Annotated in this window: 232 protein-coding genes, 6 tRNA genes, 1 other RNA gene, 5 pseudogenes, 2 riboswitches and 4 other annotated features (1 of these 250 cut by a window edge); of the genes and pseudogenes, 44 read left to right on the top strand and 200 right to left on the bottom strand. The window is 41.4% G+C overall.

All coding sequences use genetic code 11. The annotated features are described in order from the left end of the window. Positions 1 to 1073, bottom strand: partial view of a M20/M25/M40 family metallo-hydrolase gene (locus BM195_RS01210; protein WP_090232394.1) — the 5' portion only. It extends 553 nt beyond the left edge of the window; 1073 of the gene's 1626 nt are visible here — the first part of the coding sequence; its start codon is at positions 1071 to 1073; its stop codon lies off the left edge, out of view. A 61-nt stretch (positions 1074 to 1134) separates the two neighbouring features. After that, entirely contained in the window at positions 1135 to 1329 is a 195-nt protein-coding gene (locus BM195_RS18455; protein ID WP_244535646.1) for a DUF1731 domain-containing protein, read from the bottom strand. 389 nt (positions 1330 to 1718) lie between these two features. On the opposite strand from BM195_RS18455, the gene BM195_RS01200 reads away from it, so the two are divergent. The 4 genes and pseudogenes from BM195_RS01200 (at position 1719) to BM195_RS01185 (ending at position 5810) form a co-directional block, all read left to right on the top strand. Next, the gene (locus tag BM195_RS01200) at positions 1719 to 2465 is read left to right on the top strand and encodes a glycerophosphodiester phosphodiesterase (protein WP_090232391.1); all 747 of its coding nucleotides are present in this window, start codon (positions 1719 to 1721) and stop codon (positions 2463 to 2465) included. Between the two features lie 16 nt (positions 2466 to 2481). Next, positions 2482 to 3498, top strand: a complete 1017-nt coding sequence (gene namA, locus BM195_RS01195) for an NADPH dehydrogenase NamA (RefSeq protein ID WP_090232389.1) — start codon at positions 2482 to 2484, stop codon at positions 3496 to 3498. Continuing rightward, complete coding sequence (gene rnz / locus BM195_RS01190) at positions 3498 to 4421, top strand: ribonuclease Z (protein ID WP_090232386.1); 924 nt, start codon at positions 3498 to 3500, stop codon at positions 4419 to 4421. The genes namA and rnz overlap by 1 nt, the downstream gene beginning before the upstream one ends. A 15-nt stretch (positions 4422 to 4436) precedes the next feature. Beyond that, positions 4437 to 5810 (top strand): annotated as a pseudogene (locus BM195_RS01185) (aldehyde dehydrogenase). A gap of 37 nt (positions 5811 to 5847) precedes the next feature. Here BM195_RS01185 and BM195_RS01180 read toward each other — a convergent pair. The 6 genes from BM195_RS01180 to BM195_RS01150 form a co-directional block, all read right to left on the bottom strand. Next, positions 5848 to 7095 carry a DNA polymerase IV gene (locus BM195_RS01180; protein WP_090232384.1) on the bottom strand — a complete coding sequence of 416 codons (1248 nt, stop codon included), beginning with the start codon at positions 7093 to 7095 and terminating at the stop codon, positions 5848 to 5850. A 308-nt stretch (positions 7096 to 7403) separates the two neighbouring features. Beyond that, positions 7404 to 8012 carry a dihydrofolate reductase family protein gene (locus tag BM195_RS01175; protein WP_090232381.1) on the bottom strand — a complete coding sequence of 203 codons (609 nt, stop codon included), beginning with the start codon at positions 8010 to 8012 and terminating at the stop codon, positions 7404 to 7406. A 417-nt stretch (positions 8013 to 8429) separates the two neighbouring features. Beyond that, positions 8430 to 9557, bottom strand: coding sequence for a M20/M25/M40 family metallo-hydrolase (locus tag BM195_RS01165; RefSeq protein WP_090232376.1), 1128 nt, complete (start codon positions 9555 to 9557; stop codon positions 8430 to 8432). Between the two features lie 22 nt (positions 9558 to 9579). Then, positions 9580 to 11127: an acyl-CoA carboxylase subunit beta gene (locus BM195_RS01160; RefSeq protein ID WP_090232374.1), complete on the bottom strand. Its 1548-nt coding sequence runs from the start codon at positions 11125 to 11127 to the stop codon at positions 9580 to 9582. Continuing rightward, positions 11127 to 11951, bottom strand: a complete 825-nt coding sequence (gene mce, locus BM195_RS01155) for a methylmalonyl-CoA epimerase (RefSeq protein ID WP_090232371.1) — start codon at positions 11949 to 11951, stop codon at positions 11127 to 11129. The genes BM195_RS01160 and mce overlap by 1 nt, the downstream gene beginning before the upstream one ends. A gap of 83 nt (positions 11952 to 12034) precedes the next feature. Next, positions 12035 to 13687: an acyl-CoA mutase large subunit family protein gene (locus BM195_RS01150; protein WP_090232369.1), complete on the bottom strand. Its 1653-nt coding sequence runs from the start codon at positions 13685 to 13687 to the stop codon at positions 12035 to 12037. Between the two features lie 115 nt (positions 13688 to 13802). On the opposite strand from BM195_RS01150, the gene prli42 reads away from it, so the two are divergent. Next, positions 13803 to 13916 (top strand): stressosome-associated protein Prli42, encoded by a 114-nt coding sequence (gene prli42, locus BM195_RS18180; RefSeq protein ID WP_170848111.1) that lies wholly within the window; start codon positions 13803 to 13805, stop codon positions 13914 to 13916. Between the two features lie 105 nt (positions 13917 to 14021). On the opposite strand, the gene BM195_RS01145 is transcribed toward prli42, so the two are convergent. The 10 genes from BM195_RS01145 to BM195_RS01100 all read right to left on the bottom strand — a co-directional run bounded on the left by BM195_RS01145 (position 14022) and on the right by BM195_RS01100 (position 25907). After that, the gene (locus tag BM195_RS01145) at positions 14022 to 15005 is read right to left on the bottom strand and encodes an aromatic acid exporter family protein (protein ID WP_090232366.1); all 984 of its coding nucleotides are present in this window, start codon (positions 15003 to 15005) and stop codon (positions 14022 to 14024) included. 181 nt (positions 15006 to 15186) lie between these two features. Then, positions 15187 to 15618 carry a BrxA/BrxB family bacilliredoxin gene (locus tag BM195_RS01140; protein ID WP_090232363.1) on the bottom strand — a complete coding sequence of 144 codons (432 nt, stop codon included), beginning with the start codon at positions 15616 to 15618 and terminating at the stop codon, positions 15187 to 15189. Positions 15619 to 15805: 187 nt separating this feature from the next. Continuing rightward, positions 15806 to 17071 (bottom strand): dihydrolipoamide acetyltransferase family protein, encoded by a 1266-nt coding sequence (locus BM195_RS01135; protein WP_090232361.1) that lies wholly within the window; start codon positions 17069 to 17071, stop codon positions 15806 to 15808. A 34-nt stretch (positions 17072 to 17105) separates the two neighbouring features. Next, positions 17106 to 18089: an alpha-ketoacid dehydrogenase subunit beta gene (locus BM195_RS01130; RefSeq protein ID WP_090232360.1), complete on the bottom strand. Its 984-nt coding sequence runs from the start codon at positions 18087 to 18089 to the stop codon at positions 17106 to 17108. A gap of 12 nt (positions 18090 to 18101) precedes the next feature. Continuing rightward, the gene (locus BM195_RS01125) at positions 18102 to 19094 is read right to left on the bottom strand and encodes a thiamine pyrophosphate-dependent dehydrogenase E1 component subunit alpha (RefSeq protein WP_090232357.1); all 993 of its coding nucleotides are present in this window, start codon (positions 19092 to 19094) and stop codon (positions 18102 to 18104) included. A 19-nt stretch (positions 19095 to 19113) separates the two neighbouring features. Then, positions 19114 to 20535, bottom strand: coding sequence for a dihydrolipoyl dehydrogenase (gene lpdA, locus BM195_RS01120; protein WP_090232355.1), 1422 nt, complete (start codon positions 20533 to 20535; stop codon positions 19114 to 19116). 21 nt (positions 20536 to 20556) lie between these two features. Then, a complete protein-coding gene (gene buk, locus BM195_RS01115) occupies positions 20557 to 21642 on the bottom strand; it encodes a butyrate kinase (protein ID WP_090232352.1) in 1086 nt (361 codons plus the stop codon). A 28-nt stretch (positions 21643 to 21670) separates the two neighbouring features. Beyond that, positions 21671 to 22765 (bottom strand): branched-chain amino acid dehydrogenase, encoded by a 1095-nt coding sequence (bcd, locus tag BM195_RS01110; RefSeq protein ID WP_090232349.1) that lies wholly within the window; start codon positions 22763 to 22765, stop codon positions 21671 to 21673. A 63-nt stretch (positions 22766 to 22828) separates the two neighbouring features. Further along, complete coding sequence (gene yqiS / locus BM195_RS01105) at positions 22829 to 23731, bottom strand: phosphate butyryltransferase (RefSeq protein WP_090232345.1); 903 nt, start codon at positions 23729 to 23731, stop codon at positions 22829 to 22831. 103 nt (positions 23732 to 23834) lie between these two features. Continuing rightward, a complete protein-coding gene (locus tag BM195_RS01100) occupies positions 23835 to 25907 on the bottom strand; it encodes a sigma 54-interacting transcriptional regulator (protein ID WP_090232341.1) in 2073 nt (690 codons plus the stop codon). A 224-nt stretch (positions 25908 to 26131) separates the two neighbouring features. Between BM195_RS01100 and BM195_RS01095 the strand changes: the two genes are divergently transcribed. Together BM195_RS01095 and BM195_RS01090 are read left to right on the top strand one after the other, a co-directional pair. Further along, positions 26132 to 26359: a DUF2627 family protein gene (locus tag BM195_RS01095; protein ID WP_090232338.1), complete on the top strand. Its 228-nt coding sequence runs from the start codon at positions 26132 to 26134 to the stop codon at positions 26357 to 26359. A gap of 42 nt (positions 26360 to 26401) precedes the next feature. After that, positions 26402 to 27748, top strand: coding sequence for an aspartate kinase (locus BM195_RS01090; RefSeq protein WP_090232336.1), 1347 nt, complete (start codon positions 26402 to 26404; stop codon positions 27746 to 27748). A 43-nt stretch (positions 27749 to 27791) separates the two neighbouring features. On the opposite strand, the gene spo0A is transcribed toward BM195_RS01090, so the two are convergent. The 26 genes from spo0A to BM195_RS00960 form a co-directional block, all read right to left on the bottom strand. After that, complete coding sequence (gene spo0A, locus BM195_RS01085; RefSeq protein WP_090232334.1) at positions 27792 to 28574, bottom strand: sporulation transcription factor Spo0A; 783 nt, start codon at positions 28572 to 28574, stop codon at positions 27792 to 27794. A 393-nt stretch (positions 28575 to 28967) separates the two neighbouring features. After that, positions 28968 to 30275 carry a SpoIVB peptidase gene (gene spoIVB, locus BM195_RS01080; RefSeq protein WP_090232332.1) on the bottom strand — a complete coding sequence of 436 codons (1308 nt, stop codon included), beginning with the start codon at positions 30273 to 30275 and terminating at the stop codon, positions 28968 to 28970. Between the two features lie 238 nt (positions 30276 to 30513). Continuing rightward, positions 30514 to 32223 (bottom strand): DNA repair protein RecN, encoded by a 1710-nt coding sequence (gene recN, locus BM195_RS01075; RefSeq protein ID WP_090232330.1) that lies wholly within the window; start codon positions 32221 to 32223, stop codon positions 30514 to 30516. 16 nt (positions 32224 to 32239) lie between these two features. After that, a complete protein-coding gene (gene ahrC / locus BM195_RS01070; protein WP_090232327.1) occupies positions 32240 to 32689 on the bottom strand; it encodes a transcriptional regulator AhrC/ArgR in 450 nt (149 codons plus the stop codon). A gap of 23 nt (positions 32690 to 32712) precedes the next feature. After that, positions 32713 to 33540, bottom strand: a complete 828-nt coding sequence (locus BM195_RS01065) for a TlyA family RNA methyltransferase (RefSeq protein WP_090232324.1) — start codon at positions 33538 to 33540, stop codon at positions 32713 to 32715. A 50-nt stretch (positions 33541 to 33590) separates the two neighbouring features. Beyond that, entirely contained in the window at positions 33591 to 34184 is a 594-nt protein-coding gene (locus BM195_RS01060) for a hypothetical protein (RefSeq protein ID WP_090232321.1), read from the bottom strand. 751 nt (positions 34185 to 34935) lie between these two features. Continuing rightward, complete coding sequence (locus BM195_RS01055; RefSeq protein ID WP_425283887.1) at positions 34936 to 35820, bottom strand: polyprenyl synthetase family protein; 885 nt, start codon at positions 35818 to 35820, stop codon at positions 34936 to 34938. 2 nt (positions 35821 to 35822) lie between these two features. Further along, entirely contained in the window at positions 35823 to 36056 is a 234-nt protein-coding gene (locus BM195_RS01050) for an exodeoxyribonuclease VII small subunit (protein ID WP_090232316.1), read from the bottom strand. Then, a complete protein-coding gene (gene xseA, locus BM195_RS01045; protein WP_090232315.1) occupies positions 36040 to 37398 on the bottom strand; it encodes an exodeoxyribonuclease VII large subunit in 1359 nt (452 codons plus the stop codon). The genes BM195_RS01050 and xseA overlap by 17 nt, the downstream gene beginning before the upstream one ends. Further along, positions 37388 to 38248, bottom strand: a complete 861-nt coding sequence (gene folD, locus BM195_RS01040) for a bifunctional methylenetetrahydrofolate dehydrogenase/methenyltetrahydrofolate cyclohydrolase FolD (RefSeq protein ID WP_090232312.1) — start codon at positions 38246 to 38248, stop codon at positions 37388 to 37390. Before folD ends, xseA begins: the two co-directional genes overlap by 11 nt. 15 nt (positions 38249 to 38263) lie before the next feature. Beyond that, positions 38264 to 38644, bottom strand: coding sequence for a transcription antitermination factor NusB (gene nusB / locus BM195_RS01035; protein ID WP_090232310.1), 381 nt, complete (start codon positions 38642 to 38644; stop codon positions 38264 to 38266). Between the two features lie 201 nt (positions 38645 to 38845). After that, entirely contained in the window at positions 38846 to 39232 is a 387-nt protein-coding gene (locus tag BM195_RS01030) for an Asp23/Gls24 family envelope stress response protein (protein ID WP_090232307.1), read from the bottom strand. Then, positions 39229 to 40593 (bottom strand): acetyl-CoA carboxylase biotin carboxylase subunit, encoded by a 1365-nt coding sequence (gene accC, locus BM195_RS01025; protein ID WP_090232304.1) that lies wholly within the window; start codon positions 40591 to 40593, stop codon positions 39229 to 39231. The genes BM195_RS01030 and accC overlap by 4 nt, the downstream gene beginning before the upstream one ends. A 13-nt stretch (positions 40594 to 40606) precedes the next feature. Continuing rightward, positions 40607 to 41110 carry an acetyl-CoA carboxylase biotin carboxyl carrier protein gene (accB, locus tag BM195_RS01020; RefSeq protein WP_090232301.1) on the bottom strand — a complete coding sequence of 168 codons (504 nt, stop codon included), beginning with the start codon at positions 41108 to 41110 and terminating at the stop codon, positions 40607 to 40609. 227 nt (positions 41111 to 41337) lie between these two features. Then, positions 41338 to 41913, bottom strand: a complete 576-nt coding sequence (locus tag BM195_RS01015) for a SpoIIIAH-like family protein (protein ID WP_090232298.1) — start codon at positions 41911 to 41913, stop codon at positions 41338 to 41340. A gap of 12 nt (positions 41914 to 41925) precedes the next feature. Then, positions 41926 to 42561 carry a stage III sporulation protein AG gene (spoIIIAG, locus tag BM195_RS01010; protein ID WP_090232296.1) on the bottom strand — a complete coding sequence of 212 codons (636 nt, stop codon included), beginning with the start codon at positions 42559 to 42561 and terminating at the stop codon, positions 41926 to 41928. Further along, positions 42558 to 43190 carry a stage III sporulation protein AF gene (gene spoIIIAF / locus BM195_RS01005; protein ID WP_090232294.1) on the bottom strand — a complete coding sequence of 211 codons (633 nt, stop codon included), beginning with the start codon at positions 43188 to 43190 and terminating at the stop codon, positions 42558 to 42560. Before spoIIIAF ends, spoIIIAG begins: the two co-directional genes overlap by 4 nt. Positions 43191 to 43200: 10 nt before the next feature. Further along, entirely contained in the window at positions 43201 to 44400 is a 1200-nt protein-coding gene (gene spoIIIAE, locus BM195_RS01000; protein WP_090232291.1) for a stage III sporulation protein AE, read from the bottom strand. A gap of 20 nt (positions 44401 to 44420) precedes the next feature. Continuing rightward, positions 44421 to 44813, bottom strand: a complete 393-nt coding sequence (gene spoIIIAD / locus BM195_RS00995; protein ID WP_090232289.1) for a stage III sporulation protein AD — start codon at positions 44811 to 44813, stop codon at positions 44421 to 44423. A gap of 6 nt (positions 44814 to 44819) precedes the next feature. Next, the gene (gene spoIIIAC / locus BM195_RS00990) at positions 44820 to 45026 is read right to left on the bottom strand and encodes a stage III sporulation protein AC (protein ID WP_090232287.1); all 207 of its coding nucleotides are present in this window, start codon (positions 45024 to 45026) and stop codon (positions 44820 to 44822) included. Between the two features lie 19 nt (positions 45027 to 45045). Next, the gene (spoIIIAB, locus tag BM195_RS00985; RefSeq protein WP_090232284.1) at positions 45046 to 45558 is read right to left on the bottom strand and encodes a stage III sporulation protein SpoIIIAB; all 513 of its coding nucleotides are present in this window, start codon (positions 45556 to 45558) and stop codon (positions 45046 to 45048) included. After that, positions 45503 to 46480 (bottom strand): stage III sporulation protein AA, encoded by a 978-nt coding sequence (spoIIIAA, locus tag BM195_RS00980; RefSeq protein WP_090232282.1) that lies wholly within the window; start codon positions 46478 to 46480, stop codon positions 45503 to 45505. Before spoIIIAA ends, spoIIIAB begins: the two co-directional genes overlap by 56 nt. A gap of 140 nt (positions 46481 to 46620) precedes the next feature. Then, complete coding sequence (gene efp, locus BM195_RS00975; protein ID WP_090232279.1) at positions 46621 to 47178, bottom strand: elongation factor P; 558 nt, start codon at positions 47176 to 47178, stop codon at positions 46621 to 46623. Between the two features lie 19 nt (positions 47179 to 47197). Then, a complete protein-coding gene (locus BM195_RS00970; protein WP_090232276.1) occupies positions 47198 to 48259 on the bottom strand; it encodes a M24 family metallopeptidase in 1062 nt (353 codons plus the stop codon). 15 nt (positions 48260 to 48274) lie between these two features. Then, entirely contained in the window at positions 48275 to 48709 is a 435-nt protein-coding gene (gene aroQ, locus BM195_RS00965; protein ID WP_090232274.1) for a type II 3-dehydroquinate dehydratase, read from the bottom strand. A gap of 91 nt (positions 48710 to 48800) precedes the next feature. Then, positions 48801 to 49319 (bottom strand): YqhR family membrane protein, encoded by a 519-nt coding sequence (locus BM195_RS00960; protein ID WP_090232272.1) that lies wholly within the window; start codon positions 49317 to 49319, stop codon positions 48801 to 48803. A gap of 291 nt (positions 49320 to 49610) precedes the next feature. On the opposite strand from BM195_RS00960, the gene BM195_RS00955 reads away from it, so the two are divergent. Next, positions 49611 to 49985, top strand: coding sequence for an SA1362 family protein (locus tag BM195_RS00955; protein ID WP_090232268.1), 375 nt, complete (start codon positions 49611 to 49613; stop codon positions 49983 to 49985). Between the two features lie 106 nt (positions 49986 to 50091). Here the strand turns inward: BM195_RS00955 and BM195_RS00950 are convergent, their stop codons facing one another. The 5 genes and pseudogenes from BM195_RS00950 to BM195_RS00930 form a co-directional block, all read right to left on the bottom strand. Beyond that, a complete protein-coding gene (locus tag BM195_RS00950) occupies positions 50092 to 50979 on the bottom strand; it encodes a patatin-like phospholipase family protein (RefSeq protein ID WP_090232265.1) in 888 nt (295 codons plus the stop codon). Between the two features lie 82 nt (positions 50980 to 51061). Further along, on the bottom strand, positions 51062 to 51481 hold the full coding sequence (gene mntR, locus BM195_RS00945; RefSeq protein ID WP_090233171.1) for a transcriptional regulator MntR: 420 nt from the start codon (positions 51479 to 51481) through the stop codon (positions 51062 to 51064). A 238-nt stretch (positions 51482 to 51719) separates the two neighbouring features. After that, positions 51720 to 52838 (bottom strand): annotated as a pseudogene (locus BM195_RS00940) (hypothetical protein); the annotation flags it as partial. Positions 52839 to 53094: 256 nt separating this feature from the next. Then, a pseudogene (locus tag BM195_RS00935) lies at positions 53095 to 53742 on the bottom strand (response regulator SirA); the annotation flags it as partial. Between the two features lie 309 nt (positions 53743 to 54051). Further along, positions 54052 to 54846, bottom strand: a pseudogene (locus BM195_RS00930) (ribonucleotide reductase N-terminal alpha domain-containing protein); the annotation flags it as partial. A gap of 392 nt (positions 54847 to 55238) precedes the next feature. Here BM195_RS00930 and BM195_RS00925 point away from each other — a divergent pair. Beyond that, positions 55239 to 55610 (top strand): rhodanese-like domain-containing protein, encoded by a 372-nt coding sequence (locus BM195_RS00925; RefSeq protein WP_090232256.1) that lies wholly within the window; start codon positions 55239 to 55241, stop codon positions 55608 to 55610. 54 nt (positions 55611 to 55664) lie between these two features. Here BM195_RS00925 and gcvPB read toward each other — a convergent pair whose 3' ends face one another. The 3 genes from gcvPB to gcvT are packed head-to-tail and all read right to left on the bottom strand — an operon-like array spanning position 55665 to position 59589. Further along, positions 55665 to 57122: an aminomethyl-transferring glycine dehydrogenase subunit GcvPB gene (gcvPB, locus tag BM195_RS00920; protein WP_090232254.1), complete on the bottom strand. Its 1458-nt coding sequence runs from the start codon at positions 57120 to 57122 to the stop codon at positions 55665 to 55667. Beyond that, entirely contained in the window at positions 57115 to 58464 is a 1350-nt protein-coding gene (gene gcvPA / locus BM195_RS00915) for an aminomethyl-transferring glycine dehydrogenase subunit GcvPA (protein ID WP_090232251.1), read from the bottom strand. Before gcvPA ends, gcvPB begins: the two co-directional genes overlap by 8 nt. Positions 58465 to 58479: 15 nt before the next feature. After that, on the bottom strand, positions 58480 to 59589 hold the full coding sequence (gene gcvT / locus BM195_RS00910; protein WP_090233164.1) for a glycine cleavage system aminomethyltransferase GcvT: 1110 nt from the start codon (positions 59587 to 59589) through the stop codon (positions 58480 to 58482). Between the two features lie 163 nt (positions 59590 to 59752). Then, a riboswitch (glycine riboswitch) is annotated at positions 59753 to 59853 on the bottom strand. Between the two features lie 3 nt (positions 59854 to 59856). After that, positions 59857 to 59952: riboswitch (glycine riboswitch) on the bottom strand. 133 nt (positions 59953 to 60085) lie between these two features. On the opposite strand from gcvT, the gene BM195_RS00905 reads away from it, so the two are divergent. Both BM195_RS00905 and BM195_RS00900 read left to right on the top strand, forming a co-directional pair. Continuing rightward, positions 60086 to 61741, top strand: a complete 1656-nt coding sequence (locus BM195_RS00905; RefSeq protein WP_090232247.1) for a DEAD/DEAH box helicase — start codon at positions 60086 to 60088, stop codon at positions 61739 to 61741. Then, positions 61731 to 62507 carry a YqhG family protein gene (locus BM195_RS00900; protein WP_090232245.1) on the top strand — a complete coding sequence of 259 codons (777 nt, stop codon included), beginning with the start codon at positions 61731 to 61733 and terminating at the stop codon, positions 62505 to 62507. The genes BM195_RS00905 and BM195_RS00900 overlap by 11 nt, the downstream gene beginning before the upstream one ends. A gap of 29 nt (positions 62508 to 62536) precedes the next feature. On the opposite strand, the gene BM195_RS00895 is transcribed toward BM195_RS00900, so the two are convergent. Both BM195_RS00895 and BM195_RS00890 read right to left on the bottom strand, forming a co-directional pair. Further along, positions 62537 to 62716, bottom strand: coding sequence for a YqzE family protein (locus tag BM195_RS00895; protein WP_090232243.1), 180 nt, complete (start codon positions 62714 to 62716; stop codon positions 62537 to 62539). A 121-nt stretch (positions 62717 to 62837) separates the two neighbouring features. Continuing rightward, positions 62838 to 63332: a shikimate kinase gene (locus BM195_RS00890; protein ID WP_090232240.1), complete on the bottom strand. Its 495-nt coding sequence runs from the start codon at positions 63330 to 63332 to the stop codon at positions 62838 to 62840. A 102-nt stretch (positions 63333 to 63434) separates the two neighbouring features. On the opposite strand from BM195_RS00890, the gene comGA reads away from it, so the two are divergent. The 8 genes from comGA (at position 63435) to BM195_RS00850 (ending at position 67806) form a co-directional block, all read left to right on the top strand. Next, on the top strand, positions 63435 to 64451 hold the full coding sequence (gene comGA, locus BM195_RS00885; protein ID WP_090233159.1) for a competence type IV pilus ATPase ComGA: 1017 nt from the start codon (positions 63435 to 63437) through the stop codon (positions 64449 to 64451). Continuing rightward, positions 64408 to 65463 (top strand): competence type IV pilus assembly protein ComGB, encoded by a 1056-nt coding sequence (gene comGB, locus BM195_RS00880; RefSeq protein ID WP_090232236.1) that lies wholly within the window; start codon positions 64408 to 64410, stop codon positions 65461 to 65463. The genes comGA and comGB overlap by 44 nt, the downstream gene beginning before the upstream one ends. A 17-nt stretch (positions 65464 to 65480) precedes the next feature. Continuing rightward, entirely contained in the window at positions 65481 to 65780 is a 300-nt protein-coding gene (gene comGC / locus BM195_RS00875; protein ID WP_090232234.1) for a competence type IV pilus major pilin ComGC, read from the top strand. 4 nt (positions 65781 to 65784) lie between these two features. Further along, the gene (gene comGD, locus BM195_RS00870) at positions 65785 to 66210 is read left to right on the top strand and encodes a competence type IV pilus minor pilin ComGD (RefSeq protein WP_170848110.1); all 426 of its coding nucleotides are present in this window, start codon (positions 65785 to 65787) and stop codon (positions 66208 to 66210) included. Further along, complete coding sequence (locus tag BM195_RS18175) at positions 66197 to 66538, top strand: prepilin-type N-terminal cleavage/methylation domain-containing protein (RefSeq protein ID WP_090232229.1); 342 nt, start codon at positions 66197 to 66199, stop codon at positions 66536 to 66538. The genes comGD and BM195_RS18175 overlap by 14 nt, the downstream gene beginning before the upstream one ends. Further along, positions 66486 to 66935 carry a competence type IV pilus minor pilin ComGF gene (locus tag BM195_RS00860; protein WP_090232225.1) on the top strand — a complete coding sequence of 150 codons (450 nt, stop codon included), beginning with the start codon at positions 66486 to 66488 and terminating at the stop codon, positions 66933 to 66935. The genes BM195_RS18175 and BM195_RS00860 overlap by 53 nt, the downstream gene beginning before the upstream one ends. Continuing rightward, positions 66907 to 67281, top strand: coding sequence for a competence type IV pilus minor pilin ComGG (locus tag BM195_RS00855; protein WP_090232222.1), 375 nt, complete (start codon positions 66907 to 66909; stop codon positions 67279 to 67281). The genes BM195_RS00860 and BM195_RS00855 overlap by 29 nt, the downstream gene beginning before the upstream one ends. Positions 67282 to 67563: 282 nt before the next feature. After that, positions 67564 to 67806 (top strand): DUF2626 domain-containing protein, encoded by a 243-nt coding sequence (locus BM195_RS00850; protein ID WP_090232219.1) that lies wholly within the window; start codon positions 67564 to 67566, stop codon positions 67804 to 67806. Between the two features lie 196 nt (positions 67807 to 68002). Here the strand turns inward: BM195_RS00850 and BM195_RS00845 are convergent, their stop codons facing one another. Then, positions 68003 to 68629 (bottom strand): MBL fold metallo-hydrolase, encoded by a 627-nt coding sequence (locus BM195_RS00845; protein ID WP_090232216.1) that lies wholly within the window; start codon positions 68627 to 68629, stop codon positions 68003 to 68005. Positions 68630 to 68783: 154 nt separating this feature from the next. On the opposite strand from BM195_RS00845, the gene BM195_RS00840 reads away from it, so the two are divergent. Then, positions 68784 to 68951, top strand: coding sequence for a DUF2759 family protein (locus tag BM195_RS00840; RefSeq protein ID WP_090232213.1), 168 nt, complete (start codon positions 68784 to 68786; stop codon positions 68949 to 68951). A gap of 75 nt (positions 68952 to 69026) precedes the next feature. Here BM195_RS00840 and BM195_RS00835 read toward each other — a convergent pair whose 3' ends face one another. From BM195_RS00835 to BM195_RS00820, 4 genes are all read right to left on the bottom strand, one after another. Continuing rightward, positions 69027 to 70973, bottom strand: a complete 1947-nt coding sequence (locus BM195_RS00835) for an LTA synthase family protein (protein WP_090232211.1) — start codon at positions 70971 to 70973, stop codon at positions 69027 to 69029. A gap of 200 nt (positions 70974 to 71173) precedes the next feature. Further along, complete coding sequence (locus BM195_RS00830) at positions 71174 to 72145, bottom strand: ROK family glucokinase (RefSeq protein ID WP_090232208.1); 972 nt, start codon at positions 72143 to 72145, stop codon at positions 71174 to 71176. Beyond that, positions 72145 to 72357, bottom strand: coding sequence for a YqgQ family protein (locus BM195_RS00825; RefSeq protein ID WP_090232206.1), 213 nt, complete (start codon positions 72355 to 72357; stop codon positions 72145 to 72147). The genes BM195_RS00830 and BM195_RS00825 overlap by 1 nt, the downstream gene beginning before the upstream one ends. A 110-nt stretch (positions 72358 to 72467) precedes the next feature. Further along, on the bottom strand, positions 72468 to 73925 hold the full coding sequence (locus BM195_RS00820; RefSeq protein WP_090232203.1) for a spore germination protein: 1458 nt from the start codon (positions 73923 to 73925) through the stop codon (positions 72468 to 72470). A gap of 165 nt (positions 73926 to 74090) precedes the next feature. On the opposite strand from BM195_RS00820, the gene BM195_RS00815 reads away from it, so the two are divergent. Then, positions 74091 to 74984, top strand: a complete 894-nt coding sequence (locus BM195_RS00815; protein WP_090232200.1) for a hypothetical protein — start codon at positions 74091 to 74093, stop codon at positions 74982 to 74984. A gap of 389 nt (positions 74985 to 75373) precedes the next feature. Here BM195_RS00815 and BM195_RS00805 read toward each other — a convergent pair whose 3' ends face one another. The 6 genes and pseudogenes from BM195_RS00805 to rpmG all read right to left on the bottom strand — a co-directional run bounded on the left by BM195_RS00805 (position 75374) and on the right by rpmG (position 79113). Next, positions 75374 to 76933: a rhomboid family protein gene (locus BM195_RS00805; RefSeq protein WP_090232194.1), complete on the bottom strand. Its 1560-nt coding sequence runs from the start codon at positions 76931 to 76933 to the stop codon at positions 75374 to 75376. After that, positions 76924 to 77166 carry a hypothetical protein gene (locus BM195_RS18170; RefSeq protein ID WP_170848109.1) on the bottom strand — a complete coding sequence of 81 codons (243 nt, stop codon included), beginning with the start codon at positions 77164 to 77166 and terminating at the stop codon, positions 76924 to 76926. The genes BM195_RS00805 and BM195_RS18170 overlap by 10 nt, the downstream gene beginning before the upstream one ends. Positions 77167 to 77286: 120 nt before the next feature. Further along, positions 77287 to 77550, bottom strand: coding sequence for a hypothetical protein (locus BM195_RS18940; protein ID WP_342028002.1), 264 nt, complete (start codon positions 77548 to 77550; stop codon positions 77287 to 77289). A 78-nt stretch (positions 77551 to 77628) separates the two neighbouring features. Then, positions 77629 to 78218 (bottom strand): annotated as a pseudogene (locus tag BM195_RS18935) (ThiF family adenylyltransferase). Between the two features lie 54 nt (positions 78219 to 78272). Beyond that, on the bottom strand, positions 78273 to 78842 hold the full coding sequence (locus tag BM195_RS00790; protein ID WP_090232188.1) for a 5-formyltetrahydrofolate cyclo-ligase: 570 nt from the start codon (positions 78840 to 78842) through the stop codon (positions 78273 to 78275). Between the two features lie 121 nt (positions 78843 to 78963). Then, complete coding sequence (rpmG, locus tag BM195_RS00785; protein WP_090232185.1) at positions 78964 to 79113, bottom strand: 50S ribosomal protein L33; 150 nt, start codon at positions 79111 to 79113, stop codon at positions 78964 to 78966. 181 nt (positions 79114 to 79294) lie between these two features. Between rpmG and BM195_RS00780 the strand changes: the two genes are divergently transcribed. Next, positions 79295 to 79528, top strand: a complete 234-nt coding sequence (locus BM195_RS00780; RefSeq protein ID WP_090232183.1) for a hypothetical protein — start codon at positions 79295 to 79297, stop codon at positions 79526 to 79528. A 9-nt stretch (positions 79529 to 79537) separates the two neighbouring features. Beyond that, the gene (locus tag BM195_RS18450; RefSeq protein ID WP_244535637.1) at positions 79538 to 80074 is read left to right on the top strand and encodes a hypothetical protein; all 537 of its coding nucleotides are present in this window, start codon (positions 79538 to 79540) and stop codon (positions 80072 to 80074) included. A gap of 214 nt (positions 80075 to 80288) precedes the next feature. Here BM195_RS18450 and phoU read toward each other — a convergent pair whose 3' ends face one another. From phoU to BM195_RS00690, 17 genes are all read right to left on the bottom strand, one after another. Continuing rightward, on the bottom strand, positions 80289 to 80945 hold the full coding sequence (phoU, locus tag BM195_RS00770; RefSeq protein ID WP_090232180.1) for a phosphate signaling complex protein PhoU: 657 nt from the start codon (positions 80943 to 80945) through the stop codon (positions 80289 to 80291). A gap of 22 nt (positions 80946 to 80967) precedes the next feature. After that, positions 80968 to 81750, bottom strand: coding sequence for a phosphate ABC transporter ATP-binding protein PstB (pstB, locus tag BM195_RS00765; protein WP_090232178.1), 783 nt, complete (start codon positions 81748 to 81750; stop codon positions 80968 to 80970). Between the two features lie 5 nt (positions 81751 to 81755). Continuing rightward, a complete protein-coding gene (pstB, locus tag BM195_RS00760; protein ID WP_090232175.1) occupies positions 81756 to 82562 on the bottom strand; it encodes a phosphate ABC transporter ATP-binding protein PstB in 807 nt (268 codons plus the stop codon). An 8-nt stretch (positions 82563 to 82570) separates the two neighbouring features. After that, positions 82571 to 83461, bottom strand: coding sequence for a phosphate ABC transporter permease PstA (gene pstA / locus BM195_RS00755; RefSeq protein ID WP_090232173.1), 891 nt, complete (start codon positions 83459 to 83461; stop codon positions 82571 to 82573). Continuing rightward, a complete protein-coding gene (pstC, locus tag BM195_RS00750; RefSeq protein ID WP_090232168.1) occupies positions 83461 to 84393 on the bottom strand; it encodes a phosphate ABC transporter permease subunit PstC in 933 nt (310 codons plus the stop codon). Before pstC ends, pstA begins: the two co-directional genes overlap by 1 nt. Positions 84394 to 84477: 84 nt before the next feature. Then, complete coding sequence (locus BM195_RS00745) at positions 84478 to 85407, bottom strand: phosphate ABC transporter substrate-binding protein (protein WP_090232167.1); 930 nt, start codon at positions 85405 to 85407, stop codon at positions 84478 to 84480. 328 nt (positions 85408 to 85735) lie between these two features. Continuing rightward, the gene (locus BM195_RS00740) at positions 85736 to 87799 is read right to left on the bottom strand and encodes a peptidoglycan D,D-transpeptidase FtsI family protein (RefSeq protein WP_090232166.1); all 2064 of its coding nucleotides are present in this window, start codon (positions 87797 to 87799) and stop codon (positions 85736 to 85738) included. Between the two features lie 72 nt (positions 87800 to 87871). Beyond that, a complete protein-coding gene (locus tag BM195_RS00735; RefSeq protein ID WP_090232165.1) occupies positions 87872 to 89143 on the bottom strand; it encodes an MFS transporter in 1272 nt (423 codons plus the stop codon). A gap of 210 nt (positions 89144 to 89353) precedes the next feature. Next, positions 89354 to 89965, bottom strand: coding sequence for a superoxide dismutase (locus BM195_RS00730; RefSeq protein WP_090232164.1), 612 nt, complete (start codon positions 89963 to 89965; stop codon positions 89354 to 89356). 209 nt (positions 89966 to 90174) lie between these two features. Beyond that, positions 90175 to 90250 (bottom strand) — tRNA-Phe (locus BM195_RS00725). A 495-nt stretch (positions 90251 to 90745) separates the two neighbouring features. Then, a tRNA-Ser gene (locus BM195_RS00720) sits at positions 90746 to 90838 on the bottom strand. A 9-nt stretch (positions 90839 to 90847) separates the two neighbouring features. Beyond that, a tRNA-Ile gene (locus BM195_RS00715) sits at positions 90848 to 90924 on the bottom strand. A gap of 21 nt (positions 90925 to 90945) precedes the next feature. Beyond that, positions 90946 to 91021 (bottom strand) — tRNA-His (locus tag BM195_RS00710). 17 nt (positions 91022 to 91038) lie between these two features. Beyond that, positions 91039 to 91115, bottom strand: a tRNA-Met gene (locus BM195_RS00705). A 3-nt stretch (positions 91116 to 91118) separates the two neighbouring features. Next, positions 91119 to 91193: transfer RNA gene (locus BM195_RS00700), tRNA-Asn, on the bottom strand. 492 nt (positions 91194 to 91685) lie between these two features. Then, a complete protein-coding gene (locus BM195_RS00695) occupies positions 91686 to 93311 on the bottom strand; it encodes a Na/Pi cotransporter family protein (protein ID WP_090232160.1) in 1626 nt (541 codons plus the stop codon). 241 nt (positions 93312 to 93552) lie between these two features. Next, positions 93553 to 94212, bottom strand: a complete 660-nt coding sequence (locus BM195_RS00690; RefSeq protein ID WP_090232158.1) for an NfeD family protein — start codon at positions 94210 to 94212, stop codon at positions 93553 to 93555. 70 nt (positions 94213 to 94282) lie between these two features. Between BM195_RS00690 and BM195_RS00685 the strand changes: the two genes are divergently transcribed. Beyond that, a complete protein-coding gene (locus BM195_RS00685; RefSeq protein WP_090232155.1) occupies positions 94283 to 94609 on the top strand; it encodes a hypothetical protein in 327 nt (108 codons plus the stop codon). 34 nt (positions 94610 to 94643) lie between these two features. Here the strand turns inward: BM195_RS00685 and BM195_RS00680 are convergent, their stop codons facing one another. Next, positions 94644 to 95054 carry an MATE family efflux transporter gene (locus tag BM195_RS00680; RefSeq protein ID WP_090232153.1) on the bottom strand — a complete coding sequence of 137 codons (411 nt, stop codon included), beginning with the start codon at positions 95052 to 95054 and terminating at the stop codon, positions 94644 to 94646. A gap of 161 nt (positions 95055 to 95215) precedes the next feature. Here BM195_RS00680 and BM195_RS00675 point away from each other — a divergent pair, with 161 nt between their 5' ends. Continuing rightward, positions 95216 to 95500, top strand: a complete 285-nt coding sequence (locus BM195_RS00675; protein ID WP_090232150.1) for a DUF2624 domain-containing protein — start codon at positions 95216 to 95218, stop codon at positions 95498 to 95500. 88 nt (positions 95501 to 95588) lie between these two features. Here the strand turns inward: BM195_RS00675 and BM195_RS00670 are convergent, their stop codons facing one another. The 38 genes from BM195_RS00670 to gpr all read right to left on the bottom strand — a co-directional run bounded on the left by BM195_RS00670 (position 95589) and on the right by gpr (position 135961). Next, complete coding sequence (locus tag BM195_RS00670) at positions 95589 to 96482, bottom strand: deoxyribonuclease IV (RefSeq protein ID WP_090232148.1); 894 nt, start codon at positions 96480 to 96482, stop codon at positions 95589 to 95591. A 15-nt stretch (positions 96483 to 96497) separates the two neighbouring features. Beyond that, a complete protein-coding gene (locus BM195_RS00665; protein ID WP_090232146.1) occupies positions 96498 to 97811 on the bottom strand; it encodes a DEAD/DEAH box helicase in 1314 nt (437 codons plus the stop codon). An 81-nt stretch (positions 97812 to 97892) separates the two neighbouring features. Beyond that, positions 97893 to 99008: a Nif3-like dinuclear metal center hexameric protein gene (locus BM195_RS00660; RefSeq protein WP_090232144.1), complete on the bottom strand. Its 1116-nt coding sequence runs from the start codon at positions 99006 to 99008 to the stop codon at positions 97893 to 97895. Beyond that, on the bottom strand, positions 98983 to 99702 hold the full coding sequence (locus BM195_RS00655) for a tRNA (adenine(22)-N(1))-methyltransferase (RefSeq protein ID WP_090232141.1): 720 nt from the start codon (positions 99700 to 99702) through the stop codon (positions 98983 to 98985). Before BM195_RS00655 ends, BM195_RS00660 begins: the two co-directional genes overlap by 26 nt. 108 nt (positions 99703 to 99810) lie before the next feature. Next, positions 99811 to 100212: a cytochrome c550 gene (gene cccA, locus BM195_RS00650; RefSeq protein ID WP_090232138.1), complete on the bottom strand. Its 402-nt coding sequence runs from the start codon at positions 100210 to 100212 to the stop codon at positions 99811 to 99813. Between the two features lie 208 nt (positions 100213 to 100420). After that, positions 100421 to 101542 (bottom strand): RNA polymerase sigma factor RpoD, encoded by a 1122-nt coding sequence (gene rpoD / locus BM195_RS00645; protein ID WP_090232135.1) that lies wholly within the window; start codon positions 101540 to 101542, stop codon positions 100421 to 100423. Positions 101543 to 101566: 24 nt separating this feature from the next. After that, entirely contained in the window at positions 101567 to 103381 is a 1815-nt protein-coding gene (dnaG, locus tag BM195_RS00640; protein WP_090232133.1) for a DNA primase, read from the bottom strand. 575 nt (positions 103382 to 103956) lie between these two features. Then, the gene (locus BM195_RS00635; protein ID WP_090232130.1) at positions 103957 to 104757 is read right to left on the bottom strand and encodes a pyruvate, water dikinase regulatory protein; all 801 of its coding nucleotides are present in this window, start codon (positions 104755 to 104757) and stop codon (positions 103957 to 103959) included. A 16-nt stretch (positions 104758 to 104773) separates the two neighbouring features. Then, positions 104774 to 105442 carry a transcriptional regulator CcpN gene (gene ccpN / locus BM195_RS00630; protein ID WP_090233151.1) on the bottom strand — a complete coding sequence of 223 codons (669 nt, stop codon included), beginning with the start codon at positions 105440 to 105442 and terminating at the stop codon, positions 104774 to 104776. A gap of 42 nt (positions 105443 to 105484) precedes the next feature. Continuing rightward, entirely contained in the window at positions 105485 to 107569 is a 2085-nt protein-coding gene (gene glyS / locus BM195_RS00625; protein ID WP_090232128.1) for a glycine--tRNA ligase subunit beta, read from the bottom strand. Next, positions 107569 to 108447, bottom strand: a complete 879-nt coding sequence (gene glyQ / locus BM195_RS00620; protein WP_090232125.1) for a glycine--tRNA ligase subunit alpha — start codon at positions 108445 to 108447, stop codon at positions 107569 to 107571. Before glyQ ends, glyS begins: the two co-directional genes overlap by 1 nt. A 142-nt stretch (positions 108448 to 108589) precedes the next feature. After that, positions 108590 to 108759, bottom strand: a binding site (T-box leader). A gap of 66 nt (positions 108760 to 108825) precedes the next feature. Then, entirely contained in the window at positions 108826 to 109569 is a 744-nt protein-coding gene (gene recO, locus BM195_RS00615; protein ID WP_090232122.1) for a DNA repair protein RecO, read from the bottom strand. 34 nt (positions 109570 to 109603) lie between these two features. Further along, positions 109604 to 109753: a YqzL family protein gene (locus tag BM195_RS00610; RefSeq protein WP_090232119.1), complete on the bottom strand. Its 150-nt coding sequence runs from the start codon at positions 109751 to 109753 to the stop codon at positions 109604 to 109606. Positions 109754 to 109933: 180 nt separating this feature from the next. Next, positions 109934 to 110836, bottom strand: a complete 903-nt coding sequence (gene era / locus BM195_RS00605) for a GTPase Era (RefSeq protein ID WP_090232117.1) — start codon at positions 110834 to 110836, stop codon at positions 109934 to 109936. 152 nt (positions 110837 to 110988) lie between these two features. Next, positions 110989 to 111360, bottom strand: coding sequence for a diacylglycerol kinase family protein (locus BM195_RS00600; protein ID WP_090232113.1), 372 nt, complete (start codon positions 111358 to 111360; stop codon positions 110989 to 110991). Continuing rightward, a complete protein-coding gene (gene ybeY, locus BM195_RS00595; protein ID WP_090232111.1) occupies positions 111350 to 111814 on the bottom strand; it encodes an rRNA maturation RNase YbeY in 465 nt (154 codons plus the stop codon). The genes BM195_RS00600 and ybeY overlap by 11 nt, the downstream gene beginning before the upstream one ends. Next, on the bottom strand, positions 111814 to 113961 hold the full coding sequence (locus BM195_RS00590; protein WP_244535636.1) for an HD family phosphohydrolase: 2148 nt from the start codon (positions 113959 to 113961) through the stop codon (positions 111814 to 111816). Before BM195_RS00590 ends, ybeY begins: the two co-directional genes overlap by 1 nt. Before the next feature lie 75 nt (positions 113962 to 114036). Next, a complete protein-coding gene (locus BM195_RS00585; protein ID WP_090232106.1) occupies positions 114037 to 114996 on the bottom strand; it encodes a PhoH family protein in 960 nt (319 codons plus the stop codon). Between the two features lie 2 nt (positions 114997 to 114998). Further along, positions 114999 to 116225: a sporulation protein YqfD gene (yqfD, locus tag BM195_RS00580; protein WP_090232104.1), complete on the bottom strand. Its 1227-nt coding sequence runs from the start codon at positions 116223 to 116225 to the stop codon at positions 114999 to 115001. 23 nt (positions 116226 to 116248) lie between these two features. Then, positions 116249 to 116530, bottom strand: coding sequence for a sporulation protein YqfC (gene yqfC, locus BM195_RS00575; protein ID WP_090232101.1), 282 nt, complete (start codon positions 116528 to 116530; stop codon positions 116249 to 116251). Between the two features lie 110 nt (positions 116531 to 116640). Then, positions 116641 to 117114, bottom strand: a complete 474-nt coding sequence (locus tag BM195_RS00570) for a hypothetical protein (protein WP_090232098.1) — start codon at positions 117112 to 117114, stop codon at positions 116641 to 116643. 172 nt (positions 117115 to 117286) lie between these two features. Continuing rightward, entirely contained in the window at positions 117287 to 118291 is a 1005-nt protein-coding gene (gene floA, locus BM195_RS00565; RefSeq protein ID WP_090232096.1) for a flotillin-like protein FloA, read from the bottom strand. A 28-nt stretch (positions 118292 to 118319) separates the two neighbouring features. After that, entirely contained in the window at positions 118320 to 119654 is a 1335-nt protein-coding gene (locus BM195_RS00560) for an NfeD family protein (protein ID WP_425283886.1), read from the bottom strand. A 196-nt stretch (positions 119655 to 119850) separates the two neighbouring features. Then, positions 119851 to 120297, bottom strand: a complete 447-nt coding sequence (locus tag BM195_RS00555; RefSeq protein WP_090232093.1) for a GatB/YqeY domain-containing protein — start codon at positions 120295 to 120297, stop codon at positions 119851 to 119853. An 18-nt stretch (positions 120298 to 120315) separates the two neighbouring features. Further along, positions 120316 to 120489 (bottom strand): 30S ribosomal protein S21, encoded by a 174-nt coding sequence (gene rpsU / locus BM195_RS00550; protein WP_090232090.1) that lies wholly within the window; start codon positions 120487 to 120489, stop codon positions 120316 to 120318. 147 nt (positions 120490 to 120636) lie between these two features. Then, positions 120637 to 121308, bottom strand: a complete 672-nt coding sequence (gene deoC / locus BM195_RS00545; protein ID WP_090232087.1) for a deoxyribose-phosphate aldolase — start codon at positions 121306 to 121308, stop codon at positions 120637 to 120639. A 105-nt stretch (positions 121309 to 121413) separates the two neighbouring features. Beyond that, positions 121414 to 122766 (bottom strand): tRNA (N(6)-L-threonylcarbamoyladenosine(37)-C(2))-methylthiotransferase MtaB, encoded by a 1353-nt coding sequence (gene mtaB / locus BM195_RS00540; RefSeq protein ID WP_090232085.1) that lies wholly within the window; start codon positions 122764 to 122766, stop codon positions 121414 to 121416. After that, positions 122754 to 123524: a 16S rRNA (uracil(1498)-N(3))-methyltransferase gene (locus tag BM195_RS00535; protein WP_090232082.1), complete on the bottom strand. Its 771-nt coding sequence runs from the start codon at positions 123522 to 123524 to the stop codon at positions 122754 to 122756. Before BM195_RS00535 ends, mtaB begins: the two co-directional genes overlap by 13 nt. 1 nt (position 123525) lies before the next feature. Beyond that, positions 123526 to 124482 carry a 50S ribosomal protein L11 methyltransferase gene (prmA, locus tag BM195_RS00530; protein ID WP_090232079.1) on the bottom strand — a complete coding sequence of 319 codons (957 nt, stop codon included), beginning with the start codon at positions 124480 to 124482 and terminating at the stop codon, positions 123526 to 123528. A 138-nt stretch (positions 124483 to 124620) separates the two neighbouring features. After that, entirely contained in the window at positions 124621 to 125739 is a 1119-nt protein-coding gene (dnaJ, locus tag BM195_RS00525) for a molecular chaperone DnaJ (RefSeq protein WP_090232076.1), read from the bottom strand. Positions 125740 to 125953: 214 nt separating this feature from the next. Next, positions 125954 to 127792 (bottom strand): molecular chaperone DnaK, encoded by a 1839-nt coding sequence (gene dnaK / locus BM195_RS00520; RefSeq protein WP_090232073.1) that lies wholly within the window; start codon positions 127790 to 127792, stop codon positions 125954 to 125956. Between the two features lie 30 nt (positions 127793 to 127822). Further along, the gene (gene grpE, locus BM195_RS00515; protein WP_090232071.1) at positions 127823 to 128407 is read right to left on the bottom strand and encodes a nucleotide exchange factor GrpE; all 585 of its coding nucleotides are present in this window, start codon (positions 128405 to 128407) and stop codon (positions 127823 to 127825) included. A 194-nt stretch (positions 128408 to 128601) separates the two neighbouring features. Next, on the bottom strand, positions 128602 to 129633 hold the full coding sequence (hrcA, locus tag BM195_RS00510) for a heat-inducible transcriptional repressor HrcA (RefSeq protein WP_090232069.1): 1032 nt from the start codon (positions 129631 to 129633) through the stop codon (positions 128602 to 128604). Between the two features lie 76 nt (positions 129634 to 129709). After that, positions 129710 to 130870 (bottom strand): radical SAM family heme chaperone HemW, encoded by a 1161-nt coding sequence (hemW, locus tag BM195_RS00505; protein WP_090232067.1) that lies wholly within the window; start codon positions 130868 to 130870, stop codon positions 129710 to 129712. Between the two features lie 75 nt (positions 130871 to 130945). Beyond that, positions 130946 to 132754, bottom strand: a complete 1809-nt coding sequence (gene lepA / locus BM195_RS00500; protein ID WP_090232065.1) for a translation elongation factor 4 — start codon at positions 132752 to 132754, stop codon at positions 130946 to 130948. Positions 132755 to 132898: 144 nt separating this feature from the next. After that, on the bottom strand, positions 132899 to 133207 hold the full coding sequence (locus tag BM195_RS00495; RefSeq protein WP_090232062.1) for a hypothetical protein: 309 nt from the start codon (positions 133205 to 133207) through the stop codon (positions 132899 to 132901). A gap of 11 nt (positions 133208 to 133218) precedes the next feature. Next, positions 133219 to 134397, bottom strand: a complete 1179-nt coding sequence (gene spoIIP, locus BM195_RS00490; protein WP_090232060.1) for a stage II sporulation protein P — start codon at positions 134395 to 134397, stop codon at positions 133219 to 133221. Positions 134398 to 134863: 466 nt separating this feature from the next. After that, the gene (gpr, locus tag BM195_RS00485) at positions 134864 to 135961 is read right to left on the bottom strand and encodes a GPR endopeptidase (RefSeq protein WP_090232057.1); all 1098 of its coding nucleotides are present in this window, start codon (positions 135959 to 135961) and stop codon (positions 134864 to 134866) included. A 190-nt stretch (positions 135962 to 136151) separates the two neighbouring features. Between gpr and rpsT the strand changes: the two genes are divergently transcribed. After that, the gene (gene rpsT / locus BM195_RS00480; protein WP_090232054.1) at positions 136152 to 136421 is read left to right on the top strand and encodes a 30S ribosomal protein S20; all 270 of its coding nucleotides are present in this window, start codon (positions 136152 to 136154) and stop codon (positions 136419 to 136421) included. Between the two features lie 831 nt (positions 136422 to 137252). Here the strand turns inward: rpsT and holA are convergent. Next, positions 137253 to 138281, bottom strand: coding sequence for a DNA polymerase III subunit delta (gene holA / locus BM195_RS00475; RefSeq protein WP_090232051.1), 1029 nt, complete (start codon positions 138279 to 138281; stop codon positions 137253 to 137255). Between the two features lie 361 nt (positions 138282 to 138642). On the opposite strand from holA, the gene BM195_RS00470 reads away from it, so the two are divergent. Further along, positions 138643 to 138777, top strand: coding sequence for a YqzM family protein (locus BM195_RS00470; protein ID WP_090232048.1), 135 nt, complete (start codon positions 138643 to 138645; stop codon positions 138775 to 138777). 91 nt (positions 138778 to 138868) lie between these two features. On the opposite strand, the gene BM195_RS00465 is transcribed toward BM195_RS00470, so the two are convergent. The 11 genes from BM195_RS00465 to BM195_RS00415 form a co-directional block, all read right to left on the bottom strand. Beyond that, a complete protein-coding gene (locus BM195_RS00465) occupies positions 138869 to 141148 on the bottom strand; it encodes a DNA internalization-related competence protein ComEC/Rec2 (protein WP_090232045.1) in 2280 nt (759 codons plus the stop codon). A 10-nt stretch (positions 141149 to 141158) separates the two neighbouring features. After that, a complete protein-coding gene (locus BM195_RS00460; protein WP_090232043.1) occupies positions 141159 to 141722 on the bottom strand; it encodes a ComE operon protein 2 in 564 nt (187 codons plus the stop codon). Positions 141723 to 141790: 68 nt separating this feature from the next. After that, the gene (locus BM195_RS00455) at positions 141791 to 142372 is read right to left on the bottom strand and encodes a helix-hairpin-helix domain-containing protein (protein ID WP_090232041.1); all 582 of its coding nucleotides are present in this window, start codon (positions 142370 to 142372) and stop codon (positions 141791 to 141793) included. Positions 142373 to 142588: 216 nt separating this feature from the next. Next, on the bottom strand, positions 142589 to 143341 hold the full coding sequence (locus BM195_RS00450) for a class I SAM-dependent DNA methyltransferase (RefSeq protein WP_090233146.1): 753 nt from the start codon (positions 143339 to 143341) through the stop codon (positions 142589 to 142591). A 5-nt stretch (positions 143342 to 143346) separates the two neighbouring features. Next, positions 143347 to 143703 carry a ribosome silencing factor gene (rsfS, locus tag BM195_RS00445; RefSeq protein WP_090232038.1) on the bottom strand — a complete coding sequence of 119 codons (357 nt, stop codon included), beginning with the start codon at positions 143701 to 143703 and terminating at the stop codon, positions 143347 to 143349. Beyond that, positions 143693 to 144280, bottom strand: a complete 588-nt coding sequence (gene yqeK / locus BM195_RS00440; RefSeq protein ID WP_090232035.1) for a bis(5'-nucleosyl)-tetraphosphatase (symmetrical) YqeK — start codon at positions 144278 to 144280, stop codon at positions 143693 to 143695. Before yqeK ends, rsfS begins: the two co-directional genes overlap by 11 nt. Beyond that, entirely contained in the window at positions 144267 to 144836 is a 570-nt protein-coding gene (locus tag BM195_RS00435; RefSeq protein ID WP_090232032.1) for a nicotinate-nucleotide adenylyltransferase, read from the bottom strand. Before BM195_RS00435 ends, yqeK begins: the two co-directional genes overlap by 14 nt. A 25-nt stretch (positions 144837 to 144861) precedes the next feature. Continuing rightward, on the bottom strand, positions 144862 to 145152 hold the full coding sequence (yhbY, locus tag BM195_RS00430; RefSeq protein WP_090232029.1) for a ribosome assembly RNA-binding protein YhbY: 291 nt from the start codon (positions 145150 to 145152) through the stop codon (positions 144862 to 144864). A 2-nt stretch (positions 145153 to 145154) separates the two neighbouring features. Then, positions 145155 to 146000 carry a shikimate dehydrogenase gene (aroE, locus tag BM195_RS00425; protein ID WP_090232027.1) on the bottom strand — a complete coding sequence of 282 codons (846 nt, stop codon included), beginning with the start codon at positions 145998 to 146000 and terminating at the stop codon, positions 145155 to 145157. An 11-nt stretch (positions 146001 to 146011) separates the two neighbouring features. After that, positions 146012 to 147115 carry a ribosome biogenesis GTPase YqeH gene (yqeH, locus tag BM195_RS00420; protein WP_090232023.1) on the bottom strand — a complete coding sequence of 368 codons (1104 nt, stop codon included), beginning with the start codon at positions 147113 to 147115 and terminating at the stop codon, positions 146012 to 146014. Between the two features lie 2 nt (positions 147116 to 147117). Beyond that, a complete protein-coding gene (locus tag BM195_RS00415; protein WP_090232020.1) occupies positions 147118 to 147633 on the bottom strand; it encodes a YqeG family HAD IIIA-type phosphatase in 516 nt (171 codons plus the stop codon). A 400-nt stretch (positions 147634 to 148033) separates the two neighbouring features. Between BM195_RS00415 and BM195_RS00410 the strand changes: the two genes are divergently transcribed. The 8 genes from BM195_RS00410 to sigK all read left to right on the top strand — a co-directional run bounded on the left by BM195_RS00410 (position 148034) and on the right by sigK (position 154621). Further along, positions 148034 to 148174, top strand: a complete 141-nt coding sequence (locus tag BM195_RS00410; RefSeq protein ID WP_090232017.1) for a sporulation histidine kinase inhibitor Sda — start codon at positions 148034 to 148036, stop codon at positions 148172 to 148174. 192 nt (positions 148175 to 148366) lie between these two features. Further along, on the top strand, positions 148367 to 150703 hold the full coding sequence (locus tag BM195_RS00405; RefSeq protein ID WP_090232014.1) for a Na+/H+ antiporter subunit A: 2337 nt from the start codon (positions 148367 to 148369) through the stop codon (positions 150701 to 150703). Beyond that, a complete protein-coding gene (locus tag BM195_RS00400) occupies positions 150704 to 151042 on the top strand; it encodes a Na(+)/H(+) antiporter subunit C (protein ID WP_090232012.1) in 339 nt (112 codons plus the stop codon). Further along, a complete protein-coding gene (locus BM195_RS00395; RefSeq protein ID WP_090232010.1) occupies positions 151035 to 152510 on the top strand; it encodes a Na+/H+ antiporter subunit D in 1476 nt (491 codons plus the stop codon). Before BM195_RS00400 ends, BM195_RS00395 begins: the two co-directional genes overlap by 8 nt. A gap of 6 nt (positions 152511 to 152516) precedes the next feature. Continuing rightward, positions 152517 to 152993, top strand: coding sequence for a Na+/H+ antiporter subunit E (locus BM195_RS00390; protein ID WP_090232007.1), 477 nt, complete (start codon positions 152517 to 152519; stop codon positions 152991 to 152993). Then, positions 152990 to 153301 (top strand): monovalent cation/H+ antiporter complex subunit F, encoded by a 312-nt coding sequence (locus tag BM195_RS00385; protein WP_090232005.1) that lies wholly within the window; start codon positions 152990 to 152992, stop codon positions 153299 to 153301. The genes BM195_RS00390 and BM195_RS00385 overlap by 4 nt, the downstream gene beginning before the upstream one ends. Further along, positions 153282 to 153659 carry a monovalent cation/H(+) antiporter subunit G gene (mnhG, locus tag BM195_RS00380; protein WP_090232002.1) on the top strand — a complete coding sequence of 126 codons (378 nt, stop codon included), beginning with the start codon at positions 153282 to 153284 and terminating at the stop codon, positions 153657 to 153659. Before BM195_RS00385 ends, mnhG begins: the two co-directional genes overlap by 20 nt. 254 nt (positions 153660 to 153913) lie before the next feature. After that, complete coding sequence (sigK, locus tag BM195_RS00375) at positions 153914 to 154621, top strand: RNA polymerase sporulation sigma factor SigK (protein ID WP_090232000.1); 708 nt, start codon at positions 153914 to 153916, stop codon at positions 154619 to 154621. A 25-nt stretch (positions 154622 to 154646) separates the two neighbouring features. On the opposite strand, the gene BM195_RS00370 is transcribed toward sigK, so the two are convergent. The 18 genes from BM195_RS00370 to cymR all read right to left on the bottom strand — a co-directional run bounded on the left by BM195_RS00370 (position 154647) and on the right by cymR (position 171712). Then, positions 154647 to 154874 (bottom strand): YrhC family protein, encoded by a 228-nt coding sequence (locus tag BM195_RS00370; protein ID WP_090231997.1) that lies wholly within the window; start codon positions 154872 to 154874, stop codon positions 154647 to 154649. A 79-nt stretch (positions 154875 to 154953) separates the two neighbouring features. Next, a complete protein-coding gene (gene mtnN / locus BM195_RS00365; protein ID WP_090231994.1) occupies positions 154954 to 155643 on the bottom strand; it encodes a 5'-methylthioadenosine/S-adenosylhomocysteine nucleosidase in 690 nt (229 codons plus the stop codon). A gap of 29 nt (positions 155644 to 155672) precedes the next feature. Then, on the bottom strand, positions 155673 to 156353 hold the full coding sequence (locus BM195_RS00360; protein WP_090231992.1) for a YrrS family protein: 681 nt from the start codon (positions 156351 to 156353) through the stop codon (positions 155673 to 155675). A gap of 372 nt (positions 156354 to 156725) precedes the next feature. Then, a complete protein-coding gene (gene greA / locus BM195_RS00355) occupies positions 156726 to 157202 on the bottom strand; it encodes a transcription elongation factor GreA (protein ID WP_090231989.1) in 477 nt (158 codons plus the stop codon). 99 nt (positions 157203 to 157301) lie between these two features. Next, on the bottom strand, positions 157302 to 157946 hold the full coding sequence (udk, locus tag BM195_RS00350) for a uridine kinase (RefSeq protein ID WP_090231987.1): 645 nt from the start codon (positions 157944 to 157946) through the stop codon (positions 157302 to 157304). Between the two features lie 19 nt (positions 157947 to 157965). Continuing rightward, positions 157966 to 158598 carry an O-methyltransferase gene (locus tag BM195_RS00345; protein ID WP_090233141.1) on the bottom strand — a complete coding sequence of 211 codons (633 nt, stop codon included), beginning with the start codon at positions 158596 to 158598 and terminating at the stop codon, positions 157966 to 157968. A gap of 154 nt (positions 158599 to 158752) precedes the next feature. Next, on the bottom strand, positions 158753 to 159871 hold the full coding sequence (gene mltG / locus BM195_RS00340; RefSeq protein WP_090231985.1) for an endolytic transglycosylase MltG: 1119 nt from the start codon (positions 159869 to 159871) through the stop codon (positions 158753 to 158755). A gap of 259 nt (positions 159872 to 160130) precedes the next feature. Next, positions 160131 to 160418 carry a DUF1292 domain-containing protein gene (locus BM195_RS00335; RefSeq protein ID WP_090231983.1) on the bottom strand — a complete coding sequence of 96 codons (288 nt, stop codon included), beginning with the start codon at positions 160416 to 160418 and terminating at the stop codon, positions 160131 to 160133. 14 nt (positions 160419 to 160432) lie between these two features. Further along, the gene (gene ruvX, locus BM195_RS00330; RefSeq protein ID WP_090231981.1) at positions 160433 to 160849 is read right to left on the bottom strand and encodes a Holliday junction resolvase RuvX; all 417 of its coding nucleotides are present in this window, start codon (positions 160847 to 160849) and stop codon (positions 160433 to 160435) included. Further along, a complete protein-coding gene (locus tag BM195_RS00325) occupies positions 160850 to 161119 on the bottom strand; it encodes an IreB family regulatory phosphoprotein (protein WP_090231979.1) in 270 nt (89 codons plus the stop codon). Positions 161120 to 161263: 144 nt separating this feature from the next. Then, positions 161264 to 163906: an alanine--tRNA ligase gene (gene alaS, locus BM195_RS00320; RefSeq protein ID WP_090231976.1), complete on the bottom strand. Its 2643-nt coding sequence runs from the start codon at positions 163904 to 163906 to the stop codon at positions 161264 to 161266. 447 nt (positions 163907 to 164353) lie between these two features. Beyond that, a complete protein-coding gene (locus BM195_RS00315) occupies positions 164354 to 165421 on the bottom strand; it encodes an AI-2E family transporter (protein WP_090231974.1) in 1068 nt (355 codons plus the stop codon). 48 nt (positions 165422 to 165469) lie between these two features. After that, positions 165470 to 165661, bottom strand: a complete 192-nt coding sequence (locus BM195_RS00310) for a hypothetical protein (RefSeq protein ID WP_090231972.1) — start codon at positions 165659 to 165661, stop codon at positions 165470 to 165472. A gap of 60 nt (positions 165662 to 165721) precedes the next feature. After that, positions 165722 to 168046: an SF1B family DNA helicase RecD2 gene (gene recD2, locus BM195_RS00305; RefSeq protein WP_090231969.1), complete on the bottom strand. Its 2325-nt coding sequence runs from the start codon at positions 168044 to 168046 to the stop codon at positions 165722 to 165724. 18 nt (positions 168047 to 168064) lie between these two features. Continuing rightward, entirely contained in the window at positions 168065 to 168733 is a 669-nt protein-coding gene (locus BM195_RS00300; RefSeq protein ID WP_090231967.1) for a tetratricopeptide repeat protein, read from the bottom strand. A gap of 46 nt (positions 168734 to 168779) precedes the next feature. After that, entirely contained in the window at positions 168780 to 169889 is a 1110-nt protein-coding gene (gene mnmA / locus BM195_RS00295) for a tRNA 2-thiouridine(34) synthase MnmA (RefSeq protein WP_090231965.1), read from the bottom strand. Positions 169890 to 169907: 18 nt separating this feature from the next. Further along, positions 169908 to 171050, bottom strand: coding sequence for a cysteine desulfurase family protein (locus BM195_RS00290; RefSeq protein WP_090231963.1), 1143 nt, complete (start codon positions 171048 to 171050; stop codon positions 169908 to 169910). 242 nt (positions 171051 to 171292) lie between these two features. Next, positions 171293 to 171712, bottom strand: coding sequence for a cysteine metabolism transcriptional regulator CymR (gene cymR / locus BM195_RS00285; protein WP_090231961.1), 420 nt, complete (start codon positions 171710 to 171712; stop codon positions 171293 to 171295). Positions 171713 to 172010: 298 nt separating this feature from the next. On the opposite strand from cymR, the gene BM195_RS00280 reads away from it, so the two are divergent. Both BM195_RS00280 and BM195_RS00275 read left to right on the top strand, forming a co-directional pair. Next, complete coding sequence (locus tag BM195_RS00280) at positions 172011 to 173297, top strand: replication-associated recombination protein A (protein WP_090231959.1); 1287 nt, start codon at positions 172011 to 172013, stop codon at positions 173295 to 173297. A gap of 101 nt (positions 173298 to 173398) precedes the next feature. Beyond that, a complete protein-coding gene (locus tag BM195_RS00275) occupies positions 173399 to 174046 on the top strand; it encodes an RsfA family transcriptional regulator (protein WP_090231957.1) in 648 nt (215 codons plus the stop codon). Between the two features lie 122 nt (positions 174047 to 174168). Here the strand turns inward: BM195_RS00275 and ssrS are convergent. The 4 genes from ssrS to BM195_RS18165 form a co-directional block, all read right to left on the bottom strand. After that, positions 174169 to 174354, bottom strand: a non-coding RNA gene (ssrS, locus tag BM195_RS00270) — 6S RNA. A gap of 121 nt (positions 174355 to 174475) precedes the next feature. After that, on the bottom strand, positions 174476 to 176242 hold the full coding sequence (gene aspS, locus BM195_RS00265; RefSeq protein WP_090231956.1) for an aspartate--tRNA ligase: 1767 nt from the start codon (positions 176240 to 176242) through the stop codon (positions 174476 to 174478). Further along, the gene (gene hisS, locus BM195_RS00260) at positions 176235 to 177524 is read right to left on the bottom strand and encodes a histidine--tRNA ligase (RefSeq protein WP_090231953.1); all 1290 of its coding nucleotides are present in this window, start codon (positions 177522 to 177524) and stop codon (positions 176235 to 176237) included. The genes aspS and hisS overlap by 8 nt, the downstream gene beginning before the upstream one ends. A 138-nt stretch (positions 177525 to 177662) precedes the next feature. Continuing rightward, positions 177663 to 177944: a binding site (T-box leader), on the bottom strand. Between the two features lie 65 nt (positions 177945 to 178009). Beyond that, positions 178010 to 178183 carry a hypothetical protein gene (locus BM195_RS18165; protein WP_170848108.1) on the bottom strand — a complete coding sequence of 58 codons (174 nt, stop codon included), beginning with the start codon at positions 178181 to 178183 and terminating at the stop codon, positions 178010 to 178012. Between the two features lie 91 nt (positions 178184 to 178274). Here BM195_RS18165 and BM195_RS00255 point away from each other — a divergent pair, with 91 nt between their 5' ends. Next, positions 178275 to 179345: an N-acetylmuramoyl-L-alanine amidase family protein gene (locus BM195_RS00255; protein WP_090231950.1), complete on the top strand. Its 1071-nt coding sequence runs from the start codon at positions 178275 to 178277 to the stop codon at positions 179343 to 179345. Positions 179346 to 179773: 428 nt separating this feature from the next. Here BM195_RS00255 and dtd read toward each other — a convergent pair whose 3' ends face one another. The 7 genes from dtd to BM195_RS00220 form a co-directional block, all read right to left on the bottom strand. Next, on the bottom strand, positions 179774 to 180220 hold the full coding sequence (gene dtd, locus BM195_RS00250) for a D-aminoacyl-tRNA deacylase (RefSeq protein ID WP_090231946.1): 447 nt from the start codon (positions 180218 to 180220) through the stop codon (positions 179774 to 179776). A gap of 251 nt (positions 180221 to 180471) precedes the next feature. Then, the gene (locus tag BM195_RS00245) at positions 180472 to 182679 is read right to left on the bottom strand and encodes a RelA/SpoT family protein (RefSeq protein WP_090231941.1); all 2208 of its coding nucleotides are present in this window, start codon (positions 182677 to 182679) and stop codon (positions 180472 to 180474) included. Positions 182680 to 182938: 259 nt separating this feature from the next. Next, complete coding sequence (locus tag BM195_RS00240) at positions 182939 to 183451, bottom strand: adenine phosphoribosyltransferase (RefSeq protein WP_090231939.1); 513 nt, start codon at positions 183449 to 183451, stop codon at positions 182939 to 182941. Next, on the bottom strand, positions 183441 to 185768 hold the full coding sequence (gene recJ, locus BM195_RS00235; protein WP_090231936.1) for a single-stranded-DNA-specific exonuclease RecJ: 2328 nt from the start codon (positions 185766 to 185768) through the stop codon (positions 183441 to 183443). The genes BM195_RS00240 and recJ overlap by 11 nt, the downstream gene beginning before the upstream one ends. 56 nt (positions 185769 to 185824) lie before the next feature. Beyond that, a complete protein-coding gene (locus BM195_RS00230; RefSeq protein ID WP_090231933.1) occupies positions 185825 to 186157 on the bottom strand; it encodes a LapA family protein in 333 nt (110 codons plus the stop codon). A gap of 107 nt (positions 186158 to 186264) precedes the next feature. Beyond that, complete coding sequence (gene secDF, locus BM195_RS00225) at positions 186265 to 188541, bottom strand: protein translocase subunit SecDF (protein WP_090231928.1); 2277 nt, start codon at positions 188539 to 188541, stop codon at positions 186265 to 186267. Positions 188542 to 188606: 65 nt separating this feature from the next. After that, positions 188607 to 188894, bottom strand: coding sequence for a post-transcriptional regulator (locus BM195_RS00220; RefSeq protein ID WP_090231925.1), 288 nt, complete (start codon positions 188892 to 188894; stop codon positions 188607 to 188609). Between the two features lie 119 nt (positions 188895 to 189013). Between BM195_RS00220 and spoVB the strand changes: the two genes are divergently transcribed. Beyond that, on the top strand, positions 189014 to 190567 hold the full coding sequence (gene spoVB, locus BM195_RS00215; protein ID WP_090231921.1) for a stage V sporulation protein B: 1554 nt from the start codon (positions 189014 to 189016) through the stop codon (positions 190565 to 190567). Positions 190568 to 191210: 643 nt separating this feature from the next. Here spoVB and BM195_RS00210 read toward each other — a convergent pair. Further along, on the bottom strand, positions 191211 to 192503 hold the full coding sequence (locus tag BM195_RS00210) for an ArsB/NhaD family transporter (protein WP_090231918.1): 1293 nt from the start codon (positions 192501 to 192503) through the stop codon (positions 191211 to 191213). Positions 192504 to 192640: 137 nt separating this feature from the next. Here BM195_RS00210 and BM195_RS00205 point away from each other — a divergent pair, with 137 nt between their 5' ends. Continuing rightward, the gene (locus tag BM195_RS00205) at positions 192641 to 193018 is read left to right on the top strand and encodes a TIGR04086 family membrane protein (RefSeq protein WP_090231916.1); all 378 of its coding nucleotides are present in this window, start codon (positions 192641 to 192643) and stop codon (positions 193016 to 193018) included. Positions 193019 to 193094: 76 nt separating this feature from the next. Here BM195_RS00205 and yajC read toward each other — a convergent pair whose 3' ends face one another. The 28 genes from yajC to BM195_RS00070 form a co-directional block, all read right to left on the bottom strand. Continuing rightward, complete coding sequence (yajC, locus tag BM195_RS00200) at positions 193095 to 193364, bottom strand: preprotein translocase subunit YajC (protein WP_090231914.1); 270 nt, start codon at positions 193362 to 193364, stop codon at positions 193095 to 193097. Between the two features lie 19 nt (positions 193365 to 193383). Beyond that, entirely contained in the window at positions 193384 to 194523 is a 1140-nt protein-coding gene (gene tgt, locus BM195_RS00195; protein ID WP_090231912.1) for a tRNA guanosine(34) transglycosylase Tgt, read from the bottom strand. 282 nt (positions 194524 to 194805) lie between these two features. Continuing rightward, positions 194806 to 195834: a tRNA preQ1(34) S-adenosylmethionine ribosyltransferase-isomerase QueA gene (queA, locus tag BM195_RS00190; RefSeq protein WP_090231909.1), complete on the bottom strand. Its 1029-nt coding sequence runs from the start codon at positions 195832 to 195834 to the stop codon at positions 194806 to 194808. An 18-nt stretch (positions 195835 to 195852) separates the two neighbouring features. Continuing rightward, a complete protein-coding gene (locus BM195_RS00185; RefSeq protein WP_090231906.1) occupies positions 195853 to 196050 on the bottom strand; it encodes a DUF2905 domain-containing protein in 198 nt (65 codons plus the stop codon). Then, positions 196047 to 197048 carry a Holliday junction branch migration DNA helicase RuvB gene (gene ruvB / locus BM195_RS00180; protein ID WP_090231903.1) on the bottom strand — a complete coding sequence of 334 codons (1002 nt, stop codon included), beginning with the start codon at positions 197046 to 197048 and terminating at the stop codon, positions 196047 to 196049. The genes BM195_RS00185 and ruvB overlap by 4 nt, the downstream gene beginning before the upstream one ends. 12 nt (positions 197049 to 197060) lie before the next feature. Then, complete coding sequence (ruvA, locus tag BM195_RS00175) at positions 197061 to 197660, bottom strand: Holliday junction branch migration protein RuvA (RefSeq protein WP_090231900.1); 600 nt, start codon at positions 197658 to 197660, stop codon at positions 197061 to 197063. A gap of 106 nt (positions 197661 to 197766) precedes the next feature. After that, positions 197767 to 198498, bottom strand: coding sequence for a YebC/PmpR family DNA-binding transcriptional regulator (locus tag BM195_RS00170; protein WP_090231898.1), 732 nt, complete (start codon positions 198496 to 198498; stop codon positions 197767 to 197769). Positions 198499 to 198869: 371 nt separating this feature from the next. Continuing rightward, a complete protein-coding gene (locus BM195_RS00165) occupies positions 198870 to 199427 on the bottom strand; it encodes a YhcN/YlaJ family sporulation lipoprotein (protein WP_090231896.1) in 558 nt (185 codons plus the stop codon). 63 nt (positions 199428 to 199490) lie between these two features. Then, positions 199491 to 200237 (bottom strand): NAD(+) synthase, encoded by a 747-nt coding sequence (gene nadE / locus BM195_RS00160; protein WP_090233138.1) that lies wholly within the window; start codon positions 200235 to 200237, stop codon positions 199491 to 199493. A gap of 34 nt (positions 200238 to 200271) precedes the next feature. Beyond that, positions 200272 to 201228: a phosphotransferase gene (locus BM195_RS00155; RefSeq protein ID WP_170848107.1), complete on the bottom strand. Its 957-nt coding sequence runs from the start codon at positions 201226 to 201228 to the stop codon at positions 200272 to 200274. After that, positions 201221 to 202195 carry a SafA/ExsA family spore coat assembly protein gene (gene safA, locus BM195_RS00150; protein ID WP_090231888.1) on the bottom strand — a complete coding sequence of 325 codons (975 nt, stop codon included), beginning with the start codon at positions 202193 to 202195 and terminating at the stop codon, positions 201221 to 201223. The genes BM195_RS00155 and safA overlap by 8 nt, the downstream gene beginning before the upstream one ends. 132 nt (positions 202196 to 202327) lie before the next feature. Continuing rightward, complete coding sequence (pheA, locus tag BM195_RS00145) at positions 202328 to 203179, bottom strand: prephenate dehydratase (protein ID WP_090231886.1); 852 nt, start codon at positions 203177 to 203179, stop codon at positions 202328 to 202330. A gap of 43 nt (positions 203180 to 203222) precedes the next feature. Further along, a complete protein-coding gene (gene obgE / locus BM195_RS00140) occupies positions 203223 to 204503 on the bottom strand; it encodes a GTPase ObgE (RefSeq protein WP_090231881.1) in 1281 nt (426 codons plus the stop codon). A 13-nt stretch (positions 204504 to 204516) separates the two neighbouring features. Next, on the bottom strand, positions 204517 to 205044 hold the full coding sequence (locus BM195_RS00135; protein WP_090231879.1) for a Spo0B domain-containing protein: 528 nt from the start codon (positions 205042 to 205044) through the stop codon (positions 204517 to 204519). 105 nt (positions 205045 to 205149) lie between these two features. After that, entirely contained in the window at positions 205150 to 205440 is a 291-nt protein-coding gene (gene rpmA / locus BM195_RS00130) for a 50S ribosomal protein L27 (protein ID WP_090231876.1), read from the bottom strand. A 14-nt stretch (positions 205441 to 205454) separates the two neighbouring features. Continuing rightward, the gene (locus tag BM195_RS00125; RefSeq protein ID WP_090231874.1) at positions 205455 to 205784 is read right to left on the bottom strand and encodes a ribosomal-processing cysteine protease Prp; all 330 of its coding nucleotides are present in this window, start codon (positions 205782 to 205784) and stop codon (positions 205455 to 205457) included. Positions 205785 to 205795: 11 nt separating this feature from the next. Further along, positions 205796 to 206104, bottom strand: a complete 309-nt coding sequence (rplU, locus tag BM195_RS00120) for a 50S ribosomal protein L21 (RefSeq protein ID WP_090231871.1) — start codon at positions 206102 to 206104, stop codon at positions 205796 to 205798. 13 nt (positions 206105 to 206117) lie between these two features. Next, positions 206118 to 206244 (bottom strand) — a sequence feature (ribosomal protein L21 leader region). 67 nt (positions 206245 to 206311) lie between these two features. Then, positions 206312 to 207175, bottom strand: a complete 864-nt coding sequence (locus BM195_RS00115) for a site-2 protease family protein (RefSeq protein ID WP_090231870.1) — start codon at positions 207173 to 207175, stop codon at positions 206312 to 206314. Then, the gene (locus BM195_RS00110) at positions 207162 to 207923 is read right to left on the bottom strand and encodes a M23 family metallopeptidase (protein WP_090231867.1); all 762 of its coding nucleotides are present in this window, start codon (positions 207921 to 207923) and stop codon (positions 207162 to 207164) included. Before BM195_RS00110 ends, BM195_RS00115 begins: the two co-directional genes overlap by 14 nt. Before the next feature lie 140 nt (positions 207924 to 208063). Next, positions 208064 to 208861, bottom strand: coding sequence for a septum site-determining protein MinD (gene minD / locus BM195_RS00105; protein WP_090231864.1), 798 nt, complete (start codon positions 208859 to 208861; stop codon positions 208064 to 208066). Continuing rightward, complete coding sequence (gene minC / locus BM195_RS00100) at positions 208854 to 209540, bottom strand: septum site-determining protein MinC (RefSeq protein ID WP_090231862.1); 687 nt, start codon at positions 209538 to 209540, stop codon at positions 208854 to 208856. Before minC ends, minD begins: the two co-directional genes overlap by 8 nt. Before the next feature lie 39 nt (positions 209541 to 209579). Further along, positions 209580 to 210119 (bottom strand): rod shape-determining protein MreD, encoded by a 540-nt coding sequence (gene mreD / locus BM195_RS00095; protein ID WP_090231859.1) that lies wholly within the window; start codon positions 210117 to 210119, stop codon positions 209580 to 209582. Beyond that, entirely contained in the window at positions 210116 to 211000 is an 885-nt protein-coding gene (gene mreC, locus BM195_RS00090; RefSeq protein WP_090231856.1) for a rod shape-determining protein MreC, read from the bottom strand. The genes mreD and mreC overlap by 4 nt, the downstream gene beginning before the upstream one ends. Before the next feature lie 12 nt (positions 211001 to 211012). Continuing rightward, complete coding sequence (locus BM195_RS00085; protein ID WP_090231854.1) at positions 211013 to 212053, bottom strand: rod shape-determining protein; 1041 nt, start codon at positions 212051 to 212053, stop codon at positions 211013 to 211015. A 236-nt stretch (positions 212054 to 212289) separates the two neighbouring features. Next, positions 212290 to 212979, bottom strand: coding sequence for a RadC family protein (gene radC / locus BM195_RS00080; RefSeq protein ID WP_090231852.1), 690 nt, complete (start codon positions 212977 to 212979; stop codon positions 212290 to 212292). Between the two features lie 197 nt (positions 212980 to 213176). Further along, entirely contained in the window at positions 213177 to 214130 is a 954-nt protein-coding gene (locus BM195_RS00075; RefSeq protein ID WP_090231849.1) for an SPOR domain-containing protein, read from the bottom strand. A 256-nt stretch (positions 214131 to 214386) separates the two neighbouring features. Further along, a complete protein-coding gene (locus BM195_RS18760; RefSeq protein WP_280141227.1) occupies positions 214387 to 214518 on the bottom strand; it encodes a hypothetical protein in 132 nt (43 codons plus the stop codon). A 56-nt stretch (positions 214519 to 214574) separates the two neighbouring features. Continuing rightward, positions 214575 to 215873, bottom strand: a complete 1299-nt coding sequence (locus BM195_RS00070; RefSeq protein ID WP_090231847.1) for a bifunctional folylpolyglutamate synthase/dihydrofolate synthase — start codon at positions 215871 to 215873, stop codon at positions 214575 to 214577. 106 nt (positions 215874 to 215979) lie between these two features. Between BM195_RS00070 and BM195_RS00065 the strand changes: the two genes are divergently transcribed. Both BM195_RS00065 and BM195_RS00060 read left to right on the top strand, forming a co-directional pair. After that, the gene (locus BM195_RS00065; RefSeq protein ID WP_090231845.1) at positions 215980 to 216873 is read left to right on the top strand and encodes an ATP-grasp domain-containing protein; all 894 of its coding nucleotides are present in this window, start codon (positions 215980 to 215982) and stop codon (positions 216871 to 216873) included. 10 nt (positions 216874 to 216883) lie between these two features. Beyond that, positions 216884 to 217750: an ATP-grasp domain-containing protein gene (locus BM195_RS00060; protein WP_090231842.1), complete on the top strand. Its 867-nt coding sequence runs from the start codon at positions 216884 to 216886 to the stop codon at positions 217748 to 217750. Positions 217751 to 217770: 20 nt separating this feature from the next. Here BM195_RS00060 and BM195_RS00055 read toward each other — a convergent pair whose 3' ends face one another. Next, the gene (locus tag BM195_RS00055) at positions 217771 to 220413 is read right to left on the bottom strand and encodes a valine--tRNA ligase (RefSeq protein ID WP_090231840.1); all 2643 of its coding nucleotides are present in this window, start codon (positions 220411 to 220413) and stop codon (positions 217771 to 217773) included. Positions 220414 to 220467: 54 nt separating this feature from the next. Then, positions 220468 to 220696, bottom strand: a binding site (T-box leader). Between the two features lie 126 nt (positions 220697 to 220822). On the opposite strand from BM195_RS00055, the gene BM195_RS00050 reads away from it, so the two are divergent. Beyond that, the gene (locus tag BM195_RS00050; RefSeq protein WP_090231837.1) at positions 220823 to 221011 is read left to right on the top strand and encodes a hypothetical protein; all 189 of its coding nucleotides are present in this window, start codon (positions 220823 to 220825) and stop codon (positions 221009 to 221011) included. On the opposite strand, the gene BM195_RS00045 is transcribed toward BM195_RS00050, so the two are convergent. The 8 genes from BM195_RS00045 to hemA form a co-directional block, all read right to left on the bottom strand. Beyond that, positions 221008 to 221982 (bottom strand): phosphotransferase, encoded by a 975-nt coding sequence (locus tag BM195_RS00045; RefSeq protein WP_280141229.1) that lies wholly within the window; start codon positions 221980 to 221982, stop codon positions 221008 to 221010. The two genes, BM195_RS00050 and BM195_RS00045, sit on opposite strands and share 4 nt — an antisense overlap. Before the next feature lie 163 nt (positions 221983 to 222145). Next, on the bottom strand, positions 222146 to 223198 hold the full coding sequence (gene spoVID / locus BM195_RS00040; protein WP_170848105.1) for a stage VI sporulation protein D: 1053 nt from the start codon (positions 223196 to 223198) through the stop codon (positions 222146 to 222148). Positions 223199 to 223433: 235 nt separating this feature from the next. Further along, on the bottom strand, positions 223434 to 224726 hold the full coding sequence (gene hemL / locus BM195_RS00035) for a glutamate-1-semialdehyde 2,1-aminomutase (protein WP_425283885.1): 1293 nt from the start codon (positions 224724 to 224726) through the stop codon (positions 223434 to 223436). A gap of 171 nt (positions 224727 to 224897) precedes the next feature. Then, positions 224898 to 225878, bottom strand: a complete 981-nt coding sequence (gene hemB, locus BM195_RS00030; RefSeq protein ID WP_090231831.1) for a porphobilinogen synthase — start codon at positions 225876 to 225878, stop codon at positions 224898 to 224900. Positions 225879 to 225883: 5 nt separating this feature from the next. Beyond that, positions 225884 to 226654, bottom strand: a complete 771-nt coding sequence (locus BM195_RS00025) for a uroporphyrinogen-III synthase (protein ID WP_090231829.1) — start codon at positions 226652 to 226654, stop codon at positions 225884 to 225886. Next, positions 226654 to 227583 (bottom strand): hydroxymethylbilane synthase, encoded by a 930-nt coding sequence (gene hemC / locus BM195_RS00020; RefSeq protein ID WP_090231826.1) that lies wholly within the window; start codon positions 227581 to 227583, stop codon positions 226654 to 226656. The genes BM195_RS00025 and hemC overlap by 1 nt, the downstream gene beginning before the upstream one ends. Positions 227584 to 227610: 27 nt before the next feature. Next, positions 227611 to 228432, bottom strand: coding sequence for a cytochrome C assembly family protein (locus BM195_RS00015; RefSeq protein ID WP_090231824.1), 822 nt, complete (start codon positions 228430 to 228432; stop codon positions 227611 to 227613). 18 nt (positions 228433 to 228450) lie between these two features. Next, positions 228451 to 229821 carry a glutamyl-tRNA reductase gene (gene hemA, locus BM195_RS00010; RefSeq protein WP_090231821.1) on the bottom strand — a complete coding sequence of 457 codons (1371 nt, stop codon included), beginning with the start codon at positions 229819 to 229821 and terminating at the stop codon, positions 228451 to 228453. 295 nt (positions 229822 to 230116) lie between these two features. On the opposite strand from hemA, the gene BM195_RS00005 reads away from it, so the two are divergent. Further along, positions 230117 to 230608, top strand: coding sequence for a LiaI-LiaF-like domain-containing protein (locus BM195_RS00005; RefSeq protein WP_342028001.1), 492 nt, complete (start codon positions 230117 to 230119; stop codon positions 230606 to 230608). Positions 230609 to 230686: the final 78 nt, after the last annotated feature.

Raw genomic sequence — 230686 nt, 5'->3', positions numbered from 1 at the left:
AAATCCTCATACATCATGACATTGACACGGAATTCGGGCATCGTAAAATCCTCAGCGACACTGGCAAAATGGTCAGATTTTTGCTGTACATAGTTTTCGATATTCCGTGCTGCTGTATGAGCGCCTGCCAGCAGTTTTTCATTTATTTCGCGAAAGGTCTGCTTCAAATACAACACATTGTACATCGCAATGGCTGCATTTGGTGTCTGCACAGAATATTCTTCCTTTAAATCACGCTGCATCAAACTGACTGGCGGTGGTGTCACTTCATCATCTACTTTTTCAATGAACGCTTCATTCAACTCAAGCTGCTGTGACAAGAAACTCGTCATTAAGTTCGGATTAATACCGGCAAATGGCTCCCCGACATGTGATTCCTTGCCATAGCAATAAAAACCGGGCAAAACTTTTCCAATTGAACCGGTATATACATAATAATGGCTGTCGCCCGGATACTTGCTGAACATCGGCTCTCCGTTCAAACAGGCATTGTAAGTCAAGTTCTTCTCTTTTTTCAATTGCTCCAAAACGGGCAGTGCTGTCATCATCCCTTGCGAATTCACTTCTTCATCAGGCACGGATAACAGCAGGATGTTCCCGTTGAACTCACCATCCATTGCTTTTTCGAGCATGGACAAATGCAGCGAAAGACCAGCCTTCATATCCATCGTACCGCGCCCAAACAGCCATTCGCCTGATGATAAATCAGCTTTTACTGCTTCCGGCAGCCGTTCTTTTATGTCATTCATTTCCTTTGTTAATGCTTCGGGATAGAAAGCGAGATTTTTTAGTGAACCGTAATCTTCCACGCCAACCACATCAAAATGGCTCAGCAGGACAACTGTTTCCGACGAATCATTTCCTTTCACCAATGCAGTCAGAAGCCTGCGTCCATCTTCAAGCGGATGCAATTGCAAATGATCCGGGTTTTCCTGAAAGTAAGGTTTTTGTGCCAGTAAATGCTGCAAATACTCTGCCAGCGCAATTTCGGCATTGCTCCCGGTGATACTCTGGTGGTTGACAAGCGAGGATAATAAATCAATTAATTGCTCTTTCGTCTGCCAGGTTTTCATAGGATCCTCCTTTTAACATTATGAATCTATTATCATTCTATTTAAACAACTATTTATTGTATTATATCTTGCAAAGTCTGTTGAAGGTGTTAAAGGTAAACGTGTAACTCTCTTTTTCCAGTCTATCCGGAATAATCCAGCGGCTTTTCAGCACCAATTTCGTTTCCGTCCTGATGATCATCGCTCCTATTTCCAGCAACCATTCCGGTGAAGGTAAACCAAACGGTATATTCTTTTCAGTCCGCAATAATTTCATTAGCACCTGGTTACTCACGGGGTTGGGCGCCGAACAATTAAATACACCACCAAGATCATCTCTGTCTTTTAAGCAAAGCACAATTTGAAATAAATCTTCAATATGGATCCAGCTAAATTTTTGTGTTCCTTATAACCGAGATCATTGAATCGATCCTTAAAATACTTTCTGATAAAACCTGTTCAACCGGCTATAACAACTTTCTTTTTCAAGTTATCAGACCCGATCTGTGCTCCAGCGTGATAAGACAGTACCATTTGGTCATCTAATCAAAATAATTTAAAAATGTGATCATGATTAACGCACCTTTGTTAACATGTAAGTAGAACTTTTCATTTTCATTGACTTCTCCCAAAAAATAAAACACAATCAAACGAGAGGTGAGTTTATTGCATGCGAACATATTTGCGCATCGGGGTGCCAGCAAAGATGCACCGGAAAATACGATGGCCGCCTTTCATCTCGCTTATGAGCAAGGAGCGGATGGAATCGAAACGGATGTCCATTTGACAAAAGATCACATTCCGGTGTTAATGCATGATGAACGGATCAATCGGACAACGAATGGTGCCGGCTACATAAAAGATTACACGCTCGGCCAATTGCAAGAGCTTAATGCAGGTTCCTGGTTCTCTCCAGAATTTGCCCGATCCCGAATTATTTCATTGGAGGAATTTCTTGAGTGGATTCAGGATAAGCCATTATATTTAAATATTGAACTGAAAAATAATAATATAGATTATAACCAATTGGAACATATCGTTTATGACCGGATATTAGATTATCATCTATTACATCGTACTACACTATCAACATTTAATCCAACCAGTGTAAGAAGGCTTAAATATTTAAACCGAACTATTGGGGTAGCCTTATTAACATCGAAGCGATACAAAAATATTGTAACAGCTGCCAAGGATTTGGGTGCCAATGCAATACACATTAAATACCGGCTGCTCAATCAATTGCTTGTTGACCAATGTCATCAGGAAAATATAGCAATCCGTGTGTTTACTGTCAATAAGCCCCAACATATGCTGCGCTCATTTTCGATGGGATGTAATGGAATTTTCACCGATGTCCCGGAAATGGCAGTCCGATGCCGAAATCAATTGAACGATCAATCTATAACATAAATCAGGAGGAATCAGAATGACGAAATTATTGACACCAATCAAATTTGACAATGTTCAGCTTAAAAATCGAATCGTTATGTCGCCGATGTGTATGTATTCCTGTATGGCACAGGACGGAAAAATCACGCCATTCCACATGACCCATTATATTTCCCGTGCGGTCGGTCAGGCTGGTCTTGTCATGACTGAAGCAACCGCTGTCATGCCAGAGGGGCGTATTTCCCATGAAGATTTAGGTATCTGGGATGACAACCATATTGAAGGTTTAAAACAATTAAACGAACAGCTTCACAGTTATGGTGCAAAAACCGGCATTCAACTCGCTCACGCTGGCCGAAAAGCAGAGCTTAATTCAGATATCTATGCACCTTCACCACTTGCGTTCAATGAATCGTTGAAAACACCGACCGGCATGACAGCAGCAGACATCAATAATGCGATTAAGGCATTCAAAGAAGGTGCAAGACGTGCCAAGGAAGCCGATTTCGACATCATTGAAATTCACGGTGCCCATGGCTATTTAATCAATCAATTTCTGTCACCGCTGACAAATAAGCGCGATGATGAATATGGCGGCAGTACGGAGAATCGTTACCGTTTTCTGTCACAGGTGATCGAAGCAGTCCAGACTGTATGGAACGGGCCGCTTTTCGTCCGCATATCTACCGATGAATATGCTGAGGGCGGCAATACACTAGACGACATCATTTATTTTGCCACACAGATGAAACAACAAGGCATTGAACTGATTGATTGCAGCTCAGGCGGGGTTGTTCCTGCTTCCATTAAGCCATATCCGGGCTATCAGGTGAAACGCTGTGAAAGGATCAAACAGGAAGCATCGATTGCCACCGGTGCAGTCGGCCTGATTACAACAGGACTACAGGCTGAGGAAATCCTGCAAAATAACCGCGCCGATCTTGTGTTTATCGGACGTGCCCTGCTGCGGAATCCGTATTGGGCCAAAGCCGCGGCCGATGAATTAAATGCCTCCCTCCCTGCACCAAAACAGTATGAACGGGGCTGGAGATAATGGAACTTGTCTTTCTCGGGACCGGTTCCGGTGTCCCCTCCAAAGAACGGAATGTATCCGCGATCGCTTTGAAACTGCTCCAGGAACAAAACAGTATCTGGTTGTTTGACTGCGGTGAAGCGACCCAGCACCAAATTTTACGCACGAGCATCAAACCGCGTAAAATCACGAAAATTTTTATTACCCATATGCATGGGGATCATATTTTCGGACTGCCGGGGTTGCTGAGCAGCAGATCGTTTCAAGGAGGTGAGGGGCTTTTAACCATCTACGGACCTGAAGGCATTCAAGACTATATTGAAACAAGCCTGGCCGTCAGCGGAACAACCCTTGCCTATCCCCTTTCCATTGTCGAATTTACGGAAGGTGCGTTATTTGAAGATGATCAGTTCAGTGTTTCCTGCAAACGACTGGATCACGGGATTCCGAGCTTTGGTTTTCGTATCACCGAAAAGGATAAACCCGGAAAACTGCTCGTTAATAAATTGAATGATGCCGGAATTGAGCCAGGTCCGATTTACCAGCAAATCAAGGAAAATCATGTTGTCCGGACAGATGACGGCCGTATCATTCACCGTGAGCAGTTTATCGGACCTGATAAACAAGGACGGATCATAACGATCATGGGCGATACACGTGCTTCGGATAACGATCGGTCATTTGTTGCAGGTTCCGATGTCCTGGTGCATGAAGCCACATTCGGCCAGGAAAAGGCAAACCTTGCAAATGCCTATTTTCATTCAACAACGAAACAGGCAGCAGCACTCGCCAACGAAGCCAGTGTCGGAAAACTCATCTTAACGCATATTTCATCACGCTATCAGCAAGGAGACGATCAGCAGCTGCTTGATGAAGCCCGGGACATTTTTCCGAATACAGAACTGGCAAACGACTTTTATCAGGTGACGATTGAATCCGAATAGGGAGGCGTTTGATATATGGGGAAGGCTGAAATGGAAACACTTGTCAATCGGCAGCGTGCGTTTTTCCACACCGGTGAAACGCCGTACTATGCGTTTCGAAAGCGGCAGTTAGTATCATTGAAAAACATGCTGAACAAATACGAAAAAGAAATCTATCGTGCGTTGAAAAATGATTTGAATAAATCAGAGTATGAGGCGTTCACAACTGAATTAGGATTTTTGCATACCGAAATTGATTTTGCCCTGAAGCACCTGAAAAGCTGGATGAAACCGGAAAAGACGGAAACTCCGGTGACGCACAAAGGAAGCAAAAGTTTTATCCAAAAAGAACCTTATGGGATTACGCTCGTTATAGCACCGTGGAATTACCCGCTGCATTTGGCGATCGCACCGGTGATCGGCGCCATTGCAGCCGGAAATACGGTTGTGCTGAAGCCGTCAGAATTCACACAGTCTACATCTGCTATACTAGCAGACATGATAAGGACAACATTTGACGCATCTCATTTTACAGTTGTCGAAGGTACCAAGGAAGTAAGTCAGCAATTATTGGAACAGCGGTGGGACTACATCTTTTTCACTGGCAGCACAAATGTCGGCAAAATTATCATGGAAAAAGCAAGCAAGCACCTGACCCCGGTCACCCTAGAGTTAGGCGGCAAAAGCCCGGCCATTGTTGATCAGGATGCCAAACTTGACCTCGCTGCCAAGCGAATTGTCTGGGGAAAATTCACCAACGCAGGTCAAACGTGTGTTGCGCCGGATTATGTTTATGTGCATTAAAAAGTGAAACCGAAATTGATCAAAGCCATGAAAAAACATATTAAATCCTTTTATGGCAAAAAAACGCTTAGGAATGAGGACTACGTCAAGATTGTCGGCAAGGGACATTTTGACAGACTAAACAGGTTTCTGGCAGATGGTGAAGTTGTTCATGGCGGCAATCGGAATGATGAAAATCTATCCATTGAACCGACCATATTGGATGAAGTAACCTGGGATGATGCTGTCATGCAGGAGGAAATTTCCGGGCCGCTTTTACCTGTTATGACGCTTAGCTCGCTTTATGCTGTCATTTCAGAAATGAAACAGATGGAACAGCCGCTCGCACTTTATTATTTTGGCGAAAATGAGAGAAAGCAGCAGCAAGTCATGACAAATGTATCCTTTGGCGGCGGCTCCATCAATGATACACTTTATCACCTGGCTAATCCGCATCTACCATTCGGTGGTATTGGCAACAGTGGCACGGGCGCCTATCACGGCAAGTATAGCTTTGAAACATTTTCGCACCGGAAAAGCATTTTAAAACAAACAACCAAATTCGATATTCCATTCAGGTATCCCGGTAGCAAACTTGCCAAAGCTGTCGTCAAACGTTTGATGTAATAATGTAAGCGCTCCTGCGTTTCGACTGCAGAGGCGCTTATTTTTTAAAATCATCCAGAAAGTCTTTTTGGAAGCTTGTCCGCGGCTGTTCTTCCCTATCGTCATTCCGTAGTTGTTTAAAAGGGTTTTTTCCGTACTTCTGTGACAGTTCATCAATCGCCTCGTACAATTTTTCTTTCCCGGCTTCTTTCTCATAGGTGAACAAGTCCAATTGTTTAGCCATGTTTCGTTTTTTATCAACATCCTGGACCGTAATCCCCAGTAACCGGATGGGCTCCAGATTCCAGTGTTTTCGGAACAATTCATTGGCAAAGTACAGGATGTCCGCTTTTTGTTCAATAAAATGAGACAGTTTCCTGCTTCGAGTAATCGTTTTGCGGTCATGATACCTGATCATGATTTGCACACTTTGCCCAACTGCCTGTTTCCGTTTCATGCGCCGTTCCACATTTTCGGCAAGCTGATGTATCAGTTTGCGGATTTCTGCTTCATCAGTTGTATCTTCAGCCAGTGTTTGAGAACTGCCGATGCTCTTAAACTCATGTACCGCATCAGGATCAACTGGTCGCATATCTACCCCATTCGCTCTATTCTGCAGTCGTTCCCCGTTAATGCCAAATATCTGTTTCAGCTGATAGGCATCACCATTTGCGAGATCACCAATTGTGTTAACATCGATGCTGCGCAGTTTTTCCGCTGTTTTATTTCCGACACCATACATTTCCTCAATCTTCAGCGGCCAGAGCTTCTCACTGATATCCCGTTTGCGTAGAATCGTAATGCCCATCGGCTTTTTCATGTCTGAAGCCATTTTCGCCAAAAACTTATTGGGAGCAATACCGATACTGCAAGGAAGATCCAGTTCATCGCTGATTTTTTGCTGCAGATTTTGCGCAATTTCAATCGGACTGCCGTGTTTTTCGGTGCCGGTTACATCCATATACCCTTCATCAATGGAAACAGGCTGGACATAGGGTGTTATATCCGCAAGCATTTGGAACATTTCTTTCGATGCAGTCCGGTAGCGGTCAAAATTGGGACGCAGAACGATTAACTCCGGACACAGCTTTCTCGCTTCCCATAGCTGCATCGTTGTCTTGACGCCTTTAGCTCTGGCTTCATAACTGCTTGTGACAACAATCCCTTTGCGTTCTTCCGGATTGCCTGCAATCGCGAGCGGTTTGCCTTTCAGTTTTGGATCATAGGCCATTTCAACGGAAGCATAAAATGAATTCATATCCACATGAAAGATGACCCTGCCTTTTTTAGGGTACCATTGCGACATCGTGAGACATCCTTTTAAACGTATTTGGATTAATTATATCATATCGGTTAAATTGTTAAGTGAAAATAAGTCTGACGTCGTGATGCCGCATTCTTCCTTTGAGAAATGCGGCTTTTTTAAAAAAGTTCTTTATTTTACATTTTCATCCAAATTATCACACTGGAATTTAAGATAATAGAGTTGTTTGCCGTTATTCAACAATCAAGTCCGATTCTTAAACAAAGTAAAAATCACATTAGTAATGAGAGAATAATTGATACCGTATATCTTTAACGGTTAAAGATAGAATCAAGCTTTAGCCGGTAAGATCATCTCAAAACATCGTATTTAACATGTATAACACCTGTTCCTTCGATTACCTCAGTTGATTTCAACGCTACACTCTTCCCTCCAATTTGATCAAACAAACGTACACCTTTGTTTAGCAATACTGGGGCAATGTGTAGGTCCAGGCCATCTAACTGACCCAATTCAATACACTGTTGCGCGACGCTTGCAGTTCCTACACTTACATCCTTAGATCCCGCTACTTCCTTCGCCTGTTTAACCGCCTGTTCCACTCCGTCTGTAATAAAAGTAAACGGTGTAGTACCTTCAGGGGGAGTATCTGGGATACTTTGAGTGAGTACAAATACCGGAACATTTTCTAATGGGTGACTTCCTCCCCATCCATTCACGATATCGTAAGTCCTTCTCCCAACAATCATAGCACCGGTTTTTTTAGATGCTGAATCGAAAACATCCTTGTCGATGCTTGAAAGTTTAAAAAAAGAATTGGTCTGGCTAGTTTCTTCTCCAGAAAACATCCAGGCATGCAGAATGTCGCCTTGATCCCCTAAAGGTTGCTTTTGACTATCATTAGTTCCTGCTATAAATCCATCGAGAGACATCGAGATATTTAGAATAACCTTGCTCATTTCAAAACCTCCTCAGCCTCATGTTATTACACATAAGAACATTGTATTTCTTCTTGATTGCTGTATTATTGTCCCTTTGACAAACGGTAAAATTTATCCTTGGGTAATTTATACTCGCTCCACAATCTAATCCTATTCTCAAGGAGAGAGGCGCAATCCCTGTTATTACAGAATTGCGCTTCGTTTTAACCTCTTCACTCTTCATGTAAGCTTTAATTTCCATAGATAGGCAATCTTATGAACTTAATAAAAGTAAAGGAATGAATAATAATGCCACTTTAATAGATAAAACCAAAGTTAATAAATCTAATACAGCCTTTTGATACAGAGATATAAACAAAAATATGTTGTAAGGCAAAATAAACGTGCCCGGTCAGTCCATATTCCAGGCACGCATGTAGTCTGATCCGGTTTTACTTATCTGTCAGCAACTTTCTGCACAATCGCCGTCACAAGCTCGGCGATTTTCACCAGTTCGTCAACCGGAATCCGTTCATTAGTTGTATGGATTTCTTCATAACCGACAGCCAGATTAACAGTTGGGATGCCCAGACCAGAAATGACATTCGCGTCACTGCCACCGCCGCTTTTTTTCAGGCTGCTGTCACGTCCAATCGAGTTGGCTGCATTTCGAGCAACCGCCACGACTTTATCATCCGTATCCAATTTAAAACCAGGATACATGATCCGGACATCGACCTCTGCACTGCCGCCATATTCTTCTGCAACACGTTCAAAGGCCTCTTTCATTGCGGCAACCTGTTCGTCCAATTTTTCACGAACAAGCGAGCGAGCTTCAGCCAATATGTCGACCCGATCCGTAACGATATTTGTCTGTTTTCCGCCTTCAAACCGGCCGATATTCGCTGTCGTCTCGTCATCAATCCGCCCAAGTGGCATTTTGGCAATCGCTTTTGCTGCCAGGCTAATAGCTGAAACGCCTTTTTCAGGCGCAACGCCGGCATGTGCTGTTTTACCTTTCATAACCATAAACAGTTTAGCTTGTGTCGGGGCGGCTGTGATGATATCGCCGACCGTTCCATTACTGTCAATCGCAAAACCATACTTAGCGTTCAACAGTGAGCCATCCAGTGATCTGGCACCAACCAGACCGGATTCCTCCCCGACGGTAATGACAAATTGAATATCCCCATGCTGTACACCATTTTCCTGTAGTGTGCGAATGGTTTCCAAAATGGCTGCCAGCCCCGCTTTATCATCAGCACCTAAAATCGTTGTGCCATCGGAAACGATATAACCGTCTTTGATTGATGGCTTTATCCCCTTCCCAGGCACGACCGTATCCATGTGGGATGTAAAATAAATTGGGTCCACCCATGATTTATTCCCTTGCAACGTACAAATTAAATTGCCGGCGCCATGACCTGTTTCTTCCTTACTTGTGTCTTCTATGACATCCAGACCTAAATCCTTAAATTTTTTCGTTAACACTTCTGCAATTTTCGTTTCATGACCAGTTTCCGAATCAATTTGAACCAGTTCAAAAAATTCGTCAATGAGTCTGTCTTGATTAATTGAAATCATAGTGTATATCCTCCGGTATCATTTATAATGGTATATTGCCGTGCTTTTTCTTTGGTCTGTTTTCATCTTTGTGATAGAGCATTTCCAGCCCGTGTACAAGCTTGATTCTCGTTTCCCGTGGGTCAATAACGTCATCAATCATCCCAAGTCCTGCTGCCACATAGGGATTTGCAAATTTTTCCCGGTATGTGCTGATTTTTTCCTGGCGGGTTGCTTCCGGGTTCTCACTTTCAGCAATTTCTTTGGCAAAAATAATATTGGCAGCCCCATCAGGCCCCATAACAGCTATTTCAGCATTTGGCCAGGCATACACCAGATCAGCACCGATTGATTTACTGTTCAGGGCAACATATGCCCCCCCATAGGCCTTTCTTGTTATGACCGTAATTTTGGGAACCGTTGCCTCCGAATACGCATAAAGTATTTTGGCTCCGTGCCGGATGATCCCGCCATGCTCTTGTTTGACTCCAGGAAAAAAGCCTGTGACATCTTCAAATGTGACCAGCGGGATGTTAAACGAATCGCAAAACCGGATAAATCGGGATGCTTTATCACTTGAATCGATATCAAGACCGCCGGCAAGATATTTCGGCTGATTACAGACAAATCCAACTGTCTGGCCATTGATGCGTGCAAGACCAACAACAATATTTTTGGCAAAGTCTTTGTGTATTTCGTAAAAACTCCCCTGATCAACCACTTGCTTAATCACATGTTTGACGTCATACGGCCGTGTCGCATTAAGCGGGACAATATCCGTTAAATCAGGGCGTTTTTCATCATTCAGTTCAAACGGCTTCAATGGCGGTTTTTCCTGATTATTGGCTGGCAGGTATGCAACAAGATCTTTGATAGCATCAAGAGCCTCTTCTTCACTAGCTGCTTTAATATGCGCATTGCCGCTTTTGGTATTATGTACATCTGCACCGCCTAATTCCTCGGACGAAATTTGCTCACCGGTTACGGTTTCAATCACTTTTGGCCCGGTGATGAACATTTGGGATGTTTTTTCGACCATGATGACGAAATCGGTAATGGCCGGTGAATAAACCGCCCCACCTGCACTCGGGCCCATAATGACTGAAATTTGCGGAATAACGCCCGAATAAATTGAATTCCGGTAAAATACCTGGCCATATCCATCCAGTGAAGATACACCTTCCTGTATCCGGGCACCGCCTGAATCATTCAGGCCGACAAATGGTGTTCCTGTTTTGGCTGCCAGATCCATTGCAGCAGCAATTTTTTTGCCGTGCATTTCACCAAGGGCACCGCCGTAAACAGTAAAATCCTGGGCAAATAGATAGACAGCCCGTCCATTCACTTTACCATAACCGGTCACAACTCCTTCGCCGTTAGCATGCGTATTGTTCATGCCAAAATCAGTTTCCCGGTGCTCAATGAACGGGTTCAATTCAACAAACGAACCATCATCAAGCAAGTAATCAATCCGTTCACGTGCCGTCAGTTTTCCTTTGGCATGCTGTTTGTCAATCCGGTCATCACCGCCGCCAAGCTCAACCTGTCTGCGTTTATCGTATAACTCATTGATTTTATCAAACATATCCATTATTGTTCACTTCCCTCCGGATGCTGACACAATTCAAACAGGACGCCATTCGCAGCCTTTGGATGGATAAAGGCAATCTGGCTGTCATGTGCTCCTTGTTTGGGTTCTTCATTGATTAATGGAATTCCTTCTGATATTATGCGCTGAAGCCGTTTATCAAGCTTGTCTTCCTCAAGAGCAATATGATGGATTCCTTCACCCTTTTTATTCAAAAAGTGCTGAATTGGTGAATCGCTGTCAAGCGGTTCCAATAACTCAATCCTGGATTCGCCTATTTTCAGAAAAGCTGTTTTCACTCCTTCTGACTCAACTGTTTCCACACTCTCCAATTCCAGTCCAAGGGTATCCGTATAAAAAGAGAGTACTTGGTCAATCCCGCGGACGGCTATACCGATATGGGCTATTTTTTCCGGTGGTTTCAGTTTTTCTTCTTTCGGATGTACCAATTGCTTGATGTATGCCGCAAGAGCTTCCGTTGACGAACCGCTTGTAAATATTTTTTGCACACCTTCTTCCAACAAATATGGTATATCCTCAGCAGGAATAACGCCGCCGCCGACTACCGGGATATCAGACGCATTCCGTTCTTTCAAGGACTTAATTACTTTTGGAAATAATGTTTTATGTGCACCTGAGAGCGATGATAACCCGATTACATCCACATCCTCCTGAATTGCTGCCTGTGCTATTTGCACCGGTGATTGCCTGAGTCCCGTATAAATGACTTCCATTCCATGATCACGCAGAGCCTGGGCAATCACTAAAGCACCTCGGTCATGCCCATCAAGTCCAGGCTTTGCGATTAGTACACGTATTTTCCCCATGTCGCTTCCCCCTTTATAGATGACGATCAAGAGTCCGGTAAAATGACACATCACATGTTTAGTACCTTTTGAACGTTTGTGTTTTACATTCCTGTATACTCACCGAATTCGTCACGAAGTACATGACAGATTTCACCGACAGTGGCATAAACCTTTACAGCTTGTAAAATATAAGGTATTAGGTTAACACTCGAATCCTTTGTTTGTTCGCGCAATGCTTTTAATGCACGATCAACTGCATCCTGATCTCTTTCTTTGCGGGTCGTTTCCAGCGATTTAATTTGTGACGCTTCAAGTGCTTCATCCACTTTCAATAAATCCGGATTAACCTCCTCATCTAGTTTATACTGATTTAAACCAACGATGATCTCTTCCTCATTTTCAATTTTCTTTTGGGTTTCATAAGCTGTTCGCTGGATTTCACGTTGCATAAATCCTTCTTCTACAGCTTTGACAGCTCCGCCGATCTCATGGATTTGATCCAGATATTTATTCACTTCTTCCTCAATCCGGTCTGTTAATGACTCAACATAAAACGAACCGCCTAACGGATCTGCTGTGTCTGCCACACCACTCTCATTCGCAATAATTTGCTGTGTCCTGAGAGCAATGCGGGCCGATTCCTCAGTCGGCAGTGACAACGCTTCATCCCGGGAATTCGTATGCAGACTTTGGGTACCCCCCAGAACAGCAGCAAGCGCTTGCATCGTAACTCTGACAACGTTATTATCAGGCTGCTGAGCAGTCAGAGTCGATCCCCCAGTTTGTGTATGAAACCGTAATTTCCAGCTTTTCTCACTTTTCGCCTGATAATGTTCCTTCATGATCCGTGCCCAGATACGTCTTGCTGCCCGGAATTTGGCTACTTCTTCAAAAAAGTGATTATGTGCGTTAAAGAAAAATGCCAGTCTTGGCGCAAACGTATCAATATCAAGTCCTGCCTCCAGTGCAGCATCCACGTATGCCATTCCGTTGGCAAGGGTAAACGCCACTTCCTGTACAGCTGTTGAACCTGCTTCACGAATATGATATCCTGAAATGCTGATCGTATTGAATTTCGGTACATACTGCTGACAATACTCAAATATATTTGTAATTAGGCGCATCGAAGGTTTTGGTGGATAAATATATGTGCCTCTGGCGATATATTCTTTTAGAATATCGTTTTGGATGGTACCCGTAAGTTCCTCTAATGGTACGCCCTGCTTTTCCCCGACAGCAAGATACATACAGAGTAAAACAGATGCCGGAGCGTTGATCGTCATCGACGTACTGACTTTATCAAGCGGGATCTCATCAAGCAGTTGTTCCATATCGTGCAGTGAGTCGATGGCAACCCCAACTTTGCCGACTTCACCTTCTGCCATGATATCATCGGAGTCATAGCCGATTTGTGTCGGAAGATCGAATGCAACGGATAAACCCGTCTGTCCCTCCTCAAGCAAATAGCGAAACCGTTTATTCGTTTCCGAAGCTGAACCAAACCCTGCGTACTGCCGCATTGTCCATAATCTGCTCCGGTACATGGTCGGCTGAATTCCGCGGGTGTATGGGTATTCACCCGGATAACCCAGTTTTTCTTCATATGCTTCATTCTCTTCAGGGTGATACAACCGGTCAATTTCCAAATCAGACGACGTTGTGAAAGACGCTTTACGTTCCGGGAACCGCTTTAATGTTCTATCAACAGCTGACTCCCAACTTTCCTTGTTAGATGGAAATGCATGATCACTCATAAACTCAAAACCCCCTGTTTTCAATTAATGACAAAGATTCGTTTAATCGCACTTGTCCAATTCCGCAAGAAAAGGTAAAATACAAGTCAGGAAAAGGACTGAAGGAGGAATAAAATTGGCTTCAAGAAGAAAATCCAAACGCGAACGCAGAATAAAAGTCATCATATATATTATGATTCTGGCAATGATTCTTTCAACACTAACGATGGGCCTGTCAATGTTCATATAAAGACTCCTGCAATACCAGAGCTGGTGCACAACCTTAGATGGGGAGAAGCCAGTGAAAAAAACCATTTCAGTATCTGGAATAAGTTTGAAAAGACTGGAATTCACGCTATTCCGGTCTTTTTTTTAACCGCTTTTTGCCAGTAACATCACTTTTTTTAAACTTTTTCTTCAACAACAGATAATCTTCTATTTCATGCAGTAGATGGAATAAATTGGCCCTTGTTTCAAACTCTTCCTTCGTTTTTGGCAGTTCTTCCTGATCAAATGATTTCTGCAGCTGCTCTAATTCATCCAAATAAAGAGTTGCCGTATTGCCCGGATGCACGGCGTCACCAAGTTTCTCAAAAAAATCGGCAATTTTTAGCGAGATTGAATCCCTGTTCGGCAGTCTGCTTACTAATGGAAGCATTTTTTGCAGCAATTCCAGCTGTTTATTTCGCATCATGAAATAATCGTAATACGGGTGCTTATTTCGCAATAAATGGTTTTCCTTATCCAATGATACCAAATTCATGGCATCTTGTAATATATCCTCACAAATACTTAATTCTTTTCCGTCCCAATTTTCATTTTTATTGCGTATGTATAAAGCGATTTCATTCAATATGATCTGAAAATGGTTTTCCAGTTCATCTTGTTTTTGTTTTAATTGATTGTCCAGACTTGGCATATATAAATTGACGAGTAATGCCGTTCCGATTCCAATGATAATGATTAAAAACTGATCTATTATAAAAGAATATGAAATATTATGGGCGCTATATAAATTTAAAATAATAACTGAACTGGTAGCAATTCCTGGTGTAACCTTCAGCCACACCGTTACGGGTATGAAACAAATAAGCATCGAACCGATAACAATAGGGTGATACCCGATCAATTCGAAAAATATGACTGAGAATATAGCTGCAACGGCACAAGCCAAAAAACGATGCCATGCACTCAGTACAGATCGTTTTCGTGAAGGCTGGATGCAAAGAATTGTTAATATACCTGCAGAAACGAAATTCGTCAAACCCAAAACCTGTGCAATTGAAATGGAAATCGGTGTTCCTATAGCTGTCTTAATGGTACGGGAACCAATTTTCACATCAAATTCTCCTTAGAAAGTTATACGACTCATGCATTTTAGAAAAACTCAAAGCTTCACCAATATAGCGAATACTGAAGTTTTTCTTGTATGAAACCATCATCTATATTTTCTGACGTTAGAACAAAATGAGGCTGACCCGTTTTGTTTGAGACAGCCTCATCTGATAACCTCATGATGTTTACATTTCTTTACAATGTTCATCAAACACGTTTTGCAGCTTGTCGACTACATCCATTGCACTGTAGCCTTCTATGTCAGAGCGTTCAAGCATTGTAACGATTTTCCCGTCCTGCATAAATGCAAAAGAAGGTGATGAAGGTGGGTAGCCTTCAAAGTACTCTCTCGCCTTCTCAGTAGCTTCACGGTCTTGTCCGGCAAATACTGTGACGAGATGATCAGGCCGTTTATCATAATGAATCGCATTAGCTGCAGCGGGACGTGCAACACCACCGGCACAGCCGCATGTCGAGTTAATCATAACTAATGTGGAGCCTTCACGGTTCAATGCTTCATTAACAGACTCAGGTGTCGTTAACTCTTCATATCCAGCTTCCCGTACGTCTTCCCGAGCAGCATTTACGACATCGTTCATGAACAGATTAAAATCCATATGAACATCCATCCCCTTTTAAATTATAAATTGGCATTGCCTATCACTAGGTTATCAATTTTATTTGGAGAATTCAATTCAGATAACTTCTGTTCCAAAACAGGATATCTTATGAACCCCTTTTAAAAATCAGCTGATTCTCCTCTGCCCAACATGACTCCTATTAAGGAGGGGCTAAGTCCGAGTTTTAATAGATATTGGTTGTATTTGCATTGGTATGTTCCACCATTTCCTTTACCCTTGCCAAAAACTGTCCGGCAATCAATCCATCCAATACTCTGTGGTCAAGGGATAAACATAAGTTTACCATGTCACGGGCAGCAAACATATCGTTAATAATGACCGGCCGTTTTACAATTGATTCGACCTGTAAAATGGCAGCCTGTGGATGATTGATGACACCCATTGACTGAACAGAACCAAAAGATCCGGTATTATTAACCGTAAATGTTCCCCCCTGCATATCATCTGAAGTTAACTTTCCGCTGCGTGCCCGCATTGCCAGATCGTTAATTTCTCTTGCGATACCTTTAATACTTTTTTCATCTGCGTTTTTAATAACCGGTACAAAAAGCTCCTGGTGTTTTGCTACGGCAATGGATAGATTAATGTCCTGATGCTGAATAATTTTATCCTCAGCCCATGTGCTGTTCAATTGCGGGAATTCTTTCAGTGCCTGTGCAACAGATTTCACAAAAAATGCAAAGAATGTAAGACTGTATCCTTCTTGTTGTTTAAATTCGTTCTTAATCTGATTACGGTAACTGACCAAATCCGTAACATCTGCTTCAACGGCCATCCACGCATGTGGTATCTCCTGTGTCGACCGCACCATGTTTTGTGCAATTGCCTTCCGTACACCGGTAACCGGAATTTCAGTACCACCCGATTTTGCTGATGCTTGCTGCTCAGGCTGCGGTGACGTTGAAGGTTGAATCCCGGGAGCTTCTATATTACTTTGCGGGGTGGTTCTAACCGATTTGTCTCCGGAGACGATTAATGTTTCGATATCTTTTCTTGTGATCCGTCCTCCCTGTCCTGTGCCGTTAACCTGCTCCAAATCAATGTCATGTTCCTGTGCAAGCTTTAATACAGCGGGTGAGTAACGTCTTTTCATGGACTGTTCTCCTGCAGCTTCTTTCCTGGCTGTAGTCTGTTTTTCTTCAATTTGTTCGGATGGCGCGGATTCACCTTCACTATCTGATGAACTGTTCTCTATATTGATATAGCACATGAGATCGCCAACCTGGATGGTATCTCCTTCCTGCGCTACAAGTTCCTTGATAACCCCTGTAAACGAAGACGGAACCTCGGCATTGACTTTGTCGGTCATGACTTCCGCAATCGGATCATATTTTTTGATTTTGTCCCCTGCACCGACAAGCCAGGAGCTGATCGTGCCTTCTGTGACACTTTCTCCAAGCTGCGGCATGTTGATTTTTTCAGTTGCCATCTTTCCCCCTCCTTTAATTGTTGTTCATTTAATCTTAAAATTCCGCCAGGTCACGAATAGCATTTTCGACTTTATCAGGATTAATCATAAAGTATTTTTCCATCGTTGGTGAAAATGGCATTGCTGGTATCTCAGGACCAGCAAGACGCTGGATCGGGGAATCCAGTTCAAACAGGCAATTTTCAGCAATAATAGCTGCCACTTCTCCAATTATACTGCCCTCTTTATTATCTTCGGTAATCAGCAGAATTTTTCCGGTCTTCTGAGCTGCTTCAATGATCGCTTCCTGATCCAGCGGGTATACAGTCCGCAAATCAAGAATATGCGTGTCTATTCCTTCTTCCTCCAATTTTTCAGCTGCCTGAAGCGCAAAATGAACAGACAAGCCATACGTGATAACAGTGACATCAGAACCTTCTCGTTTCACATCTGCCTTTCCGATTGGAAGCACATAATCATCTTCCGGAACATCACTTTTCAGCAAGCGATAGGCCCGTTTATGCTCAAAAAACAGCACTGGATCATTATCACGAATGGAAGCTTTCAAAAGACCTTTTACGTCATATGGTGTCGATGGTATAACAATCTTCAGTCCAGGCTGGTTGGCAAACACTGATTCAACAGATTGTGAATGATATAACGCCCCGTGTACGCCGCCACCGTATGGAGCTCGGATAGTCATCGGTACGTTCCAGTCGTTATTGGAGCGATAACGCATTTTGGCTGCCTCTGAAATGATCTGGTTGACAGCAGGCATGATAAAATCAGCAAACTGCATTTCAGCGACTGGCCGCATACCATACATGGCTGCTCCAATGCCGACCCCTGCAATAGCAGATTCCGCAAGAGGGGTATCAAGCACACGATATTCGCCAAATTCATCATGTAACCCCTTGGTGGCACCGAATACGCCACCTTTTTTGCCAACATCTTCCCCTAAAACGAATACTTTTTCATCACGCTGCATCTCTTCCTGTAAAGCAGCTGTCACTGCCTGAATATACGACATTACTGGCATTCGATTTCCCCCCTACTCTTCATATACGTATTGAAGCGCAGATTCCGGTTCAGGATAAGGAGCACTTTCCGCGTAATCGGTCGCCTCGTTAACCATATTGTCTATTTCATTGCTGATTTCCTGTTCCGCATCGTCCGTCATAATTCCCGCTTCCTTTAAATAAGCTGCAAACGAAATAATCGCATCTTTTTTCTTAGCTTCCTCTACTTCAGAACTCTCACGGTATTGACGATCGTCATCATCACTTGAATGTGCCGTAAACCTGTACGATACTGCCTCTATCAAAGTTGGACCTTCACCATTCATGGCACGTTCCCTCGCCTTTTTAACTTCTTGGTATACTGCCAGCGGATCGTTGCCATCAACGGTTACCCCCGGCATGCCATAACTTTGTGCACGATCGGAGACATTGTCGCTGGCAATTTGTTTATCCAGCGGAACCGAAATCGCATATTTATTGTTTTCGACCATTGTGATGACAGGTAAATGATGGACACCGGCGAAATTCAGCCCCTCATGAAAATCACCTTGATTTGATGAACCTTCACCGAGCGAAACGAACGATGCAAAATCTTTCTTTTCCATTTTGGCAGCCAGGGCTACCCCAACTGCATGCGGAAGCTGGGTTGTTACCGGTGAGGACTGGCTTAAAATTCGGTTTTTCTTCTGACCGAAATGACTTGGCATTTGCCGCCCTCCTGAATTAGGGTCTTCCGCTTTAGCAAACGCCGAAAGCATCAATTCTTTTGCCGTCATGCCGAATGAAAGAACGACACCCATATCCCGATAATACGGTGCGACATAATCTTTGCTTCGATCCAGGGCGAATGAAGCGCCTACTTGTGAGGCTTCCTGTCCCTGACACGAAATAACAAACGGAATTTTTCCGGCGCGATTCAACAGCCACATCCGCTCGTCAATTTTGCGCGCCAAAAGCATGTGTCTGTATATATCCACTGCTTGTTCGTCCGTTAAACCTAATGAATTATGGCGATTTGTTGCCATCATACTCCCTCCCCATTAATTATCCGTGAATCTGTTTTCCTTCTACAGCCATTGCTGCTTCACCCATCACTTCAGAAAGTGACGGATGCGGATGAATACTTTGTGAAACTTCCCATGGTGTTGCGTCCAGCACCTTAGCAAGACCAGCTTCAGATATCATATCGGTGACATGCGGTCCAATCATATGCACACCAAGCAAATCTTCGGTGTTTCGATCGGCTATGACTTTGACAAACCCATCCGATTCTCCATGAACCAGCGCTTTACCAACAGCTTTGAATGGAAATTTCCCGGTTTTGACATCAAATCCTTGTTCGGTTGCCTGTTTTTCGGTCAATCCGACACTGGCAACTTCCGGATTGGCATATATACACGATGGAATTTTGTCATATTCAAGTGGAAGCGGGTTTTGATCCGCCATATGTTCTACAGCCACAATCCCTTCATGTGAAGCAACATGGGCAAGCTGCATGCCGCCAATGACATCCCCGATCGCATAGATGTGTGATTCCTTCGTCCGGTAAAATTCATTTGTGTGAATAAAACCACTGTCAACGACTATATCTGTATTATGCAGCCCGATATTGGATGTATTTGCTTCACGCCCGACAGAAACGAGCATTTTGTCAGCTGCAAACGTTTCATTTGAGCCGTCTATTTCAGCCTCTATCGTCACACCATTTTCTCTTTGCAGTGTCCCGGGGAGTACGCTTGCTCCTTTGACAAAATGAATGCCCTTTTTCTCCAATAACGATTCAACTTCCTTGGCGACAGCCTCATCTTCCGTTGGTAAAATTTGATCAAGATATTCGACAACGGTCACGTCAACACCGAAATCAGCAAGCATCGATGCCCATTCGATACCGACGACACCTCCGCCCACAATGATCATGGACGATGGCAATCCTTCCATATTTAAAGCTTCATCAGAACTCATCACAAATTCCCCATCAATTTCAAGGTCTGGCAGTGTCTTTGGTTTGGAGCCAGTGGCGATCAATACATTTTTGGGAACAAGCATCGTGTTCTCATCACCATTTTCATATTCAATAGACACTGTTCCAGGCATTGGGGAGAAAATACTAGGTCCCAGTATGCGGCCAAAACCTTCATATACATCAATTTTACCTTTTTTCATCAGCCCCTGTACACCTTGGTGGAGTGTTTGGACAATACGGTTTTTCCGCTCTTGCACTTTTGGAAAATTTAACGTTATACCGGTCGTGTCTATCCCATATTCACTGGCTTCTTTTGTCTGTTTAAAAACTTCGGCACTCCGGAGCAGAGATTTGGATGGTATACAGCCCCGATGCAAGCACGTTCCGCCAAGCTCACCTTTTTCAACGACGGCAACCTGCATATCAAGCTGTGACGCACGGATTGCTGCCACATATCCGCCTGTCCCTCCTCCGAGAACGACTAAATCATATTCTTTCGCCATTATTGCACGCTCCTCTCTATTTTAGTTAGCAAGGTATTCTCTTGCTGATTCTTCTCCCCGCAGCACACGCAATGCACCTTCGTTCAGTGCCTGTAATTCATCCTCACCAGGGTAAATAATCGTGTCAGCAATCCATCCGACCCGATCCGTGATCAGATCTGTAAACCTTTTTCCATAAGCCAATCCACCGGTAAGAACGATCGTATCCACATCCCCTTCAAGCACGGCACTCATTGATCCGATTTCTTTGGCAATTTGATAGGCCATGGCATCATAAATATGGGCTGCATAGTGATCACCACTGTTAATCCGTTGTTCTACCTCAACGGCGTCATTTGTATTGAGATAAGCCATCAGACCACCCTGCCCAACAAGCTTTTTCATCAATTCATCCCGGTAATATTGTCCTGAGAAACACATGGAAACCAAATCACCAACAGGAGTGGTACCAGCCCGTTCCGGGGAAAATGGTCCATCTCCATGCAGACCGTTGTTGACATCGATCACTTTCCCATTTTTATGTGCCCCAATTGTAATACCACCGCCCATGTGTGTGACAATTAAATTCAGATTGATATAATCTTTTCTGATTTCCTTCGCCGCTTTCCTGGCTGCAGCTTTTTGATTTAATGCATGAAAAATACTTTTCCTCGGGATTTCCGGAACCCCGGACACCCTGGCGATTTCACTGAGCTCATCCACTACGACCGGATCCACAATAAAAGACGGAATGTTTAACCCATTAGCTATCTCATACGCGATAATCCCACCTAAATTCGAAGCGTGTTCTCCGTTGTAGCCCAACTTCAAATCCTGCAGCATTGATTCATTGACTTGATACGTCCCGCCTTCAATCGGGCGCAGAAGGCCCCCGCGGGCACAAACAGCATTCAATTTGGAAATATTGATACCTTCATAATCCAGCTGTTCCAGTAACGCACGTTTGCGAAACGCATATTGATCAATAATGTGCTGATATTGAGACAGTTCTTCCATGCTGTGACGTATCGTTTTTTCAAAAATACAGTGCTCATTGTCAAAAACACCGATTTTCGTTGATGTTGAACCCGGGTTAATGACTAAAACCCTTAATGGCTTCTGTGACAAAGCAATTTACCTCCAACTCCCATACGTGTTATCGCCTGCTTAGTATGTGGTGACCATTCAATAAAAATGGACTGCGTGATGCCCGTAACGATTGGATCCGCTCCTCTGCCAAACGGTCAGCAGCGGCGTAAGTTGGTATTTGATCCCGTTTTGAGATTTCAAATACTTGCATTAAATTATCATATATTGTTTCCACTTTTTTCATGGCTCTTGTTTGATTATAGCCATTCAATTCATCGGCTACATTAATCACACCACCGGAATTGATAACGTAATCAGGTGCATAAACAATCCCCATTTCATGAATCATATCCCCGTGGTCTGTTGTTTTAAGCTGGTTATTCGCGGAACCGGCTATTACTTTTGCTTTTAATTGCGGAATGGTTTCATCATTTATGGTTGCTCCAAGCGCACATGGTGCATAAATATCACAATCGGCACTGTAAATATCATCTGGATCTACAGCTTTGGCGCCGAAAGTATCCACTGCATGTTTCACAGCCTCCTCATGAATATCGGTGACGATTAAATGGGCACCTTCTTCATGTAAATACTCACACAATGCAAAGGCCACATTTCCAATCCCTTGAACTGCAACGGTTTTTCCTTCCAGTGAGGCATCACCATACGCTTCCATCGCCGCCGCCTTCATCCCTTTATAAACACCATAAGCTGTAACAGGTGATGGATTTCCTGATGATCCTGATTCAGGTGACACCCCTGTAACAAAGTCTGTTTCCATATGGATTAAATCCATATCCTGAACGGTTGTCCCTACATCCTCTGCCGTGATATACCGTCCGTTCAGGCTTTGAATATACCGTCCAAAGGCGCGGAACATTTCGGGACTTTTATCTTTTTTCGGGTCCCCGATAATGACTGTTTTACCTCCGCCAAGATTCAGGCCTGCAGCCGCATTTTTGTACGTCATACCTTTCGCCAGCCGCAGTACATCCTCAATTGCATCCGCTTCGGAATTATATGTCCACATTCTTGTTCCGCCAAGTGCCGGTCCAAGTGTTGTATCATGTATAGCAATAATTGCCTTCAATCCGGAATTTTCATCCTGGCAAAATACCAGCTGTTCATAATCATAACTCTCCATATACTTAAAAATTTCCACTATGATGTCCCCCTTAATCAATCAATAAAGTTCGCTGCAGTATGTGTGCAGCTTCCAGTAAGTTCAAAAAGTTTTTGCCGATGCCAAAGCCAGTGATAAGGAATACAATTTACTTTCACTGGAATCGGCTCGCGAAGTCAGAACGATCGGTGCGCTCGCGCCGCTAATGACACTTGCCACTTTTGCACCCGCAAAGTACATGAAAGATTTATATAGCATATTGCCTGTCTCAATTGTCGGCACCATAAGTATATCCGCATTTCCCGCCACCTCGGAGTCAATTCCTTTCTGACGGGCAGCATCTGCAGATATGGCGTTATCCAGAGCCAAGGGCCCATCAACTGTACAACCTCTGATTTGCTGGCGCTTTTGCATCTGAGTAAGTGCTGCTGCATCAATGGTTGCCAGCATCTCATCATTAATAACTTCTACAGCAGCAAGCACAGCCACATTTGGTTTTTGTAAACCAATGCCATGTGCAACTTGCACTGCATTTTTAATCATATTCGTTTTTCCGTCCAAGTCAGGTGCAATGTTCATCGCAGCATCCGTTAAAAAGAGTAGCCGGTCCTGATTGGGAATTTCAAATAATGCAACATGTGATAAGTTGTTTCCGGTTCTTAATCCGGTTTCTTTATCAAGCACTGCCTTCAGTAATTTTTTTGTTGATATATTTCCCTTCATCAAAATATCTGCTTTGTGATCGTGAACAGCTTTAACGGCTGCTGTTTGAGGATTGTGCTCCGTATGAACAATTGCTGCCGCTTCTGTTGACAAGTCAAGATCAATTTCTGCAGCATGTTTCCGCACACCATCCTCAGCTGCGAATAATAAAAACGAGCACAACTTTTCTTCAATAGCTTTTTTGACTGCTGACAACACCTCTTTATCCGCAGCATTGGCCACAGCAACAATCTGTTTTTCTTCAGATTTTGCCTGTTCCATCAGCTCACTTAAATGTTGCATCAGATCACTTCCACCCCCACGTTATACTTGCAAAAATCGTGCCAATCACTTTATCATTGAAAGCGCTTTATATGCGTCTGCCGGACTATGCAAAAAAATGCATTTATGAAAAATATTGCATGCCATCTTTTTCAATGCGATGTTTTTCAAGTTTGTAATAGAGATTTCGTATCGATATTTTTAAAGCTCTGGCGGTTCGGGTTTTATTGTAATCATGTTCTTGTAAAACTTTCGTGATATATTGTTTCTCATACTGTTCCATAGCGTGTTGCAATGTGTCATTTGCTCTGGTGCCCTCTCCCAACGGCTGGGAAGACTCCATTAATGTAGTTAAGTTTGGAATATGTTCTTTTCGAATCACTTCTTCGTTCATATCCATATAGATCATAGCCCTTCCAATAATATTTTCTAGCTCACGGACGTTTCCAGGCCAATGGTATTGTTTTAAATAAGCAATTGCCTCTTCATTAATTGCTTTCATATTTCTTCCATAATCCTGATTAATCTTTTGTATAAGATAATCAATAAGTTCCGGTAAATCTTCTATACGTTCTTTAAGCGATGGAATATAAATCGGCAGCCGGTTTAAACGATAGTATAAATCTTCCCGGAATGTTTTGTGCATAATCGCTTTCTCGAGATTAACATTCGTTGCCGTAATGACTCGGACATCTATGGCTGCAGGCGTGGTTCCGCCAACCCGGATAATTTCACCCTCCTGCAGCACACGAAGGAGTTTTGCCTGCATGTGAAGGGATAGTTCACCAATTTCATCCAGAAATATACTGCCCATATTTGCCTCTTCAAATAACCCCTTTTTGCCTCCTTGTTTTGCCCCTGTGAAGGCTCCTTCCTCATAACCAAACAGTTCACTTTCCAAAATGTTTTCTGCAATTGCTGCACAGTTCACCCGGATAAATTTATAATGTTTGCGGTCACTTTCATTATGTATAGCATGTGCAAACAGTTCTTTTCCTGTACCGGATTCTCCGCGCAGAAGAACGGTTGCTGGTGTTTTAGCTCCCACTTTAGCTTGTTCAAGAGCTATTTGCATCTCTGCAGAGGAGCCAATGATATCATCAAATGTATATTTCGCTTCTAGATTGCGGATGATCTGCCTGGCACGTTTCAGTTCACTTGTCAGGGTCTGAATCTCGGAAACATCATGCAGAACTCCTACACTGCCTTTTATTTTTCCGTCAACGATAACGGGCGCAACATTAACGAGCACCTCTTTTTTGGCAGGTCCCACTTTCATACGGACTCTCCGCACCGCCCGTCGTGTCTGCAGCACCTTCATATGCATACTTTCGCCCTCTGATATATCTACATTGGCAGGTTTACCGAGGATATCAGCCTCTCTGAGCCCCGTGATGCGTGTATAAGCGGGATTGATCATGATCCCGGTTCCATGCTCATCAACGACAGATATAGCCTCATCTGAGGACTGGATAATCGCTTCAAGCAGTGTTTTGATTTCTTTGAGATCCGTATTTTCTTCCGCGAGATTCATGACCTCGGTTATATCTTTAAAAACCGCAAATGCACCAAGCATCTGTTCTTCAGCATTTATAATCGGAATTCTGGTTGAGATAACCTTTTTCCCATTTTCCAGAAGAAGTCTTTGATTGACTTCTTTCCTACGGCTGCGCAAAATATGAGGGAGTCTCGTATCAGCAATAATTCCCTTTATATCCTGACCAATAAATCGTTCTTTTGGTATCCCTACAATCCGTTCCGCACTTTTGTTGACGAATTGGACAACCTCCTGATTGTTCACAACAATCATTCCATCATGGATATTATTGAGAATTAATTCCTGATTATTGGTCTGCAATTTCAGCCGCTCCAGCAATGATTCCTTTTCTGCCATCAACTCGGTGATAATGTAGGCAACACTGCCCGGGATAATAACTGTTTTTCTGTTTCGTTTTTCAACCAGTTGGTCGAGTACATGTTCATCACCAGTGGCCTCTACAATGATATCGATATCTTTATTGATCCATTTATCAAAGTTCGTGCCTGCGGGAATTCCATATTCTGCTGCAATTTTCAAGCCTTTCGCATCCGGATTAATATCCGTAATGCCGACAATATTCATTTTCTTCGTGTTATATAAAATTTCCAGCAATGCACTTCCGCCTTTTCCTGCTCCGACAATCAGTACACGTTTCATAGGACCCCCCCATTTTGCAATAAATTGCATGATTCAAGCATACGTGATTATGCATTTTTAAGCAAATATATCACGATACTCGGCACTAAATTTCGGCAGTGTGTTCATATTTTCCGTGAATTTTGCTATACTTAGAGAAGTCTGTTTTACATATCATGCGTGTTTAAAAAGGAGGGTTTTAACCGGACTTTTTGAACGGCCTCATAGAGGGGAAGTATAGAATCATGATTCGTATCATTGCGGTACTGATGTTGCTTATTCCCGGACTTATTTCCGCTTACGGCATAAAATTAATGCGCGACACGCTATTCAACGATTTTCACCCGATTTTTTTCCACATAGGCATCCAATTTTTTGCAGGTTTTCTGTTTTTTTTGGGTGGGGTTGCATTTATCGGCGGTTTTATTGTTTATCGGGATAAAAAAAAGAAAAAACAACGCGAAGATAACTAATACAAATCATCATATTAATATTGATCTATGGAGAGGTGTAGCATGAAAGTAGCAAAATTTGGGGGAAGTTCTGTAGCAAACGGCGAACAGATTGAGAAAGTCGGATCAATTATTGCCGATGATGCAGAACGTAAATTTATAGTTGTTTCAGCTCCCGGAAAACGGTTCCCGGACGATTCCAAAATGACGGATCTTTTAATTGGATTGGGTATGCTTGGCATTCAAAATGAACCTTTCAATCATGAATTAGCCAATATTATGGACCGTTTTTCCGAGATCGTAAATGAGCTTCAAATTCCTCAAACGATCCTGGCTGATATTGAACAATCCATACAAAATGTCCTGAACAGCGATACTTCTGATCAAATGAAAACGGATCGATTGAAATCAATTGGTGAAGACAGTTGTGCTAAAATCGTCAGTGAGTATTTGAAAACCCAAGGATTAAATGCACATTATGTTAATCCGAAAGAAGCAGGGATTATTGTCAGCAATGACCCTGGGAATGCTCAGGTGCTGCCGGAAAGCTATACAAAATTATATGATATGCGCAAACGAGATGGAATCATGGTTATCCCCGGCTTCTTTGGCTTCACAAATGATGACCGGCTAATGACCTTTCCTAGGGGTGGATCAGATATTACCGGATCCATCGTTGCTGCAGGAGTAGAGGCAGATTTATATGAGAATTTTACGGATGTTGACTCCGTCTATGTCGTTGATCCAAGGGTTGTCAATAACCCTGAAAAAGTAACCAAGCTGACATATAAAGAAATGCGTGAATTGTCTTATTCCGGATTCGGTGTATTTCACGATGAAGCACTCATGCCAGCATTTCAAGCAGAAATACCTGTATGCATTAAAAATACGAATAATCCGGGCAGCCCGGGTACGATGATTGTTTCAGACAAAGACCCAGAGTCAAGGTGTGTAGTCGGCATTGCTGCTGATACAGGGTTCTCAAATTTATATGTAAGTAAATACTTAATGAACCGGGAAATGGGTTTCGGACGCAAATTATTGCAAATCCTGGAAGAAGAATCCATTTCCTTTGAACATGCCCCTTCAGGAATTGATAATATGTCCGTTATCATCCGTGATAATCAGCTGACTGCCGAGAAAGAACTCAATGTTATTAATCGTATTAAAAATGAATTGAATCCGGAAACCATTTCAATTGATTACGGTTTCGCTATGATTATGGTTGTCGGTGAAGGTATGATGAGTGCCGTCGGCATTGCCGAAAAATCGACGGCAGCATTTGCTGAAGCCAATATCAGCATTGAAATGATCAACCAGGGATCATCCGAAGTATCGGTCATGTTCGGTATACGGAAAGATAAACTGGACTTAGCTGTAAAATCGCTTTATAACAAGTTTTTTCAATAAAAAAGCTGTATGCGATCAATTGATTGCATACAGCTTTTCCTTTTTAGCTTGCCTTATGCTCCAACCGCAGACGATCAGCAACCATTGCGATGAATTCACTGTTAGTCGGTTTGGCTTTGGAAATATTGACCGTATACCCGAATAACGCCGAAATGGATTCAACATTACCGCGGCTCCATGCAACTTCGATTGCGTGCCTGATGGCCCGCTCTACTCGGGATGCGGTTGTATTGTATTTTTTGGCAATATCCGGATAGAGTACTTTGGTTATTGATCCAAGAAGTTCTATGTCATTATAAACCATCGTAATGGCTTCTCTTAAATACATGTATCCCTTAATATGTGCAGGTACGCCAATTTCATGAATAATATTCGTTATATTCGCTTCCAGATCCTTTTTCCTGCGTTCTTTGCCATTTACTTTTTTCGGTGCTGTCTGTTTAATGGATTTTGTTCCTTGAACCTGACGGATCTGTTCAGCTAAATTATCCAGTTCAAATGGTTTCAAAATAAAATATGAGGCCCCTAAATCAACCGCTTTTTTCATGACCTCTTCCTGACCGAAAGCAGTAAGCATGATGACATTTGGATCATGCTCCCGTTCTGACTCGCGAATTGTATTTAATACACCCAGGCCGTCAATATGCGGCATAATAATGTCTAAAACAAGTACATCAGGATCCGTTTCTTCCAGCATTTCCAGACATTCACGCCCATTATAGGCAATCCCCATAACCTCAATATCCTGCTGGCCTTCAAAATATTCTTCCATTAATTCAACAAGTTCCCGATTGTCGTCCACCAAACAAACTGAAATTTTTTCCACATTAATTTCCTCCTTTGATTCGAGCTTTCTCCACGTAATATATTCGACACAAGTTCCAAATATCCTTTTTTTATTTAAAAAACATTAAAATTTTTTCTATATGCTTTTTTTTACTTCAATTTACTTCGAATATCGATTCGATTCGATAAAATATGACACAAACTGCCTGTATTTGTCGAAAAATCTTTATAATTTAATCAATTATAACATAAAGTGAAACGCAGATCTGTTTTTTGATTTATGTTCTTGTGGTTGGGAATTTACGGACGGTGTGCAATAAATGCTGTATAAAAAATGACTTGCTACAGGTGTTTTACCTATAACAAGTCATTTGGATTCTCATCCATTGATTGTATTTACTTCAGCCCTGAATCGGGATCAACTGTCCATTGATCAACTTGCTTCTTCCTGTTCAGCTTCCTCTTTCACCTCTATACCAGCTTCCTGAAGCATCCACTCAATATGGACACCATAACCGCTCGTCGGATCATTTACAAAAACATGTGTAACAGCGCCAATGACTTTTCCGTCCTGAATAATTGGGCTGCCGCTCATTCCCTGTACGATTCCGCCTGTTTCATTCAGTAGTTCATCGTCGTTAATTTGTATAACCATCCCTTTTTTGGCAGGAAACTTCTGTGGTACACTGCTTACGACCTTCACATCAAATTCTTTGACTTCCTCGCCTTCAAGGACTGTTAAAATTTTTGCCGGTCCCTCTTTTACTTCATGTGACAAGGCTATTGGCATCGGTTCGTCATATTTGCCATTAGATATTGGTTTATTTAATTGGCCAAAAATACCAAAAGGACTGTTTTTGGTAATGCTGCCAATCTTTTCGTCCTGCATGGAAAACTTCGCTTGTTTTTCTCCCGGTGTACCGTGATTGCCTTTTTCAATCGACGTTACGTTTGAACGGACAATTGATCCGTTATGGATTTCAATCGGTTTTTGTGTATCCATATCAGAAATAACGTGACCGAGTGCACCGTAGTTTTTCGTTTCGGGGTCATAAAACGTCATGGTACCAATCCCTGCCGCCGAATCCCGAATATATAATCCAATCCGATATTCATCCTCTTTTTCGTCTTTTACTGGATCCAATGTTGTTTCAATGGTTTCACTGTCCCGTTTTAACGTTACATTCAGCTTTTTATCCTCTTTTCCAGCTTCTTCTACAAATGGCTTTACATCTTCCATTTCTTTAACTTCTTCTCCGTTTATTTCTAAAATGACATCACCAACCTGAATGTTTGCATCCTCACCCGGGGATACTGTTCCACTTTCACCCTTAATTTGATGGTGACCTACAACGAGTACGCCGAGTGTATGAAGCTGCACACCGATTGACTGCCCGCCTGGAATGACTTCGATATCCTCCAGTACTGAAACATCAACTTTTTTGATTGGCATCCCCGCGGCCTGGTAAATCAGCTCACTATTCCCGGGTTCTTTCGCATGGAATTCTGTGGAATCAATCGCCTGAAGACTGTCTCCTGAGGAATCGACCGTCACATGTTCGCCAAGTGCCGGCATATTTATAGGTGATGAAACATTATCAAAAGCCACAACCTGATTAGGAATGGAAAGATAATGGTTTACCGGTGTCATAAAAGGTACTGCCAAAATGGTTATCAGAAGCAGGATACCTGTTAATAGCCGAATTTTTCGCTGATATTTCACCCAATTCACTCTCCTCATCCTAACCCCATACCAATTAATTTTTTTCTCTGTATTTCTAATTTGACCGAACGGAACTTGTTTTAAACTGGTGAAATTCAAGAAAAGATGTGTAACATTTCCTGTTATATAACCTGAGGTGTAAAATATGGTCTATCGTGAAGAACGATATGATTTTATGTTGAAGATCAAACGTAACTTATGCTTTATGAAGTACCCAAAAAGCCAGATAGTATAAATTCTGGCTTTTTTTCGTCATTTATCCAATATGTTTTTTGGATTTTGAGGCTGATTCAAGCAGTTCCGTTGCATGATTTTTTGCGGTGTCGGTTAATGTGCTGCCTGTTATCATACGTCCCAATTCGTTGATTTTTTCATCTTTGGACAGCTCCTCAACAATTGTTGAGGTACGGTTGTTTTTTTCATGTTTTTGGATTCGCTTGTGTGTATCTGACATAGCAGCAACTTGCGGCAGATGCGTAATACATAATACTTGTGACTGGCTGGAAATTTGCTGAATTTTTTCCGCTATCGCCTGAGCAATTCTGCCACTAACACCGGTATCCACTTCATCAAATATGACACTGGTTATCCCTTGGTGTTTGGCGAATATTCGTTTTAAAGCAAGCATAATGCGTGACAGCTCACCACCTGAGGCAATTTTATGCAATTGTTTTAACGGTTCGCCCGGATTGGTTGATATTTGAAAATGTATAGAATCCAATCCATTCCGGTGCAGTTTTATATGTTCCCCTGCTTTTTCTTTCGAATCAAATGAAACCGAAAAGGAGGCTTTTTCAAGATATAGGTCTTTTAATTCTTTATGAATATCTTCACTCAAAGATTGTGCAGCTTTTTTGCGTAAGTCATGCAGTTGCTTTGCCTCCAAAAAAGCATCATGATACATTTCGTCGATTTGTTGTTCCAGCTTGGACAAGTGCGAATCCTTATTCGTGATTTCTTCTAATTCTTCTTCAATTTTTCCAAGATACTCCAAAATATCATTGACTGTTGCACCATACTTTTTCTTCAATCGGCTGATTTCATTCAATCTGGATTCAATTTCATTGAGTCGCTGCGGATCGTATTGCAGCGTTTCCGTATAATTTCGCAGCGCATACATTAATTCTTCAATCAAAAAATAATGATTGGACATTTCTTCAGCTTTTTCCGCAATGAACGTATCGTAATCACTGTTGTTTTGAAGTGCGTGGTTGGCCATATTTAGCCAATCCAATCCCTTTTGTTCACCGTAAAGCGCATTGTAGGCGTCCTGCAATCCACTATAAATGCGTTCAAAATTAGCAAGCTGACTGCGTTCCTCTTCCAGATGTTCATCTTCATCCGGAACAAGGTTAGCTTGTTCGATTTCATTCTTCTGGAATTTCAGCAAGTCGAACCGCTGAGATATTTCCTGTTCATTTTCACTTAATTCTTTGTGCCGTTTTTGCAGCCTTGAAAGTTTTTCAAATAACCGCATGTATTCATTTTTTGCTTTTGTTATTTGCTTTTCATCATATAAGTCCAGCAATTGAATGTGATTATCGGCATCCAATAATGACTGGGTCTCATGCTGGCTGTGTATATCAATTAAATGCTTGCCAAACTCTTTTAAGATGGCAAGCGTAACCAATTTGCCATTAACCCTGCAAATGCTTTTTCCACCCGACGTCATCGTCCGGTGTAAAACAACCATTCCATCCTGGATGTCTATTCCATAATGTTTTGCGGTCTCATATATGTGATGAGTGTCCGAATCCAGGATAAAGAGACCCTCAATTTCCGCTTTCTTTGTTCCATGACGTACATATTCAACAGATCCGCGGCCGCCAGCCAGTAATTGAACGGCATCGATGATAATCGATTTTCCCGCTCCCGTTTCACCGGTCATCACTGTCAGACCCTCATTAAATGTGATGGATATTTTATCTATAATCGCAAAATCCTGAATTGATAATTCTGTCAGCACATATGTCACCCCATCATCAAAGCATACTTAAAAAACGCTGCTGAATGGCAGCTGAGTCATCCTCCGTTCTGCAAATAATCAGGCAAGTATCATCACCGCAAATGGTGCCCATAATTTCATTCCAATCCAGATTATCAATCAGTACACCGATAGCATGTGCGTTGCCAGGCAACGTTTTTAAAACAATGAAATGGCTCGTATGCTCAATTTTCACAAATGCATCCCTGATTAAGCGCTTTAATTTATCTAACGGATTAAAACGCTGATCCGCAGGCAAACTATATTTATAACGGCCGTTGGATGTGGGTACTTTAACGAGATGCAAATCTTTAATATCACGGGAAACGGTAGCCTGAGTCACATTATAGCCGAGCGATTTCAACTCATCGACAAGCTCGTCCTGCGTTTCTACTTCGTTATTCGTTATGAGTTCGCGTATTTTAATATGGCGCTGAATTTTACTCATGGGAGGCCTCCAATACTGACCCGTCATTTAATGTCTTTTGTGTGAAACGTATGGTGTGCGTTTTCCACTAAGTTATTTATTTCTACATTTGTCATTCCAATTCCTGCTTTATCTTTTTTCCAGCCTAAATGAGCTAAAAATTCGATGTTGCCGTCACCACCGGTTATTGGCGAATAAGTCAAATCAAACAGCTGATACCCTTCCTCTTCGGCAATCATTACAATTTTCTCCAAGACACCAATATGTATGCTTTTGTCACGGACGATTCCTTTATTTCCAACCTGATCACGTCCGGCTTCAAACTGCGGCTTGATTAAGGCGATCACATCGCTGTCCGATTGGAGCAGCTGACTCAACACAGGCAAAATCAACCTCAGGGAGATAAATGATACATCAATCGTCACAAAATCAGGTAGGCCATGCCCGATCATATCCGGTGTAACATAGCGGAAATTCGTTCGCTCCATTACAATGACCCGGTCATCATTTCGAAGTTTCCAATCCAGCTGGTTGTAGCCAACATCAATGGCATAACAAAGCTTCGCACCATGCTGTAGTGCACAATCCGTAAAACCCCCGGTAGATGAACCGATATCCATCATAATCCTGTCTTTTAACGTGATGGAAAAATGCTTTAATGCTTTTTCGAGTTTTAACCCGCCACGTCCGACATAAGGCAATAATTTCCCTTTAACAGTTAAAGGAATGGACGCTTCAACTTTCGTGCCAGGCTTGTCCAGACGTTGCTGCTCTGTGAAAACCAGTCCAGCCATAATAATCCGTTTTGCTTTCTCCCTGGTGTCGGCCAGGTTTCGTTCCACCAGCAAAATATCCAAACGCTTTTTTGTCATAACTGATACCCTTTGTCCTTAAATTTGATTGCTGCGTTAAAAAACGCAAATTATTTTTTGGCTTCCTTACTTTCATTAGGAAGGAGGCGAATTTTTAAATTTTTTTCAATAAAGGCGATCACTTTCCCGGCAAAAAAAATAAGCTCGGTTGATGCGTTAATCGCGACATATTTGCCTACTGCTTTGCCGCCAACAGTCAATGCCGCAACAAGGCTCGCCAGTACAACAGATAGAACTATCTGAAGTGAAGAACCATCACCCTGATTAAACAAGTCGGCAATTTGCAATACGACTGTTGCCGACGCTGTACCACTGACCACACCGGATATATCCCCAATTACATCATTACAAAAACTGGCAAATTTATCAGCATTCCGTATAATATTCACTGCTTCTTTTGCACCGGTAACCTTTTCCGCTGCCATAGCGTGAAATGGCTTTTCAACAGCCGAAGTGGCAGCTATTCCCATCATATCAAAGATAACCCCTACAAACACGATGATAAACACGATTAATAATCCGAATATCCAGATCACATTACTGAGAATCGATTCGGAAACAACTGAAAAAATAGCCGCTAGCACAAACGTGATAACGGCAATACTAACACTGAATTTTAAAGATTTTTTAGTTTGCGGCTTCATTTTTACCCCTGTTTAATCATTTATGTACAGACAGGAATGGTCATTTAAAAGGTAAAAACTGCGGCTTAGGTCCAGTAGGTTTTCCCAAGCGGATGCCCTATGTTGCCATAAAGGTGGTTCCCCTTTAAATCCGCCTCGACATCGTTGCCGAATGCCGGACTGGATTGCCACTTAGTCCGCACTATAATGCCTTTTAAATGTCATAGAACAGTCTAGGAGTTTTCCTCAACAGCCTTTGACCGCTCCCTAGCCTCTTTTGCAGTGATGATTTCATAGGGACCATAGACCATCCAGTGGCCACCTGGAATCGTCGATTAAAACCCTAATCCCCTCACCACCACTCAAGGCAGGCTACGCTGTAAATAAGGTCACCCTAACCCTATTCCACAGGTTCATACCCCATTCCATAATGGAATCTAGCTTAGATCACACTACAGAGATGGGCCTCCACGGTAATCGGGTCAACGCCCACATGCCTTTGCGGATCGCCCGAAAACCTTAACTCCCAGCACCGACCCAAGGCTGGGCGCCTCAAGCCGGCACAAGGAACTTCATCGATGTGCCCTATGGCGGATTTTTAGGCCCGCCTTCAGGAACGGAGGGCTGACTAGAATACTGCACCATTCCACTTATGAGTATATTATAACATATTGTATAACAAAATACTAATCAAGTGAAATTTTTATCAGTAAGGTTATGCACAGAATACAGCGAGCCTAGCGTTGAGCAGGTTCCAGAAGTTGACAGCCGATTAATGATCACGGCTACTGAAATAATCGGCCAGCGACATCAGATAGGATGATTCGGCATTCGCATCATACAATGCTTTATTTGCCTTTTTGACATAATACTTCTTCTTTTCAATTGCTCCTTCAAGCCCTAATAATTTAACGTATGTATTTTTTTCATTTGCTTCATCACTGCCGACAGGTTTTCCGGTTTTCCCTGGTTCACCGGTTACATCCAGGATATCATCCTGCACCTGAAAAATGAGTCCGAGGTAATGGGCAAATTCATCTAAATGAACAATTTGCTCGTGTGTTGCCTCACCAAGATAAGCTCCTGATCGAATGGCATAACGGAATAACTCCCCTGTTTTAAGCGTATGGATTGTTTCCAGCTCCTCAAGTGAAACAGCTTTTTTCTCGGCTTCTATATCAAGTATCTGTCCGGCCACCATCCCTTTAGGACCGCTTGCCTCTGAAAGGAGCTGAACGAGGTGTATCTTTTGCTGATCTGTTAAATGGGGATCATTTATAATGAGTTCAAAACTGAATGTCAATAAAGCATCACCAGCCAAAATAGCCGTAGCTTCATCATACTTTTTATGATTTGTGGGCTGTCCGCGCCGGAGGTCATCGTCATCCATCGCCGGCAAGTCATCATGAATCAGGGAGTACGTATGGATCATTTCTAGTGCGACGGCTGGTGAGAGTGCTTTATTTAAATCATGATTGTATGCATTATAACTTGCCATGAAAAGAACAGGTCTCAGCCGTTTCCCCCCCGCTTGTATCGAATAAATCATCGAAGCCTTCAGTCGTTCAGGTACATCCAGCTGGTGCAAATGATGGCGGAGTTCATGTTGAATCAGCTCTTTATTTGTATTGATAAAGTCGTTAAGTTCCTGCTGCACGATCATTCTTCCTCCTGTATTTCAAACGTTTCAAATTGTCCCTGCTCGTTCATGATTTTAGTCATCTTTTCCTGAACATTGGTTAATTTATCGTTACACACCTTAGAAAGATGCATACCTTCCTGATAATATGAGATTGCTTTTTCTAAAGGCACATCTCCTTTTTCCAGTTTTTCCACAATCTTCTCCAATTCGAGCATAGCCTCTTCAAACGAAAGGTTATTCTCCTGCTCCATTATTTTCCTCCTTTATATCCAATACCCGGCATTGCAATTTTCCATCAGATAACCTGACTGCTATTTGGTCTGATTCAGCTACATGCCGAACAGATTTAACCAGTTGGCCTGATGACGTATACGTAATGGCATAACCGCGCTTCATCGTTTCAAGCGGGTTCAACAGTGACAATTTTTCAATGACATTTTGCAGCCTGGCTTCTTTTTGCTCTAACTGTTTCGTCATCAAATGATTGATTTGTTTTGTAAATTGTTTCAGTTCCTTATTGGTACGGTCGATTTGCCTGCTGGGATGAAGAGCGAGCAGCCGAGCATTTAAATGTGTCAATAAATCATGTTTTCGCCGCCATTCACGGCTAAAAGCCTTTTCCAGACGCTCTACATTTTTATCCAATTCCTGTTCTTTTTGCACGACCAATTGTTCAGGGTAACGAAATGCGTATGACTGCTTCATTCGATTTAACGTTTGCCTTGATGCTGATATCTGTTCACTGACAATGCGTGTTAATGAACGCTGGATGCTGTTTATTTTATCCAACAGTTCCAGCTGAGATGGAACTGCAATCTCAGCAGCACCTGTTGGCGTCGGTGCTCTTACATCAGCTACATAATCACTGATCGTAATATCTGTTTCGTGTCCGACTGCCGAAATGACAGGGATCGCAGCATGAAAAATCGCATCGGCCACGATCTCCTCATTGAAACTCCACAACTCCTCAATCGAACCCCCGCCCCTGCCAACAATCAAAACATCACAATTGATTTGCTGACTCGCCCGATCAATGGCTTCAGCAATGGACTGTGGTGCGTTTTCACCCTGTACAAGGGCAGGTATAATGGTTGTTTGTACGATTGGATATCTGCGTTTAATTGTTGTAATGATATCACGTACAGCTGCTCCTGTAGGTGATGTAATAATGCCAATATGTTCAGGAAACGCAGGCAGTTCTCTTTTTGCCTGTTTATCAAAATAACCTTGTTTATGTAATTTTTCTTTTAATTGTTCGAAAGCCAAATAAAGTGATCCAACTCCATCCGGCTCCATTTGTTGAATATACAGCTGGTATTGTCCGAATTGTTCAAATACACCGATTTCTCCACGTATCAGCACATTCATCCCATTTTCCGGCCGGAATCTTAGTCCGCGGTTATTGCTTGCAAACATAACCGCCTGAATACGGGTATGATCATCTTTGATCGTTAAATACATATGACCGCGGCTATGGTGTTTAAAGTTTGATATTTCCCCTTTCAGCCATATATTCTTTAAATGCGGGTCTGTTGTAAATTTACGTTTTATATATCTGGTAAGAGCTGTTACCGTTAAATATTTATCCTCCAAGGTATGACAGTCCTTTAGCAGCTTTAATCGTATTTGAGAGCAGCATCGTAATTGTCATGGGTCCTACCCCTTTTGGAACAGGTGTTATGTAAGATGCCTTCTCAGCTGCTGATTCAAAGTCCACGTCCCCTGTTAGTGTCCCATCGTTCAGACGATTGATGCCAACGTCGATAATTACTGCACCTTGCTTAATATGTTCAGATCGAATAACATTCGGTTTTCCGACAGCAACAATAAGAATGTCGGCGTCGGCAGTAAAGCTAGTCAGATAGCTGGTTTTTGAGTGGCAGTACGTAACGGTTGCATGTTCATTCAGCAGCAGTTGTCCCACCGGCTTTCCGACAATATTACTCCGTCCGATGACAACAGCGTGTTTTCCTTCCAATTGGATGCCGTATGAATGGAGCATCGTTATAATCCCATACGGTGTACAAGGCAAAAACGTGTCATTGCCTGTCATCATTTTACCAATATTAATCGGGTGGAATCCATCAACATCTTTGTCAGGATTAATGGCTTCAATAATCCTCTGTTCATGAATATGTACCGGAAGTGGAAGCTGCACGAGTATGCCATGAACTGTTTTGTCGCTGTTCAACTCGTAAATTTTTTCCAGCAGTTTGTCCTCTGAAGTTGATGATGGCATTTCTATAATATCGGAAGAGATACCTGTTTCAGCTGATGCTTTCTTTTTTCCGTTTACATATGATTTTGATGCAGGGTCATCTCCAACTATAATGACTGTTAAATGTGGAAAGATTGCCTGGTCCTTCAATTGCGATACTTCCCTTGTCATTTCTCCCCTGAGTTTATGAGCAAGTGCTTTTCCGTCAATTACGTCAGCTGTCATAGCTTCATCCCCTCTCTATGCTAAAAATTTGGCCAGAACTCCATTTACAAACTTTCCGGATTTTTCATCCCCATATAAATGAGCAAGTTCTACGGCTTCATTGATAGCCACATTTTCCGGTATATCTTCCATATACCTAATCTCGTAAACAGCCATGCGCAGGATTGTTTTTTCCACAGAAGCAATCCGGTCAATGGTCCATTTCTCCATATGTTCTGCGATTGTTTGATCAATCATATTTTTATGTTCGGCTACACCTTCAACAAGACTTTTTAAATAAGAATCGACCTCTAAAGATTCTGGATGATCCTTCATGGCCTGTTCAGGATGTTTGTCGTTCATGTCCAACTGAAACAGTATTTGAAATGCTTTTTCTCGTGCTGCGTGACGATTCATCATGCATAGCTCCTTTGATTGATATCTCATTCAAATCATAACACGATTGCAACCCTAAAGCCACAATGAAAATGAACCATATAATGAAGAAAAACTCCGCATTCGCCTCGTCTCATACGAATGCCGAAGTTTTTTATAAGGTACCATGTATATACTTTCCTGGCGTTACAAAAGAAGGTCAAAAGACGTTCTCTTTTGACCTTACTCGTTTTCTTCTGTACCTTCCATATGAACACCGACGACGTGGATATTGATTTCATCAATTTCCAATGCTGTCATATTTTTTAATGTTTGACGGATATTTTCCTGTAGCTGCTGCGCCACCTTAGGTATCGAAACACCGAAATTCAGCACAACAAACAAGTCGATCAGGATACCGTTTTCAGTAAGTTCAACTTTAACTCCCTTACCATGTGATTTTTTACCAAATCGTTCTACAACACCTGTAGCAAAGTTTCCGCGCATGGATGATACGCCATCCACTTCAGATGCCGCAATGCCTGTTATGACTTCAATAACTTCCGGGGCAATCTCTACGCTTCCCAGATTTGTATCATCACTTACATTCAGCAAAGGCTGTTCACTCATCTATCATCATCCTTTTCTGTTATCAGATTTTCCTCAAGGAATTTCGTGTTAAAATCACCATTCACGAAAACAGCGTGCTCCATGATTTGACGATGAAACGGAATGGTCGTATCAACACCTTCAACAACGAACTCATCCAGTGATCGTTTCATTCTGTCAATGGCTTCTTTCCTTGATTTTCCGTACGTAATTAATTTTGCCACCATGGAATCATAAAATGGCGGAATGCTATAGCCGGGATAAGCTCCTGAATCGATCCTTACTCCTAAACCGCCTGGAGGCAGGTACAAATCTATTTTACCCGGGGATGGCATGAAATTTTTAAACGGACTTTCCGCATTAATCCGGCATTCCATAGCCCATCCATCAAACTCGATATCGTCTTGCTGGAAAGATATTTTTTCATGGTTGGCTATTTTGATCTGCTCTTTGATTAAGTCAACTCCGGTTACCATTTCGGTTACAGGATGCTCTACCTGAATCCTTGTATTCATTTCCATAAAATAAAATGACTGTGTTTTTCTGTCAAAAATAAATTCAATTGTTCCTGCACCGACATAGTCAACAGCTTCAGCAGCCTTCACAGCAGCTTCTCCCATTTCCATGCGGATCTCGGGTGTCAAAGCAGGTGATGGCGTTTCTTCGATTAATTTTTGGAGTCTTCGTTGAATCGAACAGTCCCGCTCGCCAAGATGCAGGGTATTCCCATGCTGATCAGCCAGCACCTGGATTTCCACATGACGAAAATCCTCAATAAATTTCTCCAGATAAACACCCGGGTTACCAAACGACTTTTCTGCTTCTTCCTGTGTCACGCGTACGCCTTTAATCAGGTCTTCTTTTGTTTTGGCAACACGGATTCCTTTACCTCCGCCACCTGCAGTTGCTTTGATGATGACCGGATAGCCTATCTCATCGGCTATTTTGGTAGCTTCCTCTTCATTTTCAACAATTCCTTCCGATCCCGGTACGATTGGTACATCAGCTGCTTTCATTGTTTCCCGAGCTACATCTTTGATCCCCATCTTTTGAATGGCTTCGGCGGAAGGGCCGATAAATGTGATGTTACATGCTTTACAAATCTCGGCGAAATCAGCATTCTCTGCAAGAAATCCGTACCCGGGATGAATCGCATCAACCTCGGTCAGTGTCGCGACACTCATGATGTTCGTAAAATTTAAGTAGCTATCTTTACTGAGCGATGGACCGATGCAGTATGCTTCATCAGCCAGTTGCACGTGCAGAGCATCCTTATCCGCTTCGGAATAAACAGCAACAGTTGCAATATTCATTTCTTTACAAGCCCGTATGATGCGAACCGCTATTTCCCCTCTGTTCGCAATGAGTACTTTTTTAATCACCCGTGACATCCCCTTACTTTGTCTTCACTCTGAATAATGGCTGACCGTATTCCACCAGTTCACCATCATCTGCCAAGATTTCCGTTATTTCTCCGTTTGTTTCAGCTTCGATTTCGTTAAATAATTTCATTGCTTCTACAATACAGACAACGGTGTCTTTCTCAACCTTTGATCCTTGCTGAACATACGTATCACTTTCCGGGTTTGGTTTAGCATAAAATGTCCCCACCATCGGGGAAACGATCTCATGATCAAAATCGGCTTGTGTGTCTGCAGCAGTTTTTTCTGTTAGAATACTGTCTTCTTTTTGTTCAGCATGGATTTCCGGTTCTGCAGACTTGACCGTTTCAGTCGATCTCTCGATTGTCTCGGCCGGCTTAGCATTTTCGGCAGTAACCGGATTGTCACTTGATTTTTTCATCGTAACACTTGTTCCGTCTGCTTCATAAGTAAATTCATCAATTGATGACTGATCGATGAGTTTTATTAATTCACGTATTTCCTGTACTTTTAACATGTCCTGCACCCTTTCATTTCTCACAGATTAATAACAGGTACTAATAACTCCATTTAACATTTTACGATAATTTTAATGAAAACATCAACCTGAAATCATCGCCGTTTTGGAAACCGTTTTTTTATGTAAACCGTTTCAGCATAAACATTATATCAATCTTCTGCCATTTATGCGAATATATAAATAAAAACCGGGTGTGATGTGCACCCGGTTTTGATGATAACTGTTCAGCCCTCCACTGGCTGATAGATTACATCCACTGTAATCTCTCCAAATTCATCTTGGACCATTTGCATGATATTAACGACTTCTGAATCGCTTAACTGTTCCGTTTCCTTAACGTGAACATGAACTTTACCATCCTCATGTCGGACAAGAACATCGCTGTAATCAGCTGCTGAGAGAATGGAGTCTTCCAAAAGAGATTCTTTTCTCGAGACCTCATCCAGCTGATTCATCTCTTCTCTTGCTTCATTCTTTTCTTCAACACTTGCGGTACTTGAAGCAACAACATCGTCCAACCGATCCTTCGTCTCACTCCGCTCATCCTGAATTTCCATCCGTATGTTGGTAAACAGTTCATCTTCTCCTAAATTGGAAATATCACCTACGTCTGCATCCGTATCTTCTTCAGTTCCCTCTTCATCTGACGCATCAGATGAAGTTGTTTCCTCGGAGGCATTTTCTCCTTGATCGAAATAAGCGAGATCACCACTATTTCCGGGCGATGTCATGTAATAAACACTCAGTACAATCATCAAACTTAACATTGTCAAAAGCCAGACCGTCTGTTTTTTTAACATTATGATACCCTCCTAATTTTTTGGCATTACAGAAACTCTATGTGTTGGAACATTAAGCACACGGGAAATTGATTCTACCACCCATTGTTCGACTGTTGCATGATCAACTCCTTTAGCGACAACAAAGACCCCCCTTACATCCGGTTTTTCTGTCCGGATAAGCAGTGGAACTTCTTTGTCCCCTTGGTTCACTAAGACTACTTGTGTCTCTTTTTGACTATCTTCAATATCTCTTGTACCGCCGTTTGTGTCCGATTCTTCTGTTATTTGTTGGCCCGTTATCAGATTTTTTTCATACACTTTCACTTTGGTTGATTCAAGATTCACCATCACTTCTGCCTCTGACACACCTTGTATCTGGTTGAGCATTGCTTGAAGGTCGTCTTCATAACTAGTTTCGATTTCATTTACATCGGACGTTTCGGATGCCTTATCTGAGAATGTTTCATCTGCTGTTTGTTCTTCCGTATTGTCCTGCTCATAATTAATGGATGAATCATCATCCGTTTCTTCCGTTGATGAAAATACATTGCCGATGATAATCAACAGCAACCCAATTAATCCGATGACAATAATATAGCCTGCTTTTTTCGGCGGCTTATCAGTTGAATCTGAGTTCCGCAGTATTTTTTTTAATTGATTTTTCAAGATGACCCTCCCTCCTCAATAATGGTGATCTTTTCTTTTTCCACATCCCACAAGGTATGCAGCAGCTGTTTAATTCCTTCCACATCGAATTCTGTTTCATTTTCTGAAGGCTCATCTGTATTAATAACTACATCTTCAACAATATCCACTCCCCCCTCCCCTGGTTCTGATTCCTGTAAAGTTACAGTGACTTCATTCAATTTTTCATCCATATTGTCATATGTAAGATCAGCCTCGTTAGAAAATTGGAAATCAATATGCGTTATTTCCTGCTGATATTCCTGTTGTAAAGAACTGTTTGCCACATCTTTCAGTTGGACAGCCATTTGTTCTAAAATATATGCATGTTGGGAGGCTTGTATTTCATTTTTTTGTGTTTTCATTAAATTTTCTGTCTGACCAATTTCATTCTGCTCATTTTCAACTTGAGCCATCGAGCCCTCCAGTGCCTGTCTGACGTCCATATCAAATAAATAAAATACCGGTTTTAAAAAAATGAGAATTAAGATCAGGCCAACTGCCAATTTGACATATTTTTTCATGGAAGTTGCAGGAACTAGTAAATCAACGATAGATGCCAGCAGCAAAAAGATAATGATTTGTGTGACCCAGTCAATCAGTATATCCATTTTTCCACCCCTAACGCAGGAGAATGGTTATATTACTTGCAACGACTAAAATGACAATTGACAGGAAAAACATGAGTGTTACAACCAAAAGACAGGCAAGAATTAATACGATATATTTACTGATCGTATCTAATGTTGTGATTACCGGCCCATCACCGACCGGCTGTAATATCGCTGCAGCCAGCTTGTATATCAGCGCAATGGCAAAAACTTTAATAGCCGGAAATATGGCGATCAATATAATAATCAATACACCGACAATTCCAACAGCATTTTTTAACAATAACGATGCGCTTAAAATCGTGTCGGTCGCATCCGTGAACGTCCTTCCGACTACCGGGATAAAATTGCCGGTAATAAATTTGGTTGTTTTCATCGCCACACCATCCTGTACTGCACTTGATGCACCTTGTACTGACATGACACCTAAAAATATGGTTAAAAAAACACCCAGCGTTCCCATCCCGGCTTGTTTGAATAAATTTGCCAGATTCGTAACCTTATAATTGTCATTTAAGCTGCTGACAATTAATAATAGTGCAGACAGAAATAATAATGGCAAAATAAATTTAGAGACAAGCACGCCACTCAAGTTAATAAGAAATATAATAATCGGGTGAAAGAATGAAACCGTGATAACATTGCCAAGGGTGGCCATAATCCCCAGAATAAGCGGCAATAAAGCAATCATGAAACTGCTCATTGTGTCGATGGCATCATTTGCATAGGAAACCGCCAAATAAAAGCTATTCAGAGCCAGATATATGAGTACAATATAGACAACATAATAGGCTATCTTGCTGATGGCACTTTTTTCAAAAGCCGTATGCATCGTTTGCAAAATAATCGAGAATAAGGTCAGCATGAGCAAAGTGCCTAATAATTTTCCATTCAGAATCAGTTCATGCAGTAAATATTCAACGAGACCCGATAATGTATTTTTAATGGAAAAAGATTCATTATCTTTAATAAATTCATAAATACTCGTTTTTTCAAGTTCCGGTACATAGCCGCCGTAATCATTTACAAGCCTGCTCCAGTATGATTGAACACCATCAAGCTCAACATCATTCAGTATTTGTTCCTCGATATCTTCCGGATTCAGTTCTTCCTCTTCTTCTGCAGCCGAAACAGTCATTTGACCCATAAGGAGTAACAGCAGAATGAAAGCAATTCCGGCTATCCGTTTTTTTTGTTTCACTCGGCGCATTACTCCTTTCCTGGACTGTGTCAAACAGAATCGACGAAACTTAAAATGGCTTCGATAACCGCCGTAATGATGGGAATAGCCAGCAAAAGTATGGATATTTTTCCTGCAAGTTCAATTTTGGCTGCTACTGACTGGAGTCCAGCATCCTTGGTAAGGTTTGCACCAAGCTCAGCAATGTAGGCTATCCCAATGATTTTTAGAATGGTTTCCATATACATGCCATCAACATTTGCTTTATTTCCCAATGACTCAATCAATTGAAAAATAACACCAATTTGTTGAATGATAACCAAAAAAATCAGGATAGTCGTTATAAGCACTATAAAAAATGCAAAGGAAGCATTGAGTTCTTTCAATATGATGTAAAGAATACTAGCAATGATTCCAATCACAACAATTTGAATGATATCCATTGATGACTACCCCTGGAAAAGGAATACGGATTTAATCTGCTGAAATAGATCGGAAAGGCCGTTAATGACGATGACCAATACAATAATAAAGCCCACCAGTGTCGCAAATTGTGCAATTTCTTCCTTCCCCATCTGCTTCAATATCGTGTGAATTAATGCAACAATAATGCCGATCCCTGCAATTTGAAATAATATGGATGCATCAAGAGCCATTGAAGTACTCCTTTCCCTGCTAAATAAGCAACAATACGACGAAGATACCGCACAAGAGACCCAAACTTTTTGCCATTTTACTGTATTTATACTGCTGGTCTCTGGCTTCATCCAGCTCGCGGTCCAGGTGTTTAATCGTCAAATGAATATGTTTTTGCTGCTGGTCAAAATCATGCTGTCCGAGTGTCCTGCCAAACTGTTTCAAAATTTCACCTTCATTGGAACCAAGTGCTGACATATCAATTAGCTCATCCGTATGCTTATTCCAGACACTGTATAGATCAACATGATACTGACGCAGCGAAACCTCTAAATCGTTAAAATATGAGCTTATCGGCTGCGGAATTTGTTTTGCTATGATCGCAAATACTTCCGGCAGCGGTAATTGACTATAAAGAATTTCTGCCTCCAGAATTTGTAAAGCATTTTTCATTTGTCTGATATGTTGTGGTCTTTCATTCAATTTTTTACTGATATCAAATCCTACCAGTGTTGTGGTCCCGATGAAAAGAAGCGCGCCAATCCACTGCATTCGTTACGCACCTCGGTTTCTGCAAAAGATTTTCCCCACTTTGGTTATAAATACGCTGAATGTCACCAGGTTTATGCTGCTTGTCCAATAAGACAAAACGATGAAAAACTTGTTGGGCAAATAACGGCCGTAAAGACGGGCGCTTTTGCAATGCCTCCAGCGAATTGCCGTGAATAGTGCATATGACAATCACCCCAGCATTCATGGCTTCCATTAAAGCTCCCACATCAGACTCACTGCCAATTTCATCGACAACCAGTATTTCCGGGGACATTGATCTGATCATCATCATCATCCCCTCATCTTTTGGGCAGGCATCCATCACATCCGTCCTGATCCCTAAATCATGTTGCGGGATACCTTTTTTTGAACCGCCAATTTCGGACCGTTCATCGACAACTCCGACTTTTTGTGCGTCTGCTTTTTCCCAGCCTGTACCAATCAGGCGGGCCAAATCGCGAATTAAAGTCGTCTTGCCCGTTTGCGGCGGACCAATCATCAGTGTATTGAGATATTGATGGTGATGAAGATACGGAATAAGTGGCAGTGCCGCACCGATTTTTTGTTTGGCAATCCGAATGTTAAAAAAAGCGATATACTGGATTGCCTTAACTTGTCCATGCAATGTATTCACTTTGCCTGATATCCCGACACGGTGTCCGCCTTCGATGGTAACGTATCCTTCACGCAATTCGTCCTCCATCCGATAGAGGGAAAATTCACTCAGCTGATTCAGTACAAATATACTGTCGTTCCTGTCCGGCCTTACACTGTAAAGCCATTCTGCATGGTCGTCAAAAACCAGTTCAATTGGCTGCTGCAGCCTGAGCCGGATCTCCTGTATCCTGTCCCAGCGGTTATCAATCCTTTTTTTGACTGCCTGTCTTATCGACTCTGGGAATAAACCTAATATTTCTTCCATCACAAGTCCTCACCTTTACAATGCTTGTTAGTAAATGTATGTCGGGAAAAACAAATTATGACCCCGATATGCAATAAAAAGCGCATTAAAAAAGCGACCCCGCATACAGGATCGCTTCGCTTGGACAATGGATTATTTAACTAAGCTCTGGATACATATTTACCTTCCGTAGTACTGATCACCAGCACATCACCTTCATTGATAAAGAGTGGCACCTGAACAACATAACCAGTTTCCAGTGTTGCAGGTTTTGTTCCTCCGCTCGCTGTATCCCCTTTCAAGCCCGGCTCAGTTTCCGCTACAGTTAATTCCACATTTTTCGGAAGATCTACACCGAGTACTTCACCTTCATATGTGATAATGGACACTTCCATATTTTCCTTCATGAAGTTTAACTCATTTTTAATCTGGCCTGTTTGCAGTTCCACCTGCTCATATGTGTTCGTATCCATAAATGCATGACTGCTGCCGGATGCGTATAAATATTGCATCTTTCTGTTTTCAATATGGGCTTTATTAACCTTTTCACCGGCACGGAACGTTTTCTCCTGGATATTGCCATTCCGTACATTCCTAAGTTTGGATCGGACAAAAGCAGCACCTTTTCCTGGTTTGACGTGCTGGAACTCCATCACTTGCCAAGCATCATTATCAATTTCAATCGTTAAACCAGTCTTAAAATCATTTACTGAAATCATATCAAAATCCTCCTTTGGCTTATAGCTGGATAAATGCTTTCGTTGCCTGTGTCAGCCGTTCATTGGCTGATTCTATTATAACGATATCATCTTCAATACGGCAGCCGCCAACATTCGGAATATAAATACCAGGTTCTACTGTGACAACCATTCCAGGTTCCAGCTTTTTGTCAGACCGATATGACAGACCCGGTCCCTCATGCACTTCCATACCAAGACCATGTCCTGTGGAATGGCCAAAGTAATCGCCAAATCCTTTTTCTTTTATATAGTCTCTTGTTAAGGCATCAGCTTCTTTTCCGGTCATACCCGGTTTTATACCGTCAACACCCCGCAGCTGTGCTTCCAGAACAGTGTTGTAGATCTGCTTAAGTTCATCACTGATTTCTCCGACAGCAACTGTTCTGGTCGTATCAGAGCAGTAGCCATTTAACAATGCACCATAGTCCATCGTTACAAGTTCTCCTGACTGAATTGCCTTATCGGAAGCCACACCGTGTGGAAGGGCAGCCCGATAACCTGATGCAACAATAATGTCAAAACTGGAGGAAGTTGCTCCTTGTCTTCGCATAAAAAATTCAAGTTCATTAGAGATGTCCATTTCCTTAACACCTGGCTTAATATAACCCTGAATATGTTCAAATGCCTCATCAGCAATTTGGGCTGCCTGTTTTAATACCGTCAGTTCATCTTCTGATTTGACAAGACGGAGTTTCTCCACCAGTCCGCTTACAGGGGCCAGTTCAGCTTCGAACGTCTCTTGATAAAGCTCATATGTCGAGAAAGTTACGTGCTCTTTTTCAAAACCGATACGTTTTACACCCATTTGCTTTAATTGTTCATTGATTTCCTTATGGATTAATTGTTTATGTTCGACAACTGTAAATCCGGCAGCCTGTTCATTTGCTTGTTCTATGTAACGGAAATCGGTAATGAAGCGCGCATCGTGCTGACTTATCACGGCCGCACCGGCAGTACCGGTGAAACCTGTTATATATCTTCTGTTGATTGGACTGGCAATTAAAATAGCGTCCAGGTTATTTTCGTGTAATTGTTTTCGAAGACTGTTTAATTTCCCCATCAAAATCATACCTTTCTATTTATTTTCCAGGAAGGCTAGTGCTGCGAGCCTATAGCCCTTCTTGCCCAAGCCTGCGATCTGTCCATAACAAACCGATGCAAGCATCGACTGCTGTCGAAAAGATTCACGGCTATGAATGTTTGAAATGTGCACCTCAATGACAGGAATCTGGATTGCGGCAATCGCATCACGTAATGCGATACTCGTATGTGTGTATGCGGCAGGATTAAAAATAACCCCATCATATGAAGATTCATTCGCACGATGCAGACAGTCGATCAGTTCCCCTTCATGGTTCGACTGAAAACAATCCAGGTCACCTTCGTATGCCCGCACTAATTCTGTCAGTTCCTCCTCAATCATCTGTAATGTAAAATTGCCGTAAATGTCTTTTTCTCGTTTCCCAAGTAAATTAATATTTGGTCCATTCATCAGTAAAAGACGGTTCATAGTTACCATTCATCCTTTATCAATCATAATAGTTATGGACTGTTCCAGTTTACCATAAACTAAAACGATTGAATAATGCTAAACTTCGAAATTAGCTTTTTGGTTTCTCTCTTCCTCTTAATTGATGCATTGTTTCATTGTAATCGTATGAAATCGAATAACCAATAAAAGTACCATATAATATATACAAACAGATTGTGGAAACAATCGTATCTCCACTAAAATCCGTCAAATGGGGTATGTTCGGAAAGATTGGCTGAATGACATAAAAAACGATAAACCACAGCACAAGCCCGTATGCAGCACCCATCCAGAGTGAATTTACTTTTTTCAACAGTACAAAGTAAATAAACGCTGTCAGCAATGAAAGAATGCCAATCATTAATATCGACAAAACCGTACCAAGCCAAGTGTCGATCCAGCCTGCCGTAAGCCAGGAACGCAACAGATAACTCTTCGGGGCAACCTCCGAAAAATTAAAATAGTACAAAACGACTCCAAAAAACCCCCCGAGTAAACCGCCAATAAATCCTGTCAACAATGACCTGGACAGAAGGCTCACTGGTTCCTCTTGTTTATGCTGTTCCAATCGTTTATCCTGATTTTCCACTAAAACCACCTCCATTTGTATTGTTACCAATCAACGAAAAACCAATCATGACATTTGCGAAATAGCCCTCTGACAGTGGTTAACTCAACTGTTTTCTAGTAAAATAGAGATATAAATTGTTATCTAAATCATGCATATTTTACACAGGAACGGAAACAATTAAAATAGTATTAATTAAGGGGGAGTACCCTCATTTTATCCTCTAAAAATTTTAGCAATGATGATAAAAATGCGGGAAATAGTGGTATAAATATAATAAGCCATACTGAAACAGGAAAGGAGGAGATTCCAGTGGTTAACAATAAAGGGGCATTGCTGGTCTATGCAATTATAGGTTTGGCCGTAATTGGTGTAATCACACAATTGTTCAGCAATACAGCTTCCTTTCTGACAAATATACTGACGATGCTTGGATTTGGGATTGCTGTCTTTGCGGTAATCTATTTTCTCGTTTTCAGAAAAAGAAATACAGTAAATGATACCAAAAAATATAAGCAGGCAGTTAAACAATCAAAAGCCAAATATAGTCAGCGGCAAAACAAATCAGTTACTTCTTCCAAACATCCGCAGTCGTTTCCTTTGAAAAAGAAACCGAATAAGCGCCCGTCCCATTTACGGGTTATTGATGGGAATAAATCAAAAAGAAAAAACCGGGCCAACTTTTAAAACTGGACCGGTTTTCATTTTTAACGTCAGAGGATATAAATTATGGTTGATCTTATAAAAAAAACTAAGGGTTTCACTACAAAGACTTAGTGAAAGCCAAGTTTTTCTAAGGCCAATGCTTAAGAAAGGCATCAGCTCTTTGGTTTCCAATATAAACCAATCGTTCTTTTTGGTCAGATGTAAGCTTAAAATCTGTTGCAGCAATATGATCCACCGGGATGAAAATAATATTATTCTTGTCTGATTTAGATACATAACGGGCATCATGTGCGTTTAGCATCGTGGAAAATAATGCATGAAACATATCAAGTGCATTCCGGACATCACGTGGTTGATCATGTTCCGCATATCCGCTTAATTTCACCCCTAATACCGGGCGTTTGTTCCGGTTGCTCTTATCCTTAAAAATCCACAGTGGAAAATTGCTTAATAACCCTCCATCCACGATCAAGCTTTTTTTACGCGTTTTCCCAGGCATTTTTTTGGGCATAAAAAAATATGGAAATCCAGCACTCATTCTCACTGCTTTGGCAATTGAAAAATAATCCGGATTAATGCCATAAATTCTTTTCAGATCATCCGGTATGACGACAAGTTTACCGAGCGATATATCACTGACAACCACTTTTAAATAACCAGGCTGCAGATCATGAAAAGTGTATATATTTTTCGCTGCCAACAGATTGTAGATCCAGTTTTCCAGTCTGTTTCCTTTATACAACCCAAGCTGAAAATAAAGATTTAACCATTTGGAGAAGGGGATAATTGTTGTCCATTTAGGGGGGTCCAAAAGCTTTTCAGCATCCAGTTCCTGCACCATTTGATCCATTTCGTCAATTTGATAGTCTGCCGCCAGAAAAGCTGCGATAAGAGCGCCGGCAGATGATCCGGCTACCCTTTCAAATGAATGATTGCACGCGGAAATACGCTGGAGTGCTCCAAGAAAAGCATATGCTTTAACACCACCGCCTGAAAATACACCATCAATTTTCATCTATTCTCTCCCCTATGTGTCTTTATATATATGTAAGAACACATCAGGGTAATTAGAACACAAAATGAATGGATTTGTCTGATTATTCCTCATTTATCTGTATAGTGTTTCGTAAATCATTGACACGTTTATCATCGGCTTTGAAATATTGCACCAGATCACCTATTCTGTCGATGGAATTCCAGCTGAGATGATGTTCTATTCCCTCCACGTCTTCGTATACTTTGTCAATGTCAACACCGATAATCTCCAAAAATTCTTCCAGTAATTCATGTCGGTAAACAAGCCGTTTACCAAGCTTTTTTCCTTTCGGTGTCAAAATAAATCCTCTATATTTTTCGTAATTAAGGTATCCATCCTTGTCCAGTTTTTGAACCATTTTTGTGACAGATGACGGGTGTACCAATAATGCTTCAGCAATATCGGAAACACGGGCATATCCCTTTGATTCCATCAAATTGTGGATCTGTTCAATATAATCCTCCATGCTTGGCGTAGGCATCGAATCACTCACTTCATAGGAATAATTTTTTATCGAATGCAACAATGTTTCTCCCTAAAAGCATACAGGATATCTGCTGTAGAGACAAGTTCTTACATTAACTCAAACTAAAAGAGGAACCGGTCGCTAATCCGTTCCTCTTTTAGAATGAGTTTATTCCGCCTTAACAGGCAGTAAGACATGCATCAAGATTCCAATGAAAATGTAAATCTAATTGCCTGTAAAGGTCTGATTCACTTTATAATCCGCATTTAAGCTGAGCGCCGCAGCTTGTACATGTATTGCAGCCCCCGATGTCCTCGACACTTCCTTTCCGGCATACTGGACAGGTGTCGCCTATCTCCGATCCGATCGTGACATTCGTCTTGTCCAATTCCTGAATCGTATCCATCAGGACTACTTTTGGCTTCTCGTCTTCAAAAAGCTCCGTTTGTTCACTAAAAGCATTTTCTTCAGCTTTCAGTGTCAATACTTGTGTGTCTCGGCTTCCGTCAACATAAACGGTTCCTCCTTTTGCACCGCCGTTGTATAATCTGCGGTAGACACTCTCCACCTGGTCAACGGTATAGCCTTTTGGAGCATTCACTGTTTTGGAGATGGAGCTGTCCACCCATCCCTGGATAACACATTGGGTATCTGCATGCTCTTCTGGTGTCAAATCCATCGCTGATACGAACCACTCCGGAAGATGTTCCGGATCTTGATCAGGGTGGTCATCCAGGTACTCCTGAACAATATCTGCATGAACTTCGATAAATTTGCCTAACCGGCCGCTTCTGAAATAGGAAAAGGAGAAATAAGGCTCCAGTCCTGTACTGACTCCGGCCATCGTTCCCGTAGATCCAGTCGGTGCAACGGTTAGCAAATGTGAGTTGCGAATGCCATACTTAAGAATATTCTCTTTGATGTCTGCCGGCATTTTTTGCATATAACCGGTGTTAACAAACGACTCACGCAAATTTTTCGTTTCTTCATCAGTATCTCCGACCAAAAACGGGAAGCTCCCTTTTTCTTTTGCCAGTTCAATTGATTCACGGTAGGCCGTTGTTGCAATCGTTTCAAAAATGTTATCAATCAGCTCATTGCCTTCCGCTGATCCATATTTTGTCTCGCAATAAATCAATAAATCGTGCAGTCCCATCACACCCAGGCCGACACGCCGTTCACCGAGTGCCTGTTTTTTATTTTCTGCCAGGAAATATGGTGTTGCATCTATGACATTATCCTGCATGCGTACACCTGTTTTGACGGTTTGCTTCAATTTTTCATAGTCAACTGTTTTCGTCGTTTTGTCAGCCATCTCGGCTAAATTCACCGCTGCAAGGTTGCAGACAGAATAAGGTGCGAGCGGTTGTTCCATCTGTTATATTCCAGGCTCTTTATCCTGGACTTCTCCACTTTTCAATGGAGTGTCGGACTATCTCTTTACTTCGACTTATCGCTGCCGAAGCATCGGACGCTCGTGGCCATTTCATCACTGTTCTAGTGGTGTATGACTAGTCTCTGAACCTTCCAGCCATCCCTGGCTAGCTTGGCTGCTGATCGGCTTAGGTTAAACCCCGTAGCTTCCCAGCAATTCATCCGATTTTTTTACGTGAGGCAAACGAAGCGACTTTACCACACGGGTTGGTTGCAACGACCTGATCGCCATAGGACTGCGCGTTTGTCATTTCATTGGCATTGTCAATAAAGAAAATGCCCGGTTCAGCTGAATATGTCGCACAAATGTTGATCAGGTTCCATAATTCTTTTGCTTTGATCCGGCGATAGACCCGAACTCCATAGCCCATTTCCTCCCATTTTCGTACATCACCGACCTCATGCCACTGTTCATTGTACGCCTTCATTTCTGTTTCCGTATAATTCTCAACATCCGGAAAGCGCAGTTCATAAACGTCATCATTTTCCACAGCATTCATGAAATCTTTTGTGATGCAGACAGAAATGTTGGCACCGGTTAAAAACTCCGGATTGTGCACATCATACGTTCCACCTGTTGCCAATTTTTGTTCCGCTTCACGTATGGCAGCATTGCTAAAACCGCCTAATCCCGGCATTGACCGGTAATTGACGATTCCCTGGTAAAGGTCGGATTCAGTTTTAGTCAATGGCGTAAATTTCAGCTTTTCCTGTGCCAGCTGCTTAATCTGTTCATCTTTTGTATTTTCGATCAAGTACCGCAAAATTCGCGGGTTCTGCATTTTTGAGATGATAAATTCGATAATGTCCGGATGGGTATCGACTAACATGATCATTTGAGCCAATTTGTTGTGTTGATTCGTTACATCAACTCTCCAGGTCACCCTGGAGTTCAGACCATATCTTGCACATTACTAGTGTGCCCTCGCGCTTCGAAATCACTTGATTTCTACTCTACTCGCTTTCGTTTTTACGTGCTTTCGATGGTCGTTGAACCTTCTTCCATACGAAGCTTGGCTGCTGGTTGTCTTTCTCCACTTGTTGTTTTTACGCCTTCACGCTTACCGTTTCCAGTTACGTTGTGGCCAACAAGTCATAAAAGGGTTCCCAGCAATTCACGAGGTTTTTTTATAGACGAGGCACTTCGTTTTACCACGTCTTGATCCGCCCTGTTCCACAAGATGTGTCAGCTTGGCAATGTCATCAAGCCAGGAGACAGAGCCGGATGACTTTCCGTTCACGCCTCTTGCCAGCGTGTTTCGCGGTCTTAGTGTCGAACCGTTTGTACCGACACCGCCCCCCCGTGACATAATCTCCATCACCTGCTTGCGGTGATCCGATATGCCTTCACGTGAATCTTTAATATAAGGCATCACATAGCAGTTAAAATATGTTACATCAGTTTCAGCTCCTGCCCCATAGAGAACACGGCCTGCAGGAATAAAGTTCATACTGCCAAGTTCCTGTTTGAACTTTTCATACCATTCATCCTGTTTTACTTGCGTTGTCTCAACGTTTGCCAGGCCTGCTGCATTACGTTTGGCAATCTGTTCATAATAAATTTCCAACGGCTTATCAATCACATCAAGTGACCGTCTGATAACACCTGTGGAAGCTTCCTCTTCATCATCTAGTACAGAGACAAACTCAGAATCTACCTGAATCATAGCTTCCTTGTTAAGCCAATCAATAGATTTTATAAATCCAAGACCCCGGGCAGGAAACTTGGGATCAGCCTTTACGGTTAATACAACAAAATCCCCTGCTTTTAAAGTGATCTTTCCGGTATCTTTAAACGCATACCGATCGAGCATAACCAGCCGTGACACACCTTTGTGCGTCAGCTTCATATCGTTTGTAATCGGATGTACTTGCGGGAATTGTTCTATATCTTCATTTAACATTTGTACATCGATATGCAGCTGATTTTCAACAGCAGTCGACATTTTGGATTCACTCCCTTTTATGAATATGCTAGTATTAACATACCACATTTCGAATCAATAAAACAATATATAGTATATAAATTTTTGAAACAATACAATATATGGCGTTTGATGCAAAAAAGTCACGGTTTGTCAATCACAGGAAAAGACTAATATACCAAGAAAGAAAAAGCAAAATCAAGTTAAGTGCAAAAAATACAGCTTTTTTAACTTTTTTCAGAAGTTATACGCTTCATGAAAAGATTGCAAATCCGTAATAATTGGCGAATCCCGGCAAAACCTTATCACAAACAAGCAAACAAGATCAGCCTGTAAAGAAAAATACTTTGAAAAATATTACAAACCGCCATATAATAGACAAAGGAAAGAATTAGATTAACGGGGGATTCATGATGGAAATTTTAATAATAGCGCTTGTCATTCTCTTGGCAGTAGGTATGTTCCGGTATTTCAGACAAAAAAACTTCCTGAAAGTATTAACAGAAGACCAGTTCCGGGAAGGGTACCGAAAAGCACAGCTGATTGATGTGCGTGAACCGAATGAATTTGAAAAAGGCCATATCCTTGGTGCAAGAAATATCCCACTGACACAGATGAAACAACGGCTTGTGGAACTTAGGAAAGATAAACCAGTATACCTGTACTGCAAGGGTGGATCCAGATCGGCCAGAGCTGCCCAGCTGCTCCATAAAAAAGGCTATAATGATATCAATCAGCTTAAAGGCGGCTTTAAAAAATGGACCGGAAAGGTAAAAACAAAGTAATTTAATATTCATTCACTACTATAAATGGACGGGGAACAAAATCCCCGTCCATTCTTATGATTGATAACGCAAAATTGGTTTCCGTGCAGCAGTTGTTTCATCCATCCGTTTGACTGGTGTCGTATGTGGCGCTTCCTGTACCAGTTCGGGGTCAGTTTTTGCTTCCTCTGAAATCTGCATCATGGCATCGATGAAACCATCCAATGTTTCTTTCGACTCGGTTTCAGTCGGTTCAGTCATCATCGCTTCTTCCACATTGAGCGGAAAATAAATTGTCGGCGGATGGCAACCATAGTCCAGCAACCGTTTGGCTATATCCAATGTGCGCACACCCAGCTGTTTCTGTTTTTTGCCAGATAAAACAAATTCATGCTTGCAATGTTGCTGGTAAGGCAATTCGTATTCTTTTTCCAATTTGCGCATTAAGTAATTCGCATTCAATACGGCATATTCGCTTACTTTCTTAAGTCCTTCAGCCCCCATTGTACGGATGTACGTATAAGCCCGCAAATTAATACCGAAGTTGCCATAGTACGGTTTTATACGGCCGACTGATTCAGGCCGGTCATAATCAAATAAATATTGATGATTTTTTTTGACAAGCAATGGTTTTGGCAAGTATGGTGCAAGTTCACTTGTAACACCGACTGGCCCTGATCCCGGACCACCGCCGCCATGGGGACCAGTAAATGTTTTGTGCAAGTTCAAATGAACAACGTCAAATCCCATATCACCAGGTCTGGCATAGCCCATAATCGCATTCAAGTTTGCACCGTCGTAGTAAAGCCTCCCGCCTGCGCTATGGACAATCTCTGCCATCTCCACAATTTCAGTTTCAAACAGGCCCAGTGTGTTCGGATTTGTCAGCATCAACGCTGCTGTCTCTTCATCAACAACACGTTTTAAATCCTCCAGATCGACTAAACCTTTTTCGTTTGATTTAACTGTTACCGACTCAAATCCGGCCACTGTTACAGAAGCCGGATTGGTGCCATGAGCAGAATCCGGGACAATCACCTTTGTCCGGTTATAGTCGCCGTTTGCCTCATGAAGCGCACGAATCATCATCAGACCAGTCCACTCACCCTGTGCACCAGCTGCCGGCTGCAACGAAACTTCATGCATTCCGGTAATTTCAGCAAGAGACGTTTGCAGATCATACATTACGCCCATGGCACCTTGCACAGTTTTCGGATCCTGATAAGGGTGAAGGTGGCTAAAGCCATCAAGACGTGCAACATCTTCATTTATTTTTGGGTTATACTTCATCGTGCATGATCCAAGCGGATAAAATCCTGAATCCACGCCATAGTTGCGCTTTGATAATGCCGTATAATGGCGCATAATATCCAGTTCGCTCACTTCCGGCAGTTCAGGCGCTTCCCTGCGAATATAAGGGTCTTCAAAACCGCTTTCCAAATCAGTTTCCGGAACATCCAATTCCGGCAAACTATAGCTTGTTCTTCCTTCTTTACCACGTTCAAAAATCAACGGAAAATCTGTTTTAGCCATGGATATCCCCCAATTCTTTAACAAACGTATCAATTTCTTCTTTTGTCCGGTTTTCAGTGACTGCCAGTAACATATGATCTTTCAACTCTGGATAAGTCATTCCAAGATCATATCCGCCAATAATACCGCTATCTAAAAGTTTTTCATTGATATTTGCGACACTTTCCGGAAGTCTGACAACCAGCTCATTAAAAAATGGTCCTGTAAAAACGACCAGTATTCCGGCTGCCTCCAACTGCTGTTTGGCATAACGCGCCTTCTGCATGTTCAATACAGCCATTTTCCGGAGACCACGCTTACCGATCGAACTCATGGCAACAGAACTGGCCAGAGCATTTAATGCCTGATTAGAACAGATGTTGGAGGTTGCTTTGTCACGTCTGATATGCTGCTCCCTTGCCTGCAGTGTCAGTACAAACCCACGTTCACCATCTTCATCTGTTGTTTGGCCGACCAATCGTCCTGGTACCTTTCGTTTCAATTTATCTGTTGTTGCAAAATAGCCACAATGCGGCCCGCCGAATTGGGAGGGAATACCAAATACCTGTGTATCACCGACAACAATATCGGCACCGAAATCACCAGGTGGGGTCAAATAACCCAATGCGAGTGGATTGCTGGAAACAATAAACATCGTCTTTTTCTGCTTCCGAATCATTTCATTTACGTCATTCAACGGTTCAACCTGACCGAAAAAGTTGGGATACTGCATAACAACGCTCGCTGTATTTTCATCAAGTTCATTGTTTAACTGCTCCAGATTAGTTAATCCTTTATCATACTCAATTTCAACAATTTCAAGGTTTTGCCCTCTGGCATAGCTGTGAATAACGGCTCTTGATTCCGGATGAACTGTTTTAGATACAATGATTTTCTTCCGTCTGGTCTGACCTGCACTCAATGTAACCCCTTCTGCCAGAGCTGTTCCACCATCATACATTGAGGAGTTTGCAACTTCCATTCCGGTCAGTTCACAGATCATCGTCTGAAACTCAAAGATCGCTTGCAGTTCCCCCTGGGAAATTTCCGGCTGGTAAGGTGTATAGGCTGTATAAAATTCCGAACGTGATATAACATGATCAACAACAGACGGGATATGATGATCATAAACACCTGCACCGAGAAATGAACTGTATGCTTTCAAATTGGCATTTTTCCCTGCCATGTCTGTCAGCTCTTTCATTAAAGCCGATTCATTTGCCGGCTTTTTCAACTGTAATTCCTGTTTAAACCGCACCTCATCTGAAATATCGGAAAATAGTTCTTCGGTGGACTCGACACCAATAGCAGCCAGCATCTCCTGTTTATCTGTGTCAGTCATTGGCAAATAACGAAATTCCATGTAAAATCCTCCCCCTTATTGTTGATCCCGTTTATAGAACGGTGTTTCAACTACGACCGCCTTCAGTTTTCGTTTTCGTACCTGTACATACAATTCAGTTCCCAACGCGGAAAATTGACTGCTCACAAGCGCCAGTCCCATATTTTTCCCTAATGTCGGTGACTGGGTCCCAGTTGTCACAAAACCTGCTATATCGTTACCGGCAAAGACCTGATAGCCCGTACGCGGTATTCCCTTGTCGATCATCTCAATCCCAACAAGCTTCCGATCGGGTCCATTTTCCACTTGCTGTTTCAAGGCCTCTTTTCCTGTAAAATCGGCTTCTTTATTGACTTTTACGGCAAACTTCATGCCTGCTTCAACCGGAGAGATGTCCTGGGAAAGCTCCTGACCATATAATGGCAAGTTTGCCTCAAAGCGTAATGTATCTCTCGCACCAAGGCCAATCGGTTCCAGGCCGTCTCCCTTTCCTGTTTCAAGGATTAGGTTCCAAAGGTCTCTTCCTTTTGCCGCATCAATATAGATTTCAAATCCATCTTCTCCAGTGTAGCCGGTCCGTGATACAATTGCCCCGTATTCGATTGTGAAAAAATAAACAGGACTTTCAAAACGGAAAAACTTAATATCACGCAAATTCGTATCGGTCAGCCGCTGCAGAATCATTTCTGCTTTCGGCCCCTGCAGTGCCAGCTGGACATAGTCTGCAGAAACATTTTCAATGGAAACGTCCTGATCATTGTGCTGTGTCAGCCACGCAAAATCCTTTTCAGTATTTGCTGCGTTTACAACAAGCAAATATTGATCCTCTTTTAGCATATAGACGATGAAATCATCTACAGTCCCACCGTCCTCATAGCACATAAACGTATATTGGGCACGATTCGGGGTTAATTTGGAAACATCATTTGTAACAATTTTCTGTAAAAAATGTTTGCTTCCTGGACCTTTTACCATAATCTCTCCCATATGGGACACATCAAATAATCCCGCTTTTATCCTGGTCGTTTCATGTTCATGCATAATTCCTTCAAATTGTACAGGTAAATCCCAGCCGCCAAAATCAATTGTCTTGCCACCTGATGTTTCATACTCAGGGAACAAGGGTGTGCGTTTTAATTCACTCATTCCATCCACTCCTTTAAAGAAACAAAATTGGGAAGTTTCAAATTCGAAATCGGCTGGTCCTCCGATTTCTTCTAATCTGACTTCCATCAACTAACCTCCGAAAGACGAGGCAGATGTGTGTCTCCTGCCATAAAAATAGAGACTTCCCTGCTGCCAGGGAAATCTCTGTCCTTCAACCAGAAAGTTGCACATTTTTGCAATCGGATTCATATGACAAAAATGCTTGCTTCGTGGGTGGTTTACTTGTGTAAACACTCTCCAGAGCTGCGTCCTACAAGAGTCTTTTTGCCTGAGAGATTCACAAATGTTTGCTCCTTCGGCGTTACTGCTCTGCCATGCAGTAATCTCTCCCCTTGTATTCATTCGCATGATCATATTGATGTTTTTGGTTATACTATGTATGAATCTGAGAATACTATCTATATTACTTGCATTATACCACATATGCCGTATGTAAAGTAGGGATAATCATAACTTTGTGAAAAAGGAGTATAGAATGAATCATATAGATATTCAACAAGATTCCGTGTTCATCAATCAATTTGAGAACAGACTGAAAACAGAAGGTCCCTTTTCTTCATGGGATCTTTTCCAAATGAATTACCAAGCTGTCCTGACAACGATGGCACCATCATTCGAAGGGTTGAAGGCGCTCGAATATTTACCGCAAATGGACTTTCTGGATCACCAATTATCCTGTGCAAGGCAAGTTATGGAGGAAATGAACGGCCGCGCTATTTTAGCCGATGAAGTAGGACTTGGCAAGACAATTGAAGCCGGGCTGATTTTAAAGGAATATATGCTTCGGGGATTAGTTAAAAAAGCATTAATTATTGTTCCGGCTTCGTTAGTCAATCAATGGGCCAAAGAACTGAATGAAAAGTTTTATATTCCGGCAGTCACGTTCCGGAAAAGTTATCCGTGGGATCAGTACGATGTTATTATAACCTCTATCGATACTGCAAAACGATCACCCCACCGTGAACAGATCCTTGAACAGGACTATGATTTCCTGCTGGTAGATGAGGCACATAAGTTAAAAAACCATAAAACGAAAAATTTTGCGTTCATCAAATCTTTAAAGAAAAAATATTGTCTACTTCTGACAGCAACACCGGTGCAGAATCGGCTGGTCGAAATCTTTAACCTCGTTTCCATTTTGAAACCTGGACATCTGGGTGATTATGATAGTTTCCTGAAACAATATGGCAAAGACCGTAAAAAGCTGAACCAGGATGGCTATTTAAAACAGCTGATTCAAAAGGTGATGATTCGCAATACACGGCAAAACACGAAATTTGATGCAACCAAGCGCAATATTGAAACCGTCTGGATCGATTTCAGCAAAGAAGAAAAAGACGTTTATTCCCATTTGGAAAATGTCACAGACGTCTTCCCTGCTTTTTCGAAAATTACACTCCTGCGGGAACTATGTTCATCCCGTGAGGCATGCTATCTGTCACTGCAAAAAATGATGACCGATGAACAAAGGGAAAGTATAATTAAACCTTTAACAGAAGAAATTGAGCAGCTTCCCCAGCATGTCAAAGCCGCCAAAGCAGTGGATTTAATCAAGCAGGCAGACGGTGAAAAAGTAATTGTCTTTACGGAATACCGGGCAACACAATTTTACCTGCAATGGTATTTAAAAGAAAGCGGCATTACATCAGTACCATACAGGGGTGGGTTTAAAAAAGGGAAAAAAGATTGGATGAAACACCTGTTTGAAAACCACGCACAAGTCCTGATCGCAACTGAAGCCGGTGGAGAAGGGATTAATCTGCAGTTCTGCAATCATCTGATTAATTATGACCTTCCGTGGAATCCGATGCGACTTGAACAAAGGATCGGCAGAATTCACAGGTATGGCCAGGAAAACGATGTACACATTTATAATCTTGCCGTTCGCGGGACAGTTGAAGAGCATATCATGAAACTTTTGTATGAGAAGATCAATTTATTCGAACAAATTATTGGGCATTTGGACAGTATTCTCGCCGAATTGGATATTAACGATTTAGAATCTGAAATCCAAACCATCTTTTCTGAATCAGCTTCAACAGGTGAAGCTAAGATAAAATTGGATAACTTGTCTTCTGTTATCCAATTGACACATGAAGAAACGGCACAGGAGGAGCAGTATGGCAATTAGAAAATTACACACCTTTTTACAATCCTATTTCACAGCACACCATTGTGAGTTACTGCATAACCAGGAAGGTGTGCTTACAGTCCAGCTGACGGAAGAAATGGACCGTGCCTTAATGAACCGCCCCTTTTATTGGCATTATATCAAAAAGATGGGACATCCCGGAGAACCCAAACAGCTGACGTTGATTACAGACCCAGAGAAACGGGACGGCAAACACGAGTGGATCCATTATGGAAGTCCGCGACTGCATCAGATTGTCAATCATCTGCGTGAGCATGAAAAATATACAAAACTGTTTGAACGTGTGGATTCAAAGCAAAAAACATCTTTATTTCCCTGGCTTGTCACCAATATAAAGATAAGCTACCAGGGAAAACAAAAAAAGGATGAAATGGTTTCGATCGGACTTCAACTTGTGAACGGTGTCATGAAATTAAAAATGATGGATGATTTGCAGACTAAACCCATGCAAAACACGATTTCGGACTACTGTTACACCATTTCACCCATGATAAAACTGCAAAGCGGTTTTAAACGAATCGAAAAAGTGCTTAAAACCTATGTGGAAGATCAGGATCATGACTGGGCAGAAGCGTCACTAAAAACAATGGAAGAGGAAATCGATTTGCTTCGCCATTTTTATAAAACAGATGCAGAAAATGATGAAATGAAAAAAGAAATTGATGATATAAAAAAACGCTATTCACCATACATTGCGTTCGAAGTTGTTAATGGCGGCATTTTCTATCTGAAAAATGAGGCATAAAAATACAGGCTTCACTTTTTGTGAGCCTGTCAATCGGTTTTCTTTTTTGCCACCTTAAATGCAAATGGCAATACCCCCAGCCACCTGTTGGAATATACTGGCGGAACTTCTTTGTTTTTTAATCTTTTTTCCCTTTTTTCCTCAATCGGTGTATCGATATAGGATGTGATCTGCTGCGTGAGGTATTTGATATAATCATTTAACGACATGAGCAACACCTATCCTGTATAATTTTGTTACGATAGTATGTCCGATGTAAGTAAAAATCATACACGTTCAGGTTAATGTGAAAACTTTACTTAAATGGGGTGTTTCGACACACAGAACGTCTTAGTGTTCTAATATCTTAAGGATTTCGCCTGCAATGTCTTCTGGTGATTTTTGATCTGTCATAACAGTAAAATCTGCCAATTGACGATACCACTTTGCCCGGCGCTGATACAGCTTCTGTTTGTCTTTTTGATTTTTACGCCACAATGGTCTGGACGGGTCATTCCCAAGCCGGTCAGCAATTTGTGCAAAGGATGTATCCAAGTATATGATCCGCCCATTATTTTTCATGAAGGCCATATTTTCCTCTCGTTCCACAATTCCTCCGCCTGTTGATACTATATAATTCTCAGGTGATGTTTTGGTCAGCATTTCTGTTTCATAATCACGAAATTTGTCTTCACCTTCCTGTTGAAATATAGCTGCTATTTCCCCATATTTTTCAACAACCATTTGATCAGTATCCAAATAAGAAATACCTAAATCATAATGCAACAGTTCCCCGACTGTACTTTTCCCACTACCCATAAATCCAATTAAATAAAGTGTTTTCAAGTCTTTAACCTACCTTTAAATATTTTTAAATTTTTTTCGAAAATCGGGAGGAGTTTTATGAAATATGTCGAATATAATCTAATAAAGGAGGTGACATATGGATTGGACACAGCTTCAAGATTATCTGAAACACTGCTGCAATCCGCTATTAACGCCAATGCTTCGGATATTCACTTCTACCCTTTCTCCGATCAGGTCAGCATCTACTTCCGTGTATTTGGAAAGCGGACACTTCACAAGACCATCCCAATAAACCAATACCAATTATTGCTCACGTACTATAAGTTTACATCAGGAATGGATATAGGTGAAGTCCGTAAACCCCAAAATGGCACCATTATCCATAAACAGCTCAACCACCGTTATGCATTGCGATTATCCACACTTCCGGTCAGCCAAACAGAAAGTCTGGCAATACGTATACTCCCGCAGGAAAACAACCTGACACTTGATCAACTTTTTCTTTTTCCCAATCAATTGAAAAAACTGAAGAAATGGATTACCAATAAAAACGGCATTATCCTGCTGACAGGTCCAACTGGCAGTGGGAAAACCACTACTTTATATGCATTGCTGCAGGCCATTCTGGAGGAAAAGTCATACCAGACAATCACATTGGAGGATCCGATTGAAAAAGAGATCAGCGACATTTTACAGGTACAAGTGAATGAAAAAGCGGGGATGACGTATCAGATCGGACTAAAAGCTGCTCTCCGGCATGATCCGGATATCCTTATGATTGGAGAAATCAGGGATCGGTTCACGGCAGAATTTGCATTTGATGCTTCACTGACAGGACACCTTGTGTTAAGTACGTTACATGCTAAAAATGCAGCAGGCACCATTCATCGTTTACTTGAAATGGGGATGAATACTTCAGATCTGAAACAATCATTAATAGCAGTCGCGGCTCTCCAACTGGTTCCGGTCGAACACAATCAGCATGTTACAAGACGTGCTGCGATCATGGAGCTGTTGGATGGCCATCTTTTGGAACATATTATTAATGGAGGGAATATGCAATCCATGAAACATTTTCACACATTCGATCATTTACGAAAGAAGGCTTTTGCCTATGGATTTATCGCAGAAGAGGCATTTTTGGCAGCGGGTAAATAACTCCCCTAAAAAAGAGCTGCAATTACGATTTTTACATCGTCTGCATCGGTTATTAAACAACGGATACCCCATTATTGAGGCATTGGAAATGATTCAATGGGATAACCAGCTTAAATCAATTGCCTCCTCCGTTATGACTTCCCTTAAATCCGGCAGCCACTTTGATGAGGCACTGGAACGCGTTCATTTCAATCAAGCCATTACAGCATATTTGTATTTTGTACGCAGTAATGGAGATCTGCTGTCCAGTATTGAAAAATGTATCACCATGTTCGAGCTGCGTATGCTTTATATGAAAAAATTCCGAGAATCAGCACGATATCCTTTAATACTGCTAGTTGTATTTGCGCTGCTTTTATATTTTGTTAAACAGTCGGTACTTCCTTCGTTCATCGACTTGTTTCAAAACAGTGCAGAAACAGCTTCAACCGTTATGCTGACAATCACACTCATTGACTTCGCAGAACAATTTGTCGTGATTCTCTGTCTTATTCTTAGTGTCGGATTTCTAATATGGCAATTCAATCGAAAAAAAGTAAGTATTGACAAACAAATCAAGTTTTATAATATGATCCCGCTTTACCGCCAATACAAAAGAATGGAAATCTCGTTTCTGTTTGCATCCCACCTCAGTTCCTTACTAACGACAGGATTATCCATTAAGGAAATTTTAGTGAATATGTCCAGCCAGAAAAAACAGCCGATTCTTGCTTACTACGCCTCCCTTTTGACGGCAGAATTATCCAGAGGAATTTATGTAACAAATTTATTGGCCAATTTACCACTTATCGACAAACAAATTTCCGCCATGTTTCAAAAAAATGCAGATACAGAAGCATTGGAAAAAGACTTGTCCATTTACGCAGAATTTCAGACTGAAGAAATGCACCGTAAAATCATGAAAGCTATTACGTATATCCAGCCGATTTTCTTTTTGATATTGGCTGGTCTGATTATCTTTATCTACATGGCGCTTATGTGGCCGATGTTCCAACTAATCAATACGATTTGAAAAAGGAGATGGAATCAATGTTCAAAAATGAGCGAGCCTTCACATTAATCGAAATGCTGATCGTTCTGATGATTATTTCAGTGCTGATCATCCTAATTGTTCCGAACCTCAGTGATAAAAGTGAGGAAGTTCACGATAAGGGATGCAGTGCCTTAATCAGTGTTGTACAGGCGCAAGTGGATGCCTACTATATAGAGGAAAATAGATACCCAAGCAGTTTGACTCAATTAGAATCAGCGGGCTATATAACCGAAGATCAGAAAGCATGTCCGGACGGTAAAGAATTAAACGTCGATGATAGTGGCAAGGTTTCATAGAAAAATGATATACCGTAACGGATTCACCCTTATAGAGGTGCTTTTCGTTCTGAGCGTTTTGTCTCTCCTAATTCTTATCAGCGCACCGATTCATTTTTCGGTGCTTGATAAAAAGACGGAGGAAAGTTTTCTTTACACGCTTGAGATGGATCTATTGTATATGCAAACGATGTCCTACAATTCCCGAACGAATTACCGGATGACATTTCCTGATCAGAAACATTATGTTATTAAAAAAAATCATTCCATCATCCAGGAACGGGAAGTACCTGAAGGGTGGGAAATTGATCCCCGTATATTGCCAACCATTTCATTCAATAAAGATGGAACAATCCGGGAACCGGGTACATTTGCCATCCAGACATCAGCCAACAAGTATAGTGTTGTTTGTCCACTGGGGAAAGGACGGTGCTACTTTGCGAAACAGTAAAGGCTTTTCACTGATTGAATCTCTTGTGGCAGCAAGTCTTCTCATGATGATCATTACAACCTTGATCCCGGCCACAAATCTTTTGCTGAACGAGCGGGAAAGTCTGAAGCAAAAAAGAATCATGACCAACGAATTGCACAGTGAACTGCAGCCTTTTATATGGGAGGAAGAAAATAACCTCCCCCAGCGTTGGTTCAAAATGGTAAATGGATCTGAGGCTGAATTCCGGTTTACATCTGAGGACAATTTACTGAAAGGATGTGTAATCTGGAACAATGCTAAAAATAAAACAGACCAATTCTGTTTATACGGAAATCCGGACAAATGAAAAAGGATTTACATTCATTTCAATGTTTTTAGCGATCAGCATCATATTTATGACCATTCCTTTTACCACCTATCTGATCAAAACAGTCGATTTTACCTCCAGCTATGACCAGTTATCAGTCCAGCAATTCTTCTTCTTTTTGCGTGATGAAGTCATCAGGGCTGTCGAGATCAATGTTGAATCTTCTAATATAACACTATTACAGCCAGATGAATCAACCGTTACACTGGAGCAGTATGATGATCAAATTATAAGACGGCTTGATGGTACGGGATTCGAAATATACTTACGCAATGTCCGGGATGTTCATTTCACAGCATCTTCATACGGCCTGCACGCATCTATAATAACTTTAAATGGTGATCAATTTGAAAAAATCATTGTTGACTACAATTAACCAGCGAGGATTTGTTCTCCCCTACGTTCTGTTCGTCATCGCATTAGCGATCATTATCGTTACAGCAAATGTTCATTTATATCAGGATGAAATTCGCATCACACACAACCAGTCAGAGCAATTGAAGATTGAAACATTATTCCAAATGGCACGGATGCAGTTTAAGGAAGATATATTCAATCAAAACGAATCAAATAGCACGATGTCATATGTATTTCCATATGGGAATGTTCTTATTGAATATGCTGAACTAAGCGAACTGCAGTATCATTTGTTTTTCACGATTCAGACAGATACTGGAATAACCCATAGTATCATCAACCGGATAAAACTTAAGCCTGAATAAAAATCACCATACCGTGATATTCTATATCTGCGGATCAGTTGTGTACAATTTTTAACAAATACTCCAATCCATCCATTTCACGGTCGTTTTTGATTTCATGACAATAAACGATCGTGAGGTGAATGAAGCAGAACAAGGATTAAAAGTAACCAACTTTAAGTTCAATTGATGCAGAAATCCACTTGCATGGACAAAACGTTCAATTGTTTAGCATGATTCATTTACATTATTCGTCAGGTCGTTTATAATAACTTCTATAAGGTTACTAAAGGAGGGGAAAACATGGATCGAATGTTTCGAGTCCTTGCCTTTTGGACAGGTATATTCACCGTAATGTTTTACGTGGGAGACATGATTAACGTAGCATTGCTGTTTCTGGTCCAAACGGCATTTTTCCTGGCAGTAAGCTATCTGAAATTATCTGAACGTATGTATATGTATTTATTCGGGGCTTATTGTACCATATTTTTTGTTGGATTCACCTGGTATTCAGAATTTATTTTAGTACCAGGATTCGGACATTAGTAGCAAGTCATTCATATGATGAAAAAACTCTGCCTACATAAAATTTGCAGGGTTTTTTTCTTTTTTTGATTTTTACTGTTGACATGTTGTTAAGCATGCATATATACTGGTGGTATTAGCTTAACTTTTATCCCTAACCAACAAAAGAGCAGAGCACATCCCCCCTAAATGTCAGCCATAATCTATGGCTGACATTTCATTTTCGCGGAAAAAAGGGATTGCTCTGCTTTTCATTCCTGATTGTTGTTTTTGATCCATGGCCTGGATATACAGTATAGGTATCGGGCAGTTTATAAAGGGAATCACATATACTCTGCTCAAGCTGTTTGATGTCGCCGCCAGGCAAATCGGTCCGGCCAATCCCCTGGTTGAACAGTACGTCTCCACTAATCACAAATTCATGTTCGTGGAATATAAAACTCACACTTCCCGGTGAATGTCCGGGCGTATGGATGATTTCAAATGAAAAAGAACTTATTTGCATTTTACCGGCACTTAACTGATACTCCGCACGTTTCACTTCGATTTCATTCCCAAGAAATAATAAGGATCCATTCAACTTTGGATCTTCCAGCCATGCTGCTTCATTTTCGTGCAGGTAAACGTCCAGGTTGTCATAAGATCTTAGTTCATCAACAGCCCCTATATGATCAAAATGCGCATGTGTTAACAAAATAGCTTTCGCATCTAGTTCCTCTTCGGTTAAATAATGAATTACTTTTTCAGCATCCCCGCCAGGATCAACAATTAAAGCATGTTCACCATGATGTACAATATAACAATTCGTTCCTAATGGTCCTGCTGGTAGAGTTTTTACCTTCATCATGAGTCCTCCATTCATAAATAGTTGCTGAATTCATATGGATATACCTCGACAAAAATCATTTTATACTATAAAATAAGTATAGAAAACAGCTGTTTACATAATAATACAGATAAGTTTCATGTGCCATATTTATAAGGAGGATGTGTTACAAATGGTTTTGGCAATTATCTTTTTGTTTGCTACGTTACTGGCAATTGTATCTGTCATTCGGCAGCTCAAGATTAAAAATTTATTTGCACTTGGTTTTTCAGCAATAACCGTATTGGTCTTCGGATTCTTTTCAATCGCAACAATTATAACCGAAATAGGCAACATGTAAAAAACTAACTGAATGCAGTTAGTTTTTTACATGGATTCAAAAACTGACCCGGTGATGACCGGATCAGTTTTTGGCTTAATCAGTATTTTGTTCATCTTCACTTTCGGAAAAATCTACAAACCGGAACAAATCACCATAGATAATATTGTCGGAAAGTTCCATTTCTTTCTCCACTTTTTGCTGAATTGGATCACATGGATTAGCGACTTGATTTTCAGCAGAGGTATTTTCTTCCGTATTTTCTTCCGTATTTTCTTCTGTTTCTATCGGTTCGCCGGATTCTCGGTCATAACAGACACCTCTGGTTGAGATATATTCATCACTGATAAAGTCTCCATTTCTTAATCCGATATATCCTTTACGATCTTCAATAAACATGTCATTGCCGAATTGAATATCATTTTCAGCCGGTACGCCAAGCAAATTCAGTAATGTCGGCTTCACATCAATCTGACCTGTTACCTCAGACATCACTTTACCATTTTCATGACCCGGAATATGAATGAACATTGGTACACGCTGTAACTGTACATGATCATAAGGCGTAATCTCTTCTTTGTCCAAATACTCACTCATTGCTTTATGATGATTTTCACTGATACCGTAATGGTCCCCCATCAAAATAATGACAGAGTCCTCATAAAGCCCGGATTCTTTTAATTGGGTAAAGAATTGTTCGACCGCCTCATCCATATAGCGAACAGTCGGGAAGAAATTATTCAGCGTATTCGAGCTGGAGTCATATTTGTCAATTGAACTGTCTTCTTCACTCAGTTCAAATGGAAAATGATTAGTCAGCGTAATGAACTTGGAATAAAAAGGCTGTTCCATTGATTGCAAATATTTAATAGATTGCTCAAAAAATGGTTTATCCTTCAATCCCCATCCAACAGAGTTGTCCTGATTCACTTCATAGGCTTCTTCACCATAAAAATGGTCAAGATTTAAACTGTCATACATTTGATCACGATTCCAGAAACTTTTATTATTGGCATGAAAGACAGCTGAATAATAGTCCTCTTCTCCTAAAATTTCCGGCATACCGTTATACTCATTCCCGCCATGTGTAAAAAACACAGCTCCCCGGGATAATGGATAGAGAGAATTCTCAACCAGGAATTCTGAATCGGATGTCTTTCCTTGCTGTGTCTGATGATAAAAATTCTCAAAGTAGTACGTGCTTTCATCACCGATCAGACTATTCAGAAATGGTGTTATCTCTTGACCATTGACTTCATTATTAATGACAAAGCTTTGAATCGATTCCAATGAAATAAAGATAACATTTTTATCCTCTGCTATTCCATACAATGGTGATTTTTCATCACTTTTGACTTCTTCATCAACATATTCTGTTATCTCCGGCAGTTCATTGCCATCAGCAAACACACGCTGCGTTTTTGCCTTTGAATGGACAGCAGCATCATAAACATGATAGTTAAACAACCCGATGTTTTTAACAAGGTATTCCCGGTCAAACGCACGCGTAAATAATTGCGGACGCTCCATTTCAGCAAGGAAAAAGTTACCCGCAAGCAGCAGGAATGACATTGCCAGGGCAAATACTTTCCCGCTTTTTTGATAACTTACTGTCATTATTTCCGGCTTCTTTCTGCTTAAATACCAGATAACCGCTGCATCCAGGAAAAACAGCACATCATAAACTTCAACCAGTGTCAGGATGCTTGAGCCCAAGTCCCCCATATTGCTTGCCTGAAATAATTGTGGCACTGTGATAAAGTCGTTGAATGAACGGTAAAAAACAAGGTTAAAATATAATATCAGTGTACCGATCAATGCAGTATATCGCAAAAACTTCATTTGGCGTGACTGCTTTTTAAACCATACACTTAAAGCAAATATTAAAAACGCAGATACAAATGGGTTGATGGACAGGATAAACTCCTGCATCTTGTTTTCAAGTTCTAAATTAAACATAAAGCGATACATGATATACGTTTTGATCCCGAACAAAATCGTAGCAATGATATATAACGGGATTCTGAACCGCTTAAAGTCCATATTTATTTCCTCCCAGCCTAACCATTTCGGGGAATTGTTAACGACTAATAGCTTTTTCTTTATTTCCCGGAACGAAATTTTTAAAATATCGTATACCCTACACTATTATGAGACGCTTTTCCTCAATAAACGTTTCATAGAATTTATATAAAAAGTTAAACGAAATGTTATTTTAATAGAATATGCCAGAAAAGTAAAGACTAGAATGTCAAATTCTCTAAATTCTGTCTGACTAAAAAGGCGGCACCGATAATACCGGCATCGTTGCCTAACCGGGCTGTATTCAGCTCGCAAACATCGCTGACCCTTGACAGTGCATACTGGCGAAAGGCATGATCGATCAGCTGAATGAAGTTCCCACCTGCTTGGGATACCCCGCCACCAATCAGTATTTTTGAAGGGTTGATGATAATGGCAGCATTGGCAATCGTGAATCCAAGAACATCAGCAGTATATGCAATAATCTCTTTGCACGATACGTCACCCTTTTTTGACAGCTCGAAAATATCTTTTGCAGTAATGGCTCCATTTATTTTATACCGTGATGCAAGTGAACTTTCCGGCTCTTGTTCCATCTTATCCATAGCCTGGCGAACCATCCCAGTTGCTGAGGCGATGGTTTCAAGGCAGCCTCTCCGTCCGCAATTACACCAATAACCATTCGGATCAATTGTTGTATGTCCTATTTCTCCACCCGTGCCATTTTCACCACTCAGTATATTACCATTTACGATAATACCGCCGCCAACTCCTGTGCCAAGTGTCAGCGCTACAAGGTTTTTGGCATTTTCACCGGCCCCTTTCCAGTTTTCGCCTAATACTGCAGCATTTGCATCATTGGCCGCAAATACAGGCAGCCCGGAAGCAGCCTGCAATTCGTTGGCTAACGGCAGATGCTTCCACCCGATATTAACAGCTTCATAGACATAGCCTGAAGCACTGTCAATAAAACCAGGCGCACCGATTCCGATCCCTTTTATTGTTTCACTGTTCATGTTTCGTTGATCGAGTTTCTCACTTATCGATGCCCAAATATCCGAAATGACGGAAGCTCCATAATTAGCTTTATCGGTAGGTATCTCCCATTTATCCATAATATTTCCATCGTTATCAATTATGCCAATTTTAACGGTAGTACCACCAATGTCAACGCCAATTATTGACTTCCCCATCACGATTTCGCTCCTTTTTCATTTCTCAGGCGTGCCGCTTCGTTCCTCAGGAGCAACACTGCCTTTTGATATTCCTTTGTTTCAATACATTGGAACTGATATAATTCTTTCACTTCATTTTCCATCAATTCAAGGTCTGCTAATCTGTCACCAATATATATAATCGTACCAAACCTTTTCAGTAATTGTTGCACATCATATAACGATTTCATTCGGATCACCAATTTATATTATACCAAATCGGGATAGAATAATGAATAAGAATCTCGTCTTAAATAGCCACAAAATTTTGGTTTTCAGCAAAAAATCCGGATCACTGAATTCAGCGATCCGGATCTTGCGGATTTAAAAATACAGGTCTGCGATTTTTTAACGGGATCGGTGACCGGATAAAAACGTCCCGGAAGGCTCTGTAAGAAAATGGTAGCAATGGCCAGAAATATGCAATCCGGAACGACGACATCCGTATCATATAAAGCAGCCACAATGTGATGCCAGCTATATACCCAATAGCACCAAACATTCCAGTTGCGATCAGGAGAAACATCCTGACAAGCCGATTGGCCAGACTGAGTTCATAACTCGGCGTCGCATATGTCCCAATGGCAGCAATGGATAGGTAAAGAACCACTTCATAGGAGAATAGTCCAACTTCGACTGCTACCTGTCCGATTAATATGGCTGCGACCAGACCAAGAGCTGTGGCCAGGGCAGATGGGATATGAACAGCAGCAAGCCTGAGTATATCAATCCCCAATTCAGCCAGAAGAAATTGCAAAATTAATGGCACCGTTCCCTCTTCATTCAGGCCGATAAATGAGAGATTTGCTGGCAAGTATTCCGGATTGATCGCAAGCAAATAATAAAGCGGCAATATAAAAATGGATGCAAATACTGCCAAATAGCGCACCATCCGTAAATAGGCACCGACAAGCGGCTTTTGCCGATATTCCTCTGCATGCTGCAAATGATGCCAAAATGTTGCTGGTGTAATCATCACACTCGGTGAACCATCAATTAAAATCAAAACATGACCCTCATACACATGAGCTGCAGCAGTATCCGGCCTTTCCGTATAACGGACCGTTGGATATGGATTCCAATGGCGCCCGCTAATATATTCTTCAATTGTTTTTTCTGCCATTGCCAAACCATCTGTGTCAATCTTCTGCAGTACTGCTTTGGTGTCTTCCACACGTTCCGGATCCGCAATATCATCCAAATAGCAAAGCGCGATATCTGTCATCGACCGTCTGCCTATCTGCATATACTCCATGCGTAGCGAACGGTCCCGCACTCTTCTTCTCAATAAGGCTGTATTAAATACAATTGTTTCCACAAAACCGTCTCTGGATCCCCGGACAACCCGTTCGAGATCCGGTTCATCGGGAGATCTGACCGGATATGTACGTGCATCAATCATAATCACTTCATCAATGCCCTCAACAACTAATGCAGCCGGTCCGCCAAGTACAAGGTCTGATGCCTTGTTTAAATCCTTCACATGATCAACTTCGATATACGGAATATATGTTTTGAGCATCTTTTCCAATGGATCGGGTTTCAGCTGGTCCGGTTCCAGCTGTGCCAAAATCCTCATAATATAATGCAAAATTTCATCTTTAGCAAATCCATCTATCAAAAATAATGCCATATTCCGGCCTGCATATTTCAAATCCAAATGTATAACATCAAAGCTTTTATCAACTGCCAACCGTTCCTTCATATAGGAAACATTTTTGGCATAGGAGGAAAATAAAGGTTGTTTTTCTCTTTCCATTATCTCACCTGTCATTTTTTAACGTTGTGTTTTATTTTGTACGAAACCATCGCATCTATACACAAATAGACATAAAGCCTTGTACCGTTTCATACATTTTTTGTGATAAGGCACATTCATGATTCGAATCCGCCAAATTCCATAATGTCTTAAAGGATGATTGTCATGACGAAACGATGGTTCATACTGATCATGATTCCACTGGTTAGTACAGGCCTGTTGATATATCTTTGGCAAACTGATTCTGCACCAGTGATTACATATTTTCCAGAAGATCAGGAAATCAGCTTTGCTGAGGCAAGCACTATGCTTGAAATGGTCTCGGAAAAGACAAGGGATTCGTATGAAATGATCTGGGTGAGCAAGTCAGTAAGCGAACGTGAACTATACTTGCGCCAGGACGCTTCATTATTGTTCAATAATGGCCGTCTGCTCGGAATCCGCAGTAAATGGAAGGAAAACACAGACACCATCCAAATGAAAGAAAAGATGGATGGAGAGGACAGCAATTTTTTCCAGGCAATATCAATACATCATGGGGAAGTCCACTATCCGGATGATAAAATTAAAAGTATTCATCATATGACATCTGATCAGTTGTATGTAATTGATTCTCCCAATACGACGCTTGAATCATTCAAAACCCCTGAAACTGATTATGAACAAGAATGGTCCCAACTGCTGGATCATACGACAGAGCAGCAATTATTGTACCATTGGAAGCAGCTGATGAGGCATTTTAATATTGATGAAGAATCTTATGAGAGCGTTCCGCTTACAAACTTATACAAATATAACACCGAACCGTTGCCGTCTTTTACACAAAAACAGACAAATCAAATCATAGGTCAATTATGGGAAGGAATTTATAGACATTATGTGATGAATGTCAAAAATACGGAAAACAGCTCGGTGAATAGCTATATACCGCTTGTTTTATTTGATAAGCAGCATCGTCATCTAATCGTTTTATATGAATGGAACGGTCAGAAAGAAAGATTGATACAACAATATCCCGATTTTTCACAGCAAAAAAAGACGACCAACAGTCCGTTTTAGCGGAGGAAATATACGTAGAATCCAGCGGGATGAAAGGCCTGGGTTAGACCTCGCAGTGCGAATGCACGCAGAGGCTCACCAGCAGCCCTCGGAAAGCGACGAGCGAAACATCCACCGAGTAAACTGCGAGTTGCGAGGAGTGCTGCTTCTCCGAAATCCCATTCAACACGACGAGCACCAAATAGATTTCCACAGCAGGGTATACCTTGCTTTGTTTGCGTTTTTGTTTTATAAACGTTCTTTTGTCCCAACCTGTGCAACGTCTAAGACTCCCGCCCCCTGAACAAGACATGAAACACATGAGCCTGAGCGGGGGTATTAACAATAGCACCTGTGCTGCAATAAAGCGGAACGGGGTCGCCTACAGTACTTATTCTGCTTCTTACCTTTCAATTAGTCTCATTTCCGATTATTTGTTCATATAACTGTTGAATATCCTGATTGTCGGGATCCAGTTCGTATGCTTTTTCAATGTGTTCCGCTGCTCTATCTTCTGCATCATGATTGCCATACAGTATCGCTAAATTATAATGCGCCTCTGCAAACGCATCATTCGATTCAATCGATTTCTCCAAATCTGTTATTGCCTGTTCCGCATTATTCAATTGAATATGGGCATATGACCGTTGAAACAACAAATGACTTTCCAGTTCACTTTCTAAGTCACTTGAAGTATCAAGCCCCTTTGTTGCGGCATCAATAGCCTCTTCAAATGCTTCTTCTGTTATGAGCTGTTCTGCATTCATTAATTGATACGACGGACTGTTCCGGTTATGATCAACCCCATAGACAATCAGCCCGAACACAATTAGCAAATACAACATAAGTGCAGAAAGTTGAATAACCCTGTTCTTTTTCTTCGGTAAATACAACATAGCAGATGCCATAAACCCCGTAATTAAACCGCCCAAATGAGCACCATTATCAACTTGGGGAACGCTCAATCCAAACACGATATTAATCCCGATAATAATTAGCAAATTGATGCCCATCGTCTGGAAAAAGATTCTTTTATGGATGCATCCGAAAAACAATAGGGCACCGAATAATCCGAACAATGCACCTGAAGCTCCCGCAGAGACATTGGTTGTAAAGGCAAAACTTGCTAATCCGCCGCCAATTCCCGCCAAAGAATAAATAACCAGAAATCTGGCTGAACCATAAATCCGTTCCACGGCGGAGCCCAAATAATAAACAGCCAGCATGTTCATCAGTAAATGAAACACACCAATATGCAGAAACATGGACGTTACAATCCGCCACCATTCACTATTTTCAATAATGGCCGGATTATATTTTGCTCCATACTCAATTAATGTTTCAGTTGAGGTGCTACCTCCGTTCATCTCCAGCATCAAGAAAATCAAAATATTCACGGCCAGAATAAAATACGTTAAAAAAGGCTTGCCGTATGAGAAAATATCCCGTGCTTCCTTCTTCTTCTGTTTGATCTGACGTTCTAATTTGTTCCGGCAGTCGTTCACCTCTGCTTCTTTTTCGTCTTCGGACAGGTTTTCCGCAGGTTCCCGGAATGTCGTCCCAACAGCATCACGCAATCTCGCCAATTCTTCCGCTTTATCGTCATCTGACAAATAATAAACGTTCATTTTAATTGGATTTTTTTCATTTAATTGCATTTGCCTTTTCAGGATTTCCCAATCGTCTACCGGTGTATGCGAATCAATATAAACATTATGTATTTCAATATGCTTGCTTCGAAAATGCTGTCTCATGGCTTTTGCTTTTTGAAAAACCTGGCCAATATCTCGTTTTAAATGATTTTTCCAGTCAAAGCCACCATGACATAAGCGAATAACTTGTGATGCCTTGCCTTCACGTTTTTCCAGCCATAATTCTGCATTGTCATGAATATGCAATGGTTCAAAACCATCTGCATCAGCCAAGTGTGAGGCTAATTTATACATCGTATAGCTTTCGTTCAGGTACATTCTTTTTCCCCCTCAAATTCATCATACCAAAATTTATGATCTATTTCTTTTGATACATATAAAAGAAGCTGTTTTATTAACAGCTCCTCGAAATGAGTTATTTGACTGGCTGCCGCTGAAATAAAACCGGCATGATCTTCTCGCGGATGACCGGCATATTCATTGAAATCATGACTGCCGCCCTCCGTAAAAAGCTGATGGCCAAGAGTGTATTCATAATTCTGAATCGCCACCTAAAAATCATAACTACAATGGTCATCATTAAAGTAAGTACTACTAAAAATCTCATCCCTGACACCCTTTTCTCAGATTACTTTCATGATATTTATCCTCTATTTGGATGAGATTATACATCAGGATCCAATATAACGATCATACCAGATTCTTACCTGGATACGATCTTCCGTTCCTTGCACGAGTACACGCCCATCCCGAAACATAACAAATTGAATACCCTCATGAAATATCACTTTTAACAAAAATGGTGTTCTTCTAACATCGGCAACGTTCGCTAATTGGTTTTCCCATTGTTCCAGATCTAATCCGGATTTACGGTGGATCTGGACTGTATCCCGGCCGCATAACTCAATTTCCTCATCTTGTGCATTATGCTGCAAGGCAGGAAATTGGATTCTCCGGCATGTGGGACAATTCGGGTCAGGGCTCGGCAGCTTCATATCATAGTGGCGATTATACTAGACATCAATTGTTTTTAATGAGTTTCGCAACGCCTGCTGATTGGAAGTTAAAAATTTCTGTGCTTCTGTCACCTGAAATGAAGCGATCACCGGTGAAATCACACCGACCGTATCACATGTCTGAGAATTCCCCGCCCCTTCTTTTGTTATACATCGCAGACAGGGTGTTTTTCCAGGAACAAAAAAGGCAATCATTCCCCGTGAACTGACGACACCACCATACGAAAACGGGACCTGGTACTTAAAACAGGCATCATTTAAGAGATATCGTGTTGAAAAATTGTCGGTTCCATCCAACACAATATCCATGTCTGTTATGAGCTCATTAATGTTATCGACAGAAGCATTCCCTGTAATAGCTTCAACTTTAACCAGACTATTGATTTGTTCCAGTTTGTTTTTAGCCGCTATCGCTTTTGGCTTAGCCTGCCTGACATCTTCCTCATCAAAAATCATCTGGCGCTGCAGGTTGCTAAGCTCCCACGGTCGATCAGCCGGATTTTACCGATTCCCGCCCTTGCCAACTGGTTGCTGATAACCGTACCCAGTGCACCTGTACCAACAATAAGTGCAGAACTGTTTGACAAATGACGCTATCCGCTTCAAATAACATTTGCCTCATATAACGCGTGTGACCCACTTTAAATCCCCCCGTACCGCAGAAAGCCGTTTTCAGTAATGATGTCATCTACCGGAATATCAAATGATTCAGCCGGAAGTTTGTCAACGATTTGCATATTCGCCGCCAAGGCCAGCTTATGATTCGGAAAATCAGTCAAAAACCGATCATAATATCCACCGCCAAAACCAATCCGATAGCCATTTCGATCAAAAAGAAGACCAGGTACAACAAGCAAATCAATTTTGTGTTTATGGATTTGTTCAGTTTCTTCGCGTTTTGGTTCCAATAATTGATGATAGACGATTTCCAGCTGGTCGTAGGATTGCAGGGCATAAAAATCCAGCTTTCGATCTCTGGGCAGGCACTTCGGGACACAAACCGTTTTTCGGTCTCGCCAGGCGGTTTCGATGATACGCCTTGTATTCCATTCAAATCCATGTGACACTGTTATACCAACTGTGTGGGATTGTTTCCAGATTTCAGATGTCACAAAACGCTCTGTCAGCGCCTGTTCTATTTCATCCCGTTCAGCTGCAGGTATATGTTTTAATCGCTGAATCATATTGTTTCGAAGTTCTGATTTCTCCATCTATACACCCCTTACCGAAATTGTAAGCGACTCTGGAAATACTGTAAAAAACGAGGCCAATGTTTTGTGACGTTATAAGAAAGCTCCTGCCACCATCATGACAGGAGCTTTCTGATATACGTTATTTTGTCTCACGATGCAGTGTGTGTTTTTTCAATCGTGGGCAATATTTCATAAGCTCCAAACGTTCCGGGTTTGTACGCTTATTTTTTGTCGTAATATAGTTACGGTCACCTGTTTCTGTACAGGCCAAAGTAATATTGACGCGCATTTATTTTCCCTCCAAACCATTAATTCATGCTTTCAAGACATCTTTTATATCAATTCAGACCCTACTTATAATAGCAGATGATTATTTAACATTCAAGTTACTGGATTGTAAAATTTTGATCATTTCTCTTTTTTGTAATGTATGTTATAACTATAATGATAGATGAATGGAGGGAAGAAACATGATGTATGCGATAATTGCCATTATCGTCATTGCGGTCGTCCTATTGGTTTTATCGTTTTTTATGAACGATAAATTTGATGACCTGGAAAGTGAACTGGAACAACTCTCGATCTCAACGATGCAGGAAAACTATCAAATGAAGAAGAAAATCAAGATTCTGGAAGAGGAACTGCTGACAGATGATTTTTCCGACGACTCAATACATAGTATAGACAATTATACAGAAAGATAGGGGAACATTATGAAACAAACGATTCGTTCATTTGCAATTGGTCTGTTAACCGCCGGCATCATCCTGCTTGGTGTGTTTTATTTTGCTGGTGACTCACAAAGTAATACAGAAGATATCGCAACTGAGGATATGATTGAAGCCCTCAAATCAGATGGGTATCATGTACTGACAGAGTCCGAATATATTTCCGTTTCTGTACAGTCTGACGATAACAATACGGAAGACGCTGACAACAGTGACAACGAAGACCAAGGCGACGACGTATCTGATGAACAAGATGATGGCAATGACAGTGGTCAAGAGCAGGAAAACAGCGAAGAAGACGCGGATAAAGACAGTCCAACGACCTATACGCTGACAGTCGAGTCTGGCGTTGCACCATCGGAAATCAGCCAAACACTTGCTGAAAATGATATTATCGATGATGCTGATGCGTTCACACAATATCTGGAGGATGAAGACTACAGTCAACTTGTTCAGCTGGGTGAATTCGAACTGACGAGTGATATGGATTATAACGAAATTGCCGAAACCATTACAAACTAGCTGTATTGCCAGACACAATACAGCTTTTTAAAATTGGCTCTTTTCGTTGACTGGTGATACTTCGCCTGCTGTCTGAAAACTTCGCTCCCCTATGGTAACTCGTAAGGCTTCTTCGCTCGTTACCTCAGCACAATGGGGGCACTATGATCAATGTTCCCGAAGCATGAGGGAAAACTTCGGAGGCATAACGGCAGAACGCGAAACATGCATTAAATTAGTTCAATTTAAACGATTCACCTTTTACAAGATATAAAATACTTTCACCAATGTTTGTTATATGGTCGGCAAATCGCTCTATATAGCGTGCGCTGAAGGCCATTTGCATGACGTACTGGATTTTTTCAGGATTTGTTGCCGTCTCGGACAATAAATCGTGGATAATTCCTTCATACAGTTTATCGACCTTATCATCCATTTCAGATAGTTTACCGGCAATGGAAATGTCTTCATACTGAAATGCATGCATCGCCGTATGATTCATATCAATTGCCATATCCCGCATTTCTTTTATCCCTTGATGGATCGACAAATGATGATCCTCACCAAGATGAAGTGTTGATTTGGCGATATTTTTGGCGTTGTCAGCCATACGCTCAATATCATTCGTTATTTGCAGAGCGATAACCAGCCGACGCAGATCGGTAGCGACTGGCTGCTGTTTTGCTATTAGAAGAATGGTTTTATCATTGATTACCCTTTCACGTCTATCAATCTCTTTATCATGTTCAAGCACTTGTTCCGCTAACACTACATCCAAGTTATATAAAGCATCAATCGATTGCATTAACGCTTCTTCAGACGCAGTTGAAAGTTTGATTATTTCTTCTTTAATCTGATTCAGTTCTGACTGAAACTGCTCTCTGTTTCCCATATGAACATCTCCCTGTCATTTATTAGCCAAACCGTCCGGTAATATATTCTTCTGTTTCTTTATTTTTAGGGTTTGAAAATAATTGATTGGTGTCGCCATGTTCAATCATTCGGCCATGCAAAAAGAAGGCTGTTTTATCGGAAATTCTTGCGGCCTGCTGCATGTTATGCGTGACAATGACAATGGTATAATTTTGTTTTAAATTCAATATCAATTCCTCAATTTTATTAGCTGAAACGGGATCCAGAGCTGACGTTGGCTCATCGAATAGAATGACGTCCGGATTCGTTGCAATCGCCCGGGCAATGCAGAGACGCTGCTGCTGGCCACCTGATAGGTCAAATGCGTTGACGTTCAGCCGATCTTTCACCTCATCCCAAAGTGCCGTTTTTTTCAAGGAATCTTCCACCATTTCCTGGAGTCTTTTTTTGTTTCGTATGCCGTGAATTTTCGGTCCATATGCAACATTTTCAAAGATGGATTGCGGAAATGGATTGCCCTTTTGAAAAATCATACCAACTTTCTTGCGCAGATCAACAAGATTCGGTTTGTTTATAATGATATTTTGATGATTGAATGTAATGTCACCTGTCATTTTTACGCCCGGAATACGCGATGCCATCAGGTTCAGTGATTTAATAAATGTTGATTTTCCGCAGCCGGAAGGGCCTATAATGGCTGTAACTTCTTTTTTATGGATTGGGAATGTGATATCTTTCAGGGCATGAAACTGATCATACCACAGATTCATTTCGTTAATGTCAAAAACGGTTTCCTGTTTTAAAGCAGCAGTCGTCAATTCAATCCCTCCTATCCAAATTTGCCTGAAATATAAGCTTCAGTTTCTTTTTGTACTGGATTCATAAATAGCTGGTTTGTTTCGCCATGTTCAATGACGTGGCCATTCAAAAAGAAAGCAGTTTCATCCGATATTCGGCTCGCCTGCTGCATATTATGCGTTACAATAATTATAGTATAGTGCTTTTTAAGCTGGATGATCAGTTCTTCGATTTTTGCATTAGCAATTGGATCCAATGCCGAAGAAGGTTCGTCAAGCAATATAACATTCGGTTTCATCGCAAGTGTTCTGGCAATGCACAGCCGCTGCTGCTGACCGCCGGAAAGTGAATAAGCCGAGTCATGCAAACGATCTTTCACCTCATCCCATAATGCCGCTTTCCTTAAGCTGTCTTCTACCAGTTCATCCAGCTTTTTTTTCTTCTTAATGTTATAGAATTTCAATGCATGGGCGATGTTATTGTAAATGGATTTGGCAAATGGATTGGGTTTTTGAAATACCATGCCAATTTCTTTACGCAAAGCAGTGACATCGATGTTTTTATCTAACAGATTGACGTCTTCATAAATAATATCTCCTTCATAACGAGCACTTGGAATGATATCATTCATCCGATTAATACTTCTTAAAAAGGTTGACTTTCCACAGCCCGATGGTCCAATCAATGCAGTTATACTATTTTTTCTAAAAAGCAATGACACATTATCCACCGCAACTGTAGGCCCGTATGAAATGATTAAATGACGTGTTTCAATGATGGAACTGGCTGGTTGTGGATCCGACTGTTTCCGTTGAAGTGGTTTCTCAGCAGTTATCATATTTTCACCTACTTTTTATTTGCAGTTAATTTCTGTTCAATGATCTTCCCGACAAATCGTGCCAATAAATTAAATAATAAAATAGATAATACGAGTACAGCTGATGCGCCAGCTGCTATTTCAGTAACATCAGGCATTATACCATTTGTATTAACGGCCCAGATGTGCACTGCCAATGTTTCAGCTGGACGAAAGAGATTTAATGGTGATGTTTCAGCAAATGGGTTCCAATTGGTATAATCCAGTTCAGGTGTGCTTAATCCTACTGTGAACAACAATGCCGCAGCCTCACCAAATATTCTGCCTGAAGCAAGTATCGTTCCTGTCAGGATGCCCGGAAATGCAGAAGGCAAGATAACCGTTTTAATCGTATGCCATTTGGTCATACCAAGTGCAAGGCTGGCTTGTTTTTGATCAGCCGGGACACTCCTAATGGCATCCTCAGTCACACGAACCATAACAGGGATGTTGAACATTGTCAGTGCAAGTGCACCTCCAATAATAGAGTATCCCCATCCCGTTAAGTTAACGAATAGCAGCAAGCCAAACATACCTACTACAATTGATGGAAGCGATGCAAGCATTTCAATACATGTCCGTATAAAATTGGTAATTTTGCCGGGTTTTGCATACTCGGCAAGATAGATACCGCCTGCAACTCCCAGTGGTACAGTAATAACAAGGGTTACGAACAAAATATAAAACGAGTTGAATAATTGATCGCGAATGCCTCCACCTTCACGCACGACACTTGATGCTTCTGTTAAAAAATCCCACGATATAACCGGTAATCCACGCATTAAAATATACGAAAACAATGCTGTCAGCAGTGATATAAAAATCAAAGCAATTAACACAAACACACCGGTTGCCATTTTATCCGCTAGCTTCGAATTCATTATACACGCCTCCTGGCTGACAGAAATCTGACAATCATAATAAAAATGAATGATATCAGCAGCAATATTAATCCCATGGACCACAAAGCATTATTTTCGGGACTTCCATAGGTGGTGTGGCCCATATTAAGCGTGATAATGGATGTCAATGTTGCTGTCGTATCAAATATGGACGATGGCAAGTCCCTTACGTTGCCAATTACCATCTGTACAGCCAGTGCTTCCCCAAAAGCCCTGGCCATTCCCAGAATAATTGCTGTCCATAATGAAGGCATAACAGCTGGCATCAGCACTTTTCGTATTGTCTGCCATCTGGTAGCACCAAGCGCATAGGATCCATCCCTCAGATGGTCAGGCAGAGAAGCCATTGCATCTGTTGAAATGGAAGTTATGGTTGGAAGAATCATAACGGACAGGACAATAACTCCAGCAATAAGACTATATCCTATCCCGGGAAAATGATCACGAATAAACGGTACTAATACACTTAGTCCAATAAACCCATAAACAACGCTTGGAATGCCGACAAGCAATTCAATGACTGGCTGTAAAACTTTGCGTCCCCAGGAAGGGGCAATTTCAGTCATGAAAATGGCACCACCTATACCTATCGGTGCTGCAATAAGAGCTGAAAGCAAAGTAACTGCCAATGATCCGAAAATAAACGGAAATGCTCCAAGCTGGGAAGAACCGTCGTCAGTTGGATTCCAATTTGTCGAAGTTAGAAACGTTATGGGATTCACACCGTCTGCAACAAAAGCCTGCAATCCTTTTACAGCTAAGAACACAGTTATAGAAATAGTTGCTAGAATAATAATAAATGCAGCGATTGAGATAATAATTTTTCCTCTTAATTCACCACGATCATTTTTTCCCGAAGTTTTTATTAATCTTTGCTTTGCAGTGTTTTCAGCTGCAGATATAGTTTTCATACCATTTATACACTCCTGTACAAGGCAATAGAGTAAACGAATGACGTTCGTTTACCCTAATACCTCATTATTCATGTCAGTTTGTTATTTTTCAGTCTGATTGCCTTCTGCATCCCGCTCAACTTCCATTTTGGTGGAAGCAATATAACCTTGCTCTGGAACAAGTCCTTCCTGAATCTCATCACTCATCAGATATTCCAGAAATTCTTTAGCCAGACCTGTAGGCTCACCTTTTGTGTATGAATGTTGATATGCCCAAATTGGATAGTCACCGCTTTGCACATTCTCGTCATTTGCTTCTACTCCATCCAGTGACAACGGTGTAACATCGTCACCTGTGAAGTAGGAGAATGCCAGATAGCCTATAGCTCCTTCAGTCTCACTGACAATTTGCTTCACGGTATTTGAAGAGTCTTCTGTTACACCTTCGGCAGGGGTATTTCCATCAATACCGAATTTCTCAAAGGTTGCTCTAGTACCGGAAGATTCCGGACGATTGACAAGCACGATTTCCTGATCATTGCCTCCGAGTTCGGACCAATTGGTGATCTCTCCGGTAAATACTTTGATAAGGTCTTCCTTTGAAATATCCGTAATGCCAGTGTCCGGATGAACAACCGGCGCCATACCGACTACCGCAACTTTATGATCGGTAAGTTCATCTGCAGGTATGCCATCTTTTTCTTCAGCAAAGACATCTGAATTCCCGATATCAACACTGTCCTCAGACACTTCACTCAACCCTGTACCAGATCCGCCAGCATTAACCTGTATATCTGCTTCTGGGTTATCAGCCATAAATTGTTCTGCCGCAGCTGCAACTAATGGCTGCATGGCACTTGAGCCTGAAATGGTTAGTGTGCCTGAAGCCTCACTATCTGTTTCTTCATTGCTTTCGTTATTTTCATTGTTTTCATCACCCGCATCATCATCCGCTTCAGAATCCGAACCGCAGGCAACCAGCAGCCCGATCAGCAAAAATGCGAATGCTATTAACCATAACTTTTTCTTCATGAATCAATACCTCCTGTTATTAGATGTAAAAATGAATTCCTTCATCTTTGGTACATTTCAATCATAACGAATCATTGTTAATTCCCTATTAATAGACTGTAAAAATAACGTAAAGTTGGTAGATTCATTGAGTGCTTCTACCCTTACAATCGTATATCAGACGAGAAAAATAAGATTATGTTTTAAAGGAAAATGCCACTTTTATGCAACTGGATTCGATTATAGTTATGAAAAGTGTCATAAAAGTGGTTTATGGACTAGCCATCTTAAGCCATAAAAAAACAGCCTAAACGCTTAATTAAGGGTTTAGGCTGTTGTGAAGGCAATTTTATTCTTCTTCATCTTCATTTTGTAATTCAAAGTAAGCATCTAATATACCTTGACCAATTTTGTGGTTGATTGGATGGTCATTTCCTTTTCCTACATGTGGTACTATCAGTGCAAAAGCGACTTCCGGATCGTCATATGGTGCGTACCCGATAAGCGACAGATTTTCAGTTGAAGCCTGTAGTTCACCATTTTCATAGATATCATATTCAGCGGTACCAGTCTTACCTGCCGCCTCATATGACTTGTCGGCAAAATAATTTGAGGCGGTACCATTGGGAGCCTGGAAAACCCTGCGGAACCCTTCCTGAACACGTTCTATATGGCTGTCACTCATCTGGATCCGATTCATAACTTCCGTATCATTGCTTTTGTATATAGGGCCTAGGTCTTCATCATGTGGAATCGGATTTCGGATTTCTTTCATGAAGTGCGGCCGGACACGGTAGCCATCATTAGCGATTGTGGATACATACTGCGCCATTTGCATCGTTGTATAGATATCGTATTGTCCAATCGCGAGGTCAAGCAGATTACCCGCATCCGGATTTGACCCTTCATATCCCGTTGATTCATATGGGAAATCCACCCCGGTCGGGACACCCAATCCGAACTGGCTAAAATAATTGCGCATTTCCTGGAAAGCAGCATAATCAATATTGATCGATTTATTTTGCTGAAAATTATACTCACCGCCCATACGCATGGCGATATAAAACATGTATACGTTGGACGATTGTTCCAATGCTTCAAGATCGTTAACCCAACCCAGATTCCTCCAGGAACTTTTTTCCGGCGTATCGGCGATTTGAATCGGTTCATCATAGAATTGCTGGCCTTGCTCGATGACGCCTGACTGATAACCTCCCAATACAGTAGCTCCTTTAACAGCTGATCCGGGAGCATTGGCATTATAGATAGCAGATGTTCCCGTGTTCGAAAATTCATTTTCCTCATGGTCATAATGCTGGCCAGCAGCAGCCAGGATTTCACCTGTTTTCGGATTCAAGACAACAGCCATGGCGTCTTCCAAATATTTGTTTTCACTTGGCTGATTTTGAACTGCTGTTTGTATTTCTTCACGGAGAACCTTATCAATTTCTTGCTGCAGTTCCATATCAACTGTCAGTACAAGATCTTTTCCGCGTTCACCTTCCACCACAACATCCGAGTCAACAACCGTACCATTACTGTTCGTCGTGTATTGAATCTTTTCTTTGCGGCCTCTCAGAGCATTTTCGTATTGTTCCTCCAGACCGCTATCCCCAACGCGGTCATTCCGGCTGTAGCCTCTGGTGAGGTAATAATCTTCTTTTTCAGCCGGAATGCCCTGTGACTCTGATGTAATAGAGCCGGCAAAGTCACGGAATGTTTCATCATATGGATATTCCCGGTTCCAGTCGGTAGTGGCATTCACACCGGGAAGCTCATCAAGCCGGGCAGAGACACGTGCAAATTCCTCAGGTGTTACATCGTCGTTTTTAATAACTTGCGGTGTCAGGGCCATCGCTTTATCCATTTCCTTTTTAATAGCGATCACTTCAAGCTGCTGTTTGGAATAATCATTTACCTTTTCTTCATCAATGCGCTCCAACGTTTCATTATACGCTTCACCATTATCCATTTCTTCCGTTTCTTCAACGGTCAGCAGGCTTTCCGCTTCTTCAGTATTATTCAAATACCAGTACTCTTTTTTGTCCCGTTCAGTAATGGCATTCAAATATTTTTCTGAACCCATGGAAATGTATTCGGCCAGTTTTTCTGCAACGTCCAGCCTTTCCGATGCCTGTGTTCCCTTTTCGGGTGTATACGTTATCGAATATTCAGCATCGTTTCCGACAATCAGGTTACCGTTACGGTCATACATTTTTCCGCGCGGGACCGGAACCTCTGTATAATCATTTGTAGTCCGGTCAATCTCTGCCTGAAATGCCTCGCCATTTAAAATCTGAACAACACCTAATTGGAGTACTAAAGCCGAAAACAATAAAAAGACGATAAAAAATAATATATTTAACCGAAAGGGAAGTTGTGCTTTTTTCTTTTTCTTCTTTTTTGAAACCATCATTCCTCACCCTAAACCTTAACCAATTATGTCATTATATTATACCATGTTTTGACCTGAATTCTAAGATGTTTACCGATTTTTTTCATCAGTTAACGGCTCTTTCGTGATAGCATCTTTTTTTCCTGGACTCCCCAAATAAATATTATTTACAAACAAATATATAAACAAATGCCCAAGACCAAATATGGCAAGTAGATATGGAATAATTGTTTCTGCAGGAAATAGTGTAATGGCTATCAGGAAAGTGACAATCGACGACACCCTGCCGATATTAACGAATAATTCCCTGACAACAATATATTCAACACGGAATTCCTTGGCCTTCCATGCCTTTCCAATCACATCATAGGTCAGTGAAGCATACGGAACGTTAATAATCGGATATGCAATACCGATGAGAACAGCATATATCATCAGCTGGGTATAATTGATATTAAACAGAATGATGTAAACAGAGAAATATAAAATCAACGCACCTGTCAGGATTGCTTTTTTTCTTAATGACGGTTTAACCCATTTTGTTACGATAAAGTAAAAGACAAATGATAAACCTGAGAGGAACAGGTTAAACATCCCTAAAGCAAATTCACTTTGGGTCGTAATGAACACCCAAATGGAAATGACAAATAAAAATATACCTTCCCGAAGTCCCTGTGAAACATGGGCGTTTAAAATTTTTTTCCAATTTTTATTATGGTTTCTTTCCATCAGAACACGTTTAAAATGAAAAAGTCCTTCTGCCTTTCTGCGCTTCAGGAAAAAGCTGCACACGACAGCAACGATGAACAGTATGAACGAGATCGTAAAAATAACACTGTAGCCGACATTTTCCTGCATGCCTGCAATGATGGTGCCGGCTAGCAATGGTCCGATCATGCCTGCAAAAGACTGCAAGACCCCAAGAAACCCATTAAAAAAATCCCTTGACTCGGGTTCTGTAATCTCAAATGTAAGCACATTGAAAGCAAGCCAGTAAAAACCATAACCAACACCTAATACACTGCCAAGCATAAAGTTGTACTTGGAAGCCTCTTCAGCAATAAGTAATACACTCAAAAAAAATAGAGATAAGAATATTACCCCTAAACGCAATACAATGACCCGATCAACTTTCTTGGCGATTTTTCCCGCCAGTATAAAGGTAAGCGGCTGGAATAAGTAAATCCCCAGATTGTAAAAGGCAATGGTCATATAGTCTCCAGCTTGCTTCCATAAATAGATGTTAACAAAGGTATTGGAAAGAAAAATACTGAGAGAATACAGTCCCCCAATGACCAGTAATAAAATGAGATCCCGGCTGATATCAATTTTTCCTGCTATATATTCTAAGCTTTTATGCATAGTGATTGCTCCTTTTCGTTCATTAGTTTGAACAAATTGAAGCCCAGATATGCAGTATTAAAAAGGCAAGCTTAGTTGATTGTTTGCAGCGGTCAGATCCTAAAAATTAGGGAAGAGACGGTTGTGAAATGAATATTTTAGACTGAACGTTACTCGATCACCCAATTAAAAAACACGGGAGGTCGTCCCGTGTCTTCGTATCATTCGTATCTACTTTGCTTCGTTGTAATTTTTCGCAACTTCATCCCAATTAACAACATTCCAGAATGCAGCAACATAATCAGGACGCTTATTTTGATATTTCAAGTAGTAAGCGTGCTCCCAGACGTCAAGACCTAAAATAGGTGTTTTGCCATCCATCAATGGTGTATCCTGATTTGGTGTGCTGGTCACTTCCAACTCACCATTATTGACAACCAGCCAAGCCCAGCCGGAGCCAAATCGTCCTTTTGCAGCATTTTCGAATTCTTCTTTGAATTTATCGAAGCTTCCAAACTTGTCATTGATCTTGTCAGCTAGTTCTCCTGATGGTTCACCGCCGCCATTTGGTGACATGACTTTCCAAAACAGGCTGTGATTTGCATGTCCTCCGCCATTATTGCGTACTGCGGTACGGATATCTTCAGATACAGCATCAAGATTGCTCACTAAATCTTCAAGTGACTTGTTCTGAAGGTCTGCTTTTCCCTCAATCGCAGCGTTCAGTTTCGTTACATAAGTATTGTGATGCTTTGTATGGTGAATGTTCATGGTTTCTTTGTCGATTGTAGGCTCTAAAGCATCGTAAGCGTATGGTAGTTCTGGTAATTCAAATTTTGCCATTTCTAATGTCCTCCTTTAAATATTCTTTATTAAAAGGATTGAATATTCACCCTTTATGTTTAGCGTATCAGAGCAAACCTGCACTTGCAAATTAAATGCACTTTTCAGCTTCTTCAAGGTATGAATCATAAAACCCCAGTCCACTTTATATATACCCATTCTAAATACGAGTCAAACACTAAAAAAACAAGCGTTTTGCTTGTTTAAAATGGTGGCTCGGGACGGAATCGAACCGCCGACACACGGATTTTCAGTCCGTTGCTCTACCGACTGAGCTACCGAGCCGTATCATATTTTATTCGTCTTTTTCATCTCGCACTTTTTACCTGTGTCGAAGTTTACTCAACGATGTTCTGTGCTCGTCGTGTTGCAAGTATTTTCAGTGAAGATGCACTCCTCGCAAGCCTGCACTTCGGTGGTTATTCGGAGATGCTCGCGGCTTGCTCTACCGACTGAGCTACCGAGCCGTATCATATTTTATTCGTCTTTTTCATCCCGCACTTTTTACCTGTGTCGAAGTTTACTCAACGATGTTCTGTGCTCGTCGTGTTGCAAGTATTTTCAGTGAAGATGCACTCCTCGCAAGCCTGCACTTCGGTGGTTATTCGGAGATGCTCGCGGCTTGCTCTACCGACTGAGCTACCGAGCCGTATCATATTTTATTCGTCTTTTTCATCCCGCACTTTTTGCTGTGTCGAAGTTTACTCAACGATGTTCTGTGCTCGTCGTGTTGCATATTGGTCTGATATCTGACCTCTACTTTCTTCTTTTGATTATGTATGGAGGAGGTAGAGGGATTCGAACCCCCGCGCGGTTTGACCCGCCTGTCGGTTTTCAAGACCGATCCCTTCAGCCAGACTTGGGTATACCTCCGAATTTAAATGGTGGACCCTGCAGGATTCGAACCTGCGACCGATCGGTTATGAGCCGATAGCTCTGACCAGCTGAGCTAAGGGTCCCAGCAGTATTTATGTTCAATATGGGGCGACCGGTGGGAATCGAACCCACGAATGCCGGAGCCACAATCCGGTGCGTTAACCGCTTCGCCACGGCCGCCATTGAGTTTTTAATGTTGGTGGCGGCGGAGGGGATCGAACCCCCGACCTCACGGGTATGAACCGTACGCTCTCGCCAGCTGAGCTACACCGCCAAATGGCTCCACAGGCAGGATTCGAACCTGCGACTGATCGGTTAACAGCCGATTGCTCTACCACTGAGCTACTGTGGAATAATCTTAAATGCCGTATGCAAGGGATTATAACACAATGCGTTGTGCTCGTCGTGTTGCTTGATTGCTCGCTGATGCTACACTCCTCGCAGAGCTGTCTATTCGATGATGTTTGCGGGTCAGCTACTGTGGAATAATCTTAAATGTCGTATAAGTTATTTCAATGAAAGTGCACACCCTGCAAAACTTAATGCCTGACCCTGTAAATCAGCGACGAAATATAATTTACCACGTTCGACAAAATCTGTCAATAACGTTTATGGATGAATTTTATGTAAGATGAAATCAAAAAGAATACATAAGCGACAATAAATACTATAGCATGTTCATGTAATGTTTTCAATACAAAAATGTGACAAGCTAAAACTAAATATTAAAAGGAACAACGCTGATCAGAAAGCCAAAAACGTCGATATTGGATGGAGGAAGTTCTTGCACAAAAAAAGGAGCGCATTTGCGCCCCTTTTCTCTCCTGTGTGTTGAAGAACACCTCTATTCACCTAAAACAGCTTCGGCAATATTAACAGCGTGGTCCCCTATCCGTTCCAGGTTACTAATAATATCCACAAAAACAATTCCCGCCGATCCGGAACAGAGTCCTTCATTCATGCGAATAATATGTTTTTTGCGGTAGTTTCGTTCCATTCTGTCAATTTGATCCTCTTTTTGTATAACTGCCAACGCTTCTTCACGATCCATATCCTCAAGCGCCTTAACTGACTGTTTTACAGTCATAATCGTCAAGTCAAACATATTATTCAAGTCTTCCTGTGCCTGTTCTGTCATATGAACCTTATTGGATATTTTATAATCAATTAATTCAATAATATTTTCAAAATGATCACCTATCCGCTCAATATCCCGAACAGAATCCATCAGGACTGTGTGTTTGGCACCTTCTGTTTCAGACATTGATTCGCCGGACAGATCCACTAAATAATCTGTAATTTTTCGGTCCAGATTATTGAGAGCACCCTCAATTTGCATGGACATTTCTGAATGCTTCTGATTTTGTGTTGTTAAATATAGATTTGTCTCTTCCAGCCCTTTATATGCATAATCACCCATACGGATAATTTCTGCCTTAGCCTGATCCAAAGCGAGTGTGGATGATTGCTGAATAAAGATCGGGTCTAAATGCTTAGGCTTGTATTCAACAACCGTATCATCGCCTGGAATGATTTTGGTCACAATCCATGCAAGAGCTCCAATAAATGGAAATTGAATCATCAGATTCGCCAGATTAAAACTTCCATGTGCAAATGCGATGGTCATTTCCGGATTAAGATCCAATGCAGACTGCAAGTACATGACATATTGGCTGAACAGGCCAAGCAACAGTATTATAATTACCGCGCCAACTAGGTTAAAAATCACATGAACATATGCTGCACGTTTGGCTGCAACGGTTGCCCCAATTGATGCAAGAACCGCTGTAATTGTTGTACCGATATTATCCCCGAACAATACCGGCAGTGCAGCTTCCAGCCCTATGGCGCCTTCAGCAAAAAGACCCTGCAAAATGCCGATTGTAGCCGTTGAACTCTGTACGATAAATGTAAATAATGTACCGATCACAATACCTAAAATAGAGTGTTCACTCATGCTCAGCGTAAGATCCTGAAAAGCCTGTACTTCACGCAATGGTGACATACCACTGCTCATCAATTCCAGCCCGAAGAACAATGCACCAAATCCAAAAACGGCCTGTCCAACGTTATTAACTTTCTGATTCTTGAAGAAAAACAGCAGGAAACACCCAACAGCTATGATCGGTAGCGCATACTCACCTAAATCAATACCAATAATAAAAGCAGTTACAGTTGTGCCGACATTGGCACCCATGATCACGCCTATAGCTTGTCTAAGTGTCATGAAACCGGCATTAACCAACCCGACAGTCAATACAGTCGTCCCGGAACTGCTTTGAATTAAAATGGTCACCACTATACCGGCCAATACACCAAGGAATGGATTGCTGGTCGTTTTGTCAAGTATGTTCCGGAGCCTGTCGCCGGCGGATTTCTGTAAACCTTCTCCCATATATTTAATGCCTAATAGGAAAATACCCAATCCACCGATAAATTCAAATATCAGTGTTTGCACATCGATCTCCAAAAATATTCCACCCTTCAAATCATGCTGAAATTTGTCACATACCTTCCCCATTATTAAAGTACAATTGGTGTTTTGTAAAGGTTGTTATCGAAAACTTAACATAAAATTTACATTCCATCTAGCAGTCATTTTATTAGTTCCCCTAACAGCTGAAAATTCATTCCCGTAAGACCTGGTTTATCCGCCAAACGTCGGTGAGATGAGAAAGCATCCCGCCATCTTTCAAAAAAATACCCATGAATCATTGCGATCCATGAGTTTCACTGTATTCGTGATTCGTTTTTTCAACTAAAATTTTGGTTCCATCCACATGCACTACTTTTATTTCACTGTCTTTAGAAATCCACTCGGCATTTGAAACCGCACTGTAATTTTTATGGTTTACCCTTATGGTTCCAACCGGACGTAAATCACTCAAGGTCATCCCCGATTGACCGAGCAATTTTTCATAGTCCTGATTCATGGCGTTATACCCCTTCTCTGATGTTAACTGATCCTTTAACGTTAATTTGGACCACATATCCCTGCGTTTGAATACTTTTAAAAAGAGAAGAGAAGAAAATCCCCCAATAAGAACGCCAATGACCGCATACATACTTGCAAATATGCTTGGAGCAGCCAATGCAACTGCCATAAGCATACAGGCAAGTCCGATAATTGCCAATGTACCTTCATTGACCACTTTGCCATCGAGCATTATAAGTAATATTCCGATTAAATAAATAATAAGCATAATGATAAAAGAGCCTGTTTCCAGATAAACTGCAAAATAAACGATAATGAAGCCCATACCAATCAAGCCAAAAAAACCGCGCATATTAACGAGCAGTTCACCGATCAGGAATAATGTACCAAAACCAGTCAAAATAAAGCCAATCCAGTCCAATGAAAAAACATCCATCATCATTCCCCCATTCCCTTTATTATACGATCATGGATAAAGATTGGTTTCATTATAAGGAGCAATAAGTATGAATTCAATAAAAAAACTGCTTCTATATACGTTTATCATCCTTTTTTTAATAAGTGTCCACCAAGATTTAACTGTTGGGACACCATTAAACAATAACCTGGATTCTCAAAATAATCCACCTATAGTTGAACAGGAAAATATAACTTTCATAAAAGTACAAACCAATACAGGTGATACAGTACTATCCATTGTGGAGGAATTGAATAAACAGAATAACAATGATTTGGACATTTCGCAAATTTTGGATGACTTTAAGGCTTTAAACCCTGGTGTGGAACCACTCCATATCCAAACCGGGGAATATTATTATTTTCCTCTATATTAATTGGAAAAGGGGCTGAACATTCAGCCCCTTTTCACTACACATATGGAAGGACAAACAGTGTAAGCAGGATAGAGATTGCACCTGCAATGATTGCGGTATTACCAAGCGTTTCCGCACCTCGGTTCCTTGACACAAATCCCATTATAATCCCTGCACCGCCAAGAATAATTGGCATCATGAAAAACGAGATAATGGATAATGCCAGCGCAATCCATCCAAAGGCACCATTTGCCTGTATGCCATTTTCATCAGAATCAGCTGGCTCATCAATGTCATCCGCAGTCATCTCATTGGCAAATTCTTCATCCCGCCGTTGACCTTGGATGTCTTCCATACGTGGCTGCTCACCATCAAAATTAGTGGCAACCATATCATCTGTGTCCGGCTCTTCTTCTAGCTTTGGACCGTTTTCTGTGCTGTCAAGACGGCGATTATCTTCATCCATCAGTGAGACCTCTCCTTCTGAAATGAGGTGCGCTTATAGTTTATGGATGGTTTATAAATATACAACTGGTAGTTAATGGAAATGACTTGTTGAGAAACAAGTTCATTTTTCTTGTTTTTTGCATATAAATGAAATAGAACACTTATGAAGGAGCAGGATATATGTCGACATTTATTAAACAAATGATCAACAAAAAACTAAAGCAGCTATCACCTGATGAACTGCTTTATTATGCGCGTCAATATAATTTCTCCATTAGCAAGGAACAAGCTAGGCTTATTACGGCATATTTACGTCAAAATCCAATTGACCCATTTGATCCAGGTAAGCGTGCAAAAATGTTTAAGGAATTGGCGAGGATAACTGACCAAGAAACGGCCAATCAAGCACAGTCATTATTCCAGAAGATGATAAAATCCTATGGTGCAGAGCATTTATTTAAATAAGGAAAGGAAAATAAAAGCAGGAAAAGGCAACCGATTCATTCCTCCCGGTAACCTTTTCCCGCTCTGACTTTCTGATGACATGGATTCATCATTGATTGATTATTTTTTCTTTTAAATCCATATCGAATTTACCGTTTTTAATCATGTCAATTTCAAATTTGTATGGCGGTTTTTTGTTTTTCTTATCTTCCCCAACAAAAGGTGTTTCCAAGATTTTCGGCAGCCCATCCAATTGCGGATGTGTGATCACATAATGCAGAGCGTCAAAGCCAATATGCCCAAATCCGATGTTCTCATGGCGATCCTTGTGTGCACCTTGTTCATTTTTGCTGTCATTGACATGAACAACTTTCAGACGATTAATTCCGATGGTTTTGTCGAATTCGTCCAGTACGCCGTCAAAATCATCGACAACATTATAGCCACCGTCATGAATATGACAGGTGTCAAGGCAGACTGACAATTTTTCATTATGTGTTACCCCATCAAAAATCTTTGCCAGTTCATCAAACGTGCGTCCGATTTCCGATCCTTTGCCTGCCATCGTTTCAAGTGCTATCTGAACATCTTTGTCTTTTTCAAGTACTTCATTTAATCCTTCAATAATTTTTTCAATTCCTTTATCAGCCCCTGCGCCAACGTGTGACCCCGGATGCAGCACAATTTGTTCCGCCCCTATTGCAGCAGTCCGTTCAATCTCGTTTCGTAAAAAATTGACGCCCAAATCAAACGTTTCAGGCTTAACGGTATTGCCGATATTGATAATATATGGAGCATGGACAACGACATCAATGATGCCATTCTCCTCCATATGCTCTCGGCCTGCTTCAATATTTAATTCATTAATCGCTTTTCTTCGCGTGTTCTGTGGTGCCCCAGTGTAAATCATAAACACGTTGGAACCGTATGAAGCTGCTAGCTCACTGGAACCTTGCAGCATCTTTTTTCCGCTCATTGATACATGTGATCCAATTTTTAACATATCCTCACCCCAACATTATTTTCGCTTTTTAGTTGATTTCTGCACCATTTGCTTCTTGATTTTTTCCTGCTGTTTTTTCATTTTTTTCTTATAGCCAGGTTTTACTTCTTTGGATTTTTTAACTTTTTTCCATGCCTCGGCATCGGTACTGCTGGATTTTTTCCCACGGCTGTTGCGTTCATTCCAGGATTTGATTTCTTTCCATTCCCCATTTTTGATATCCCGAAATCTAAATGCCAGTCCTTTATGTTTTAATTTTTCAATCAGCCGTATATCCTGATCATCATATAAACTGATGACTGTGCCTTCTAGTCCCGCACGTGCTGTTCTGCCGGCTCGGTGCACATAAAAGTCTTCCTCTTTCGGCAGTTGCGCGTTAATAATATGACTGACTCCTTTAATATCGATTCCTCGTGATGCGAGATCGGTCGCAACGATATACTGGTAACGAAGGTTTTGAATTTCCTTTAGTGTCCGTTTACGTTCTCTGGGTGACAGCCCGCCATGCATAATTCCAACATTTAGCCCTTTTTGCAGCAATGACAGCGCCAATGTATCGGCAGCCTCTTTTCCGTTTGTAAAAATGATGGCTAAATAGGGATGAATCGTTTTGGAAATATCCATGATCACATCGGATGCATCCCGGTGTCTGCGAGGAACTAACAGGTGCTCCATCGTCTCTGGTGATAATTTATCATTCATTCTGATACGCTGTGGATTTTCTAAATATTTCCTGTAAAAATGCTCCAGCTGCTGCGGGATGGTTGCGGAAAAAGCAAGGATCTGTATATCTTTTTTCGCCCGGACAAGCAATTGGTCGACGTCATGAATAAAACCAAGGTCAAGCATGAGGTCAGCTTCATCGATGACAAAAGCGGATGCCGTGTAAATCGAAATAGCCCCTTCCTTGACTAAATCAAGAATCCTGCCGGGTGTGCCGATAATAATATGTGGTGGCTCCTTCAGTTTCTCCATCATTTTTTGCCTGTCTGTTCCCCCGACAAGCAACTTAGCAATCCATGTTTTGCTCATACCCGCATGGTCAATTATCTGTTTCACTTCTTCATGGATTTGCATCGCTAGCTCTCGTGTAGGTGCTGTCATCACAAATTGAATTTCCCGTTTATCTGCATCAAGTTGATTGAACAGCGGCAAAAGATATGCGTGGGTCTTCCCTGAACCGGTATGTGACTGACCAATAACGCTTGTACCTGTCAGGATGGCTGGTATCACTTGCTTCTGAATAGGTGTCGGCTCATGGAATTTTAGTTTGTCAATGACATCCTGCATGACAGGCTTAAACGTAAACTGATTAAAATGATTATCCATGTTGCTGTGCTCCTTTTAGAGATCGTGCAAAACCGAATACATGGTGCTTGTATATTATAAACTTAATTGCACGAATATGCATTAAATAAATTGGAATGGGTCCGTATTCGCTTTCGATACGATTACTTTTATTTCCTTACCTGTAAAATGACTTTCCAGATACGTTTTCGTATATTCTTTCATGACTTTTTCCACATGATGACCAGGGTCAATAACTGACAATCCCATAGCTTGCGCATCCTGAGCTGCATGGAATGTCATATCACCGGTTATATAGACATCAGCACCCATTTGCTTTGCTCTGCTGATGTATTTTTCACCACTGCCGCCCAAGACAGCAACTTGTTTCACTTCTTTGGCCAAGTCGCCGGTTACCCTGGCATTCTGGACAGCAAAAGCAGTTTTCACTCGGTCACACAGTTCTTCCAGTGTAATCTTTTCAGCTAACGTGCCAACCCGGCCAATCCCGTATGTTACTCCACTGTTCTCAACCGGATAAATATCATAGGCTACTTCTTCGTATGGGTGCGCGTCGATAATTGCATCAAGTACAGGCATCTGCTTTGCAGCTGGTATGATCGTTTCGATTTTTACTTCATCAACAAACGCTACTTCACCTTGCGTGCCCATATAAGGATTCGTGCCATCCAGCGGTTTAAATGTTCCCTGTCCTGGTGATTGAAATGTACAGTGACTATAGTCGCCGATGTGTCCTGCACCTTGTTTGCTCATGGCATCGCGTACATCATTTGCATGTTTATGGGGTACAAATACAGCTATCTTAACCAATTTTTCTGTATAATTATTATCCATTATTTCCCTTTTTTGAATACCCAACAGATCACAAAGCATATCATTCACACCGCCGTTTGCTGCATCTAAATTCGTATGGGAGGCATATACGGAAATATCATGCTGCAATAGCTTTTGGATGATACGTCCTTTTGCTGTATCTACATTTAGTTGCTTGATGGATTTAAACAATAACGGGTGATGGGCAATGATTAAATCGACATTGTTATCGATTGCCTCTTCAACGGTAGACTCCAAAACATCCAGCGACACCATCACTTTTTCAACGGGTTTATGAAAAGATCCAAGCTGAAGCCCAACATTATCCCAATCATACGCCAAATGTTTCGGTGCCCATATTTCCATTGCTTTAAAGACATCAATATTGCGAATAACTGCTGTCATGATCTAAAACCTCCTCTATCCAGGTTAATTCCTTCTCAAATACGGCTATTTTTTCAGGATCGGGGACACTGGCTTTCTTCATTTGCTTTATAATCCGGTTTCGTTTTGCATACTCGTGTTCCCATTTTTTGTAAAATTGCAGCGGTTTTTGTTCCAATAAATGAGGCCCAAACAACAATTCTTTTTCAGTCAAAGTCTGTGTCCCCGATTCTTTGTCGCCTACTATGATTTCATAAATATGCCCGTTCTCCTCAATCATTGTTTCATTTGTAATGGTAAAACCACAGGTGTATAACCAGTGACGGACAGTGCGTTCATCAATATTCGGCTGGGCAACAATTCGCTCAACACTGCTTATTCGGTCTTTTCCCTCATCTAAAATCGTTGTAATCAAGGCGCCTCCCATACCTGCCATGACCAGTAATTGAACTTCGTCCTCATGCAATACCTGCAATCCATTTCCCAAACGTACATCTACCCTGTCTGACAGACCGTGACTGTCAACCGTATCCTTGGCGCTTTGAAAAGGACCTTCATTCACTTCACCTGCTATTGCCCGTGCATATTCATCGTGCAGGCACACATAACAGGGAAGATATGCATGATCTGAGCCAATATCAGCAAACGTAGCATCTTTAGTTATAAATGATGCTACTTTTTCCAGGCGTCCGGAAAGTTTGATTGTGTTGTTCATGTTAATCTCCTTAAGTAACGATACATTGTTATGATAACATAAAAGAGTAAGCCTGCTGCGTATCCAGTAAGCTTACTCTTTAGCATTAACATTATCCGCTGTCGTATATTACTGTTGCTCAGAAAGCCACTGTGCTACAGCTTGAGCTTCTTCACCCTGAACAAGTCCACCAGGCATTCCCGCATCCGGAAATCCTTCTGCGATAATCTGCTCAATCTCTTCCTGGGAATACTTGCTGCCGACAGTATCCAGTGCTGGTCCTGCTGCGCCTGATAAGTCCTGGCCATGACAGCTTGCACAATTACTTTGAAAAATTTCTTCTCCATCAGCAGCCGTCTCGCCTTCACCGCCGCCTTCGGATTGATTATCCTGCTGCTCACCCTGTTCTTCGCCATTCTCTTCTTCTTGAATAGCCTCTTGTTGGTCAAGGCCAACAAATGATACAACAATAACTAATAGTATTCCTATACCAGCAATTAAAGCATAAGGAATGACCGGGTTTTTCTGCATCGTAGTTCCTCCTTATGTATAGTCCCTTTCATGATTTCAGATACATAACCATTTATATTTTACTCCAAAATCGATCTTGTTTAAAGGAAAAAGATGTGACATTTTATAAAATAATGGATAACAACGGCAGCAAACCGGTTTCAGGTTCTCTGCAAAAATATGTATGGCAGCCATTGCACACAAAAAATGTGCTCAATGACTGAAATACCTATTCCAAAAAATCTTTCAAGCGTTTGCTGCGGCTTGGATGTCTCAGTTTCCGCAGTGCTTTTGCCTCAATTTGACGAATTCTTTCTCTCGTTACACCAAACACTTTCCCTACTTCTTCCAGTGTCCTGGTTCTGCCGTCATCAAGACCGAAACGCAACCGTAACACATTTTCCTCACGATCCGTCAGCGTATCCAGCACATCTTCAAGCTGTTCTTTCAGCAATTCGTATGAAGCATGGTCCGATGGTGAAACGGCCTCCTGATCCTCAATAAAGTCACCCAGATGTGAGTCATCCTCTTCACCGATAGGCGTTTCAAGTGAAACTGGTTCCTGAGCAATTTTTAAAATTTCACGGACTTTATCAGGTGAAAGTTCCATTTCTTTTCCAATCTCTTCAGGAGTCGGCTCTCTGCCAAGATCCTGCAGCAGCTGGCGCTGGACACGGATAAGCTTGTTTATTGTTTCAACCATATGAACCGGTATCCGTATGGTACGAGCCTGATCTGCAATTGCCCGTGTAATCGCCTGGCGGATCCACCAAGTAGCATACGTGCTGAATTTAAAGCCTTTCCGGTAGTCAAATTTCTCGACTGCCTTAATCAGACCCATGTTCCCTTCCTGAATCAGATCAAGGAACAGCATGCCGCGTCCGACATAACGCTTGGCAATACTGACCACCAGCCGCAAGTTTGCTTCAGAAAGCCGTCTTTTTGCTTCTTCATCACCATTCTCAATCCGGGTTGCCAAATCAATTTCTTCGGCAGCCGATAATAGATCAACCCTGCCAATTTCCTTTAAATACATTCGAACTGGGTCATTTATTTTGATGCCAAGCGGAACACTGAGGTCGTTTAAATCAAATTCTTCCTCTTTTGCAATTTCCTGCATCTTGGGATCTTCCTCGGAATCCCCGATTACTTCCACACCTTGCTCTGTCAGGTACTCATAAAATTCATCCATCTGTTCTGATTCGATCGCAAAACCGGACAGCCGGTCAGCAACTTCTTCATAAGCCAATACGCCGCGCTTTTTACCCATCTCAAGCAATTGGTCTTTTGCCTGCTCAAGCGTCAATTCACTGTTATTTTCTTTTGTTTGTGAAGGCTTATTTTCGGCCATGAGTCCCCCTCCTTCCAACTACAGTCATTTAATACTCTTCCATTGTTTCTGAAGCTCAATGATTTGCATTGCTATCCCGGCAGCTTTTATCGGGTCGTTTTGCTGTTCAGCTATTCTCTGTTCTTCTTTCAATGATTGAATGTTTTGTTTATTGCTGTTTTCAGCACGTATTATCCGAATATAATCATTGATTTCATCATTCGTTATATTTTCATGCACAGGTATCATAGCAATTTCTGTTACCAGTTGTTTCAGTTTGTTGTCCGTCAGCATTTCAACGAACGTACTGACATCCGGTTGATGTTCTTCTTCATAGTAGGCATATAGATGTGTAGCAATAATTTTATGCTCATCTATATTAAAGGACGCCCCTATTTCCTCCTGCACTTTATCAGTAATGGACGCATCTTGCAACATATATGCAATCAGCTGCCGTTCTGCATTATGAAAAGCCGGCAGTAATTTTTTTGTATCATCATTATTTGATGCCCTATTAGTATAACTGTTCTTCTTTATCTTATCCTTACCAGGCCCCATCTTTTGACGATAGACCTGGATTTCCTGCTGTAATGATTCCATTGATACATTATATGCATGACTGATCTCTTTTAAATAATATTCCCGTTCGACGGAACTATCAATCCTTGCGAGATATTTCAGCACTTTTTCAATATATTGTATGCGATCTCCTTCGAGCGTAAGATTAAAGTCTTTCTTCAGATACCGCATATAAAAACTTGTGAATGTGAGACTTGCTTTGAGAACCTCATCATGGAATTGTTTAGTACCAAATTGCGTTATAAAATCGTCAGGATCCATGTTTTCCCTTAAATTGGCTATTTTAACGCGGCATCCCGCTTTTTGCAGCAATTCAGCAGCCTTATAGGCAGCTTCAATACCTGCTGAATCAGCGTCATAGCAAATGATGACTGTATCTGCATACCTTCTCAGAAGCCTTGCCTGTGATTCTGTCAGGGATGTCCCCAAGGTTGCGACCGCATTTTTTACATCAGCCTGAAAAGCAGATATGACATCCATATAGCCCTCAAATAAAACAACCTCACTTTGTTTACGAATGTGTTTTTTAGCTAAATCAAAATTATAAAGAATTTTCCCTTTTTGAAACAGCTCACTTTCAGGGCTGTTTAAGTATTTAGGTTCCTGGTCTGAAATCGTTCGTCCGCCAAAGGCTATTGTTTTTCCCAGATGATTTCGGATTGGGAATATAACTCTGCCTCGGAACCTGTCTGCAGCAGTATCATCTTCCTGCTGAGACAACAGGCCAGCCTTGATAAGTGTCTGCTGATGGAAACCTTTTTTAGCCAGAAATTCTGCTGTGAAATCCTTTATATTTGGTGCGAAACCCAGCTGGAATGCATCAATCACTTCATCTGTTATACCGCGCTGTTTAAAGTATTGATAGCCTTCTTTTCCGTCTTTTGTATAACGTAAGAGATGATGGTAAAGCTTGGTGATCCACTCGGAAGCGGAAAGTATACGCTGGCTTTCCTGAGAAATGGATGATTTTTGCTGCTGTGAAATGTCGGGCAATTCAACACCGCTTTTATCCGCCAACAGCCTTAATGCTTCATAGAACGTATAACCTTCCATTTCCATGATGAATGTCATCACATTTCCGCCTTTTCCGCAACCAAAACAATGGAAAATTTGCTTTTCCTGGGTTACGGAAAATGAAGGTGTTTTTTCGCCATGAAATGGACAAAGTCCAAAGTAATTCCGTCCCTGTTTTTTCAACTGTATATATTCACCAATAACATCAACTATGTCATTTGCTTTACGTACTTCTTCAATTACCTCTTCAGATACCTGATCAGGCATATTTACCACCATGCTTTTATATTTCGATACTCCCAAAGAAAATCCTTCATGATTCGACAATCTTTTTATTACAAATCGAAAAAATTCCTTCCGCTGGCACAAAACGTGACATTGCATGTCCAAAACCGTATGCTTTTGGACTTTTTAAACAACCATTAGAAGCAACCATTAGAAGGACTTTTGACTCACTGTATTATTGTACCTCCTGAAGCACTCATATAAACGTGCTTAATCCGCAGATACTTTTACATAACTTGTATTCTACACTGTGCTTCATTATTCCTTCCTGAAACGTAATGTTTTATTTTTCTGAATATAGCATGGCCATGAATAGTTCGAAAGTAAATTTATTCATATATTTTCACACAAAATATAATTATAATACAAAAATATAAAATATGCCATAAAAAAAACTGTTTTCGTCTATTCTTTTTATGGATCTATATCAGAAAGTGGATATTGGAAAAACGATAAACAAATGAGCTCATGAACTCTCCAATTATAACCGATACGAAAAAAACAGAAAAAACATTCCACTGATACCGCAGAATGTTTTTCAATTTGGATTGTAGCGATTATCCGATCATTCGCATAATTGTATTCGCTGTTTCTTCAACCGCTTTATGTGATACATCAACAACATCACAGCCAATTTTTCCAACAACTTCATCAAAATAATCCAGCTCCTGATGAATTCGTTCCATATTTGCGTATGTGGCCTGGTCGCCGAGCCCCAATGCTTTAAGCCGCTCTTTTCGGATGTCATTTAATTTCTTTGGACTTATTCTCAAACCAATACATTTGGCGGGATCCACTTCAAATAGCTCTTCAGGCGGATCAACTTCCGGTACGATTGGGACATTAGCAACTTTCAAACGTTTATGTGCGAGGTATTGTGATAATGGCGTTTTGGATGTACGGGAAACCCCAACCAAAATTATATCAGCCCTGGCAATCCCGCGAGGGTCTCTCCCATCATCATATTTGACGGCAAATTCAATCGCTTCGACACGTTTGAAATAATCTTCATCCAACTGATGAACGAGTCCCGGTTCCAACCGAGGATTGCTGTTAAAGGAGCGCTTCATCGCCTCCATCATCGGCCCCATGATATCAATGGCTTCCATGTTCATTTTACTTGCTTGTTCATTTATATAAGCCCGTAGCCCGGGATCTACTAATGTAAAACCGATAATTCCCTGGTTTTCCATTGCCAGCTGCAGCGTGTCATCAATCGTTTTCTTGTCTTCCACATATGGAACCCGCTGTATTCGATATTCACCATTATTGAATTGGCTTAAACCCGCTTTAATAACTAATTCTGCCGTTTCCCCCACCGAATCGGAGAGAACGTAGACAAGTGGTTTATCTCCCATGGACAAATGCTCCTCCCTATAAATGCTCATCCATAATCAGTTCAACGAATGCTTTTGTGATGGTCGTTTTCGTAATACGTCCGATAATTTCAGTTCCTTTTTCTGTTTCCTTTATAACCGGTAAGCCATCAATTTGCTTATCAATCAGTTTTTTGGCAGCATCAATCATGAGATCATCCCGATAACAGACCGTAATATTGGGCATCCTCGTCATAATGATATGTACCGGGATGGCATCCAAATCCTGATTTCCGATACTCGCCCGCAATAAGTCTTTTCTTGATAAAACACCGGTTAAACATGAATGATCGTTGATGACAAACAAGGTTCCGACATCTTCCAAAAACATTGTCGAAATAGCATCATAAACGGATGAATCCTCTTTCACCACAACAGGAACAGACTGGTATTCGTAAACTTTAAATTTTTTGATTGTCTCAGTTAATAACTCTGTTCCAGTCTTACCTGTATAAAAATACCCAACGCGCGGCCTAGCCTCGAGAAAACCTGCCATTGTCAGTATGGCTAAATCCGGGCGTAACGTTGCACGTGTCAGATTCAATTGTTCTGCTATATTTTCTCCGGTTATCGGGCCGTTTTCTTTCACGATCCCGATAATCTGTTCTTGTCTGTTTGATAATTCCACTTTTTCACCACCTGCACACTCAAATGTGACATACCACATCCCAATATTATACACTAGTCTCCGCGAAAAAGGAAATATGCATCAAAATTGCTGCTTCCACTCGATTAACGATAAATCAGCATAATCATATATTAAAGCTGCTATCTGATTGATCAACGCTAATCGATTATGCCGAGTCGCTTCATCATCGGCCATAACCATATTATGATCAAAGAAATTGTGGATAGGCTGCGCTAATTTTCCTAGCGTACGTAATGCATTATCTGCATCCTGTTTATGATTTGTCTTTTGATAAAGATCCTTTACTGTCAAAAAGGTTTCATAAAGCTTTTGTTCAGAATCTGTATTAAGTATTGACTGGTCCACATCTGTCAGATCCGTTTTAGCAGCTAGATTCAATACACGGACGAGTGCTTCCTGTACTGGTTTAAATGCGGGATTATTCCGTTTGTCTGATAAAATTTCAGCCTTTGCCGCCATATATGGAATGACACCAATTTGATGGTGTAATACAGCTTGAATAACATCCGGTTCAATCGACCATTCTTTTAAAAGATACGTGATACGATGTCTGAAGAATTGCTCTGTATTTGTTCGAGCTTCTTCTTTTCCGGATTGGTCAAGATCGAATTTATCATATTGCTGTTCAGCCAAATCAAGTAACGATTCAACAGCTATATTCCAACCCTGTGCCTTCAGTATTTTTAAAACACCGATTGCCTGCCGTCTCAGCCCGTATGGATCCTGGGAACCGCTCGGAATTAATCCGGCCGAAATGCATCCGACAATCGTGTCAAGTTTATCAGCAACACTAACAACTGCACCTTCAACGCTTTCCGGCAATTTCCCGTCTGCCTGAACGGGTAAATAGTGTTCTGCTGCAGCTCTGGCAACTGCTTGTGTCTCGCCGGCATTTAACGCATATGTTTCGCCAATGATGCCTTGGAGTTTTGTAAATTCATTCACCATGTTCGTCGGTAAATCAAATTTACATATTTCTGCTGCCCTTAGCGCGTTTGATCGAATTTCTTCATCCAGGTAAAGCCATTTTGATAGTCGATCTGTGATAGCTGTGATCCGTTTAACTTTATCACCGATTGTGCCAAGTTTTTCTTGGAATACAATCCGATCCAGTTTTTCCAAATAATAGTCAATTGATTGCTTTTGGTCTTCTTCAAAAAAGAATTGTGCATCTGACAGCCGTGCCCGCAGTACCTTTTCATTACCTTTGATAACCGTATTAAGAGCATATTCGTCACCGTTTCGTACACCGACAAAATATGGGAGTAATTCACCACTCTTTGACTTGACAGGGAAATAACGCTGATGCTCCTTCATGGACGTAACCAAAACATCAGGCGGCAATGTTAAGTAGGAAGGATCAAATGACCCGGTGAAAACGGCAGGAAATTCCACCAAATTACATACTTCCTGCAGCAGCTCATCGTCTGCTGGAATCTGAAAATCATGCTCCGCTTCAGCCTCTTTCATGCCATCAACAATCATTTGCCGCCGCTTTTGCGGATTGACGACAACATATTGATTCTCCAGCTTTTGCTCGTAATCGGCCGGAGATGATAATGTCACCTTTTCCCCCAAAAACCGATGGCCATACGTATGGTTATTCGTTTTAACACCAGCCACTTCAAAAGGAATGACGTCCTGTCCGAATAATGCCACAATCCACCTTACCGGACGTGCGTATCTCAATGTCTGCTCAGCCCAGCGCATATTTTTGGGAAATTGAATCGACGTAATAATATCTTTGAATTGCGGCAGTAAATCAATCGTTGCTTTACCAATAATTTGTTTCTTGACAAAAATGTATGTCGTCCCTTTAACATCTTTTGTATAGATATCATCAACGGTTTTTCCCTGGCCTTTCGTAAAACCGATAGCCGCTTTAGTCCAATTGCTCTCCTCATCCCGGGCAATTTTTAAAGCCGGCCCTTTTACTTCTTCCTCCAGTGATGTCTGTTCTTCAGCGACATCTTTGATTAATACGGCCAGTCTGCGCGGTGTTGAAAAAGAAATGATGGAACTGAATGAAATGCGTGAATCATCGAGCCAATTTTTCGTGTTATCCAACAGTTGTTTTTCTGCATCATCGACAAAACGTGCCGGCAGTTCTTCAAGTCCAATTTCTACTAATACATCTTCAGCCATTATTCTTCCTCCTTCTTCAGCATTGGAAAGCCTAGACGTTCCCGCTCCGCTACATATGCCTTGGAAATACTTCTTGCCAAATTGCGGATCCTGGAAATGTAACCTGTCCGTTCCGTAACAGAAATGACACCTTTGGCATCAAGCAAATTAAACGTATGTGAACATTTAAGAACATAATCGTATGCTGGAAAGATCAGTCCTTTTTCCATCGTCATCTTTGCTTCATTTTCATACATGGCAAACAGTTGAAAAAGCATATCCGTATCAGATTCCTCAAACGTATATTTGGAATGTTCATATTCCGGCTGGAAAAAGATATCATTTATGCTGACACCTTTTGTCCATTCGAGATCAAACACGTTTTCTTTATCCTGAATATAAGATGCTAGTCGTTCAATTCCATAGGTCAGTTCCACTGAGACGGGGTTAGCTTCAAGTCCGCCAATTTGCTGAAAATAGGTGAACTGCGTAATCTCCATACCGTCCAGCCATACTTCCCATCCAAGTCCGGCCGCACCAAGAGTGGGATTTTCCCAATTATCCTCTACAAACCGGATATCATGTTCCAGCGGATTAATCCCAAGTGCTCTCAGCGATTCCAGATATAATTCCTGAATATGATCGGGAGACGGCTTCATAATAACCTGAAATTGGTGATGCTGATATAAACGATTCGGATTTTGTCCATATCTTCCATCTGCGGGGCGCCGTGATGGTTCAACATATGCCACATTCCATGGTTCTGGACCAAGACTTCTGAGCAGCGTCATCGGTGACATTGTTCCAGCCCCTTTTTCGACGTCATACGCTTGCATTAAAATGCAATTTTGATCTGACCAATGTTTTTGTAATGATAAAATCATTTCCTGAATTGTCATGATTACAACCTCCATATTTGTTAGAAAAAACTCATGCTTTGCCTCGTTTATAGCGAATACCGAAGATCTCTTTTAAGGTCAACCATTATTGATACTTTTTCGGTTAAATTAAAAATCTCCGTCCCTATGTCTGGTTGACCGACATAGGGACGGAGATTATCCGCGGTTCCACCCTACTTGCTCTTTCTGTAAGAGCCACTTTATCATCATTGTTCCGGAGCGCCATTCCTTATGTCCTGTTATCCGGCTCCCACCAATCCAGACTCGCTCATAACAGGTTCCATAAGTACTCTTCTCCATCAGCACAATCGTAAGATCTGTTAAAATTATGTATAAGCATATTATGATAAGATGTCCTGATTGTCAAATAAAACAGGTCTATTCCAGCTTATCCAATTGTTTTAGAAATCGTTTTGATTTGAGATAATATCCGCCATACTGATCATAGTAAGCATCTATGATATCACGGAGCAACTTTTGATTGTCAGGTTTTATCGAAATGGTTCCAACCCGTTCCAATCCGATTTCGGAAAAAATATAAAATAAACGTGCCAGGTTATCTGAAAGTGTGATGGATTGCAGATCATAGTGTTTGCATTTTGCACAGAGCAACCCGCCCTCTGTTATGGAAAAAGCAAAAGGTGTATCGTTTCCGCCGCAGTGTACACATTTATCAACGCTTGGCGCGAACCCGCCTGTTTTAAACAGTTTCAGTTCGTACATCATAATCGGGACGGCGACATCAGCATGTTCGGCTATCCAATCTAATGTCTGATAAAGCTGATTAAACAGGAAATGATCAGGTGAATGGGAATCGGTTAATTTATCAGTCAGCTCAACAACATAAGATGCATAGGCTGTTTTGATGATATCCTCCCGAATGCTCCTGAATGAATAAATAACATCTCCTTGCTGAAGCGTACTCAGCCCTGAATGAAGATAAACAAAAAAATCACCATATATGAATGGCTGCGTAATAGCAGCCATTCTGCTTTTCGGTTTCTTTGCACCTCTGGCTATACCAGAGATTTTTCCTGCTTGGTCACTAAATATCGTAACAATTTTGTGTGTTTCGCCATAGTCTTGTGTTTTCATGACAATACCTTGCATTTTCTCGAGCAAACAGTATCACCTTCTTAAGGATATAAGTACTATACTAGGATTTTGTGTTCAGTGAAGTACTTTCCTTTTTTTCCTGCAGGTTATCATTATGTTCGGTTGATTCACTTTTTTCCAGCTCTTTTAATAATAAATAGGTTTCAATGTTTCCTGTTTGACTGAATAATTTCCAGGTAAAGTCGATCACAAGAAACCCCGCCTTTCCATTGCATGTTTGTAATGTGTTCATGAGAGGATGTGCCAAAAGTCCGGTAAAATATGTTTTTCCTTCCGCCTAGCTGATTTTTCCTTTTTACCTTTCTTTTTGACCTCCTGCTATTAGATTTTCCATAGGCGCTGAATCAATGAGTTTTAAAATTTACCAAGTTCAATACTCGTCACTCCGGAAACCGAATTCATGCAGCTGGGATTCTTTGTTGCGCCAATCTTTCCTGACTTTCACCCACAGTTCCAGGTAAACTTTTGAACCGAGCAGTGCTTCAATATCTCTGCGGGCATTTTGGCCGATATTCTTCAGCATTGCACCCTGTTTGCCGATCACAATTCCTTTTTGCGTTTTTCGTTCGGTCACAATCGTTGCCTGGATAAAGACAGCATTTGACTGCCTTTCTTCTATATTTTCAATCACTGCTGCAATTGAATGGGGAACTTCTTCCCTGGTTAATTCCAGCACCTTTTCGCGGATTAATTCACTGATAATAAATCGTTCAGGGTGGTCGGTCACATGATCCTCGGGATAATATTGCGGCCCTTCAGGTATGTGCTTTTTCACTTCACCGAGTAAATGGGTTAAATGATCACCCTGCAAGGCTGATATCGGAAAAATTTCTTGAAAATGGTATTTATCTTTGTAAAGGTCCATTAAAGGAAGTAACTCATCCGGGTGAACTAGATCGATTTTATTGATAACCAAAAAAACGGGTCGTTTGACCTGCTGCAGCCGGTCCAATATGTACTGGTCTCCTCTGCCATAGCCTTGCTTTGCGTTAATCATAAACAGTACTGCATCAACTTCATTTAAGGTATCCTCAGCCACCTTAACCATGAAATCGCCTAAACGGTGCTTTGGCTTATGAATTCCCGGTGTATCAATGAAAACCAGCTGTGCATCATCTGTTGTCAGGACACCCTGGATTCTGTTTCGGGTTGTCTGTGCCTTATCGCTCATGATCGCAATTTTTTGACCGATCATTTGATTCATAAAGGTTGACTTCCCCACATTCGGTCTGCCAATGATAGCAATAAATCCTGATTTGAATTGGTCTTTCATGTTGTATCCTCCGAAGTAAATTCTAGTGATATTTTTTATCATACTATAAAATCAAGTACGTTTCATGCATATGGACAAAACCTTTGAAAAGAACTGTTTTTTCAACAAAACATGACAAGAACAGGTAAAAAAACGCCAACAATGCCAAGGCTTTATCGAAAAAGTTTGTAAAGTTCAGGAATGAACACAAGCATTCCTGCCAAAACAGCAATAACAGCAGATACTAAAACGGAACCTGCTGCCAGATCTTTGATGAATTTAGCTTGCGGGTGTAAATCCGGCTTCAAATAATCCAGCATTTTTTCAATTGCTGTATTCAATATTTCAGCGATCAATACCAATCCGATAACAAGAATGATAACAGACCACTTTATTACTGATAAACGAAAGGCTAAACCTGCTGCTACTGCAAATACTGCTGCCATGATGTGTATCCGGAAATTCCGTTCTGTTCGAGTGATGGCTTTGAGACCATTCCATGCGTGGATAAACCCAAATACTGATTTTCCTTGTTTATCGTTCAAGGCCAAATTCACCTAATATCTCATCTTGTTTTCCAAACATTTCTGCTTCGTCCTCCTGGTTCCTGTGATCGTACCCGAGCAGATGCAGAAAACCATGAACCGTTAAAAAGCCCAATTCCCGCTCTAGTGAGTGTCCGTAATCGTTTGCCTGTTCTTTAGCTTTATCAACTGAAATAACAATATCACCGAGAACAAGCGGAAGGTCTTCGCCGAGAATCTCTGCTTCATCATCCACTTTTTCCTGCATAGCAAACGAAATAACATCTGTTGGTTTATCCTGCTGACGGTAATTTCGATTGATTTCTTTGATTTCCTGATTGTTTACAAACGTGACAGATACTTCAGCTTCACTGGCAACCTTTTCTTTTTCTCCTGTGAAAATAAGTAGACGCTGGAGTACATCAATATAATCAACGGGAACAGAATTTGTCTGATCGTGAAAATCAATATGCATTATTTAGCCTCCTTCATCGGATATTGAATTCTTGAATGAAAAATTCCTTTTAGTGTTTCACAAATCGTCTGGTGTATATGATCCAATTCTTTCAATGTCAGCGGGCACTCACTCAATTGGCCATCCATCAGCCTGTCATTGACAATTGATCCAACGATTTCATCAATTTTACCCTCTGTCGGTTCCTTTAATGATCGAACTGCTGCCTCGACCGAATCGCAAATACAAATAACAGCGGCTTCCTTTGTCTGCGGTTTCGGACCGGGATATCTGAAATCCCCCTCTCGCACATGTTTATTTTTTTCCTGCTCTTTATAATAAAAGTATTTTAACAACATCGTTCCATGATGCTGCATTGCGATATCAATAATCTCTTTTGGCAATTTATGTTCCTTAAGAATAGTAGCCCCATTGTATGGATGACTTATAATAATTTCTGCACTTTGTCTTGGTTGCATTACATCATGTGGGTTTTTAATCGCCATCTGATTTTCAATAAAATAATGCGGGATAATCGTCTTTCCAATATCATGATAGTAAGCCCCAACCCTTGCCAGCAGTCCGTTTGCACCAATTGATTCACATGCCGTTTCACTGAGATTCGCCACCATTACCGAGTGATGATATGTGCCGGGTGCTTCTGTTAATATTTTGCGGAGCAACGGTTGGTTCGGTTTGGCAAGTGACAGCAATTTATAGTCGGACAGTATCCCCAATCCAGTTTCGAAAAATGGCAGCAAACCAACTGTGAGCACAGCTGATAGAAATGCGGCAATGACCCCGTATCCTGATTGGAGAAACAGATCAGCCAAAGCATATTTTTCAATGGAAAGGAATAAAAATACTAATACAGTAACCACATTAATGACAGCCATACCCATTCCTGCTTTTAAAATAGCCATGCGATCTTTTATATTAACGAGGAAGATAATTCCTGCCATTTGTGAGAAAAAGAAATAAATACCTGCTTCCACATTAAGCGATCCGGGAATTTGCCCGTTAAACATAATGCTGCCCAGGATAGCATAAAGAATCGACAATACAATCGCTATTCTCTCATGGAGCAATAATTTCAGCAATAATGCTCCTGCTGCTGCAGGTACAGCAAAAAACAGCTGATTAACAGAGGTTGTATACAGACTTGTCAGTTTCATAAATGTGATGACAATCAAACTGATAAACAAGATGGATGCCAGTTTTCCTTTATCCAGTCCATGATGTTTCACCAGTACATTTATCTCATTTGCCATTACAATCATAATAAGAAATATGAACAGCACTAAGCCGATGACGGGAAACATATTTTGCTGATTGTCCAAAACACCGACAAGTTCCAATTCCTCATAAATTTCATTCGTAATCATCTGCCCTTCCCTGATAATAACCTCGCCCGCTCGGATTACAACAGGATCTACATCACTGGCAGCTTCTTTACGTGCCTCCGCCGTTTTTTCAGCATCAAAAAATGAATTTTCAATAACAGCAAAACTGCTTAACCCAAGCAGTGATGACTTCATATCATTATCCAATTCTGAAAATTGAATGTTTTGCTCCACTTCTGACTGAGCATGTTGAATGTTTTCAGCCCGAATACCTTCCTCCATGACTTCATTAACCGAGCGGATAAGTAATTCTTTGGCATCCTCTCGTTCCTCAGATTCAGCGTTAAGCAGCTCAATAAATACATCCTGATTGACGGATTCCGTTATTTCTGGAGATAACAGCTGCTTCAACCGCTCTAATTTCTCCTGAGGTGCCAATGAATCATTTGGGTTTTCAGCAATTGATTCTGACATGCTATCATTCTGTTTTTCAGGCTCATTTAATATTGTGATCGCATCAAATACTTCTTCAATGTAAGCTGTTCGCTCTTCGGTTATTTCACTGGAGATATTAAACCGGTCTTCAACCGATTGAACAGTCTCCCTGGTTTTTCGCTCTGTTTCCTGTTCATGTTCGATCGTTACAGGGGAGCGGATCGTTTCATTGGCATTTGTAAACCGCTCAATATCGTATGTTTCTGTAAAAACATTCTGGATGGTGACAAGAAAAAAAGTGATACCTAAAAGAAAAACGGTTAATAAAACCACAATCCATCCGGACCAAATCTTTTTAATGAGCAGGTTCAGCGAGTGCAGCCATTTCATTTTGTCACCCCCCACAACCATGAATTATATAGAAATAAGACCCGCTATCTCTGGGGTCTTACACTCCTTGTTTTTTCATTCAGCTTTTTCATAGGCATTAATAATTTTTTGCACTAACGGATGCCTTACTACATCTGTTTCATTTAAATGAACAAATGATATCCCATTTACCGGTGTCAAAATATGTTGGGCTGCGTGAAGACCTGATTTTACGCCATTAGGCAGATCAATTTGGGTTATGTCTCCATTAATGACCATTTTTGATCCAAACCCTAATCGCGTCAAAAACATTTTCATTTGTTCAGGGGTTGTATTCTGGGCCTCGTCCAATATGACAAAAGCGTCATCGAGTGTTCGGCCGCGCATGTAGGCGAGTGGTGCGATTTCAATCGTATCACGCTCAATCAGACGCACCGTGTGCTCACTTCCGAACACGTCATGCAATGCATCATACAATGGTCTTAAATATGGATCAACTTTTTCTTTCAAATCACCTGGCAAAAAACCTAAACTTTCACCCGCTTCAACAGCAGGACGTGTTAAAATAATCCGCTTAACTTCCCCATTTTTTAGAGCGTGTACCGCCATGACAACGGCAAGGTATGTTTTACCGGTACCGGCCGGGCCGATACCGAAGACAAGGTCATTTGATTTAATGGCGTCAATATAGTGTTTTTGCCCTAATGTTTGGACACGAATCGACTTGCCTTTCGCATTTTTCGTTATTTCATCTTCAAAAAGTGTTTCAAACTGATTGATTTTACCTTTTTTGGCTAAGTCCACAGCATAAACAACATCCCGTTCGGTAAGGTCCAATCCTTTCCTGACAATCGACAATAATGTAAGTAGGATTTCCTCTGCCAATACGATATTTTCATTACTGCCAGAAACACTTACCTGTTCACCCCTGGTAACGATTGAAACATCCAGCAGTTCTTCAATCTGTTTTAAATATTTATCATTCGTGCCAAATAAAGCCAACGCTTCATTAGGGCTTGTAAGCTGTAACTCGATTGTTTTCAAGTTATTCGGCATAATCAATCTCCTTGGTCTATTGGTTCATATTTGACAATATTTTCTTCAACAGCCATATATAAGATTAGTTTAACTTTACCATTCTCAGTCGTTTCTTGCAAAATATTTTCAGAAATTATCTCGGCTTCGGGACCCAGCCTTAATTGAAGCTCGTTTTTGGCTTGTTTTATACCGACATCAATGGCTTCTTCCTTACTCCTTTCGGCTTCATGATATGTTTTTTCACTCAAGATCGTTTCCATGAATGTTATAGGCAATTTCCATTTAAAAAAATATAGATCTTTTTCATGCCGTTCCCGGTGAATGTCTTTATACTCCGGATTGCCAAAACCCCAAACAGGAAATTCGGCACCAAGCATTTTCAAATGATATTTTGTTTCACTGTCACCAGTCAATTGTTCATAATTCGTCTTTAATGGTACCGTTACCTCTGTTTCATACCAGGTTCTTGCAATCACTTCTCCCTCTGCTGCGATCAGCTCATACGCCTCGTCCTCCTCTTCGCCGTCATCATCTGTCTGTTCATCGTTAGTAAATTGTATTTTCCCTGAAACGAGTACATCCCCGGGTTCAACATAATCATTTACCTGAACTTGCGGCAAACCTTTGGAAACGTACATATTTTCAATGACGCCCTTTTTGGTTGCTACCAAGTTTCTTGGACCTTCAACTTCATCTTCCTCCACAATTGTTTTCTCGACACCTTCCAACAAAAAGCTTGTCCCTTTTTGCTGCACACCAACCCACAATAATTCTGGTATGTCGTTGATTAGATTTTGCTGGATTTCACTTGGAGAATCCAGGGTGAAAGACCATGTTCCCTGATGTACTCCATATTGTGTCAACTGTTCACTGATTTTTTCCTCAATGTCCTTTGGAACCCCTGTTATCTTGATTTCCCATATAATATTTGACAGGAAAAAAATAAGCAAAATACTTAACAAAAGCCCAACCAGAATCTCTTTTTTTCGGGTAAACTTTTTCATCATAAAAGGGAAGCCACGCTTATTCTTAAACGATAACTTATAATCTGTCCCGCGTTTTATATGCTTTACTCGGGATATGTCCTGCAATTTAACATTTCCCGAACAAACATTTTCTGATTTTTTTTCGACATTCCAGACAATAATATCCTGTTCGCTGCATCTTTGAAAAAATAACTCAGGCTGGATCCCTTTCACGAAGACAGTAACGTATCCCGTCAGCGAAGAACCTTGTATATGTTTCATTGCCTCCTCCTTCAGATTAATTTTTACTCAGGTATGAATTTGACCTCTTCAATATTCCCTTCCAGCAATATTTCTTCGGGCAGCATCATTTTCAATACAAATGATGAACCGGAAATTTGGATATAGCCTTTATTGGATTTCAGTTTCAGTTCTGTATCGGAATAAACAGTTAAACCTTGATGGTTCTCAATATAGACATGAAGCTGACCAATCATCGTCACTCTTGGTAACTCCATCATAACGTCAGAAGGAAGTGAAAAATACTTTGATAGCCATGGACCAATTCGCTGTTGCCATTTTTTCACGGATGCGGCCCCCCTCTCATCATATATTTATGAATTTGACGACGGGATAAGAACAAAAAAAGAACCAATATCAGGCATTATTGCTGATATTGATTCTGAATATTTTTCTTTTATTTTTTTCGTTGGTCGACAATACTTTTATATGGCTTAACCGCTCTTGGAGGGCCTAAAACCTCCGACATGATGACACCATTGATCAAACCAGTCCGAGTCAAATTGCTGTTCATCCGCTTTTTCATTTTCTGCTGTTCAACCGATAAATCGGTTCCCGGTTCTCTGGTATTATGCTTCATAATCACATCATGCTCACGCTCTGGTGTCTGTTTCTGTTCCATTGTATTCATACGTTCAGCCAATTGTCTGCGCTGTTCGTACTGTTGCTCTTCAAGTGATGCCGTAGAAACCGTGGACTGCGGTTCGTCCACACTTTTGCCGCCATTCCTGTTTCCACCGCCAGAGGGAGGTGATACTGGCCCAGGCTGGCTATTGCCACGTTTCGGTATTCTTGTATCAGTATCCGAATTATCTTTGAAAAAACCCGAAAGTGCTGCAACGATGGCAAGAATGATTAAAATTACTTCCATCGTAACCCTCCTTGGTCATAAAGTGAACCTTCATTCAGTGAGGCGTTCTTACCTCGCTGAATAGTAGTTGAACGAATCGGATCATTACAGGCAGTTGGTTTCCACTTTCTATTCACGTTTTTAACTATTTTTAGATGTGGACATGACAGCCTGTTAAGCATAAGCCGACACGTTATTGATTATGATTGTCATCCTCATTATCATCATTATCCTGCGTCAGTTTACCGATTGTATCACGCATGTCGGTATCAGCATCAATATTCTTGTAGTTCATGTAGTCCATAACACCCATGTTGCCGGAACGCAATGCTTCCGCAAGTGCACGTGGTACATCTGCTTCAGCTTCGACAACTTTTGCACGCATTTCTTCAACACGGGCAACCATTTCCTGCTCTTGTGCCACAGCCATTGCACGTCTCTCTTCCGCTTTAGCCTGTGCGATATTTTTATCAGCTTCAGCCTGATCTGTCTGCAGAATAGCGCCAATATTTTTCCCGATATCCACATCAGCAATATCGATCGAAAGGATTTCAAACGCTGTCCCTGAGTCCAGACCTTTGCCTAAAACATTATGTGAGATGGAATCAGGATTCTCTAAAACGGCTGTATGTGCTTCTGAGCTGCCGATAGTGCTGACGACCCCTTCACCGACACGGGCAATGACCGTATCTTCTCCGGCCCCGCCAACAAGCCGGTCAATGTTGGCACGTACTGTAATCCGCGCCTTGGCTTTCACTTCAATTCCATCCATCGCAATACCAGCTATAAAAGGCGTTTCAATCACCTTAGGATTAACACTCATCTGCACAGCATCCAATACGTCCCGGCCAGCCAAATCAATTGCGGCCGTACGTTCGAATGACAGTTCGATATTCGCTCTGTGAGCAGCAATCAGTGCATTAACTACCCTGTCAACGTTACCTCCTGCAAGGTAATGGCTTTCCAGTTGATTGGTCGATACATCCAATCCTGCTTTATGTGCTTTGATCAGTGGGTTAATGACTCTTGCTGGTACAACCCGGCGCAAACGCATCCCGACAAGTGTGAAAATACCAACTTTTACACCTGCTGCCAGCGCACTGATCCACAGCATCACTGGAATAAACGTAAATAATACTGCAAGAACAATTAAAATGATCGCGATTATAATAATCGGCATCAGTTGTTCCAAATCCATATCAATTCCTCCCAAATATTTCTGCATATTATAATGCTCGCACGACGATGCGAACGCCTTCCACTTTAACCACTTTTACCAATTGATCTTTTTCAATGAACCCCCCCTCTGTTACAACATCCAGACGTTCATCGCCAAACAATGCACTGCCTGATGGACGTAAAGGAGTTACAGTTCTGCCTTCCAAACCAATTAACTCCAGACGATTTTCAGAGGAGACATAACCCAGCTCATTTGATGTCCGATCGGTTAATACCATACGACGGAAAAATCCTTTATCCCCTCCCATCGTTTTAAACAGGATCGTAGCGGCAATAATCGTAACGATCAAAGCAATACTGATACTCATTGCCATATGTCCCAAATCCTCACCTGACATAACCAGGGATCCGATGATGGCACCAACGCCTATTAAACCTGCTATGCCTCCCGGTAAAAATAACTCTGCAATGATTAAGCCAGCCCCAAGTATTAATAATATGATTGCCTCCATCCCGGCCAGACCTGCAACCACATGACCGTAAAAAAATAGTATTAAAGCCAGCACGCCCATTATACCAGGAATTCCAAAGCCCGGAGAAAACAACTCAACGATCAGACCAAGACTGGCAATTGACAGAAGGATTGGCACCACTACTGGATTGGTGATAAATCGGGCGATATGTTCAGAGAAAGTCAATTCTTTCTCAACAACAGTTGCATTGTTTAATCCCAATTCCTCCAGGAGAACCGTACGATCTTCTACAGTACCATTGGAGTATCCCACTTCTTCGGCCGAACTTGGACCTAATGTCAGATATTTGCCTTCCTCTGCGGCGTATTCAGGCATATCAATACTCGGATCTGCCATCGCAGCAGCGTATTGCGGGTCTCTCCCCTTTGATTCTGCTGCACTTTTCATGGCCGATAACCATGCTGATTGCGCCTTTTCATCAGCAGCGGTACCATCCTGATTAATGACACCGCTTGCCCCCATAGTGGCCTGGGGTTTCATGTAAATGTTATCCGTATTTAATGCAAGATAAGAACCTGCCGACAGAGCCCGGTTGAGGATGTAAGTCGTCGTTTCGCTTTCCAGATTTTGCAATAATTCGCCGATTTGTTCAGCAGCTGCCACAGCACCTCCCGGGGTATCAATTTCAAAGATAATATGGTCAGCTCCTTCTTCTTCAGCTTCTTCTGTAGCCCGGTTCAAGAAAGCTTCCAGTCCCTTTTCCACTTCGTTTTCAATCGGAATCACGTAGATGAGTTGACCACTGCCATTTTCCTCAGCATATACAGAAGAAATCAGACTGAATATAGAACACATGACAACGAATACAATTGCAAAAATGCTAAACCGCCTGCGCCTGTCACCATACACACTGCTGCCCCCCTTTCTGTTATACCCGGCAATTATTCCTACGTCTTATATTGGTAAAAAGTTTCAATTTAAGTATCATAAGTAAATCGTAACATGACTAAGGGAAAGATGATAGCGTCTCTCATAAAAGATGCTTACTGATATGTTCCTTTATAGTGAAAAAGGTCCTGCCAGCTGTGACAAGACCTTTAAAAAATTAGCTTAAATGTTTTTGAACAAGTTGATTAATGCGTGCACCATCAGCCTTCCCTTTTACTTTAGGCATAACTGTACTCATTACCTTGCCCATGTCCTGTTTGGAAGATGCATTGACTTCTTTAATGGCGGACTTTATGACCTGCTCCAGTTCTACTTCTGTAAGCTGTTGGGGCATATATCCCTGAATAAAATTGATTTCGGTTTCAAGCTTATCAACAAGGTCATCGCGGCCTGCTGATTTAAACTCCTGGAGGGAATCCTTCCTTTGCTTTAACTCTCTTGAAAGTACGGTTAATTCCTCGTCTTCCGAAAGATTTTTATTACCGAGTTTAATTGACTCATTTTGCAATGAAGCTTTTACCATGCGTATGACAGCAAGTCTGTCTTTTTCCTTATGTTTCATCGCCTGCTTCATATCCTGGTTAAGCTGTTCAATTAATGCCATGGGCTTGCACCTTCTTTATTATTTGCGTTTTCTTGCAGCTTCAGACTTTTTCTTGCGTCGTACGCTTGGTTTTTCATAATGTTCACGCTTGCGATATTCCTGCAATGTACCATTTTTGGATACGCTGCGTTTAAAGCGACGAAGAGCATCTTCAAGAGACTCGTTTTTACGAACGCGAGTTGTATTTGACATGCTAATTTCCCTCCCTCCGAAGCACAAAACAAAAAATAAAAGCAAAGACATGTATATATAATCATATGACATGTCTTTGCTTATTATAATATAACCAGATAACCGGGTCAACTTAAATGTTGTATTATGACCAATTTTGGTCATCTATTAATAGTCAGATGTACCTGTTTCACCGGCTATGATATCTACACCGGCACTTGCGCCAATCCGGTTTGCACCTGCATCAATCATTGCTTTCGTTGACGCCAGATCACGGACTCCGCCTGAAGCTTTTACACCCATGTCACTTCCGACTGTTTTCCGCATTAGTGCAATATCTTCTATGGTTGCACCACCACCGGAAAATCCTGTCGATGTTTTGACAAAATCGGCGCCTGCTGTTTTTGCCAGCTGACACGCACGCACCTTTTCATCATGGTCAAGCAGGGATGTTTCGATAATCACTTTTACCAATGCACTTCCTTCTGCTTCCTCAACAACAGCCTCAATATCCCGCTGTACAGCCTCATCATTAGCTGACTTTAATTCGCCGACATTGATCACCATATCTACTTCTGTTGCACCGTCTTGAATCGCCTGTTTTGTTTCGGACACTTTGGACGCTGTCGACGTCGCACCCAACGGGAAGCCGATAACGGTACACACTCTTACCTTAGTATCTTTCAAGTTTTCATAACAATAGGGTACCCAATATGGATTGACACAAACCGATGCAAACCCATGTTCACGTGCTTCATTTACAATCCGCACAATCTTTTCTTTCGTTGTGTCAGGTTTTAACTGTGTATGGTCAATATATTTGGCGAGATCTGCACTCATTGTATTCCTTCCTCCCATGTTTAGTTGTTCGTACCTCTTCGCTCATCATAGCATATGCCGGCATAATTTCACAGCAAAGATAAAACTCCAGGCAGCTTTCGGGATTTAAGAAGGCACTTCAATCTTTCCATTTGCAGTATCGTCCATAACGCGAACAAATGTGCCTTCATTATAAGGATATCCTGAGCGTGTTATTTTGACGCGAACAATTTTTCCGATTAATTCTTTTGATCCGGTGAAACGGACTTTCAAATAATTATCGGTGTAACCTTCAAGGGTATGCTCACCGGCTTCCTTAACATGATCTTCCGGTATGACTTCCAGTACTTCCTCTTCATAATGGGAAGCATACTCTTTTGCAAGTTGGTTTGACAATTCTATCATCCGGTTAACCCGCTCATGCTTGATATCATCATCAACCTGATCCTGCATACGAGCAGCTGGCGTACCAGTTCTTCTTGAGAATGGAAATACATGGAGCTCTGAATATCCGATCTCTTTAACAAAGTGAAATGTCTCCATAAATTCTTCTTCCGTTTCGCCTGGAAACCCGACAATAACATCTGAGGTGATGGCAAGTCCAGGTAGCGCCTGTCGAATTTTTGCTATCTTTTGCTTATAAAATGCTGTAGAGTACTTTCTCCGCATACGGTTCAGCACACTGTCAGATCCTGCCTGAAGTGGAATATGCAAATGGCGTACAATTTTTTCGGATTTATCCAGCACATCGATGACTTCATCAGTAATTTGACTTGCTTCAATAGATGAAATGCGAATTCTTTTCAGTCCGTCAACTTTTGTTTCAAGTTCCTGCAGCAATTTGGCAAAATTGTAATCATTCATGTCCTCTCCATAACCCGCAGTATGAATTCCGGTCAGCACAATCTCTTTGAATCCCGCATCCACCAGGTTTTGGGCTTGGTTAATGACATTTTCTGGGTCTCTTGACCGGAGTAAACCTCTCGACCAAGGAATAATGCAAAAAGTGCAGAAATTATTGCACCCTTCCTGGATTTTTAATGAAGCGCGCGTGCGATCAGTAAATTCCGGAACGTCCATCTCTTCAAAAACACGATTTTTCATAATATTTGAGACACCATTGATTGGTTCGCGTGTCTGCTGGTGCTCCTCGATGTAATCAATCATTTTCTTCCTGTTTTGTGTTCCGACAATGACATCAACACCTGGGATTTCCATGATTTCACCCGGGGATGTCTGTGCGTAGCAGCCTGTTACACAAATGACGGCATCAGGATTTTTACGGACAGCCCTTCTGATGACTTGTCTGCTTTTTTTGTCTCCTGTATTGGTAACCGTACATGTGTTGATTACATAAACATCAGACTGGCGATCAAATTCAACGCGCTCGTAACCATTGTCTTTGAACATATTCCATATTCCTTCAGTTTCATAGTGATTCACTTTGCAGCCTAAGGTATGAAAAGCTACTGTCGGCATGATCTGCACCCCAATTCTTCAAAATGATAAGATATGCTTGCCAATGCATATAAGGCAGCCGTTTCAGTACGTAAAATACGTGGTCCCAGCCGGATGGGGACGAATTCATTCTGTTTGAGTAAAGCTGCTTCCTGTTCCGAGAATCCGCCTTCTGGGCCGATGACGATTAGCACGCGATCACCCGGATTTATTTCGCTGACGAGCATGCCAAACGACTGGTATTCTTCAGTTTTGGCTTCTTCTTCAAAGGCAAATAACTTCAGATCATACTCGCTGCTTTCATCCACCAGTGTTTTTATCGCTCTCACCGGTTGAATAAATGGGATTTTGTTGCGGTGACACTGTTCACTCGCTTCTTTTACAATCCTTGAAAAGCGGTTCATTTTCTTTTCCGTTTTTTTATCATCCCAAGCAACGACTGAACGGTCTGCTTGCACCGGAACAAATGCTGTGGCACCTAGTTCTGTTCCTTTCTGCAATACGAGTTCAAATTTATCACTTTTGGGCAGTCCCTGTGCAATCGTAACATTAACGGGTAATTCAGCTGATTCGCCAAGCCGTTCCTTGATGACAGCTTGAACATGATTTTTTGTAATGTCCGTGATTTGACAAGTAACAGCTTTTCCATCCGGATGATTGCAAATAATGACGTCACCGGGTTTCGACCTCATAACACGACTAATATGGTGTGCATCGTCATTTGTAATCATTACCCGGTTGTCTTCCCAGTTTTCCGCAGGTACAAAATACCGTTGCAAATCAGGCACCACTTTTCTTTTCAGTCTTTTTGGCGACAATGGATACCCAGTCTTCCATTTCGTTTATGTCGATAATCTTGAACCCTGCTTGCTGCAGTTCATCTGTTACCATTTGCTTTTTCGCCTGTATAATACCGGAAGTGATGAATATCCCATTTGGTTTCAAATTTTCCCAGGCATCAGCAGCAAACCTTACAATGATTTCAGCTAAGATGTTAGAAACAATCATGTCAGCTTGCATATCGACATGATCCAGCAAATTGTTCTGTTTCGCTATGACCTTATCTTCTATGTTGTTTAACCTGGTATTAATTTGCGTACTTTTAACAGCAATATCATCCAAGTCAAAGGCGTAGACCTCTTTTGCACCTAAGCGTCCCGCAGCAATGCTTAGCACACCAGAACCGCACCCAACATCGATAACAACAGCGTTTTGGTTTATGTATTGTTCAATAGCCTGGATACTCAGCATTGTTGTCGGATGTGTCCCGGTACCAAAAGCCATGCCAGGATCGAGCTCAATGATGACTTCATCACTGGATGCATTTTCATATTCTTCCCAGGTTGGGATAATTGTAATCTTTTCGGAGATTTTGACTGGTTTATAGTATTTTTTCCAGGCAGTAGCCCATTCTTCTTCATTTATTTCATTTAAGGTTACCTTGTTCTTACCCAAATCAATATGATACACCCGCAGATTATTGATCGCCTGCTTTATTCCATCAACTGTTTCATCCAGAGAGCTATTCACCGGCAAATATGCCTTAATGTAAACACCTTCCTCAGGATAATCAGCTGGGTTGAGTTCATAGACCTCGCCAAACAAGGATTCTCTATCTTTCTTCAAATCAATCGGATCTTCAATAACAACGCCACTGGCTCCTGTTTCATGCAAAATATTGGATATCGGCTCCACAGCTTCATTTGTTGTATGAATACTTATTTCAGACCAGTTCATATTTACCCACTCGTTTCCTGGAAAATTGAAAATCAAAATACATAGTGGCGATCTAAGAATTGGGATTAAGGAACTTCTGCTTAAATCGCCCACGTCATGTGGGCAACGCAGAAGTCACCATATCCTGTGAAAGTCTCTTTAACTTTTGAACGCGTTTTTAAAACGCTGAAATAATGAACTTTGCTCATCAGTTGCCTCATTACCGCCAATTTCATTGAATTCCCGGAGTAATTCCTTCTGTCGATCGGAAAGTTTGCTTGGTGTCACAACCCTTATTTGGACATGTTGATCCCCATAACCATAACCGCGAACATTTGGGGCACCCTTTCCTTTCAATCGGAAAACTTTTCCAGTTTGGGTACTCGCAGGTATTGTCAGCATAACTTTCCCATGCACTGTTGGCACTTCGACTTCATCTCCAAGAGCGGCCTGGGCAAATGTGATTGGTAATTCACAGTAAATATGATCCCCTTCCCGTTCAAAAAACTCATGGGAACGTACTTGAATGACAACAAATAAATCTCCTGGAGGACCTCCGTTGACACCAGGTTCACCTTTGCCTGCAACCCTGATTTGCTGCCCTTCATCAATACCTTTAGGAATCGAAATATGAATACTTTTGTTCTCTTTCACTTTACCTGAACCGCCACAAGTATTACATTTTTCCGGAATAATGGTACCTGTTCCATGACAATGGTGGCATACGCGACGATTGACAACACGGCCAAATGGTGTATTCTGCTCTGTATTTAATTGACCGGAACCATGACAATGAGAACAAGTTTCTGTTTTTGTACCAGGTTTAGCGCCTGAACCATGACACGTATCACATTCTTCTTCCTTCGGTATATTGATATCTGCTTCTTTCCCAAAAATTGCTTCTTCAAAGTCGAGCGTCATCGTATACTGTAGATCTGCACCCTGTTGTGGTGCGTTCGGATCACGTCTGCGGCCGCCGCCAAAGAACATATCAAAGATGTCACCAAAGCCGCCGAAATCACCAAAGTCCTGTGCACCGCCAAATCCGGCTTGACCTTGTGGACCCGCATGACCAAATTGATCATATTGAGCTCTTTTTTGCTCATCACTTAATACTTCATATGCTTCTTTAGCTTCCTTAAACTTATCAGCTGCATTCTCTTCCTCGCTGACATCCGGATGATATTTTCTTGCAAGCTTACGATAGGCTTTCTTTATTTCATCTTTAGAAGCGCCTTTATCAACACCGAGCACTTCATAATAGTCGCGCTTACTCACTTGTGAATCACTCTCCCGACACTATTGCATACATTTTATCATATCATTATCTGCTTTCTGATAGCAAACAAAGAAAGACTTTGCCCTTTTCTGAGTGAAAAAAGTCAAAGTCAAGAGATTCCTGACTTTGACTTTGGGCCTAAAGGATGCAGGTCCGTTCGACGTTGGCAATTGACATGGTGGACTTGGTCGAACTTCACTTGCCTATATTAAATTATTTTTTATCTTCTTCTTCATCATCTACTTCTTTGTAGTCGGCATCAACGACGTCATCATCGGAACCTTGCTCACCTTGCTGTTCCTGATTGGCTTGCTGCTCCTGTGCCATTTGTTCATACATTTTAACGGAAAGCTGTTGCACTTGTTCCTGCAATGCATCTTTCTTTTCCCTGATTTGATCAAGGTCATCAGATTCAATTGCTTTTTGAAGTTCTTCTTTGGCTTCCTCTGCTTTTTGCTTTTCTTCTTCTGTTACATTATCGCCGAGATCCTTAATCGTTTTATCGGTTGTGAAGACCAGTTGATCGGCTTCATTGCGCAGATCTGCTTCTTCACGGCGCTTTTGATCCTCTTCGGCATTTTCTTCAGCTTCTTTTACCATTTGCTCAACTTCTTCATCTGACAGACCTGATGAAGATTTAATGGTAATGGACTGCTCTTTATTTGTGCCTTTGTCTTTTGCACTTACGTTAACAATACCATTGGCATCAATATCAAATGTAACTTCAATTTGCGGTACGCCACGCGGTGCAGGCGGAATGTCCGTCAATTGGAAACGGCCAAGTGTTTTGTTATCTGCTGCCATTTCACGTTCACCTTGCAGCACATGGATATCGACAGCTGTCTGATTATCTGCTGCCGTTGAAAATACTTGTGAATGGCTTGTCGGGATTGTTGTATTCCGTTCAATCAGTTTTGTTGTGACGCTTCCCATCGTTTCAATACCCAATGATAATGGTGTAACGTCCAGTAACACAACATCTTTGACATCACCCTGCAGAACACCGCCTTGTATAGCTGCACCCAGGGCAACAACTTCATCAGGGTTAACACCTTTCGATGGCTCTTTGCCTGTTTCACGCTTAATGGCATCCTGAACAGCAGGAATACGTGTTGAACCGCCAACCAAAAGCACTTTGTGAATGTCTTTTGCTGACAGATCGGCGTCCTTCAATGCCTTACGCGTTGGCTGCATCGTACGTTCAACCAGATCTGATGACAGTTCATCAAACTTAGCACGTGTCAAGTTCATTTCCAGATGCAACGGACCACTTTCGCCAGCTGTGATAAATGGCAATGAAATTTGTGTTTGAGTTACACCTGAAAGATCTTTTTTAGCTTTTTCGGCCGCATCTTTTAAACGCTGCTTTGCCATTTTGTCCTGTGAAAGGTCAATTCCGTTTTCTTTTTTAAACTCCTGGACCATGTAGTCCATAATCACTTCGTCAAAATCATCGCCACCCAAACGGTTATCACCGGCGGTTGAAACAACTTCAAACGTACCGTCACCAATATCAAGGATGGAAACGTCAAACGTACCGCCGCCCAAGTCGTATACTAGAATGGTCTGATCCTGATCTTCCTTATCAATTCCATAAGCCAGAGATGCAGCTGTTGGTTCATTGATAATACGCTCAACTTCCAGCCCTGCAATTTTACCTGCATCTTTAGTCGCCTGACGTTCAGCATCGTTAAAGTATGCCGGAACTGTAATAACCGCTTTATCGACAGTGTCACCTAAGTAATCTTCAGCATATGATTTAATATGCTGGAGGATAATGGCAGATACTTCCTGTGGTGTATATTCTTTATCATTGATTTTAACTTTGTAGTCTGTGCCCATATGACGTTTGATCGACTGGATCGTATCCGGGTTGGTGATGGCCTGACGTTTTGCCACCTCACCAACTTGACGTTCACCGTTTTTGAAAGCAACAACGGATGGTGTTGTACGATTCCCCTCAGGATTGGGGATGACGACTGATTCCCCACCTTCCATTACTGCGACACATGAATTTGTTGTACCTAAGTCAATTCCGATTATTTTACCCATAATCAAATTCCTCCTTCACTGCTCTTCCATTTACTTATTCACTTTAACCATTGCTGGTCGGATAACACGGTCTTTCAAATAATAGCCTTTTTGCAATTCTTCTGTAACTGTGTCTGCTTCAGCTTCTTCATCTTCTACTTGCATGACAGCATGATGAATGTTTGGATCAAATGGTTTACCAACAGATTCTATTTCCTCAACACCTTGCGATTTCAAAGCTTCCTTGATTTGGTTATAAACCATGGTCACACCTTCAACAAAGCTCTTCGTTTCATCGGTAACCTCTACTTGGAGTGCCCGTTCAAAGTTATCGATAGCAGGCAATAATTCTTTTACAATCTCTTCAGCTTTATATTTTCGATCCGCTTCTTTTTCTTTTTGGGAACGTTTTTTAAAATTATCGAATTCTGCCTGTACGCGCAGTAGTCGCTGATACATATCATCCTTTTCCTGTTTGAGCTGATCCAGTTCCGCCTGAAGAGGATTTTCTTCAATAGAATCTGTTTGCGCTGTATCATCCTGTTCATCTGCATCGATTACTTCCGTGATGACTTCTTCCTGCTCTTCTTGTTTTGCGTCATTTTGATTCGGCTTTTCCTGATTTTCTTTTGTCATCCCTGCCACCTCCTATATGAAATTGCCACGATAGAATATAACATGAAAAGTATTGCATTTAAACAATTTTACATTAGAAAACTTGGCTTATCACCAAGCCTTAAAGCGAGAACCCTAGTTGACTTATGCAGATAGAGGATTGTACACGTTCTTATCTGCCAAAGAAATGATGGGACAGCTTCCAAAATGCCATCTTACTCATTATGCTGATACCATTTATACAATACATCTGACATTTCGGACGATAAGGTATTCAGCAATGCAATCACCCGTTTGTATTCCATTCTGGTTGGCCCAATCAATGCAATCGTCCCCATTTGCTCCTCATTCATCTCATAAGTGGCCGTTATGAGACTGCAATCCTTTATCGCATCAACTTTATTCTCATGTCCAATTGTCACCTTAATGCCGTCAGTGGCACCTTTTAATAAAGTGGCAATTTCATCCTCTTCTTCAATCATCGAATAAAACGACCGGACTTTGTCAATGTCATTGAATTCAGGCTGCATCAGCAGATTTGTTTTTCCTCCGAAGTATAACTTCACCGGATTTTCGCTGAAAAAGGCAGCTTTCAGATAATCATATGATGTTTCAAAATCTGTCATATATTTATCCATCAGATTAACAATTTCAGTATTGAGTTTTTCATACAGCTTAAAAATCGGCACACCATACAATCGATCATTTAAAATATTAACCATTTTTTCCAAATCCGATGCATGAATCGCTTCAGGAACAGAAAAAGAGCGATGTTCCACATGACCGGTATTGGTCACTAGTATTGCTACGGCTGTATGCGGCGTTAACGAAACGATTTGCAGCTGCTTTAGTTTCGTCTCAAACACTTCCGGTCCTAGAATAATGGATGTATAGTTCGTGATTTCAGACAAAATTTCGGCAGAACTTTGGACGATTTGTTCAAATTCAAATAATCCGTCCTGCATAATGTTATGGATGATACGGGTATTACTTTCTGTATCCTGAGGTGAAACCAGATGATCGACATAATATCGGTATCCTCGCTCTGATGGTATTCTGCCGGAAGATGAGTGTGTTTTTTCCAGGAAACCCATATCTTCCAGATCTGCCATTTCATTCCTTATGGTAGCTGAACTGTACTGAATGCTATCTTTTTTGGCAATTGACCGTGAGCCCACCGGCTGTGCCGACTCGATGAAATCATCAATGATGACTTGCAGGATCAGCAATTGTCTTTTTGTTAGCATGATGTTCACCTCTGTTAGCACTCTGTTCCTTCGAGTGCTAATGCTAATCATAAATTATCAAATCATGATTTTTTTGTCAACGAACAAGCTCCAGATCATCTTCCTCCAATAAAAATTGTTCGAACACTTCATTTCCAAACAGCACTCCCTGATCAGTTAAATGCAGATTTTTACCATCTTCCTTGAGCCAGCCTTTATTGATCAGAAAGGATACGGAATCCTTATACAAGTCCTCGTATCGGAATCCGAATTTTTCAAGGAAATGATCTGTATGAATGCCTTCCATTTTCCGTAAACCAAGAAACATTTCTTCCTCAATCATTTCGCGCATACCGATTTCTTCCGTATTCAAAATCGGATTGCCGTCTTCCACCGCCTTTTTGACATAAGCCGGCAATGGCCGGATGTTGCCTGTCCGCCTTCCTGGTAAATACCCGTGCGCTCCTGCACCAAAACCATAATAGTGCTCATTTTTCCAATATACCAGATTATGCTGGCTTTCAAATCCTGGCTTGGCAAAATTGCTAATTTCATATTGCTGCAAACCATTCATTCGCATGGTATCTACTAATGTTTCATACATTTGGACTTCTTCTTCTTGTGGAGGACGGTGCAATTTGCCTTTTTTGTGACGCTGATAAAAAACCGTTTTCGGTTCAATCTGCAGCGCGTATGTTGAATAATGCGGCAGATTAAAAGACACGGCCTCATTCAATGATTGCCTGAAATGCTCTACTGTCTGGTTGGGCAGCGCATAAATGAGATCAAGACTTATATTGTAAAATCTTTGTTGTTGCAACAGATCGATTGTCCGGTACACATCTTTTACTTTATGCAGCCGCCCCAATTCTTCAAGCATTATGTTATCAAAAACTTGTACGCCTAACGAAATACGGTTCACACCAAAACTTTTGAGCAATTTTATTTTTTCTTCGTCAAAGTCACCCGGATTTGCTTCAATGGTAAATTCGGAGCAGGCCGCTATATCAAATTTAGCATCAATCAATTGCATTAACGAACGTAACTGTTCAAGATTCAGAGCTGTCGGTGTCCCGCCGCCAATGAAAATGGTATTTACTTTATTGCTGTTACCATGGATGTTTGTGTTTATTTCATTCGATAGTGCTTCAATGTATTCTGTTGCTAATTTTTCATTATAAAAAAACTTTGTGAAATCACAGTAATGACAAATTTGCTGACAAAATGGTATATGGATATAAACGGATTGTGCTTTCATTTTGATCTCCCTTGTACGAAGAAAAGGGATACTTACACCGCCAGCGTAAATTTCCCCTGTCCTTCAAAAAATTAATTAATCATCATTCATTTCCAGTACAGCCATAAACGCCTCTTGTGGAACCTCAACCGACCCAACCATCTTCATGCGTTTTTTACCTTCTTTTTGTTTCTCCAACAGTTTTCGTTTTCGTGAAATATCGCCGCCATAACATTTGGAAAGTACATTTTTCTTCATTGCCTTGATCGTGGATCTTGCAATGATTTTGTTTCCAATAGCTGCCTGTACAGGTACTTCAAATTGCTGTCTAGGAATAAGGTCTTTTAACTTATCCACAATATGTTTTCCCCTTTCATAGGCGAAATCCCGGTGTACAATAAACGACAATGCATCAATGGTATCCCCGTTTAACAAGATATCCATTTTAACAAGATTGGAAGGGCGATAGCCGATTAAATCATAATCAAACGAGGCGTATCCTTTTGTTTGTGATTTCAATTGATCAAAGAAATCATAGACAATTTCGGATAATGGAATATGATACACAACATTGACACGTATTTCGTCAAGATATTCCATATCAACAAACTGACCGCGCTTCTTCTGGGCAATTTCCATCACTGCTCCGACATAATCATTCGGCACCATAATGGTCGCTTTAACAAATGGCTCCCGTACTTCCTGGACGAGTTGGGAATCAGGCATGATCGAAGGATTGTCCACTTCAATCGTGTCACCGTCCGTTTTCTCCACTTCATAGATAACCGATGGAGCCGTCGTGATTAAATTGATATTGAATTCCCGTTCGATTCGTTCCTGGATAATCTCCATATGTAATAACCCGAGAAATCCGCAGCGGAAGCCAAAACCTAATGCTTGTGAGCTCTCGGCTTCATATTGCAGCGATGAATCATTAAGCTCCAGCCGTTCCAGTGCTTCACGCAAATCATTATATTGATTGGAATCTACCGGGAACAAGCCGCAAAACACCATCGGATTCAGCCGTTTATAACCGGGTAGTGGTGATTCTGCCGGGTTTTTTGAAAGTGTAATCGTATCACCGACTCTCGTATCACCGACATTTTTAATGGATGCAGTCAGAAATCCCACATCACCGACAGTCAATTCGTCTTTTGGAACCGGATTCGGTCTAAAAACACCAATCTCATTAACGTCAAATTCTTTTCCGTTTGCCATTAATCTGATTTTATCCCCGACCTTTACAGAACCTTCTTTCATGCAAATATAAGCAATCACACCACGATAAGGATCATACAATGAATCAAAGATAAGTGCTTTCAGCGGACTTTCGGGTTCGCCGGATGGCGCAGGAATATCTGATACAACTCGTTCCAGAATTTCATCGACACCGATATCATCTTTTGCAGAAGCTAAAATAACCTCATCCTTATCAATACCAATGACATCCTCCAGTTCCTGTGCCACACGGTCAGGGTCAGCATTCGGCAAGTCGATTTTGTTAATCACAGGAATGATTTCAAGATCATTGTCCAGTGCAAGATAGACATTGGCAAGCGTCTGTGCTTCAATGCCCTGGGCAGCATCCACAACTAAAACAGCACCCTCACATGCCGCAAGACTTCTGGATACTTCATATGTAAAGTCGACATGTCCGGGTGTATCTATTAGGTGAAATAAATAATCTTCCTCGTTTGCACTTTTATAATTCAGCTGTACCGCATTTAATTTTATGGTGATTCCCCGTTCACGCTCCAAATCCATTGCATCTAGAAATTGCTCTTTCATTTCCCGCTGGGTCAATGCTTTTGTTTTTTCGAGAATACGGTCTGCGAGGGTAGATTTCCCATGATCGATATGCGCAATGATTGAAAAATTACGTACGTTTGCTTGTTTTATATTCATAAGTGCAGTCCACTCCCATTTGTCTCTTACCGCATCTTTACGGATAAAATGTTTACAACATTCGATGACTAGGGTTGATTATAGCAATTGCACTGCATACATTCAAGCAATGAAAGAAAGCTGCAGCACAGGAATGAACAACCATTAGAAAAATACTTGAATAAGTTGATACGTAACACTAACAATCAGCTCATAAAAACCTTTCACACCTGATTCCAAAAACGATGCTGCCTTATGTGTAAAATGCTCAGGTGATTCAGGGACCGCCAGTTGCTTATCAGTTGATTCCTGATCCTTGATCAGCACCTGTTTTTCACTCGCTTCTCCAGTCTCTTCAATCACTTCTTCCACATCCGAATAGGCCTCATTTTCCTGATTACTGCGATCCATGCCTATGATTAAACCCGTTAAAAAAAATAGTGCCAATGATAGTAGTATGATAACGGTGCGCATATTTTTCCCTCCTATTGATTGGTATTTACCTTCTCAGCATCCCAGTAATAGTCACTGAATATTTCTGCAACAGCGTCCGCACTCCGGTATAATTCATCCAGGTTATTTCCCACTCCGCCAAATTCGATCAGCATTGCATTCGGTGATAAATCCTGATTGTAGACCCCATTGCTTCCTGATCCTTTTTTCGTAATGACACCTCTGCTAAGACCCGGGTATTCCTCCTCGATTAGATTGTGTAGTTGATTGGCAATTTCCAGGTTTTGATCATACCCTTCATATTTCGCTCCAACTACAAACATAACTCTGGCATATTTTTTCCCATCAATCTCTTTAGTTGTTTCATTTTTGGGGCTGGCATCGCGATGCAAATCAAATGAATACTGAAACTCCTCATTGTCAGCGAATGCCTCCTGTACAACCTCTCTGGAAGCCGTGTAGGACTGATTATATTCCAGGTTTTGATTGTTTAAAGTACTCATGATATCTGTTTGATCAACTTCTGTGCCGATTCCATTTGATTCAAGTGCTTTTGCAAACCTGTCACTGACTTTACCAATATTCACCTCTCCATGCTGTGCCTTATCAGGGTCATCAACATCGGGTAAATGAGGTAAAAAAGACTCCCGGTTATGGGTGTTATAAATAAAAACAACATCACGACCGCCTGTACTTGGCTTATTTTCGTCCTGTTGTTCATCCGGTTCTTCCTCTTTGTCCTCCTGATCAACAACTGCTTCTCTTTCCTCTAAAATATCTTCAAGCGGAGGGGATGATTCAACGGGCAAATTGGTATAATCGGTTCCTTCGCCAGCTATGATGATATCATTCTGGAACGTTAAAAACCCCGGAAGCTCCTGACCCAACAGACTCCTTGTGTCACTCGGTCTGATGTTAGTCGCCATTTCAAACAATATACTTGAAATATCAGGCAATTCCCGATCGTCGGGATAAGCTCTCTGGAATGCCTTGTTTTCCATTCCCATTAAATATAGAAAGAACGAACTGTCCAAATCACTTGTCCAATTTGTAATGGTATTGGACGAAAATCGATAAGCCGGGGATACCGTCGTTAAGAAACCTGTTGATATGAATAAAACAGCTATACAGATTATATAGATGCCACTTTTTTTATAGAAATGACTGAACAGCTTTTTATTTTTTCCATTATATTTACCTTGAAGATACATGGTTCCACTCCTCTGAAGAATTTCCTGATAGTAAAATCTATGAAATAGCATCAGAAGCTAGAACCAATTCTTTTAAATTCACAACCACTTAATAGAGTTTATAAAGTGAAACTTCCATCAGTGGAAACTTCACACAGGTCGTGTTAAATGCAGACATTAGCGACTGTCGTCCCACTCTTAGTCCGGGTTTATCATCCACTGATGGTTAGTTGAACTTATCGGATCTTTACAGGCAGTTGGCCTCCACGCTTTTTATACTTCTTCTGTAACTTTGATACGGGGAGCTTACTGCCTGTTAAGGCGGGATAAAGTGAAACTTCCATCAGTGGAAACTTCACACAGATCGTGTTAAATGCAGACATTAGCGACTGTAGTCCCACTTTTAATCTGTGTTTATCATCCACTGATGGTTAGTTGAACTTATCGAAGTGTCAGTGTCCGTTAACTCCCGGATAAACGTGATGTACTATCTTGTATATGATGCAAAATTTTCTACCGTCACCTTATCGTGCAATGCAGTATTCAATCCTGTTGCAATTACTGTCGCCATATCTTTCATGAAACCATCCACTTCTTTTGGCGTTACCATTAAATTATGACCTATTGGTGTTAAGACTTCCTGAATTAATGATTTCTTTTCCGCTTCCGACAAATTGCCTACAATTCCCAGAAAGGTTTTGCGTTTTTCTTCATCCGGCAAGTCTTCTTCCTTCAATTCCTTATGGCCAAACGATAACCCTGCAGGTGCTAATGACTTTGAAGGTTTATCTTTATCCCGCCACTCCCTGCCAAAATGCTTCAGCATAAAATCAATCGTATCGCTTGTAATCGTAACAGCGTCCACAACTGTCGGACATCCAACGGCAAGCACCGGTACGCCGATTGTATCCTCGCTTAATTCTTTCCGTTTATTGCCCACACCGGAACCCGGGTGTATACCCGTATCTGAAATTTGTATCGTTTCATTGACGCGTTCAATTGATCTGGATGCTAGGGCATCAACAGCAATAACAAAGTCCGGGTTAAATTTCTCTACAATCCCAAAAATAATATTGCTCGTTTCCATGCCGGTGACACCCATTACCCCCGGTGTAACCGCGGCCACTGGGCGATAGCCCTCAGATACAGATTCATGCTCCATCTGGAATAAATGACTCGTTACAAGTACTTTCTCAACGGACATTGGGCCAAGTGCATCCGGTGTAACATTCCAATTGCCAAGGCCAACAATCAATCCTGTGCCATCTTCCGGCACCTCATTTTTCTCCAGCAATTGTTCCAGTTCCTTTCCAAAAACTTTAGCCGCAGCTTCTTGTTTTTTCGTATCCTGCTTTTTGACCCCATCGGCATAAATCGTAATATAGGATCCCTGTTTTTTCCCGATTCGCTGTTCACCCTCAGCGTTTATATCAACATATGTTATGGCTATATCATCCTCTTGCTTTTCCTTGATGGTTACGCCGTTTACGTCTTGTTTTGGCGCTTCCTCTTTTTCCACATACATATCCTTGGCTTCAACTGCAAGGTCTGTCCTGACTTCATATTGTTTTTCTTTGTCTGCCATTACGAATCCTCTCTTTTACACATTTTTATCATATACTTCTATGTTTCACTATTTTCATCCAAATCATACAAGGCTGAGGGAAAGCTGTTGAAAAGGATGTAAACGTCTGGTAAAATAACTTTTGCTACATTTGAAGAAATCTTTTTTAATGCTTCAAATTATTCATATTGCGTTCCAGGAGGTGACATCATTGGCAAATATCAAATCAGCGATTAAACGGGTGGACGTCAACAGAAAAAAACGGGCCCAAAATATCAACTATAAATCCGATATGCGTACCCATATCAAGCGTCTGGAGAAACTGATCGAGCAAAAAGATGCAAAAGGGGCTAAAGCTGCTCTCTCCACAACCTTCAAAAAAATTGACAAGGCTGTTCAGAATGGCGGCATCCATAAAAATAACGGCAACCGCCAAAAATCACGTTTAACCAAGAAGGTAAACGAACTATTGAGTGCATAATAAAGAGGCAGGAACAAAAGTATATTAGCCAAAGGTAAATCCGAACGATAATTCCATTATGATTGGAATAGTTCGGATTTATCTTTTGAGGTATGTTTGAAAATTTGTTGCGAATGATCGACAAACGGAGAAGTCACTTAGTCTTAGATTTGCTTGCTTCCATGCTTTTGTTGGTGAGTGCATGTGGGTCGCTGCGGAAAAATACGCCCTTTCCGGGGCACAGCCTCAACTAACTTTGGCAAGTAAACAACTTGGCAAAGTGGATCTTCGACTTGCGCTGTTCCCCCAGGCGTGTCGCAATTTTCCGCAGTTTAGAATCGTGTTCTCATCAGGTGACAGCAAGGTTAATGAATATCGTTCTATAAGTTCTTTTCTTCCAACAATCAGCACCCCAACATGAGCGGAGGCAGCATACGGAGACCCCTATGGGAACAGCACGAGCAGAAGACCCCGCAGGAAAGAGGTCTTTGCTTTCCGAGGCAGGCTGAGGCCATGCCCATGGAAAGCGCAGTATGCTGCCGGAGCGAATGATCGTACGCAACTAACATCAGAATGGAAGGAAGGCTGACACCACGACAAATTATCACGCGTTCGCAGTCGATATCAACGATGACTAAGGATGTGACTGTTGAAAAAGTAAAATGCTGCAATCCTGCCCTGTAATCGTTCGTCTTTAACATGGAAAGTTTTCATTGTGTCCCAGCCTTTTTTATCCCGCATGTAACTATCAGTAAGCCCCCACTCAAAGGCGCAGCGGGGGCTTACTGATAGTAAATGTTCGATTCTGTTCAACTAACATTCAGCGGGGAAGACGGCCCGCTGAATGAAGTTTCACTTACCATAATATCGTGTCAATTCGTGCAGTAAAAGCTCAAAAGCGAGTTCTTTTTCCATCCTGCCCTGCTTTATGGCTGTATCGGTTTGTGTTAATTGGTCGATGATGCCTTGCAGTCTGGCGATCGTGAATTTTTTTTCCCTTTTACTTGCCATTTTAATCACATAAGGATGTGCTCCAATTTGTTTTTGCATCTGAAATTGGCTATACCCTTTCTGACTTAATAGTTTCACACGTAAAATTGTGCGAAACTGAAACGCAAGCAATGCTGTGAGCCCGATTGGATCTTCCTTCATTTTTTCCAAATCTTTATAAATGGACATAGCTTTATGCAGGTTGCGATCAATCACAGCATCCACAAGCCGTAATGATGAATTCGTTTCTGTATGGGATACCAGATTTTCTGCAATTTCTTTCGTTACAACACCATTTTCTCCGGCATAAGCGGCGAGCTTTGCCAGTTCATTCCTTACCTGATGCAGATTTGTCGATAATTCCGTTTCAAGCATTTCATAGACATCATCGTCAATCGTTATCTTCAAGCTGCCGGCCAGATTGGCAATCCAATTTTTCAGCTCATAGTCCTTAATTGGGTTACATTCTGCGGAAACGCTGTGCTGTTTCAGCATTTTACTTATTTTTTTACGCTCATCAAGTTTATCATAATATGCAGTAAATACGATGACAGAATAATCGACAGGCTGCTTCAGATAATCAGTCAGCATTTCCAGATTATGCTCGAACGGCAGTTTTTCCGGTTTTGTCTTTAAAAATGAGGGGTTATCGGCAATAATCAGTTTGGTACCGCCAAAAAAAGGATATGTCTCGGCATCGGTGATCACTTCCTGAATGGGTGTTTCCTCTAAATCGTATACAGACAAATTTTCATCGGTTTCACCCGCCAATACTGATTTAGTGATATGTTTTGTTATATTTTGTATAAAATAAGATTCCGTTCCATATAATAAATATACTGGTGCAATCTGCTTTTGTTTGACTTGTTGCAATACGTCCATATATGTCATCCGATTCACTCCAATGGGTACGATATAATCAATCGTAAAACGTAATCATTGGAATGGCAAGCAATTTAATATGTAATAAATTCCCGCCAACGGGGAGAGGAATGGCGGGAAAAGTATTGTTTTTAGGAACAGAGGGAAATGGGTTGATTCATTTCCCCCATGATCTATATAAACGTTTAAAACTCAGCCCTAGGAACTAAATTTTAAACGATGTTTGTAGTTATAGCGTAACCTTTATAGCCAAAAGTATAGATGTTAACTCTTTCTAATAACGGTGGTAATTGACTCTAATTTTTTTGAGTCAAAAGTGGATTTTTTTATGTATTTATTTTATACTTGGGACTATATAGGAGGGGTAAAAGTGAACGAATTTGAAAAGGACGTACAGTCAAAAAATAATGATGTTGTCGATTCCATTAAAGGATTTGCATTTTCCTTTATTTTCTTTGTTCTGATTTTTGCCATTGGCGCTGCCATTAATGTTGTTGGGTCCTAATCGGATGATCACTTCATGCTTATAAAGCCGGTTTTCTGACGTTTAAAAAGAGACTGTCTCGGTTCAGTCTCTTTTCGTATGTCAATACAGCCTATGGGAGATATGTGAAAAATGTTCCTTCCGATCTCTTAAAATAATACTGAATCGCCCCGCTTTCATCTGTTCTGAGAATATGAACATTTGCCTCTTTGAGTGATTGAATCACGTCCTTGTGCGGATGCCCATACATATTGTTTTCGCTTGCGGAAATAAGGCCATATACAGGCTGCAGATGCTCTAAAAACATTGGTTCGGTCGACGTATTGCTGCCATGATGTGCAACTTTCAATACATCTGCTCCCAATTCCGGATAAGTGTTTGTCAGCGCTCTTTCCGTGTCACTGCCAATATCACCGGTAAAAAGCCATGTTTTCCCTCCAATTGCTGTATATAGGACGAGCGAATTTTCATTGGCGGATTGCTTATCCCTGGCCGGTGACAAAACGTGAAACACCTGATTGCCGACTGTAATGGTCTCTCCTTGAGCTGTCCGAACAATATTTATTCCATTATTTGTCAATACATCAGAAATTTTTGCGGAAAATGTGTAGTACTCACTTACAATAACATTCTCAATGGACATATCTTCAGCCAGATACTGCAAACTGCCCATATGATCGGTATCTTCATGTGAAATGAACACAGCGTCAATATGTGAAATCCCCCTGGAATATAAATAAGGTTTGATCTTTTGTTTATATACATTTTCTGAGGGCTCATAATCATCATCAAACGTCATTTCCGCTCCTGCATCAATGAACAGAACACCTTTTCGATAAGGCAGTTCTATTACCATTGCATCACCCTGCCCAATATCAAGCATGGTTACATTGCCAACCGGTGAAATGTACGGCTTGATGACAATAATCGTGATCAATGCTGTCAGGCAACAACCAAACTTAAAAGCCTGTTTCAGCTGTTTATACTCCAGCTTTTTCATAAATGTTAAAAACAGAGCATAATATGCGATGACGGCAGCTAACGGAATTGAGCCTACCACCCAGGGTATGTATAACGTCTGATTAATAAATTCGATGGAAGATATAAACAGTTCATGTATATTGACAAATAAACGGTCGGCATATGAAATCAGTGAACCAGCTATTGGAGCCAGCAGTAATATGAAAAACATGAACGGTATGACGAACAGGGTAAAGTATGGAACTACTAACAGATTTAAAAGGATAGAGAGCGGCTGAAACGTGAAAAAATATTCTACTTGGAGTGGTAAGATCATCATTTGGGAAACAAAACTAATGTTCAGCACGGAGAAAAAAGAAACATTGGTTTGAGTCAGCCAGTTTTTGGACAGGAGCAGCCCCAGTGTTACACAGAATGACAATTGAAAGCCAATGTTGTATAGCATATATGGATCAGCTACGATCAGCAGCATAAAAACGATACTAAGTACGTCCGTAACACTGAACTTCCAATTCATTTTACCCGCAAGCAAAAACAATACAACCATTGTGCTTGCACGTAATACAGATGGTTCACCGCCTGCGATCAGCGCGTAACATGGCAGAAAGAAAATTACAGCCCATTGTGCTTTTTCTTTAGTCAGAACATTCAGTTTAACGAAGAAAAAATAGAACAATCCGACAACTAAACCGACATGCAATCCGGAAATGGCCAATAGATGTGACAGATTCCACCGCTGAAATAATTCGATTGTTTCTTCATCAATTTGTGTGTCATCACCAAGGACAAGCGCATTTAACCAGACCGCTGTTCCAGGGCTGATCTCTTCCTGAACGAATTGCACCAGATCAGCACGAAGCTGATAAATGGTATGCATGAATGACGAACCGGTACACGCAAGATCATCCAGTGAATCGAGCACAATCTGATAAGAGATGCCTTGTGACAACAAATAATTCTGATAATCAAACTGCCCGGGATTTCTGCTTGAATCCGGTAACTCCGGCTTTCCATCAATTGTGCATGCTGCACCATATTTCAAATCATGTTCCGTTTCCTGATCTTTTTTGAAATAAACAATAAGAAACCTGTTATCGGATGATTCATCTGTGAATTCAAAAACGATCCTCGACTCCGATTCTGTTATGGGGCTGGCAATTTGACCTGTAAACGCTGATTCGTTTGCTGTGAAAGTTTCATCTTCCGGAGGTTTTTCTAATTCGGGGATATAAGTGTAGGCAAATATGGAGAAGGTTAAGGAAATGAGCACGGTTATTTTCCCTAACCTTTGATCATAATACAAAAATATGAGCCAGAAGAAAAATACAGCCATAAACCATTTGTAATCAAATACGAGCGCTAAAAAACCTATGACAGCACCTAATGCCGGTATATGCCAATATCCTTTCATCTAGCACACCTTATAACTTAAACAATAATTCGGCCTCAGCTTTTAAGGCTTCGTATTTTTCTTTGTCGCTCGTTTGTGTCTTGAGTTCATCCAGCAGCTGACGGATATATGCTTCTTTTTCCCGGTAAAAGGTATCAACAGCTAGGTCGGTCAAAGCCACTTTTTTCGTTTCAATACCGGCATCCGCAAACAGCTCAACAGCATATGGATGATTGTTATAGTCCTCCGCATAGTAAAGTGTTTTAATGCCAGCTTGGATAACTTGCTTACAGCATTGCAGGCACGGGAAATGCGTGACATAAATTTCGGCACCTTCAGTCGGAACACCAAATTTAGCACATTGCAACAGTGCATTAGCCTCTGCATGAATGGTACGGACACAATGCCCGTCAATCACATAGCAGCCTTCATCGATACAGTGAACGCCTCCGGAAACACTGCCGTTATAACCGCCGGCAATGATTCGTTTATCCCGCACAATTGTCGCTCCCACCATTAGTCTCGTACAAGTGCTGCGCAGTGCCAGTAAATGGCTTTGTGCCATAAAATATTGGTTCCATGAGATTCTTTGCATGATCCTTTAACCACCTTTAATCTATCTCATTTTAGTTTACATTCGGTTTTTTTAATCCGTCAATACCATTAAGGAACTTGTATATCATCCTGTAATGATTCAAGCGTCTTTTCACCAACCCCCGACACATTCAGTAAATCATCTTCCGTTTCAAAAAAACCATTTTCATCACGGTATTGAATGATTGCGGCTGCTTTAGACGGTCCAATTCCATTCAGTTGTTCAATTTCTTCCTGTGTTGCACTGTTAATCCGTATTTTAACATGACCATTACTTTCCGATGCAGACATGGACTCCTGTTCACCGGTTTTCGGGATTATAATAATCATTTCATCCTGTACTTTTTGAGCAAGATTTACCATTGTCTCGTCTGCATCGTTTGTGAATCCGCCAGCCATTTGAATCACATCATTGACACGGGAATCAGTTTCAATTTCATATACACCCGGATTTGCGATTTCCCCTTTTACATCCACCATCACGTGTGCAGGAGACGGCTGTTCTTCATTCGATGAAACGGGGGAAGCTTCCGGAACCTCGGCTGACTCAGGGACGGCTTCATCCACATCAACTCGATTCAGGAATAAAAAAGCGCCTATCAGGACAGCAATTACAATTGGAAAAACATACTTTTTGAACGGTTCAAACAATTTGGGGTCACATCCTTTTGAGGGAATCAGAGGTTTCAAGAAGTTGTGTAACAGAATCGCATCTTTAGGCAGGGATTACTGCACGTTACATACAGGGGCAGCGATTGAAGAAGAAATGCGGGAGTATTTTTACCAGTGGATTTGAAAATCTCTCTGCCATAACTATTCGACATCCTTTTGCAAAATCCTCCCTCAAACATAAAACGATCGGAAAAATTATTCCGATCGTTTGACGGCAGTTATAAAAATTCTTTCTGACTGTTCATTAATATCATGATGCTGCAATGAAAAATCACTGGTTATATGCCGGACTTCAAACCCGCTGTCATGTAACAAACGGTCATAAAATGAAATGGGAAAAGTCCGCTGATGGTGCATTTCATCGAAACGGGAATATTTATTACCTTCCGCAATAAAAAATGTTAAATCATGATACATCTCCCCTTGTTCATTCCCCTCCAGACAGTACCATATGTAGGAAACATCGTCACTGACTTCAGCAAACGTCTGGTTCACCAAATCATGCTCAACATGATCAAACGAATGAACATCAAACATAAACAGACCGCCAGGCTTTAGCATGCTGGACACACTTTCAAATACGTGACGAAGTTCTTTTTCCTTTGTTATATAATTCAGCACATCACAGAAACTGATAGCCAGATCCTGATTTCTGATACCAGCCAATGCACGCAGATCCTGCTGTAACCACTGAATCGAGATCTGCTCCGTGTTTGCACGCTGTTCAGCAAGGCTGAGCATATCACTGGAATAATCAACACCGATCATCTGATAGCCAGACCTGGCAAGTCTTGTCGTAATCTGTCCTGTACCGCAGCCCAGATCGACTATTGAATCAACCGACTTCCCGAACTCCTGAATCATTTGTTCGGTGAAAGATGTCCATTTATCATAGGGAGCGTCTTGCATTAGCTGATCATAATAATATGCCATTTGTCCGTAAGCCATCATACCTACCTGCTTCCGGCAATATGGAGTTCAATCCTGGATGCATCGCCCCATAACCGTTCAAGATTATAATAATACCGTTCATCTTCATGAAAAATATGGCAGACAATATCGTCCAAATCAACTAAAATCCAGCGTGCCTGTTCAAAACCTTCCATACGTTTGACATGAATGTCCGTTTCCTCCATTGTCTCCTTAATGGCCCCAGCAATTGCTTGTACCTGACGTTCATTGCTGCCATGGCAAACCAAAAAATAATCAGCCATCAGTGAAACATCCTGCATGTCCAATGCAACAATGTCTTCAGCTCGTTTATCGTCACATGCGTTTGCAATTACTTGAAGGATTTCGTTATTGTCCATGAATTTGATTCCCTCCAGTTATACGTAATGTTAAATCATTGTATGCGTAAAACGTATCCGGATAGACAGTTGCCTGTTTACCGACAAGAAATTGAATCGTATTCCTTAAAGCCATCCAGGCAGCTCGATCCAAATCCGTTTTTGCCGTTTCTCTTACTTCTTGCACACCAGGGAAAGATCTTCCCGGCTCAATATAATCCGCAACAAATAGAATGGTCTCCATTTGACTCATGTTGGCCCTGCCTGTTGTGTGATAATGAATGGCACTCCGGATTTCCGAGTCTGTAACTCCGTATTCTTGTTGTAGGATGACAGACGCTGCAGGACCGTGCCACAATTCATGATGGTAATCAAGTAAATCGTTTGGAAGTTCACTTTCCTTAATGATCTGACTCATTTTATCAAGCGGAAAATACTTCGCGTAATCATGCAAAATAGCTGCCAATTCTGCCTTTTCTGCCTGCACATCATATTTTTCCGCGAGTTCAACAGCAGTGTCAGCCACCCTGAGTGTATGGTCAAATCTTTCCTGCTTAAGATGAGGTTTTACAATATCGATTGCTTCATCTGCCTTCATATAAATGTTTCTCCTTTACGTATGCTTCCACTGACTCCGGCACCATATATTTAATCGACTGGTTATGTGCCAGCATTCTTTTTATTGCAGTTGAGGATATGTCTACAAACGGAACATCCACTTCCACAACCGAATACTCGCTCATCAGTTCAAATCCTTTCCGTTTGACCCCGACAAATGTCACGATATCCACCAGTTCATCAATATCCTTCCAGTTTGGTAAATACTCAACCATGTCAGCGCCAATGATAAAATAGAATGAAGTGCCAGGATGGTCTTTATTTAACAGCTTCATTGTATCAAACGTATACGATTTTCCTAAACGTTTCACTTCAATCGTATCAACTTTGAAATGGGGATTTCCGGCAACTGCTCTTTCTGTCATTGCAACGCGATCTGACGCATCAGCGACAGCCTTTTGTTTATGCGGCGGTTTATGCGATGGCATAAACCATACTTCATCTAGTTTTAACGCCACACGGGTTTGTTCAGCGATGATTAAATGACCAATATGCGGAGGATCAAAGGTACCGCCTAATATGCCAACATGTTTCATAACAAACTCCTTTTTACTGCTTGCTTTACGGAAGCTGGATATGCTTATTCTCTTCCGACTCTTTATATAGCACGATATTATGGCCGATGATCTGAACAATTTCTGCTCCAGTTCCGGCAGCAAGTTTGCTGGCAACGGTATTCTTGTCCTCAAGACAGTTCTGCAAAACACTGACTTTCAGCAATTCTCGCTTCTCCAAAGCTTCTTCTATTTGTCGTATCATATTGTCGTTGACACCTGTTTTGCCAACTTGAAAAATAGGTTTTAAATGGTGTGCTTCGGAACGCAAATAGCGTTTTTGTTTTCCTGTTAGCATGGTTATCTTCCTTCCAATATATTTTGTAGTTGTTGCTCCATGTCGTCAAGCGGTACTTTTTTTGACGTCCAAAGTTCAAATGCATACTGTGCCTGATACAAAAGCATCGTATGACCGTAATGTACAGATGCCCCTTTTTTGCCTGCTTGATGCAAAAATTCGGTTTCAATCGGCTGATAAACAATATCACTAACAATGGCATCTTTACTCATATGTTCCAGTGAAATCACCGTATCACGCACATTTGGTCTCATCCCGACATTTGTCGTTTGAATGATCAAATCATAATAGCTGAGATGATATGCTGCATCTTTTAATGTTATGATGGACGTCTTTGTTTTCCTCCCGCCTGATGCGGCGATGTTTTCTGCACTTGATCGTGTCCGGTTGGCGATATCAATCCGTGTAAAACCTGCTGCTGCCAAACTATGAAAAATTCCGCGGGCAGCACCACCGGCACCGATTAATAATATGCTGCATTGTTTATTTGCAAAAATAGATGGGTAATAATGCTTCAATCCAGTAATATAGCCCGCACCATCTGTATTATAGCCGATCCATTTTTTATTCTGTCTGACAACAGTGTTGACGGCTCCAATCGCTTGTGCCTGTTTATCCAAATGATCCAGATATGGGATGATTTGTTTTTTATATGGAACTGTCACATTAAATCCATCGAACTGACTGCTTTTTATACGCTCTACTTCTTGTTTAAATGAATCATTCGGGGCTATTTCCTCGATAGAATATTCCCCTGCTAGTCCAGCCTTTGTAAGAAACTGCTGGTGAATCCAGGGTGACAGGGAATGTTTAACAGGATAACCGATAAGACCTAATTTATACGCCACTCGAACCCCTCCTATATAAACGACTTTCGTAATGATACATGGACACCTTTCGGACTGTGTGCTGTAACGGTCACATTTCCCCCAGGGACCGTCACCCATCCTAAGCCCGGGAAAACAATATCCATTTTCTCATATTCCAGTCGATATGTATGTTCCGTCAGTTCTGGTATCCTCCGAAGGGTCTCATCGTCAGGTGGTGACAAAAGCCCGCCCCTGTGTTCGTTCAACAGATGGTCGGCATTTTTCAGTTTTGTTCGGTGAATGGACAATTCATTTGAAAAATAGCAAACAAATGATTGCCTTTCCCCTTTGTTAAAATCCATCCGGGCAAGTCCGCCAAAATAAAGGGTCTGCTGATTATTCAGTTGGTAAACCCGTGGCTTGATCTCCTTCTTCGGTGTAACGATTTTCAGATCATTGTCAGAAATATAATGTGCTATCTGCTTCCTGTTGACAATACCAGGCGTATCAATTAAGGCAGCATTCTGATCATCGAGCGGAATTTCGATAAAACCTAACGTTGTTCCAGGAAAATAGGACGTTGTGATCACATTCTCTGTACCCGTTGTTTTTTGGATCAGTTTATTAATGAACGTAGATTTACCCACGTTTGTCGTTCCCACAATATATACATCTTTCTCGTTTCGGTGGTCGTCAATTGCTTGAGTCAGATCAGACATTCCATGGCCCTTTACCGATGAAATCAGATAAACGCCTTCTACGGATATTCCTGCTTCTTTTACTGTTGTCCTCAACCATTTAATCAATTTATTGCGGTTTGTGGATTTCGGCAATAAATCCATTTTATTCGCTGCCAAAATGACCGGTTTATGACCGACAATTCGCGAAAGACTCTTAACCAACGTTCCATCGACATCAAAAATATCAACTAAATGAACGACAAGACCTTCTTTGTCACGAATTTGACTGACCATTTTCAAAAAATCATCATCTGACATGGAAACGTCCTGTATTTCATTATAATGTTTAAGACGAAAGCAGCGTTTGCATAAAATCGTTTCTTTATCAAGTGCTGCATTTGGTGTATACCCTGCCCTGTCCGGAAAAGAAGTTTGGATATGAACACCACAGCCCTGACAAATTATTTCTTCCATTCTCATTCCTCCCAGGTTATCTTGCCTTTTTTACGCATATAACTTAAAATTCGCCGTTCAATTTTCCGATTAAATCTGGTGACTCTTCCATCGGTCTGAACGATTGGTACAACCAGTATGGTATAGAAACCTGCAAAGTTTCCGCCAAGTACATCTGTCAAAACCTGGTCACCTATTACGACAATTTCATCTTTGTTCAGATTCATTTCTTTGGCAGCCTGTTTAAATGCTTGTCTCAAAGGTTTTCTGGCACTGAAGACAAATGGGGTATCGAGCGGTTCGGAAAAAATTTTCACCCGCTCCCATTTATTATTTGAAATAATCGTCACTTTAATATCATGTTCTTTCATCCACCTGAACCATTCAATAACTTCCGGGGTTGCGTCTGCAACATCCCAGGCTACAAGTGTATTATCCAAATCAGTAATAATACCTTTAATACGTTTTTCCTTCAACGCTTCAGGATGAATATCAAAAATACTCTTTACATGTTCATTTGGCAACAAGTATCTCAACAACCGTTACACCTCTTACACTTATATTGGAAATGTCCCTCTTATGTAAATATCCACAATGAAAAATGACAAACTGCATAACAACTACTAATTATAACTTAATCCTATAATAACTTTCCATCATAATAAAAGAAATATCATACGAAAAAACCTTTAAGTGACAATGAATTATGCAAAGAAACGTTCGACATTTTCTTTCATTTTTCGATGTGTGGATAACTTTATACACAAAATCCACAGTGAAACATCAACATTTTTCGCCCTTTTTAACGATTTATGCACAAGTTATCTACAACCATTTGTAGATAACGATTATCTTGTTCTGTTACCTATTTCGTGATAAATTATTAACCATCAACATGATTTACAGTAAGTTGTTCAAAAAGTTAGGAGGGCTATAGTCATGGAATATTTATCTGATGAGTTGTTGCTGGAATCCTATTACAAAGCAAATGAATTAAACTTAAGCCCCGACTTTATATATTTAATTGAAAAAGAAATTCAGAGAAGACGTTTATCAGACAAAATAAAATCGTATAATTGAAAGTTTTGTGAACAACGCCCCCGATCAATCAAATTGGTTAGGGGTTTTTTATTTTCTCATGACCCGTATTATGATAAGCTATCGTTGATAACATTATATGTTATACATAAACTACTGAATAGCCCTGGTATAAAAGGTTTTCCCCAAACTGTATGAATCTGCCCGTAATCTATATAGGAGGACTACAATCAAATGATATTTACAGTGCTAATCCCACTTCTGCTAGCTTGCTTTATTCCATTCATTAGTAGGTTCAAACAGAAAATACATACAGGTGTTTTTGTATTCTTTGTTCCTTTTGCCATATTTCTTTACTTTATCCAATTTACTGGTACAGGATTTGAATCGATACAGCATACATATAATTGGATTCCGTCACTCGGGATAAATCTCGATTTCCACCTTGATGGTCTGAGTCTGCTCTTTGCCCTGCTGATAAGTGGAATAGGGGCTCTCGTTGTTTTATATTCGATCTACTACCTTGATCGCAGTGAAAATCTTGGGCATTTTTATGTCTATTTGCTGATGTTCATGTCGGCGATGCTCGGAATTGTCTTATCGGATAATGTTTTTGTGCTTTATACATTCTGGGAATTAACCTCCATTTCATCATTTTTACTGATTGGTTATTGGCATTTTAAAGAAAAATCGAGATATGGTGCATTAAAATCAATGATGATCACCATTTTTGGCGGCTTAAGCATGTTCGGCGGCTTTATTCTGTTATCAGTCATTTCCGGTACAACAAGTATACAAGTAATGATCGCAAATGCTGATATGATACTGAATCATCCATATATGCCGCTTGCTCTTGGCTTCATCTTATTGGGAGCTTTTACGAAATCGGCTCAATTCCCCTTTCATATCTGGCTGCCAGATGCCATGGAAGCACCGACGCCTGTCAGCGCGTATCTCCATTCAGCAACAATGGTTAAAGCTGGACTCTATTTAGTTGCACGTTTTTCACCGGTGTTTGCCGATTTCGAGTGGTTTTTCATCATTGTCAGTCTTGCAGGTATCATAACACTTTGCTGGGCATCCTATATGGCCGTCCATCAGACAGATCTTAAGGCAATTCTAGCCTTCTCTACTGTCAGTCAATTAGGTATGATCATGGCAATGCTTGGCTTTGGTACAAAAGCTGCTGTTTTTGCAGCGGTTTTCCACATTTTGAATCATGCCACATTCAAGGGCAGCCTGTTTATGGTAGCAGGTACTGTTGATCATGAAACGGGCACACGCGACATACGTAAATTGGGTGGCTTGTTTACCTTTATGCCAATTACTGCAACACTTGCTCTGTTTGGAACGTTTTCCATGGCTGGCATACCTTTGCCGTTCCTAAATGGGTTTTATAGTAAAGAACTGTTTTTCGATTCGACACTCGACTTAAGGGAAGGAATGAATGCGACTGCCAGTTTCCTGGCCGAGGCTATCCCATATTTAGCCGTGTTCGGAAGCATCTTTACGTTTGTTTATTCCCTTTACTTTTTGTTTGGAACGTTCGGCGGAAAAACACAGGTTGACAAACTGGCCAAGAAACCGCATGAAGCACCGTTTGGCATGCTGATATCACCGGCAATCCTTGTGCTCGGGGTTATTCTGATCGGCTTGTTCCCTAACGCTTTCAACGGAACATTTATCGCCCATGCGGCAGAAGCTGTGTACGGCGGCGACATTGTAAAAGACATTCATTTCTGGCATGGATGGGACTCAACGGCCTTCCAAATGTCCCTCGCTGTTGTGGGTCTCGGTGCTATCCTGGCTGTCACACGAACGAAGTGGAACGGTGTTTACCAGGTACTTCCGGGTACATGGAGTGTCAACAAAGTTTATAATTCGTTCATGGAAAAACTGGATATCTATTCAAGAAAAATGACTACATTCTATATGACCGGCTCACTAAGACTTTATATGGCGCTCATTTTAAGTACCATTCTGATCGTTACTGCCGGATTTATGCTGGCTACAAACGGTTTTACGATTGATTTCAGCAACCTGGCGCCGGTAAGTATTATTGAGGTGGCTGTCGTACTGGTCATCATTGCTGCAGCTATTGGTACGGTATTTGCGAAGAAAAACCTGGCAGCCATATTGATTGTTGGTGTGGCCGGGTACGGTGTAGCACTTCTGTTTGTCATTTATCGGGCGCCGGATTTAGCATTGACGCAATTAGTGGTAGAAACTGTCTCGGTAGCTCTGTTTCTGCTCTGTTTCTATCACCTGCCCAATCTCAAAAAACGAAACGATCCGCTCCGTACCAAAATGACAAATGCTATCATTTCGGTTGGCTTTGGTGCAATGGTGACACTGATCGGAATTTCTGCACATAGCAGTGATTGGTTTGGAACGATTTCTGATTACTTCCTGGAAACATCATATAAACTTGGTGGTGGGAACAATGTGGTCAACGTTATCCTGGTCGATATGCGTGGTCTTGATACACTATTTGAAATAGCTGTTCTAGGTATTGCCGCACTTGCTATTTACACCCTCATTAAATTTAAGACAGACAAGGGGGGAAAATAAGTGGAATTTATCATTTTGATCCTGGCAGGCGTATTATTTGCTACAGCCATTTATAATCTGCTCCAAAAACAGCTGCTAAGGCTGGTCATAGGTTCTGTGCTGCTCTCACATGGTGCACACTTGTTCATCCTGACAATGGGAGAATTAAAAAGAGGCAATCCGCCAATCCTGACTGATGGTGTCAATGACTATTCCGATCCATTGCCACAAGCACTGATTTTAACATCGATTGTCATTAGTTTTGGCATTACCAGTTTACTTTTAGTTCTTGCTTACCGTGCAGCAAACGAAAACAATACCGACAATATGGAGCAATTAAGGGGTAACGACAATGAGTAATTTTGCAGTTTTACCAATCATCATTCCATTAATAGCGGGCATTATTCTCGCTTTTTTCCCAAAAAAATTAACACTGGTGCGCACACTTTCGAAAATTTTTATGATCGGCAATCTTGCTGTTGTAAGCTACATAGCTTGGAATGTATTTCACCATGGATCTGTTATACTTGAAACCGGTGGATGGACTGCACCATATGGGATCATCCTGATCGCTGACGAGTTGTCCATTCTCCTGATTTTAACAACCAATATCGTTGCGGCAGCATGTGCCTTTTATGCGCCATACTCCCTATCAGACAGAAAAGAGCAGTTTTACTTTTATTCATTCTTTTTCTTCCTGATATCAGGTGTTTCAGGTGCTTTTCTGACGGGAGATCTCTTTAATATGTTCGTTTTCTTTGAAGTGCTGTTAATGTCATCTTATGCATTAATAGTTTTGGGCGGGGATAAAGTGCAGCTCCGGGAATCGGTTAAATATGTATTCATCAACCTCTTCTCGTCCATGCTGTTCGTAACGGCTATAGCCTTTATATACGGTGCACTCGGAACGGTCAATATGGCACAGATCGCACAGCGTGTACAGGAAGTTGACCAACAAGGGATCCTGACAACCGTCGGAATTCTTCTCTTTTTTGTATTTGCAACGAAAGCAGCGCTGTTCCCTTTATATTATTGGATGCCAAATTCCTATGCCGTGCCAAATCCGGTCATTTCAGCTTTATTTGGTGCTCTGCTTACGAAAGTTGGGATCTATGCGATTATCCGTGTATTTTCATTAATTTTTGTACATGAGACCGAACTTACCCATGAAGTTTTTATATGGATTGCCGGATTATCGATGTTATTTGGTATATTTGGCGCATTATCGACCAATAATATAAAATTGATTATCGCTTACAATATTATTCCTGCCATCGGTTTTATCCTGATGGGGCTTGGTGTGTTTAACCAGGATGCCCTCAGCGGATCCATCTACTATTTAGTACATGATATGCTGATTAAGACAAGTTTGTTCCTGCTTGCGGGAACGATTGCTTACGCTGCCGGCACATCTGATTTACGTAAATTCAGTGGTCTGATCCACTATTATCCATTCCTGGGATGGATGCTGTTTGTTTCAGCGTTTGTTCTTGCCGGTATTCCCCCTTTCAGCGGCTTTATTGGCAAACTGTTATTATTAAAGGGCGCACTGGCCGGTGAAGAAATAGCCATTGTCATAATCGCTTTACTCTCCAGTCTGCTGATTCTTTATTCCGTTGTGAAGATTTTCATCAAAGGATTCTGGGGGGAAAAAGATGAATCATTCAAGCCTAAATCTATCAAAGGACGGACAGCTCCGATTGTTGTGTTATTAGCTCTTTCCATTTTTATGGGTATTGGGGCAGAATTTATTTACCCGACAATCGAATCGATTTCCGCGTATTTGCTTGACCCGGAAAATTATATAAACGCTGTAATGAAGGAGTAGTGCTTTATGACATTTCAAATTGTTATTAATTTGATCATTGCGGTCATGTGGATGTTCCTGAGTGAGAGTTATACCGTATCCAGCCTTATTACCGGATACATACTTGGCGTACTTTTACTGCTTCTTTTGAACCGTTTTATCCCGGATACATTTTATTTAAGACGCATCTTTAAGATTGCCGGGTTAATTGTACTGTTCATAAAGGAATTGATTTCGTCCAACTTCAGTATTGTGAAACTTGCATACAAAAAAAATCCTGAATTCGAACCGGGAATTTTTGCTTTACCGACAGAATTAACGAGCAATTGGGAAATCACGCTCCTTGCCAATCTGATTTCCCTGACACCTGGAACGCTGTCAGTTGCAGTATCGCACGATAATACACATTTGTATATTCATGCCATGAACATCGATGACATTGATGAAACAATCGGTTCCATCAAAAATACGTTTGAAAAAGCGATCATGGAGGTGACACGATGAGTAATCTTTTGTCCATAACCAATTCTATAGTTGAAATTGTAACAATCATTAGTGTGGCTGCCATTTCCGTTTCGCTGCTTCTATTACTTTATCGGGTCATGGCCGGTCCCACAAATGCTGATCGTGCAGTAGCACTCGATTCTATTGGTATGAATATGATGGGGCTGACAGCATTAATGGCCATCATCATTCCGACGACAAAATTAAACGACGTCATTTTATTGATTGGAATTCTTCTATTCATCGGAACGCTGGGTATAGCGAAATATCTGGAAAAGGGTGTTATTATTGATAGAAATTTGGATTGAGATTATTTTAAACATCATCATTGCCATTTTTTTGCTCTCGGGAGCATTTTTCCTATTATCGAGCTCAATCGGGGTTATACGTTTTCCCGACGTTTATACGAGACTTCATGCAACAACAAAAGCAGCTACACTTGGGATATCAGGTTTACTAATTGGAGCCTTTTTATTCATGTATATCCAGCATCATATTGTCAGCGGAAAGCTATTATTGGCGATCGTGTTTACGTTGATAACTTCTCCTGTTGCAGGACATATGATTTCTCGAGCAGCCCACCGGATTGGTGTCAAACCCGTTACAAAAAACAGAACCGATGAATATGAAAAAGCCATCCAAAAACAGAAACAACACCAGAAGTGAAGCGGCTCTTTACCGGGTCGCTTTTTTCTTGGCGTCAGAAGGATAAAAAGTGGGGGAACTCGATGAAAGCTGGGTTTTCTATCAGTTGTTAAAACCGATTGATTTATCCCTCTGCCACATTTTCGGAAGCTGGCGGTGAAAACAGAGTGGGTACAAGGGTTTTTATAAATCGGACAGACACAAAAACGGCATCTCCTTCATACAGATGATATATAGGCAATAGCCCAGCCGCTATCTTAAGGAGGTGTATGTATTTGTCAGGCATTTTAAGCTTTCTTGCCCTGCTGATCAAAGAAGCGCTTTTTTTTGTCTCCTATGTTAAAAACCACGCGTTCCCCCAACCATTGCCCCCGGAAGATGAAGCTAAATACATCAGGCAAATGCAGGAAGGTGACGAGGAAGCCCGAAATAAACTGATCGAACATAATTTACGGCTTGTCGCGCATATCGTCAAAAAATTCGAAAATACTGGAGAGGATATGGAAGATCTTATTTCAATCGGAACAATCGGATTAATTAAAGGCATTGAAAGTTACTCATCCGATAAAGGAACCAAACTGGCCACTTATGCAGCTCGATGCATTGAAAACGAAATATTAATGCATTTGCGCGCACTGAAAAAAGTAAAAAAAGATGTTTCCCTTCATGATCCAATTGGTCAGGATAAAGAAGGAAATGAAATTAGCCTGATTGATATTCTGGAAGCTGAAAATCAGAATATTATTGAATACATTCAGCTGAATATGGAAATCGAAAAGATGAATGATTACTTATCCATTCTTGACAGCAGGGAAAGAGAAGTGATTTTATACCGTTACGGATTAAATAACTACAAAGAAATGACACAAAGAGAAATTGCCAAAATGCTTGATATTTCGAGAAGTTATGTATCGCGTATTGAAAAACGGGCTCTTATGAAGGTATTTCATGAGTACTACCGAAAAGAATATAAGCAGGAGTAGCGTACGGGTGAACAACACCCGTACGCTACTCCTGCTGTTTTATTTTAATATGGTGTGTCCGGATATGGAACCAGCCAGCCATGATTATTGCAGCAAATGATAGGACAGACAATCCCTTTCCATCCGGGGAATAGTGAAAATATGTGTTAATAATAGCTCCCATATATAAATAGGTGCCTAATATTAATAGTGTTACGGCAAAACGATGATAATCCTTCAACTTTGATTCCAATTTCTTTTCTTGAGCTTTCATATGACTCCCCTCCCTGTAATCAAATCATAACACATGAGATGATCGTCATCGGGAGGTAAATCATGGATAACAGGATAGACTAAAGGGTCTCGGCCATTTTCAAAATCAAACTTGCTGCATTTTTTGCCGCTGTTTCCAGGAATGTGTCAAACGAAATGGATGACTGTTTTCCAGCGATATCGGATAAGGCCCGGATAACTACAAAAGGGGTTTCATATTGATAACACACTTGTGCGATTGCTGCCGCTTCCATTTCCGCTGCCATCATGGTTGGGAATTTTTTCCTAACCTCATCAACCTTTTCAGGATCTCCCATAAATGAATCACTTGTGGCAATCATCCCTTCATGGTAATGAACACCCAATTGTGCAATCGCTTGTCCTGCGTTGGCAACTAAATCAGTATCAGCTGCATACATGGCAGGCATGTCCGGTACTTGTCCATATGCATAACCAAACGCTGTAACATCTACATCATGATGAACTACTTGTGTTGAAATCACAATATCTCCAACGTCCAAATCACTGGCAAATCCACCGGCAGAACCGGTGTTAATGATTAGTGCCGGACTGAATCGCTCGTGTAAAATAGTGGCTGCCATCGCTGCATTTACTTTTCCAATTCCGGATTTAAGCAATACAACATCACGTCCTGATAATTTCCCCTGGACAAATAAACAATTTACAACTTCTGTTTCCTCTTTATCTGTCATATTTGTCCGTAATAGAGCTATTTCTTCATCCATTGCTCCGATAATGCCTATGGTCATATGACGACCTCCATTATTGATTGCTTTATTTATTCAAATCGCTCTTTTTGATCATTCTCTTTCAGTCTTTCCACTTTTGTCGGCTGCCAGCCTTCATTCGGAACCCATGTATTATAAACGCGATAAATCTCAGATTCATCCGCATTTGAAACGGTATTGATGACTTTTTGATCACCATTGCGTTCAATCCACCACATCGTGAAGTTAGCCTCATCAAGCCCGGTGGCGGATGCAACTGCTTTCCGCATCTCCTGTCTGTCTTGTGAGCCGTCATTGTAATTAATCGTGTGCGGTTCAGACTGCTCTGTCCCAACAGGCTGCCAATCACCGGTATAAGCCTCGATCACATTATCATCAGACGGTTCAACCTGTTCTGTAGTCACTTCCTCGCTGTTTTCCTCTTCTGAATCTGATTCATCTTCAGAGCCTGTCCCATTATTAGAATCGTTTGCTTCAGTGTCAGTATTATTTTCCGCAGAATCGTCCTGTTCTTCCGGTGTTGAATCGGAATCTGCCTCATCACCCTGTGATGACCCATCGGCAGTTTGTTCTGTCTGATTATCATCTGTTTTATCGGCTTCATCATCGCCGCCAAAAATAAGCATACCCAACAACACAATAATTAGAATGCTTGCCACCACAATCAATATCGATAGAAGTTTCGTGTTTTTTCTTCTTTTTTCAAACTTGTTAACACGTGAGGTTGGCACAGGTTAATCCCTCCTATATACGATCATCTATTATAGTATCATATTTTTTAAAGGATGTTATATGACAATTTACCGATTTTGGATTATATAAACCTTAGAAATACTCAAAGCTCCCATTTTCTATCACCCATGTAACGGCAGGAAGATATACGCTGTAAATGCCTGAACGCGGTATGGCCCGCTAAATTCGCCTCGTCCTCCATCCCACTGAGTGACGTTTTGGATTACATCGAATGCCAAAGTTTTTTCCTATGCATTAATTCCTGAAAGATTTTAATCTTCCTAAAATGCAAAAAGAAGCTATAAGTTCAACTATAGCTTCTCTGTGATTATTTGCATCCAAAATATACATTGTGAGTAAATTACGGTATGTTATTCAACTTTCTCAATTCTTACCAGAATATCCCCGCCTGGTGTTGATACAGAAACTTCGGAACCTACCTCTTGGCCGATCAGGCTTTTCGCCATAGGAGAGTCGTTCGAAATCTTTCCTTCAAATGGATCAGCTTCAGCGCTGCCAACAATTGTATAGGTCTCTTCATCTCCATCGGGAAGCTCTTTAAACGTCACAGAACTCCCTAATGAAACAATATCGGGATTTTCGGTATCATTTTCAATGATGACAGCATTGCGAATCATTTTTTCCACTTGGGATATACGTGTTTCAACAAATGCCTGTTCATCTTTGGCTGCATCATACTCGGAATTCTCGGAAAGATCGCCAAATCCGCGTGCAACCTTGATACGCTCCACTACTTCCTGTCTTTTTTCCGTTTTTAAGTATTGCAGTTCCTCTTCCAGTTTATCTTTCCCCTCTTCTGTCATGTAATAACTTTTCTCTGTAGCCATGAACTCATACACTCCTTTTATCCTCAGTACTGCCTGGACGAAATAACGTCATTAATACTAAAAACTACTATGGCAGATTTATTTTATATTTTCAATACTTTAGTATGATAATTTTTGTTGATTTGCCGATAAAATTTTTTCAATTTTTGTCGCCATGATATCAATGGCTACGTGATTTTGGCCGCCTTCCGGGATGATAATATCCGCATACCTTTTCGTTGGTTCTACAAACTGCAGATGCATTGGCCGGACATTATTTTCATATTGGTCAATGACAGAGTCCAATGTTCTGCCCCGCTCCTTAATATCCCTTAATAGTCTGCGAATAATACGGACATCCGCATCCGTATCAACAAATACTTTGATATCCATTAAGTCAACCAGTCGCTGATCTTCCAGGATCAATATACCCTCCAGGATGATCACTTCCTTAGGCTCAACTGTGATCACCTCATTTGATCTGGTATGCATTTTATAATCGTAAACAGGTTTCTCAACTGACTGATGATTCATCAAATCTTGGATATGACTGATTAATAAATCATTGTCAAAAGCCAATGGATGATCATAATTCGTATTCAATCTTTCTTCAAACGGTAAATGGCTTTGATCTTTATAATAGTAATCCTGTTCAATGACAAGAATTGTTTTGTCCTGGAAGCGCTGGCAGATGGAGCGTGTTACGGAGGTTTTTCCACTTCCACTACCGCCGGCAACACCAATAACAACTGGTTTTTCAGGCATGAACGATAGCTCCTTTCCATCATTGTTTTGTACTGATCGCAATTCCATCCCCAATAGGGACAATTGTTGTTGTAAAATCCGGATGATTCATAAGCCAGTCGTTATACGTGCGAATTTTCCCTGCAATTGTCTGATATCTTGGGTGCTGTTTCTTAGTGTCTGCCACATACCCTTTAAACAAAACATTATCGGATAATACGTATCCGCCTTCTGTCAAAAGCGGAGTGGATAGTTCAAAAAAGCGCTGGTACTTTCCTTTAGCGGCATCAATGAGTACCAAATCAAATGTGCTGTCTGTCATCATCTGAAGTTCTTCTAAAGCATCCCCATATATGACGTGAATGTGATCCTGTTTATTTGCATTTCTGATATTCCGGATTGCCTGATGATAACGCTGCTCATCTTTTTCAACCGTTATGATTTCTGCTTCCGGATTAGCCTGCAGCATCCTTAACGCTGAATATCCGATAGCTGTACCAATTTCTAAAATTCGGTCCGGTTTTGTCAATCGAATTAATTGCTTCACAAAGTTCATACCTAACGGGTCCATAATGGGAACATCATCTTCGGCAGCAGTCCGCTCTAGTTCATTAACCCAATTATCCTCGGCAGGCAATGACTGCATGAGGTAGTTTGTTAATATCTCATTCATTCGATCACTCTTTTCCATAACAGGCATGAGAAAATGGGCTTCCACAAATTCTTATAGTGAAGCCTTTGTTTTTCTTCGTAGTTCATCCTTATTTCAGCGTTATTAAAAAACGGAAAATGCGGAAATATCTTTATAGCCGCACTTTCACTTTTTCTTAATTTATATACTGATCTTTTAACTTATTATGTTCTTCATTTGTTTCCGAGTAGTGGATATTGCCTTCATCGTCATGCAAAAAGTATAAATAATCCGATTCTTCCGGATTAACCGCTGCTTCCAATGATGTTTGGGCAAAATTTGATATCGGACCAACAGGAAGTGAATGAACATGGTACGTATTATAAGGAGATTCCACTTCCAAATCCTCCGTTAATATTCTGTCTTTGTGTTCTTCAAGTGCATATAGTACTGTTGGATCAGTTTGCAGCGCCATTCCTTCCTCAATCCGGTTATAAAACACACCAGCAATCCTATACCGCTGTTTTTCAGAGCTAGCTTCATTTTCAACGATTGATGCCATCGTCAATGCTTCATGTACTGATAATTCTTTTGATTCAATTTCATCCATATAAGGTGTGACAACATCAGCCGTTTTTTCAAGCATTCGGTTAACCACAGTATCGACAGTTGGTTCCTCGTTATAAAAATGGTACGTAGACGCAAACAAATATCCTTCCAATGGTGTTCTGATTTCCGGGTTCAACAAATCATTCGTTAATATGGCTGGGTAAGTATTGATTAATGATTCAATATAATTCGGGTCATTTACCTTATTCAAAAATTCCTCTTTGCTGAATGGCAGTTCACTTGCATATATTTCTGCTATTTCATCAATGGTTTTTCCTTCAGGTATAGTAATGGTATATAAAGGATCTTCCATCACTCTTCCTTTTTGGAGCGCATCTGTTAATGCATCAATATTCATCGAAGGGGAAAAGGTATATTCACCCGCCTGAAAATCAGTTTCATTTTTAAATTTTGTATAGAAATGAAAGACAGTGCTATCTTTGATAATACCATTTTCTTCAAGAATGGATGCAATATCGGATGTAGAGGAACCCATTGGAATTTCAATGTTAATATCCTCATCACTGTCAGGGTCGACAGGCTGCAATGCGGATTTAATATACAAATAACCCGATATACTGCCTATAGTCAAAATTAGAACCAGTGAAATGATAATCACTGCAGCAATTTTCCGGACCATTTTCGCATCCTCACTGCGCTTGAACAGGTTATTCTTATAACTGCCTGAGGTTTTCTTTTTGGACATTCGACTCCCCCCTTCACCCGATATATTATACTAAAAAACATGATAAGAATCTATCATGAAACTATTTACAGTGAATCTTCAGTCAGTCGCCAGTCTTGTCCACTGTTCATAAACATATCTGACATTTACGACGCGCAGGACGTAACTTCAGCCTGCCTGCAGTTGATCCCAGCTTAAAAAGGGAACTGGCCGTTACATGCGAGATAAAAGAAAAGCTGATACCCATCAAGATACCAGCTCATTACAACCGATTCTATCTTCATTCGTTGTTTTCTTCATCAATCAGTGTATGAAGCATTTCTTCAACCATTTCCCATTCTTCATCAGAATCGATCGGAAATAGGGAAAGGTCATCGTCATTCTTTTCCTGTTCTTCATATCGGAATGCGTAGACCTCAACTTCTTCGTCTTCTTGTTGTTCAGCCGGTACAACAGCTAAATAGGAATGACCGGTCTGATCAACATCAAACGTGAACAATACTTCAAAAAGATGTTCTTCTCCACTTTCATCAGGTATAATAATTCGCTCATTTTCTTCCAGTGCCATGACTACACTCCTTTTTATGTTTTTTGATCCAGATAACTTTGCAAAATCATGACCGCTGCCATTTTATCAATAACCTTTTTTCGCTTTTTTCTGCTCATATCTGCCTCAAGTAAAACGCGCTCAGCTGCTGCGGTCGTTAAACGTTCATCCCAAAGCACTGCCGGTATTTTATGAATTGCCTCAACATGTGCTGCATATACCTTAGATGCTTCTCCACGTTCGCCGATTGTTCCATTCATATGCTTCGGCAATCCAATAACAGCTTTCCCAATAGCATGTTCTTCTATAATTTGTTTTAAATGTTCATCAGCGGAATAAATATTCTCTTCATGCCAATTGATTGTTGTAAGACCTTGTGCAGTCAAGCCCAGCGCATCACTCACAGCAATGCCGATTGTTTTAGAACCAACATCCAATCCAATTACTTTCATTTAACTATCCTTCTGATGTTCCTCGAGGTAAAACTTCACAACTTCTTCAATGACCTCGTCCCGTTCAACTTTACGAATCAAATTCCGTGCATCGTTATATCTTGGGATATACGCAGGGTCACCTGACAGTAAATAACCGACAATCTGATTAATCGGATTGTAGCCCTTTTCTTTAAGAGCGCCGTGGACTGTCAGCAAGATCTCTTTTATATCATGATCAAAAGGTTCTTCCGAAAAATTAAATTTCATTGTTTTATCAATAGAGCTCATCGTGACACCTCATTCCACATGTTTTAGAGGATGTTCAAAAAGTCCGGTAAACTCCTTTTTGAACACGCACTTTTACTTTATTTTCTATTCTAACATGTTTGTCGTTCATATTATATCTTTTTTAACAGATAGAATACAGGTTGTTTATTCTTTTAAATAATTTGTAACATATTGACGCACCATGTTAAGTGCTTCATTTATTTTTTCCGGGTTTTTACCGCCTGCCTGTGCCATATCCGGACGGCCGCCACCACCGCCGCCGCATATTTCAGCAGCTTGTTTAATCAAATTGCCTGCGTGCAGACCTTTATCTGTCAAATCTTTTGTTACACCCGCAGCTAATTGCACTTTTTGGTCATTCGCTGCTGCGAGCAGCATAACACCTGAATCGAGTTTTTGCTTCAAATTATCCACCATGTTCCGGAGCTGATCCATGTCTTTTGCACTGACCTGTTGAGCCAGTACTGTAATGCCATGAACTGTCTCACTGTTTTCGATGATAGAAGATGCTTCCTGATTGGACAGTTTGGCATTTAACGATTCATTTGCTTTTTCCAATGATTTAATTTCCTCATATAAACCCTCGACACGTTCAGCCACATGAACATCAGTCGTTTTCAGTAAATTGGCTGTTGTCTGCAATATATCCAGTTTCTCGTTGACATACCAGTATGCCTGTTTGCTTGATACAGCTTCAATTCGTCTCGTACCAGCGCCTATACCGGTTTCCGAGATGATTTTGAATAATCCGATTTCGTCTGTGTTCCGGACGTGACATCCGCCGCACAGCTCAATGCTGTAATCCCCGATCTGAACAACTCTGACAATGTCACCATATTTTTCCCCAAATAAAGCCATTGCACCCATTTTTTTAGCATCTTCCAGTTTTTTATGATCGATTGCAACAGGCAGTGAACCCCATATCTTTTCATTGACTTTTTGCTCAATCTGGTTCAACTCTTCCTGATTCACTGAATTGAAATGGGAAAAATCAAACCGTAATCGATCCGGCGTTACAAGTGAACCTGCCTGATTGACGTGGTCGCCGAGCACATCTTTCAACGCTTGGTGCAGCAAGTGTGTCGCTGTATGATTTTTCACAATTGCGTTTCGAAAAGCTCCTTCCACAGCTGCTTTTACATTTTCCCCGGTACGGAAGGTTCCTTCTTTCACTCGGATTCTCTGAACGTTTTGTCCTTTTGGAGCCTGTTGGACATCCTCAACATATGCAGAAGCATTATCAGTATAGATCCAGCCATTGTCAGCAATCTGTCCGCCGCTTTCGGCATAAAATGGTGTTTCTTTCAGGAACACAAGTACATCATCACCTGCTGTGGCAGTATCGGCAAATTCTTTCCCATTCACAATCACTTCAATGGTTGTATCTGTTTCCAGCTGATCATAGCCGACAAATCTGCTGTCTGCTTCCACCTCACTTAGCACGCCATCCTGAACTTGCATTGAGTCTACTTTTTGCCGGGCACTTCTCGCTCGTTCACGCTGCTTTTCCATCTCGTGTTCAAAGCCCTGTTCGTCAATGGCGAATCCGTATTCAGCAACATATTCCTCTGTAAGTTCTTTTGGAAATCCATACGTATCATAAAGTCTGAACACTTCTTCACCGGGAAAAACATCACTTCCTGATTGTTTTTCCTTTTCGATAATAGTACTCAGTATTTCCAGACCATCGTTCAGGGTTTCGTGGAATCGCTCTTCCTCCACTTTAATCACGTTTTCGATATATTTATGCTGTTTGAGTACTTCCGGATAGAAATCATTCATTATCTCGCCAACCGTCGGAACAAGTTTATACATAAATGGTTGGTTTATGCCGATATGTTTGGCAAAGCGGACAGCTCTGCGCAGTAATCTGCGTAATACATAGCCTCTTCCTTCATTCGATGGAAGCGCTTTGTCACTGACAGCAAACGTCACGGTACGGATATGGTCGGCAATAACTTTAAATGCTGTGTTATCTGCTGTATTTTCCCCATATGTTTTACCGGATATTGATTGTGTTTTGCGGATGAGCGGCATAAACAGATCTGTTTCAAAGTTTGTCGGCACATCCTGAATGACTGACACCATTCGTTCAAGACCCATACCCGTATCAATATTTTTCTTTGGAAGCGGGGTATACGTGTCGTCAGGATTATGATTGAACTGCGAGAAGACCAGATTCCATATTTCCAGATACCGTTCGTTTTCACCGCCTGGATACAGCTCAGGATCAGTTGGGTCATTTCCATAACTCTCACCGCGATCATAAAAAATTTCTGTATTTGGTCCACTTGGTCCTTCGCCGATATCCCAGAAGTTCTCTTCAAGCCGTATGATCCGCTCTTTCGGAATTTGAATATTATTGAGCCATATCTCGTATGCTTCATCATCCTCGGGGTGAACGGTTACAGACAGCAGTTCTGGATCAAATCCAATCCACTGTTCATGTGTTAAAAATTCCCAGGCATACTCGATGGCTTCTTTTTTAAAATAGTCACCAATTGAGAAGTTGCCTAGCATTTCAAAAAATGTATGGTGTCTTGCCGTAAAACCTACATTTTCAATATCGTTTGTCCGAATTGATTTCTGTACATTAACAAGACGCGGGTTTTCCGGGATAACCCGTCCATCAAAGTATTTCTTCAGCGTCGCAACACCGCTGTTGATCCACAACAAGGTCGGATCTTCATGGGGCACCAGTGAAGCACTCGGTTCCACCTGATGTCCTTTTTCTTTAAAAAAGTCCAAAAACATTTGCCGTACTTGTGCTGATGTTAACTGTTTCATGATTTGACCTCCAACATTTTTTCATTAAAAAAATCCCCTCTCTATATTTGCTTTAGAGACGAGACTGTTTCGCGGTACCACCCTAATTATGAATGAAAAACGTCATTCATCACTCAGCATGATAACGGTATTAAACCGACGGGGATTAGCCGTACTCAGGTTTAGCTTTCCATGACTCAACATTCGGGATCCCTTCCAGCCTGCGGAAATCCCTCTCTATTAAAGGCTGTTCAAAAAGTCACCAAATGATCAGCAGCACATCTCCCTGCCAGCAATAGAGAACTTCTGCTAAAGCCGTTTACCACAGAACACGGCAAAATCAGGAGAGGTTCTAATCCGTCAGCTTTTTGAACACATACGCTTTTGAATGGAGGCACATGTACTCAGAACCCTCAACGCTTTGATACGATTGATTTGGTGATAGTATAGACAACTAATCTGAAAATGTCAATTATAATTTCTGATTGATATGATATGTGACATGACAACTTTTATAATAACCAGAACCGGAACAGCTAGGATCATTCCAACTACACCGGTTATTTTACCGCCCAGCAGCAAGGCAAAAATAATTGCAACAGGATGGATTTTAATACTCTTGCCGACAATATAAGGTGACAAGAAATTCCCTTCAATCACCTGAATGATAAAAATACTCAATAATACCATCAAAACCAGTTTTCCCGAAACCGTTGCAGTAATCGCTACAGCAGGAGCCGCTCCAATAATCGGACCGAAATATGGGATAATATTTGTCAGTCCGATAATGATTGCGAGCAATAAAGCATAGGGAATTTCTAAAAAATGAAACATGGCAAATGCTGCCAGACCGACAAACAGGCAGACAATAAACTGCCCTCGTATGTAATTTCCCAGACCTTCATCAATCGCTCGGCATAGCGCACCAGTTTGATGATGATATTTTTCCGGAATCCATTTTTTGATATATTGTTTAATTGAATCAAAGTCTTTCAAAAAATAGAAAACCAAAACCGGTATAACTGTAATTACAACAATCATATCGAAAATTTTCGTAAAGCCTCTGACCAAGCCTGCCAGTAAATCTTCCATGTATGTCTCTGCATCGGATATCAGCTCATCCATCTTATCATGGACAGTTTCCGGCAAAAAAGATGTATATTCGTAAAGACTGTAAATAAAGTCACGGTACATCTCAATCAGGTGCGGCAATTGATCCTGCAAATCACTCAGCTGATGAATGACGATCGGATAGACGCGGTAGCCCAGATAACCGATTCCGCCAAAAAAAAGCAAGTAAATGAACAACACAGCCAGACTTTTTGGTATATTGTTTCGATGCATTTTTTCGATAACCGGATATAATAAATATGCGATGAGTGCGGCAATCAGAAATGGAAGCAGCAGGTGCCAGAGAAATGACATCACAGCACCATATACAGGGAAAAGTTTTACAAGTAAGTAGATAAATAAAAAAACAAAAATTCCCGTTATAATCCAAAAAAGAAAATTCAATGGTTTATTGTCCTGGAACACGCCCTGCACCTCCAGAAAATAAGGTAAGGTCAATTGCTTTATAAAGCATTACCATTGAATTTTCCGTTCATCTTCAGTAAATAAATCATCCAGTGAACTTAAAGACCCATCCGATTCAACCTGGTGAATCTCTAGTTTATCATGAAATACGGACAGCTCGATAAAACAGTTCCAGCAGTAAAATTGCTGGGCACCGATTTTTCCTATATCCTTTCCATTACAATTCGGGCAAACCAACATCTTAAAAGCTCCTTTTTATTTTGTTAGCTTTGCCCGAAATCAAAAAAATATACATACTGTTCACATAAAATCGTACGGTGTGATTTCATCCTCTTCTGCAGCAGACAGTTTCTTTTCATGATGATCGTGCAATCGTTCGCGGAGCTGTTTTTTAAGAGAGCTATAGCGTCTGTTTGAATCAAATGTTTGGATACCACGTAAAAAAGCGTTCTGATCCCCGCAAATAATCAGTGACTTTTTGCTTCTGGTTATCGCTGTATAAAGCAAATTTTTCTTCAGCATTCGATGATAAGCGGAAACTACCGGCATAATAACAATCGGAAACTCACTGCCTTGTGATTTGTGGATGGATATGCAATAAGCGTGCATCATATTTACATAATCTTTCCGTTCGTAAACGACCTCCTTGCCGTCAAAATCAACGACCAGCTGCTCAATGTGATCGACATTCTCATCTTCCTCAAAAATAGCGGCCACTTCACCTATATCTCCATTATAAATCCCATCTTCCGGCTGGTTGACAAGCTGCAATACTTTATCACCGACCCGAAAAACGGCATCTTTTGTTTTGACTTCCCGTTTTGATAGTGACGACGGGTTTACAAGTGTCTGCAAATATTGATTCATCATTGTAATTCCTGCCTGGGAGCGATATATTGGAGCTAAAACCTGGATATCCTTTGGATCAATCCCTTTCGCTGCAGCCCGGCTAAAAACAGCAGTCACAACGTCAATCAGCTGCTGTGTGCTGCATGCAATAAAACTGAAATCCTGATCATTTTGCAAAGCACTTTGATCACACATATCCTGTTTGATTAAATGGGCCAGTTCGATTATTTTCGATCCCTCTTTTTGCCGGTATACGTCATGAAGACTTACATACGGTATCTGCCCGCTCCCTAGCAAATCAGCCAGTACCTGACCAGGTCCGACCGACGGAAGCTGATCCTCATCACCTACCAGCAGCACTTGCATGTCATCTGGAATCGCTTTGAACAGGCTGTTGGCAAGCCAAATATCAACCATGGAAAACTCATCAACTATTAAGTATTTGCCTGCCAGGGGTTCATGTTCATTTTTCTCAAAGCCGTTTTGCCCATCCCAGCCCAATAGACGATGAATGGTTACCGCCGGAAGACCGGTTGATTCCGTTAGTCGTTTAGCGGCCCTACCAGTTGGCGCTGTTAAAATAAACGGATAATCTGTTGCATCGTCGTATGCATCCGGATCAGTTGAAATGCCATGAATGTCTGCATATGCATTCAAAATTCCTTTAATGACGGTTGTTTTTCCGGTGCCAGGACCACCCGTTACGATCATCAGTTTAGCGCTTAACGCTTGCTGGATTGCCTCAAATTGCTCCTTGCCGTAGCTGAGTACTTCCTGCTCTTCAATATCCCCAATAATTTTCATTAATTCTGCTAAAGGGGTATCATGTTCAACAGGTTTGGTGATAAGGCGTTTAACGTTGGAAGCGAATCCGTCTTCAGCATAATAAAGAGACGGCAAGTATACATTCCCGTCTTGCATGATGACTTCCTTCTCCTGATTAAGCTCCTCCAAACGGTCAGTTACCATTTGGTGTGTGAGCGGCTGCTCCGGGTTGACAAGTAAATCGATAACCTGACCTGTACAGTCATCGATAGGCAAATAAACATGACCGTCCTGTATATTTTTCTGCAGTACATAAACACATCCTGCTCCTATCCGGCTAGGGTGTGTCCATGACAGACCATTCCCACGTGCAATCTGATCGGCCGTCTGAAAACCAAATCCTTCAATATCAAACACATATTGATAGGGGTCTTCCTGCAGCACATTAATCGCTTCATCCTTATATTGCTTGTATATTTTTTGCGCCATCTTCAAACCAATCCCATATTTGGACAAATAGACAGCAATATGCTCGAATCCCTGGTTTTCTTTTAACGTTTTAGCAAGAAGATCCGCCTTATCCTTCTTTAAACCTGGAACATTTGCTAGCGCATCCGAATCATTCAAAATTTTGGAAATGGCATTTTCGCCTAAGGATCCGACAATCTTCTCAGCTGTCTTTTTCCCGATTCCGCGAAACAAATCACTGGAAAGATAGGCAATCAACCCATCCTTGGTATCCGGAATAAATGTCTGATAGGAAGTTACTTTGTATTGCAGCCCAAATTTAGAGTGCCGCTCAAACTGACCATAAAAATAATAAGAAGCTTCCTCCTGAAGATCAGAAAAATATCCCTTCACCACAATTTCTTTTTCTTGATAATCCTCATTCGTGCCATGGATTTTTATTTTGGCAATGGAGAAATTTTCCTGCTCATTATGAAAAATGGTATAGAGCAATTCTCCTCTGATATACCCATGCTCCTGATGAGACTGTTTATCCGTTGCCATGCGAATAACCTCGCTATCTTACATATCAGTATTATTCCATACTTCCATGATTTGTTTTTTAGCATTAGCTGCCAGCATATGCTCCGGCTGAATCTCCAGGGCCTGGTTGAAATGATCCAGGGCTGTGGAAAGATCTTCTTCATATAAGGCAATGACACCCAAATTATAATGGGCATCACTATGATTATCATCCTGCTCAAGAACTTGCTGAAATAACGGCTTCGCATCGTTAATATGTTCACTTTGAGCCAGTGACAGTCCGTATTGAAACAAATAATCTGTATCATCAGGTTTAAGTTCAGCTGCACGCATCAGGTATGGCAATGCCAGTCTATATTTCTCCTGATGAAAGAAAGACATCCCGAGCAGATAGTATGCATCAGCCTCTTCCAGTCCGATCTCAATCGCTTTTAATAAGTTTTCTTGTGCTTTCTTATAATTCTGTTTTTCATAGTGCATGTTCCCCAGCCCGTAATAGGCCGTTGCTGCATTATGATCCAGTTCAATCGCTCTTTCATAAAAGCGTTCCGCGCGTTCCGCATCATTAACATGCAGCAATAAATTCCCGAAGTTAATATAGCCTATCGGGTCCTGAGGGTTTGCTTCGATCATTTCATTAAATAGACTTGCTGCTTCTTCATATTTCTGCTCTTTCATCAACTGTATCGCCTGCTGATTTTTATCCATTGTTTCACCTCGTCAAGTCGTAAAAGTGGCATGCGAAAATTCCCGGTCATCCGACATAGTCAAGATGGTTTTCATCTTTTATGACTTCATCGATCGTTCCGCCGCCCAGGCAGACATCACCATCATAAAATACGACAGCTTGACCAGGTGTGATTGCCCGCTGCGCTTCGTGAAATGCAACATGTATGTTGCCATCTTCCATTCTGGTAACAGTAACGTCGCTGTCCGGCTGACGATACCTGAATTTGGCTGTACATGAAAACGATTGGGGAGGCGTATGATTAATCCAGTTAACATCGGAGGCGATCAGGGCATCGGAATACAGTTTGTCATTGTGAAAACCTTGTCCCACGTATAACACATTTTCATCAAGATTTTTTCCAACAACAAACCATGGTTCACCTGATCCGCCGATGCCCAGTCCCTGGCGCTGGCCGATCGTATAATACATAAGCCCTTCATGCCGGCCTTTTTCAACACCATCCAATGTTTTCATAAGTCCAGGCTGTGCAGGCAAATATTCGCTTATAAATTCCTTGAAATTCCGTTCACCGATGAAGCAAATACCGGTACTGTCCTTTTTGGCTGCAGTAACCAGATCGTGCTCTTTTGCCATTTCTCTTACTTCCTGTTTCGTCATATGTCCTAAAGGAAACATCACTTTCTCCAGCACGTCACCGGTCAATTGATTTAAAAAGTACGTCTGGTCTTTGTTGTCATCCACCGCGCGCAGCATTTCATATTTTCCATTGTTTTCTCTCACTTGTGCATAGTGTCCTGTAGCCAGATAATCTGCACCAAGTGACAGAGCGTGCTCCAGGAATGCTTTGAACTTGATTTCTTTATTGCACATAACATCCGGATTCGGCGTCCTGCCTGCTTGATATTCATCAAGAAAATACGTAAAAACTTTATCCCAGTATTGTTTTTCAAAATTGACGGCAAAATAAGGGATATCCAGCTGATTGCATACGCGAACAACATCATCGTAATCTTCTGTGGCGGTGCAAACGCCGTTTTCATCCGTATCATCCCAATTTTTCATGAAAATACCGACGACATCGTAGCCCTGTTCTTTCAGGAGCAATGCTGCTACAGATGAATCAACACCGCCGCTCATGCCGACAACGACTCGTGTATCTTGTTTGTCTTTCATGTTTTTCACCACCTCTGTTTATTCTGTTAAACGTTTGACGATTTTGGCCACACGATTGGCCGCTTCCATTACATTTTCCTCTGTATTGAACGAACCAAAACTGAACCGGATCGAATTGGTTGTCCGTTCATCATTTTCCCCATACATGGCTGCCAGCACATGAGACGGTTCAACTGATCCGGCTGTACATGCACTTCCGCTTGAGGCAGCTATTCCTTCCAGATCGAAATTTGTCAGGAGCGATTCAACGTTTGTGCCCGGAAAACTGATATTGACAATCGAAGCAACGGTATGATCCAATACTCCGTTCACATCATATGTTACCCCATTGTGAGACAACCGTTTCATAAACTGTTCTTTAAAATTCTCGTACATCTGCTTTTTTTCTGCTTTTAGTTCCATCGCTAATTCGACAGCAGCCTGGAATCCGACAACCCCGGCAACATTTTCCGTGCCCGGCCGGCGTTTTCGTTCCTGTTCGCCTCCAAATTGCAGTGCATTCATTTTTATATGACTGGCACCATATAAAAATGCAATCCCTTTTGGTCCGTTTATTTTATGGGAAGAGGCCGTCAGCAGGTCAATTCCGGCTTTCTTGACATCAATGTCCATTAAGCCGAAAGCCTGTACAGCGTCTGTATGAAAATACGCCTGATGATCTTTTAACACGTGTCCAATTGACTCAATCGGCTGGATTACGCCTGTCTCATTATTGACATACATCACCGAAACTAGAATGGTTTCCTCTGTCAATGCTTCCTTTAACTCATCAACATTTACGCTGCCTGTTTCATCCACTGACAAATAAGTGACATCAAATCCCTGCTGTTCCAGATATTCTGCTGTATGCAGTGCAGCGTGATGTTCCTGGACCGTCGTAATAATATGATTCCCTTTGTCCCGGTTGGCAAAGGCTGTACCAATCATCGCCAGATTGTCCGCTTCTGTTCCTCCGCTCGTGAAGACAATCTCCTTTTCATCTGCTTGAATGCTTTTGGCCATTGTCCGTCGAGCACCATCGAGGTATTGTCTTGCTTTCCGTCCAAATGCATGAACACTTGACGGATTGCCGAAAACATTTGTCATGATCGGATTCATCGCCTCAACTACCCTTGGATCCATCGGTGTTGTGGCTGCATGATCCAGATAAATACGTTCCATGTTGATGACCCCTTTTCCTGCTCATGATCTAATTAAATATAAGCTTTTTCTTATAGATTGTTGTTATATAGTCCGCAGCCCGAATACACTTCAGTTTCCCAGAGTGACTCGTGAGCGCTCGCACCTCACTCCCGGGTCTCACATTGGACTGTTCCGACAGGAGGATCCATGTATTCGGGCTGCTCGGAGCACTGAAACAATTGTTCACTTTATTCAAAAGTAATAATGTCTTAGAAAACAGCCTAAATATAAAACATATATGCATCCTGCTGATGATCATTTTCGTGCCGCTTCAAGTCGTCCAACGTTGTCGTATCCAGCACTTCTTTAACAGCGTCTCTGATTCGTATCCACAGTGCCTGTTTTGCCGGTTCCTCATCCTCTATTCCTTCGACAGGGGAAATCGGCCCCTCAAGCACGCGAATAATATCGCCTGCCTTTATGTCACGCGGATCTTTAGCCAGTACATAACCGCCATAAGCTCCTCGCACACTTTTGATCAGTCCCGCATTTCGTAATGGGGAAGCCAGCTGTTCCAGATAATGTTCAGAGAGATCTTTTTCACGTGCAATCGTCTTCAGCGATGTTGGTCCATTGCCATGCTTCCTAGCCAATTCAAGCATAATGGTCAAACCGTATCGTCCTTTTGTAGAAATCTTCATTTATAACACCTCGTGATATCTAAAACGTACACCATTCTTTATCCCGGTGCAACCGTCCGTAACACTCCCATTTCTAAAAAATAAGTGAAACAAATGTGTATAAGTGGAAGTAACAGACGCTAGCACCCCGATTCTGTTCAACTAACCATCAGTGGGAAAGAGCACCTCACTGATGGAAGTTTCACTTTATAACAATACAAAATATTATAGCACGAATGACCTGTTTCTTGCATTTTAACACAATCAGAATTACGCTTTTACATATACAGCTTATTATTTTATACAAAGGACGATTAAAATGAAACAACAACCACTTGCTTTTCGCATGCGGCCTGGCCACATAAACGATATTATCGGTCAGGAACACCTGGTCAGCGAAGGGAAAATCATAAACCGTATGATTCAGGCTGAACGACTGTCACCAATGATTCTTTTCGGACCGCCCGGAACCGGAAAAACATCGATGGCATATGCTCTTGCTAAAAGCCTGGATATCCCGGTAAAAATGCTTAATGCTGTTACCGACAAGAAAAAAGATATGGAGATTGTAGTCGAAGAAGCAAAAATGAGCGGACAAGTTGTATTGGTGCTTGATGAAGTGCACAGACTTGACAAAGCAAAACAGGATTTCCTGCTTCCGCATATCGAGCGTAATCTCCTGACGCTGATTGGCTGTACAACAAGTAACCCTTACCATTCTATTAACCCTGCCATCCGCAGCAGATGCCATTTATTTGAGCTGCATCCATTAACGATGGAACACATTAAAACAGCAATCAAGAGGACATTAACAGATAATGTGAATGGCTTAGGTTCTGAGCCTGTTGAATTAATGGAAGAAGCATTGGAACATTTAGCATTTGCTGCAAACGGAGATATGCGGTCAGCCTTAAACGGACTTGAACTTGCTGTATCTTCAACACCGCAAAATGACGAGGGAAAAATTATTATTTCACTTGATGTCGCCGAGGAATGCATGCAGAAAAAAAGTTTTTCTCATGATAAAGATGGTGATGCCCATTATGACGTTTTATCCGGATTTCAAAAATCAATACGGGGAAGTGATGTCAATGCGGCATTACACTACCTCAGCCGACTGATTGAAGCTGGTGATCTAGACAGTATCGCCCGCCGCATGATCGTTTGTGCCTATGAGGATATCGGGCTTGCCAATCCACAGGCGGGGCCACGTGCAGTGTCCGCCGTTCAGGCTGCAGAACGCCTCGGTTTCCCCGAAGCGCGCATACCACTGGCAGTAACAGTCGTGGAACTTTCCCTGTCTCCTAAATCCAACACGGCTTATAAGGCACTTGATCAGGCACTTGATGACATTCGCAATGGAAAAAGCGGTGATGTTCCGGCACACTTGAAAGACAGCCATTACCAGGGAGCACACAAAATGGGACGGGGAGTTAATTACAAATATCCCCACAACTATGAAAACGGCTGGGTTGATCAGCAATATTTGCCCGATACCATTAAAAATAAAGACTACTATAAGCCTAAAAACAGCGGCAAATTTGAACAGCAATTAAAACAGGTGCACGAAAAAATCCAGTCAGAAAAAAATAATACTAGATTTTAGAGGTATAATTCCTTTTTCAAGCGGTCAAACTAAACAATAAAGACTAAAATCTATGACAGAAATAATGATGATTACCGTTATTGAAAAAGGAGTTGAACAAAATGACTAAAGTAAGACAAGATGCTTGGTCACACGAAGATGATCTGCTGCTGGCGGAAACTGTATTACGCCATATCAGAGAAGGAAGTACACAATTACACGCGTTTGAGGAAGTAGGCGATAAGTTAAATCGTACTTCAGCTGCCTGCGGTTTCCGGTGGAATGCCGAGGTTCGAAATAAATATAATGATGCAATAGAACTTGCAAAACGGCAACGAAAAGAGAAAAAACGTGCTGCCGCGAAAAACGCCAAACAACCTGTTGTCACGGTAGCACAAACGAAACAGGCGGAGTCGGCAGAAGCAGAAAATGTGCCGGAACAGCAAACCTTAACAATGGATTCTGTTATTCAATTTTTAAAACAATTAAAAAAAGACTATCAGGCTTCCAATCAATCAAGACAATCACTGGAGCAAATGAAACAAGAGAATGAAAAATTAAGGGAACAGGTAAGTGAACTGGAAAGTAAATTGACCCGTACGACAAAACAACTTGAAACCGTACAGGAAGACTATCAAGTATTCATGCAAATCATGGATAGAGCCCGGAAAATGACAGTATTTGAAGATCAGGATTCTTTACAGGCACCATCGTTCCGGATGGATAAAAACGGAAATCTCCAGCAAGTTGCAGATGGAACCAATCAATAGGAACACCCGTCTTCAAATGGGACAACCTCTCCCATTGATAAAGTTAAAAGGAATCGGCTAATGGCCGATTCCTTTTTTTCTGAATGATAGCTTCCGACTTTCTGCATCTGTCTTATGTATCTATCAATCCCAATTGTGCCGTCTGCTTTCCAGTTTTGATCCCGCTCCTGGCAGGTGGGTGCCCTGTTCCATATTTATTATGCTTCCCCGACCAAGGGGCATGCACGCAATATGAAAACCTATGCAGGCTCCCGTTTATATAAGTGTTCGGTCAAAACGAATGTATCAGACGTACACATCAGGATTGAACGCTTTTTTAACCTTGTGACTGTAAAATTATATTAACATATACATAATTTATAATCAATATTCACTAATATGAAATATGCATGACAGATGTTACATTTCTACAACAATTTTTCAAATCACTCATTCTTTACTTCTGATTTGAACAAACAGTTCGTTCAGTTGCTCATCACGAACATTGCCTGGTGCATCTGTTAATAAATCAGATGCTGAAGCTGTCTTCGGAAATAAAATCGTGTCCCTTAGGTTCGATCTCCCGGAAAGCAGCATGACAATCCTGTCTAATCCCATTGCAATTCCTCCATGTGGCGGTGCACCATATTCCAGTGCCTCAAGGAGGAAACCGAATTGCTCGTTCGCCTCTTCCTGCGTAAAGCCTAATACTTCAAAAAGTTTATCCTGCTGGTCTCTTTTATAATTACGTAATGAACCTCCTCCAAGTTCATAACCGTTCAAAACAAGGTCATAGGCATTGGCACGGACACTTCCTGGTTCTGTATCCATCTTGTCCAAGTCTTCTTCAACCGGCATTGTAAAAGGGTGATGGGCAGCAAAGTACCGCTGGAGATCTTCGTCATATTCCAGCAACGGCCAATCGGTTACCCAGAGAAAATTGAACTTATTCTCATCGATCAGGTTCAATTCCTTTCCGAGTTTCAGCCGCAATGACCCCATACTGTCATAAACAACTGATGATTTATCGGCACCAAACAATAACAAGTCGCCATCTGCAGCATCGGCCCGCTCAATCAAGTTATCTTTTTCTGCATCTGTAAGGAACTTAGCAATTGGGCCATTCACGTCACTTCCTTCAACTTTCAGCCATGCCAGCCCCTTGGCTCCATATACTTTTACAAATTCGGTTAATTGATCTATATCTTTACGGGAATAGTTTGCCGCTTGTCCCTTTACATTTAACAAGCAAACGCTCCCGCCTGCTTCAATCGCCCCTTGAAACACCTTGAACGATGAATTAGCCACAATGTCCGACACATGTATCAGTTCCATGCCGAATCGCGTATCCGGTTTATCCGAACCAAATCGCTCCATTGCTTCATGGTAAGGCATTCTTGGCAATGGCAATGAGATATCTACATTTTTAACCTGTTTGAGAACATATTGCATCATATTTTCGGTCATATCCATAATCTCGTCACTGGTCATAAATGAGGTCTCAATATCAATTTGTGTGAATTCCGGCTGGCGGTCTGCCCGCAAATCTTCATCACGGAAACAGCGTGCAATCTGGTAATACTTCTCAAAACCGCTCATCATGATCAGCTGTTTAAACAGCTGTGGCGATTGGGGAAGTGCATAAAATTGGCCGTGATGTACCCTGCTTGGCACTAGATAGTCTCTTGCACCCTCCGGCGTACTTTTTGTCAAAATTGGGGTTTCCATTTCCAGAAAGCCATCATCATTTAAAAAGTTTCGAATGGCTCGAGTAGTCTGATGGCGCATTTTGAACGTTTCCTGCAATGAATTTCTGCGCAAGTCAATGTAGCGGTATTTTAACCGCAGATCCTCTGCAACATCCGATTCCTCCTGGATAAGAAATGGTGGTGTTTTGGCCTTATTTAAAATCGTTAATGCCGATGCCAGTACTTCAATACGTCCAGTTTCCATAACCGGGTTAACGGTTTCTGCATCGCGTTCCACCACTTTCCCGTAAACTTCTATAACGTATTCGCTCCGGACCGTTTCAGCTGTCTCCAAAGCATCCCGGGAATGGTCCGGATTAAAGACAACCTGAACAAGACCGGATTTATCACGTAAATCGATAAAAATTAATCCGCCTAAATCCCGGCGTTTTTGCACCCAACCTTTTAATAGTACGTATTGCTCAACATCTTTTTGGCCTAACGTACCAGACAATATTCGTTCACGCATGGACATTTCCTCCTGACAGCTTGCCTTGCAAATATTCCACTAATTGCGTTAATGGTACTTGTTCTTGGTTACCGGTATTCATTTCTTTTACATTCACCAGTTGCTGCTGTATTTCACTATCACCTAATACTAATACATATTTTGCACGATAGCGGTCTGCTGCTTTAAATTGTGCCTTCGTCTTACGGCCCTGGTAATCCCTGTCAACCTGGATACCGTTTTTCCGCAAATCATGAACGAGTTGAACAGAGGTTCTTTCCGCTTCAGCACCGACCGCAACAAGGAAGCAGTCCAAGTCCTGATCTGCCGGGATTTCAATATGTTCAGCCTCCAGCGCCATCAGCAGACGTTCAAGCCCCATGCCAAATCCGATTCCGGTTGTGGCAGGTCCGCCTAATTCTTCTACCAGGCCGTTATATCTGCCGCCGCCGGCAAGAGTCGTAATCGCACCAAACCCTTCTGCTTCACTCATAATTTCAAAAGCAGTATGATTATAATAATCAAGTCCGCGTACAAGATTTGGATCAACTTCATAATCGATCCCCATCATTGTCAGGTAGGTTTTGACTTTTTCAAAATATGCAATGGATTCCTCATTCAAATAATCAAGAATGGATGGTGCTGTCTTCAGCGCAGGATGTTCCCTGTCCGTTTTGCAATCCAGAATACGCAGAGGGTTTTGTGTAAGCCGAGTCCTGCAGTCACTGCATAGTTCATCTTTGTGCGGTGTAAAATGATCGACGAGTGCCTGCCGGTGATTTTCCCGGCTATCTTGATCACCCAGTGAGTTAATCACCAGTTTCAGTGACTTCAGTCCGAGTTCCCTGTAACAGGACATGGCTAGATCAATCACTTCTGCATCAAGAGCCGGGTCAGCACTGCCCATAGCCTCAACGCCGAATTGATTTAATTGACGCATCCTGCCCTTCTGTGGACGTTCATATCGGAACATTTGGGCAAAATAATACAGTTTGACAGGCTGGCTTGGATTGCCATGCATTTTATGTTCAATAAATGACCGTACAACCGATGCTGTACCTTCCGGCCGCAGTGTCAGACTTCTGCCGCCACGGTCTTCAAACGTATACATTTCCTTTTGGACGATATCGGTAGAATCGCCTACTCCCCGCTGAAATACTTCTGTATGCTCAAATAAAGGTGTTCGTATTTCGTCAAAATGATATCTGCTGCAAACTTCTTTAATTTTATTTTCGACAAACTGCCATTTTGCAGCCTCTTCCGGCAAAATATCGACCGTACCTCTCGGAGCTTTCATACTCATCATCAATACCCCCTATTATTACATATTAGAAAAACTCTAGGCTCGCTCTCTTCTTATGGCGTTTGCTGAAGTATTTCTTACAGGGTCAGCCATAATCTATACTTTCTGAGGATACAAAAGACTCCCATCCCTTACTGAATAAGGGACGGGAGTCTGCCCGCGTTGCCACCCTAGTTGATGTTTTCCAACATCCGCTCTTCACAGTTAACGCCTGCAAGACGTCTATACCTACTTGTATCATACCGGATCAGATGAGGGTGTAGCGGATTTCAAGACAAGTCACCTGAAATTTCCAGCCTCTGTTCGATACAGAACCTAAGGAATGTCGTTCATCAGGGCTTATGCAAAAATGTTTCCAGCCGATGACATCTTCTCTCTTAGCATAAACAATCTGATTACTGTTTCCTTCACTGGTTTTGTTTATTTACATCTTTTATTTACATCGTGTTGAATGATTACTATATTAATGTTTCGTACTTTTGTTGTCAAGTACGGGTTATTTTTTTCTTCAGCCTTTTCACCTCTCCAAGTGAAATGCCTAATTCCGTTGCTATTTCCATATGATTAAACCGGTCTTCCATTTCCATAAAACCGTGAAAATCAGCGCCATAAATTTCCTTATCAGTATGTGTGATCCACTGTTTTTCATATACACGCATCATAACGCCTCCCTTGTTGTTATTAGCTTTGCCTAATCGATGATTTTTTATTAGAATATAAAAGTACAAAGAAGTTTTAGGAGGAACATGCGTGCATCGGAATAAATCCACCATATTGTTTGCTATTGTTTTTTATTTTGCATTTGTATCAGTGGTACAAGCTGATGAAGCAATCATTGCCACTGATAACCTGAATGTCCGGACAGGTCCGGGAACAGACTTTGATCAGATTGGCCAGGTACATACCGGGGAGACATTTCCGATTCTCAGCCAGGAAAACGGCTGGGTGGAAATCAAGATGGAGCATGGGAGCGGCTGGATAACAGATGAGTTCGTATCCATACATCGAGACTCCGATGAAAATCCAGCAAACAGGTCTGCAAATAATGATACAGTCAACAAATCGATTACGATTCAACATGACAACACCCATTTGCGAAATGGACCCTCAACTGAATATGAAATCGCCGGATATGCTGAAAAAGGAGAAGAATTCGATGTCATAGCAGAAAGCGGTGACTGGTATAACATTGCAAGTGAGCAGATAACCGGTTATGTATTTAAAGATTTTGTCAACCATCAAATGACATCTATTGCAACAGGACTTGAAAATAAAACAATCGTCATAGATGCAGGACATGGAGGACGTGATGTTGGGGCAATCGGGGCTAGCGGAACATATGAAAAAGATTTTACATACCGCACGATGCAGGAACTTGAAAAAGAATTGAGCATTCTTGGTGCTGAAGTCATTTTGACGAGGGAAGAAGATCGGTTTGTTCCGCTTGCCAGCAGACCAAGCTTATCCAATCTGACAACTGCAGATGCTTTTATAAGTATCCATTACAACAGCTTTCCTAAAGCATCTGATGTAACAGGAATCGGAACTTATTATTATCACGAACAGTATGAAGAACTTGCAAAACTGGTTCAAAAGGAGTTAGTCAGCAAAACAGGAGCAACTGACCGTGGTGTGCAAGATGAAGATTACTACGTTATTAGGCAAAACTTTCAGCCATCCATTCTCGTAGAACTCGGATTTATTTCTAATCCTGAAAAAGAACAGCTTCTCAAAACAAACAGCTATCAAAAAAATCTGGTAGCAGGAATTGTTACCGGTCTAAGCCAATATTTCAACCTGAAGAATACAAAAGAAAAATGATCATCATGATCCATCGTCCGTTATCGGGCATGTAACCACACCAGGTCCTCACATCCAGATAATAGAAGAACCTAAATAAAATCCAAGGGAACAACTGCCTGACCGATCATAACGCGGCGTCCTCGAAAAAGGAAAGCACTTTTTCTTCGTGCGAAGTAACGCTGCCGAAGCTTTCCTTGTCCTGTCGCATAATCGGCACTAGCACGTCCTGTGCGTCGTATTGGCCCGATTCGGTTCAACTAACATTCAGCGGAGAAACCCGTTCCGCTGAATGAAGTTTCACTTTATCCCGCCACAACAGGCACTAAGTTCCCACACTAACATGTTGTACAAAACTTAAACCACACGGAAACAACTGCCTGTATTGGCCCGATTCGGTTCAACTAACATTCAGCGGAGAAACCCGTTCCGCTGAATGAAGTTTCACTTTATCTATCGTGGCTGTCGAGGATGAGTGTTACCGGACCTGAATTGGTTAACTGAACTTGCATCATTTGTCCGAATTCACCAGTTTCCACTTGAATATCATGCTGCTTGATCTGCTGATTAAAATAGTCGTAAAGTTCATTTGCCAATTCCGGTTTGGCAGCATTCATATAATTCGGACAGCGCCCTTTCCGTGTATCAGCATGCAGCGTGAACTGTGATATGGACAGTACTTTGCCGGAAACATCTTTTAATGACCGATTCATTTTACCATCTTCATCATCGAAAATCCGCAAATGAACCAGTTTGTTAACCAGGTAGTCTGCATCTTCTGCTGTATCATCATGTGTAACACCCAGCAGAACAACAAGGCCATAATCAATGGCCCCTATCGTCGAGTCATTCACTGTCACACTGGCTTGTTCCGCACGCTGAATGACGACTTTCATGGTATCATGACTCCTTTATCCAAAACAAAATATCTTATCCCCGTTGAATGATCAGTAACCCACCAAAAAACGACGGATAACTGACCCTGCATGCTCGATTTTGTTCGGGCTTGCAAGATGCATGTCACAAAGGCGTTGCAACAGGGATGTTGCGTTTTTAGCCTTTGTTCCTTGGAACAACTGCCTGTATTGGTCCGATTCGGTTCAACTAACATTCAGCGGGAAAAACGTCCGCTGAATGAAGTTTCACTTTATTGTGTAGTACGTGTTACAGTGTAAACATCTTTTATCTGCTTAATTCTGTCGACGATCCGTTTTAAATGCCCAGTATTATGAATCAGAATCGTGATGTGAATAACAGCCATTCTATTTCGATCGGAGCGGCCGTTCACATACGTAATATTTGTTTTTGTTTCATTTACCGCCTGTAATACTTCATTTACAAGCCCTCGACGATCATATCCAGATATTTCCAAATCAACATGGTACTGTTTTTTGTCTGTAGGGCTATTTTCCCATTCAACATGAAGCAGACGCTGTCTAACATCTTCTGTCTGGACATTGGGGCAATCCGTACGGTGAACCGATACACCTCTGCCTTTCGTAATATAACCGACAATCGGATCACCGGGTACCGGGTTGCAGCATTTGGACAGGCGTACTAATAAATTATCGACACCTTCAACTTTCACACCCGAATCCCTTTTTTGCACTTTTTTCGTTACTGTATTTGTATCATTTTTGACCTCTTCAATGGTATCTTCAAGGTTTTGCTCTTTTTGTCTGGCCTGACGCACCTTATCTGTCAAACGTGTTGCGATCAATGCAGCTGTAATGCCCTGATATCCGACTGCAGCATACATGTCTTCTTCATTGGAAAAGTTAAATTTTTCAAATACACGGTTTAAATTGTCTTGTGTCAATACTTCCTTAGGCTCGATTCCAAGTGCCCGGATCTCTTTGTCGACAGCCTCTTTGCCTTTGCTGATATTTTCATCACGACGCTGCTTTTTAAAAAATTGTTTAATTTTATTTTTCGCCTGTGACGTCTGGGTGATCGACAGCCAGTCTTGTGAGGGTCCATAGGAATGTTTTGAGGTCATGACTTCCACAATGTCCCCATTTTTCAGCTGATAGTCGAGCGGTTCCATTTTTCCATTCACTTTTGCGCCAATTGTCTTATTGCCGACTTCCGTATGAATCCGGTAGGCAAAATCGAGTGGCACTGAACCGGACGGAAGCTCAACAACATCACCTTTGGGGGTAAAAACATAAACCATATCGGAAAATAAATCCACTTTCAATGTTTCCATAAACTCTTCCGCATCATGTGTCTCACTTTGCCAGTCAAGAATTTCACGGAACCAGGTTAATTTGTCCTCAAACGATTTATTTTCCTTCGATAAGTGCTTTCCTTCCTTATAAGCCCAATGTGCTGCAATTCCATATTCCGCAATTTCATGCATTTCTTTTGTACGGATTTGAACTTCCAGCGGATCACCTTTTGGGCCAATGACAGTTGTATGCAATGACTGATAAAGATTTGGCTTGGGCATAGCGATATAATCTTTGAATCTGCCCGGCATCGGTTTCCAGCATGTATGAATGATCCCAAGAACGGCGTAACAGTCTTTTATACTATGAACGAGAATCCGTACTGCCAGCAGGTCATAAATTTCATTAAACTGCTTATTTTGCTTGGCCATTTTGCGATAAATACTGTATAAATGCTTCGGTCTTCCCGAAATATCTGCCTCAATATTGACATCGTTCAATTGATGCTTCAATTCATCAATAACTTCAACGATATAAGATTCCCGTTCTTCCCGTTTTTGTTTCATCAGCTGAACAATTCTGTAATACTGTTGGGGATTCAGGTAGCGTAATGCAGTATCTTCCAGTTCCCATTTAATCGTCGATATTCCCAGCCGGTGAGCTAATGGCGCAAATATTTCTAATGTTTCATTGGAAATTCTGCGCTGTTTTTCAGACGGTAAATGTTTTAAAGTGCGCATATTATGCAGCCGGTCAGCAAGCTTAATCAAAATAACCCGGATATCCCTGGCCATCGCAACAAACATTTTACGGTGATTCTCTGCCTGGAGTGCTTCCTTCGATTTATATTTTATTTTGCCAAGTTTGGTAACACCATCGACGAGCATTGCCAGTTCATGGTTAAATGAATCTTCCAATATCTCCAGTGTTACATCCGTATCCTCGACAACATCATGTAAGAAACCGCCTGCTATCGTTACCGGATCCATTTCAAGATCAACCAGAATCCCGGCGACCTGAATCGGATGAACAATATAAGGTTCACCTGATTTCCTGAATTGATCTCTGTGAGCATCCGCGGCAAATTCATATGCACGACGAAGATAATCCGCATCCTCTTCTGATAGATACCGCCGGGCTTTATCAATCACTTCTTCACTTGTTAACGTTTCTTCTTTAGCCATAAAATCACCTGAATTCACTTAGCAATGCGTTTTATTGACAGTATCCGGTTTACCAGCTTGTATAGTTTATTTCACCTAATTCAAAGAAAAGAAAGAGACAGCCACTTCTATTGTGTATAGTATTAAAAAATATTGAAGAAATGTAAAGGAAAAACTGTTCGCATTCAGGTTCAAGTCGTTTCATCATTTCACCCTTACTGCGAATAAGAATAGGTCTGATGAATGATTCAATCAGACCTGATACGATCACATCTCAAAACTAATAATGCATTAATGTCAGTACGTCATAGCCTTCGAGTTTTTCCAGTCCGTTCAAATAAGACAGTTCAATCAGAAAAGCACACCCGACGACAATTCCACCCAATTCTTCAACTAATTGAATGGTCGCATCGATTGTTCCGCCCGTTGCCAGCAAATCATCAGTAATCAATACACGCTGACCAGGTTTGATGGCATCCTTATGAATTGTCAGCACGTTCTTGCCGTATTCAAGACCATAATCAACTTTGATCACTTCACGTGGCAGTTTTCCTTCTTTCCTTACCGGTGCAAAACCTACTTCAAGTGCATAGGAAACAGGACACCCAATAATGAACCCTCTTGCTTCCGGACCAACAACTATATCAATATCTTTTTTGCGGGCAAACTCTACAATTTCATCAACAGCTGATTTAAAAACTTTTCCATTATCCATTAATGGTGTTATATCTTTAAATTGTACACCTTTTTTTGGCCAATCTTCAACAATTTGTACATGTTTTTTATAATCCATAAATTGGTTCCTCCTTAGGCGTTAGCCTATCCTTCATGCATTCCGACAACCACGATCTTAGCTCATCATATGTTGAATAGTACAGTGTTTTTTCAATTTCAGCCCTGTTCAGCCGTTCTTGATAGATAGCTGATTCTGTTAAATCTTTTTTCACAGGATTTAGGTTTAATTGAATCATACCATTATCTATTTTAACAAAACCAAGATCAAAAAAAACGTTTGCCATAAACTTAATCCGGTCTTTTGTCCATGCCTTAGCATCCATGATCATGGATAATTCCTTATCCATATTGATCTGTTTTCGTTTGGCAAGATGTGCATACAGCCATTTGAAATCCTCTCTTGAAGGAAAAGCTTTCATAAAAGTACTGTCTTCCAGCCGAAAACATACATGAATATTAATTGGATTAAGTTGCTGCAGCAGTATTTTTAGTCCCTTAAGATCTGTTGGCAAATCAAACAAAAATAGCGTATGAACTTCCTTCAGGCTGCTTATGTCTGTATCATATGTAACACATAAAACGTTATCAGGAAAAGCATTCTCATCCGGTAAAGTTTGATGAACTGCTATATGGTCGGAATATGGACGTATATACGGCGTCATATTAAAATCACGCTTTCCTCGGTGATCAAATAGCTGTTTCTCATCAATTTTCATATCCTGCATAACAATCTGTACTTTTCGAAAACTATTCCACTCATTAATGCTGAGCTCACCAACAACGGATATTGGTGTATTTGGTGACAGATGATCATATACATTCCCGAATCCAAAACCGATTCCATCAAGTGTTTTGTTTTGGTCCCGGAATTGCATTTTTAAATGCTTTTGTGCTTTTCCGATTTGTCTTATATCAACAGGTACATCCTTCACATGAAATACAGGCTTTGGATTGGCCATGCCAAATGGTGCCAGCTGCCTGATTTCCTCGACCAGTTCTTCATTGATTTCGGGCACAGCAATTGTCTTGGTAATCTCAATCTCCTGGGTGAAATCTTCCTTTGTCAGCTGCTGAAAAATCATATCATTAAGTTGTGTTTGCAATGGTTGCAGGTTGTCCATCGGCAACGTCATCCCCGCAGCCTGAGTATGACCACCAAAGTGCGTAAAGAGATCCCTTATATCCATACAATTTGCAAATAAATCAAAGGCGGGAATACTTCGGGCCGATCCCTTCATGATTCCCTCTTCCGGCAAAATAGACAGTACAATTGCCGGACGGTCATATTTCCGCACCAGGTTTGATGCCACAATACCGAGCACCCCCTGATTCCAGCCTTCTTTGGCCACAACAATTACACCTTGATCATCAGCCGGCTCCGCCATTTCTTCTGCCTCTTTCACAATATCACTGACAATCTTCTGCCGTTCCTGATTGATCGATTGGACCATCTCTGCAATTTGCTCAGCTTCATCCTTATCATTACTCAGTAGCAGCTGAACCGCCAGATCAGCATCCTGTAATCGGCCGACTGCATTTAATCTGGGACCAATTGAAAAACCGATATCTTCTTCACTGACATTCCCTGTAATACCACATACTTTTTTTAAGGCATTCAAACCTGGATTATTGGTAGCAGACACAGATTTTAATCCATAATAGGCAAAGATCCGGTTTTCATCGACTAATGGAACAAGGTCAGCAATCGTCCCAATGGCTGCCAAGTCGAGAAATTGTTTTGGAAAATAGCCGAGCAGGCTTTCGGCAAACTTCAATGCGACACCTGCACCTGCAAGTTCCTTAAACTTATAATCAGGAGAACATTTTGGATGGATAATCGCATAGGCATCCGGTAACTGTTCCTGTGGCTCATGATGATCGGTAATAATTAGATCGATTCCAAGCTCATCCGCAACAGCTGCTTCATGAACAGCTGCTATCCCCGTATCAACGGTTATGATTAGTTGATATCCATTTTCATAGACCGTTCTGAATGCTTCCTCATTAGGACCGTAACCTTCTGTAAACCGGTTTGGTATATAGTAATCACAATCCGCACCAAGCTCCCGCAACGCTTTGATCATGATGGCTGTTGAACTGACACCATCTGCATCATAATCACCAAAGACGAGAATTTTTTCACCTGCTGCAACCCCTTTATGTATACGTTCCGTTGCTTTATCAATATCCGACATTAACTGTACACTGTCTAAATGTGCTAAATCAGGAGATAAAAACATTTCTGCTTCTTCATCTGATGTAATACCCCGCTGTAATAACAATTCTTTGATAAGCGGTGAGAATCTTTTGGAATTCCAATGTGGTATATTGTTTTGATTTCCGGCAAACTTCCATTTCATTTTACTCTCTAACATAAACTCACCCCTGACTAATCCAGTATACAAGAGATAGTCACGGGGAGCAATCAGGTTTATTGATCTTCATTTTTTTCAGCCTGCTCAGCTGCTTCATCTACAAGATTTGGTTCATTTAATAAATCATGATTTCTCAACGTTTCTTTCAGTTGATCATTCTCCGACATGAGTACATTCCGTTCACGCTGTAATTGCATCATCTTCACAAGTCCTGCTGCAGCTGTGATGATGCCTCCCATTAATACCGAAAGCAGGATCACCAGAATCAGAGGTGCTTCCCCGCTGCCAAACAAATAATTAATCTCCACCGGGGCTACATTGATCACTGCAAATACTGCAACAATAAAAACAAATAAAATGGCCAGAATGACATAAGTTTGTCCTCTCAAAATAATCTCCTCCTTTACATAACAGCTTTATTGTGTAAATTACCCTTTTCATCCTGAAGTTAACCATAAAATCCCTGAAGCTTAACAAGCTCAGGGATTCTTTTCCATTAAACCTGTGGACCTTCTCTACGTTTCTTTTTGGCAAAGACGACAGGTTTTTCCTTGATATTTTTCCCACGCCAGACGAGCCATAGTTGTGATGCCAGGAACAAAGATGAATACGTACCCGCAAGCAGCCCGACAGCCAGTGCGATCGCAAATCCTGTTATGGATTGGGCACCTAGGAACAGGAATGCCAGTACGGCAATCATCGTTGTGACGGTCGTATTAATACTGCGGGTCATGGTTTGAACCAGACTTCTGTTAACAGTTTTGGCAAGCTCTTTAAACGATCTAATCCGCTTCTTCTTCCTCAGGTTTTCACGGATCCTGTCGAACGTAACAATTGTGTCGTTGATGGAGTAGCCGATGATCGTCAGTATCGCAGCTACAATGGTCACATCAAATTCGATTCTGGTCAGACTGAAAATCGCCAGGATGAAGAAGGCATCATGAATGAGCGCAATGATTGCCGTAAGCCCGAAAAACACCTCAAATCGGAGAGTAACGTAGATGATCATACCGATTGATGCAATGGCGACAGCGTAAAGCGCATTTTTGACGAGCTCCTCCCCGACAATTGGAGAGACAACACTGACACTTGTATCGGCATTAAAATTTTCTCCAAAATACGTTTGAATTTCAGAAATCCGGTCTTCATCAATCACCTGGTCATAGCGGAGAATAGCTCCCTCGTTATCATCACCTGTAAGAACAACTGACTCGGCTTCCAAGTCTAATTCTTCCAGACCGTTTTCAATTTCCTCCGCATTAAGACTATCTTCAGCAGCTAGCTGGATTCTTGACCCGCTGGTGAAGTCAATGCCTGGATTCAGCTGGAACAGGCCAATGGCAATCCCTCCTAGAACAACCATTAACGCGGATGCCATAAAAAATTTCTTCCGGTGCTGTGTAACATTAAGTTCCTGGTTAAAGACTTTCGGTTCCCGTTCAGTTGAATCAGCAATATCTTTAATATCCTTTTGCTTGATACCGAACCAGCCCGGACGGTTTTTCAAAAATTTGCTTTTGACCCATAATCCCATCAATAACCTTGTACCATAGACTGCTGTCAGGAAGCTGACAACAATACTTAAAATCAGCATGGTTGCAAAGCCTTTGACAGAACTGGTACCGAATATGAATAATACAGATGCGGCAAGCAACGTCGTAATATTGGCATCAACAATAGCCCGAAGCGAGTTTTTGGATCCCGTTTTAAACGCAGCCTGTACCGATTTGCCTTCCCTAAGTTCTTCCTTAATCCGTTCAAAAGTAATGACATTCGCATCAACTGCCATACCAACACCGAGAATCAATGCTGCAATCCCCTGCAGTGTCAAAACGCCATTCATCAAGTAAAACACTAACAGAACCAAAAAGATATAGACACTTAAATTGATGGCTGCAATGATTCCTGGAAAACGGTAAACGGCCATGATAAAAAGGAATACAATGCCTATGCCGACAATTCCCGCAAACACTGTTTTATCCAGTGCTTGCTCACCGAATTGTGCACCTACCGTGTTGGAATACAGTTCCGTCATATTGACAGGTAACGACCCGGCATTGATGATGTCAGCCAGACGCTGGGCAGACTCAACAGTAAAGTTTCCTTCGATCATCACATTTGTTGTATTAAGTGTTTCATCAACCCCCGCTGCTGAAACATATTTTGAATCTTCTTTCTGTACTTCTTCATCAAATGAATCGCCTTCCTGATAGTCCATCCATATAACCAGTAAATCCTCACGCTGTGGAAAAGGAGTAGCCGGATCATATTTGGAAGATAATTCACTTGTAATATCACGGAACTTGGATGCATCCTTAAGCTGCAGTGTAACAATTGGTTCGTTTGTCTGCTGGGAAAAGTCCTGGCTGGCGCCTCCTTGAACCACATCACTTCCGTCCATCAGTTTCTCATCATCGACATTCCGGAATGATAAACGTGCTGACGTCGATAGCAGCTCACGAGCTTCTTCCTGGTTTTCAACCCCAGCAAGCTGGACCCGGATTCTATTTTCGCCTTCAATATCAATATTTGCTTCACTGATCCCCAGCCGGTTCACACGTTCATTAAGGATCCGGACGGTTGATTCAAGTAATGCCCTGTCTGTTTCCTGGCCATCCTCTACAGGCTCCACTTCATACAAAATTTCAAAGCCGCCCTGAAGGTCCAGACCTAAATTAATATCTTTTGCAATTCCTGTCACCGTTGAACCAATCGTTCCTGCCAATACAAGTACGATCAGAAAAAAGGCAACAATTCTGCCTCTGGTTTTCATCTGTCGTTTTGCCTCCCTTAACATTTCACGACTCGTACATTATGTATCCATTAATTTGCTTCTGTCTAATCGTTTTCAGTCAACGCAGCAATGGATGCGGCTAAGCCTTCATCCTGATGGGCATTGACCGTTAGATAACTCATATAAATATTGGATGATAGATGAAATATATCCTGAACGACTTCATATAAACGTTTGGAAGGATTACCTTTCCACACTTTTTCTTTCAAACAGTTCCATACATCTTCACTTGTTGCCTCATTATATCCCATCAGTCGTAACTCAGTTGCTTTACTTTTCAATGCTGGTCCAATTTCTGCTTTCCATTCATATACATTTTTTGTTATGTCCATGCAAATGCCCCCCTCACCTTGTCCACTTATTTCTTCATGCTTGTCATGCTTGGCCCACTTCTTTGCATATATATCATTGTATCTGAAATTTTATTTTTTGAGAAGGTAGGTCGGCCATATTGACCAAACAAACATTTTTGCAGGGAACGCTAATCCTGATCATGGCAGGCATGATAACGAGACTGCTCGGCTTTATTAACCGGCTGGTCATAGCCAGAGTCATGGGTGAAGAAGGTGTCGGTTTGTATATGATGGCACTTCCAACATTGTTTTTGGTAATTACACTGACACAGCTCGGACTCCCTGTGGCTATCTCCAAAAGGGTATCCGAAGCAGAGGCTAAAAATGACTGGGCTAAAATCAAGCGTATTCTAGTTGTATCATTACTCATAACCGGCATATTAAGTATTTTTTTTACGATAGGCATGATCATAGCTGCACCATTCATCGCTACAACTTTGCTGACAGATGAACGGACATTATACCCTTTAATTGCCATTAGCCCGATTGTACCGATCATCGCTATATCTTCTGTTCTAAAAGGCTATTTTCAAGGACGACAAAACATGAAGCCACAAAGTTTTGCGCTGGTTATTGAGCAACTTGTAAGGATTGCCTGTGTCGCCTTTTTTATAAAGGTGCTCCTTCCTTATGGGATCGCGTTTGCTGCTGCAGGTGCGATGTTCAGTGTTATTCTAGGCGAGCTTGCATCCATGTTGTACTTGGCAGGTGTATTTAAACGTCAAAAAGTTGTACGAGTCCGGCATCGATTCTTTCACTACATTCAGTCCAGCAAAAGCACGCTAAAAGAACTATTTTCTATTTCACTACCCAGTACAGGAAGCCGATTGATCGGCAATATATCACATTTTCTCGAACCGATCCTTGTTGCACAAAGTCTGGCAATTGCCGGTATTTCCAGTTCACTGGCAACAAAACAGTATGGAGAGCTGACCGGTTATGTGTTACCTTTACTATTTTTGCCTACCTTTATTACAAATTCGTTATCCATTGCTCTTGTACCATCCATATCCGAAGCAGATGCACATCAGAATAAGCAGCTTATCCATTACCGGATTCATCAGTCAATCAGAATTTCATTTGCATCCGGTGCGATTGCAACTATTGTACTCACCTTATTTGCTGCACCCATATTAAACTTTATGTATGGAAGTGCCAATGCAAGTAATTTTCTAGTACTGATGGCGCCTTTTTTCATTTTGCTTTATATTCAGTCACCATTACAGGCTGCATTACAGGCCCTGGACCTGGCGAGACCCGCCATGTGGAACAGTTTGATTGGGGCAGCCATAAAATTGACGGTGCTCTTTTTACTGGCATCGAATCCAAACTTTGGAATAAATGGGGTTGCCATTGCCATGGCAGTCGGTGTTGTTCTCGTTACGTTACTGCACCTGGCAAGCCTTTACAAGGAAATTAAATTTATGATAGCTGGCAGTGATCTGTTTAAAATGGGATTATTAGTAACCTTAACGTGGGTGTGTGGAAGGTTTCTGCGGGATATGTTCAGTGGTATGGAATCGAATCTGTTCATGTTCATTCTGATGCTCATTGTCTTATTGTTCATTTATATTATCCTGCTCTTTATGTTAAGATTTATAACCAAAGAAGAATTACGGCAAATACCAGTGTTGCAAAAATGGTTTTCATAAGCAATCACCTGACTTGACAGACAAGAATCCCCGATTCAATGACAAAACTTAAAGCGACTGGGACACAACTAAAACTTTCTCCCTAGAGACGAACGATTACAGGGTAGGAAGTGTCACATTTTCAACGGTCACATCCTTATTCATAGTTGATAACGACTGCGAACTAGTGAAAATTTTCGGATTGAAGCTTTCTTCCATTCTGATTTTTGCTGAGTGCTTGCATATGCTGCTGCAAGATACATCGCTTTCCACGGGCACAACCTCAGCTTCCTCGACAAGCAAAGATCGCTGTCTGCGGGACTTCGGACACGTACTGTTCCCGGAGGAGTCTCCGTATCTTGCCTCCGCTTTGCGTAGTGTTCTGATTATGGAAAGAATGATCATGGGAATTAATTTCTATGGATATCCACTTTCAAAAGATAGAACATTTTTATTAGCGTAGAATACGGAGACTCCTGTTGGACAGCGAGAGCTGAAGCCGAGCCAGAGCCCACGGAAAGCGACGTATTCTGCCGGAACATTTCCCTACTCATCAAAATTCTGCACAGAAGAAAGCAATTTTTTGAAAATACCTCGAAAGATACTTTTGTCCGATCCTCTTTTAAGTTTTTTTATAATAATAGACAGCTGTAAATTATCCGGATCAAGACGTATATGGAATCAAATATCGGATGTAAATATAAATGGTTGCGATCACAAGTGATAATATAACAAATGGTATCCCATAAAGCATGAAGCGTATAAACGATAACTTACGGCCTGATCCTTCTGCAAGTCCTGCCACTACAACATTAGCGGAAGCGCCTACCAAGGTAGCATTCCCTCCCAGACAAGCTCCTAATGCCAGTGACCACCAAATCGGATCCAGATAAACCATGCCGTAGCCTGCAAATTCTTCAACAACTGGGATCATGGCTGCCACAAACGGAATATTATCAACAATTCCGGAAAACAACCCGGAAATCCATAAGATCAAAATAGCTGTTGCAGCAAAATCACCATCTGTCCAAAGTACAATTGCTCTTGCCAGTTCATCAATAATTCCTGCCGATTCAAGACCACCCACCAGCGCAAAAAGTCCGATAAAGAAAAACAGGGTAACCCATTCAACTTGTGAAAAAACCTGTTCCGCATCCAATTCTTTTTCTGTCACCAGGAGTAATAAAATGGCCCCACTTAATGCAATAACAGTCAGATCAATATGAAGGAATGCATGCAATAAAAAACCAAACAGGGTCATGGTCAAAACAGCCACTGACTGATATAGCATGGGAGTGCGTACGAGATAAGCAGATGCATCTGTGTTCATTAACTCATCTACATTGCTTTTTCCAGAGCGTAATGTCCGCCTGAACAAAGGAAGCATCACACCCAGCATGATCACAAACATCATAATGGCCACTGGTGCCAGATGATTGATAAACGATAAAAATGTCAGATGATCAACAGCCTGTCCAATCATGATATTCGGAGGATCTCCAATTAGCGTCGCAGTACCGCCAATATTGGAACTGAAAATAATCATCAGCAAATATGGAAACGAGGGAAGATTTAATTGTTTTGTGATCTTTAGCACAATCGGAACCAATATCAGTACAGTCGTAACATTGTCCAGTAATGCCGATCCGATAGCTGTCAGAATGCTGACACCAATGAGCAGCGGAATGGGCGATCCCCGCACTTGCTGGGCAAACCGGACAGCGATAAACGAAAACAACCCTGTTTTCTCGGTAATCGAGATAAGTACCATCATAGCGAATAGTAATGCAATCGTGTTCCAGTCAATATAATCGGTAAACATGTCATTAACACTATAAATTCCTGTCAATAGCAGCAATGCTCCACCCGCCATAGCCACAACTGCCCGATTTATTTTTTCAGTCATGATAAAAGTATAACTGACAATAAAAATAATACCCGCCAGAATTACGTCCATAAAGCATCCTCTTTCAATGTAATTGGTTGTCCTTCTACAAATATATGTTTAAAAAAGCAAAATATTTTCAGTCTATTTTTCGTTTGGACGAATAGGATGGTATTACATGGACAATCACTGGAAAGGGGGCGAACAGCTTGCGTAAACAACAATTTATTGCCTTATTATATGGGTGGATCATCGTACTCGGTCTAATTTTACTGACAAGTATTATTCTCGCATTCTTACTTCAATTTACCGGAATGAATGAAACAACATTATCATGGATCACATTAGCAGTCGGATTAACCAGTTTATTTATTGGTGGTCTTGTTGCTGGTATTAAAGGGAAACAGAAAGGCTGGGTTATCGGTATCATAACAGGGGGTGGATTTACGCTTTTTACATTTCTTGTCCAATATCTCGGTTATCAGCAAGGATTCTCACTGGAACAGTCACTCCATCACGTAGGATTTATACTAGCAGCACTTCTAGGCGGAGCCATTGGCGTTAATATAATCAAATCTGAAAACTGACTGAAAAAAAGAAGTCAGTCCTAATAGGAACTGACTTCTTGTACTTCTACCTTTATGTATCAATCATAAAGTGTTTTTATTGTGTATTGTCATGTTTGATTTCCCGGATGGCTGAACGGTCATACGTTAATTTCGGACCGTCACCTGACTGGAGTACAACTGTATCTTCGTCAAGCGCATGAATTTCAGCATGAAAACCACCGATTGTCACTACTTGATCGCCCTTTTGCAAATCTGACTGCATTTGTTTAACTTGCTTTTGCCGCTTTTGCTGCGGACGGATAAGCAGGAAGTAAAAAATGACAAACATTAAAATAATCGGTAACAACGATGCTAGCATCTCCATTTACATATCCCCTCCTTCATTAAAAGTTCTTCGCATTCTGTTTATTAAAACCATATTGTTCAAAGAATGCTTCCTTAAAATCACCAAGCCGATCTTCAGCGATAGAATCACGTACTTGCTCCATTAATTTTAACAAAAAATATAAATTATGGTAAGTAGTAAGTCTGAATCCAAATGTTTCATTACATTTTACCAAATGACGGATGTAGGCACGTGTGTAATTTTTGCATACATGGCAGTCACAATTTTCATCAATTGGGCTGAAATCACGTGCAAATTTGGCATTTCGGACAACCAGCCTCCCGACCGATGTCATGCATGTCCCATTGCGTGCAATGCGGGTCGGCAATACGCAATCAAACATATCAATGCCGCGAATAGCGCCATCAATCAGCGAATCCGGTGAACCGACACCCATAAGGTAACGTGGCTTATCTGATGGAAGAAGTGGTGTTGTGAATTCCAGCATCTGGTTCATGATGTCTTTCGGTTCACCGACAGAAAGACCTCCGATAGCATATCCGGGAAAATCCAACGAGACCAGATCGCGCACACTTTGCTTCCTCAAATCTTCATATTCACCACCCTGGATAATACCAAACAGACCTTGATCAGACGCTCGTTCATGGGCATTTATACAACGCTCCGCCCATCGTGATGTCCGTTCCACAGAAGCTTTCATATAGTCATGCGACGCCGGATATGGCGGACACTCATCAAACGCCATCATGATATCTGAGCCAAGCGCATTCTGAATGCTCATTGCTTTTTCAGGTGAGAGAAAAAGCTTCTCCCCGCTCAAATGATTCCGGAAATGAACACCTTCTTCCTTAATGTCCCGCATATCACTTAAGCTGAAAACCTGAAAGCCACCTGAATCAGTCAAAATTACCCCGTCCCAGTTCATAAACTGATGAAGTCCACCAGCTTCTTTAATAATATCTTCACCGGGACGCAGCCATAAATGATAAGTATTGGATAGGATTATATTGGTACCCATCTCCTTAAGTTCTTCTGGGCTCATCGTTTTGACGGTAGCTAATGTTCCCACGGGCATAAACGCCGGTGTGTCAAAAGATCCATGTGGTGTATGGACTTTCCCAAGACGGGCGCCTGTTTGTTTGCATGTTTTAATATGTTCATACGTTATTGCTGTCATGTTTGTTCGTTCCTTTGTTATAGGCTGTTTTTAAAAGTATATTTCGTTAACATAAGTCGGAAAAACAATTTAGAAAGCTCCTAGCATCCTGAATACATAGATCCCTCGAAAATGCATACGCAATTTTCTTCGTGCGATGTGTTACTGCCGCAGCATTCCTTATCATATGGCAACACCTTTGTGACCAACATCGTATAAGCCAGAATGGGATCACGGGTCACCCGCAGAAAGCGACGAGCGCTCAGACTGTAGGTTAAATAACAACACTCTTGAAAACGGTTTTTATAAGATTAACATCGCATCTCCAAAGCTAAAGAACCGGTACCGTTTATCAACCGCTTCCTGATAGGCATTCATAATATTTTCCCTGCCGGCAAATGCACTTACCATCATGATTAATGTTGATTTGGGCAGATGGAAATTGGTAATCAGCCCGTCAACGGCCTGGAATTCATACGGCGGATAAATAAAAATATCCGTCCAGCCGCTGGATTCGGTAAATTTGCCATTGTTATCCCTGACAATGGTCTCCAGTGTCCGTGTCGATGTGGTACCGACAGAAATAATCCGGCCGCCGTTTTCTTTGACCGATGAAAGTGTATCTGCCGTTTTTTTAGACATTTGATAAAACTCGGCATGCATTTTATGCTCTTCAATTTTTTCCACACTTACTGGTCTGAATGTGCCAAGACCAACATGCAATGTAATAAACTCGATTGTCACGCCCATTGCCCGGATCTCATCCAGCAGTTCATTCGTGAAATGTAAGCCGGCAGTTGGGGCAGCCGCAGATCCTTCCTCTTTAGCATACACTGTCTGGTACCTTTCCTTTTCAGGCAGTTGTTCCTTTATATAGGGTGGGAGCGGCATTTCACCCAATTCTTCAAGCAATTCATAAAAGATACCTTCATATTCCAATTGTAAAATGCGACCGCCATGCTCTTTAAGACCAGTGCATGTTGCACGAATCTTCCCGTCGCCAAAGACGATGACTGTACCAATTTTAACTTTTTTGGCTGGTTTTACAAGCACTTCCCATGTATCCTTTTCCTGCTGATGAAGCAGCAGCACCTCCACTTTTGCCCCAGTGTCATCCTTTATCCCATATAGCCTGGCCGGGAGCACACGGGTATCATTCAGTACAAGGCAATCACCTTTTTTCAAATAGCTTTTGATATCTGAAAACTGTTTATGCTTCACTTCTTGCGTATCTCGGTGTAAAACCAGCAACCGGGATGCTGTCCGGTTTTTCAACGGTGTTTGGGCAATTAATTCATCTGGCAGATCAAAATCAAATTCTTCTGGTTTCATGATGCTCTCCTATCTATATTACCGGAATTTTCCTATAATGAAAAAGATAAGCGTTAATACTACGCTCACGACAATGGATGTCATGATCGGAAAATGAAACGTAATGTTATCGCGTTTAATCGTAATATCCCCAGGCAGTTTGCCGATCAATGACCAAATGATGCCGATCACGACAAAAATGATTCCGAGGGTAATAAACATTTTTCCCATATTCATCCGTCTTCTTTCCTTTTGCCAAAATGCTGGTATGCTTTCGGCGTTACAACACGTCCTCTTGGCGTCCGCTGAATAAAGCCGATTTGCAGTAAAAATGGCTCATACACATCTTCAATTGTCTGTGGTTCTTCACCGATTGTCGCTGCTATCGTATCCAGCCCTGCCGGCCCGCCCTGAAAACCGTCGATGATGCTTGTCAGCAGTTTATGATCAATGTGGTCAAGTCCGGCGTCATCAACCTGCAGCATGTCTAATGCCTGTTCTGTCGTTTGCAGGCTGATTTCGACTTCTCCTTTAACCTGTGAAATATCACGGATCCGCTTTAAAAGTCTGTTGGCAATCCGGGGCGTCCCTCTTGAACGGCGTGCAATCTCAATCGCTGCTTCATGTGTAATCGTTGTTTCAAAGATCTCGGACGTTCGTTCGACAATATCACACAATTCATTTGTACCGTAAAACTCCAGCCTGCTCAAGACACCAAAACGATCCCGCAACGGTGCCGACAGCAACCCTGCTCTTGTCGTGGCACCTACCAGTGTGAACGGAGGCAAATCAATTTGAACAGATCGGGCGCTTGGCCCGCTGCCAATCACAATATCAAGGAAAAAATCCTCCATTGCCGGATACAAAATCTCCTCTACAGACTTTGGCAAACGGTGCACTTCATCAATAAACAAAACATCGCCAGGCTCAAGTGATGACAGGATTGCCGCCAAATCACCAGAACGTTCAATCGCCGGACCTGAGGTAGACCGGAATTGGCCCCCCATTTCATTGGCGATAATGGCTGCCAATGTTGTTTTACCAAGCCCGGGCGGACCATATAATAACACATGATCAAGCGCTTCCTCACGCATTTTTGCTGCTTTGATAAATATACTTAAATTTTCTTTTACTTTTTGCTGACCAATATATTGATTCAGATTTGTGGGGCGGAGACTCAGTTCAACAGTAGAATCTTCATTTTGCAATTCACCTGTGACCATACGCTCTTCCATCAGTATCCCACCTTATGATTTTTTCATTAATAACGCGAGTGCTTTTCGTACAATTTCGTCAGTGCTGCTGCTATTCTCCTGCTGCAGTTCTGGAACGATCGCTTTAATCTCGCGTTCGGTATACCCGAGTGTTTTTAATGCTTCCTGTGCTTCCTTGATGCCTTCTGAATCCTGCGCTTTATTAACAGAAGACTGTGCAGATACCGAAATCATGGAAGATAAATTCCCTTTCAAATCAAGTATAATTTGTCTCGCTGTTTTTTTGCCGATTCCAGGGAAACCGGTCAGAAATTTATCATCTTCCAGTTCAATCGCTTCAACAAATCCATCGATATCGACACCGGCCAAAATAGCTAGCGCACCTTTAGGGCCAATGCCCGAAACAGAAATAAGTTTTGTGAATAACAATTTTTCATCTTCATTCTGAAACCCGTAAAGAACCTGTATATCTTCACGGACATAGTGATATGTATTGACCGTAACTTGATGATCCAGCAATGACTGAAACGCAAATGGATTGGCACAGATAATTTCATATCCAACCCCGTTCACGTCAACAATTATTGCATTATCATCTATGTGAACCAATATTCCTTTTATATAAGCTATCATGCGACCTTCTCCTTTATCTCCCTGTACCCATTCTAACATAACTGAACTTTGACGGAAGAAAGAAAACTTCCATCCTCAGAAAAGCAGAATAGAAGTTTCACTTTGATTACTCCGATATTTCCATGTTGTGATGGACATCCTGTGTATCTTCACTGTCTTCCAGCATATCGATTAAATTTAACATTTTTTGCTCGTCTTCTTCGGAGGGGGTCGTATAATTTTGAGGGATCATGGTTACTTCCGACTCGGCTGGTTCATAACCGCTTTCGCGTAAATGATCGCGGACATCGTGAAAACTTTCCGGATCCGTATAAATTTCATATATGCCTTCCTCGGCTGTGATATCATCAGCCCCCGCTTCAATTGCTTCCAGACTGATGTCATCCTCGTCAATGGATCCATCACGATTTTCAATCACAATATATCCTTTGCGGTCAAACATAAACGTTACACTGCCATTTTCCCCAAGATTACCGCCATTTTTCTTGAATGCGTGTCTAATTTCCGCTGCAGTCCTATTTTTGTTATCCGTCAAGACATTGACAATGACCGCAATACCGCCTGGCCCATAGCCTTCATAGGTGATTTCTTCATAATTTGCGCCATCTAAACCTCCTGTGGCTTTTTTGATGGCACGTTCAATGTTATCATTCGGCATATTGTCTGCTTTTGCCTTGTCAACCGCCAGTCGCAGTGATGCATTGGTATCGAGATCACCTCCGCCTTCCTTGGCAGCGGTATATATATCTTTTGCGTGACGCATAAAGATCTTACCTTTTTTAGCGTCCTGTGCATTTTTTCTGCGCTGAATATTTTTCCATTTGGAATGGCCAGCCATAAGACATTCTCCTCTCACTCCGCAAAAATTCCCTTATTAACTATATCAAAAAAGACACAATCAATAAAGTGAAACTTCATTCAGCGGGATGTTTTGCCCCCGCTGAATGTTAGTTGAACAGAATCGGGGTGTTAGCCTCCGTTAACTACCGATCAGATCATATTCATTTTACTGCATGATTTGAAGACGGGAGTCTACGGACGATTGCACCGGGGAAAAGTGAAACTTCATTCAGTGGGGCGCCTTATCCCATTTCTGAATTAACAAAGTGTCATACATTCAATCAATATGACACTTTGTTGCATCCGGAGCGGTTATAGAAATGTCGAGAAGTTTATGCGAAGAAGCCAAATATCCGCGATTAACATATACTAAAAATTTTCTCTGTCACGATTAAAAAATTCCCGAAGAAACTCTCTCATATCACCATTTAACTGATCCAGGCGTGCATCTTTGTTTCGCATCCGATCCCAATAAATATCATCTGTATAGACATAAACCTCTTTGCTTGTAACCATCTCCTGCACTTCCTGTTCAACGAGTTCACGCATATCCGGCGGCGCATTGTCACTCAGCATTACGCCAACTACAACTCTCTCTTCCGATACCGCAACTTGCGCTTGTCTGACATCATTGTGCTGTTTTAAATGACTTGAGATGGATTGGGACATCTCATTCGTAAACAGATCATTCTGGGCATTCTCATCGCCTTCATTCAGTTTTTCCTGCGCATTTCCGCGATAACCTTCCTGTCCATTGGTGTTATTATTTTCTGCTCCATGCCGTTCATTCTCTTCTTCTTCTGTTTCGTAATTAATCGGCTGGGAGTTCATATTATCCTCGGTATTTTGTTCACCTGTTTTATATTCTGCACAACCGACAAGTGCAAACAAAAAGATTGGTATGATCATCCATTTATTTATCTTCATAAAACAACCTCCCTAACCATTAGCATGGATAGGAAAGGCCATTTTTATCAGTAAATGAAGGAATTATTTTCCCGAACGATGGAATTGCTTCAGCGGGTCACGTTTATGAGCCGTACGCCCGTGCATTTTTTCAATTATTTCTTTATCGCTTTCAGGAATTTTTTCACCTTTCAGATAAGCATCAATTTTATCATAGGTCGTTCCCATCTCTGATTCATCTGTTTGTCCTTCCCAAAGACCTGCACTCGGTTTCTTGGACAAAATCTCATCAGGGACACCTAAATACCTTCCCAGTTCCCTTACTTCGTGTTTTGTGAATTCCACCAATGGCAATATGTCGACACCGCCATCACCATACTTGGTGAAATAGCCTGTATACCATTCGGCAGCATTATCTGTCCCGACAACTAAATAATGATAATGTGCAGCAATCGTATAAAGTGTGCTCATTCGCAGGCGTGCCCTGAGATTTGCCCCGGCGAGCTGATCATTATTTTCGTTAAAGGCATTTTGCTGTTTTAATTGCTCACAAATGGTCGTATACATGAGTTGATGTGTTTCAGTTAAATCCACAGTAAGTTCATTGATCCCGGAACTTTCGATGACTTTTGCTGCATGTTTCATATCGTCCGGATTGCTGTTTAGCGGCATCATGACACCCAATGAATGATCGGGAAAAGCCCGCTGAATAAGGTGTGCAACAACCGCTGAATCCACTCCACCGCTGACCCCAACTATTAAACCGTTGACACCAGCCTCATGTGCACTTTGCTGTAGCCATTGCACGATGTTTTCTATTGTTTTTTTCACCATTATCACCCTGCTTTGTTCAGATTTTCTCTTTTCAGTTTAGCATGTTTTGAGCATTTTTAACAAAAGATTGTCTTTTGACCCAATCTTCTTTCATCCTGGCTAAATAGCCATACATAAGCCTGCCGGGACTGCTGTGTATATAATACAGCCATTCTCGCATAACATCACTCGGGATAAATAAAGCGTGCAGCCACGGTTTTAAATATTTGTTCTGTACTATTTTGTATGATAAAAGGCGTTCGGCATTCCAGTTTAAATAAGGTAAAAAACGCTGACCCAGCTGTATATAATCATACAGCGGAGGGGCACATGAAAGTAAATCAAAATCAATCAGATAAATTCGACCGGAATAACGGATAAAATTATGTGAAGCAACATCGCCGTGAGACCAGGTACCGGATTTTCTGGCAGCACGTTCCAATTCAAACCAGTTATAAGCAGATACATACTGCAAGTGTTTCTCAGCGGTTTGAACCATATCTTTGTATAACCCGAGAAAACCATATTCCTTGAATATAGACTCTGTATTTCGGAAATTTTGAAGCCTTTTATACCACCGAATATAAAATATCTCCTTTTTCAATGGGTACCTGAGCTTGATTCCTTCTGTTTCGTTATGAAACGTTTGTATTGATTTTAAAGCCTCTACTCGGTCCCTCTCAGCCATATAATTTAATTTTTGTCCTGGAATATACGGAGATATGGTCCAATACATGCCGTTATCATACAAAAATGGTTTTTGATTCGGGAACCGCTGAAATGGAACAGGAATGTAAGATGACTGCTGTTCAAAAAAATTCCACTGCTGCTCAACACGCGAATGATTATGATGACGTTTCAAAATTAATCGTTCTCGATGGTTTGTTTCAACGTAAAAAACATGCTTGTTGACAGACGTCATATGACGTGGTTGCAGCATCCCTTTTTTCTGCAAAAAAGAAGAGAGACGATTAATACTCATCTCGTCTCCTTTCTTCAGATCACTCACTTGTAGACTCTTCCTCTTCATCTCGGTGTTTTTTATGGAATCCGGGCGGCATTGGCATATAGTTGTCTGAGAAATGTGGATTGGTTGTTGGCGGCATTTGTGGGTAGTGAAATCCCTGCTGTATTCCCATCGTATTTGGTGCCTGTGGCTGAGGATATGATCCGGAACCTTTCATCATTGGCTTTTGCGGTAATTCCATATTATATGATGATGATTCAACTGATTCCATCATATTGCCATCATACGGATAGTGGTGAAAGTTCATCGGTTGCTGATGCATTGGCTGGTGCATCATCTGCTGATGGTGCATAGGCATCTGCATCATCGGTTGATACACTGGCATTTGCATTGGTTTTGGCCCTCCACAGCCGCAATCCTTTTTGCCCATCGCGTAGGGACTCACTTGTGGCATTGGCTGCGGAGGACATGGCATATGATGTTGTAGCGGCATCACGGGCATTGGATGTGGCTGGTAATGCATTTCTTTGGGATGTGGCTGATAGTGCACCTCTTTTGGATGTTGTTGGTAGTGCATCTCTTTCTGTTTTTCGGATGATTCGTCTTCCGGTTGTGTGTACTTCGGAATTTGCGGTAGATTGATGGTTGTATAGTAGTGGTTCATTTCTTGCTCTACTGATGGCATCTTCGGTTGCATCGGCATTTGCGGCTTGATTTCCTTTGGTTGTTTAACATCATCCTCCTTTACGACCGGCATCGGTTTTGGTGATGTGTCTTTATACGGTTTTTCAGCAGCCGGCTTTTGCATTTCTTTTTGAATTTCCTGTTGTTGCGCTTCTTCTTTCTTGACCGGTTTGGACGTGGCAGGTATTTTGATTTTCATACCCGGCAGAATCATATCCGGGCTGGATAATTGCGGATTAAGCTGTTTAACCTGTTCAAAATCCGCACCATATTGCTGCGCTATTTCCCATAATGTATCGCCTTTTTGAACAACATGAATTTTCAACTATAAACGACTCCTTTCATTCCGGTTTCAAACTGGGCTAATCACTCATTACCAACATATGCAAAGGAATGATAAATGTTGAACTAAAAAGAAAAAAAACGCCCGCTCTGTTTAAGAGCGGGCGATCTCAATTTACAACTGCATTTGGTGTACAGGATATGTACCAAGAATCGTAACATTACAGCCCAAAGCTTCCAATTCGGCTTTGACACCCGGAAATAAAACATCATCATACGGCTGATTGACATCAACAATGAAAAAATAATTCCCTAATCCGGTTTTCATCGGCCTTGATTCAATTTTAGAAAGGTTCATTTTACGCCAGGCAAAAGCAGCCAGCACCTGATACAAAGCACCAGCATAATCACTAGGCAGTGTAATCAGAAGGCTTGTTTTCTCAGCTTGAGTTTCATGGCTGATTTGGACAATTTGTTTATCTTTGGCCAGTACAGCAAATCTGGTGTGATTATTCGGATAATCGTGAATGTTTTCCTGGTAAATAGTCAGTCCATATTCACTTGCTGCGAGCCTATTGCCAATAGCAGCTATTTTTTCCCCACTGTTACTGACCATTTCGGCTGCTTTCCCGGTAGACGATGTAAAATACAGTTTCGCATCCGGCATATACTTGTGCAAAAATTGATGGCACTGTGCAATGGCATGACTGTGCGAATAAACATCGGTCACTTCGGATAAATCACTCGAAAATTCTCGAGCTACCAGCAAATGCTGCTGGATCGGAACAACTATTTCCGCTATGATCGGCAATCTCACCTGATGAACCAGATAATCAACTGTTAACTGCACCGTACCTTCAATAGCATTTTCCAGCGGTACAACGCCAATATCAACTTGCTCATCATGAACAGCATCAATACATTCTGGAATGGTTGTAAAACTTTGCTTGTCTTCCCCATTAAATGCTGTATCCACCGCGAGTTTAGTAAATGTTCCCCGCGGCCCCAAATAACCTATTTTCACCATTATACATTTCCCCCTATCGTTCATACCACTTGTGCAGATATATTTACTCAATAAATTCGAATTCAAAATCCATTAATCTGATGGTATCACCATCTTTAGCTCCCCGCTCACGCAATGCATCGTCTACCCCCATCCCCCGAAGCTGCCGGGAGAAACGCTGTACTGCTTCATCTTTCGTAAAATCCGTCATTTTGAACAGCTTCTCAAGTTTGGATCCTGACAATACATACGCACCATCCGAATCTCTCGTTATTGTAAAAGAAGCTTCTTCTTTTTGATGACGGTAAACAACTTTTTCATTTGTTTGTTCTATCTCCTGTGTATGTTTTGGAATCTGATCCAGCATGTCTGCAACTCCGAACACGACTTCCCGCAGTCCTTCCTTTGTTAATGCTGAAATTGAATAAATTGGATATTCATCGTTTATTTCAGCTTTAAATGCACGAAGATTCTTTTCCGCACCCGGCATGTCCATTTTGTTGGCTGCAATAATCTGTGGACGTTCCATTAAATTCGGGTCATATTCCTTTAATTCCTGGTTTATTTTTACAAAATCTTTATACGGATTTCTGCCTTCGATTCCTGCCATATCGATGACATGCAGCATAACGCGTGTCCGTTCAATATGCCGCAAAAATTGATGTCCCAGTCCGACGCCTTCATGGGCACCCTCAATCAGTCCAGGCAGATCTGCCATGACAAAGCTTCGCTGATCCCCTGTGTCAACTACACCAAGATTTGGCGTCAATGTTGTGAAATGATATTCAGCCGTTTTGGGCTTTGCAGCACTTATGACTGAGAGCAACGTGGACTTTCCTGCACTTGGGAAACCGACCAATCCAACATCAGCAAGCAGTTTCAATTCAACTTTAATATGGCGTTCCTGACCCGGTTCGCCATTTTCAGCAAGTTCCGGTGCAGGATTTCTTGGTGTTGCAAAACGGGTATTGCCTCGCCCGCCGCGTCCACCTTTGGCAATCACCGCTTCTTGCTCGTGTTCTGTCAAATCAGCTAAAACTTCATCTGTATCTTCATCAATCACTGTCGTACCAGGCGGAACCTCCACAATTAACGAATCCGCATTCCGGCCATGTTTATTTTTACTCATACCATTTTCGCCACGCTTCGCTTTGTAATGACGGTTGTAGCGAAAATCCATCAGCGTATTCAGTCCCTCATCAACCTTGAAAATAACATCTCCGCCATTGCCGCCATCACCACCGGCAGGACCGCCTTTAGGTACATATATTTCTCTCCGGTAGGCAACAATCCCGTTTCCGCCATCTCCAGCCTTTACATAAACACTAACCTGATCAACAAACATTCCTTTTTTCACCTCATTTGTATGTAACCCTGGCAATACACTTTAATTCATTTTTCTGCCGAAATATTGCAATTTCTTGATCATTGTCTTCCATATTCTGTCTAAATGATGAAACATCCGGAAAATGGCCATTGACCGTGAATTCCAATTCGATCATAACAGGAGATACGTCAGATAGCCGTACATCCAATTCATATAATTCCGTCTCATCCGTCGCATTTTTGATCTTTTCCATCACTTGTTTACAGTAATCTGTCAGCAGCTGGTCCACTGACTGCAAATTCTTGTTTTCAGTGTGTATATGATATGTTAATCGAAAATTCATATGTAAGGAACCGAATTGCAATAAATATAAAGCAAAAAACGGTGCATTTAAATTGACGAGCTTGCTTTCTTCCTGCAGCTGCTGTAAGTAATTTTTTACCTTCTTTTGAACTTTATCTGTTTTGCCCATACTTAAATATCCCTGTACAATCTGCAGATGATTCATCAGATCGTGCCGGTAATGACGGAGTAGCTGTATAACGTCCTTCTCCTCCATTTTTCTCCCCCCAATAGTAAGAAAAGTATAGCAAAAAATGACGAATTGTACCAAAAAAACCCCAGCCAAAAACTGACTGGAGTTTGTTTCATTATTCAAATGAGACTATGCTTCCTGAGCAACCGGGTAAACGCTGACTTTTTTACGGTTACGACCCACGCGTTCATACTTGACAACACCGTCAATTTTGGAGAACAACGTATCGTCTCCGCCACGGCCTACGTTTACACCCGGATGGATTTTCGTACCGCGCTGACGGAACAGGATGCATCCGCCGTTTACGATTTGACCATCGCCACATTTCGCACCAAGGCGTTTTGATTCTGAGTCACGGCCGTTTTTTGTACTGCCGGCACCTTTTTTCTGTGAGAAAAATTGTAAATCCAAACGTAGCATTATGCTGCACCTCCTTATTGATCTTTTATATTCATAAATTCACTATATTCCTGTTCAATTGTTTGCAGGGAAACAAGCATGCCATCAAGCAAGAGCTGGACTCTATCCATCGTTTCATCCGGTATGTTATCAGGAACCGTCACCCGAAGGAATCCGCCCTCGTCTCCCTGTTCAATTTCCAAATCCACATCGCTTAATGTCAAAACCGCATTTACGGAACCAAATGATACAGCCGAAACGCCTGCACATACTAAGTCATACCCATATGGTCCGCTTTCAGCATGCCCTGACAATTCGAACTGTTTAATTTGATTATTTTGCCGATATACATTGACATGAATCATATCATGACCTTCTATGCATTGATTTTATCAATGATTAATTTTGTATAAGGCTGACGATGACCTTGTTTACGGTGATAGTTTTTCTTCGGCTTGTATTTGAAAACATTTATCTTTTTCTGACGGCCCTGTTTTTCAACTTTTGCCGTTACGGTCGCACCTTCAACATATGGAGCACCGACTTTTACGTCGTCTCCACCAACGAACAAGACTTTATCAAATTTAACAGACTCATCTGTATCAGCTGTCAATTTTTCTACATAAACTTCTTGTCCCTCAGTAACTTTAATCTGTTTACCGCCTGTTTCAATAATTGCGTACATGCTTGCACCTCCCTATATTACCAAGACTCGCCATGCAGGTATTCCCGTGGGGATTATTCAAAAAGTGCAGTTTCATTCTCTTTTTTTTAGCATACACCAAAAGGAATTTACAAACCTGTTCTGAGCGGTTGTAGCACTGGTGCTACAATGAATAACGTATAAATATTACCATGATACGAAATCGCTTGTCAAGACTTGATCATCGCTTTATGATACATAACTGACAAGCTCACCCATTGATACGTGGTGATTCCGTTCATGAAAATAATTGTGCAGGCATTCCATTTCATTGATGGACTGACGGATATCTCCTGGGAGTTTAACATATATGGTATGTGTTTTGTCACGGTAAAAACCATTAAATACGTCCATCAAAGTATGATGATGTGACACTTCAATTGGCAAAACACGCTTGAAATGAGCTTTGCCCTGATAGCGCCGCAGCAGAAAGCGTATAAATACATAATAGCGCTGCTTCCAATCCTTTCTATTTTCCATCAGCAAAAATGAGAATAACAGAAATGCACTGAGCGTGAATGGAACCAGGAACAGCAATACGAGCATTGAGACCATATTCATACATAATGAGAAAATGATAACATAATAGTACGCTTTACGATATGGAAATACTTCCGAAAAAATCAAAAATGTTAATTTACCGCCATCCAGTGGCCAAATGGGAAGTAAATTAAACAACAGAATCACGGTATTATAAAAGTAAGCCATATCTATAATGGATGGCATTACAGTCTGACTTTCGGATAATAAAAGTAATATCATATAAATGAACACATGCTGAAACGGTCCTGCAAGTGTAACCAAGACTTCTTCATAGAATGGCCTTGTCCCATGTTCATCTGTCTCCATAACGCCGCCAAACACCCATAACATAACGCCGCGGATCCGCCAGCCAAACCACTTTGCTGCTGTAAAATGCCCCAATTCATGAATGAATACAATCACTAGTATCGTCATCAACTCAATAAACGTACCAGTCAAAAAAGAAATGATGATAAATATGAAGAGAATCGGGTGTATATGGACAGGCGGCAACCATTTATGGCGTGTCATCAACTTGAATCACCTGTACAGGATCCACATATGAATCATTTTGTTCAATAGCGAAATAGACGTTTTTATTATCAGCATCAGGACTGAACACCCCTAGTTTTTGACTGCTATCAACAAACTGATACAAATGAACATCAATGGAACTTAAATTGCCGTAGACGGTTTCACTATTATCAGCATGCTGAACAATGACAGTCTTGCCCAATTCCTGATCATTTCCTGCAAATGTGACGACGCCCCCCTGTAAAGCTGAAACATCTGTTTCTTCTTCCGGTGTAAGCATAATCCCTTTACCATTGGCTTGGAACGATTCAGAGACTGTCCCGTTAACCGGAAATGCCAAAGCCTGTCCATCATCTGCAGATTGGGATGATAAAGCCATCGGTGTACCAAACGTTTCCTGATACCACTGATTGACGCGCGCAAACGGGAACTCCTCTGTCAACGCATTAGCAGTCCATTTTTTTGGCTCAGTGAAGAGCTCCGAATCAGTCTGAAATAACAGCGCTGCCGCAAAGAAAAGCATAGCCGATAAAATTCCTTTGACTGCAAAGCCGGAAATCCGCCGATTTGAGTGCTTTGATGAAACAGTGTGGTCAGTGAAAACAGGAAAATAGCCATGTTTTTCTTCCTCCTGTGGAAATGACGATGGCATGATTCGTTTGGCCGATGTCTGCTCAGACGCAATACCACGCATTTTTTTTCGCTGATTAATTGATTTCCTTACCTTTTTTACCCCTTTATTCATTCTGGCTCACAACCCTTGCGATACTTTTGTACAAGTCTATGACACAAAAGGCGAAGTTATGCCAGGGTATCGCATGATCAAACGGTATAAAAAACACATGCATGAAGCTAGATAAGCCTTTATCGCATGTGTTTAATGGATCAGGAACGTATCCCGAAAAACTTTTTCATTTTTTTAAACATACCTTTTTCATCTTCCAAGGATTGAAGGGGAACTGTCTCCCCCAGTATTCGCCGGGCAATATTACGATACGCTACAGACGCTTTCGATTTTCCCTGAAGTGAAACAGGTTCACCGCTGTTGGAAGCTTTTATGACGTCATCATCATCAAGGACAATTCCTGTAAGATCTATTGACAGTATTTGGATAATATCGTCTATATCCAGCATATCACCATTTTTCATCATGTGATTCCGTATACGATTAATGATCAATTTTGGCGGGTCCATATCTTCATTTTCCAACAAACCGACAATGCGATCAGCATCCCTGACACTGGATTTTTCAGGCGTGGTGATCACAATTGCCTTGTCAGCTCCCGCAATTGCATTTTGAAACCCTTGTTCTATACCTGCCGGACAGTCGATGATAATATAATCATAGGTTTGCTTCAATTCCTGAATGATTTTTTGCATACCATCCGTTGTAACGGCTGATTTATCACTTGTCTGTGCTGCGGGAAGAAGAGTCAAATCATCGAATCTTTTATCTTTGATCAGGGCTTGTCCGAGTTTACAGCGTTCTTCTATGACATCAACGATATCGTAAATAATTCGATTTTCCAGACCCATGATGACATCAAGATTTCGCAAGCCAATATCCGTATCAATCAGGCAGACTTTTTTCTCCATCAGAGCCAGGGCAGTACCAATATTTGCAGTTGTAGTCGTTTTACCTACCCCGCCTTTACCGGAAGTAACTACTATTGCTTCACCCATTCAGCATTCTCCTTTCAAACCCGCTTATATCTTTTCGTTTATGGGAAAGAACCTGCAACCGGTCAATGACGATCTTATCCTGCTTTTCATCAACGAACCCACATTCCATATAAACGCCTTCCGATTCATAGTCAGGTGCACGGCTGATATAATCTGCTATTCTGAGCTGACTCGGTTTCATGTACGATGCAGCAATAACTGCATCACGATCACCATTTGCCCCAGCATGTGCAATACCGAGCAGATTGCCCATAACAAATACGTTTCCGCTTGTGATAACCTTTCCACCGGGATTTACGTCGCCAATCAACAACAAATCCCCGACATTTTCAAGTATTTGACCTGACCGTACAATTCTATTAATCACTTTAACGTCACTATCTTCTTTCCAAGTTAACGCTTCATCACGATGTATTACATTGGAATCAAAAAATTCAATCTTAAAACAATTTTCATTTCCGATGAGCTCGCGCAACTGTTGTTTTTGCCGGTCATTTATATACCGGTTCCCTAATTTGACAGTAACCGGAACTACCGGTTCATCCTTTTTTGGGCTATACTCCGAAAACTTATCAGTGAGCTCATCGATTACATCCTCAAACGGTCCGCGGTCATCAATGACTAGCGTCAGCCCGTCTTTTGTACCTTTAATAGTAATCGTTTGGTTCTCCTCAAGCACTACGTTCACCTCTATATTTCACCTTGACATTGTCCACGATTAAAATCCCCTGCTGCCCGATAATTGTTCCTCTTTCCATCTGACAAGCCGCTTCATCATGATTGGATATAAAGCAAGCAAAAATAAAATATTGGCTATAACAGTAGGTATCAACCTATAAACCCAATAATCCGGCCAGATTAGTTCCGAAATTCCTGTAACGGAAAAAATGAGATTGATAAAGACTTCAACCAATACCAAACCTGCAGCCCCAAGCAATATCGTTACTAAAAAATTAGCGTGCAGAATTTTTGTCATCCCATGTATCAGATAAATGCTTAGCGCATAGCTGAACATGTATACACCTAAAACGCCTGTATAAACAATATCTGTCAAGAGTCCGAATAACAGGCCATAAAATACGGAAAAATACGTGTCCTCCCTGTCATAAAAAATGGCCAGGAAAACGAGAAACATGAAAACCCAATGGGACACGAACCTCAGATCACCACTCACAAGAGAAACCGGCAAGATATCCAGGGCAACACCTTCCATAATCAGCAAAAGGAAAAGTATAAGGGGAATCAGTAATCGTTTCATGACGATTCATCCTCCCTGGTTTCCTCTGAGGAATCATCACTGGTCTGCTGACGCTCGACTACAATAACATTATTGATATCATACATATCAGCTATAGGTTCAACAAATGCAGTACGTGTCAACCCATACTGATCCGGTTTAACCTCTTTCACTTCTCCAATCGGTAAGCCAGACGGGAAAACACCGCCCATACCTGAAGATAAGACTAATTCCCCTTCCTCCAGGTCGTCATCAGACTCTTCTATGATTCGAAACAACAAATGATCTGACTCCTGATCATACCCTTCAATCATACCGTAAATATCATCGCTTTCTTCCCGGGAAATAGTCGCCGATATCCGGTTAAATTGATCGAATCCGGTCAACAGTTTTACCGTTGATGTGAATTTTGACTCGGACTCTACCTTACCAATCATCCCTTCAGCGGTAATCACAGCCATATTTTCCTCAATACCATCCTGTGTCCCCTTGTTTATGGTTACCTGTTCAATCCATCGTTCAGGTGACCTGGACATCACTGTTGCCTGAATTGGGTTATACTCATGAATGGATTCAGTCTTATCCAATGTTTCCCGCAGTTCGGCATTATCTTCTTTTAATTCCTGTACCTCATACTGGAGATTTCTATACTCAGCTACTTTTTCCCGCAATATCTGATTTTCTTCATAAGTGTTCTTGATATCATCAATGTTCTTAAAAATGCCTGTTACATACTCAACCGGCGTGTGTATTAAGTTCTGTGCCCATCCAACTGTATCTTTAATGAATTGTTCGACTGTCGTCTCCTGATCCCTATCCTGTAATGAATAACCGATCAGTGCTACAAGCATGATAATACCTATCAAAAGGATAAAAAGTCTTTTTTTTTGTAAAAGCCTCATGTCAACACCTGCTTACTCAACGGTAGGACGGGAAGATACATTCGGATGGGAACGGAAATGTTGAATGTATTCCAAAGATTTACCTGTTCCGATTGCTACACTTTCCAGAGGGTCTTCGGTAACAAATACAGGCATTTTTGTCTCATCGCTAATAATTTTATCCAAATTCCCTAGAAGGGCTCCCCCGCCGGAAAGGACTATTCCGCGGTCCATAATATCAGCAGCCAGCTCCGGTGGTGTTTTTTCCAGCGTATCTTTTACCGCCTCAACAATACTTTCAACAGTCTCTTTCAATGAAATAGCTATCTCCCTGGAAGTAATGGTAATTGTCTTAGGCAAACCGGTCAGCAAATCACGCCCCCGAATATCCATTTCGACATTTTCTGTCACTTCTCCTGCAACACCGATATCCAGCTTAATCGACTCAGCAGATCGTTCACCAATCATCAGGTTATAATGTTTGCGTATATAGTTCGTAATCGATTCATCCATATTATCGCCTGCAATACGAATGGAACGGCTTGTCACAATGCCGCCGAGTGAAATAACTGCAACCTCGGTTGTACCGCCGCCGATATCCACAATCATGCTGCCCGTCGGCTCCCATACCGGCAGACCGGCCCCAATAGCTGCTGCAAACGGTTCGGCAATCGGAAAAGCATCCTTTGCGCCAGCCTGTTTAGTTGCATCGACGACAGCACGTTCTTCCACCATGGTAATCCCTGATGGTACACATATCATCACATTTGGTTTTTTTGCAAAAAGAGATCGGCTGCTCATTGCTTTTTTAATAAAATATTTCATCATAACGGCCGTTGTATCATAATCAGCAATTACGCCATCTTTCATCGGCCGGACAACAGAAATGTTTCCGGGAGTCCGGCCAATCATATTCCTGGCCGGGTTTCCGACTGCTTCAATTTCCCCTGTTTCAATATTTTTGGCAACGACAGTCGGTTCACGTACAACAACACCCTTGCCTTTGACAAAAACGAGTGTGTTGGCAGTCCCCAAATCTATACCCAGATCCTGTGATAAACTGAATCTTCCCAAAAAAATCTTCCTTTCTCAATCAACAAACACTATTGTTGTATGCAGTTTCCATTTATAAAATTTTGCCATCAACACTTAACTTCAATGCTCCATTTTAAACATGTTTTATTGGAAAGTAAATAACTGTATGTATCGTAAAGCACGTTAAGCGCCAATCTCAAGTTAAAATTAGAAACTGGCGCTAATAGGTTACGTCTATTCAATTATACGAAAAAATTTATAAAATAGATAGTGTTTTATAAGTATCCTTTTTCTTTTAATGAAATAAATTTCCGATCGCCGATTACCAAATGATCCAATAGTTCAATACCAATCATTTTTCCTGATTCAGCCAAACGTCTTGTCACATGAATATCTTCCTGGGAAGGTGCCGGATCTCCGGAAGGATGGTTATGTGCGCAGATGATGGAAGCTGCTGACCGTTTGACAGCTTCCCGGTAAATTTCACGTGGATGTACAATCGATGAATTGAGACTTCCGATAAAAATGGTTTGTCTGTGGATAATCTGGTTTTTCGTATTCAAGAATAAAACAACAAAATGCTCCTGATTCAAATTTCGCATCTCTTCCATCACATAGTCTGCCCCGTCTTCCGGTGAACGAATCACATATCGGTCATGCGGCTTATGCTGATTCAATCGTCTTCCCAATTCCAAAGCCGACAACAACAATACGCCTTTGGCCGCTCCTATGCCTTTAATAGCCGTTAATTCTTCGATGGTAGCATCCTTCAATAAGTTTAATCCTTCAAAATGCATTAAAACCCGGTTTGATAAGGCCATCACTGATTCATCCTTCGTTCCGCTGCCAATCAGAAGGGCAAGCAATTCCTGGTTGGATAAATGGCTTGATCCAAGCTTCAGCAGCCGCTCACGGGGACGGTCTTCTTTCGGTACATCTTTGATCATAATGGTCGGTGAGCTCATTTTCAGTCCTCCCTAAGATAAGATACATTTATCGTATCTGTCTCTTTTTGATTGAACAACTTTATAAAAAAGCACTTTCACCGACGAACACATTTGTATTTTTAAAAGATTCCCGTGCGAAAATTTAATTTTCATCAGGTTTGTCCTGCCAAAACACAAAAATGGTCTTTTTTCTTTTTATCCTGCGCCTTGTATAATTATTGTACAACCAGCTGATTAAACTGTTCCCACAGACTTAACAAAATCACCTGATCCTGCCATTTATCCGCCTGCCCCATCTGTTGGTGCTGCTCCCTTAAAAAGTCAGCAAATTCAGTAATACGCTCCGTGTTCTCAGGAATTTCATCAATAACATCTGCCCATGCGTCCTGTGATAGCTGATTCCCATCGTTCACGGAGTCTAATGCATCATTCCATTGCTGCTCATACGTTTGCAGCCATTCTTTTTCTTCATCCGGCAGGTCCATTTCACCTGACTCAGTTCCCCATTCTTTCACATAAACTTCCAAGTTCTCATCAGAAAGCTCATTTGCCAATTGGGCTGCCTGCTGTTTTGAATCAGTAATCCCCGATAAAACAAAAAAGAACTCCCCCTTTTCCCAAACCATCGCAGGATAACCCGATTCCTGAAATGTCGCTGCCATTTCATCAGCATTCGCCTGTTCACCAAACTTGCCGGCCTGCAGCACAAATACGTTGACGGCGTCAATTGCCGCAGATGACGCTGCATCGTCACTTCCTGAACCTGCATTGTCCCCTTTATCACTGTTGCTACTCCCCTCATCACCATCTTCATCACCGGCTGCAGCGAGAGGAGGGGCATCTCCCTGCCGGCCTATATCATCGTTGATATCGACAAACATATTCAGCATAAAAAAACCTAAAACAGAGCCAATAACAATCGCGGATAATGCAGCAATCAAAAATGGTTTAAACGCTCTGAACCTGGATTTTCGGGTGAAATAGACCTCACTGTCAGGCTCATCACTATCCTGCCTGATGAGTTCAGGTATGTCGGAATCTTCTACAGCAGCAGCCTGTTCTTTATTAAATTCTTTAATAGAATATTGCTCATCCGGGGCTTCGTCATATCGTGTCAGCTTTGTTTTTGTACCGTTCATCCATACAACTATTTTTTTGCCTTTACCCAACTATTTTCCCTCCATATGCCAGTTTGTTCAACTCTAGCATATGGCCAATAAAAAGTAAGACGATTATTGTCTATCTTCCAAAAAAACTTTCAACATAATACAACAAAAGCGGAAGAACCCGGTTAAGCGGGGAACTACTGCCAGTTATATGCGGGATATACCGCAACACGGGCGTGTCCCTGATCTTGATCGGGAACCAGGGTGCTATTCCCATAAAGAACGCAAAACGGAATATATCAATGATTTGATTCTCGATTCATATAATCGTAATGATAGGAGCCATCAAATATTTGGCCAAACGATCAGCCACAACAGCCATATAAAGATAACCTTTCTTTCCGATATCATTTTCCCTGCCCATTGGATCACTCGTATAGCTTTTCTGCATGCTAAACTATACTTGATTTAAGAATCATAGATTTAAAATTTTCGAATCATTACATTTTACTTTAAGTCAAACGTTTCTTCAAAATATTTCCTCACAATAGCAATAAAGTGTAATGATCCGGTTATACAATAACAAGCATTTTCCCGCTGAAAGCTCATTTGTTCAATAGCTTGCCGCCAATCACTCTGAAACAGCACATGTGGATGATGGCTGAATTTTTTAAGTTGTTCAATCCCGGCAGCCCGCGAATGTGGAAATGTCGTCAATGTAACCGAAGAAAAATGAGACTCCAAATCACCGAGCATACGCTCTAAATCCTTATCTTTAAATGCGGCAAAAATAAGGTGTTTTTCCATATCACTATAGTATGATGTCAGTGTTTCAATAAAAGCTCGCACGCCTGCTGGGTTATGGGCCCCGTCCAATATAATGGCCGGTTTGCTGTGAACCTGTTCAAACCTCGCTGGCATGCGGACTGCTGCCAGGCTGTTCACACATTTTTTCCAATCAAGACTGAGACCTTTTCTTTCAAGTATGACAAGTGCCATGATGGCTAAGGAGACATTTCTTATTTGATGGATCCCTGGTGTCTGTAATGCTATTTCCATACTGATACCGGAAGCAGATTTCCATTGAAATGTTTGGTGTGACGTTGTTGTTATGCCAGCTATTTCATATTGAAAAGACTCACTAGACAAGTATAGCGGGGCGTTTTTTTCAGAGGCTTCATCCATTATGACTGATACTGCTTCCTTATCCAGTTCTCCGGCAATGACAGGCCTGTTTGCTTTGATGATGCCGGCTTTATGATAAGCAATGGATTCGATGGTTTTACCCAGGTAATCCGTATGATCCCATGCCACATTTGTTATAATGGACAAGATGGGCTGAAAACAATTGGTGGTATCCTCCCGGCCTCCCATGCCGGTTTCAATCAGGGCAATATCAGTACTTTCGGCAAAATATAAAAAGGCGACGGCCGTCATGATTTCAAATTCTGTCGGATGGTTATACTCTTCATCAAGCTGCTGAATAAGTGGATGAATGATATTTACATAGTGTATCATTGTCTTATCCGGTATCGGGGAATCATTTACGAATATGTGCCCAGTTAATCCTTGGATACTCGGGGAAGTGAATACACCAACCCGGTAACCGCTTGACATAAGTGCGCTTTTCAAATAATGAATGGTCGATCCTTTGCCATTCGTTCCAGCTACGTGGATGGCATTCACTTTTTCCTGTGGTTGATCAAGTAAATGCAATAGTTTATGTATCCTTTCCAGGCCTGGTTTGATGCCATATTGCTTCCGATCCTGAAAAAAAGTTTCGATTTGGCAGAAATGTTCAAACATCGTGTACACCGCTTTTCTGTTTAGTTTTCAATATCGTATTATCTGAACAGCATCATTATTATAGCAATAAACAATCATAATTTGAACGAAGAGAGGCAGATATGAATTGAGTTTGTACGGCTGGATTATTTATAACGGCTACTTACCTGGCAATAAATTTCTTGATTTTGCGGAATGGATTCAGCAGGCTGCAGCAGCGCATCATATCCAAACAACGATTTATCAGAACAACGAACTACTGGGTTTATTAACTTCTGAATCCATGGATTTGGTAAGAAGCAGCATAACCAAAAAACCTGATTTTGTCGTTTTTGCCGATAAAGATATTTACTTGGCGAAACAGCTCGAAATATTGGGATTTCGCGTTTTCAACAGTGCAGATGCAATTGCGGCAAGTGATGATAAAATCGCTTCCTATCAGCTATTGGCATCCAATCATTTACCTATCCCCAAAACGATTATTGCGCCAAAAGCCTTCTACAATACACAGGATGATCATATCAATGACTATCATAGCGCGATAGAAATATTAGGTTTTCCCATGATTGTTAAAGAAGCGTTTGGGTCCTTTGGTGAACAGGTTTATCTCATTCAAACAAAGGAAGAACTGGCTGAAAAAGTGAACCAGCTTCAAGGACGCCCGTTTATGCTTCAGGAATTCATTGCCGCAAGTTTCGGACAAGATATACGCCTGCATGTTGTTGGCGATAAGGTTGTTGCTGCTATGGCTCGACATGCACAGGACGATTTTCGGTCTAATATCACTGCTGGAGGCACAATGAAGGAATATCATCCGACTTCTGAAGAGAAAAACATTGCAATCGCTGCGACAAATGCAATGGGGGCGGATTTTGCCGGTGTGGATTTATTATTCGGATCTGGCAGCACACCGATTATTTGTGAAATTAACTCCAATGCGCACATCCGCAATATGTTTGACTGCACCGGGATCAATGTCGCTGATTTTATAGTGGCTTATATCAAGAAAACTTTAAAGTGAGGGAACGGCAATGAAAGGCTGGCTGATCTATAACAAAACAGATGCAGAACAAAACAAATCCTATATCAAATGGTTTAAGGAAGAAGCACAGCTGCAGAACATATCTCTGCGATTTATTTTGCGTGAAGATTTAACCATTGGGGTTATCGATAACAGGCGTACAATTATGCATCATGACAACCCGGTGACACTGCCGGACTTTGCTGTAGTCCGAACGATTGAACCCCTATTAAATCTGCAGCTTGAATCGCTTGGTATAACAGTTTACAATCCATCGGAAACAGCTGCCATTTGTAACAACAAAGCACTGACGCATTTTCATATGAGCAAGCTATCCATCCCGATGGCAGAGACAGTGTTTGTGTCGGCAAGAACCAGCATGCCGATGTCACCTCCTCTTGCCTTTCCGCTTGTGGTCAAGGAAGTAAGTGCCAGGGGCGGCAGACAGATTTACTTAATAACCGACATCAACGAATGGCGCAAGTTGCAGCATCATACATCAGTTGGCGATCTGATTATCCAATCTGCAAACAATATCCAGTTCGGGAAAGATGTGCGCGTATTTGTCATCGGCACAGAAGTAATCGGGGCCGTCCTGCGCGAAAACAAACATGACTTTCGCGCTAATTATAAACTTGGCGGTTCCGCTTCCTGGTACCCTCTTAAAACGGATGAAATGGAACTGGTCAAACAAATCAGTGACTATTTCCGGTTCGGGATGGCTGGAATTGACTTTCTGCTTGATACAGATGGCCGTTTTATTTTTAATGAAATAGAAGATGTGGTCGGTTCCCGCACACTAAGTGCCGTAAGTGATATGAATATTTTAAAAAAATACGTCTCATACATTAAAAGCGGAAGTTCATGCTGCTTATGAACTCCCGCTTTCTTTTCTTTCTATGCTTTTAATTCGTCAAGACGTGCTTTCACTTTCGCCTGTTTTTCCAGGTAATCCTTTTCTTTCTGTCTTTCTTCTTCAACGACATGCTGTGGTGCCTTATTGACAAAACCTTCGTTTGCCAGTTTCTTTTGGACACGTTCCACTTCTTTTGTCCATTTGTCCAATTCCTTTTTCAGCCGTTCCATTTCCTGATCAAAATCAATCAGGCCTTCAAGCGGAAGAAAAAGCTCTGCTCCGGTGACAACCGCTGACATGGCTTTTTCCGGCGCTTCAACATCAATTGCAATGATTAATTCACTTGGATTGCAGAAACGTTCCAAATAGCTGCGGTTATTTTCCAGCTCGGCAGCAATGTCTTCACTTTCAGCTTTGATTAATAGCCTGATCTGTTTGGACATTGGCGTATCCACCTCAGCCCGGATATTCCGTACTGACTTGATAATGGAAACAAGTCGCTTCATTTCATTTGAAGCTTTTTCATCATGAAATGCCGGTTTTGCTTGAGGCCATTGGGCAACGGTAATCGATTCACCCTGATGCGGGAGCTGCTGCCATATTTCCTCGGTGATAAACGGCATATACGGATGCAGCATGCGCATCGTCTGGTCCAGTACATAGGCCAACACTGACCTTGTTGTCTGCCTTTGCTCTTCATCATCACCGTATAACGGGAGTTTTGCCATCTCGATATACCAGTCACACAGATCATCCCAGATAAAATTGTATAAATGGCGTCCAGCTTCACCGAATTCATATTTGTTGGTATTCCTAGTCACCTGTTCGATCGTTTCATTCAAGCGGGTCAGAATCCATTTATCTGCCAGTGATTTTTCCCTGCTTAAATCAATATCTTGATACGTAAAGTTTTCCATGTTCATCAGAGAAAAACGGGAAGCATTCCAAACTTTATTGGCAAAGTTCCATGTCGCTTCAACTTTTTCCCAGTGGAAACGCAAATCCTGGCCAGGGGTCGAGCCTGTCAGTAGGAAGTATCGCAGTGAGTCAGCCCCATACTGATCGATAACATCCATTGGATCGACACCATTGCCGAGTGACTTGCTCATTTTCCGGCCTTCTGCATCCCGGATCAGACCATGGATCAATACATCTTTGAACGGCCGTTTGCCGGTGAATTGCTTCGATTGGAAAATCATCCGGGCCACCCAGAAAAAGATAATATCATATCCAGTCACAAGCACATCTGTCGGGAAATACCGTTTGAAGTCTTCTACATTCTCATCAGGCCAGCCCATTGTCGAAAACGGCCATAATGCAGAAGAAAACCATGTATCAAGCACATCCTCATCCTGTTCCCAGTTTTCGAGATCTACAGGGGGTTCTTTGCCGACATAGAGCTCACCTGTTTCTTTATGATACCACGCCGGGATGCGGTGCCCCCACCAAAGCTGACGGGAAATACACCAGTCGCGTATATTTTCCATCCAATGCAAATACGTCTGCTCAAACCGATCAGGAACAAAATGAACTTTCCCGTCACCGTTTTGAAGGTCAATGGCTGCATCCGCAAGCGGCTCCATATTGACAAACCATTGTGTCGATAAATACGGCTCCACAACCGCACCACTGCGTTCAGAGTGCCCTACTTGATGAACATGATCTTCAATTTCAAACAGAATACCTTGATTCTGGAGATCATTCACAATTTGTTTTCGGCACTCAAAGCGGTCCAAACCCTGATAGCTGCCAGCATTATTATTCATCGAACCGTTTTCATTCATAACGAGCACACGTTCAAGATTGTGCCGATTTCCAATTTCAAAATCATTCGGATCATGGGCAGGAGTTATCTTAACTGCACCCGATCCCATTTCCATATCTACATATGAATCAGCAACAATTTCAATTTCCCTTCCGACAATCGGCAGGACAACCGTTTTGCCGATCAAATGCTGATAACGCTCATCATCCGGATGAACCGCTACTGCTGTGTCCCCAAGCATCGTTTCCGGACGGGTTGTCGCAATTTCAATCGTTTTATCACTGTCTTTAATCGGATAACGCATATGATAAAATTTGCCCTGTACTTCATGATAAATAACCTCTATATCAGAAAGAGCTGTCTGCGTATCAGGGTCCCAATTGATGATATACTCCCCGCGATAAATCAACCCTTTTTCATACAGACTGACGAATACTTCCCGAACGGCGTCAGACAAACCCTCATCTAGCGTAAAACGCTCTCGGGAATAATCGAGACCAAGACCAAGCTTTTCCCACTGGGACCTGATAAAATCAGCATATTCTTCCTTCCAATCCCAGGAAACATCCAAAAACTTTTCCCTGCCCATATCGTGTCGATTTTTACCTTGTTCTTTCAGCCTTGCTTCCACTTTCGCCTGTGTCGCAATTCCTGCATGGTCCATACCCGGCAACCATAACACATCATAGCCCTGCATCCGTTTCATCCGAGCAATTGTGTCCTGCATCGTTGTATCCCATGCATGACCCAAATGCAATCTCCCGGTTACATTCGGTGGTGGAATAACGATTGTAAACGGTTCTTTTCTTTCGTCATCTGTCGCTTCAAAAAATTTGCCATCGACCCAAAATCTGTATCGATCCTTCTCAATTTCACGCGGATTATACTTTGATGACATCGTTTTGTTTTCCTCACCCATCACAGATTCCTCCCTTTATGAAGTTTTCATTGCAATAAAAAAACCCTTCCATCCGACAAGGACGAAAAGGATTTGATTCCGTGGTACCACCTTTATTCATAGACAATAGGAGCCTATGCACTCTTGACGTGTTAACGGACAGTGACCGGCACTCTTCTACTGAGTTCAAAGATGCAGCATCATGGGCGACCTTCCAGAATCATTCATCCCGGGAAATTTCCACCATACATTCCCTCTCTTTTAGGGCAATTCACTCTGTACTCTTCCCAATCATTGCATTTACAGGCTATTTAAATATTATATTTCATTTTATCATTTTTCCGGAGAAAATCAACTATTAGTATATGGATTGCACAAATGGCACCTGTTTATACATAGTATAGTACAAAATGGAAGAGGTGAACAAAAAATGGCTCGTTATTATCGTTACCGGCTGCCGCCATGGGCAAGAAATTGCATCATCATCATTGAGAAAGTGACTTTACCGATACTCATTTTTCAATTAATCCGAACCTTATTGTTTCCGACTTCACTGGATGTCTTTTTGCTTGGGGCACTGGTTGGTTTGTTTATTGCATTTTATTTGGAATGGATTTAAGCTTCAGATTCACTTTCTGATTCAGGAATATCATCATATTGGGTGAGCGTAGACCATTTAAGACCGAGTTCCAACTGATGGAAAGCAGATTGCAGCAATTGTGTCCGCTTAATCATCGTTTGCTGTTCAGGATGTTCCACATAGTTGTCAATAAGCGACATGTAATGAGCAGGATCCAGTAAATAAATCGTCAATAAATGCTTTTCACTTGTGTTCAGCGGATTTTTACGGTTATATGCTGAAAACAGCTCTACCAATTGTTCCGGCGACAGATCGTAATGACGTACTTGCCCGTGCAGTAGCGTGGTCAGATCAAAAACCGCATGATCATATGCTGCCTGTTCCCAATTAATCAGATACGTATGTCGGTGATGAAGAAAATGGGATAACGTTAAATGACCATGACACAGGCAGTAAGTCCATTTCTGATCACTTTCCAGCTCATTCATAAAACGGACTGTATGGTCGTCAAGTTCTGGTAAAAGCCTTGTCAGTACATGATAATGTGTACAAACTTGCAACTCAAATGGTGACATGAAACGATTTTGTTCAAATCGTGAAACATAATCCAGTAATATGTTTTGCAGTTCTGCATTTTTTTGCCGATACTGTCTGAAGTTTCCTAAAATTGAATCAGTGTCAATCGATATTGATTGTTTCGTTTTGGCATGAATATTGCCAATCGTTTCAAACCCATTGGTGATTGCCTGCTCACGACTTTGCTGATATTCAAATATCCAAGGTGTTACGTAATAGTATGAATCATCCATTTTCACGTATAAATCGGATTGACGCGTTAAATAGACCGGCAATATGTTTGGTAAATTCAATGCGTAAGCCTGATGATAAATCTGTTCCCATTTTTGAACTGTATTTTTTGTAAGTCTGCTTTGTTTTAGTGCATAGACATGTTGTCCATCACTCACCTGATATAGCCTCTCTGAAATTTTCCTGATCTGATGTGGATACACGCCATATTTTTTTAATACGTCCTTTACCGATCCCAACTGCAGTTCACCACCTTAAAAAGCTCAGGACTGCGCTGTCTTTCCAGATCCCTAAGCCAGAACTGGAGATTATCGCCTTTAAAAAGAAGCACGACCCCTTACTGAAAGAGCAAGGGGTGTTCACTTTTTATGAATTTTTCTTATATGGAATATATAGTAGTTGACCTTCTTCTAAACCGTCCTCAGTCAGGCGATTTTGTTTTAATAGCTGGAGTGCAGAGATTTTATACCGTTCAGCAATGGACTCCACCGTATCGTTCCCCTGAACAATACATAACCGCATTTTGGCATAAGTTTCTTCTTCTTCTCTGCTGAACATATCCGCCAAATAACGCACATCTTCCGGTGAGGCCGAACTTTCATCGTTTTCATTCTGGTACGCTGTTTCTGTGAATTCCACTAATGTTGAGGATTCTGCTGAACTTTCCAGGGGCTCCCCTTCCGGCATTGATGCCTCGTGTTCCGTACTTTCCGGTTGATCCTTGCCGAAAAATTCAGCGAGTGTCTGTGACTTTTTACCTTTCCACCGATCTTTTTCAGAAGATGTGTCCTGTTCCGTCACTTGGCCTGTATCCTGTTCGCCCGCCTGAGGTAAAACAGGAGGTTGCTCCGGATATTCATTTTCGTCTGCTTCCAACTTTTCTTCATCCATTTTTATATCAAATGCAAATGTCTCTTCATCCCGATGCGGAAATACGGATTCTGCTGACTCCTCATCCCCTCCAGACGTATTCGCATTTTCATCACTGATTCCATGGATTTCTACAGTAGAACTTAACTTCAGCTGATGTTGATTGGGCACCTCGTAGTCAAAAGACTCTATACTGACCGTTACATCTTCCATATCGGCCACACGGTATGCCGGAACAGAAATTTCAACAGGAAAACGATGCGTAAATTCTGCCTGATCATGATCAAGCTCGACTACCTTTTCAACATATCTTCTTGATTGATAGTCATCAATATCAACTATACCCTCATCCTCTTCCTGGGAGACCGGTTCTTTGCGGTAAGAACCACGGAGTTCAATCACTCCCCTGATCGATATATACTCATGGAATGGTTGTATGGAAATATCCGGATCCAGCGAAATTCCTGTGATTTCACCAACTTCCTGTCCTTTTTCAAAATAAAGCGATTCTTCCAGATCAAAACGAAATATTTCCTTATTGTTGTCCAAATGATTTCCTCCCTTCAACATATATTCCATATACTTATATGTCTCAGTTCAACTATATGTCAAACATTGAACGGATATGCTTTATTAAGAAAAACTTAGCTTCCTTTGTCTTTGCGGAAGTAAAAGCCAAAATTCGGAGCAGTAAGAGCAATCGACTCAGCTGATTGCGGCATTGAACTACACTTTTCTGATATTTAATAAGGCTATCCCTAAAAAACGAGATAGCCTTAAATACTTATTTTTCTATTTTTGAAAATGCTATGCGTGCTGCCTCGATGGTTTTATCGATATCTTCATCTGTATGAGCAGTTGATAAAAAAACACCTTCAAATTGTGATGGAGGCAAAAAGATGCCCTTTTCAATCATCGTCCTGTAGTATTGAGCAAAATGATCCACATTCGCATTTTGTGCTGTCTCATAATTATATACAGGTTCGTTCGTGAAGAAAAAGCCTACCATCGATCCTGCCCGATTAACCTGAAGCGGAATATCGTAATCAATCGATGCCTGTTTATAGCCTTCTGCTAACTTGTCTACTTTTCGATTGATTTCTTCATAAGACGATTCGTCCAGTGCGCTTAATGTTTCATAGCCAGCTGTCATTGCAAGCGGATTACCTGATAACGTACCAGCCTGATAAATCGAACCAGTCGGCGCAACACTTTCAATGATTTCCCGTTTACCGCCATATGCACCAACAGGCAAACCGCCGCCGATTACCTTTCCAAGACAAGTCATATCTGGTGTCACACCAAAATACCCTTGTGCACAATGATACCCGACCCGAAAACCTGTCATCACTTCATCAAAAATCAGCAGGGATCCATTATCGTTGGTTATATTCCTTAGTTCCTGCAAGAAGTCTTCCATCGGCGGGACAACCCCCATATTCCCGGAAACAGGCTCGACAATCACAGCAGCAATGTCATCACCATATTCTGAAAATGCATAGCGAACACTTTCCACGTCATTATAAGGAACAGTAATCGTGTTTTCGGCAATTGATTTTGGAACCCCGGGACTGTCAGGCAGGCCAAGGGTTGCAACACCCGATCCTGCTTTAATCAGTAGGGAATCACCATGACCATGATAATTGCCTTCAAATTTCAGTATCTTGCTGCGTCCTGTAAAACCGCGGGCGATACGCAAAGCACTCATGGTGGCTTCTGTTCCCGAATTAACCATACGGACCATTTCAATCGACGGTACACGGTCTATCACAAGCTGCGCCAGTTTATTTTCCTGGATCGTCGGTGTACCAAAGCTTGTACCTTTTTCTGTGACTTCTTTCAGGCTGGAAACAACACGTTCGTCAGCATGTCCCAGAATTAAAGGTCCCCAGCTCAATACATAATCAATGTACTGGTTGCCGTCAATGTCGGTTATTTTGGAGCCTTTTCCTTCTTCCATAAAAATCGGTGACAAACCGACAGATTTAAACGCTCGAACGGGTGAATTGACACCACCAGGCATCAAATCGACCGCTTCCTTATACGCATCCTGTGACTTATCAAAATTTCGCACCATACATCACCTCAATTTGAAAATTTTATCCCGCATATAAAGTGGCAGTAAGAGACCCTTCTTTTCCCCCCGGGGTATATTCGGGATGATAATCGAAATCAACTGTCAGTCACACCCGACTCAAACTATGAAACAACAGGGATAAGGAATGCCTTCGCTGAGTGAAGATTCACTTTATTCCTGAAGCCATTTTGCAACGTCTTTAGCAAAATAGGAAATGATTAAATCTGCACCTGCCCGTTTCATGGAGGTCAGTTTTTCCAGCACTAGTTCCTTTTCATCGATCCAGCCGTTCAAGGCAGCGGCTTTTACCATGGCATACTCCCCGCTTACATTATACGCTACCACTGGTGCATTAGAATTGTTGCGTACATCACGGACAATGTCCAAAAATGATAGGGCCGGTTTGACAATCAGGAAGTCTGCACCCTCTTCAATATCTGTTTCTGCCTCCCGCAATGCTTCCAGGCGGTTTGACGGATCCATCTGATAGGTTTTACGGTCGCCAAACTGTGGTGTACTGTCTGCAGCATCCCGGAATGGACCGAAGAATGCCGATGCATATTTGACTGCATAGGACATGATTGGAATGTTATGAAACCCTGCTTCATCCAATGCCTGGCGAATGACCTTGACAAATCCGTCCATCATATTCGAAGGCGCAATGATATCTGCTCCAGCTTCCGCCTGTGATACGGCTGTTTTAGCGAGCAATTTCAGTGACTCGTCATTATCGACATCATGATGGTGAATAACGCCGCAATGACCGTGTGATGTATATTCACACAGGCATGTATCTGCAACTACAAGCATTTCCGGAATTTCCTGTTTGATAAGACGCGTTGCCTGCTGTACAATCCCGCTTTCAATAAATGCACCGGTACCCTGTTCGTCTTTCTCATTCGGGACACCAAACAGCATGACCGCTTTAATTCCGAGTGATTGCAGTTCTTCCATCTCCGCTTTAACATGGTCAAGTGAAATTTGGTAAACACCTGGCATGGATGGCACTTCATGTTTTATGTTTTCCCCTTCAATGATGAAAAGCGGATAAATGAAATCATCCATTTTCAAATGATTCTCACGGACAAGCGACCGCATTGCTGATGAAGAGCGTAAACGGCGGTGTCGCTTAAATTCCCATTCATTTGTCATGCTATCTATCCTTTCCGTTCAAAGTATTCTCCAATTCGGGCCAGCATTCCTTCAATCGTAAACTCATCGGGAACGATTAGATTGGTTAACCCATATGCAGATGCCCGTTGTTCGGTAGTGGTGCCTATGCAGGCAATAGGCAAATCATGATGACACCACACTTCTTTCATTTCCATAAATGCATCAACCGAAGATGGGCTTGTAAATGTCACAACATCAATATGATTTTGAGACAACAATTGATTTAGCTGACCGCTCACTGTAAAATGATAGCTTGTTTCATAGACTTCCAACGCCTGAAAACAGATCCCCTGTTCCTGGAACCAGTCCGGAAGTATATTTCGCGACCAGTTGCCTTGAACAAGCAAAACCGGTTCTTCCATACTGGAATACATTGTGAAAAATTCTTTTGTCATTGCTTCTGCACTATACGTTGTCGGAATAAATTCCGCCCGATAACCGAATTTTTCCAGAACATGTGCTGTTTTCCGACCAACGACAGCGAATTTGCTTTTTGATAATAAAGGATGCATGCTGTATTCATTCAGAAGTTGAAAAAAACAATGAACACCATTAGCGCTCGTGAAAAATATCCATTGATACCGCTCCAGATTCTGAATCATCCATATGTTGTCCTTGTTACATTTACAGAAAATGTTTAAAAGGGGTACTTCAACAGGGATTCCGCCATGCTGCGAGACTTGTCTTGAAAATTCCTTTGCCTGACTTTCCTCCCGTGTGATTAAAATTCTTTTTCCATCCAGCGTGTAGACCATTAGCTGTCAATCTCCTCTTTGACTGCCTCAACAATATCTTTAGCACCACGGGCGATCAGTTTTTCCGCTGCCTCTGTTCCGACTGTTTTCGGATCGGTTCCGCGCACAATTTCCCTTAGCATTGTCTGTCCGTCCGTTGTCCCGACAAATGCAGTCAGAACAATCTCATGACCTTCAAGCGCGGCATAGCCACCTATCGGTACTGAACAGCTGCCTTCCAGTAAATTCAGAAATGTTCGTTCAGCTGTTACGGTTTTAGTTGTATGAGGATCACTGATACGATCCAGCAGATTACGCAGCTCATGATCATCTTCACGGCACTCAATTGCCAGTGCACCTTGTCCGGCTGAAGGTACGCAGATATCTGGCTCCAGATACTCCGTAATAAGCTCTTCACTTAACCCGACACGTTTCAAACCGGATACCGCCAATATAATCGCATCATAATTGTCTTCATGCAATTTCCGGATTCGTGATTCAATATTACCGCGAATCCACTTAATCTCAACATCAGGCCGCTCTGCAAGAATTTGTGCTTTCCTTCTTAAACTGCTGGTACCGACAATAGCACCTGCTGGTAGGTCTTTTAAAGGTATATGATGTTTGGCAATATAAGCGTCGCGATGATCTTCCCTGACCGGGATCGATGTAATGACAAGACCCTCAGGCATGTCAGAAGGCATGTCTTTCATGCTGTGGACGGCAAGATCGATTTCCTTCTCATACATCGCTTTCTCGATCTCTTTAACGAAGAGCGCCTTGCCGCCAACTTTTGACAACGTGACATCAAGAATCTGATCGCCCTTGGTTACAATTTTTTTCACTTCAAAGTCATGGGTAATACCGGCCTCTTTAAGCTGATCAATCACCCACTCTGTCTGGGTTAATGCCAAGTTGCTTCTTCGTGTCCCAACAACAATTCGACGCATCCGGATTCCTCCTTATGGGATCTATTTCTATTGTAAATGAAAATTGGATAAATTGCTGAACAGAAAGAAATTAATTAATAAAATAAGGAATGCTGCAGAGTTATACACGGATATGGCTTTTCCTTGATAGCCTTTCCCCAAGCGTAACAGTAAATATAGCCCATAAACAGCGAGTACAAGCAACGATCCAATTGTCTTCAAATCAAACCAGTAAAATTCAGCATTTGCGGCATATGCCCAGGCAACTCCCAGAATAATGGCAATGGTCAGGAGCGGCACTCCTATTGTCACTGCTTTAAACGAGAAAGCATCAAGCTGTTTCAAATCACCAATCCGCCATACCCAGCGGAATCCTCTTTTTTTCTTTAAAAAGCGGTACTGAATGAGGTACATAAGCGAGAAAATAAACGAAACAGTAAAAAACCCATAAGCGACAAATGCCAATGTTATATGGGCAATCAGCATTTCATGAACCAATTCAACTCCCTGTGCCTGCATATGTTCTGCTGCTCTGGTTGAAATGAACAGCAAAAGAATGAAAAAGCCTAGCAAATTAATAAAAAATAGCATCAATTGAACTCGAAAAAACTTGCTGAACAAAAGCGACAAGGAAATGAGCACCCAGGCATAAAAAGACAGCCCATCATATAACGTTAATACCGGAAAGTTTTTCTCAATCAATACTTGCTGTAATAAAAAAACGGTTTGTAAAAGCCAAACCATACTAAGTAACCAGAAGGCTGTCTTATTCGCCCTCCGGTTATGTTGGATAAAATCAATAAAGTATCCCACCAGGCTTAATCCATAAATGATCAATATAATTTCGTAAAGCCATTTTGCTCCATCCATAGTGGAAATCCTTTCATGTTACTGTGTTGACACGTTTTTCATAATGGGAAAGGATACTTTTTCGTCTGTTTCTTCTAGTTTTGTATGATTCTTTTCCATCTGCTTCTGCAATTCCTCTTTCACATCGTCTTCAATGCCAAAAATATCAACAAACAATTTGAGTGCTTCTTCTTTGTTATCGTTCGCGGCCAGTTCCTTTGCCTGTGTAACCGGTTGTTTTAACAGCTGATTCACAATACTTTTCGTATGTTTGTTCAGCACTTTCTTCTCGCGTGCCGTCAAATCCGGCATTTTTCGTTCAATGCTCTTCATTGTTTCCGCCTGAATGGACAATGCCTTTTGGCGGAGGGCCGATATAACCGGTACAACGCCCAGTGTCTGTACCCACTCATTAAAAGCGGCGATTTCTGCTTCAAGCATGATTTCAATATTTTCGGCGGCTGCTTTTCGAGCGGCGAGATTTTCATCAACGATATGCTGAAGATCATCAATATCATATAGAAATACATTATCCAGTTCGCTGATTTCCGAATCCAAATCTCTTGGAACAGCAATATCTACAAGGAATAATGGCTTGCCCTTACGGCTTTTTTGAATGGATTCCACCGATTCTTTCGATAATACAACTGATTCGGACCCTGTTGAACTGATCAAAATATCTGCATCCTGCAGCACTTCTTGCAATTGTTCAGCAGGTTTTGCCTCTCCTTGGAACGTTTCCGCCAGTGACTGGGCATTTGCAAACGTACGGTTGACAACCGTAATATTCGATACACCGGAACCATGAAGGTTTTTGGCTGTCAATTCCCCCATCTTGCCGGCACCATATATGACAACATGCTTTTTCTGTAAATCCCCAAATATTTTCTTGGCCAGTTCCACCGCTGTATAACTGATTGACACGGCATGTTCGCCAATAGCCGTTTCTTTATGTGCTTTTTTGGCAAATGTAATGGCTTGCTTAAACAATTCATTAAAAATCGTTCCGGTCGTTTGATGTTCCTGGGCAGTCATAAATACGTCTTTTACCTGCCCTAAAATCTGTGTTTCACCCAGAACCATCGAATCAAGTCCGGAAGCCACCCGGAGTAAATGTTCAACTGCTCCATCACTTTCGGTTATGCGTAAGTATGGTGAAATATCTTCTTTATCAACCTGAAACCAATCGGCAAGAAATTGTTTGATATAGTAACGCCCCGTATGAATCTGATCGACAACAGCATAAACTTCTGTCCGGTTACAAGTGGAGACAATCACATTTTCCAGAATGCTTTTTTGTTCCTTCAGTTGTACCATAGCTTGATCAATGTTGCCTTCAGAAATCATAAATCGTTCCCTGATTTCCAGCGGGGCTGATTTGTAATTGAATCCAACTTTGAGTAAATGCACGAGAATTACCCCCAACATCTTAAAACATCAGTTAATCATTATTATAACATGGACACGCAGTAGGATTTATCTTAAAATGTGAACAGATTTTGAAACAAAACCCAAGCGTGAACCGTAATATACTATGTGTGAACCCGTATGTACTCTATCATACGCTTATGTCAGACGCAAGAAATCTGCTATTGACGAAAATTCTGGACACGCCTCATTTTTCCGAAAGTCCGGAGGCTGAGTTGCGAAAATCAGCGCGTTCACCGATTTGAAACTTGCTATTTAATCAAAATAATGAAAGAAGGTGAGCAGTTTGAAGCGTCAACATTCATTTGCTGCATATATACTAATCGGTATTGGTGTTTACTTTTTATTACGAGAGCTAAAGATTCCAATCATAACCGATTTTTTTTCCTGGCCTACACTGCTTATTATAATTGGAATCGCATTACTTATACATAGTTATACATCAAGGGATTACCAGCATTTGTTAAGCGGAACAGTTGTTTTGGGACTCGGCATCCATTTTCACGGTTTGAGCCACTATACATTCTGGATTGATCACTGGGCCGTTTATCCGCTGATTGTCGGTATTGCCTTCATCGTACGCGGACTGAGAACAAAACGGGGGGGCTTTACCGGAATCATCATCAGTGCAGTCTCCATACTTCTGATTTTTTCGATCAGATTACCAGCAGCGTTTGATTGGGTTTATGACTTAACTGCATTGCTGGAACGGTTTTGGCCGCTCATATTGATCGGAATCGGAATATATTGGCTCAAAAAGAAAAAATAAAGTGAAACTTCATATAGCGGAGCGGTCTTCTCCGCTATATGTTAGTTGAACAGAATCGGACATTTACAGACAGTTAAC

This window comes from Lentibacillus halodurans (assembly GCF_900112045.1).
Lineage (GTDB): Bacteria > Bacillota > Bacilli > Bacillales > Amphibacillaceae > Lentibacillus > Lentibacillus halodurans.
The sequence above is the reverse complement of the archived record's forward strand: the minus strand, read 5'-3'. Positions and strand labels throughout refer to the sequence as shown.

What these genes read in the sequence shown, in the direction of transcription:
- namA (WP_090232389.1), top strand. Translation starts at nt 2,482, where the DNA reads ATGACGAAATTATTGACACCAATCAAATTTGACAATGTTCAGCTTAAA.
- mce (WP_090232371.1), bottom strand. Translation starts at nt 11,951, where the DNA reads ATGGGGAAAATACGTGTACTAATCGCAAAGCCTGGACTTGATGGGCAT.
- yqfD (WP_090232104.1), bottom strand. Translation starts at nt 116,225, where the DNA reads ATGAAACATATACAAGGTTCTTCGCTGACGGGATACGTTACTGTCTTC.
- BM195_RS01135 (WP_090232361.1), bottom strand. Translation starts at nt 17,071, where the DNA reads ATGGCAACTGAAAAAATCAACATGCCGCAGCTTGGAGAAAGTGTCACA.
- mntR (WP_090233171.1), bottom strand. Translation starts at nt 51,481, where the DNA reads ATGCCTACGCCAAGCATGGAGGATTATATTGAACAGATCCACAATTTG.
- cccA (WP_090232138.1), bottom strand. Translation starts at nt 100,212, where the DNA reads ATGCAGAAAAACCCGGTCATTCCTTATGCTTTAATTGCTGGTATAGGA.
- BM195_RS00820 (WP_090232203.1), bottom strand. Translation starts at nt 73,925, where the DNA reads ATGGAAAGAGAAAAACAACCTTTATTTTCCTCCTATGCCAAAAATGTT.
- BM195_RS00185 (WP_090231906.1), bottom strand. Translation starts at nt 196,050, where the DNA reads ATGAATATGGGAAAAATGTTTATTACCCTCGGAATCATTTTTGTCGTG.
- spoIIIAD (WP_090232289.1), bottom strand. Translation starts at nt 44,813, where the DNA reads ATGGATATCATTCAAATTGTTGTGATTGGAATCATTGCTAGTATTCTT.
- glyS (WP_090232128.1), bottom strand. Translation starts at nt 107,569, where the DNA reads ATGGCTGAAGATGTATTAGTAGAAATTGGACTTGAAGAACTGCCGGCA.
- BM195_RS00840 (WP_090232213.1), top strand. Translation starts at nt 68,784, where the DNA reads ATGGTTTTGGCAATTATCTTTTTGTTTGCTACGTTACTGGCAATTGTA.
- BM195_RS01160 (WP_090232374.1), bottom strand. Translation starts at nt 11,127, where the DNA reads ATGGATATGTTTGATAAAATCAATGAGTTATACGATAAACGCAGACAG.
- deoC (WP_090232087.1), bottom strand. Translation starts at nt 121,308, where the DNA reads ATGAGTGCAGATCTCGCCAAATATATTGACCATACACAGTTAAAACCT.
- ruvB (WP_090231903.1), bottom strand. Translation starts at nt 197,048, where the DNA reads ATGGAAGAGCGTATGGTCACAGGTGAATTGCAAAATGAAGATTCTACT.
- rpoD (WP_090232135.1), bottom strand. Translation starts at nt 101,542, where the DNA reads ATGGCCGAAAATAAGCCTTCACAAACAAAAGAAAATAACAGTGAATTG.
- BM195_RS00405 (WP_090232014.1), top strand. Translation starts at nt 148,367, where the DNA reads ATGATATTTACAGTGCTAATCCCACTTCTGCTAGCTTGCTTTATTCCA.
- BM195_RS00495 (WP_090232062.1), bottom strand. Translation starts at nt 133,207, where the DNA reads ATGCGCACCGTTATCATACTACTATCATTGGCACTATTTTTTTTAACG.
- BM195_RS01060 (WP_090232321.1), bottom strand. Translation starts at nt 34,184, where the DNA reads ATGAAGCCGCAAACTAAAAAATCTTTAAAATTCAGTGTTAGTATTGCC.
- hisS (WP_090231953.1), bottom strand. Translation starts at nt 177,524, where the DNA reads ATGAGTATGAAAGCTCCGAGAGGTACGGTCGATATTTTGCCGGAAGAG.
- BM195_RS00590 (WP_244535636.1), bottom strand. Translation starts at nt 113,961, where the DNA reads ATGAAATGGCTGCACTCGCTGAACCTGCTCATTAAAAAGATTTGGTCC.
- mtaB (WP_090232085.1), bottom strand. Translation starts at nt 122,766, where the DNA reads ATGCCGACAGTAGCTTTTCATACCTTAGGCTGCAAAGTGAATCACTAT.
- floA (WP_090232096.1), bottom strand. Translation starts at nt 118,291, where the DNA reads ATGGATTTGGAACAACTGATGCCGATTATTATAATCGCGATCATTTTA.
- BM195_RS00280 (WP_090231959.1), top strand. Translation starts at nt 172,011, where the DNA reads ATGAAACAACAACCACTTGCTTTTCGCATGCGGCCTGGCCACATAAAC.
- BM195_RS00290 (WP_090231963.1), bottom strand. Translation starts at nt 171,050, where the DNA reads ATGGAACGTATTTATCTGGATCATGCAGCCACAACACCGATGGATCCA.
- BM195_RS00570 (WP_090232098.1), bottom strand. Translation starts at nt 117,114, where the DNA reads ATGGAAGTAATTTTAATCATTCTTGCCATCGTTGCAGCACTTTCGGGT.
- ybeY (WP_090232111.1), bottom strand. Translation starts at nt 111,814, where the DNA reads ATGCATATTGATTTTCACGATCAGACAAATTCTGTTCCCGTTGATTAT.
- BM195_RS00125 (WP_090231874.1), bottom strand. Translation starts at nt 205,784, where the DNA reads ATGATTCATGTCAATGTATATCGGCAAAATAATCAAATTAAACAGTTC.
- BM195_RS00110 (WP_090231867.1), bottom strand. Translation starts at nt 207,923, where the DNA reads ATGAATAAAGGGGTAAAAAAGGTAAGGAAATCAATTAATCAGCGAAAA.
- recJ (WP_090231936.1), bottom strand. Translation starts at nt 185,768, where the DNA reads ATGTTAGAGAGTAAAATGAAATGGAAGTTTGCCGGAAATCAAAACAAT.
- BM195_RS00860 (WP_090232225.1), top strand. Translation starts at nt 66,486, where the DNA reads ATGCTAAAAATAAAACAGACCAATTCTGTTTATACGGAAATCCGGACA.
- recD2 (WP_090231969.1), bottom strand. Translation starts at nt 168,046, where the DNA reads ATGGCAACGGATAAACAGTCTCATCAGGAGCATGGGTATATCAGAGGA.
- BM195_RS00060 (WP_090231842.1), top strand. Translation starts at nt 216,884, where the DNA reads ATGAAAGGCTGGCTGATCTATAACAAAACAGATGCAGAACAAAACAAA.
- BM195_RS00115 (WP_090231870.1), bottom strand. Translation starts at nt 207,175, where the DNA reads ATGACACGCCATAAATGGTTGCCGCCTGTCCATATACACCCGATTCTC.
- BM195_RS00325 (WP_090231979.1), bottom strand. Translation starts at nt 161,119, where the DNA reads ATGAGCTCTATTGATAAAACAATGAAATTTAATTTTTCGGAAGAACCT.
- rplU (WP_090231871.1), bottom strand. Translation starts at nt 206,104, where the DNA reads ATGTACGCAATTATTGAAACAGGCGGTAAACAGATTAAAGTTACTGAG.
- BM195_RS01090 (WP_090232336.1), top strand. Translation starts at nt 26,402, where the DNA reads ATGAAAGTAGCAAAATTTGGGGGAAGTTCTGTAGCAAACGGCGAACAG.
- minD (WP_090231864.1), bottom strand. Translation starts at nt 208,861, where the DNA reads ATGGGTGAAGCAATAGTAGTTACTTCCGGTAAAGGCGGGGTAGGTAAA.
- BM195_RS01130 (WP_090232360.1), bottom strand. Translation starts at nt 18,089, where the DNA reads ATGCCAGTAATGTCGTATATTCAGGCAGTGACAGCTGCTTTACAGGAA.
- BM195_RS00745 (WP_090232167.1), bottom strand. Translation starts at nt 85,407, where the DNA reads ATGAAGAAAAAGTTATGGTTAATAGCATTCGCATTTTTGCTGATCGGG.
- BM195_RS00925 (WP_090232256.1), top strand. Translation starts at nt 55,239, where the DNA reads ATGGAAATTTTAATAATAGCGCTTGTCATTCTCTTGGCAGTAGGTATG.
- BM195_RS00300 (WP_090231967.1), bottom strand. Translation starts at nt 168,733, where the DNA reads ATGGATAAAAATCAGCAGGCGATACAGTTGATGAAAGAGCAGAAATAT.
- yqeK (WP_090232035.1), bottom strand. Translation starts at nt 144,280, where the DNA reads ATGAAGGCAGATGAAGCAATCGATATTGTAAAACCTCATCTTAAGCAG.
- hrcA (WP_090232069.1), bottom strand. Translation starts at nt 129,633, where the DNA reads ATGCTAACAAAAAGACAATTGCTGATCCTGCAAGTCATCATTGATGAT.
- BM195_RS00070 (WP_090231847.1), bottom strand. Translation starts at nt 215,873, where the DNA reads ATGTTTGAACATTTCTGCCAAATCGAAACTTTTTTTCAGGATCGGAAG.
- comGC (WP_090232234.1), top strand. Translation starts at nt 65,481, where the DNA reads ATGTTCAAAAATGAGCGAGCCTTCACATTAATCGAAATGCTGATCGTT.
- BM195_RS18455 (WP_244535646.1), bottom strand. Translation starts at nt 1,329, where the DNA reads ATGAAATTATTGCGGACTGAAAAGAATATACCGTTTGGTTTACCTTCA.
- BM195_RS00680 (WP_090232153.1), bottom strand. Translation starts at nt 95,054, where the DNA reads ATGGATGAAGATAATCGCCGTCTTGACAGCACAGAAAACGGTCCAAAG.
- BM195_RS00835 (WP_090232211.1), bottom strand. Translation starts at nt 70,973, where the DNA reads ATGGACTTTAAGCGGTTCAGAATCCCGTTATATATCATTGCTACGATT.
- BM195_RS00015 (WP_090231824.1), bottom strand. Translation starts at nt 228,432, where the DNA reads ATGGATGGAGCAAAATGGCTTTACGAAATTATATTGATCATTTATGGA.
- aroQ (WP_090232274.1), bottom strand. Translation starts at nt 48,709, where the DNA reads ATGAACCGTCTTTTACTGATGAATGGACCAAATATTAATTTACTTGGG.
- pheA (WP_090231886.1), bottom strand. Translation starts at nt 203,179, where the DNA reads ATGGTGAAAATAGGTTATTTGGGGCCGCGGGGAACATTTACTAAACTC.
- BM195_RS01125 (WP_090232357.1), bottom strand. Translation starts at nt 19,094, where the DNA reads ATGGCAACAAATCGCCATAATTCATTAGGTTTAACGGACGAACAAGCA.
- nusB (WP_090232310.1), bottom strand. Translation starts at nt 38,644, where the DNA reads ATGAATCGTCACGCAGCACGAGAAAAAGCATTTCAAATACTGTTTCAG.
- greA (WP_090231989.1), bottom strand. Translation starts at nt 157,202, where the DNA reads ATGGCTACAGAGAAAAGTTATTACATGACAGAAGAGGGGAAAGATAAA.
- BM195_RS00025 (WP_090231829.1), bottom strand. Translation starts at nt 226,654, where the DNA reads ATGGTCTACACGCTGGATGGAAAAAGAATTTTAATCACACGGGAGGAA.
- spoIIIAC (WP_090232287.1), bottom strand. Translation starts at nt 45,026, where the DNA reads ATGGCTCTTGATGCATCCATATTATTTCAAATTGCAGGGATCGGCATT.
- BM195_RS00790 (WP_090232188.1), bottom strand. Translation starts at nt 78,842, where the DNA reads ATGGAGAAATCAGAACTTCGAAACAATATGATTCAGCGATTAAAACAT.
- BM195_RS00410 (WP_090232017.1), top strand. Translation starts at nt 148,034, where the DNA reads ATGGAATATTTATCTGATGAGTTGTTGCTGGAATCCTATTACAAAGCA.
- ahrC (WP_090232327.1), bottom strand. Translation starts at nt 32,689, where the DNA reads ATGAGTAAAATTCAGCGCCATATTAAAATACGCGAACTCATAACGAAT.
- BM195_RS18450 (WP_244535637.1), top strand. Translation starts at nt 79,538, where the DNA reads ATGAAACAAACGATTCGTTCATTTGCAATTGGTCTGTTAACCGCCGGC.
- spoIVB (WP_090232332.1), bottom strand. Translation starts at nt 30,275, where the DNA reads ATGAGGAGAGTGAATTGGGTGAAATATCAGCGAAAAATTCGGCTATTA.
- BM195_RS00670 (WP_090232148.1), bottom strand. Translation starts at nt 96,482, where the DNA reads ATGTTAAAAATTGGATCACATGTATCAATGAGCGGAAAAAAGATGCTG.
- dnaG (WP_090232133.1), bottom strand. Translation starts at nt 103,381, where the DNA reads ATGCCTGATCAGGTATCTGAAGAGGTAATTGAAGAAGTACGTAAAGCA.
- spoIIP (WP_090232060.1), bottom strand. Translation starts at nt 134,397, where the DNA reads ATGTATCTTCAAGGTAAATATAATGGAAAAAATAAAAAGCTGTTCAGT.
- BM195_RS00555 (WP_090232093.1), bottom strand. Translation starts at nt 120,297, where the DNA reads ATGGCATTAATTGAACAGCTTAACCAGGATATGAAGCAGGCGATGAAA.
- BM195_RS00055 (WP_090231840.1), bottom strand. Translation starts at nt 220,413, where the DNA reads ATGGGTGAGGAAAACAAAACGATGTCATCAAAGTATAATCCGCGTGAA.
- BM195_RS00050 (WP_090231837.1), top strand. Translation starts at nt 220,823, where the DNA reads ATGGCTCGTTATTATCGTTACCGGCTGCCGCCATGGGCAAGAAATTGC.
- spoIIIAF (WP_090232294.1), bottom strand. Translation starts at nt 43,190, where the DNA reads ATGGATATACTGATTGACTGGGTCACACAAATCATTATCTTTTTGCTG.
- secDF (WP_090231928.1), bottom strand. Translation starts at nt 188,541, where the DNA reads ATGAAAACCAGAGGCAGAATTGTTGCCTTTTTTCTGATCGTACTTGTA.
- ruvA (WP_090231900.1), bottom strand. Translation starts at nt 197,660, where the DNA reads ATGATAGCTTATATAAAAGGAATATTGGTTCACATAGATGATAATGCA.
- BM195_RS01015 (WP_090232298.1), bottom strand. Translation starts at nt 41,913, where the DNA reads ATGTTAAAAAAACAGACGGTCTGGCTTTTGACAATGTTAAGTTTGATG.
- BM195_RS00950 (WP_090232265.1), bottom strand. Translation starts at nt 50,979, where the DNA reads ATGAAAATTGATGGTGTATTTTCAGGCGGTGGTGTTAAAGCATATGCT.
- lepA (WP_090232065.1), bottom strand. Translation starts at nt 132,754, where the DNA reads ATGAATATAAAACAAGCAAACGTACGTAATTTTTCAATCATTGCGCAT.
- BM195_RS00465 (WP_090232045.1), bottom strand. Translation starts at nt 141,148, where the DNA reads ATGAAAGGATATTGGCATATACCGGCATTAGGTGCTGTCATAGGTTTT.
- BM195_RS00685 (WP_090232155.1), top strand. Translation starts at nt 94,283, where the DNA reads ATGAATTCAATAAAAAAACTGCTTCTATATACGTTTATCATCCTTTTT.
- hemB (WP_090231831.1), bottom strand. Translation starts at nt 225,878, where the DNA reads ATGACAAATGAATGGGAATTTAAGCGACACCGCCGTTTACGCTCTTCA.
- BM195_RS00385 (WP_090232005.1), top strand. Translation starts at nt 152,990, where the DNA reads ATGAGTAATCTTTTGTCCATAACCAATTCTATAGTTGAAATTGTAACA.
- radC (WP_090231852.1), bottom strand. Translation starts at nt 212,979, where the DNA reads ATGAGCTCACCGACCATTATGATCAAAGATGTACCGAAAGAAGACCGT.
- BM195_RS00730 (WP_090232164.1), bottom strand. Translation starts at nt 89,965, where the DNA reads ATGGCAAAATTTGAATTACCAGAACTACCATACGCTTACGATGCTTTA.
- BM195_RS01065 (WP_090232324.1), bottom strand. Translation starts at nt 33,540, where the DNA reads ATGACAAAAAAGCGTTTGGATATTTTGCTGGTGGAACGAAACCTGGCC.
- yqeH (WP_090232023.1), bottom strand. Translation starts at nt 147,115, where the DNA reads ATGGAAGAAATAATTTGTCAGGGCTGTGGTGTTCATATCCAAACTTCT.
- BM195_RS00780 (WP_090232183.1), top strand. Translation starts at nt 79,295, where the DNA reads ATGATGTATGCGATAATTGCCATTATCGTCATTGCGGTCGTCCTATTG.
- BM195_RS00660 (WP_090232144.1), bottom strand. Translation starts at nt 99,008, where the DNA reads ATGACAGCAGTTATTCGCAATATTGATGTCTTTAAAGCAATGGAAATA.
- BM195_RS00240 (WP_090231939.1), bottom strand. Translation starts at nt 183,451, where the DNA reads ATGGATTATAAAAAACATGTACAAATTGTTGAAGATTGGCCAAAAAAA.
- mtnN (WP_090231994.1), bottom strand. Translation starts at nt 155,643, where the DNA reads ATGACCATAGGCATTATCGGAGCAATGGATGAAGAAATAGCTCTATTA.
- BM195_RS00210 (WP_090231918.1), bottom strand. Translation starts at nt 192,503, where the DNA reads ATGGACGTAATTCTGGCGGGTATTATTTTTATTGTCAGTTATACTTTT.
- gpr (WP_090232057.1), bottom strand. Translation starts at nt 135,961, where the DNA reads ATGGCAGACAAAGAAAAACAATATGAAGTCAGGACAGACCTTGCAGTT.
- BM195_RS00450 (WP_090233146.1), bottom strand. Translation starts at nt 143,341, where the DNA reads ATGGCTTACGGACAAATGGCATATTATTATGATCAGCTAATGCAAGAC.
- BM195_RS00830 (WP_090232208.1), bottom strand. Translation starts at nt 72,145, where the DNA reads ATGGGGAAGTCAATAATTGGCGTTGACATTGGTGGTACTACCGTTAAA.
- grpE (WP_090232071.1), bottom strand. Translation starts at nt 128,407, where the DNA reads ATGACAAAAGAAAATCAGGAAAAGCCGAATCAAAATGACGCAAAACAA.
- lpdA (WP_090232355.1), bottom strand. Translation starts at nt 20,535, where the DNA reads ATGGCGAAAGAATATGATTTAGTCGTTCTCGGAGGAGGGACAGGCGGA.
- BM195_RS00845 (WP_090232216.1), bottom strand. Translation starts at nt 68,629, where the DNA reads ATGAAGGTAAAAACTCTACCAGCAGGACCATTAGGAACGAATTGTTAT.
- BM195_RS00435 (WP_090232032.1), bottom strand. Translation starts at nt 144,836, where the DNA reads ATGAAACATGTTGGCATATTAGGCGGTACCTTTGATCCTCCGCATATT.
- BM195_RS01150 (WP_090232369.1), bottom strand. Translation starts at nt 13,687, where the DNA reads ATGAGTGATCATGCATTTCCATCTAACAAGGAAAGTTGGGAGTCAGCT.
- BM195_RS01165 (WP_090232376.1), bottom strand. Translation starts at nt 9,557, where the DNA reads ATGATTTCAATTAATCAAGACAGACTCATTGACGAATTTTTTGAACTG.
- rpmA (WP_090231876.1), bottom strand. Translation starts at nt 205,440, where the DNA reads ATGCTACGTTTGGATTTACAATTTTTCTCACAGAAAAAAGGTGCCGGC.
- tgt (WP_090231912.1), bottom strand. Translation starts at nt 194,523, where the DNA reads ATGACAGCAATAACGTATGAACATATTAAAACATGCAAACAAACAGGC.
- BM195_RS00815 (WP_090232200.1), top strand. Translation starts at nt 74,091, where the DNA reads ATGACGAAACGATGGTTCATACTGATCATGATTCCACTGGTTAGTACA.
- BM195_RS00735 (WP_090232165.1), bottom strand. Translation starts at nt 89,143, where the DNA reads ATGCATAAAAGCTTAGAATATATAGCAGGAAAAATTGATATCAGCCGG.
- holA (WP_090232051.1), bottom strand. Translation starts at nt 138,281, where the DNA reads ATGACATATATGGACGTATTGCAACAAGTCAAACAAAAGCAGATTGCA.
- BM195_RS00895 (WP_090232243.1), bottom strand. Translation starts at nt 62,716, where the DNA reads ATGTCGTTAAATGATTATATCAAATACCTCACGCAGCAGATCACATCC.
- BM195_RS00390 (WP_090232007.1), top strand. Translation starts at nt 152,517, where the DNA reads ATGACATTTCAAATTGTTATTAATTTGATCATTGCGGTCATGTGGATG.
- yhbY (WP_090232029.1), bottom strand. Translation starts at nt 145,152, where the DNA reads ATGCTAACAGGAAAACAAAAACGCTATTTGCGTTCCGAAGCACACCAT.
- BM195_RS00635 (WP_090232130.1), bottom strand. Translation starts at nt 104,757, where the DNA reads ATGGGAGATAAACCACTTGTCTACGTTCTCTCCGATTCGGTGGGGGAA.
- gcvPB (WP_090232254.1), bottom strand. Translation starts at nt 57,122, where the DNA reads ATGGCTAAAACAGATTTTCCGTTGATTTTTGAACGTGGTAAAGAAGGA.
- rpsU (WP_090232090.1), bottom strand. Translation starts at nt 120,489, where the DNA reads ATGTCAAATACAACTCGCGTTCGTAAAAACGAGTCTCTTGAAGATGCT.
- BM195_RS00900 (WP_090232245.1), top strand. Translation starts at nt 61,731, where the DNA reads ATGGCAATTAGAAAATTACACACCTTTTTACAATCCTATTTCACAGCA.
- glyQ (WP_090232125.1), bottom strand. Translation starts at nt 108,447, where the DNA reads ATGACAATTCAGGAAATGATTTTATCATTACAAAAACATTGGTCAGAT.
- BM195_RS00170 (WP_090231898.1), bottom strand. Translation starts at nt 198,498, where the DNA reads ATGGCTGGCCATTCCAAATGGAAAAATATTCAGCGCAGAAAAAATGCA.
- BM195_RS00665 (WP_090232146.1), bottom strand. Translation starts at nt 97,811, where the DNA reads ATGGATAATCATTTTAATCAGTTTACGTTTAAGCCTGTCATGCAGGAT.
- dtd (WP_090231946.1), bottom strand. Translation starts at nt 180,220, where the DNA reads ATGAAAGTCGTCATTCAGCGTGCGGAACAAGCCAGTGTGACAGTGAAT.
- BM195_RS00970 (WP_090232276.1), bottom strand. Translation starts at nt 48,259, where the DNA reads ATGGGGAAATTAAACAGTCTTCGAAAACAATTACACGAAAATAACCTG.
- BM195_RS01175 (WP_090232381.1), bottom strand. Translation starts at nt 8,012, where the DNA reads ATGAGCAAGGTTATTCTAAATATCTCGATGTCTCTCGATGGATTTATA.
- BM195_RS00310 (WP_090231972.1), bottom strand. Translation starts at nt 165,661, where the DNA reads ATGTTGGTTTGCCCGAATTGTAATGGAAAGGATATAGGAAAAATCGGT.
- gcvT (WP_090233164.1), bottom strand. Translation starts at nt 59,589, where the DNA reads ATGAGTGAATTAAAACGCACACCCTTGTTCCCTGAGTATGAAACATCA.
- pstB (WP_090232175.1), bottom strand. Translation starts at nt 82,562, where the DNA reads ATGATAACTGCTGAGAAACCACTTCAACGGAAACAGTCGGATCCACAA.
- BM195_RS00690 (WP_090232158.1), bottom strand. Translation starts at nt 94,212, where the DNA reads ATGGATGTTTTTTCATTGGACTGGATTGGCTTTATTTTGACTGGTTTT.
- BM195_RS00675 (WP_090232150.1), top strand. Translation starts at nt 95,216, where the DNA reads ATGTCGACATTTATTAAACAAATGATCAACAAAAAACTAAAGCAGCTA.
- dnaK (WP_090232073.1), bottom strand. Translation starts at nt 127,792, where the DNA reads ATGGGTAAAATAATCGGAATTGACTTAGGTACAACAAATTCATGTGTC.
- BM195_RS01140 (WP_090232363.1), bottom strand. Translation starts at nt 15,618, where the DNA reads ATGGATTTTAATCTGTTCATGAACGATGTCGTAAATGCTGCTCGGGAA.
- folD (WP_090232312.1), bottom strand. Translation starts at nt 38,248, where the DNA reads ATGACAGCTGACGTAATTGACGGAAAAGCACTTGCTCATAAACTCAGG.
- mltG (WP_090231985.1), bottom strand. Translation starts at nt 159,871, where the DNA reads ATGTCCAAAAAGAAAACCTCAGGCAGTTATAAGAATAACCTGTTCAAG.
- BM195_RS00585 (WP_090232106.1), bottom strand. Translation starts at nt 114,996, where the DNA reads ATGCCGAATAACTTGAAAACAATCGAGTTACAGCTTACAAGCCCTAAT.
- ruvX (WP_090231981.1), bottom strand. Translation starts at nt 160,849, where the DNA reads ATGAAAGTAATTGGATTGGATGTTGGTTCTAAAACAATCGGCATTGCT.
- BM195_RS00245 (WP_090231941.1), bottom strand. Translation starts at nt 182,679, where the DNA reads ATGGCTAAAGAAGAAACGTTAACAAGTGAAGAAGTGATTGATAAAGCC.
- hemW (WP_090232067.1), bottom strand. Translation starts at nt 130,870, where the DNA reads ATGAAAGCACAATCCGTTTATATCCATATACCATTTTGTCAGCAAATT.
- BM195_RS00460 (WP_090232043.1), bottom strand. Translation starts at nt 141,722, where the DNA reads ATGCAAAGAATCTCATGGAACCAATATTTTATGGCACAAAGCCATTTA.
- mnmA (WP_090231965.1), bottom strand. Translation starts at nt 169,889, where the DNA reads ATGAAAGACAAACAAGATACACGAGTCGTTGTCGGCATGAGCGGCGGT.
- BM195_RS00335 (WP_090231983.1), bottom strand. Translation starts at nt 160,418, where the DNA reads ATGGCACTGGAAGAAAATGAGCGAATTATTATACCTGATGAAAGTGGA.
- BM195_RS00905 (WP_090232247.1), top strand. Translation starts at nt 60,086, where the DNA reads ATGAATCATATAGATATTCAACAAGATTCCGTGTTCATCAATCAATTT.
- BM195_RS00370 (WP_090231997.1), bottom strand. Translation starts at nt 154,874, where the DNA reads ATGAAAGCTCAAGAAAAGAAATTGGAATCAAAGTTGAAGGATTATCAT.
- mreD (WP_090231859.1), bottom strand. Translation starts at nt 210,119, where the DNA reads ATGAAACGATTACTGATTCCCCTTATACTTTTCCTTTTGCTGATTATG.
- BM195_RS01100 (WP_090232341.1), bottom strand. Translation starts at nt 25,907, where the DNA reads ATGAAACGTGTACTGATTGTCGGAGCAGGAAAAGGCGGAAGTGCATTG.
- BM195_RS00805 (WP_090232194.1), bottom strand. Translation starts at nt 76,933, where the DNA reads ATGTACCTGAACGAAAGCTATACGATGTATAAATTAGCCTCACACTTG.
- spoIIIAB (WP_090232284.1), bottom strand. Translation starts at nt 45,558, where the DNA reads ATGCAGTGGATTGGCGCGCTTCTTTTCATCGGGACCACAACACTGGTA.
- accB (WP_090232301.1), bottom strand. Translation starts at nt 41,110, where the DNA reads ATGTTAAAAGTACAGGAAATACGTGAATTAATAAAACTCATCGATCAG.
- ccpN (WP_090233151.1), bottom strand. Translation starts at nt 105,442, where the DNA reads ATGTGGTATGTCACATTTGAGTGTGCAGGTGGTGAAAAAGTGGAATTA.
- BM195_RS00135 (WP_090231879.1), bottom strand. Translation starts at nt 205,044, where the DNA reads ATGGAGGAGAAGGACGTTATACAGCTACTCCGTCATTACCGGCACGAT.
- BM195_RS00655 (WP_090232141.1), bottom strand. Translation starts at nt 99,702, where the DNA reads ATGAACAACACAATCAAACTTTCCGGACGCCTGGAAAAAGTAGCATCA.
- BM195_RS01030 (WP_090232307.1), bottom strand. Translation starts at nt 39,232, where the DNA reads ATGAGTGAACAGCCTTTGCTGAATGTAAGTGATGATACAAATCTGGGA.
- BM195_RS00825 (WP_090232206.1), bottom strand. Translation starts at nt 72,357, where the DNA reads ATGAAATCGTTATATGATGTGCAACAATTACTGAAAAGGTTTGGTACG.
- gcvPA (WP_090232251.1), bottom strand. Translation starts at nt 58,464, where the DNA reads ATGGAATTTCGTTATTTGCCAATGACTGACACAGATAAACAGGAGATG.
- BM195_RS00850 (WP_090232219.1), top strand. Translation starts at nt 67,564, where the DNA reads ATGGATCGAATGTTTCGAGTCCTTGCCTTTTGGACAGGTATATTCACC.
- prmA (WP_090232079.1), bottom strand. Translation starts at nt 124,482, where the DNA reads ATGAACTGGTCTGAAATAAGTATTCATACAACAAATGAAGCTGTGGAG.
- comGD (WP_170848110.1), top strand. Translation starts at nt 65,785, where the DNA reads ATGATATACCGTAACGGATTCACCCTTATAGAGGTGCTTTTCGTTCTG.
- hemC (WP_090231826.1), bottom strand. Translation starts at nt 227,583, where the DNA reads ATGCGTCGAATTGTTGTTGGGACACGAAGAAGCAACTTGGCATTAACC.
- mreC (WP_090231856.1), bottom strand. Translation starts at nt 211,000, where the DNA reads ATGAGGCTTTTACAAAAAAAAAGACTTTTTATCCTTTTGATAGGTATT.
- BM195_RS18760 (WP_280141227.1), bottom strand. Translation starts at nt 214,518, where the DNA reads ATGCAGAAAAGCTATACGAGTGATCCAATGGGCAGGGAAAATGATATC.
- BM195_RS00220 (WP_090231925.1), bottom strand. Translation starts at nt 188,894, where the DNA reads ATGGACATAACAAAAAATGTATATGAATGGAAAGCAGAAATTGGACCA.
- alaS (WP_090231976.1), bottom strand. Translation starts at nt 163,906, where the DNA reads ATGAAACAGTTAACATCAGCACAAGTACGGCAAATGTTTTTGGACTTT.
- rsfS (WP_090232038.1), bottom strand. Translation starts at nt 143,703, where the DNA reads ATGGACAATAACGAAATCCTTCAAGTAATTGCAAACGCATGTGACGAT.
- efp (WP_090232279.1), bottom strand. Translation starts at nt 47,178, where the DNA reads ATGATTTCAGTAAATGATTTTAAGACTGGTTTAACGATTGAAATTGAT.
- yqiS (WP_090232345.1), bottom strand. Translation starts at nt 23,731, where the DNA reads ATGCAACATTTAAGTGAGCTGATGGAACAGGCAAAATCTGAAGAAAAA.
- comGB (WP_090232236.1), top strand. Translation starts at nt 64,408, where the DNA reads ATGGATTTATCGCAGAAGAGGCATTTTTGGCAGCGGGTAAATAACTCC.
- spoIIIAA (WP_090232282.1), bottom strand. Translation starts at nt 46,480, where the DNA reads ATGGAAGAAATATTAGGTTTATTCCCAGAGTCGATAAGACAGGCAGTC.
- pstC (WP_090232168.1), bottom strand. Translation starts at nt 84,393, where the DNA reads ATGAAAACTATATCTGCAGCTGAAAACACTGCAAAGCAAAGATTAATA.
- BM195_RS00740 (WP_090232166.1), bottom strand. Translation starts at nt 87,799, where the DNA reads ATGGTTTCAAAAAAGAAGAAAAAGAAAAAAGCACAACTTCCCTTTCGG.
- BM195_RS01050 (WP_090232316.1), bottom strand. Translation starts at nt 36,056, where the DNA reads ATGGAGCAGGAGAATAACCTTTCGTTTGAAGAGGCTATGCTCGAATTG.
- rnz (WP_090232386.1), top strand. Translation starts at nt 3,498, where the DNA reads ATGGAACTTGTCTTTCTCGGGACCGGTTCCGGTGTCCCCTCCAAAGAA.
- yajC (WP_090231914.1), bottom strand. Translation starts at nt 193,364, where the DNA reads ATGGAGATGCTAGCATCGTTGTTACCGATTATTTTAATGTTTGTCATT.
- udk (WP_090231987.1), bottom strand. Translation starts at nt 157,946, where the DNA reads ATGCCTGAAAAACCAGTTGTTATTGGTGTTGCCGGCGGTAGTGGAAGT.
- pstA (WP_090232173.1), bottom strand. Translation starts at nt 83,461, where the DNA reads ATGAATTCGAAGCTAGCGGATAAAATGGCAACCGGTGTGTTTGTGTTA.
- BM195_RS00395 (WP_090232010.1), top strand. Translation starts at nt 151,035, where the DNA reads ATGAGTAATTTTGCAGTTTTACCAATCATCATTCCATTAATAGCGGGC.
- BM195_RS00345 (WP_090233141.1), bottom strand. Translation starts at nt 158,598, where the DNA reads ATGAATGAGATATTAACAAACTACCTCATGCAGTCATTGCCTGCCGAG.
- era (WP_090232117.1), bottom strand. Translation starts at nt 110,836, where the DNA reads ATGAAAGACCAATTCAAATCAGGATTTATTGCTATCATTGGCAGACCG.
- BM195_RS00275 (WP_090231957.1), top strand. Translation starts at nt 173,399, where the DNA reads ATGACTAAAGTAAGACAAGATGCTTGGTCACACGAAGATGATCTGCTG.
- aspS (WP_090231956.1), bottom strand. Translation starts at nt 176,242, where the DNA reads ATGCGTGAACGAATATTGTCTGGTACGTTAGGCCAAAAAGATGTTGAG.
- cymR (WP_090231961.1), bottom strand. Translation starts at nt 171,712, where the DNA reads ATGAAGATTTCTACAAAAGGACGATACGGTTTGACCATTATGCTTGAA.
- BM195_RS01095 (WP_090232338.1), top strand. Translation starts at nt 26,132, where the DNA reads ATGATTCGTATCATTGCGGTACTGATGTTGCTTATTCCCGGACTTATT.
- phoU (WP_090232180.1), bottom strand. Translation starts at nt 80,945, where the DNA reads ATGGGAAACAGAGAGCAGTTTCAGTCAGAACTGAATCAGATTAAAGAA.
- hemL (WP_425283885.1), bottom strand. Translation starts at nt 224,726, where the DNA reads ATGGTGCGAAATTTTGATAAGTCACAGGATGCGTATAAGGAAGCGGTC.
- rpmG (WP_090232185.1), bottom strand. Translation starts at nt 79,113, where the DNA reads ATGCGCGTCAATATTACTTTGGCCTGTACAGAAACAGGTGACCGTAAC.
- obgE (WP_090231881.1), bottom strand. Translation starts at nt 204,503, where the DNA reads ATGTTTGTTGATCAGGTTAGTGTTTATGTAAAGGCTGGAGATGGCGGA.
- queA (WP_090231909.1), bottom strand. Translation starts at nt 195,834, where the DNA reads ATGAAACCAGAAGAATTTGATTTTGATCTGCCAGATGAATTAATTGCC.
- BM195_RS18165 (WP_170848108.1), bottom strand. Translation starts at nt 178,183, where the DNA reads ATGCGTGTATATGAAAAACAGTGGATCACACATACTGATAAGGAAATT.
- BM195_RS01180 (WP_090232384.1), bottom strand. Translation starts at nt 7,095, where the DNA reads ATGTCGCAATGGTACCCTAAAAAAGGCAGGGTCATCTTTCATGTGGAT.
- BM195_RS00165 (WP_090231896.1), bottom strand. Translation starts at nt 199,427, where the DNA reads ATGAAGATAAATAAATGGATGATCATACCAATCTTTTTGTTTGCACTT.
- spoIIIAE (WP_090232291.1), bottom strand. Translation starts at nt 44,400, where the DNA reads ATGCGCCGAGTGAAACAAAAAAAACGGATAGCCGGAATTGCTTTCATT.